Source organism: Sphingomonas sp. BAUL-RG-20F-R05-02 (assembly GCF_022662305.1).
In the GTDB taxonomy this organism is placed as follows: Bacteria; Pseudomonadota; Alphaproteobacteria; order Sphingomonadales; family Sphingomonadaceae; genus Sphingomonas.
The window spans coordinates 1-230,686 of record NZ_JAKNQH010000005.1 but is presented as its reverse complement, the minus strand read 5'-3'; the positions used below and the strand labels follow the sequence as shown (position 1 = coordinate 230,686).

The following is a 230,686-nucleotide window of genomic DNA, read 5'->3' as shown; positions in this document are numbered from 1 at the left end:
TCGGTAAACGTCTCGCTGTCGGTCCGGTCGTAATTGCCGGTGACCGACCATTGCCATTTGGCGAGCGTACCGTTCAGCGTGGTGCCGAAATGGGTGACGACGCTCGAATTCTGCTGGCGGAGCGGGATGTAGCCGTCGCCGAGCGCGCGGTTCACCACCACGGCTTGCGAAAACGGCGAGAAGGGATTGCCGGCTGGCAGCGTCAACTGCGCGGTCGGCAGGCCGACCAGGCCTTGACTGTCGGTCACCTCTAGGCGGCCGTTCACGGTGGCGCTGACATTGTTGAAGATCGATGTCGCGTAGACCGTGTTGGCGGAGAAATCGCGGCTCGACGGCACGAGTGTGCGGTACTGGCCCTGATTGGTGACATTCGCGGCGGTCGCGGCGAAATCGCCGATCGTCGGGTTGGTGGTCGCCGCGCTGCCGGGCACGCCGACGATCGTGGCGGTGCCGAGCGCGGGGTCGATCGCGCCGCCGCCGACGCCGGTGATGTTACCGCCGGTCGCGAAATTGCTGGGCGCGGCGGTGATGTCGCGCTCCGCCTCGGTCAGCGCGGAACTGGCCTTGTACGACAGATGGAGGTTGGCGCGCTTGCCGGCCTGGATCTTGAGCAGGTCCGCCTCTACCCCGGGCGTGTTGCTGCCGCCCTCGGTCGGTTGCGTATCGGCGAGTTCGGTGGTGAGCGCGCGGAAGCGGCGGCGCAGCACGATGTTCACCACGCGCTGATCGGCGCGGTAGCCGTATTTCAGCGCGACCTCTTCGGGCAGGATTTCCGCACGCAGGATCGCCTCGGTCGGGATGTCGCGAATTTCGGCGAAGCTGGAGATGCGCTTGCCGTCGACCAGCACCACCGGCGCGCCGCCGCTGCCGCGATCGCTGCGCGTCTGCGGCGACAGTTCGTTGAGCAGATCGGAGATCGAGTTGACGCCGTAAGAGCGGATGTCCGCCGGCCCAAGCGTCTGCTCGGGCGGGATGTCCCCGACCACCGAGCCGGGCGGCTTCTGTCCCTGCACGACGATGTCAGCGGGATCCTCGGCCTCATCGCTCGGCGCGGTCTGCTGCGGACGCTGCGGTGCCGCCGGCGGCGCGGCTGACTGCGCGAGGGCAGCGGTCGCGGTGCCGGCAAGCGCGACGGACAGGACGATGGACGTGCGACGCATGAGGGCCCCTTAAGATGATGAGGCTCAAATGCCCGCAGTTTGTCGCAAGATTATGCCGGTTCGGCCACGACGCGCTTTATTGCGCGTCGCAGCCCGTGGTGCGCGAGGACCAGCTCGCATTGGCGATCTTCCACGTGCCGCCTTCGCGGATCAGGTCGAAATGGTCGACCCCGCAATGCTGCACCTTGCCGTTCACGCGGAACACATAGGGCGCCCACACCATCGCGACGTCGCCGTCGCTTTCGATCGCGGGATCGCTGATGCGTTCCTCGAAGCGATCGCCGCCGGGGGCGAAGCGCGCCGCCACCTCCGCCCAGCTCCGCCGCGTGATGCTGCGCGTGCCGTCCGGATTTTCCACCGCATAGATCGCGCCGCCATCGGGCCGCACCACCGCCGCAATCGCCTTCGGGTCGCTCGCCGCGATGGCGGCGAGAAACGCGTTGACCGGCGCGATCACGTCGCGCGTGTCGGCGTCCGCCAGCGGGATCGGGTTGGCGGGCGGCAGTTTGTCGGACGCGCTCGCCTGGGGGGCGAGCAACAGGGCGGCGAGGATCAGGCTCATAACGGTCTCCGGTTCATACGGGCAGCAGCGCCTTCAACGGCACGCTGGTGTCGGCGAGCGCCACAGGGTCGATCTCCGCGCCCGCCAGCACCAGCGCGCGGCCCTGCACATAGTCTTTGACCGCGTTGACGCAATCGAGCGCGATCACCCGGCCCGCCTTCAGGTAGATCACCGAAAAGCTGCGCGTCTCCGTCACGCCGCGCAGCACCATCGCATCGTAGCCGATCGACAGGCCGACGGTTTGCAGTCGCAGGTCATATTGGTTGGACCAGAACCACGGCACCGCATCATAAGCGACGCTCTCACCGACGATGGTCTTGGCGGCGACCGTCGCCTGATCGTTGGCATTCTGCACCGATTCGAGCCGGATCGTCGCGCCGCCTGCAAAGCGGTTGGCGTGCGCCGCGCAGTCCCCGATCGCGAACACGTCGGCGAGACTGGTACGGCATTGCGCATCGACGGTAACGCCGTTGTGCCCCTCCGCGCCGGCCGCGAGGAGCGGCGCGACCGCAGTAATGATGCCGATGCCGACGATCACCATCTCGCACGCCAGCACGCTATCGTCCGCCAGCCGCACGCCGCACGCCGCGCCATCCCGTTCCTCGATGCACACCACGCTCGCGCCGAGGTGCAGGTCGACGCCGTGAGCGCGGTGTTCCGCCTCGTAGAAGCGCGACAGCGGTTCGCCGGCGACCCGCGCCAGCACCCGGTCCTGCGCCTCCAGCACAGTCACGTGCTTGCCGAACTTCGCCAGCACCGCCGCCGCCTCCAGGCCGATATAGCCGCCACCGACCACGACGACGCGCGTCACCTGCGGCAGTTCGCGCATCAATTGGTCGACATCCGCGCGGGTGCGGACGCCGTGGACGCCGCGCAGATCGTGTCCGGCGCAGCTCAACCGACGCGGGCTGCCGCCAGTCGCCCAGATCAGCTTGCCATAACCGATCACCGCGCCCGCCGCCGTGTCCAGCGTACGCGCCTCTGGATCGACGCGAACGACGGCGGAACCGAGCAGCATCGTAACCGCCCGCTCCGCCCAAAAAGCGGGCTGGCGGATCAGGATACGCTCGAAACTCTTGTCGCCGGCGAGATAGTCCTTGGACAGTGGCGGGCGCTCGTAGGGGATCTCCGGCTCGTCGCCGATCATCGCGATCGTGCCCGCGAAACCGTTCTGGCGCAGCGCGATCGCCGCCTGCGCGCCGCCATGCCCGGCGCCGACGATCACGACATCATAATTGTCCAAGCCACCCTCCATCTTATCGACCACGCTCTGCCCGCCCGCCCCCGCGATGTCGAGATGGCGCACAGTGTCCGTTTGGCGTAGTCCACACCGATGAGCGAAGATCGATTCGAACGCCACCGCCAGCCCTGGACCACCGACGAAATCCAGAAGCTGCACACGCTGGCGAAAAAGGGCATGGCGCTGAAGGCGATCGCCAAGGCGTTGAAGCGTAGCGAGGAATCGACCAAGGATCGTGCCAAGGCGGACGGGCTGAGCATCGCCAAATTGCGGTAAGCCCGAATCGGGCGTGTTGCGCCGCAAGATAATGCGTCTAATGCTATGGCGTATTGCCCCGATATCCGGCGTTCGGCGGTGGTTGCGGTGACCAGATCACCGCAATGCCCTGACCGGTGGCGGATATGCGATGGAGAAACGATGACGCTCGCTCAGTTCCGCCGTCCCGTCCTGTCCTCTCCCGCTTCCATCATCCCAGCGATCGCCCTGCTGTGCACGGTCACGCTTGGCGGCTGTTCGGGATCGGGCGCGCAAGGCGGCGCCGGTGGAAAGGGCAAAGGGCCCAAGGGTCCGCCTGAGGTCGGCTATATCGTCGCTAAGCAGAGCAGCGTGCCGATCGTCACCGAACTGGCCGGGCGCACGTCCGCCTACGAAAGCTCGGACGTGCGGCCGCAGGTGTCCGGCGTGATCTACAAGCGCTTCTTTAAGGAAGGCGCGTTGGTGCACCAGGGCCAGCCGCTCTACGAAATCGACCCGAGCCTGTACCGCGCGTCGACCAACCAGGCGCAGGCCAATCTGCAAAGCGCGCAGGCCAATGCCGAATCGACCCGCATCAAGGCCGAACGGTACAAGCCGCTCGCCGAGATCGAGGCGGTGGCGAAGCAGGACTACACCGATGCGCAGGCCGCCGCACGGCAGGCCGCGGCCGCCGTGGCGCAGCAACGCGCCGCGCTGCAAACCGCGAAGATCAACCTGCGCTTCACCACCGTACCCGCGCCGATCACCGGTCGGATCGGGCGGTCGCTCTTCACCGCCGGTGCGCTCGTCACCGCCGGCCAGACCGATCCGCTGACGACGATCCAGCGGCTTGATCCGATCTATGTCGACATCCAGCAATCGAGCAGCGATCTGCTCAACCTGCGCCGCGCGCTCGCGACCAGTGGCGTGGTGCCGACCACCGCCTCCGTCACGCTGCGGCTGGAGGACGGGACGGACTACGGCATCAAGGGCAAGGTCGAATTCTCCGAAGTGGTGGTCGATCCGACCACCGGCACGGTGACGGTGCGCGCGGTGTTCCCCAACCCGCAGGGGCTGCTGCTGCCCGGCATGTTCGTCCGCGCAAGCTTTGCGCAGTCGGTCGACAACAACGCCATTCTCGTACCGCAACCGGCGGTCTCGCGCACCGCCAAGGGTGAGGCCACCGTGTTCGTGCTGAACGGCGACAAGGCGGTGCTGCGCGACGTCACCGCGACGCGCACGTTCGGCACCGACTGGATTGTCACCGGCGGCCTGAAGCCGGGCGACAAGGTGATCGTCCAGGGCGTCGGCAAGACCAAGCCCAACATGAAGGTCAAGGCCGTGCCGGCGAGTGCGCCGCAGAAGATCGAGGTGCCGAAGAAATCCGGCGCGGACGGCGCCAACGGCGCCAAGGGCTGACGCGCCCGTGATTTCCCGCATCTTCATCGACCGGCCGATCTTCGCCTGGGTCATTGCCATCATCATCATGCTGGCGGGTGTCGGCGCGATCTACACGCTGCCGATCGAGCAATATCCCGACGTCGCCCCGCCCACCGTCAACATCCGCGCGAGCTACCCCGGCGCCTCCGCCGGAACGCTGGAAAACAGCGTGACGCAGGTGATCGAGCAACAGCTCACCGGTCTGGACGGGCTGCTGTATTTCTCGTCCAGCTCCACCTCGCGCGGGCAGGTGACGATCACCGCCACCTTCCAGAAGGGTACCGATCCCGACATCGCGCAGGTGCAGGTGCAGAACAAGGTGCAGCAGTCGGTCTCCCGCCTGCCGCAACAGGTGCAGCAGCAGGGCCTGACCGTCACCAAGTCGAACCCCGACTTCCTGATCGTGGCGGCGATCTACGACACATCCAACCGCGTCACCAACGAGGATGTGTCCGATTATCTCGTCTCCAAGATGCAGGAGCCGATCGGCCGGCTGAAGGGCGTCGGCGACACCAACGTGTTCGGCTCGCAATATGCGATGCGCGTGTGGCTCAACCCGGACAAGCTCGCCAGCTTCAGCCTGATGCCGAGCGACGTCATCACCGCGATCCAGGGGCAGAATGCGGAGGTCGCCGCCGGTGAAGTCGGCGGCGCGCCGAACCCGCCGACGCAGGTGCTCGACGCGACCGTCACCGCGCAGTCGCGCCTGCAAACGCCCGAACAGTTCCGCGATATCGTCGTCAAGACGCAGCCCGACGGTTCGGCGGTGCGGATCAGCGACGTCGGCACGGTTCAGCTTGGCGCGGAGAGCTACGGCATCGTCAGCCGCTACAACGGTCACCCCGGCGCCGGCATGGCGGTCAGCCTCGCCCCCGGCGCGGATGCGATGTCCACCGCCGAACTAGTCCGCGCCGAGTTCCAGCGGCAGGCCAAGAGCTTCCCGCACGGCTTCGCCTATTCGTTCCCGCAGGATTCGACCGAGTTCATCAAACTGTCCGTCGACGAAGTGGTCATCACGCTGATCGAGGCGATCATCCTCGTCGTGATCGTCATGTTCGTGTTTCTGCAAAGCTGGCGCGCGACGTTGATCCCGACCATCGCGGTGCCGGTGGTGTTGCTCGGCACGTTCGGCATCTTCGCGATCGCCGGTTTCTCGATCAACACGCTGACGCTGTTCGGGCTGGTGCTGGCGATCGGCCTGCTCGTCGACGACGCGATCGTGGTGGTCGAAAACGTCGAGCGTCTGATGGACGAGGACCCGTCGCTCTCACCGCGCGACGCGACGATCCGATCGATGGATGAGATCACCGTCGCGCTGGTGGCAATCGCGCTGGTGCTGTCGGCGGTGTTCCTGCCGATGGCGTTCTTCGGCGGCTCGACCGGCGTGATCTACAAGCAATTCTCCGTCACGATCGTGTCGGCGATGGTGCTGTCGGTGATCGTCGCGCTGGTGCTTACCCCCGCCCTCACCGCCACGCTGCTGAAGCGCAAGGATGAGGAGAAGCACGACGGCTGGATCGCGCGGCATACGCAGGGCGCGAAGGACTGGTTCAACACCAATTTCGACAAGATGATCGAACGCTATGGCAACGCCGTCACCCGCGTGATCGATCGCAAATGGCTGTTCCTGCTGATCTATGCGGGCGTGATTGTGATCCTCGCGCTGATGTTCGTGCGCCTGCCGACCGGCTTCCTACCGACCGAGGATCAGGGGATCGCCTCGCTCCAATACAATCTCGCCCCGGGTGCGACGATCAACAAGACGCAGGTAGCGCAGCGCGAGATCGAGAAATACTTCCTGACGCAGGAAAAGGCCAATGTCGAAGGCGTGCTGACCGTGGCCGGTGTCGGCGGCAATTCCGGCGGCGGTCAGAACTCCGGACGTGGCTTCGTCGCGTTCAAGGACTGGTCGGACCGCAAGGGCACCGCCAACGCCGCGCCCGCCATCACCCAGCGCGCGACGGCGGCACTCGGCGCGTTGCGCGACGTGGAGTTCTACGCGATCCAGCCAAGCGCGGTGCGTGGTCTCGGCCAGAGCAACGGCTTCACGCTCGAACTGCAGAACTCCAGCGGCATGAGTCGGGTCGACTTCAAGGCGGCACGCGACAAGCTGCTCGCCGCCGCCCGCGCCGACGACCGGCTGGCGGCAGTACGCCCGACCGATCTTGACGACCAGCCGACGTTGAAGGTCGATGTCGACCCGCTCAAGCTCAGCACGCTCGGCCTCAGTCAGGCGCAGGTCAACGCCACCCTGTCGACCGCCTGGGGCGGCAGCTACGTCAACGACTTCAACGATCGCGGCCGCGTGAAGCGGGTCTATGTCCAGGGCGAGGCGGAATACCGTTCGCGGCCCGAGGATATCGCGCGCTGGTACGTGCGCGGTACGAGCGGGGCGATGGCGCCGTTCTCTTCGTTCGCAACGACGAGCTGGAACACCGCGCCGAACTCGCTGGCGCGGTTCCAGGGCATCTCCTCCTACGAGATACAGGGTCAGGCGGCGCCGGGGCAAAGCTCGGGCGATGCGATGAAGGTGATGACCGATCTCGCCGCGAAGATCCCCGGCACCAGCGTGGCCTGGAGCGGCCTGTCCTATCAGGAACGGCTGTCGACCGGACAGGCGCCGTTCCTCTACGGCATTTCGCTGCTGGTGGTGTTCCTGTGCCTCGCCGCCCTTTACGAAAGCTGGACGGTTCCGATCGCGGTGCTGCTGGTCATTCCGCTGGGGCTGGTCGGCGCGATCTTCGCGGTGACGCTGCGCGGGCTGCAGAACGACGTGTATCTTCAGATCGGCCTACTGACGACGATGGGCCTCGCCTCCAAGAACGCGATTCTGATGATCGAATTCGCCGAACAGGCCGAGAAGGAGGGCAAGCGCGTGATTGAGGCAGCGCTGGAGGCGGCCCGCATCCGTCTGCGGCCGATCTTGATGACCAGCTTCGCATTCATCTTCGGCGTGCTGCCGCTGGCGATCTCGACCGGCGCGGGCGCGAACAGCCGCGTGGCGATCGGCACGGCGGTGATCGGCGGGATGCTGACCGCGACCATCCTGGCGATCTTCTACATCCCGTTGTTCTTCGTGCTGGTGCGGCGCGGCGCGCGCGACGGGCTGAAGGCGGTGCGCAACCGGCTCCACCATGAACCCCGCCCGGAGGAGACGGCATGAACCGCATGGTCGCGAGCGCGTTCGCGCTCGCCGCGCTGGGTGGCTGCTCACTTGCGCCGAAATACGTTCGCCCGGAGCCGCCGGTGCCGATGTCGTGGCCGACCGGCGACGCGTATCTGCGCAGCAGCGAGGCGACGCTGCCCAGCGTCAGCTACCGCGACATCTTTCGCGACGCGCGGCTCCAGAAGATCATCGAACAGGCGCTCGTCAACAATCGCGATCTGCGCATCGCGGCGGGGAATATCGCCACAGCGCGCGCGCAATACCATATTCAGCGCGCCGAATTGTTGCCGCAGATCGGCGCGACGGGCAGTTATTCGCGACGTCAGACGAGTTCGGCTGGCGGCAATACCACCACCGGGATCGGCGGGATCGGCACTGGCGGCACCGGCACCGGCACCGGTACGGGCACCGGCGGTACGGGAGCTGGCGGGACGGGCGCTGGCGGAGTCGGCAACGGCGGCGCGGGTACAGGCACCGGAACGGGTGGCACGGGTACGGTCGTGTCCGGCACGTCGAACACGTTCGGCGGGACCACCAGCAGTTTCTCCGCCAATGTCGGCATTACCGCATTCGAGCTCGATCTGTTCGGGCGCGTCCGTTCGCTGACGCAGGCTGCGCAGAACCGCTATTTCGAAACCGAGGCGACCGCCCGGGCGACCCGCCTCACCTTGATCGGCGACATCGCTACCGGCTGGCTGACCTATGCCTCCGACAAAAGCCTGCTGCGCATCGCCGAGCAGACCGCCGCCATCGCGCAGAAGAGCGTCGCGCTGACCACGCAGCGGCTGAACGGCGGGATCGCGCCGCGCACCGATCTCGCGCAGGCGCAGATTACCTTGCAGACCGCACTGTCCGATCTGGCCGAGCAGAAAACCGCACTGGCGCAGGACGTGAACGCATTGCAGCTGCTGGTCGGCGCACCGGTCGATCCGGCGTTGTTGCCGCAAGGGATCGAGCAGGCCGGGCAGACCGTCGCCGAACTCCCTGCCGGGCTGGACTCCCGCGTGCTGCTGCGCCGCCCCGATGTGGTGGAGGCCGAGTACGAATTGCGCGCGGCCAATGCCGAGATCGGTGCCGCGCGCGCCGAACTGTTCCCGACCATCTCGCTCACCGCGCTGACCGGCTTTGCGTCGAGCGCCTTGTCCAACCTGTTCACCGGCGGCGCGTTCACCTACTCGGTGGCGCCGAGCGTAAACTATTCGATCTTCCGTGCCGGCGCCGGCAAGGCAACCGTCGCACAGTCGCGCGCGCAGCGCGATGTCGCGCTCGCCACCTATGAACGCGCAATCCAGACCGCGTTCCGTGAGGTTTCCGACGCACTGGCGCGGCGCGGCACGATCGCGGAGCAGAGCCGCGCGCAACAGGCGCTCACCGCCGCCTCGCGCGAGAATTTCGAATTGTCCAACGCCCGCTATCGCGGCGGCATCGACACGTATCTGCAGAGCCTGACCGCGCAGCAGTCCTTCTATTCGTCGCAGCGGTCGCTGGTCGATACGCAACTGACCGCGGCGGCCAATCTGGTGACGCTGTACCGCACGCTCGGCGGCGATGCGACGCTCGACGTCGCACCGGACGATACACGCCCCGTACCCACTACAAAGCAGCAGTGATCAACGCCGGATAACCGATCGCGGTCCCGAAGCTTCGCGCCAGCGTACGCGCGCTCCGTGATCGCGCCATGCCCCAGCGTGCGGATGAGGCAGCGAAGGCTATTCGCTTTTCTCGGGTGAGACCACGTCACGGCCAAACTTCATGATGAGTTCGCCGATCTCGCGCGCTTGCGTCACGGAACGGTTGCTCTGTTCGCGAATGAAGTCGCCCTGGATCTTCATCACCTGCGACAGATCCTTCGCCTCGGCCACCTGACGCATCGCGGCGAACGCTTCACGCGTGTTCGACTCGGCTTGATCGAGCATGCGCAGGCCCAGGTTCGAGCCACCCTCCACGAACTTCATGCCCGCTTTGCGCGCCGGATCGGCGAACGTCTCGTCAAAGCTTCCCTTGGCCTTGTTGGCGAACTCATTGATATCGACCACCTGACGGCTCCTTCTCTCGATTGCCGGATCGCCCCGGCCGGTTCGGCTCTGCGGCCGGAAAACGCGTGGGCTGGCCCCACGTCGCTCCTCGCTACCGATCATAGGAACGGCCGACCGCGCAGGCAACGCCCACCACGTTTTTACCGCCCGCTAACCACGGGCGTGCGATGGTTTCGATCGACCCGATCGGAAACCCTCCCCTTGTCCGCCACACGCATCACGCCCCCTCCTGTCCTGCTGTCGTTCGCTGCGGCGGCGGTGCTGTACGCGCTGCTGGCGCGACCGGACCCGACGATGCTGGTGCCGCTCGTCGGTGCGCTCGCGCTGACCGGCGCGGTGTGGCGGTTGCTGCGGACGCTGAACGTGCCGCATGCCGCGCGGTGGGCGGCGGTGACGCTGGCGCTGCCCGCCACGGCGCTCAACGCAGGTCTGCTCGGGCGGAGCGATGCGATGTGGGCTGTGCCCTGCCTGCTGGCGCTCGATGCAGCGATTCAGCGCCGCCACGGTATGATGATGCTGTGGTGCGGGCTAGGTCTCATGTGCGGACCGCAGGCGCTGCTGTTCGCGCCGTTCGTGGTGGCGCTGCTCATCAGCCGGCGCGTGCCGATCGCGACGTGGCTGCCGGGGCTGGCGTTCACAATGGCGGTTCTGTTGCTTGCCCCGTCATCGCACGATCTCGGAGTACTTCGGTGGAGACCATTCCTTGGCACGGGGCACGCTTGGTCCTTGCTCACTGCGGTGCTTCCGCTCGATCACGCGCAGGTGGCCGGTCTCGCCATCGTCGGGACGATCGGTGCAATCGCATGGTATGTTGCGCGCCTCTCCGCGCGACCACCGATCTCGCCGGTGCGGCTGTTGCCGGTGGCGCTGCTTGCCACTCTGGTCACCACCGCGCTTTCGACGGGAGGCTTCGTCCTCGCCGGGGTTATCGCGGCGGCCTGGGCCATCTCCGTGCAGGATCGGCGGGCGTGGCGGGTCGCCGTGTTGATCCAGGCGGCATCGGCCCTATCGATTACCGGCGACCTCACCGGGCAACACACGCTTGGCACGGTCGCTTTCATCGCGGTCGCGTTGGCGACGTGGCTGGTGGTGAGGCCGCTCGCCGGCCCGGCCGCAAACGACAACGCGCCGATGGCCGGCGCATGGCGGCGCGGACCGTTGCCACCATTGCCTGCGATGTAACCGGCCGCCTTACCTCGCCAGCGCTGCGAGGTGAGGCGCCCGGCAGCTTACTTGACCCGTTCACCGCCCTTGATGACCGCTGCCGGATGCTCCAGCACGCGCACATCGGCGAGCGGATCGCTGTCCACCGCGACGATGTCGCCGTAATGACCCACCGCGATCTGCCCGACGTCGTCGCTCTTGTCGAGCGCCTCGGCCGCGCTCAGCGTGGCGGCGCGGATCGCCTGTAGCGGCGTCATCCCCCATTTCACCATCACCGCGAACTGCCGGGCGTTGTCGCCGTGCGGATAGACGCCGGCGTCGGTGCCAAACAACAGCGGCACGCCTGCCTTCACCGCGCGCTGGAAGGTCTGGCGCTGTTTGAGGCCGATCGCGCGTTCCTTGTCGAGGCTCTGCTGCTCGGTGCCGTTCTGGGTGCCGGTGGCGAGGATGTAATCGTCGTTGTAGATATCCATGTCGAACCAGGTGTGATGCTGGATCGCCAGCTTGATCGCCTCGTCCGATGCGAGGCTGCAATGCTCGATCGTGTCGATGCCGGCGAGGATCGCCGCCTTGATCCCCTCGTCGCCATGCGCGTGCGCCGCGACGCGGAGGTGGAGCATGTGCGCCTCATCGGCGATCGCCTTCATCTCCTCGAACGACAATTGCTGCCCGCCCACGCTGTCGCCGAGCGAGAACACCCCGCCGGTCGCGCAGATCTTGATGACGGTGGCGCCGTATTTGTGGAGCCAGCGCACCTTGGCGCGCGCTTCCTCCGGCGAGTTGATGACCGAGGGCTGCTGCTTGTCGAGGCTGGGCGGCAGCGCATTGTCGTCGCAGTGGCCGCCGGTCGCGCCGATCGCATAGGTGGCGGTGGTCATGCGCGGCCCCGGGATCCAGCCGCCGTCGATCGCCTGCCGCAAGCCCACGTCATCGAAATCCGCCGACCCGACGTTGCGGACCGAGGTGAAGCCCGCCTCCAGCGTCTTCTTGGCGTTGGCGGTGCCGACCGCCTGCCAGAAGCTGTCGGTATATTTCAGCCCTGTATAGCCGCCGATCTCCGCCAGCGCGGTCAGGTGGACGTGCATATCGATCAGGCCGGGCAGGATGGTCTTGCCGGGCAGGTCGATCCGCGTTGCGCCGGCTGGAATGATCAGCCGCGCGTTCTGGCCGGTCACCACCGATGCGATGCGCCCATCGGTGATGACAACCACCGGATCGTCAAGCGTGCGGCCAGATGCGACGTCGAGCATGTGTGCGGCGGTAACGACGACGCTCTCCGCCATTGCCGGCGTTGCGGCGCACGCGAGCAGCGCCGCCGCAAGAAGTCTGCGAACCATGTAAAGCCCCCCTTGGTTTATGTCCCGGGGGTTTGTCGCGCGCCTGTGGCCACCTGTCCAGCGCGGCCATCCCAGTCGAGCATCGCGCTGTAGCCAGGCGGCGGCGCCGGCAGCACCGTACGAGCGATCAGCCCGGTGGCGACCACCGCCAGCAGTGCCAAGCCGCTCCCACGCGCAAGACGGCGCGGCACGCCTTCGCTAGCGAGCAGGACCGCGGCAAGCGCACTCGCGAGCATTGGCCACAGATGGTAGCGCAGGTCCGAAGCGATGCTCACCACCGCGAAGCTCGCCTCCAGCGCAAGCGCCGAAATGGCGAGCGCCAGCGCAAGATCGCGGATCGTCGTACGCGGCGTCGCACAGGCGATCGACACCACACAGGCCGCAACGACGACCCACGCGATCGGCCAGCCGAGCGGCGTCGCCGCCATCCACGCCGCCGCCACGACGACCGGCGCCACCACCTTGCCGGGCGTGCCGAGCCCGATCGTGTTGACCTCCGACAACGCCGGCGGCACCGCGCTGGTCCACCCCGATGGCACCAGCCAGCGCGTGGTGGAGTTGAGATGCGCAAGCCGGTGCCGCGCATAGCCGAGCGGGTGCCGCAGGATCGCGCCCGCCCAGCCGCGTTGAAGCACACCCGCCGGCGCCGCCGCGAACCGCTCGGAGATCGCCCCGCAGTGCCCGGCGCTGCCGATCGGATCCCAGAAGAACGGCTGGTAACAGTGTCGCGTTACGATCAGCGCGCGCTCGCCTGGGGTCAGCACGCCGTCATCGCCCGCGAAATGCGCGATGCCGGCGAGATCGAACAGCGGCAGCGTATTGCCGACGCTGGTCGGCTGCGCCGCGAACAGCCGGTGGTTGATGATCGGCGACACCGCCAACACGGCCAGCGTCAGCCCGGCAATGGCGCCTGCCCGCGCGACCCAGCGCCGCCGCCCCGGCACCAGCATGACCACCAGCGGCACCACCGCGAACACCGCGTTGGTGCGCACCAGCACAGCATAGCCGAGCAATACGCCAACCGAGATCAACCCCGGCAGCGACAGCGCGCGTCCACCCAACCGCGCGCGCGCGACGATGCCGACCGCCGCCAGCATCGCGCCGAGCATCTGCGCGTCCTTTAGAATCACGGACTGCCATGCCACGAACAGCGGCAGCGTCCCCACGGCGATCACCGCCCAGCCGCTGCGTACGCTTCCCGCCCGCGCCAGCGCCGCTGCGATCAGGCCAAGTCCGAGCCAATAGGTCGCCGCCTGGCCTGCGAACATCGCCGCGCCACCTGCCCCGAGTGGGTGCAGCACCGCCCACAGCCGCGCCATGATCGGCGGGTGCCAGTCGTCGTAAGCGCCGCTCAGCACCTGCGCATATTGACCGATCGTGTCGAACATCGCGACGCCCGGCCACCACAGGCCAAGCTGAAGCAGTAAAAGCACCGCCGCCGCAAACGCGACGCTACGCGCGGCCGTCATCGGCATGCGGAGGCCGGGCGCGGCACGAAGCTTTCGCGCGGGGTGCCGTCCACCGTGTACAGCCGCTCAGCCGGGAACTTGACGACGAGCCCGCTCGACGGCAGCGGGAAATCGTAGACCGCACCGCGCAAGCCCGCCATGCGCGTGCCGCACACCAGCTGGCCGAACGCGGCGAAACCGATCGCCAGCCCCTCGCCCATGCTGCCCGTCCAGCGGCCGACCAGCACCTTGACCGGGCCGGAGTGATATTTGCCCGCGCGCGGCAGGACCTGTTCGATCCATTGGCGCGGTATGCCGGTTTCGCGCTCCTCGGCGGGAAGGTTGTGGATCTGGTAGGCGCTCGGCCTGGTCACGAACCAGCCCATCACCGCGCGCGCGACGCTGGTGTTGCCGCCGCTCGGCGTGTCGGTCAGGTCGAGCGTTACGGGTGTGTCGGCGGGCAGTGCGGCCATTGCCAAATCGAAAGCCGCAATCGTCGCGGAGTCTCCAAGCGAGTTGTTGAAGCGGATCGTCGTGCCGGTGACCGTCAGCGGCGGCTGATCGGGTTGCGCTTCGTACAGGCTCGGCAATGTGAGCGCCCGCGCGACACCGCCATGCGACACCGTCAGCACGCGCGGCCGGTCGCGCCGCCCAGCCGCCAGCACGCGCGCGGCATAAGCGCCGCGTTCGCCCGCGGCGTCTAGCCCGAGCGGCGACCACAACCCCGCCACCGCCTCAGCGATCGGCACGCCGCCGACCCCGACCAGACGGTCGCCCGCCACGATGCCCGCCCGCGCGGCCGGCGTGCCATCGCGAACGGCGTTGACGACGTAACCGCTTCCCGACGCGACGATCCAAAGATCGGCATAGCTCGGCACGACCGCCCAATCGTCCTTGAACGACGCACCGGTGATCGCGTGATGGTCGGCCAGCGCGGTCAGCGCATCCTCGGCGTAACGGAGCAGGCTGTCGCCGTCATGCACCGCGTCCCGCTCGGCGGCGAGCTTCGCCGATGCCGGTGCAGCGCCACCGGGGAAGCGATCGAGGTAGGCGTAATTGGCGACGATCAGCGCATCGAGCGCCTTGGCATCGCCCGCATAATCCACCGGCGCAGGCGCCGCCGCGCCGAGCAAGGCCGGCGCGGCGGCCAGCGCAAGAGCCGCCGCGCCACGTCGCATCAGATGTGGATCGCGCGGCCGTAGGCGCCGAGCACGCTCTCGTGCATCATTTCCGAGAGGGTCGGGTGCGCGAACACCGTCTCCATCAGCTCAGCCTCGGTGGTTTCGAGCTGACGGGCGATGACATAGCCTTGGATCAGCTCGGTCACCTCCGCGCCGACCATGTGCGCACCGAGCAACTCGCCGGTCTTGGCGTCGAACACCGTCTTGACGAAACCTTCCGCCTCGCCGAGCGCGATCGCCTTGCCGTTGCCGATGAACGGGAACTTGCCGACCTTGACCTCGTGGCCGGCGTCCTTGGCCTTGGCCTCGGTCAGCCCCACGCTCGCGACTTGCGGGCGCGAATAGGTGCAGCCCGGGATGTTCCACGTTTCGAACGCGTGCGGCTTCAACCCCGCGATCGCCTCGACACAGACGATGCCCTCGTGGCTTGCCTTGTGCGCCAGCCACGGCGGGCCGGTCACGTCGCCGATCGCGTACACGCCCTCGACGTTGGTGCGCGCATGGCCGTCGACCTTGATGTGGCCGCGATCGGTTTCGATGCCGAGCGCTTCCAGACCGATGTTCTCGGTGTTTGGCACGATGCCGATCGCGACGATGACGTGGCTGAACTCGGCCGAGGTGACCTGCCCGTCCTTGCCCTTGATCTTGGCTGTCACACCGCTGTCGGTCACGTCGAGAGCGTCCAGGCCGGTGTTGGTGAGCAGCTTAATGCCCTGCTTGGTCAACGCCTTGTCCATGAACGCGGAGACTTCCTCGTCCTCGACCGGCAGGATGCGCGGCAGCATCTCGACGATGGTCACGTCCGCGCCCATGTCGTTGTAGAAGCTCGCGAATTCGACGCCGATCGCGCCCGAACCGATCACCAGCAGCTTGGTCGGCATTTCGGGCGGCACCATCGCGTGGCGGTACGTCCAGATGCGCTTGCCGTCGGCCTTGGCGAACGGCAGGTCGCGGGCGCGTGCGCCGGTGGCGACGATGATGTGCTTGGCCTTCAGTTCGGTCTTCTGGTCGCCCTGGGTGACGACGATCGTATCCTTGGCGGTGAGCGCGCCGAGGCCCTCGACCACGGTGACCTTGTTCTTCTTCATCAGGCCTTTGACGCCGGCGTTCAATTGCCCCGCCACCTTGCGGCTGCGCTGCGTTACCGCCTCCAGATCGAAGCCGATGTTGTCCGCCTTGAGCCCGTAATCCTTGGCGTGGCTCATATAGTGGTAAATTTCCGAGGTGCGCAGCAGCGCCTTGGTCGGGATGCAACCCCAGTTGAGGCAGATGCCGCCGAGCCGCTCGCGCTCGACGATGGCGGTCTTGAGGCCGAGCTGGGCCGCGCGGATCGCCGCGACATAGCCGCCGGGGCCGGAACCGAGGATGACGAGATCGTAGGTGTCAGACACTTGGGTTTCCTTCAAGAAGCGGCTTGATATCGGAAGTTTGAACGTCGCTGTTAAGGGCCTTGGGGCGGCCGTCCTCGGCCATCGCCACCAGCACGAAGCGGCCCTGCGCGGCGCGCTCGGTATGCTCGCCGTGGCGGTCACGCCGGACGATCTCGACCGCCACCGTCATCGAGGTACGCCCGGTGGCGACGATCGTGGCGTACACCGACACCTCGTCGCCGACCTGCACGGGCGCGGTGAAGGTGAAGCCGTCCGCCGCCACCACCGGTGCGCGCGCGCCGCTGTGGCGTGAGGCGACCGAGCCGGCGGCGAGCGCCATCTGCCCCATCAGCCAGCCGACGAAGATCGTGCCGTACGGATTGGCGTCCGCCGCCATCGCGGTGAGGCGCAGCACCGGTTCGCCAGCGGGCAAGAGGCGCTCAGCCGTCGCCATGCGGCACCCCCTGCCGGGCGGCGCGGTCGCGTACCCATGCGCGGCGGATCGGCATGATCCGCAGCAGCACGTCGATCGCCATGACGACATAGGCGATCATCCAGATCGTCCGGCCGATCCCCGGCACCGCCCAGGACGCCAGCGACGCGATAATCGCCGCCACGCCCAGGCCGATGGCCAGAAAGATCAGTTCGACGATCGTCCGGCGCATCGCGTGGTTACGCGAGCATCGCCAGCGGCGATTCAACCAGCGTCTTGAACGCCGCCATCAACTGCGCACCGTCCGCCCCGTCGATCGCGCGGTGATCGAAGCTGCCGGTCGCCGACATCACCGTGGCAATGCCGAGCTGACCGTCGATCACGTACGGGCGCTGGTCGCCCGCGCCGATCGCCATGATCATGCCCTGCGGCGGATTGATGACCGCCTCGAAATGTTTGATGCCCATCATGCCCATGTTCGACAGCGATGCGGTGCCGCCCTGGAACTCCTCGGGCTTGAGCTTGCCTTCCTTGGCGCGGCCGGCGAGATCCTTCATCTCGGTCGAGATCGCCGCCACGCCCTTGGTGTCGGCACCCTTGATGATCGGCGTGATGAGGCCGGCCGGCACGCTCACCGCCACCGACACGTCGGCGCGGCTGAAGCTGATGAGTTGGTCGGGCGTGTACATCACGTTGCACTTGGGCACCTGCATCAGGCTGACGCCGAGCGCCTTGATGAGCAGATCGTTGACCGACAGCTTGACGCCGCGCGCGGCGAGCCCGGCGTTGAGTTCGCCACGCAGCTTGAGCAGCGCGTCGAGCCGGATGTCGACGGTGAGGTAGATATGCGGAACCTGCTGCTTCGATTCGGTCAGGCGGCGCGCGATCACCTTGCGCACGTTCGACAGCTTGTCGGCGGTGTGCGGGATATCGGGCACGCCATAGGCCGGCGCGGCAGGGGCCGATGCCGGTGCGGCGCTCGGTGTCGGTGCGGCGGCGGCCTGCGGAGCGGCCTTGGCGGCAGTGCCCGATTTGGCACCGTCGAGATCGGCCTTGACGATACGACCGCGCGGTCCGCTGCCGCTTACCGAGCCGAGGTCGATATTCTTCTCGGCGGCGAGGCGGCGGGCGAGCGGGCTGGCGCGCAGGCGATCCCCCTCGGCCTTCGGCGCGGGGGCGGCGGCGGGAGTAGGCGCGGGTGCCGGAGCAGCCTCGGCCTTCGGTGCGGCGGCGGCAGGCGCTTCGGCCTTCGGTGCGGGCGCGGCGGATGCGGCACCGGCATCCTCGCCGTCACCGGCCATCACCGCGATCACGGTGCCGACCTTCACGCCTTCGGTGCCCTCGGCAACCATCAGCTTGCCGATCGTGCCTTCGTCGACCGCCTCGAACTCCATCGTCGCCTTGTCGGTCTCGATCTCGGCGAGCAGATCGCCCGACTTTACGGTGTCGCCTTCCTTGACCAGCCACTTTGCGAGCGTGCCCTCCTCCATCGTCGGGGAGAGAGCGGGCATCTTGATCTCGATCGGCATGAAGTCGTCCTTGAAATCGAATCCTGGGGCTGACGTGTCTCTCGCGCCCGATCCGCGCCCGGTCAAGACCATGATCGACACGGGCATCCGCGCACGCGCACTTGCACGCAGCGGCCGCGAGGGGCAATCAACGGTGTATTCAGCGCCGTTCGGGGGCAAACATGCGCATCTATCTGGTTGTGATCGACAATAATCCCGAAAGCGGGATCGCGTTGCGCTTCGCGGCGCGGCGCGCGGTGAAGACCGGCGGCGGCGTCGAGATCCTCGCGCTGATCGAGCCGCAGGAGTTCATTCCCTTCGGCGGCGTGCAGGCGACGATCGAGGAGGAGGCGCGCCTTCACGCCGAGGGGTTGGTGGCGGGTGCGGCCGGTACGCTGCTGGAGGAGTCCGGCCTGCGTCCGTCGATCACGGTGCGGCAGGGCGATGGACCGAAGATCATCCGCGAGATGATCGCGGACAGCCCCGACATCGCCGCCCTCGTGCTGGGTGCCGCCGCGCACGGTACGCCCGGCCCACTGATCGCGCACTTCTCCAGCGATTCGGGCTCACTGCCGGTTCCGCTGATGATCGTCCCCGGCTCGCTGACCCGCGAGGCGATCGACCGGCTGAGTTGATCGCGCCTGCGTGACCCTCATCCTGTTCAACAAGCCGTATGACGTGCTCAGCCAGTTCACCGATCGTGGCAGCGAGACGATGCGTGCGACGCTGTCCGCGTTTATCGACGTGCCCGGCGTATATCCGGCCGGTCGGCTCGATCGCGACAGCGAGGGGCTGTTGCTGCTCACCGACAAAGGCCGCTTACAGGCACGTATCGCCGATCCGAAGTTCAAGCTGCCCAAGACGTATCTGGTGCAGCTCGAGGGCGAACCCGATGAGGCCGCGCTGAACGCCTTACGCACCGGGGTCCGCCTCAAGGACGGGATGACGCGCCCTGCGGAGGCCGAACGCATCGATCCGCCCGCGCTATGGCCGCGCGATCCGCCGATCCGCTACCGTGCGAGCGTGCCGGATCGCTGGCTACGCCTGACCATCCGCGAGGGGCGCAACCGGCAGGTGCGGCGGATGACGGCGGCGGTCGGTCACCCCACGCTGCGGCTGGTGCGGTGGAGCATCGGTGACTGGACGCTGGAGGATCTTGCGTCAGGGGCGTGGCGCGCGGCTTGAAGCGACGCGCGGATCGCGGCACGATGCCGCTTATGCGCTACCTTTCCCTCGCCGCCCTGCTCCTCGCCACCCCCGCCTTCGCGGCGGATGAAACGCCCGATCCCGCCCGGCTGAGGGCGACCGTCGACAAGCTGGTCAGTTTCGGCACGCGCCATACCCTCACCTCCCCCGACGACCCGAAACGTGGCATCGGCGCGGCGCGGGCATGGGTCGGCGCGGAGTTCACCCACATCGCCGATGCGTGCGGCGGCTGCATCACCGTCGCCAACATCGCGCGCACCTTCACCGGCCCGCGTGCGCCGGGGGGCGTGCAGATCGTCGACGTGCTCGGCTTCCAGCAGGGCACGGATCCCAAGCGGGTCATCATCGTCGGCGCGCATATCGACAGCCGCGTCACCGACGTGATGAACGCCACCGCCGACGCGCCCGGCGCCAACGACGACGGTTCCGGCGTGGCGCTGGTGTTGGAGGCGGCGCGCATCCTGTCGAAGCAGAAGTTCCGCGCGACCATCGTCTACGCGGTATTCTCGGGCGAGGAACAGGGGCTGTGGGGCGGCCAGTTGCTCGCCGACACCGCCAAGGAAAAAGGCTGGACCGCCTCGGCGATGTTCAACAACGACATCGTCGGCAACACGATCGGCACCGATGGCACCCGTGTGGCGGACCGCGTGCGCGTGTTCTCCGAAGGCATCCGCGCCGCCGACGATCTGCCAGCGCAACTCGCCCGCCGCGCCAATGGCGGCGAGGATGATTCGCCCTCCCGCTCGCTCGCCAAGCTGGTGGACGGTGTCGCCGGCACCCTGCCCGGCGGGCTCGACGTGCTGGTCGATCGCCGGCCCGACCGGTTCGGGCGCGGCGGCGATCACGAACCGTTCCTCAAGCTCGGCTATCCGGCGGTGCGCTTCAGCGTCGGGGTGGAGAATTACGACGCGCAGCATCAAGACCTGCGCACCGAAAACGGCAAGGCATATGGCGACACCGCCGACAAGATGGACTTCGCCTATCTGGCCAAAGTCACTGCGATCAACGTCGCCGCGATCCGCCGCCTCGCCGCTGCGCCGGCCGCGCCATCGGGCGTGACGGTGGCGGGCGCGCTCGGCAGCGATACGCGCGTGGCGTGGGCGCCGGTGGTGGGTGCCGCCGGCTACCGCGTCCACTGGCGCCGTAACGACGCGCAGGACTGGCAGCAGGCGCGCGACGTGGGCCCGAACGAAACCGCGCAAGTGCTGAAGGGCGTGGTGATCGACGACACGTTCGTCGGCGTCGGCGCGCTGGCGGCGGATGGTTCGGAAAGCCTCGTCACGTTCGCGGGGCCGGTGCCACGCTGAGGAAACAGGAGGGACGATATGACAGTGACCGGCATCGGCGGCTTCTTCTTTCGCGCCCGCGACCCTGGGGCGCTGCGGGGCTGGTATCGCACCCATCTCGGTGTCGGTGGCGAAGGCTATGACCCGTGGCGGCAGGCCGCCGGCCCGACCATGTTCCTGCCGTTCGGCAGCAGCACCGACTATTGGCCGGCGGACAAACCGTGGCTGCTCAACCTGCGGGTGGACAATCTCGACGCCGTCTTGGCGCGCCTAAACGCGGCAGGCATCGCAGTGACAACCGATCCGGCGTGGGACTCGCCGGAAGCGGGCCGCTTCGCCCGCATCCATGATCCCGAAAGCAATCCGATCGAACTATGGGAGCCTCCCGTGCCGGTCTAGGACGGGGTGGGACGCAGAAGGGCCGCTTCGAGGAACGGTACGTACAACGCCGCAGGGTGCCTCGGAGCACTTCGTAGGGTGCAAGGGGCTTTGAAAGAGCGCCCAAAGTAGCGCCTCGGCGGACTGTCAGCGTGGGTTTATCGGAGCGCCGGGCAACAGCCCGGCCCCAGGATGCAAATCTCGTAGTGCGAAAACGTCGTAGGTGCGGTCGATCGTCACCCGCGAAACCCGGATGTAATCCCTTTTCAGCACCTTTAGCAGCACGGCGCGCGTCGCGACATCCACGCGCGGCACCAGAGGGGTGTCTGCAAAAACGATCGCTCCCGGGCGCGTCGCCAGCAGCCTGCTCTCCTCAGCCACGGGATCTATGCCGAGTGCAGGCGTTTCGGTCGGGTTGGTGAGATGATCGGGATAGATGAACCTGGTGGGCACGCACGCCTTCGTCAAGAAATACAGCGAAGTCGGACCGTCATAGACGTATAGGCATCGTCCGTCGGCGATGTATGGCCTTATCGCTCCCACAAGCGTCGCCATTGCCTCGCTGTGTTGAGCGGCAAGGCCCCATCGTGGCGGCGAGAGGACGAACGGCCAGACGAGAAGGAAGCCGATGATCACGGCACGTTTCCTACCCGGCAAATCGACAAACGGTGCGATAAACACCAGCAGCGGCGGCAGCACCGTTATGAAGTAAAAGTCAAAAAAATCACCGAGCATCGAGAAGCCGATCAGGGCAGCGACGCACCAGCCCGCGAGCACCGAAAAATCGACCGATCTCGCCAGGCCAAAGTTGCGCCAAACGCGGGTAAGCTTGAAAACTGCCATCAGCAGGAGCGGACCACCGATTGTCGCGATCAGCATCTGCTGCTGACTGCGCCGCTCGGGCGGGAACGGGTGACGCGCAAACACTGAAACGAAATTAGCTTGCACGAAGGCGTCGAGATGACCCAGCCGCCAGTAGATGGTCATGGCAATCAGCGTAGGCAGGACTGCCAATCCCACCATTGCCGCCCCGATCCCGATGATCATGCGGACGGGTATGCCGATGCGATGAAAACGGACCAGGAAAATCAGCCCGAAATAGACGCCTTCGACGAACGGCGTGTATTTGCACTGGATCGCAACGCCTGCGATGACCATCGTGGCCAGCGCATAAAGGATCACCATTCGGGGTCGCTGGCTGTCTCCAGCCTTTAGCGTCAGCCACGCCTCGAAGGCGGTCAGCACGTTGTAGAAGACCGGCGATTGTCCGCCTGCGCCATGCAACGGATTGAGGAAAAGAAGATAGGCGACGGAGATGATCAGCGATGCGCGGACGCTCGTGCTACGACGGGACATGGTGTAGATCAGCGCTGCCGTCGCACCCGCGCAAAGTGCCGCGACGACTTGGTATTGCACAAATCCCGTACCGCCCATCAAGCGGATCATCGCGTAAATGGCGAACAGGCCCGGCGGTTTCCTGTCCCACATCTCGACGTACGGAAGATGGCCGTGCAAAAGTCTGTCGCCGATCGTCAGGTAGAGCTGCTCGTCATAGTCGAGTATCGGGTCGCCGAAGGTGGCCGCCCGATACGCCAAGGCGAAAAATAAGATAGCGATCAGCTGCCAATACGGCACGCCTGCCGTCAGCCACCCTCTGTCGCGACTTGGTAACCGCTGCGCGGGCGAGGTGAGGATTTCTGTCACGTCTGGCTCAACTACGACGGAGCGCCGCTTGTCCCGATTTAACTATAGTAAGGTTAAGGCGTCGTTATCGGCAGTCGACTCCATCGATTGAAGAGCAATCTTTTAAGGTACCTCCGGTCGTTGCGTCACGAGGCGTTGAGTTTGTCGCGTTTTGACCGGCTGCAACGGGCGACCGCCGACGGGGCAAGGCGACTGTCCCTCCGACAGCCGCCTTTGAGCGAAAGCAACCAGCCTCCCTCACTCCGTCGAAACCCGCCCACGTCCGGCTTTGACCACGCTGCGCCCCTTCTTCGCGTCCACCCGCCGCGCCTTGGCCGCCCTGCTTGGCTTGGTCTTGACCCGCCGTGCTTGGCGTTCGTGCGCCTGCGCGAGCATCTCACCCACGCGTTCGCGTGCATCGGCGCGGTTGGCGTCCTGCGTGCGGTAGCGGCGCGCGGTGATGAGCAGTTCGCCGGCCGATGTCATCCGGCTGCCGGCGATCGTCTTCAACTGCTGGTACGCCCACGGCTGGAGCCCGAGCTTGAACACGTCGACGCGCAACTGCACCGCGGTCGCCACCTTGTTGACGTTCTGTCCGCCCGGCCCGGTCGCGGCGAGGAAACGCTCCTCGATCGCATCCTCGGGCAGGTCGTAATCAGCCACCGAACCCGGCTTTCAAAAACCGCTCGGGCAGTGGCGCCTCGGCGATGATCGGCTCCTTGCCCTCGCGCGGGATCGTGAGCGCGGCGGCGTGGAGCAAGGTTTCACCGCCACCGCTTCCGTAGATCGGGTCGCCCACCACCGGCGCGCCCAGCGCTTCGGCGGCGTGGACGCGGATCTGATGCGTGCGGCCGGTTTCGGGCGTGAACTCGACGAAGGCGCGGCCGTCCCGCACCGCCAGCACGCGCCAGCCGGTGCGCGATGCCTTGCCGGCGGGATCGCCCTGCATCCGCCAGCCGGTTTCGGCCGTGCTGACCTTCAGCAGCGGCAGGTCGATCAGCCCGCTCTCACCCTCCGGCACGCCGTCGAGCACCGCGAGGTAGCGTTTCTGCACCCGCCCCTGTTCGAACGCCTGTTGCAGCCGCGCGTGCGCCTTGGGATTGCGCGACAGCAGCAGGCAGCCCGACGTATCGCGGTCGAGCCGGTGGACCGGGTGGGGCCAGCGTTTGAAGCCGAACGTCAGCCCGTCCATATGGTTTTCGAGGCTGATCGAGCCGTCACGCGGACGATCGACTGGAAGCCCGGCGGGCTTGTCGATGACGAGCGCCTCGCCGTCGAGAAAGAGAACATGATTTGCAAGCATGAAGCCGTCTTGCCACCGCAAGCGCCCGCATGCCAGAGCAGTCGCACATGCGGTGGTTTACGAAACGTACGAAGACGCTGCTGGCCTGGGCGACACTCGCCACGCCGGCGCTCGCAATGGCAGCGACGCCCGAACAGCTTTGCTCCGGCCAATGGGTTACGCCCGGCGCGGACGGGCGCGTGCTCGGCCATATCCCGTACCGCGAGGCGCCGATAAGCGATCTGGTGTCCGCGCCCGCCGGCTTCGCGCTGGGCCAACCGTGCCACGTACAACGCGACGCCGCGCCGGATCTGGCGCGGATGCTGACCGCGGCCACCGCCGCACCGGGCGTGGGCAACGTGCTGCGCGGCGTGTCGTGCTATCGCACGATCGCCTACCAGCACGGCGTGTTCTGCAGCCAGATCGGGCCGCGCAAGGCATGCAAGGACGCCGCCGAGCGCGCGCGTTCGGTCGCGCCGCCGGGGCACAGCGAACATGCCACCGGCTATGCGATCGACTTCGGCCTGCGCCCGAGCGGCGGGTGTCGCGACGTCAACCCGTGCTTCGCGCGTACCGCGGCGGGCCTGTGGCTGCTCGCGCACGCGCCGGAATACGGCTTCGAGCTGTCATTCCCCGCCGGCAACACGCAGGGCGTGACGTGGGAGCCGTGGCACTGGCGCTGGGTCGGCGCATCGATCAACACGCCCGGCGCGGCCCGCGCGCGGCTCCTGTTTGCCCGCGCGCGCGGCGACTTTCCCGGCAATCCGCAGATCCGCGACGTTGCCGACGGCTGGATCGGCGTGATCCAGCCAGTGGTGCCTGCCCCCGCGCCGGTCTTGCCGCCACCGGGCTCGGCCTATCTGAACGGACTACCGCAGAGCTACTTCGTCCAGCCGCTGCCGACACCCACACCGACCCCGCTGGTGCGGCGCCGGCGCCGGTAGGCGGACAAAAAAAGGCGCGGCACCCTCGCGCCGCGCCTTTACCAGTCTCGGGTATCGGATCAGCCGGCGAGCTTCGCCGCGGCTTCCGCGATGCGCTTGCCCTGATGACGCGCACCGCCGAGATCGACGTCGCTCGGCTGGCGGCTGCCGTCACCGTCCGCAAGCGTGCTGGCACCGTACGGCGTGCCGCCGTGGACTTCCTTGACGCCCATCTGACCCTGATAGCCATAGTCCAGCCCGACGATGGTCATGCCGAAGTGCAGCAGGTTGGTCAGGATCGAAAACAGCGTTGTCTCCTGCCCGCCATGCTGGCTCGCGGTCGAGGTGAACGCACCGCCGACCTTGCCGACCAGCGCGCCACTGTACCACAGGCCGCCAGCCTGATCGAGGAACGAGGCCATCTGGCTCGGCATCCGGCCGAAGCGGGTCGGCGCACCGATCACGATCGCGTCATATTCAGCGAGCTTGTCGACGCTCTCGATCTCCGCATGCGCGGTATCGGTCTTGAAGTGCGCCGCCTCGACCACCGCCTGCGGCGCGGTTTCGGGCACGCGGCGGATGTCGACATCGGCCCCGGCCGAGCGCGCGCCCTCGGCGACGGCATCGGCCATCTGCTCGATATGGCCGTAGGACGAGTAATAAAGGACGAGGACTTTAGCCATGGAACGCTCCTTCGTTGTAAAGAGGTGAAAACTTACTCGGAATCGACCAGCACCAGCTCGGCGTCTTCGATCGCGGTGATCGCGACCGTCTCGGCAGCACCGCCGCCGATGGCGATACCATCGCGAGCGTTGTAGCGCTGTCCGGCGATCTCAACCGCGCCGGTGGCGGGCACCAGATAAACGTGGCGGCCGGCGGCGACGGTGTGGGTGATCGTCTCGCCCGCCTTTACGCTGGCAGCGAGCAGACGCGCGTCAGCACGGATCGGCAGCGCGCCGGCATCCTCCGGGAAGCCGCTGGCGAGGGTGACGAACTGGCCGCTGCGATCGTCCTTCGGAAACGGCTTGGCACCCCAGCTTGGCGATCCCCCCTTGCGCTTGGGTTCGATCCAGATCTGGAACAGCGTGGTCTTCTCGCCCTCCAGATTGTATTCGGCGTGGCGCACCCCGGTGCCCGCGCTCATCACCTGCACGTCGCCAGCGCCGGTGCGGCCCTGATTACCCATCGAATCCTGGTGCGTGATCGCGCCGGAGCGAACATAGGTGATGATCTCCATGTCGCGGTGCGGGTGCGGCGGGAAACCGCTGTTGGCGGCGATCTCGTCGTCGTTCCACACGCGGATCGCACCCCAGCCCATCCGGGCGGGATCGTAATAATCGGCAAAAGAAAAATGGTGGCGTGCGTTGAGCCAGCCGTGATCGGCATGGCCCAGGCTCTCGAACGATCGTTTCTCGATCATGGCGGCGTTCCTCTTGGGGATCTCTGTTGCGGCCAAGATAGGCGTTCCTATCGCGCCGTAAATGGAAACGCTGGAAACCGATCGTTTCGGCAGCTAAGCAAAGCGCGGAAGGAGTTTTAGCCATGCGCCTGCCCGATCTCGAAGCCTGGGCGATTTTCGCAAGCGTGGTCGAACACCGCTCGTTCAGCGCGGCGGCGGATGCGATCGGCACCTCCAAGGCGACCGTATCCAAGGCGATCAGCCGGCTGGAGGCGCGGCTCGGCCAGTCACTGTTCCACCGCACCTCGCGCAAGTTGACGCTGACCGAAAGCGGCACCGGCCTCGCCGAACACGCGCGTCGCATCCTCGCCGACGCCGAGGCCGCCGAGGAAGCCGCGCGCGATGCCGCCACCGCCCCCGCCGGGCTGATCCGCATGACCGCACCGATGACGCTCGGCATGGTGCAACTGGCGCCGATGCTGGCCGACTTCCTCGCCGAGCATCCCGGCATCGAGATCGATCTCAACCTGTCGGACTCGCGCGTCGATATCGTCGCGGAGGGCATCGATGTCGCCTTGCGCATCGCCAATCTGCCAGACTCCTCCCTGCGCGCGCGCAGACTGGGGCCGATCCGCACCTATGTCGTCGCAGCCCCCACCTATCTAGAACGACACAGCCGGCCGACCCATCCGGCGCAACTCGGCGAACATGCCTGTCTCGGCTATACCAACGTGTCCGGCCCGTGGCGCTTCACCGGCCCGAACGGCGAGGAAGCGGCGGTGCGGCCGAGCGGGCCGATGCGCTCCAACAGCGGCGACGCGATGTTGCCCGCGCTGCGCGCCGGTGTCGGCATCGCGCTGCTGCCCGATTTCATCGTCGGCGGCGATCTTGCCGCCGGTACGGTCGAGGCGATCCTGACCGACTGGTCGCTCCCGCCGATCGCGCTCCACCTGATGACCCCGCCCAGCAACCTGCGGCCCGCGCGGGTCGAGACGCTGATCGCCTTCCTGACGGAGCGGTTCCGCAACCTCTGCGTTACGCCGACACCATGAACCGCCTCCGCCCGGACGCCGACGACACACGGTTCATCCGCCGCGTCGTGATCCTTATCCTCATCGCCGCCGTGGTCGTGGCGCTGTGGAAGGCGGGCGATCTGCTGATCCTCGCGTTCGGCGCGATCCTCGGCGCGATCGTGATCCATGCCTTCGCCGACCTTTATACGAGGCGGCTGAAACTGTCGCAGCGCGCCGGGCTCGGGCTTGCCTTCGCGACCGTGCTGGCGGCGGCAGCGTTTCTGGTGTGGCTGTTCGGCGTGCAGTTCGGGCAGCAGGTAAACGCGCTGGTGCTGCGGCTGCCCTCGCTGCTCCAGCAGCTCGGCGCGTACATGTCGCAGACGCCGGTCGGCGCCAAGATCGTCGATGCGGTGCAGGCGGCGTTCGCGGGCTCGCGCGTGGCGCGCGACATCGGCGGACTGGTGACCGGCGGCGGCGAGTTGATCCTCAACTGCCTGTTGCTGATGGTCGGCGCGTTGTTCTTCGCCGCCGAACCCAAGGTCTACGTCCACGGCCTGCTGCTGATGGTGCCGAAGACGATCCGCCCGGCGATCTCCGACGCGCTGTCGGACGTCGAGCACAATCTGCGGCTGTGGTTGCGCGCGCAGTTGATCCTGATGACGACGATGGGGCTGCTCGTCGGCTTCGGCCTGTGGATCTCGGGCGTGCCGTCGTGGGCAGCGCTCGGCCTGCTCGCCGCGCTCAGCGAATTCGTGCCGTATATCGGGCCGACCGCGGCGATGTTACCCGCTTTGGGCCTGGGCGCTGCGGTCGGCACCGGCCCGCTGGTCGGCGCGCTCGTCACCTATGCGGTGGTGCGACTGGTGCAGACCAACTTCATCACGCCCTATGTGCAGAACCGTGTGATCGCCATCCCGCCCGCCGTAACCTTGTTTGTTATCATAGCGATCGGCATGGTTTTTGGCCTGTTCGGCTTGTTCTTTTCTGCCGCCCTTTTGGTGGTGATCTTTACGCTTGTCCGCAGCCTCTACCTTCGCGAGGTGATCGGCGAGGATGTAGAAATCCCTAAGGGATAACCGCGACTCGGCTAAAAAGCTCGGTTATCGGTTCATTAACCTTTTGCGTTCATCTATAGAGCAGTTAACAAGTATGTAGTGAGTGCGCCGAGCCGAGGGGGGCGTCCGGGGCCGCCGAACGACAGGGAAACTGCCAGATGCGCGTGCTTTTGATTGAAGACGAGCCGACAACTGCGAAGGCTATCGAGCTTATGCTCTCGGCCGAGGGGTTCAACGTCTATACCACGGATCTCGGCGAGGAAGGCCTCGATCTGGCCAAGCTGTATGATTACGACATCATCCTGCTCGACCTCAACCTGCCGGACATGCATGGTTACGACGTGCTGAAGCGGGTCCGGGTCGCCCGCGTGCAGACGCCGGTGCTGATCCTGTCGGGCATCAACGAGATGGACTCCAAGGTGCGCAGCTTCGGCTTCGGCGCCGACGATTACGTCACCAAGCCATTCCACCGCGAAGAGTTGACCGCGCGCATCCACGCCGTCGTGCGCCGCTCGAAGGGCCACAGCCAGTCGGTGATCCGCACCGGCAAGCTCGCGGTCAACCTCGATGCCAAGACGGTCGAAGTCGATGGCAGCCGCGTCCACCTGACCGGCAAGGAATATGCGATGCTGGAGCTGCTGTCGCTCCGCAAGGGCACCACCCTGACCAAGGAGATGTTCCTCAACCACCTCTACGGCGGCATGGACGAGCCCGAACTGAAGATCATCGACGTGTTCATCTGCAAGCTGCGCAAGAAGCTCAGCCTCGCCTGCGACGGCGACAATTATATCGAGACGGTGTGGGGCCGCGGTTACGTGCTGCGCGAATCCGACGAGGTGGAGGCGACTGCCGTAGCCTGAGCGCCAGCTTCGCACATCGTAATCGGCTACCGGGAGGCGGCCGCGACGTCGGGGGGCGTCGCGGCCGCTTTGCTGTCTGGCGCCCCGCACCAGCAACGTTTCGTGACAGTCGTGCAACAGATCGGTCATGAGCGAGTCACGCACCGCCCCTAACCGGACGCGATCGGCCACACGGCACGTGGTCTGGTTCGACGAAGAGGGGGCACAATCCATGACCATGCGCGCGGCACTGATCGCACTTAGCTCGACTAGCCTGATGCTCGCCGGGTGCGGCAGCGACAACGCCTCCCCCACGCCGACCCCATCCGCGACGCCGACGCCCGCCGCGCAAGCCGCGACGCGCACCATCGTGATGGTGTGGGACGGCCTGCGGCCGGACGACGTCAACGCCACCGATACGCCCAACCTTTTCGCGCTCCAGCAGGCGGGCGTGCAGTTCGCCGACAACCATTCGACCTATCCGACGTTCACGATGATGAACGCCTCGTCCTTCGCGACCGGGTCGTTCCCGAAGACCTCGGGCTTCTACGGCAACACGTTCTGGACGCCGCCGCAGGGCGCGTCGAATACCATCCCCGTCGGCAAGGGTGCTAGCGGCGCGGCGCAGGATTACGTCGATCCGGTCTTCACCGAAGATTATGCTGTGCTCAGCACGCTCAACGACTATTACGGCGGCCAGTTGCTGCTGGTGAAGAGCCTGTTCGCGACCGCGCAGGCCGCCGGCATCACCACCGCCGCGATCGGCAAGTCGGGTGCCGCGTACATCCAGGATCTCGGCAAGGGCGGCATGTTCCTCGACGAGAACACCGTACAGCCACGCAGCCTCGTCACCGAACTGCAAGGCGCGAACATCCCGCTGCCCGCCAACGTGGTGAACAACTACTCGGGCGGCGACGCCGTCACGCTCACATCCGGCAACGGCAACCCCACCGCGCGCGCGGGCTATGTCACCTTCAACACCACCGCTTATGATCCGAACGGCACGCTCACCGTCGCCGCGCGCGACAGCGCCGACACCACGCAGGGCGCGCCGGAAGACGCCGCCAACAAATACATGATGAACGTGTTCACCTCGTACATCCTGCCCAAGAAGAACCCGATGCTCTCGCTCATCTGGTTCCGCACGCCGGATAACGTCGAACATGGCTACGGCCCCGGCACCGCTAACGTGAAGGCGGGCCTCAAGTCGCAGGACGCCCGGCTCGGCGAACTGATGGCGGCGCTGAAGGCGCAAGGGTTGGACACCACCACCAACATCGTCGTCGTGTCGGATCACGCGCACTCCACCGTGTCGGGCCCGCTCGCGCTGTACCCCTTGCGCGGCATCAACGCGGCAAGCGGCACACCGAACGGCGGCACCGTCAACGGCGCGACCAACGGCACCAGCAACGCCTCGCTCGGCGGCGCGAACCCGAACGGCTTCTCCTTCTCAGGGGACGTGCGCTCGGCCGATCTGCTCACCTATCGCGGCTTCAAGGCGTATGATGGCGCGGGTTGCTCGACCAGCGCGATGTACGGCCTCGCCGCCAATGGCACGCCCACCATTCCGCTCAAGAACGACGCTACCGGCGCGCTGTGCGGCGCCGCCAACACCAAATATCAGGCGATCAGCGCCGGCCTTGCCGCGCCCGTAGCCAGCTTCAAGGTGCCCGCGCCGGGCAGCCTCCCCGCCAACGGCATCGTCGTCGCGGCGAACGGCGGCTCGGACTACTTCTACGTGCCCGGCCATGACGCGACCACGGTGCGCAACCTCGTCCGTTTCCTGCAGGCGCGCGAGGAATATGGCGCGATCTTCGTAGACAGCCGCTACGGCAGCATCGCCGGCACGCTGAAGATGAGCCAGGTCAATCTTGAGAACACCAACCGCCGCGACAACGGCCAGCCCGACGTGGTGGTGTCGTTCACCTCGGACGATACCGTCACCGTACAGGGCAAGACCGGCATCGAGTTCGAGAGCGTCGGCGGCCAGCGCGGCATGCACGGCAGCTTCGGCAGCACCGACGTGCACAACACGCTGATCGCGAGCGGCCCGTCGTTCCTCAAGAACGCCAGGGTGACCTTCCCGACCGGCAACGTCGATGTCGCGCCTACCGTCGCGTATCTGCTCAAGCTATCGATGCCAGCCGCCGACGGCCGCATCATGAACGAGGCGCTCGCCGCCCCGGCAAGCAGCACGGCACCGTCGATCACCCCGTCGAGTATCTCGCCCGACGCGGGCGCTGCGACCGGGCTGATGTTCGAAACGCCGACCGATCCCACCGGCAACACTAAGGACACGTCGCTGTCCAAGGGCAGTTACACGATCCAATTGCAGGTCAAGGATCTCACCGTCGACGGCAAGACCTACCGGTACTGCGATTATGCCAAGGCGGTGCGCCAGTAATGCTCGCACGGTTTGGATTATCGGCAGCGCTCGCGCTGCTCGCCGCCGCATCTTCGGGCGCGGCGGCGCGTGCGCCCGGCTCGCTCGATTTCGACACGGTGTTCAGCGCGAAGGGTGAGCCGCCCTTCCTGCAGTACGGCGTGATGTTCGTCTCCCACGGCGCGGTGCACCGCATGGGCGTCTGGCGCGACCATGATCGCCTGCTGAAACGCGATACCGACGGGGCGATCACCACCTTCGCCGTGCACACGCCGGGCGACCCGGCCTACCAGATGGTCGCGCTCGACCGGCACCGCCGGATCAGCACGAAGATCAGCCGGGAGAGCCTGTACCGCATCGGGTCGTTCACCGACTGGTACGATCTGACGCACGGCCTGCGCCATCCCAAGACCGCCTATAGGCTGACCACCGGTACCGCCCCGGCGGCGATGCCGCGCGTGCCGGCGCCGTGCGCGTGGTACGATCTCGCGCAGGCCGGCCGTGTCACGCAGATCTGCTGGGATGCGACAGCGAAGGTTCCGGAACTGATCGTGTCGGGCGGCCATCTGGTGTGGCGGGTCGTGTCGATGGATCGCAAGCCGATCGCGGCATCGGTGTTCGTGGTGGACGATCAGGGCTATGTCCACGACAACGCCGATCACGACATCGAAGCGGACTGATGTACCCGCAGGCGCGGCGGTGGGAGCCACCGCGCCGCCCGATCATTTGCGCACCCAAACCTTCTCGCCGCCGATCCAGGTCTGCAACACCACCGTATCCCGCAACTCCGTGGGCGAGGCGAGCAGCGGGTCGTGGTCGACGATGATGAAATCCGCACGCTGCCCGGGTGCGAGCCGCCCGAACTTCGTTTCGGCGAAGCCGGCATAGGCCGCATCCATCGTATAGGCTTTCCACGCCTGTTCGCGGGTGATCGCCTCCTGCGGTTGCCAGCCGCCATATGGCTGGCCATCCGCGCCCTGCCGGGTGAACGCCGCCGCCCAGCCGGCAAACGGATTAGGGCTTTCGACCGGGTAATCGGTGCCGAACGCCAGCCCCGCGCCATTCGCCAGCATCGACTTCCACGCATACGCGCCCGCCAGCCGCTGCGGCCCCAATCGTGCCTCTGCCATCTTGTAGTCGCTGGTCTCGTGGACCGGCTGCATCGACGCGATCGTGCCGTATTTGCCGAAGCGCGGCAGGTCGGCCGGATCGACAATTTGGGCATGTTCGATCCGCCAGCGCCGATCACCCTTGTAGGTCTGCGCCATCTGATCGATCGCGTCGAGCACCTGCGCATTGGCCTTGTCGCCGATCGCGTGGACGGCAACCTGATAATTGTCCATCGCCGCGCGGCTCATCAGGTTCTGGATGACATCGTCGCTCATGAAGCCGGCACCCGACTGGCCGGCCGCGTCGCTGTACGGCGCCTTCAGCCACGCCCCGCGCGAGCCGAGCGCGCCGTCGGCATACAGCTTCACCCCGCCCATGTGCAGCTTGTCGGCGTACAGCCACGGCGTCGGTCCGCCGCCGCCGATCCGCACCGCCGTATCGACACCCATCGCATAGCTCATGATGCGGACGCGGAGCGATCCTACATCGCCGATCCGCCGGTACGACAGCCAGTCGTCAAGAGTCGTACCCATGTCCGACGTGGCGGTGACGCCGTAGCTCAGCAACGTCTCCTGCGCGCGCAGGAACGCGAGATCCCGCTCCTTCGGCAGCGGCTGCGGCACGACCTTGTTGACGAGTTCCTGCGCGGCATCGACGAACACGCCGCTCGGGGCGGCGCCGGTCTTCTCGATCCGGCCGCCCGGCGGCGACACGCTCTTGTTGGTGATCCCCGCCGCCTTCAGCGCGGCGGTGTTGCCCCAACTGGCGTGTCCGTCGATCCGCGACAGCCACACCGGACGGTCCGACACCACGCTGTCGAGATCGGCGGCGGTCGGGAACCGGCCCAGCCCCCACGCCTCCTGATTCCAGCCACCGCCGACGATCCACTTGCGCTCCGGATTGGCGGCGGCATAGGCGGCGATCCGCGCCTTGGCCTCGTCCAGCGAATGCGCCTGCGACAGGTCCAGTTCCATCGAGCGGAAGCCGAGTTCCATCACATGCCCGTGCGCATCGACGAAGCCCGGCAGCAGCACCTTGCCCTTTTCATCCGCGCGCCAGTCGAGCCGCTCGGGTCGTTTGTCCTTGGCCTGGAGCAGCTTCACGACCTTGCCGTCCGGGCTGATCAGCAGCGCATTGAAACGCACCACCCGCCCATCCTTGTCGAGCGTCATGCCGTTGACGTTGTCGACCAGCGCATCGGCGAACGCAGGAGAGCTTGCAAGGAGCGCGACGAGCGCGACGGAGCGGAGGAACATGGCCATGGCGCACGCGATACGGTGTGTTCCCTCGCTGCGCCAGATGGTCTAGGGCGCGCGCTTGGCCCGAAGCGGCGAAACGGAAGCGCAACGATGGCAACGCAGATGAAATCGGCCCCCGACACCCTGCCCGTGACGATCGACGACGTTCGCATGGCGCATGCGCGCATCGCCGAGGCCATCGTCCGCACGCCGACCTTCATCAGCCGCACGCTGTCGAAGATGACTGGCGCGACCGTGTACCTGAAGTTCGAGAATCTCCAGTTCACCGCCGCCTACAAGGAACGCGGCGCGCTCAATACCTTGTTGCAGCTCGACCATAACGAGATGGGCGTGATCGCCGCCTCGGCGGGCAATCATGCGCAGGGCCTCGCCTATCACGCCAACCGGCTCGGCATCCCCGCCACCATCGTCATGCCCACCACCACGCCGACCGTGAAGGTGATGCAGACCGAAAGCCACGGCGCGCAGGTCGTGCTGTTCGGCCAGACTTTCGACGCCGCCTACGCCCACGCGCGCGAACTGGAGGCGGAGCGCGGCTATACCTTCGTCCACCCGTTCGACGATGCGCGCGTAATCGCCGGGCAAGGCACCGTCGCGATCGAGATGCTGGCGGATGCGCCATCGATCGATACGCTGATCGTGCCGATCGGCGGCGGCGGGCTGATCTCGGGCATGTCCACCACCGCGCGTGCGATCAGCGCGGAGCGCGGCGGTGCCCCGATCGAGGTGATCGGCGTGCAGGCGGAACTGTTCCCCTCGATGTACAACCGCATCAACGGCACCGACATGGCCTGCGCGGGCGACACGCTGGCGGAAGGCATCGCGGTCAAGGAGCCGGGCGCGATCACCTCCGGCATCGTACGCGCGCTGGTCGACGACATCGTGCTGGTCAGCGAACGCAGTCTGGAGGAGGCGGTCAGCCTGCTCCTCCAGATCGAGAAGACCGTGGTCGAGGGCGCCGGCGCCGCCGGTCTCGCCGCGCTCCTCCAGCACCCCGAGCGGTTCCGGGGCAAGACGGTCGGCATCATCCTGTGCGGCGGCAATATCGACACGCGGCTGCTCGCCAACGTGCTGCTCCGCGATCTCGCCCGGTCGGGCCGGCTCGCCCGGCTGCGCATCGTGCTGCGCGATCAGCCCGGCGCGCTGTACGGCGTGGCGCGCATCTTCGAGCAGGAACGCGTCAACATTCTCGAACTGGCGCATCAGCGCATCTTCACCAACCTGCCGGCAAAGGGCCTGAGCCTAGACGTCGAGTGCGAAACGCGTGATCTCGCGCATCTCGAACGGCTGAAGGCGGCGCTGCATGCCGAAGGATATGAGGTCAGCCCGGTCGAGCTCGGCTGACGAAACGACTCGCGCGTGCGGCAGGCTGCGCATCGCGCGGCTTTGCCGTACGCGCGGCGATCTTTATGGTGCGTAGCGTCTGCCCAGACAGCCGGTTTGCTACCCATTTGGGTGCAATGTGCTGCAATTCCGCCGCGACAGAAAAGCTAACACGCGTTAACCTTCATTGATGGTAAAGCGGCTTTTCAGAACGACCGGAGCGATTCATAAGACGATCAGGCCCTGCATCGGCAGCGGCCATGAAAGGACCAACCGGCGGTGAGTGCGCCCTTCCGTTTTCCCCGCTTCTTCGTCACCAGCCCCTCGCCGTGCCCCTACCTGCCCGGCCGCCAGGAACGTAAGGTTTTCACGGAGTTGCGCGGGCCACATGCCGGCGATCTCAACGATGCGCTCGGCCGGATCGGCTTCCGCCGCAGCCAGTCGGTCGCCTATCGGCCAAGCTGCGCGGGTTGCTCGGCCTGCGTGTCGGTGCGCGTCGTGGCATCGGACTTCGCCGCCAATGCGACCCAGCGCAAGCAGATGCGCCGCAACGCCGATCTCGACGTGTCCGCCTGCCGGCCATGGGCGACCGATGAGCAGTTCCAGTTGCTCCGCCGCTACCTTGGCGAGCGGCATCCCGGTGGCGGCATGGCGGAGATGGACGAGCAGGATTATGCCGACATGGTCGAGCATTCGCCGGTCAATTCCTTCGTCATCGAATATCGCGAGCCAGCGGCGGACGGCGCGCGCGGCAAGCTGATCGGTGCGTGCCTGACCGACCAGCAGGCGGACGGCCTGTCGATGATCTACAGCTTCTTCGACGCCGACGCCGACGCACGGCCGGGTTTCGGCAACATGATCATCATGGACCACATCACCCGCGCCCGGGCGATGGGGCTGCCCTACGTCTATCTCGGCTATTGGGTGAAGGGTTCGGCGCGGATGGCGTACAAGACGCGTTACCGCCCGATCGAGGTGCTTGGCCCCAAGGGGTGGACGCCGCTCACCGACGAGGACGCGACCTACCAGCCGCCCGCGCAGCATTATGCGGTGCTGGCGGACGAGATCGCTTGAAATAACGGCGCATGGAGCGAGCGGAGGGTTGTGCCGCTTGCATGTGCATGTCGGCGGTTGATGCTTAGCGAATCGGCTTCGCTATGTTCGACATGACCTCGGTGTCACGAACAATCGTCGCGCGTTTCGAAGGTCTCCGCCAGATGCTATAGCATCGCTATGGACCGCAAGACACATTTCGATGACAGCGAAGTCGAGGCGCCTAACATGATCGCCTATGTCGTCTTCGCTCTGTTGGTTGCAGGTTCTGTCGCAGCGATCCGACTGATGTGGGTGGGTTCTTACCGCTTTTGGTGAGGTTACGCAGCTCAGTTCGGTGCTTGCTCGATCATGCACCGCACAGTGGCGCATCTCACGCGATGTCACCGGTGAAAAACCGAGCGGCGGCGCTAGCTCGTCCTCGATAGTGTAGCGGGCGAAAACCGACACTGCTGAAGGTTCGGACTGAACAACGTGGAAGCAGATCCCGCAAACAGCCCGCCTCGCTTTTACCCGAACTTGAACTGCCCCGCGATGGCATGGTGCAGGGCGTCGTTGTCGGCGAGGAACTGCTCGAGATACTGGTGCAACCCGGCCGCGATCACGTCCTTGGACCGCGTCTTGAGCATATGCGCCTGCCGATCGCGCGCCATCTGATCCGCCTCGCCGTGCATGCCGGTGCGCTTGGCGAGCAAGGTGAGGAACTCGACCGTTTCCTCCGCCGAGGCCGCAAGGCTGCGCGGCAGTTCCGCGCGCGAGATGAGCAGGTCGATGACGTTGGACGGCAGCAATCCGTCCGAATAGAGCCAGCGATAAGCCGTCACGGCGGAGACGGTCTGCAGGATTGTCGTCCACTGGTCGCGATCGACCACCCCGCCGACCGGCTCGCCCGCCGGCAAGAGGATGTGGTATTTCACGTCGAGCAACCGCGCGGTGTTGTCTGCCCGCTCGATCGCCTGGCCGAGCCGGATGAACCACGTCGTCTGGTTGCGCAGCATCCGGTGGATCGCGCCCTCGAACCCGCGTGTCGCCGCCTTGACCGATTCGGCCAGCGCCAGCGTCGCCGCCGCGCCGCCGGGCATCGCGCGGTTCTGGAACAGCAGCCACGCCTGGTTGATGCCGGTCCACGCCTCCCGCGTCAGCGACGTGCGCACCGCGCGCGCGTTGTTGCGCGCACGATCGAGCGAGTGGACCAGCGACCCCGGATGCGTGGTGTCCAGCGTCAGGAACCGCGCGACCGCATCCTGACCGGCCTCGGCACCGGTCCGTGCGAAGGCGGCGGTGGTATCGGTGACGGCAAGCGCGCTTTCCCACGCGATCTGCCCGGCCGGGCGCGGCGACAGCGCATCGAGCCGGATCGTCGCCTCGACCAGACGCGCGATGAAATCGGCCCGCTCGACATAGCGGCCCAGCCAATAGAGCGACGATGCGGTGCGCGAGAGCATCAGTTGCCGCCCGTGCGCTGGCTCATGCCGCCCATCGACTGCGCCATGCCGCCAGGCCCCTGCGACTGCCGCATCGTCCCGTCATCCATCAGCACGAAACTGTCCTTGGTGCCGCCGCCTTGCGACGAGTTGACCACCAGCGAGCCTTCCTTCAGCGCGACCCGCGTCAGCCCGCCCGGTACCACCTGCACGCCGCGCGATCCGGTCAGCACGAACGGGCGGAAATCGACATGGCGCGGCGCCAGCCCCGCGTCCGCCAGCGTCGGCACGGTCGACAACGCCAGCGTGGGCTGCGCGATATAGCGGTGCGGTTCCGCGATCAGCGCGGCGCGGAACGTCTCGATTTCGTCACGCGAGGCGGTCGGCCCGACCAGCATGCCATAGCCACCGGAACCGTCGACCAGCTTGACCACCACCTTGTCGAGATTGTCGAGCGTGTACTGCAATGCACCCGCCTCGCGGCAACGCCACGTCTCGACATTAGGCAGCTTCGCCTCGCCGCCCGAGTAATATTTCACAATCTCCGGCATATAGCTGTAGATCGCCTTGTCGTCGGCGATGCCGTTGCCCGGCGCGTTGATGAGCGCGACGTTCCCGGCCGCATAGGCGCGGATCAGCCCTGGCACCCCCAGCATCGAATCGGCGCGGAACACCTCGGGATCGAGAAAATCGTCATCGATGCGGCGATAGATCACGTCGATCTTCACCAGACCGGCGATCGTCCTCATCCAGACGAAATCATCCTCGACGACGAGATCCGCCGCCTCGACCAGTTCGATCCCCATCGAATCGGCAAGGAAGCTGTGTTCGTAATAGGCCGAATTATAGTGGCCCGGCGTCAGCACCACACACACCGGCGCGGCCACCGCGCCCGGCGCGACCGACCGCATCGTCTCCAGCAGCCGATCGGGATACGAATCCACTGCCGCCACGCGGAAATGGCCGAACAGTTCGGGGCAGAGCCGCAGCATCGCCTCGCGGTTTTCCAGCATATAGCTGACCCCGGACGGCGTACGGGCGTTATCCTCCAGCACGAAGAACTCGTCGGGACCGGTGCGGACCAGATCGATCCCGCAGATATGCGCCCAGATGCCGTGCGGCGGCCGCATACCGGCAATCTCGGAGCGGAACTGCGGGTTGCCGAGCACGAGGTCCGCCGGCAACACGCCGTCTTTCAGGATCTTCTGCGCGCCGTAGATGTCATCGAGGAACGCGTTGATCGCCTCGACACGCTGTACCAGACCCTCGGACAGCCGCGCCCATTCACTGGCGAGGAAGATGCGCGGCACGATGTCGAACGGGATGATCCGCTCGCTCGCGTCGCTGTCGCCGTACACCGCGAAGGTGATGCCGAGCTGGCGGAACGTCGCCTCGGCCGACTGCTGGCGGCGGCGCAGTTCGGCGGCGGGCGTCCCCTCGATCCAGGTGCCGAGCGCGGCGAGTTCCGACCGGCACACCGTCGATCCCGATTGCCCCATAATCTCGTCGAACGCTTGTATTCCCATCGACCCGAAAACGCCCTTCTATGTCGCCAGCCCATGCTGCGACGGATTGTTGCGCCGCACAAGGCGCTTTCTTGACGGGAAAACGGGCGGTCGGTTTAAGGGTGGAAGTCGCTGCGCGCCTCGGCGACGATTTTCGGGAGCGCCTTGCGGTCGATGAAGGCCGCGCCGCCGCCGCGCGCCTCATGCTCCAGCACATCGGCAAACTCCGGGTGCATCGGCAGCACGATGTCGGCGGGCATCGCCCCCATTCGCGCGAAGCTCTTGCGGTAATCCGCGACGATATTGGGGTAGGCGCGATTGCCCTTCAGCACGTTGCCCGCAACCGTCAGGCTGCACGGGAATACCACGTGCAGCTTGCCCACCGGCATCGACCAGGTGGTGCAGCCCGGCGTATGTCCCGGCGTAAGCGTAGCAGTGATGCCGACGTTGCCCAGCCGCACCGTCTCGCCATCACGCACGATCCGATCGACCGGCACCGCGGGAAAGCGGGTGTGGCCGTTCTCGTTATCCGCCTCGTGTCGGCCGGCGCGCAACGCGCCCGCGTCGGCGGCGGAGGACACCAGCTTCGCGCCAGTATCGCGGCGCAGTTGCGCAAAGGCGGCGGCATGGTCGAAATGCGCGTGCGAATTGAGCATCAGCTTCAACTGCCCCGGCCCGACGCCGATCGCGCGCAGGTTGCGTTCGATCAATCCGGCGCTCTGCGCGAGGCCGCTGCTGACGAGGATCGCGCCGGCGTCGGTCTTGATCGCATAGACCGCCAGCCCCTCGGTTCCTACGTACCAGATCGGCCCGGCGATATGGAACGGCTTGATCGGCTTCGACCAGCTCGCCGGGCTTTCGGCAAGCGCGGGCGTGGCGGTCAGTGCGGCGGCGGTGAGGAGCAGGCGTTTCATCATAGCGCCGCCAGCATCCCCGGAGTCAGCACCTGTGGCAAGACCTGCGGTTCGGCCGCGCCCGGCGCGTAATACAGATACAGCGGCACGCCGGCGCGATTATGCGCCTCGATAAAGCGGCCGAGCGTGGCGTCGCCGTTGGTCCAGTCCCCTACCAGCACCGCGACGTTCTTCTTCGCGAAGGCGGCGCGGGTCGCGTCGGTCTCGATCGCGGCCTTTTCATTGATCTTGCAGGTCAGGCACCAGTCGGCGGTGAAGTATGCGAACACCGGGCGGTTGGCGGCGCGGAGACTGGCGAGCTTGGCCTCGCTGAACGGCTCATCGTTCCCCGCAACTACAGATGCTACCCTTGCTTTGCCGCCGAGTGGAAAAATCGTGAGGGCGCCCCATACAAAGATCAAGGCAATCAACCCAACCCGGAACGCGCCGAATGGAAGGCCCTTCCGCTGCCGATGACCGCCAGAATACAATACTTGCGACAGGATCAAGGCCGCCAGCAGGCCAACCGTCAGACCATCGGTGCCGACCTGCCGCCCCAGCACCCACGCCAGCGCGATCGCGGTCAGCCACATCGGGATCGACAGGATGCGGCGGAACGTCTCCATCCACATGCCGGGCTTGGGCAGCAGCTTGCGCAAGCTCGGCACAAAACCGAGCGCGAGGAACGGCAGCGCTAGGCCGATGCCCAGCCCGGCGAACACCGCCAGCGCGGCATACCACGGCAGCACCAACGCCGCGCCAAGCGCCGCGCCCATGAACGGGCCCGTACACGGCGTCGCGATGAACGCGGCCAGCGCCCCGGTCGCGAACGCACCGCCTGCCCCGCCCGCGCGGTTGACGAACTGCGGCGTCGGGATCTCGAACAACCCGCCGAGGTTGAGCGACAGCGCCACGCTCAACAGCAACAGCACGACGATCGCGCGCGGATCCTGCAACTGGAACGCCCAGCCGACCGCGCTGCCGCCCGCCCGCAAACCGAGGATGACCGCCCCCAGCCCCACGCAAACCGCCACCACGCCCGCCGTATAGGCGAGCGCCTCGGCCCGCGCCGACCGTTCGTCGAGATGCCCGCGCGCCAGGCTCAGCGCCTTGAGGCTGAGGATCGGGAACACGCACGGCATGATGTTGAGGATCAACCCGCCCAGTACCGCCCCCGCCAGCGCGATCAGCGTCGCAGTCAGCGCGCCGCTCGGCGGTGCCTCGGCCGGCACGTTACCCGCGGGCGCGACCGTGCCGGGCGTGGCGTCCACGACCAGTCCCTTGCCGGCGCCGATCGCCAGCACGCCGGTCAACGCGCCGGTTCCACCGGAACCCGGCTTGGTTGCGATGACGACGCGATCGCCATCCCGCGCGATGGTCTGCTTGGCCGCATAATCGACGATACCGGTCGAAACCGGATAGAAATAGGCTTCGGTGAGCGGCGCGTTCGCCGGGTAAGGCACGCTGATCCGCAACGCGCCATCCGCCACCTGGAACGTCGCGGCGCTACCGATCGGCTTGGGAATCGCCTGCCGCCACGCATCGAAACGCGCGCGGTTCTCCGGCGTCACCGCCCCGTCGCCGACGGTCAGGTCGACCGCGAGATCGGCCGATTCGGGAACGCACACGCTCGACGTGCACACGAGGTAATCCGCGTGCAGCTTGACCGGCAGCTTCGTGCCCGCCGCCAGCCCCGCCGGAACATGCAGCGTCACCAGCGGCGCATACGGCTTCTCGAACACATAGTTCATCAGCCCGGCGACGAGCAGCCGCTGCGGTACCGGATAGACCGGCGCCGCGGAGGTCACGCCCTTCGGCAGCGTCCAGCTAAGCTTGGCCGGAAAGCCTGCATCGCCCGGGTTCTGCCAATAGCCGTGCCAGCCCGGCTCCGGGCGCGTGTCGAGCGCAAGCGTCACGTCGCGCCCCGCCGCCGGCGTCGCGCTCTCCGCCACCAGCCGAATCGCGAGGTGCGGCCCATCGCCAAGCGCGCCGGGAGCGTCGGCCCAGGCGGCATTTGCGGCAAACAGCGCCAGGAAAGTCACGAACAGGTAATGAAGCGCACGCATCGGGCAATCCTTGTCGGCAAACCGCGTCTCGGCCATAGCCGCCGGCGGGAGTGCTTCGGATCGCCGCGAAAGGAAAGTCATGAATCGTTTTACCGCCCTCCCCGCCCTTGCATTGGCCCTTTCGTTCGCCCTCGCAGCCACCCCGTTGGCCGCGCAGTCGGCACCGCCCGCACCCGTAGCCGTCTCGCCGGAGACGCCGCCGAATCTGATCGTGGCGATCTCGGTCGACCAATTTTCGGCCGATCTGTTCGCGGAGTACCGCAACCACTTCACCGGCGGCTTTGCCCGGCTGCTCACCGGTGACGTGTTCCCCTCGGGCTATCAGAGCCACGCCGCGACCGAGACGTGCCCCGGCCACTCCACCATCCTCACCGGCTTCCGCCCGGCGAAGACCGGCATCGTCGCCAACACCTGGTACAACCTCAAATCGCCGCTGGCCGACAAGCAGATCTATTGCGCCGAGGACGAGAGCATCCCCGGCAGCACGCACGAGAAATACACCGTCACCGACACGCATCTGCTCGTCCCGACGCTCGGCGAACGCATGAAGACCGCCAATCCGGCGGTGCGCACCGTTTCGGTGTCGGGCAAGGATCGCTCGGCGGTGATGATGGGCGGCCACAAGGCGACGCTCGACGAGATCTGGTGGTGGGACGGCAAGGCGTTCGTCAGCTACGCCGGCCGCAAGACGCCCGATATCGTCACCCGCACCAACGCCGCCGTGTCCGCGCGCATCGCCGAAGCGCAGCCGGGCTTCGAGGTGCCGGACTTCTGCCGCAGCCGTGATCGCGCCATCCCGCTCGGCGGCGGCAAGACCGTCGGCGCCGGCCATTTCGAGCGTGACGCCGGCAACCGCACCAAGTTCCGCGCCTCGCCCGAGTTCGACAACGCCATCCTCGCGCTCGCCGCCGGCATGGTGCGCGACATGAAGCTCGGCACCGGACCCGCCACCGACATCATCGACATCGGCGCCTCGGCGACCGATTACGTCGGCCACACCTATGGCACCGAGGGTGCCGAAATGTGCATCAACCTCGCCAATCTCGATCATTCGCTGGGCGAACTGTTCGACCAGCTCGATGCGACCGGGGTCGATTATCTCGTCGTCCTCACCGCGGATCACGGCGGCCACGACATTCCCGAGCGCAACCGCGAACATGCCATGCCGGGCGCGGTGCGCACCGATGCCACCTTCTCGACCAAGGCGATCAACGCGACCGTCACCGGGCGCCTCAACCTGCCGGGCCAGGTCCTGTTCGGCGACTCCGGTTCGGGCGATATCTGGATCGACCCGAAGCTGACCGCGAAGCAGCACGCCGCCGTCCTTGCCGAAGCGCTCAAGGTCTATCGCGCCAGCCCGTTCGTCGCCGCCGCCTTCTCGGGTGCCGAGATCGCCGCCTCTCCCGAGCCGAACGGGCCGCCCGAGACATGGCCGCTCATCATGCGCGCCAAGGCGTCGTACAATCCTGCGGTGTCGGGCGATATCGTCGTGGCGCTGAAGCCACGCGTGATGCCGATTCCCGATCCCACCAAGGGCTACGTCGCCACGCATGGCAGCTTCTGGGATTATGATCGCCGCGTGCCGATCCTGTTCTGGCGCAAGGGCATGGTCGGCTTCGAACAGCCGCTGTCGGTGGAGACGGTGGACATCATGCCGACGCTCGCCGCCGCGATCCACCTGCCGGTGACCGCGCCACTTCCGGACGGACGCTGTCTCGATCTTGATGGCGGTGCCGCCTCGACCTGCCCGAACTGACGGGGGCGCCCAAAACCTTCCCGGCTCGCAACGGGAAGGTCTTGGCGTCGATAAACTCATACAAAAGTCGCGCAAATCGCGCGATAAGCCACTGTTTTTGAGAGTGCGTCGCAACAGCCGCACTCCGTGTGCTTTGCCGCGCCGCAACCTTTGCGCATCGCGTCCACGGTTGCTAAGGCCCCTTGCGACTCACGCTTTCGCCCTAGCCGGGGCGCGCTCGTGCGGCGCTCGTTGCCGCTTTCCCGCCGCGCTCCCGTCACGGGGCATCCTATGGGAAGGACCCGCATGACCGCCATCGGCCAGGATACGCTCGGCACCCGCGCCACGCTCGACGTGAACGGGATCGAATATGATTACTACTCGCTGGCGGCAGCGGCGGAAAAGCTCGGCGATATCAGCCGCCTGCCCTTTTCGATGAAGGTGCTGCTCGAGAACCTGCTGCGCTTTGAGGACGGCGTGACCGTCACCGAAGCCGACATCCAGGCGATCATCGACTGGCAGCAGAACCCCAACGCGCCCGACCGCGAGATTCAGTATCGCCCGGCGCGCGTGCTGATGCAGGATTTCACCGGTGTGCCCTGCGTGGTCGATCTCGCCGCGATGCGCGACGCGATCACCAAGCTCGGCGGGGATGCTGCCAAGATCAACCCGCTCGTCCCCGTCCACCTCGTCATCGATCACTCGGTAATGGTCGACGAGTTCGGCACGCCCAAGGCGTTCGAGGATAACGTCGAGCTCGAATACCAGCGCAACAACGAGCGGTACGAGTTCCTGAAGTGGGGCAGCAAGGCGCTCGATAACTTCAAGGTCGTGCCCCCCGGCACCGGCATCTGTCACCAGGTCAACCTCGAGAACATCGCGCAGGCGGTGTGGTCCTCGGTCGCGCCCGACGGCAAGAAGATCGCCTATCCGGACACTTGCGTCGGCACCGACAGCCACACCACGATGGTCAACGGCCTGTCCGTACTCGGCTGGGGCGTCGGCGGGATCGAGGCGGAAGCCGCGATGCTCGGCCAGCCCGTCTCGATGCTGATCCCCGAAGTGGTCGGCTTCAAGCTGACCGGCGAGTTGGCCGAGGGCATCACCGCCACCGATCTCGTGCTCACCGTCACGCAGATGCTGCGCGCCAAGGGCGTGGTCGGCCGCTTCGTGGAGTTCTACGGCCCCGGCCTCGACGTGCTGACCCTCGCCGACCGCGCGACCATCGCCAACATGGCGCCGGAATATGGCGCGACCTGCGGCTTCTTCCCGGTGGATGACGCGACGCTCGATTACATGCGCCTGACTGGCCGCGACGAGGACCAGATCGCGCTGACCGAAGCCTATGCCAAGGCGCAGGGCTTCTGGCGTGAGGCGAACGCCGCCGATCCGGTGTTCACCGATACGCTCTCGCTCGACATGGCGAACGTGGTGCCGTCGCTCGCCGGCCCGAAGCGCCCGCAGGACAAGGTGATCCTCACCGAAGTCGACGACACGTTCAACGCCGATCTCGTCAAGATTTACAACCACGCCAGCGCCAAGCGTGTCGCGGTGGACGATCGCGATCATGATATCGGTGACGGCGACGTGGTGATCGCCGCGATCACGAGCTGCACCAACACCTCGAACCCATCGGTGCTGGTCGCCGCCGGGTTGGTTGCGCGCAAGGCCAACGCGCTCGGCCTCAAGCCCAAGCCGTGGGTCAAGACCTCGCTCGCGCCGGGTAGCCAGGTCGTCACCGATTACCTCAACAAGTCGGGCCTGTCGGCGGACCTCGACGCGGTTGGTTTCAACCTCGTTGGATATGGCTGCACCACCTGCATCGGTAACAGCGGCCCGCTCGCCGAGCCGATCTCGAAGGCGATCAACGGCAACGATATCGTCGCTGCCTCGGTGCTGTCGGGTAACCGCAATTTCGAAGGCCGCGTCTCGCCCGACGTACGCGCGAATTTCCTCGCCTCGCCGCCGCTGGTCGTCGCCTATGCGCTTAAGGGCACCGTGGTCGAGGACTTCACCACCACCCCGATCGGCCAGTCGACCGATGGCAACGACGTCTACCTCAAGGACATCTGGCCCTCGAACGCCGAAGTTCGCGAACTGATGGACGCGAACATCGACCGCGCGATGTTCCAGTCGCGGTATGCGAGCGTGTTCTCGGGCGACGAGCGCTGGCAGGCGATCGACGTTACGGGCTCGGACACGTACGCATGGCGCGCGGGTTCGACCTATGTCGCCAACCCGCCGTATTTCGAGGGCATGACGATGACCCCGGTGCCGACCGAAGACATCGTCGAGGCACGCCCGCTCGCGATCTTCGCGGATTCGATCACCACCGACCACATCTCGCCGGCCGGTTCGATCAAGGCGGACAGCCCCGCAGGCAAGTTCCTGCTCGATCATCAGGTGACCAAGGCGGACTTCAACAGCTACGGCGCGCGCCGCGGCAACCATGACGTGATGATGCGTGGCACCTTCGCCAACATCCGCATCAAGAACGAGATGACGCCCGGCATCGAAGGCGGCGTAACCAAGTACGTGCCGACTGGGGAAGTCATGCCGATCTACGACGCGGCGATGAAGTACAAGGCGGACCACACCCCGCTCGTCGTCGTCGCCGGCAAGGAATATGGCACCGGCTCGTCGCGGGACTGGGCGGCGAAGGGCACCAACCTGCTCGGCGTGCGCGCGGTCATCACCGAAAGCTTCGAGCGCATCCACCGCTCGAACCTCGTCGGCATGGGTGTGCTGCCGCTCCAGTTCGCGGATGGCGTGACGCGTCAGACGCTCAAGCTCGACGGCACCGAGACCTTCACGATCATGAAGGTCGCCGAGATCCGCCCGCGTCAGGACGTCGACGTCACGCTCACCCGCGCCGACGGCACGGTCGAGACGTTCAAGACGCGCTGCCGCATCGATACCGTCAACGAACTGGAATACTTCCTCAACGGCGGCATCCTGCAGTACGTGCTGCGCAAGCTCGCGGCGTAACACAACGCGCCCGCGTGCCGGTGGCGCGCGGGTGGGTTTTCTGATCGGCAGTTCTCCCGAACCCGTTCGCGCCACCCGCTCGGCGCGAACGGGTTTCGTGTATCTGCCGCCTTGGCACCTCGCGAAAGGATCGCCCGTATGGAAGCCGAACGCCCGCCGCTGCCGCCCTTCGCGACGCCCGAGGACGCCGCGCGCAAAGTGCGCATGGCCGAGGACGCATGGAACACGCGCGATCCCGAACGCGTGTCGCTTGCCTACACGCCAGACAGCCACTGGCGGAACCGCACCGATTTCGTGCAGGGGCGCGAGGCGATCGTCGCCTTTCTTACTCGAAAATGGGCGCGCGAACTTGAGTACCGGCTCATCAAGGAACTGTGGGATTTCCGCGAGAACCGCATCGCGGTGCGCTTCGCCTACGAATGGCATGACGACAGCGGCAGCTGGTTCCGATCCTACGGCAACGAACTCTGGGAGTTCGACGCACGTGGGCTGATGCGGCGTCGCGTCGCCAGCATCAACGACATGCCGATCCGCGAGGACGAGCGGCTATACCACTGGCCGCAAGGCCGCCGGCCGGACGAACACCCCGGCCTCAGCGAGCTCGGACTCTGAGCCACCCGCCTATGCCGAAACGCTCACGCCTCGCGCTTGCGTAGCGCGATCTTGCGGTCGATTCCCCAGGCGTAGCCTGCCATCGACCCGTCGGCGCGTTGCGCGCGGTGGCACGGCGTGACGATCGACACCGGGTTGGCGCCGCACGCCGTGCCCGCCGCACGTACTGCGCGCGGATTGCCGGCAGCAGCAGCTAGCTCGCGGTAGCTGCGTGTCTCACCCGGCGGGATATCGCGCAGCGCCTGCCACACCGCCTCCTGAAACGCGGTACCCTGCACGTCGAGTGGCAGATCGAGGTCACGGCTCGGGGTTTCGACCAGCGCCACCACCTGCTCAGCCAGTTCGGCCAGCGCCGCGTCACCCGCGACGATCTCCGCCTGAGGGAAGCGTGCACGCAAATCGGCCTCACCTTCGTCGAAAGTGACGCGGCACAGGCCCTTGTCGGTCGCGGCGATCATCATAGGCCCAAGGGTGGTAGTCGCGATCGTCCAGCGGATTACCGCGCCCGCACCGCCCTTGCGCCAGATGCTCGGGCTCATGCCGAGCCGCTTGGCATCCTGTTCGTAGAAGCGGCTCGGCGCGGAATAACCGGCCTCGTAAATGGCGTGGGTCACGCTATCCTCCTGGCTGAGCGCCTGTGTCGCGCGTCCGGCCCGCAACCCGCGTGCATAGGCAGCGGGGGTCACGCCGGTCGCGCGTTTGAACAGGCGGTGGAAATGGTGCGGCGCGTAGCCGACCTCGGCCGCAAGCGCATCAAGGCCCGGCGCATCCTCACCCGCCAGCAGCGCCACCGCGCGCGCCACCGCGATCTGGTCACGCGCGGCATCGTCGGGCTTGCAGCGCAGGCAGGCACGGTAGCCTGCCACCCGTGCGGCCGCGCCATTGTGATAGAAGGCGACGTTCTCGCGCTTGGGTCGGCGCGCCGGGCAGCTTGGCTTGCAATAGATGCCCGTGGTGTGGACCGCGATCACGAAGCGCCCGTCACGGCGGCGGTCGCGTGTATCAAAGGCGGCCCATGCGGCCTCGGCGTCGATTGGATCGGTATCGCTCATGACACGGGTATAGCGCGCCGCCGCGCCCGCCACATCCCGAGACTTGCGGCCAAACGCGCCCACCCGCCAGCCCGAAGGACGGGACTTTCGCCGCCACCGCATCCCCGCTACCCAACCGAAATGCTCGCGCCCCCGCCTCCGCCGATCGTTGCCCCCGCATGGCCGGATACGCCCGTCGCGCGTCTGGAGGCGCTGGCGATGCTGCAGTCGCTGGAACTCGCCCTTGTCACGCAGGACAGTGCGACGCTGGTGCTCGACGATTGGTGCGCGCGCCACCATCTCGCCCCGCCCGGCACCAAGATCGTCGCCGACCGTCAGTTCGGCGCCACCCACGACGCCCCGGCCGATGTCCGCGCAAGCCTGCACGTATCCGCCGACACGCCGCTCAACTACCGCCTCGTCCACCTGCGCTGCGGCGAGCGCGTGCTGTCGATTGCGGAGAACTGGTACGTTCCCGCGCGCCTCACCGCCGAGATGAATCGGGCGCTCGACACCACCGACACGTCGTTCGGGCGAGTCGTACGGCCGCTCGGGTTCCGCCGCACCACGCTCGCCTCGCGAATGCTGTGGTCGCCTCTTGGCGAGGACTGGAGCACTATAGGTGATGGGACCGCTAACAGAACGCAGGCCGCGCAAAACCTCACCATTCCGTCCCGGGTGATCGAGAACCGGGCGGTGCTGGTGCTGCCCGACGGCGCGCCGTTCGCTTATGTAATCGAGAACTACACCGCCGCCGTGCTGGCCGCGCCACCACCGGCGCTCGACCGCTGAGTTCATGGGCCTGCGCACCGCAACCCTGGTTGATCGCGCCGTGACTGTCGCCACAACTTGAACACCCCGCGCGGCTTGCGCATTGCCGAACCCGATGCTAACCGCCCGCAACCCATATGAAGGCGCGGTGAACACCCTGTTCGGGCATGGGGCCAATTTCTGTACGCCCAATTCGAGGAACCTGATCGCGTGGAGACATCCGGCGGTATTCAAGCCAACTTAAGCGGACGCTACGCCACCGCTTTGTTCGCGCTGGCCCGCGAAACCAAGTCGATCGACACCGTCGAGGCGAGCCTCGCGACCGTGCGCGCGACGCTCGACCAGTCGGACGATTTCCGCCGCCTGACGCAGAGCCCGCTGGTGTCGCGCAAGCAAGCCGCCGCCGCAGTAGCCGCCACCGCCGACGTGATGGGCGTGGATGCGACCACCAAGAACTTCCTCGGCGTGCTGGCCGAAAACCGCCGCCTGTCGCAGCTTCCCGCCGTCATGCGCGCGTTCCGCGACCTCGCCGCCAACTTCCGTGGCGAGACCACGGCAGAAGTCATTTCCGCGCACCCGCTCGACGCCGAGCAGGTCGACGCGCTCAAGCAGCAGCTTCGCACCCGTATCGGGCGCGAGGTTGCCGTCGACCTCTCGGTCGATCCCTCGCTCCTTGGCGGGCTGGTCGTTAAGATCGGCAGCCAGATGATCGATTCGTCGATCAAGACCCGACTGAACTCACTCGCGCACGCGATGAAAGGCTGACAATGGATATCCGCGCCGCAGAAATCTCGAAGGTCATCAAGGACCAGATCTCCAGCTTCGGTACCGAGGCCGAAGTCTCCGAAACGGGCCAGGTGCTGTCGGTCGGCGACGGCATCGCGCGCATCCACGGACTCGACAACGTCCAGGCCGGCGAAATGGTCGAATTCTCGAACGGCGTGCAGGGCATGGCGCTCAACCTCGAGGCCGACAACGTCGGCGTCGTGATCTTCGGCTCGGACGCCGAGATCAAGGAAGGCGATGTCGTCAAGCGCACCGGCACGATCGTCGACGTGCCGATCGGCAAGGGCCTGCTCGGCCGCGTCGTGGACGGCCTCGGCAACCCGATCGACGGCAAGGGCCCGATCGTTTCGGACCAGCGCAGCCGCGTCGAGGTCAAGGCACCGGGCATCATCCCGCGCACCTCGGTGCACGAGCCGGTGCAGACCGGCCTCAAGGCGATCGACGCGCTCGTTCCCGTCGGCCGTGGCCAGCGCGAGCTCATCATCGGCGATCGTCAGACCGGCAAGAGCGCCGTCGCGATCGACACGTTCATCAACCAGAAGACCGCCAACGCCGGTGATGACGAGAGCAAGAAGCTCTATTGCATCTACGTTGCGATCGGCCAGAAGCGCTCGACCGTCGCGCAGCTCGTCCGCACGCTGACCGAGAACGGCGCGATGGACTATTCGATCGTGGTCGCCGCGACCGCGTCGGATCCCGCCCCGCTCCAGTTCCTCGCGCCGTACACCGGCACCGCGATGGGCGAGTATTTCCGTGACAACGGCATGCACGCGCTGATCGTGTTCGACGATCTTTCCAAGCAGGCCGTCGCCTACCGTCAGATGTCGCTGCTGCTGCGCCGCCCGCCGGGCCGCGAAGCCTATCCCGGCGACGTGTTCTATCTCCACAGCCGCCTGCTCGAGCGCGCCGCGAAGATGAACAAGGACAACGGCTCGGGCTCGCTCACCGCGCTGCCGATCATCGAGACGCAGGCGGGCGACGTGTCGGCCTACATCCCGACCAACGTGATCTCGATCACCGACGGCCAGATCTTCCTCGAAACCGATCTGTTCTTCGCCGGCATCCGCCCGGCGATCAACGTCGGCCTGTCGGTCAGCCGCGTCGGCTCGGCCGCGCAGACCAAGGCGATGAAGAAAGTGTCGGGCTCGATCAAGCTGGAGCTCGCGCAGTACCGCGAGATGGCGGCGTTCGCGCAGTTCGGCTCGGATCTCGACGCATCGACGCAGAAGCTGCTCAACCGCGGCGCGCGCCTGACCGAGCTGCTCAAGCAGCCGCAGTTCTCGCCGCTGCCGTTCGAGGAGCAGACCGCGTCGATTTTCGCCGGCACGCAGGGCTTCCTCGACACGGTGCCGGTCGGCGACGTGGTGCGCTACGAAGCGGCGATGCTCGCCGATCTGCGTGCCAACCATGCCGCCGTGCTGACCAAGATCCGCGACACCAAGGATCTCGGCGACGAAGCCAAGGCCGGGCTGAAGTCCGCGCTTGAAGCGTTCGCCAAGACCTTTGCGTAATTGATATGTGCCCCCGCCCGCGCGGGGGTACAAAGGGAACGAGATGGCGAGCTTAAAGGCCCTCAAGATCCGCATCGGCTCGGTGAAGTCGACGCAGAAGATCACCAAGGCGATGAAGATGGTCGCCGCCGCCAAACTGCGCCGCGCGCAGGAAGCGGCGATCGCCGCACGTCCGTATGCCAGCCGCCTGGAAAAGGTGATGGCGAGCCTCGCCTCCAAGGTGACGGCCGGCGAAAGTGGTCCGAAACTGCTCGCCGGTACCGGTAGCGATCAGGTTCACCTGCTGATCGTGGCGACCTCCGAGCGCGGTCTGGCGGGTGCGTTCAACTCGAACATCGTCCGCGCCGCGCGCCGCAAGGCCGAGGAGCTGGAGAAGGCAGGCAAGACCGTCAAGATCTACGTTGCCGGTAAGAAAGGCCGCGTCATCAAGCGGTTCTACCCGACGCAGATCGTGGTCGATCACGAGATGAGCCACATCAAGACGGTCGCCTTCGCCGATGCGAAGACGATCGCCGAGGACGTGATCGCTCGTTACGAGGCTGGCGAATTCGACGTCGCGCACCTGTTCTACGCCCGCTTCCAGTCGGCGCTGGTGCAGGATCCGATCGGCCGCCAGATCATTCCGGTGGCGCTTCCCGCCAACGATACGGCCGCGCCGGACGACGGCGGTGCCGCGGTCGAGTACGAGCCCGATGAGGAGTCGATCCTCGCCGATCTGCTGCCGCGCAACATCGCGATTCAGATCTTCGGCGCGCTGCTGGAGAATGCCGCGTCCGAACAGGGCAGCCGCATGACCGCGATGGAAAACGCCACGCGCAATGCCGGCGACATGATAAAGCGGCTCAGCATCCAGTATAATCGCGCCCGACAGGCCGCGATCACGACCGAACTGGTCGAAATCATTTCCGGCGCGGAAGCGCTGTAAGAATCGCAAGAAGGTAGGACGAGCAATGGCAACCGCCCCCGACACGATCGCTCCGGTAGCGACCACCAACAACGTAGGCCGCATCAGCCAGGTGATCGGCGCGGTCGTCGACGTGACGTTCGACGAAGGCAATCTGCCCGCGATCCTGAACGCGCTGGAGACGAGCAACAACGGCAACCGGCTGGTGCTGGAAGTCGCGCAGCATCTTGGCGAGAACACCGTCCGCACGATCGCGATGGACGCGACCGAGGGCCTGATGCGCGGCCAGACCGTGACCGACACCGGCGCGCAGATCCGCATGCCGGTCGGCCCCAAGACGCTCGGCCGCATCATGAACGTCATCGGCGAGCCGATCGACGAGCGCGGGCCCATCGGCAACACCGAAACCGCCCCGATCCACGCCAAGGCTCCGCTGTTCGTCGATCAGTCGACCGAGAGCGCGATCCTCGTCACCGGCATCAAGGTGATCGATCTGCTCGCGCCCTATGCGAAGGGCGGCAAGATCGGCCTGTTCGGCGGCGCCGGCGTCGGCAAGACCGTGCTGATCCAGGAACTCATCAACAACATCGCCAAGGGCCATGGCGGCACCTCGGTGTTCGCCGGTGTTGGTGAGCGTACCCGCGAGGGCAACGATCTCTATCACGAGTTCCTCGACGCCAACGTGATCGCCAAGGACGCCGACGGCAACGCCACCTCGGAAGGATCGAAGGTCGCGCTAGTGTACGGCCAGATGAACGAGCCGCCCGGCGCGCGCGCCCGCGTCGCGCTGTCGGGCCTGACCATCGCCGAATATTTCCGCGATGTCGAAGGCCAGGACGTGTTGTTCTTCGTCGACAACATCTTCCGCTTTACGCAGGCGGGCGCGGAAGTGTCGGCGCTGCTCGGCCGCATTCCGTCTGCCGTGGGCTATCAGCCGACGCTGTCGACCGACATGGGTGCGCTCCAGGAGCGCATCACCTCGACCAACAAGGGGTCGATCACCTCGGTGCAGGCCGTGTACGTTCCGGCCGACGATTTGACCGATCCGGCACCGGCCACGTCGTTCGCCCACTTGGATGCGACCACCGTGCTCAACCGCGCGATCTCGGAGCTGGGCATCTACCCGGCGGTCGATCCGCTCGACTCCACGTCGCGCGTGCTCGAACCGCGCGTCGTCGGCCAGGAGCATTACGAGACCGCGCGTGCGGTGCAGTCGACGCTCCAGAAGTACAAGTCGCTTCAGGACATCATCGCCATCCTCGGCATGGACGAACTGTCCGAAGAGGATAAGCTGACCGTGTCGCGTGCGCGGAAAATCCAGCGTTTCCTGAGCCAGCCCTTCCATGTCGCGGAGGTCTTCACCGGCATCCCCGGCAAGTTCGTGGCGATCGAGGACACGGTGAAGTCGTTCAAGGCCGTCGTCGAGGGCGAATACGATCACCTGCCCGAGAGCGCCTTCTACATGGTCGGCGGCATCGACGAAGCGATCGCTAAGGCCGAGAAGATGGCGCAAGAGGCGTAAGCCTCTGATCGCCTCGCCCGTTCCGGGCGAGGTTTGGTGGGGCGACGGCGCGCGAGACACGCCCCGCCCCGCCCCCTCCTGGACACGGAGGGGCTAAAGGAACCGAAACATGCTGCACTTCGAACTCGTCACGCCTGAGAAGCTCGTCCGCTCGGAGGAGGTCTATATGGTCGTCGTGCCTGGCACCGAGGGCGACTTCGGTGTGCTCGAAGGCCATGCGCCGGTGATGTCGACGATCCGTGACGGTGCGTTGCAGATCTACCGCACGGGTAGCGGCGAGCCAGAGACTCTGCCGATCCTTGGCGGTTTCGCCGAGGTGAACGCGAGCGGACTGATCGTCCTCGCCGAACAGGTCGGCTGAGCCAAGGCGGGCGCCGAGGCCGCCGCCAATCGCGTCGGCGATCTAGCAGCGTGAACCGCGCAGAATCCTTTCGCGGCAATTAGGCAAATCTCAAAACTTCTCCGCTACGCAGTCTCGTCGAGATGAAGGACAGCGTAGAATGAGTGCATTTGGCCGTCGCCCCGGTGCCACTGGACCCGGCAACCGCCCCGCCTTCGGCGTTGCGCGGCCGATGCAGGGTGGTAGCGCCCGTCCCGCCACGGACGCCGATGTCGCGTCCGAGCAGTTCCCGCCGCTGAACGACCTGCCGATGCCCGGTGAAATCGAAGGCTTGCTCGGTGGGATGCCGGACGCCCCGCAGGACGCGATGACCCGCCTCGCCGAACGGCAGGCGGCGTCGGGAGAGGCTGGCAACAGCCGCGTCGAGGGGTTTGAGGCATCGATCCACAAGATCAAGGAACAGGTGTTGCCGCGCCTGCTCGAACGCGTCGATCCCGAAGCGGCGGCCACGCTCAACAAGGACGAGCTTGCCGAGGAGTTTCGCCCGATCATCGGCGAAGTGCTTGCCGAGCTGAAGTTCACCCTGAACCGCCGCGAGCAGTTCGCGCTCGAGAAGGTGCTGGTCGACGAGCTGCTCGGCCTCGGGCCGCTCGAGGAACTGCTCAGCGATCCGAACATCACCGACATCATGGTCAACGGCCCCAACCAGACCTTTGTCGAGCGCAAGGGCAAGCTCGAACTCGCGCAGATTCAGTTCCGCGACGAGGAGCATCTCTTCCAGATCGCGCAGCGCATCTGCAACTCGGTCGGCCGCCGCGTCGACCAGACCACGCCGCTCGCCGACGCGCGCCTCAAGGACGGTTCGCGCGTCAACGTCATCGTGCCGCCGCTGTCGCTACGCGGTACCGCGATCTCGATTCGTAAGTTCTCCGACAAGCCGATCACGCTCGACATGATGGCGGGCTTCGGTTCGATGAGCGTCAAGATGGCGACCGCGCTGAAGATCGCGGGCGCGTGCCGCTTCAACGTCGTCATCTCGGGCGGCACGGGTTCGGGCAAGACGACGATGCTCAACGCTCTGTCGAAGATGATCGACCCGGGCGAGCGCGTGCTGACGATCGAGGACGCCGCCGAACTACGCCTGCAACAGCCGCACTGGCTGCCGCTTGAGACGCGGCCCGCCAACCTGGAGGGTCAGGGCGAAATCAGCATCCGCGATCTCGTCAAGAACTCGCTGCGTATGCGCCCGGATCGCATCATCCTCGGCGAAATTCGCGGGTCCGAGTGTTTCGATCTGCTCGCCGCGATGAACACCGGCCACGACGGCTCGATGTGTACGCTCCACTCCAACTCCCCGCGCGAGTGCCTTGGGCGTATGGAGAACATGGTGATGATGGGCGACATCAAGATGCCAAAGGAGGCAATCAGCCGTCAGATCGCCGATTCGGTCGACATGATCGTCCAGGTCAAGCGTCTGCGCGACGGATCACGCCGCGTGACCAACATCACCGAGGTGATCGGCATGGAAGGCCCGGTGATCGTCACGCAGGAATTGTTCAAGTTCGAATATCTCGACGAAAGCGCCGAGGGCAAGATCATCGGCGAGTATCGCTCGATGGGGTTGCGGCCATACACGCTGGAGAAGGCGCGGCAGTTCGGCTTCGATCAGGCGTATCTGGAGGCGTGCCTGTAAAAGCACGCCTGTTCCCGCGGGTGACCGCTTCGCCGCACATGCGGCGTGAGAGCGGGCGGACGTGTTACCATCCGCCCTACAATGATTAGCTCTGAAGCTGCGGCAGCGGCACCTTGCCCGCACGGTTCTGGCGGTCGAACAGCTGCGGCATGAGCTGCAACGAGAACAGGTGCGCGTGCAGCAGCGGCAGCATGCCGTTCTTCTGGATCTTGCGCAGTTGGTCACCGCGCAGCTCGTTGAGTTTTTCCTCATTGACCATCTGGAAGCCGCGATAGACGAACGGCTGCGGCGCGCCCTCGGGCTGGATCGAGATTTCGCCTTCCATCAACAAGCCCATCTCACGCACTTCCCGCATGAAGTTCTGCGTGCGGGCGCCGGCCTCCTCGAACATCTCGTTGAACTGCAGGATGTTCTGCACGATCGGCGCGGGCTTGCCGTCATCGAACAGCGCGTCACCCTCATCGAACGCGCCGATCACGTCGGCGGTGGGGTCGAAGCAGAGCGACAGTTCCTGTGCGTCCGGCGTCAGCCGCGCGAGCATGAACGGATAACGGCGTACGTATGCGGGCACGTAGACCGACGCGTCGTCGAGCTTGCCCTCGTCGTCGATGAAGACGTTGACGCCTTCGTTCAGGCCCATCAGCGCGATCGGCACCGCGTCGTCGCCGGCGGTGAAGACGATCGGCATCGACCGCTGGACGTGGACGAACTCGTCGACCGTAACCGGAATGGCGTGCTGGTTGACGAGGAACGGCGCGCGATCAAGCTGGCGCAGCTTGAAGGCGGCATGCGCCCCGCTCGAAAGCGGCTCGAGCGCGTTGTAGAACAGGGGAAGCGAGGCTTGTTGCGGCGCGCTGGCCATAATCATCTCCAAGAAAGCCGGCCGTCCGGACGCGCCGATTGGCGTTCGGCTCTATGGCGCGCGCGGGGCGGACGCAAGCGCGACGAGCTTGCCGGGGTTCATAATGCCCGATGGATCGAGTGCGCCCTTGATCGCGCGCTGCGCGGCGAGCCGGGCGGGCGGCGACAAACGTTCCAGTTCGCGCAGCTTCATCTGGCCGATGCCATGCTCCGCCGAAATCGAGCCGCCCGCCGCGACGACGAGATCGTGGACGAAGCGGGTCACCACCGGCGCATCCTCGGCATACCAGCGCGCGGGATCGCTGCCGGCCGGCGCACGGACGTGGAAATGCACGTTCCCGTCCCCAAGGTGTCCGAACGCGGTGGCGTGCGAGCCCGGAAAACGCGCCTCGGCAGCAGCGGCGCCCTCGATCATGAAGCGCGGCATCCCTGCCACCGGCACCGAAATGTCGTGCTGCACCGCCGGCCCGCCCGCCCGCTCCGCTTCGGACAGCGAATCGCGAATACGCCAGAACGCGTCGGCCTGCGTCTCGTTCGCCGCGATCACCGCGTCCGCCACGTCTCCCGCCGCGATCGCAGGCGCGAGCAGTCGTTCCAGCAGCGCGGCGGGTGCTTCCGCGCGCGCATCGGCTACGGTCGCCTCGATCAGGACGTGCCACGGATGCTGACCGGCAAGCGGCGATCGCGTCGCGGGGATATGCTCCAGCACGCGCGCCAGCGAGTCCCCGGAAACAATCTCGAATCCCTCGATCGTGTCGGTCCGCGCCTCCAGCCGCCGCAACAGCGCGAGTGCCGCTTCCGGGTCCGTCACGCCGACCCACGCCACCGCCCGGTCCGCCGCCGCCGGCACCAGCCGCAGCGTGACGGCGGTGATGATCCCGAGCGTCCCCTCCGCGCCGATCAGCAGCTGGTTGAGATCGTAACCGCGATTGTCCTTCTTCAACGCGATCACGCCATCATGTACGGTGCCATCGGGCAGCACCGCCTCGACCCCCGCGATCAGCCCGCGCATCGTGCCGAAGCGCAGCACCTGCGTCCCGCCTGCGTTGGTCGAGGCAAGTCCGCCGATCGTCGCGCTGCCGCGCGCGCCGAGCGTCAGCGGAAAGCGGCGCCCGGCCCGTGCCGCCGCGTCGTGGAGATCGGCGAGGATCACGCCGGCTTCCGCCACCGCAAGATTGTCCTGCGCGGACAGCGAGCGGATCCGGTTGAGCCGCCGCAACGACAGGATCAGCGCGGATCCGTCGGCGGGCGGCGTCGCGCCGCCGACCATCGAGGTGTTGCCCCCCTGCGGCACCAGCGGAACACCATGCGCGTTCGCGAGCGCCAGCACCGCCGCGACGCCGGCAGTGTCGCCGGGGGCGAGCATGGCGGGCGCGTGCCCATGATAACGACCGCGCCAGTCGTTTTCCCACGGCGCGATGTCGTCGCGGTTCGTGATGACGGCCTTTTCGCCAAGTGTGGCGCGAACCGCCTCGACGAGCGCGGACTGTGCTGTATTCATGGGTTGTGTGCCTACCATGCACGCCTTCCGCTCCGCAACGTGCGGGTCCGGCGGCACGGATCAGGCGAGTTCATCGTCCGTTCAAGCGCCATTGGTAACCCATATCAGGTTGATGTCGAATTCGGTCGTTTCCCTTCTCGCCGTGCTTGCGCTGGCGCCCGCCACGGCGGTGGACCAGCCGCGTCCGCATGCGTTCGACCGGGTTGAGCTGGCGCAATATACGTTTCACTCGCGCATCGTCATCCGCATCCCGCGCATGTTATCCGAGCGACACGAACGCGCCGAGCGGCCGGTCAAACTGGAAGAGAAGAAGGGGCCGAAATGCGTGCCGCTCACCATGCTTGAGCGCGCGGTGATCACCGGCCCCGGCAGCATCGACCTGCTGCTGGAAACAGGCGAGCGGATCCGTGCGCATCTTGACGACGATTGCCCGGCGCTCGATTTCTACCCGGATCTGTACCTGCGCTTGCCCGACGACGGCATGATGTGCGCGGCGCGCGACGCGATTCGCTCGCGTTCCGGGGGTGTTTGCGCGATCAAGACGTTCAAACGGATCGTCGAGAAGCGATAACCCGCGTTTTTCTTGACATTCGCGCGCTAATCCGCAAGCCCTAACGATACTTGCGAGCGCCCGCGCGGTCTTGCGCCAAGAATCCGGAATCTACATGACCTTTGCCGATCTCGGCCTTTCCGACGAACTTCTCTCCGCGGTAACCGAGTCCGGTTATACCGAGCCGACTCCGATCCAGGCGAGCGCGATCCCCAGCGTCCTGATGGGCAAGGATCTCGTCGCGATCGCGCAGACCGGCACCGGCAAGACGGCCGCCTTCGTGCTGCCGATGATTGACATCCTTGGCGAAGGTCGCAGCCGTGCACGCATGCCGCGCTCGCTGATCCTCGAACCAACGCGCGAACTCGCCGCGCAGGTCGCCGAGAATTTCGAGAAATACGGCAAGAACCACAAGCTTTCGATGGCGCTGCTGATCGGTGGCGTATCGATGGGCGACCAGCTCGCCGCGCTGGAAAAGGGCGTCGACGTGCTGATCGCCACGCCGGGCCGGCTGATGGACCTGTTCGGGCGTGGCAAGATCATGCTCAACGGCTGTTCGCTGCTGGTGATCGACGAGGCAGATCGCATGCTCGACATGGGGTTCATCCCCGATATTGAGGAAATTTGCACCAAGCTGCCACCCGCGCGCCAGACACTGCTGTTCTCGGCGACGATGCCGCCGGTCATCAAGAAGCTCGCCGACAAGTTCCTCGACAATCCCAAGACGATCGAGGTCGCGCGCCCCGCTACCGCCAATATCAACATTCGCCAGTGGCTGGTGCCGGTGAGCGGATCGAAGAAGCGCGAAAAGCTGATCGAGCTGCTGGAGATGGAAGAGGTCGCCACCGCGATGATCTTTTCCAACCGCAAGACGACCGTGCGGGAACTCAACAAGTCGCTGCAGCGCGCCGGCTTCAAATCGTCGGAGATCCACGGCGACATGGAGCAGCCGCAGCGGCTCGCCGAACTGGAGCGGTTCAAGAAGGGTGAGGTCACGATCCTCGTCGCCTCCGACGTCGCCGCGCGCGGGCTCGATATCAAGGGTGTCAGCCACGTGTTCAACTATGACGCGCCCTGGCATCCGGACGATTATGTCCACCGCATCGGTCGCACCGGCCGCGGCGGTGCGACCGGCGTCGCCTTTACCTTCGCGACCGCCGAAGACGCCGAGAACATCGACAATATCGAGAAACTCACCGGCCTGAAGATCGAGCGCTACGAAGGTGCCGCCGACGAAGCGCCGGCTGAAGGTGCCACGCGCAAGCGGACGCGCGGCAAGCCTGTGAAAAAGGCCGAAGCGAAGCCCGCGGCGAAGCCCGAAACCGCGCCGGACGCACCGCGTGCGGAACGCCAGCCGCGTACGGAGCGCGACAAGCAACCCGCGCGTGAAGAGCGTCCTGCGCGCGCTGAACGTCCTGCGCGTGAGGAGCGGCCGGCCAGCGATGCCCGTCCCGCACGCGAAGAGCGCGCGTCTCGCGACACGCGGCCGCCGCGTGATGATCGCAGCGCCCCCCATCGTGATCGGCGCGAGCCGAACGACGGGCCGGATGAGGGCTGGAACGGTCCGCTGCCGGACTTCCTGAACGCGCGCATCTTGCTGTGAAGGCGGCGGCATCGAGCCGCTACCGCACGGAGTTGTTTCCCGCCACCGCGCTGGGCGCGCACTAGTCTAACGATCTGGCGTCGCCCGATGCGCAAACTGCGCGAAATTAGCGCGGTTTTGGTGGCATTGCGTTCTGCGCCATGCCCTTCTGTGAAATACCCGCATTGTTCGGGGCCGAAGATCTCCGGACTTAGCGGGAACGGGTTCGACTTCACAACGGCGCGCAGGCACCAGCTGCGACCCGGGGTCGTCGGTAGGCGGGGGCCTTCCGACGACCGCCGCCGATCGTTGAAGAACGGGCTCCCCCACGATCGAAGGGGGACAGCGTGAAACAGTATCGGACCGACATCGACGGCCTGCGCGCGCTCGCCGTCATTCCCGTGGTGCTGTTTCACATCGGGTTTGCGGGGCTGTCCGGCGGCTATGTCGGCGTCGACATCTTCTTCGTCATATCCGGCTTCCTCATCACGATGAGCCTGGACGAAGACATCCGCGCCGGCAGCTACAGCATTTCGCAATTCTACGTGCGCCGCATCCGTCGGATCTTTCCGGCCTATTTCGTGCTGATCTGCATCGTCTCGCTGTTCGCGGCCGCGCTGCAACTCCCCGCCGACCTCAAGGATTACGGATCGAGCATGGCCGCAACCAGCGTCTATGTGTCGAACATCAGCTTCTGGCTCGGCAGTGGCGATTACTTCGGCCTGAAAAGCGAATTTCAGCCGCTGCTCCACACCTGGTCGCTGTCGGTCGAGGAGCAATTCTACATCGTCTTTCCGCTGCTGCTGATCGTGGCGTCGCGGGCCGGCAGCCGCACGTGGATGAAGCTTGCCGTCGCGCTGTGCTTCGCCGCATCGCTGGCGCTCAGCATCCGTGGCACGCAGGCGACGCCAGTCGCGGCCTTCTATCTGCTGCCGACCCGCGCGTGGGAATTACTGGCCGGCTCGCTGCTCGCGCTCGGCGTCGCGGGCGTACCGCGCAGGGCGACGACGGCGGAGGTCGCCGCGCTGGCCGGGCTACTGCTGATCGTTGCGCCGATCGTTCTTTATACGGCGCAAACGCCGTTCCCCGGCCTCGGCGCGATTCCGCCGGTACTCGGCGCGGTGTTGATCCTGTACGCGGGCATGGGGGATCAGCAAACGACAGTAGGGCGGCTGTTGTCGCATCCCGCACCGCGTTTCATCGGGCTGATCAGCTATTCGCTGTATCTGTGGCACTGGCCGATCATTGTGTTCGCCCGCTACGTTTTCCTCGATCTCGACCTATCGCTCAAGCTGGCGATTCTGCCGCTGGCGATCGTTATCGCAACCCTGTCATGGCGCTTTGTCGAGCGGCCGTTCCGTCGCCCGATCTCGCCGTTCGCGCCGCGACGACTGTTCGCCACCACCGCCGCGCTCACCTGCGGGATCGCCGCAATCGGGCTGGTGTTCGCGCGCGACGGCCTGCCGTGGCGGATCTCGCCCGTGATCGTCGCAATGGCTGACAAGGCGACCTATCAGGGCCCGCCCCGCACCTGCGGCGGCGCTTATCAGAAGCGCCGCACGCTGGCGACGCTGTGCGTGCGCGGCACGCCCGGCGTTACGCCCGATCTGCTCGTGATCGGCGACAGCCATGCCGACGCGCTCGCGCAAAGCGTGTTCGAGGCGGCAGACGAGGCGGGCCATGCCGGCTATCAGATCAGCGATACGGGCTACCGGCCGCTGCTCGGCTACGCCAAGGTTGGGGAGGAGGCAAAGTACCGCTATCTCAACCGCCTTGCCGTCGCGCTGCTCGACAGCCATCCGGCGGTGCGCACGATCGTCATTCCGGCCTATTGGCATCAGGCGGTGAGCATCGACAGCTACGTCGGTCCTGGTGACACCCGGGTTGCCGGCGCGGTGGGGGTGGAGGCAGGGTTCGCGGCGCTGCTGAAGCGATATCCCGACCGCCGCTTCCTGTTCTTGTTGCCCGCCGCACATTCGCTGACCTTCGGTGGCGACGCCGCCGCACGCGCCACTTTGTTCGGCCGCGCCCCTTTCCACCCGTCCGTGCCGCGCGCCCTTTTCGACGCGGAGCAGGCGGAGTACGCGCCCATCCTCGCCCGCCTGAAGACGGACCCGCGCGTACACGTACTGCGCATGAGCGACACTTTATGCGACGCTACGCTCTGCCACGGCGATCTGGCCGGCGCGCTTGCCTATTCAGACGACAATCACCCGTCCTACGCCGCCGCCGAACGGGTCAAGCCTGCGCTAACCCGCTATTTCCGGCACGGTACGCAGGCGGTGCAGGTCGCGGCCGCGCGTTTCACCCTGCCGCCGTTGCTTCTGCCGCCGCTATAAGCGCATCGTCGAGCGCCGACGCACGCCTGAACGCCTCGCGTGCGTAGACGCGCTCGGAATAGGCGGCGAAGGCGGGTCGAGCCTCCAACATCCCGAACTGCAGCATGAAGCCGATCTGTGAGCCGACATACACGTCGGCAGCGGTGAACGCGTCACCGGCTACGTAGTCTCGGCCGGTTACCGCCGCTTCCAGCGTGTCGACGGTCTGCTCGAAACAGCCGTAGCCAGCCATGCGCTTTTGGCGATCGTCAGGCTCTACCCCCATCGACTTGTTGGTGAACGCCTGTTCGACCGGCCCGGCGGCGAAGAACAGCCAGCGGTAATAGTCCGCCCGCTCGCCCGGCGGCGGCGCCAGCCCGGCGCCGGGAAACGCGTCGGCGAGATAGGCGCAGATCGCCGCGCATTCGGTCACGACCTTGCCGCCGTGGACGATCGCCGGCACCTTGCCCATCGGGTTGACGGTCAGATACTCCGCCCCTTTCATCGACGATGCATAATCGAGCACCACCGTTTCGTAGGTCGCACCGACTTCCTCCAGCATCCAGCGCGCGATCCGCCCGCGTGACCTGGGGTTTGTGTAGAAAATCAGATTGTTCGCCATCGGTTAGCCTCCCTGGTAGGTCCGTTTGCCGGCACTCAGCCGTCGATATGGGTGTGCAGAAATTCGAGCGTCCGCTCCCACGCCAGCGTCGCGGCCGCCGCATTGTAGCGATCGGCCGCCGTGTCGTTGTTGAACGCGTGATCGACGCCCTCATAGGTGTATTCCGTGACGTCCTTGGCCGCCGCTTTCAGCGCCGCCACCCACGGCACGCCGGTGGCCGCGACGCGCGCATCCTTGCCCGCGTAATGGAGCAGCAAGGGCGCGGAGACCTTCACCGCCTCGGCCGGATCGGGCGCCGGCCCGTAATAGGCCACCCCCGCCGCCAGCGCATCACCCGCCGCCACCGCCACGCGGTTGACGAGCGCCCCGCCCCAGCAGAAGCCAACCACCGCGACCTTGCCGTTCCCGCCCGGCCGCGCCCGCATCGCGCCGATCGTGCCCACCGCCTCGCTGGTAATCGCGGCGAGATCCGCCTTGGCGATCATGTCGCGCGCCTTATCCTCGTCGGATGGCGTGCCGCCCTGATCGCTCAGGAAATCGGGTGCGACCGCGCGAAACCCGGCCAAAGCGAAGCGCCGTGCGACATCTTGGATATGCGGCGTGAGCCCGCGATTTTCGTGAAATACGATGACGCTTCCGAGCCCGGTCTTGCCCTTAGGTGACGCGAAATAGCCGGTGAGTTTCTTGCCCGGTCCGACACCATAAGGCTCCGTCACGATATCCAGCGTCGGATCGGTTGCATCGGTGATCGCGGCGGCCGCGGGCGACGCAGCGATACCCGCGATCAGCAGTTCCGCCGCCGCCACCGATCCGGTCAACGCCACCATGTCGCGCAGCAACGCACGGCGGTCGCGATGTTCATGGGTAAAGGCATCGTAAAGCTGGATCGCTCGGTCGCGAAACTGGGTCATGCGGCAGGCTCCTGAACGAATCGGCTGGACGAACGATAACCGTCGCGCGCTACAGCCGCAAAGCCGGCGGGAACTTACGCCGGGCAAACGAGGTTGGGACGCGGGCAATGACCACATACCGTGCCAGCAACGACAGAAAGGTCGGCGCCGCGATCGCGGCGGCGGTGCTGCAGGTCGGGCTGGGCTTCCTGCTCATCAGCGGCTTCACGGTGAAGATCCCACATGTGGTCGAGCAGGATCTCAAACTGTTCGGCGTCTCGCCACCCGCGCCGCCCCCGCCGCCGCCACCTCCCCCACCTCAGCCGCGCCCCAAGCTGACGCGGCACGAGGCCGCCGCTGCTGCACCACCCAACATCCGTTCCAAGGCGACGGAGGTCGTCGCGCCACCGCCGCGCATCCCCATGCCGGTGCCGCCCCCCGTCGTCGCCGCGCCGATCGCCGCGACGGGCAATCAGGCGACCTCGGGCGCAGCCGACAAGCCCGGCATCGGCACCGGCGCGGGCGGCAGCGGTCAGGGTACCGGTAGTGGCGGCAGCGGTGATGGCGACGGCGGCGGCGTTGCGGAAGAGGCGTATCAGAAGAGCGGACGGATCCGCGGTTCGGACTATCCCAGGAGTGCACTTCGCGCGCGGATCGGCGGTACGGTGTACGTCAGCTACACCGTCGAGATCGACGGGCGCGCGACGGGTTGCACGATCCGGCGGAGCAGCGGCAACCCGGATATCGACGCGACCACCTGCAACCTGATCGAACAGCGTTACCGCTACGAACCGGCACGCGACGCGCACGGCCGCAAGATCCGCTCCCGCGTAGAGAACCAGGACCATACCTGGGTGGTCGGGCACGACGACGACGATGGCGGCGATCGGGATCGCGATAACCGCGACGACCGCTGACCGTCGGCTCCACGCCAGCTTGCCCCCCGCCCCGCCCCGGCCTAGAGCGCGCGGGCATGCACCAGCGCCTCGCCCATATCCGCAACTGGATCTTCGATCTCGACAACACGCTGTATCCGGCGAGTGCGAACCTGTTCAGCCAGATCGACGCGAAGATGACCGGCTACATCGCCGCGCGTTTCGGCGTGGACCGCGACGAGGCGTACCGCATGCAGAAGCAGTATTTCCTCGGCCACGGCACCACGCTCGCTGGGTTGATGGCCGAGCATGAGGTCGACCCGCACGACTTCCTCGACTTCGTCCATGATGTCGAGATGGATGTGCTGGAGGAGAACGCCCCGCTTGCCGCTGCGATCGCGCGGCTGCCGGGGCGCAAGATCGTCTTCACCAACGGTGAGCGCCTGTATGCCGGACGTGTGCTGGAGCGGCTCGGCCTATCGGAAAGTTTCGAGGCGGTGCACGACATCCACGCGATGGACCTGATCCCCAAACCGCAAGCCTCGGCCTATGCCGGGCTGTGTGCTGCGTTCGGCATTGACCCCAACCAGTCGCTGTTCGCCGACGACATGGCGCGCAATCTTGCGCCCGCCAAGGCGATCGGCATGGCGACGGTATGGGTCGATAACGGTTCCGAACAGGGGCATGACGCCGACCGCGACTTCATCGATTTCACCTGCACCGATATCACGGCTTGGCTGCACGACATTCTGGAGGACCAATGAGCGACCTGCAAACGACCATCGAAGCGGCATGGGACGCGCGGGACACGATCGGTTTCACGACCGGCGCGCCGGTGCGCGATGCGGTCGAAACCGCGCTCGACCTGCTCGATAGCGGCAAGGCACGCGTCGCCGAACCGCAGGGAGACGGCTGGGTCGTCAACCAGTGGCTCAAGAAGGCGGTGCTGCTGTCGTTCCGCCTCAACGACAATACCCTCATCGAAGGCGGCGCGGCTGGCGCTCCGGCGTTCGACAAGGTGCCCTCCAAATTCGCCGGCTGGGGTGAGGTCGAGTTCCGCGCCGGTGGTTTCCGCGTCGTACCGGGCGCGGTGGCGCGACGCGGCGCGTTCATCGGCAAGGGGGCGATCCTGATGCCGAGCTTCGTCAACATCGGCGCCTATGTCGGTGAAGGGACGATGGTCGACACCTGGGCGACGGTCGGATCGTGCGCGCAGATCGGGCGGGGCGTCCACCTGTCGGGCGGCGCGGGCATCGGCGGCGTACTCGAACCGTTACAGGCGGATCCGGTCATCATCGGCGACGGCGCGTTCATCGGCGCGCGCGCGGAAGTGGCGGAGGGCGTGCGCGTCGGCGAAGGCGCGGTGCTGTCGATGGGCGTGTACCTCGGCGCCTCGACCAAGATCATCGACCGCGCCACCGGCGAAGTCCACATCGGTTCGGTACCGCCCTATGCGGTGGTGGTACCCGGCTCGATCGGCGGCGGCGACGGTAAGCCGGCTTTGTACTGTGCGGTCATCGTCAAGCGGGTGGACGCGCAGACCCGCTCGAAAACCAGCATCAACGAGCTGCTGCGCGACTGATGCGCACGCTAGCCCTTCTTGCCGCGCTCGTCGCAGCGCCGGCGCTGGCCGATCCGTTGCCGCTCGACGCGGCGAAGGTGATCGCCACCTACCCGCATGATCGCGGTGCCTATACCGAGGGCCTGTTCTACCGCGACGGCAGCCTGTTCGAGAGTACCGGCATGGAGGGCCGCTCGTCGATCCGCCAGGTCGACATCAAGACCGGCACCGTGCGGCGCAAGATCGCGACCCCCGCGTCGGAGTTCGGCGAGGGCATCGTTGATGACGGCGACCAGATCATCAGCCTCACGTGGAAGAACGGCCACGGCTATCGCTGGAGCCTCGGCGGTTTCAAGCGGCTCGGCACGTTCAACTACACCGGCGAAGGCTGGGCGCTGACCAAGGATGCGCACCACCTCATCATGTCGGACGGCACGCCGGTGCTGCGTTTTCTCGATCCCAAGTCGCTGCGCGTCGTCAAGCGGCTGAAGGTAACCGCCGACGGCAATCCGGTCGCGAACCTCAACGAACTCGAATATGTCGATGGCGAAATCCTCGCCAATGTGTGGATGACCGACATCATCGCGCGGATCGACCCCACAAGCGGCCATGTGATCGGCTGGATCGACGTGAGCGCGCTCACCAAGCAGGCGGATGCTGGCGGCGGCGATGCCGTTGCCAACGGCATCGCGTGGGACGCCAAGGGACGCCGGCTGTTCGTGACGGGCAAGAACTGGCCGGTTTTGTTCGAAATCGCCCCGCCGCATGCCAGATAGCGGCACGGCGGATCAACATCTGGACGCGATCACCTCGACAACATGACCCGCGTTGCCTATCCGCGTGCGAAACAAACAGAGGAAGCCAGCCTATGTCGACCGTCAGCAACGTCCTGGACCGCGTCCTCGTCCTCGAAATGGTACGCGTTACCGAGGCGGCGGCGATCGCCTGCGCCCCGTTGATCGGCCACGGCGACGAGAAGGCGGCGGATGCGGCGGCGGTGGATGCGATGCGCACCGCGCTCAACGAACTCTACATGGACGGCACCGTCGTGATCGGCGAGGGCGAGCGCGACGAGGCGCCGATGCTGTACATCGGCGAGAAAGTAGGCTCGGCGATCGGCAAGGGACCGAAGATCGACATCGCGCTCGATCCACTCGAGGGCACCACGATCTGCGCCACCGCCGGGCCAAACAGCCTCGCTGTGCTGGCGATCGCCGAGGAAGGCATGCTGCTCAACGCCCCCGACGTGTACATGGACAAGATCGCGGTCGGCCCGGGCTATCCCGAAGGCGTGATCGATCTCGACAAGTCGCCGAGCGAGAACGTCCGCGCGCTCGCCGCCGCCAAGGGTGTCGAGCCTTCGAAGATCATGTGCTGCGTGCTCGATCGCCCGCGCCACCAGAAGCTGATCGCAGAGTTGCGCTCGCTCGGCTGCGGCGTGATGCTGATCGGCGACGGCGACGTGGCCGGCGTGATCGCCACCACCAACCCGGACACCAACATCGACATCTACATGGGATCGGGCGGCGCGCCGGAGGGTGTGTTGGCGGCGGCGGCGCTGCGCTGCGTCGGCGGCCAGTTCAAGGGCAGATTGTTGTTCCGCAATGACGACGAGCGCGGCCGCGCCGCCAAGTGGGGCGTGACCGATCTCGACAAGCAGTACGACCTCACCGAACTCGCCAAGGGCGACTGCATCTTCGCGGCGACCGGCGTGACCGACGGGTCGCTGCTCGCCGGCGTGAAGCGGAAGAAGGGCGTGTTGACCACCGAGAGCGTGGTGATGCGCGCCTCCTCCGGCACGGTGCGCTGGGTCAAGGGCGAACACCGGGTCGGCTAATCCCGCCAGCGCGCGGCATTCCGGCGCGAGCCGGGGTGCCGCGCGCCCAGGCGGCGGTCGTCAGACGCTGCGCTGCATGAACAGCACGTCGAGCGAGCGTCCGAACTTGATGCCGACGTTGTTCAAGCGTCCTGCTTCCGCAAAGCCAAGCTTCGTGTGCAACGCGACCGATGCGGACTCCGGCCCGCCGATCACCGCCACCATTTCGCGGAAGCCCGCAGTCGGCGCGGCGGCGATCAGCGCCGCGAGCAGATATGCGCCGACACCCGACCCCCGTGCATTTTCGGCGATGTAGATGCTGTCCTCGCACGTCGTGCGATATGCCTCGCGGTCGCGAAACTGCGCCGCATAGGCATAGCCGATCACACGCCCCCCTCTTTCCGCGACCATAAACGGCCAGCCGTTCGCGGCGATATCGGCGATCCGGCCGCGCCAATCCTCGATCGAGACCGGCACCAGATCGAACGTGCCGGTACCGTGCAGGACATGATGCGCGTAGATCGCCGCGATCTCTGCCGCATCGTCTTCCCGCACCGCCCGACACGCCAAGTCCATTTTCGGCATATTCCCTCGCGCTTCAATCGTCGCGGCCATAGCATCGGCTTTACCTGCGCACACCGCCCCGGCTAAGCTTTCGCCAAATTGCGAAAGATTTGTGATGCGCCACCGCTTTCTGATGTTGCTTGCCGCCGCCGCCCTGCCCGCACTCGTTGCGGCGCGCCCGCAGGCGGCGCCGGTCGCGGCCGAAGCACCGGATGCGCCGTTCACATATCAGAAGCTGATGGTGCCGATGCGCGACGGCGCGAAGATGGAAACCGTCATCATCCGCCCGCGCGACCAGAGCGGCCCGCTGCCGATCCTGCTCCAGCGCACGCCCTATGGCGTACCGGCGTCCGCGCCCGGCAAGGTGCCGGGAAGCTGGGCCTCGCTGGTCAAGGACGGCTATATCTTCGTGTTCCAGTCGATGCGCGGCCGCTTCGGATCGGACGGCAATTTCACGCTGTCCACCGCCGTCCATCCGGCCGATCCGAAGGCGGTGGACGAGGCCACCGACGCCTATGACACGATCGACTGGCTCGTGAAGAACGTGGCCGCCAATAACGGCAAGGTCGGGATGTGGGGCGTGTCCTACCCCGGTTTCGCCGCTGCGGTCGCCCTCGCCCACCCGCACCCGGCGCTGAAGGCGGTCAGCCCGCAGGCGGCTTGGATCGACTATTGGCAGAACGACGATCTTCACCGTAACGGCGCGCTGCGGCTCAGCTACACCGCCGACTGGGTATCGAGCCTGCAAGTCGACAAGACGCAGAACAAGCCGTTCGATTACGGCAATGTCGATACCTACGAGTGGTTTCTCGCGCTCGGCCCCGTGGAAAATCTCGACAAACGCTACTTCCACGGCAGTGTGCCAATGCTGACCGCGCTGCTCGATCACCCCAATCACGACACCTTTTACACGAGCCAGAACTGGACGGCGGCACTCGGCAAGACGACGGTGCCGACGCTCAACGTCGCCGGTTTCTGGGATCAGGAGGACCCGTGGGGATCGTGGCAGATTTACCAGAAGCAGCAGGCCAACGACCCCGATCATCTCGCGCAGATGGTGGCCGGCCCGTGGGCGCACGGCACCTGGCAGGGCAAGATGGACGCGCTCGGCAACATCCCGCTCGGTCGCGATACCGGCGCCGAGTTCCGCGACCAGATCCAGACGCCGTTCTTCCGCTACTGGCTGCACGGCACCGGCGAGCGGCCGTCGTTCGAGGCGAAGATGCTGCAATCCGGCTCGAACCTGTGGAAGACCTATCGCCACTGGCCGCCTGCGGGGGCGACGCCGACCAATCTGTTCCTTCACGCCGATGGCTCGCTCAGTTTCACCGCGCCCGCAAAGACTGAGGCGTGCCGCGACTACGTCTCCGATCCCGCCAACCCGGTACCGTTCCGCGAACGCCCGATCTCCCCCACGTATCCGCGCCCGGAATGGCGCTGGTGGGAGAGCGCCGATCAGCGCTTTGTCGATCATCGCCCGGACGTGCTGAGCTATGTCAGCGCACCGCTGGAGGCAGACCTCACCGTCACCGGCAAGCTGGCCGCGACGCTGTTGGCCAGCACCAGCGGCACCGACAGCGATTTTGTGGTGAAGCTGATCGACGTGTTGCCGCAAAACTATCAGCAGTTCGACATGGACGCGCCGCTCGGCGCCTACCCGCGCCAGCTCAACGGCTATGAATGGCCGATTGCGATGGAGGTGCGGCGTGGCAAGTTCCTGGCCAGTGACGTGACGCCGCGCGCGCTCACCCCTAACAAGGTGGTCGCGTGGGACGTACCGCTGCGCGACCACGACCATGTCTTCCAGAAGGGCCACCGCATCATGGTGCAGGTCCAATCGAGCTGGTTCCCGGTGATCGACCGCAACCCGCAGACGTTCGTGCCCAACATCGCGCGTGCCAAACCGGCCGATTTCGTAAAGGCGACTCAACGGGTTTGCGCGGGATCGCGGGTGACGTTGCCGGTGATGGGGAGCGAGCCGCGCTTGTAGCGCGGCGATCGCGCCAGCGACGCGAACCGCCGGCCGGCGCGGGCAAGGCCCGCGTCCGACGACACGAGCTTTGCCCGTGATGCGTGCGTTGTGCTCAACCTTTGCGCGGTAGCTGCTTGGAATACTCTTACTCCGAGCCTCAGGACGTCATGGGAGTGAATCCCATGACGTCGGACGCGGGCGTTGCCCGCGCCGGCCGGCCCGTCGCGTCGCTCGCGCGAGCGCTGCGCAGTGTGCGCCGCTCGCTTGGGCTAGGCCTTGAGCCGCCACCCCGTCCGGAAGATCAGCGCGATCGCCACCAGACATGCCACCATGAACGCCGCCGTCACGCCAAGGCTCAGCGCGATGCTCACGTCACCCTTGTCGAAGAAGCTCCAGCGAAACCCGCTGATGAGGTACACGACCGGGTTGAACAGGCTGACCGTCCGCCACGGCTGCGGCAGCATGTCGATCGAATAGAACGCGCCGCCTAGGAACGTCAGCGGCGTCACCAGCAGCGCCGGCACCACCGAGAGTTGCTCGAACCCGTTCGCCCACACGCCGATGATGAAGCCGAACAGGCTGAACGTCACGCTGGTCAACACCAGAAACGCGATCATCGCCAGCGGGTGCGCAATGTGCAGCGGTACGAACAACGTCGATGTCGCGAGGATCAGCAGACCCAGCACGATCGACTTGCTCGCCGCCGCGCCGACGAACCCCGCGACCATCTCCATCGATGTCACGGGCGCGGACAGCAATTCGAACACGGTACCGGTAAACTTGGGGAAGTAGATCCCGATCGACGCGTTGGAGATGCTCTGCGTCAGCAAGGACAGCATGATGAGCCCCGGCACGATGAAGCTGCCGTAACCGACGCCGCCGACCGTGCTCATCCGCGAGCCGATCGCGCCGCCGAACACGACGAAGTACAGCGATGTGGTGATGACCGGCGTGGCGATGCTCTGCCATACGGTGCGCAGCGAACGCGCCATCTCGAAACGGTAGATCGCCCAAATGCCGTGATGGTTGATGCCGCTGCTCACGCCGCCTGCTCCTTGCGCTCGACCAGATCGACGAAAATGTCCTCCAGCGACGATTTGCTCGTTTCCAGATCCTTGAAGCCGATCCCCATCTCGGCGAGCTTGCGCAACAGCGAGGGGATGCCGGTGCGTTCGGCCTGTGCGTCGAACACGTAGCGGAGCGTCGCGCCGTCATCCTCCAGCGCAAGATGCCATTCGGCCAGCGCCTCCGGGAGCGCCGCCATCGGCTCCTGCAACGCGATCAGCATCTGTCGCTTGCCGAGCTTCTTCATCAGCTCGGTCTTCTGCTCGATCAGGATGATTTTGCCCTTGTCGATCACGCCGACCCGGTCGGCCATCTCCTCGGCCTCCTCGATATAGTGCGTGGTGAGGATGATCGTGGTGCCCTTGGCGCGCAGCTTGTGGACCAGCTTCCACATGTCGCGGCGCAGCGCGACGTCCACGCCGGCGGTCGGCTCGTCGAGGAACAGCACGTCCGGCTCATGGCTCAGCGCCTTGGCGATCAGCACGCGGCGCTTCATGCCCCCCGACAACTCACGGATGCGGGCATTCCGCTTGTCCCACAACGACAAGTCGCGCAGCACCTCTTCGACATAGGCGTCGTGCCCGGCCTTGCCGAACAGGCGGCGGCTGTAGCGGACGCTCGCCAGCACCGTCTCGAACATGTCGACTGACAGTTCCTGCGGCACAAGCCCGATCACGCTGCGCGCAGCGCGGAAATCGTGGATGGCGTCATGCCCCATGACGGTGATCGTGCCGGTTGATGGTGTGACGATGCCGCAGATGATGCTGATCAGCGTGGTTTTGCCGGCGCCGTTCGGGCCGAGCAGCGCGAAGATCTCGCCTTTGTTGATCTCAAGATCGACGGGTTCGAGCGCGCGGTGGCCCGAGGCGTACGTCTTCGAGACGCCTCGAACGGACAGGATCGGTTGCATGTGCTTCCCCTTGTGCGCGCAAAATAGGAACGCTGTTGCGGTGCCGCAACGGGTACCACCAAGCCGGCCGGGATAAAGCGCAACACCTCTCCCATCGCATCCTCACACGGGAAGCGTGGTGAAGCGCGCGTTAACTGCGACTTGTCGTGCGATGCGACGTTTACCGGGGCCTAAGCGCTTTGACCAACACGGGAGGGATCGATGATGACCCTGGAAGACATGATCATCCTTGCGCGCCGCTCACGCGAATGCGCCGAACGCGCGCGCCAGGAAGAGCAATTCTGGGAAAGGTTGATCGCCGAGCGGCGCCGGACCGCCAACGATGCAACGCCGCCCTGCGCCGCCGTTGCGTAAACGATCAGCCGCCGGCGCGCGCCTGCGCCACCAGCTTCTGTAACGTCTCCAGCGGCAGCGCGGACGACACGACATGGTTGCCGATCACCCAGCTAGGCGTTCCAGTCATGCCCAACTGCCGCGCGATCCCCATGTTTGAGGCGATCTCCGCATCCGCCCGCGGCGTGAAGGCCGCCGCCTTGGCAGTGTCGACCCCCGCGATCTTGGCCGCCGCCGCGATCGACTGATCGCTGACTTGCCCGCCGGCATAGAGTGAATCATGAAACGCCTTGAACTTGCCCTGCGCCGCTGCGGCAAGGCTCATTTGTGCCGCGCTGGCGCTCGATTCCGCCAGCACCGGAAACTCGCGAAACACGATGCGCAGCTTCGGATCGCTTTGCAGCAATTGCGCGATGGCCGGCAGGCTGGCCCGGCAGTAGCCGCAATTATAGTCGTAATATTCCGCGATTGTGAGATCGGGATGTGCGCTCCCGGCCCACGCACTACCGACCGGCTCAAGGATGGCGGCGCGATTGTCGGCGATGGTCTTGGCATGTTCCTTGTCGCGAAGCGCATCCATCGCAGCCGGCAGAACCTCGGGGTGCGCGAGCAGATAGTCGTGTACGACCTGCTCGATCCGCGCCTGATCACCCGTCCGGCCCACGAATTTGCTGCTTCCCAGATACACAACAGCGCCACCGATCAGAGCACCAAACAGCACGGTCAGCAGGAGAGTCAGTCGGGTCATCGGCGCTTCTTATACTTGTTGGGATTGTCTTGGATATCGTTCATCGACGTCATCGCGATGTCCTGCGCGCGGATCCAGTCGATGCTGTTGGGCGGCAACCCAGCCATCGCGGCGCGCGCGCTATAGGCGGCGCGCGGCACGTCGCCGGTCAGGCTCGCCTGCTCAGCACTGGCGAGCAGCGCGCGCGGTTCGTCGCCGGACAGTTCGTAGGCGGTGCCAAGCTGGTACCATGCGAACGGATTGTCGTCGTCGCGCGCGACCGCCGACCGCAACACCTTCACCGCCTCGGGATAATAGGCCTTGTCCTCGGTCGCGATCAGCGCGTGGCCGAGCGTGGTGGCGATCAGCGGCGCGGTACGCGTGAGCTCGGTCGCCTCGCGCAGCGGCGCCAGCGCGTCACGCGGTTTGCCCGCTTCGAGCAGGATCTGCCCGCGCACCTCGAGGAAATACGGATCGTGCGGCTTGAGCGCGAGCAGCGCCCTGGTCTCCGTGTCGGCTTTGTTGGGATAGCCCGCCTTGTGCCACGCATAGGCACGCGCGTAATGGCCGTACTCCGATTGATCGCTCTGCGGGTAGGCGTTGAGCGTCGTCTTCGGATCGGAAACGAAACCGAACAGCTTCGCCTTCACACGCTTGAACCGCTCCTCCAGATCGGGGTCGGGCGGGTTGTTGTAGGCGGGGGACGCGACCACGTCGGCGGTCAGCGTCGCGACCCGCTCACCGCTGAGCGGGTGGCTTTGCGCATAAGGGTCGATGTTCTGCAGGCCGACCGCATATTCCTGGCTTTGCAGTTTCTTGAAGAAGGTCAGCATGCCTTTGCCGCTGATTCCCGCCTGCCGCAGGAACTTGGCGCCGGTCGCATCCGCGGTCGATTCCTGCACGCGGCTGAACGCGGCCGCCTTGTACCCGGCGGCGGTCTGGCCGGCCGCGAGGATGCCGGCACCGGCATCGCCCGCACCCGCTGCCATTGCCGCGATGCCGAGCACCAGACTGAGAATCGAAATGCCGAGCGCGGGGCGGTAGCCGGCATCCGCCAGCACGACGTGACCGTCGGCGACGTGGCCAAGCTCGTGTGCAATCACGCCCTGCACCTGGTTGGCGTTATCCGCAGCGGCGAGCAGTCCCGAATTGACATAGACGACCTGCCCGCCGGCCGTGAAGGCGTTGATCGAATCATCGTTGATGAGGATCACCTTGACGGTGTTGGGCGACAGTCCGGCGGCGACGATCAGCGGCCGGGACATGTCGTTGAACAGCGCTTCGGTCTCGGCATCGCGCAGGATCGACTGTGCGGCGGCAGGCTGTGCCCACAGTAACAGCGCGGTGACGAACCCGGCGACGAGGCGTTTCATGCGAGACATCGATCGACTGCGCGCTCCTTTGCCTCGTCTGCGTGAACCCACGGTGAAGCGGTTCCGGCGGGGCTCCCGTTACAGGAGCCCCGCCGGCATCAATCAGGCGCCGAACGTCCGCTGCCACCAGCCACGGCGCGGCGTGCCCGCCTCGCCCGGATCGGGATCGATCGCGGTCGGTGCCGCCGGTGCGGCCTCCGGCGTCGGCTCGGCTGCCGCGACCGGAGCGGCTGGCGTGGCCTCGACAGCGGCCTCCTCGGTGGCCTTGCGGCGCGGTGCGCGACGCTTCTTAGGCTCGTCCGCGGCCGGTGCGGCGACGACGGGTGCCTCCGCCGCTGCCATTTCCGCCTTGGTGCGGCGCTTGCGCTTCGGCTTTTCGACCTCGGCATCAGGCGCTGCCGCGACGACGGGCGCCTCGGGCGCAGCAACCGCTTCCGCCGGTGCGGTGTCGGCAGCGGCCTTGCGGCGACGGCTCTTCTTCTTGGGCGCGTCGGCGTCCTCGGCCGCAACCGCTACTTCGGCGACCGGCTCCGGCGTCGCTTCGGTAAGCGCTTCCGCTTCGATCGAGCCTTCGGTCACGTCATCGAGCAACGTGCCCGCTGGGGCTTCAGCCTCCGCCGCTGCGTTGCCCTCGCCCTCGTTCCGACGACCGCCGCGACGGCCGCGCCGGCCCCGGCGACGACGCCCCTCGCCCTCACCGGCCTCGGCGGTTTCGACAGCCGAGGCTGGCGCCTCATCACCGTCCGTCGCCACATCGGCCTCGGCAGCCTCGATGGTTTCGCCCTGCTCGGTCGGCTCGCCCTGCGGCTCACCATCCGGACGATTGCGGCCGCGACGACCGCGACGACGGCGGCGCTTACGACGCGCATCACCCTCGGCCGCCGTCTCGCCGGGACGATCACGCTCTTCGCGCGCCTCGCCCTCGTCCGCGTCGTCGCCCTCCTCGGTCTCCTCGACCTCGTCCTCTTCCTCGTCGACGAAGTCGTCCTCGTCGATCTCGACGATCGGTGCGTCGAAGCGCGGCGGATGCGCGGGCGGTGGGCCGGAGGCCTCGACCGCCATGCGCGCGCCCTCCTGCTCGCCATCCGGGATCACCTCGATCGTCACGCCGTAGCGATCCTCGATCTCGGCGAGTTCGGCGCGCTTCCTGTTGAGCAGATAGAAGGCCGCTTCCGCGCTCACGCGGATGGCGAGCTGCGAGCCGCGCCCGCGTGCAGCCTCGTCCTCGATCAATCGCAGCGCTGACACGCCCGATGACGATGCGGTGCGTACGAAGCCGGTGCCCTCGCAATGCGGGCACGGCCGGGTCGATGCCTCCAGCACGCCGGTGCGGATGCGCTGGCGGCTCATCTCCATCAGCCCGAACGACGAGATGCGACCGACCTGGATGCGCGCGCGATCGTTCTTGAGCGCCTCCTTCATCGCCTTCTCGACCTTCCGGACGTTGGACGAATGATCCATGTCGATGAAGTCGATCACGACGAGGCCCGCCATGTCGCGCAACCGCAACTGGCGCGCGATTTCGTGCGCGGCTTCGAGGTTGGTCGCGGTCGCGGTCTGCTCGATGTTATGCTCGCGCGTCGAGCGGCCCGAGTTGATGTCGATCGACACCAGCGCCTCGGTCGGGTTGATGACGAGGTAGCCGCCCGACTTCAGCTGCACCACCGGATGGTACATCGCCGACAATTGATCCTCGACGCCGGCGCGCTGGAACAGCGGCACGGGATCGCTGTAATGCTTCACCTTGCGCGCGTGCGTCGGCATCAGCAGCTTCATGAACTCGCGCGCCTGGCGATAGCCCTCGGTGCCCTCGACGATCACCTCGTCGATCTCGCGATTGTAGATGTCGCGGATCGCGCGCTTCATCAGATCGCTGTCACCATAGACGAGCGCGGGCGCGGACGACGACATCGTCGTCTCGCGGATGCCGTCCCACAGCCGGGCGAGGTAATCGAAGTCGCGCTTGATCTCGACCTTGGTGCGCTGGAGGCCCGCGGTGCGGACGATGCAGCCCATCGAGGGCGGCAACGTCAGTTCCGCCATGATCGACTTCAGCCGCTTGCGATCGCCCGCGTTCGAGATCTTCCGCGAGATACCGCCGCCGTGCGACGTGTTCGGCATCAGCACGCAGTAGCGCCCGGCGAGGCTCAGATAGGTGGTCAGCGCCGCACCCTTGTTGCCGCGCTCCTCCTTGACGACCTGCACCAGCAGCACCTGCCGGCGGTGGATCACGTCCTGGATCTTGTAGCGGCGGCGCAGGTTCATGCGACGTTCGCGCAAATCCTCGACCGCATCGTCCGACTGGCTCTTGCCGCGACGGCGACGGCCGGTGCTCTCGGCGGCGGCTTCGGCGTCGGCGCCGCCGTCATCCTCGAACCGCTCGACTGAATCCTCGTCAACGTCGTGATCGTCGCCGTCGAAATCCTCGTCCTCGTCGTCCTCGGCGTCCTGTTCGGCGCGCAACGCAGCTTCCTGCGCGGCATGCTCGGCCTCTTCGGCGAGCAGCGCCTCGCGGTCTTCGCGAGGGATCTGGTAATAGTCGGGATGAATTTCGCTGAACGCGAGGAAGCCGTGGCGATTGCCACCGTAATCGACGAACGCCGCCTGCAGCGACGGTTCGACGCGGGTCACCTTGGCGAGATAGATATTCCCCTTGAGCTGCTTGCGCTCGGCCGATTCGAAGTCAAACTCTTCGATCCGGTTTCCTTTGACGACCGCGACGCGGGTTTCTTCCCGGTGGCGTGCGTCGATCAGCATACGCGTTGTCATTGATTGTTCTCCGGGCGCGCGGTCCGGGTGCCTGTGGCGCTGGCCGCGCGCGAATGTGAAGCGGCGCGATCCGGGCGGAAAACGCGCCCGGCTCTTCGCCGCAATGGGTTTGCAAAACTGCCTCTGCTCGCATCGCACGCCCGGGCGCATGGCCCACGGCACCCCGCGCGCTCGCAAAACCGCCGGCAAAAGCCGGTCGGCGCGAGGTGGTGGGGAAATGCATCATGCGAACGTCAACCTGAGAAGGTCGCCGCTCAAAAGCGCGCGGGCGACCGGGTGACCGGATCGTGCGTCATCGAAGCGCTTTCCGGTACTTGACATGCGTAGCACCGCATACCGCGCGCAGCAACCGGCACGTTCCAGCCGCGCTGACCGGCAAAATCTTGCCGAACGGCGGATTAACCTTGCCGTTTCATCGCGAAGTGACGGCTCGCTGCCAGACACCGTCCCCAGTCATCGCGTAACCGGGGATCGTCGCACATGTCTTTTTGCTGGACCGGCCGTGCGCCAACGCGGCATCATGGCCGTGTGTCGTTCGTTTTTGCTTTGCTGGCGTCTTGGTTCGTCGGCTCCCCCGCGCTGGCGTTCATGGCGCCGCAGATCGACGCTGACCGCGATCAGATCGTGCTGCATTTCGGCGGTCGTTCGGGCGATGCCTCTGCCACGGCTGGCGGCAGGCGCGACCTCTCGCTCGCGCTGAATATCAGCGGGGATGCGCAGCCCGCCGGCGCCAGCAGTCGGGATGTCGAGCCCGCGCTGCCGCCCTTCACGTTCGGGACGGCAACAAAGGCGCTGCGGCGGTACCAGGTAGCGCTGCCGATCCCATCATCGAGCCGAACGCTCCGGCTGCCGCACGTCTATGGCGACGACGCCAGCCGGCCGCTGGTGGTGATCGACGCGGGCCACGGCGGGCAGGATCCGGGTGCGATCGGCCCCACCGATGGCCGCCGCGAAAAGGACGTGACGCTCCGCATCGCCAAGGCGATCCGCGACGAACTGATCCGCTCCGGCCGGGTCCGTGTCGCGCTGACGCGGGAGGACGACCGTTTCATCGTGTTGCAGGAACGGTTCGGCATCGCGCGCAAACTGCACGCAAACCTGTTCATCTCGATCCATTGCGACAGCGTGGGATCGGGCGATGCCAGCGGTGCATCGGTCTACACGCTGTCGGAGATCGCCTCCGACAAGGAATCGGCGCGGCTGGCCGCGCGTGAGAACAAGGCCGACATCATCGCCGGCGTGAACCTCGCCTCGACCTCCGCCGACATATCCTCGATCCTGATCGACCTCACCCAGCGCGAGACGATGAACGCCTCCGCCAATTTCGCGCGACTGCTCGGCCGCGAGGCGCAACCGCTGGTGCCGATGAAGCCGAACTTCCACCGCAGTGCATCCCTGATGGTGCTGAAGGCGCCCGATATGCCCTCGATCCTGTTCGAGACCGGCTATATCTCCAACCCCAAGGACGCCGACTTCATCGACTCGCCGGATGGGCGACATGCCATCGCCGAAGCTGTGCGCAAGGCAGTGGACGTGCACTTCGCACGGCGGCTGGCGCTGGCGGAATAAACGACGGGTAACAACCCAAGGCTCGCCGCCGTAACCGCGATCTCGTGGCTGAAGAGACACCCGTCTCGCGACATGAAAGCGGCAAGAGCCGTGTCCGATGGCGGCGTTCTGCTGGCTGCGGCGGGTGACGAATGAACCATTTGCCTGCTTTATAGCCGGTGCGCAGTCCCGGCGGGATGGGCAACAGAAAAATCGCGGCACGACCAAGGCTGGCAAGCTGCGTGAAACTTGCTAGAGCCTGCGCCGATTATGGCCGACAATGATTCCAGCGTGAGCTTCCGCTTCCGCCGCGCGGCGGACGGGTTAGCCGGCCGCGCCCGTCATCTCTGGGGCCGCTGGTGGGTGAAGCTGCTGCTTGTCCTAGCGGTACTCGCAGCGATCGCCTACGCCGCATTCTTCGTGCTGTTCGCACGCGACTTGCCCTCCGTGGACAAGCTGCGCACCTATGAACCGCCGCTACCCACCAACGTACGCGGTGTCGATGGCCTGCCAATCCATTCCTACGCCCGCGAACGCCGCGTCGAGCTGAGCTACAACGAATATCCGCCCTTGTTGGTGCGCGCCTTCCTCGCCGCCGAAGACAAGACGTTTTTCGAGCATCACGGTGTCGATTACGCCGGCATCGCCTCGGCGGTATGGGACAACCTTGCCCGCAACAAGCGCGCGCGCGGCGCCTCGACCATCACGCAGCAGGTCGCCAAGAACCTGCTGATCGGCAACGAGCACAGCTACAGCCGCAAGCTTAAGGAGGCGATCCTCGCCTACCGGATCGAGGATTCGCTCACCAAGCAGCAGATCCTCGAACTCTACCTCAACCAGATCGCGCTCGGGCGTAATGCCTTCGGCGTCGAAGCGGCGAGCTACGCCTATTTCGGCAAGGAGCTGAACGACCTCGATCTCGCGCAGATGGCGTACCTCGCCATCCTGCCCAAGGGCCCATCGAATTACGATCCTGACCGGCATGCCGAGCGCGCGTTGGCGCGGCGACATTATGTGCTCAGCGAAATGCTCAAGAACGGCTTCATCGATCAGAGCCAATATGCGCAGGCGGAGGCCGAGCCGCTCGGCACGGTGCCGCGCCAGACACCCAAGACCGAAATCGCCGGCACCGGCTATTTCGTCGAGGAAGTGCGTCGTCAACTGATCGACAAGTTCGGTGAAGATGCCAATGCCGGCCCGTACAGCGTCTATGCCGGCGGGCTGTGGGTCCGCACCTCGCTCGACCAGCGCATCCAGGATTACGCGCAGACCGCGCTTCGCAACGGCCTGCTGCGCTACGATCGCGGGCGCGGCTGGAGCGGACCGATCGGCCATGCGGAGATCACCGGCGATAACTGGCTGCCGGCGCTGCTCAACACCAACATCGGTTTCGACTATCAGGATTGGCGCGCGGGCATCGTCACCGCGCTCGACGGATCGTCGGCCAGCCTTGGCTTCACCAATGGCCAGACCGGCACCATGCCGCGCTGGGCCGCGCAGATGCCGGTGCGCGGCAAAGGCGGCAACGCCTTCTCGGCACTGAAGGTCGGCGACATCGTGGCGGTGGCGCCAGAGGGTGACCAGTTCGCCCTGCGCGCGGTGCCGAAAGTCTCCGGCGCGTTCGTGGTGGAGGAACCCTCAACCGGCCGCGTGCTGGCGATGCAGGGCGGGTTCGACTTCCGCCTCCAGGCGTTCAACCGCGCCACTCAGGCGATGCGCCAGCCGGGTTCGACGATCAAACCGATCGTCTATTCCGCCGCGCTCGAAAACGGCATGACGCCGGCCTCGATCATCGTCGACGGGCCGTTCTGCGTGTATCAGGGCGCTCGGCTCGGACAGAAATGTTTCAAGAACTTCGGCAGCGAAGGTGGTGCCGGCCCGCACACGATGCGCTGGGGCATCGAGCAATCCCGCAACCTGATGACGGTGCGGACCGCCGCGCAGACCGGCATGCCCAAGGTCGTCGCGCTGATGGACAAGATCGGCGTCGGCAAATACCCGCCTTACCTCTCCTTTGCGCTTGGTGCGGGCGAGACGACCGTATCGCGGATGGTCAACGCCTATACGATCCTCGAAAATCATGGTCAGGCGCATCAGGGCACGTTGATCGACTATGTGCAGGATCGGCACGGCAAGGTGATCTGGCCGGAAAACTGGCATCCGTGCGAGGCGTGCAACGCGCCCGACTGGAACGGCAAGGCGATGCCGCGCCCGGTCAGCCGTGGCAAGCAGGTGGTCGACGCGATGACCGCGTACCAGATGATCCACATCACCGAAGGCGTGATCCAGCGCGGCACCGCCACCGTGCTGCGCGATCTCGACCGGCCGATGTTCGGCAAGACCGGCACCAATTCGGGACCGACCGACGTGTGGTTCATCGGCGGCACTCCGCAGATGATTGGCGGCCTGTATATCGGGTACGACACGCCGCACGGCCTTGGCGGCTACGCGCAAGGCGGTACGATCGCGGCGCCGATCTTCAAGGAATTCGCGCAGAAGGCGTATGATGGCCTGCCCAAGATCCCGTTCCGTGCACCCCCGGGCATCCGGATGGTGCGGATCGATCGCGGTTCCGGAAAGCCGGTCTACGGCGCATGGCCGAGCGCCGACCCGAAGGCGGCGGTGATCTGGGAAGCGTTCAAGCCGGAAAGCGAACCGCGCCGCGTCTTCCATCGCCAGACGCCGGAGGAAGCTGCCGCAGCCGCGGCGGCAGCCGCCGCCCGTGCGGAAGCCGCCCGTGCCGCACAGGCATCAGAACAGCGCAAGGACGATTTCGTCCAGCAGCAAGGCGGGATTTACTAGCGTCGCATTTGGCGCGATGGCGGCGCGACATTACATACGCGCTCCGGCCTTCTGCCGGGGCAACGACATTCTGGAGTGACGACCATGCGCGCCGAAGCGCAGGCACATATCGATTCGATCAAGGACTCGCTCGCGCTGCTGCGCCGCTTCCTCGACTGGGACCGCGCTTTGCGTAGGCTCGACGAGCTGAACGCGCGTGTCGAGGATCCGACGCTGTGGAACGACGCCAAGGCCGCGCAGGAGGTGATGCGCGAGCGTCGCCGGCTGGACGAGGCGATCACCGCCACCCGCGCGATCGAGACGGAGGTGAGCGACACCGCCGAACTGATCGAGATGGCCGAAGCCGAGGGCGACACCGAGATGGAGAACGAGGGCGTCGCCGCCCTCGCCGCTCTCGCCAAGCGTGCCGCCGGGGACAAGGTGAAGGCGCTGCTGGCGGGCGAAGCCGATGGCAACGACACCTATGTCGAGGTCAATGCCGGCGCGGGCGGTACCGAGAGTCAGGACTGGGCAGGCATGCTCAGCCGCATGTATTCGCGCTGGGCGGAACGTCACGGCCTGAAGGTCGAACTGGTCGATCAGCATTCGGGCGAGCAGGCCGGCATCAAGTCGGCGACGTTGCTGCTTAAGGGCGAAAATGCCTATGGCTATGCCAAGACCGAAAGCGGCGTGCACCGCCTCGTCCGCATCAGCCCCTATGACAGCGCCGCGCGTCGCCACACCTCGTTCGCGAGCGTGTGGGTCTATCCCGTCATCGACGATAATATCGACGTGCAGTACAATGAAAGCGATCTGCGCATCGATACCTACCGTGCGTCCGGCGCGGGTGGACAGCACATCAACACCACCGATTCGGCGGTGCGCATCACGCACATTCCGACCGGCATCGTCGTGCAGTGTCAGAATCAACGCTCGCAGCACAAGAACAAGGCCGAGGCGTACAACCAGCTCCGCGCCAAGCTTTACGAGCGCGAGTTGCAGATCCGCGAAGCCGCCGCCAACGCCGAGAACGCCAGCAAGACGGACATCGGCTGGGGGCACCAGATCCGCTCCTACGTGCTTCAGCCGTATCAGTTGGTGAAGGATCTGCGCACCGGCGTCACCTCCTCCAGCCCGTCGGACGTGCTCGACGGCGATCTCGATTCGTTCATGGCCGCCGCCCTGTCGCAGCGCGTGACCGGCGAGACGGTCGAGGTGGAGGACGTCGACTGAGGATGCGTAGCAGCGGTTCGCCTGCTTTGTACGTGCGTTTGCCGCGCCGGCGCGCGGCGTTGCCGGCGTCCGCGATGCTTTTGCTTGCCGTCGCCGCGTGTTCCAACGGTCCGAAACAAGCGAGCGACGGCCCCTTCCCCGCCGCCGACCGCCCTGTCGCCAACATCGTGTCGCCGCGCTGGTCCAACGAGCAGGACCGCGATAGTCGCGACGAAGCGCAGCAGGTCATGGCAAAGGCCGGCATCAAGCCGGGCATGACGGTGGCCGACATTGGCGCCGGCGAAGGCTATTACACGGTGCGTCTCGCCTCTCGCGTCGGCAAGGGCGGCCGCGTGCTGGCGGAGGATATCGTTGCGTCCGTGCGCGACTCGCTTGCCGAACGCGTGGCGCGCGAGCGGCTCGACAATGTCAGCGTGCGGCTCGGCACCCCGTCTGATCCCAAGCTGCCGGCGAACAGTTTCGACCGGGTGCTGATGGTCCATATGTATCACGAGATCGGCCAGCCATATGAGTTCCTGTGGCGTTTGCGCCCATCGCTGAAACCGGCCGGTCTGGTCGTGGTGGTCGATGCCGACCGCCAGACACAGCACCACGGCACCCCGCCCGCTTTGCTGCGATGCGAGTTCGCCGCGGTCGGCTATACGCAGGTCGGCCGGGAGGATATGCCGTCCGCCGGCGGCTATCTGGCATTGTTTCAGGCCATCGGCCCACGCCCCGATCCAGACGCGATCAAGCCGTGCCTCAATCGCTAGGCCAGCGAATATCGGTGGTGCTGCTCTAAGCGTCGTCGTCTACAGCAGTCCAAGCCGCCGAAAGCTGACCGTCTGCTCGCCCGTAAGCACGAGATGATCGACCAGTCTCATGCCGACCGCATCGAGCGCCCGTGCCAATCGCCGTGTCAGTACGCGGTCGTCTTCACTCGGCGTCGCGTCGCCGCTTGGATGATTGTGCGCCATCACCACCGCCGCGGCATCGAATGCCAGCGCATCGGCGACGATCGTACGCACCGGAATTTCCACCATGTCGGCACGATCGGACGGCGTGGTCCGCACCGCGAGCAGCCGCCATTCCGAATCGACAAACGCGAACATCGCGACTTCGGTGCTCAGGTTGCGGATCGGTGCGAACAGCGAAACCGCTATATGCTCGGCATCGAGCGCGCGGTATGGCGCGCCGATCAGCGCCGCGGGAATCGGAGTTAAGTCCACGCTCACGATGATGCCGCGTTTGACGCTATGCGGAAGCACACGCCTCCATTACGGGCCAAGTCATATCAGCGGTGACGCGCACGCGCCGTCACGCTAGACCGGCGGCATGCAGCAATATCTCGACCTCATGCGACGCGTGCTCGACACCGGTGTGGAGCAGATGGACCGTACCGGCACCGGCACCCTGTCGGTGTTCGGGCATCAGATGCGTTTCGATCTCGCTGAGGGGTTCCCGGCGCTGACCACCAAGAAGCTGCATTTGCGTTCGATCATCGTCGAGTTGCTGTGGTTCCTGCGCGGCGACACCAACGTGCAATGGCTGCGTGACCGCAAAGTCAGCATCTGGGACGAATGGGCAGATGAGACCGGCGACCTAGGACCGGTTTACGGCAAACAATGGCGGGACTGGGCGACAGCGGATGGCCGCCACATCGACCAGATCGCCGAACTGATCGCGCAGATCCGGAGCAGCCCCGCGTCGCGCCGCCAGATCGTAAGCGCCTGGAACCCCGGCGATCTGCACGCGATGGCACTCGCCCCGTGTCATTGCCTGTTCCAGACGCATGTCGCAAACGGCCGGCTGTCGCTGCAACTCTACCAGCGCTCCGCCGATATCTTCCTCGGCGTGCCCTTCAACATCGCCAGCTATGCGCTGCTCACGCATTTGCTTGCGCAGCAATGCGGGCTGGAACCCGGCGAGTTCATCTGGACCGGCGGCGACTGCCACCTGTATTCCAACCATCTCGACCAAGCCCGCGAACAACTGACGCGCAAGCCCGGCCCGCTCCCGCGCCTCGAGATCGTCCGCGCGGCGCCGTCGATCGATGCCTATGAGTATGAGGATTTCGTGCTGCACGACTATGTCGCACAACCTCACATCAAGGCGGCGGTGGCGGTGTGATCACACTCGTCTTCGCGCACGCGCAGAACGGGGTGATCGGTCGTGATGGCGCGTTGCCCTGGCATCTTCCGGCCGACCTCAAGCACTTCAAGGCGCTGACGCTCGGCCGGCCGATGGTGATGGGCCGCAAGACTTTCGAGAGCTTCCCCGCTCCCCTGCCCGGTCGTCGCCACATAGTCCTGACCCGCGATCGCGCGTGGCATGCCGCTGGCGCCGAAGTCGCGCACGATGTGGCTTCAGCGCTCACGCTTGCCGGGGACAACGCCGCGATCATCGGTGGCGCGGAAATTTTCCGGCTGTTCGAGCATCACGCCAACCAAGCCGAAGTGACGACGATCTGGCGCGATTACGACGGCGACACGTGCTTTCGTCTCGGTCAAGACTGGAGCGAAATCCGACGCGAGCATCACCCGGCGGACGGCGACCGTCCCGCGTTCACCTTCTTCACGCTCGACGCTCCACCGCGCGGTTGAATATCATCGTCGCCACTGGCGCGGGTTGCCGCGCCTGCCTATAGCCGCGCGGATGGAGCGACTGGACGGTGGCTCGGTCCTGCCAGCGGCATTGCGCGGCGGTATCGTGGCGCTTGGCAACTTTGACGGATTTCACCTGGGCCACCAGGCCGTGGTCGGGCGAGCGATCGCGCGCGCGCGTGCCGAGGGTCGCCCGGCGCTGGTCGCGACGTTCGATCCGCATCCGGTGCGTTACTTCAAGCCGGACACCGCACCCTTTCGGCTCACCACGCTCGACCAGCGTGAACGCTTGTTCGCCGATGCCGGGGCAGATGCCATGGTTGTGTTTCGCTTCGATGCCGCGCTCGCCGCGCTTAACGCGCGGGACTTCGTCGAGCAGCGGCTGGTCGACGGGATTGGCCTCGGCGGCGCGACGACGGGCGAGGACTTCACCTTCGGCAAGGCGCGCAGCGGCAACATCGGCGTTTTGAGCGAGCTTGGCGCCCAGCACGGCTTCTCGGTCGAAGCCGTCGCGCCGGTCACCCTCACCGGGGAACCGGTCTCCTCAAGCCGGATCCGCGCGGCCCTGATCGGTGGCGACCCGCGCGGTGCGGCGCGGCTGCTCACGCGCCCCTTCGCGATTGAAGGTGTCGTGTCGCACGGTGACAAGCTGGGGCGGACGATCGGCTTCCCGACTGCCAACCTTGACCTCGGCAGCTATCTGCGCCCCGCCTACGGGATCTACGCCGTGCGCGGTCGGCTTGCGGATGGCCGCATTCTCGGTGGAGCCGCCAATCTCGGCGTGCGGCCGAGCTTCGATCCGCCGAAGGAACTGCTGGAGCCGCACTTCTTCGATTTCACCGGTGACCTGTACGGCCAGACGATCACCGTCGAACTGGTCGAGTTCCTGCGGCCGGAGGCGAGATACGACACGCTGGACGCGCTAACCGCACAGATTGCGGTGGATTGCGACGCCGCGCGCGCGGTGCTGGCGCGCGGCTGAACGGATTGTTTTCACGCGCGTGAAACTCCGCTCGTGCGGAACCGTTACGCCACCGTCCCCGACCTCTGCGCAGCGATGACGAGACCCGCGCAGGATCGGCAGGTCACCGCCCCCACAGGAGATACATCATGACCACCCGTTCCGGTTCCGCGAAGTACGAAGGTTTGGGCAAGAGCGGCAAGGGCCATGTCTCGACTCAGTCGGGCGTGCTGTCCGATTCGCCCTACGGTTTCAACACGCGCTTCGAAAGCGAACCCGGCACCAATCCGGAAGAGCTGATCGCTGCCGCGCATGCGAGCTGCTTTACGATGGCACTTAGCTTCGCATTGGCGGAGGCTGGATTTTCGGCGGGAACGCTGGAAACCAGCGCCAAGGTGACACTTGTACAGGCTGACGGCGGCTTCACGATCACCCGCTCCGATCTCGACCTGACCGCGACGATCGATGGTATCTCGGCCGACCAGTTCGAGGAAATCGCCGCCGGTGCCAAGGCGAACTGCCCGGTATCGAAGCTGCTCAACGCCGAGATTACGCTGACCCATCGCCTGAACGGCTAGACCTCAACTAAACGTTGCGTGAACGGAACGTAGTTTCCCGTTCACGCAACCGCCATCCGCTCCCATGGGTTCTTCGTCTATCCAAACAGGAGGACATGAACCATGCGCAAGCTGATTTTCGCCGCCATCGCGGCCGCGACGGTGCTGCCGTCTATCCCCGCCACCGCGCAAGACCGGCAGCGGGACAATCATGGTCGGCATGATCCAAGAGATGACCGTGCCGGGCATGATCGCGACGGGGACCGGCGGGGCGACTGGCGTGGGGATCGCCGTGATGATCACCGTCACGACGATCATGGTAGCCGTGCCGAGTGGCGGGGCGGTGGCAATCGCGACTGGCGCCAGTTTCGCGGGTATGACTACAACCGCCTCGAACCAGGTCAGCGCGTATATTACGCCGACCGCTATTACCGAGATGGCGGCTACTATCAGCCGCACCGGCTAAGCCGTCGCGACCGCATCTATCGCGGCGGCAACGGTCGATATTACTGCCGCCGCTCTGACGGTACGACCGGCCTGATTGTCGGCGGTCTGGCCGGCGGTGTCCTCGGAAACGTCCTGTCCAACGGTCGATCCAGCACGCTTGGTACGCTGCTCGGTGTGGCTGGTGGCGCGGCGCTCGGCACGTCGATCGACCGTGGTCAGGTGATATGCCGATAACCGACCAGTCATGATTGCAGAAGGCCCGGTGTACCAACGCCGGGCCTTTTTGCGTCAGATCACGCCGTGGCCAAGCATCAGCCGCAGCGCGCAGAAGATGATGAGGATCAGGTTGAGGTTGCGTCCGCTGCGATGTGACGACAGCGCGCCCAGCACCAGCCCGAACAGCGCCACCGGAATCAAGAACCAGTTGAACCAGCCGAACAGCGGGATGAACCCGACGATCGCGCCGAAGAATACCAGCACGCCGACCAGGATCGAGAGAAGATTGATCATCGTCGGACGATGGCCGCCGTCGCCACCCGACGCAAGCGCGTACGATCTCGGTTAATCCGAATTTCACGCATTAACCCCGTTCCCGCGTTCAATCTTAACGTAAAATACGCCAAGCGTGCGCAGTATAAGACCCGATACGAGGGAGCGTTTCTATGCGTCGCAACCGGCTGATCGCCACACTCGCGCTTGCGCTGGCGACCGCGGGCTGTGGCGCGCGCGACACCGAGCAGGGCAACCTTGATTCGCTCGACAATCAACTTGCCGACGCGGGCAGCAGCAACAGCCGCGATCCCGCGTTGATGGCGGCGCTGCACGATCAGATCATGGTCGATCCCGCGCTCGCGCAACAGGCCAACGCCGATGCGGTGCGTCCCCCCACTCGGCCGTATTCAGGCGCGGTCCCGGCCGATCCGGTGGCCGGCGCGACCAACGGCGGAGCGACCGGCGACGGCGCCGGTACGAGCGAAACGCTCAAGTCGGCCCCAGCTCCCAAGGCAGATGGTTCGTGCCCGCAGTGCGAGGCGGCACGCCAGTCGCTCACGCTCGGCGCGCTTGCCTCGCGCCAGAACGACAAACGCACCGCAAGTTGCGCGGGGGAGATGCGGTACTCGGCAAATTGGGCGAATCGCCTGCCGGCCGATCTGCCGCTCTACCCGGACGCACGGGTGAGCGAGGCAGCAGGGAACTCGGACAACGGTTGCGCGCTGCGCGCGGTAAGCTTCGCGACATCCGCGTCGCTGCAATCGGTGATCGACTGGTATTACACCCGCGCGAGCGGCGCCGGCTTCGCCGCTGAACATGAGGCAAATGGCAGCCAGCACGTGCTTGGCGGCACCCGCAGCCGCGACGGCGCTGCTTTCGCACTGTTCCTCACCACGCGACGCGACGGCGGCACCGACGTCGATCTCGTCGCCAACAACGGCAGCTGAACCGCCGCTACCCGCCGACGATCAGCGCAACAGCTTGCGGATGAAGCCGATAATCCCGGTCTGCCGCGACCGCTTGAGCCGCTCCGCCGCCAGGATCGTCTTCACGCTGGCGAAGCATTGCTCAACGTCGTCGTTGACGATGACGTAGTCGTAACCGTCCCAGTGGCTAACCTCGTTGGCAGCGCGCGCCATGCGGGCGTCGATCACTGCCTGCGAATCGGTGGCGCGCCGTTCGAGCCGTTCCCGCAGGATCTCCATCGAAGGCGGCAGGATGAAGATGCGGACGATGTCGCCACCGGCAAGCTGGTGGAGCTGCTGCGCGCCCTGCCAGTCGATGTCGAACAGAATGTCCCGCCCCTCGCCCAGTTCATGAAAGACCTGTGACTTCGGCGTTCCGTAACGATGGTCGAAGACATGGGCCCATTCGAGGAACTCATGATTCGCCACCATTTCGCGGAAGCGTTCGAGGTTCACGAAATGGTAATCCACGCCGTCGACCTCACCGGGCCGCATCGGCCGGGTGGTGTACGACACCGACATGCCGAGTTCCGGCTCGTCGGCCAGCAGTTTTCGCGCGATCGTGGATTTGCCCGCGCCCGACGGCGAGGACAGGACGAACAGTACGCCACGGCGCTTGAAGCCGTGGGGATCGGCGGGGTCGGTTACGCTCATCGCGCGCTCATCGCGCGCGGGTGGCGCCTACGTCAAGGCAGGAAGCGAATTACGCTTCGGTCTTGTTCGCGCCGAACGCCGCATCCTTGAGCTTGCCGATGCCGCGCAGCACCAGCCAGCCGGTCGCAAACGTCACCGCGAGCGGGATCACCGCGCGGATCACGGTCGCCGCGACGGCACCCTCGATCGCACCGTCGACATTGCTGTCGTCGCCACTCGAACCGTCGATCGCGGCCCCGATCGCCGCGCCGACCATCGTGCTGAAGTCCATCGTGTTTCTCCCGTTCCGCTAATCACAAAGCGCGAGCGGTGCGGTTGTTCCTCGCCGTCACCGCCCGAGCAGGCAAAGCTCACACCATGGTTTCGGGCCGCACCAGCCGGTCGAACGTCGCCGCGTCGACCAGCCCGAGGTCAAGCCCCGCCTCCTTCAGCGTCAGCCCTTCGGCATGGGCGTGCTTGGCGATCTTGGCGGCATTGTCGTATCCGATTTCGGGGGCGAGCGCGGTCACCAGCATCAGCGAGCGATCGACCAGTTCGGCGATCCGGCCGCGATTGGGCTCGATTCCGTGGACGCAGCGCTCCGCGAAGCTCTGCATCCCGACGGCGAGGAGATGCACTGAGCGCAGTACCGCCGCACCGATCAACGGCTTGAACACGTTGAGTTCGAGATGGCCCTGCATGCCCCCGACCGTCACCGCCTGATGATTGCCGATCACTTGTGCCGCCACCATCGTCAGCATCTCGCACTGGGTCGGGTTGACCTTGCCCGGCATGATCGAGCTGCCCGGCTCGTTGGCGGGCAGATCGATTTCGCCGAGGCCGGAGCGCGGGCCGGACCCGAGCAGGCGAATGTCGTTGGCGATCTTGGTCAGCGCCACCCCCAGCGTGTTGAGCCGCCCGGAGAAATCCACCAGCGTGTCATGAGTCGCCAGCGCTTCGAATTTGTTGGGCGCGGTCTCGAACGGCAGGCCGGTCAAGGTCGCGATCTCCGCCGCGATATCTTCGGCGAACCCTGGTGGCGTATTGAGCCCGGTGCCGACGGCAGTACCGCCTTGCGCCAGCTTGCACAGGCCATGCTCGATCAGCGGCAGGATTCGCGTGCGGGCGAGCCGAAGCTGCGCGTAATAGCCTGAAAACTCCTGGCCCAGCGTGACCGGCGTCGCGTCCTGAAGATGCGTGCGACCGATCTTGACGATGTTGCCCCACGCCTCGACCTTTTTCAGCAGCGAGGCTTCGAGCTGTTCCAGCGCGGGGATCAGATCGCGCGTCGCGGCAAGTGCTGCGGCGACGTGCAGCGCGGTCGGAAAACTGTCGTTCGACGACTGGCTCATGTTGACGTGATCGTTGGGATGAACCGGCGCCTTGCCGCCGCGCTTGCCCGACAGCATCTCGTTGGCACGCCCGGCGATCACCTCGTTGACGTTCATGTTGCTCTGCGTGCCGCTGCCGGTCTGCCAGATCACCAGCGGGAACTGATCGTCGTGCTGCGCCGCGATCACCTCGGCCGCGGCGGCGTCGATCGCGTCGGCGATGTCGGCGGCGAGACCGTGTTTGCGGTTCACGCGCGCGGCGGCCTGCTTCACGATGGCGAGCGCGCGGACGATGCCGATCGGCATCCGCTCGGTCGCGCCGAACGGGAAGTTCTCGATGCTGCGCTGCGTCTGCGCGCCCCAATATGCAACGGCGGGAACGTCGATCGCGCCGATCGAATCGGTTTCGGTACGGGTGTCGGTCATGGGAACCTCGGCTGTTGGCGGTCTTGCGTTACGTGGGTGACTACAGGACGCATGGCTTGGCCTTTGGATGCCAGCCGTGGCGGAGATCGCCAAGGCACGCTGCACGGGGGCTGGCGCAACGTCGGAAAATAGGAGAGGAAGCGGTTGGCCCTGCGGCCATGATCCAGGTTCCATCAAAGGCGAAACGTTCATGATCGTTGCACCAGCCTTCAAGACCTTCCGCATTCTCGCGATCGCCGCACTCGCATCGGCACCGGTCATCGCAGCCGCGCCCGCAGCCCAGGACATCGTCAATGCGCGCATGGCGGGCATGAAGAAGATGGGTGGCGCGATGAAGGCGATCGGCGAACAGTTGAAGACCGGCGCGCCGGACAAGGCCGTCGTAACCGCCGCCGCACAGACCCTCGCCGCGACCGCCAAGGCGCAGGGCAAGTTTTTCCCGGCGAACACCAGGCCCGCCGCCGGGTTGAAGACCGGGGCGCTTCCCGCGATCTGGACCGACCGCAAGACCTTCGATGCCGACATGGCCAACCTGGTAGCCGCATCGACGAAGCTCGCCAGCGTGGCGGGCACCGGCGACACCGCCACCATCGGCGCGCAGATGAAGGCGGTCGGGGCAACCTGCGGCGCCTGTCACCGCCAGTTCCGCGCGGAGGACTGACCGCGCGATGACGCCGGTGGAACCGCCTGCCGCCGCCGCGACATCGGTGCGCGTCTGGGATCTGCCGGTCCGGCTGTTTCACTGGGCGCTGGTCGCGCTACTCGGCTTTTCGTGGTGGAGCGGCGATCATCACGACATGGATCGGCACCGGCTGTCGGGCTACACGATCCTCGCCCTGGTGGTGTTCCGCATCTATTGGGGCGTAGTCGGCAGCCGCACCGCCCGCTTCGCGCAGTTCGTGCGGGGGCCGCGCGCGGCGCTCGATTACCTCGGCCGGTTCGGCAAGCGGCCGTATGAGGCAGCGGACGGCCATAACCCGATCGGCGGATGGAGCGTGGTGCTGCTGCTGGCGACGTTGATCGTCATGGTGACGGCGGGGCTGTTCTCGGTCGATGTCGACGGGCTCGAATCCGGCCCGCTGGCGGATTACGTCAGCTTCGATGTCGGCCGTTCCGCCGCGGGTGTTCATCATTTCATGTTCAACGTGCTGCTCGCGCTGGTCGCGCTGCACGTGCTGGCGATCCTGTTCTACCTCGTCGCGCTGCGGCACGACCTGATCTCGCCGATGTTGCACGGTCGGCGCCGTGCCGGTGCGACGCCGGGGGCGCCGCGCCTGCGCGCTTCGCCGTGGAAGGCGGCGATTGGCATCATTATCGCGGGCGGCTTCGCCTATGCGGTTTCGAAGGGATTTCGGCTTTAGCGACGTCGAAGATGCGGTGACATCCCGAACCGCAGATCAGCCGGTATATGCCTTCACCAGTCGGTACAGGAACGCGCGCCCGTCCATCAGCGACGTCACGCGGATACGCTCGTTGAGGCCGTGCACCCCCTGCCCGTCAGGATCGGAGAACAGTCCCGACACGCCATAGGTCGGGATGCCGGCCGCGTTGGTGAAGCGACCGTCGGTGGCGCCGGTCGACAGGCGCGGGATGATCGGCACGCCCGGCCACATCTCCTTCGACAAGGCTTCGATCGGTGCCATGATCTGCGGGGTCAGCGGCGGTGCCGAGGATTTCGGCTGCGGCGGATCGGCCAGCGCCACCGTCACCTTCGGATTGCCCGCCACCGCCGCCAGCATGGTCTGGATCGACTCCACGCTCTCACCGGGAATGATGCGGCAGTTGACGTTCGCCGTCACCGACTGCGGCTGCGCGTTAGTGGCATGCCCGCCGGAGATCATCGTCGGGATGCAGGTGGTGCGCAGCGTCGCGTTCCAGCTCGGATTGGCGGCGGAGACGGTCGCGTAATCGGCGGCGGTTGCCTTGCCCGAACCGATCGCCGCCATCGCCGCCCGAGTGTTCGGGTACAACGGCGCCGACGCACCGAAATACGCCCTGGCGGCAGGCGTCAGGTCGACGGGGAAGTCGTATGCGTTCACCCGCGCCAGCGCCTCCGCCATCCAGCCGATCGCGTTGACGTGCGGCGCCTGCCGCGAGCTGTGCCCGCCGGGCGCGGTCGCGGTGAAGGTGAAATCCTGATAGACCTTCTCGCCGGCCTGCACGCCCTGGCTGACCGGCTTCCCAGCTTCGTCGAGCGAACCGCCGCCGCCTTCGTTGAGCGCCCAGCCCGCCTGTAACGTCTCCGGGTGGTTCTTGAGCAACCACGAAACGCCGTTGAGCGCCTTCTCGGTCTCCTCCCCGCACGTCAGCGCGAGCTTGACCGTGCGTTTGGGCTTGTAGCCTTCCTGTCGGAACCGCACCATCGCATCGGTAAACGCCGCCGCCATCGCCTTGTCGTCGGATGTGCCGCGTCCGTAAAAATAGCCGTTTTCCTCCACGAGCGTAAACGGGTCTCGCGTCCAGTCGCTGCGCTTGGCGGCGACCACGTCGATACGCGCAAGCAACAGCACCGCGGGCAGCTTCGCATCGCTGCCGCGCAGGATCGCGGTGAGGCTACCTTCCTTGGGATGAGCGGGGTCGACCAGCACCTGCACGTCGGCGGCAGGATAGCCCGCTGCCTTGAGGTGCGCCCCCATCCGTTCGGCGGCAAGCGTGCAACTGCCGTCAGGCCAGCTTGAATCGGTTTCGACGAGTTCCTTGTAGAGCGCCCGGAACGCGGGCTCGCCGCCGCGCGGGTCGGTCGGCGCAGCGTGCGCCGACATTGCTCCCGCCAGCAAGGCGGCGATGGTGGCGGATAGGTGGGCCGAGCGTCGAGCAGCCTTCATTGTCATTTTCCCCCTGTGACGACCGCGTTGCGCGGGAAGCGCTTCATCACCGTTCGTAGTTTGGCCGAGCACGTCCGGTGCCACAACCCACCGACAAATGAGAATCATTCGCATCTCTGTTGACGATGAGAATGACTCGCAATATCACATCGCGACGCAATACCACGGGGGAACAATGACTCATCCGATCGCTCGCGCAACCCGCACCGGCGCCTTCCTCGCGCTGTCCTGCGTCGGTAGCTTGTTAGCCTCTCAGGCGATCGCCGCGCCGGGCAAGGATGCCGCCGACGCAGATGCGACGGCCCCGGACAATGTGGTCGTGACCGGCCAGCGGCTGAAGGCCGAGCCGCCTCAGCGGCAGGCGAGCCCAAAGGCCGTCCGATCGCTGCGCGACACCCCGCAGACCGTTACCGTCCTGAGCAGCGAAGTGCTCGAACAGCAGAACCTGCTGTCGTTGAAGGACGCGCTTTCGACCGTGCCCGGCATCTCGTTCGGTGCCGGCGAAGGTGGCAGCGGCTATGGCGACAGCATCACGCTGCGCGGCTATTCCGCCAATAACGACATCACCGTCGACAATGTGCGCGACAGTGCGCAGTACAGCCGCACCGACACGTTCAACGTCGCGCAGATCGAGGTGACGAACGGCGCCAGTTCGGTCAACACCGGCGCGGGCTCGGTCGGCGGCAACATCAACCTCGTGACCAAACGCCCGCTCGATCGCGACCGCGCCGTGATCGAGGGCGGCGTCGGCACCGACGATTACTACCGTGCCACCGCAGACATCAGCCAACACGTCAGCGATACGGTCGCGGTGCGCCTCAACGCGATGTTCCACCGCAACGACATCCCTGGCCGTGACGTCGAGAAGAACAGGCGCTGGGGCATCGCGCCTTCGGTAACGTTCGGCATGGGCACGCCGACACGGCTGACCTTCGCGTACATGCACCAGGAAGACACCAACATCCCGCAGTTCGGCGTGCCGTATATCAGCGGTGCGATCGTCGGCGGCGCCCCCGGCACGGGCCGCAGCGGACCGATCCCTGGCATCAGCCGCAACGCCTATTTCGGCTATCGCAATCTCGACACGCAGCGCATCAACTTCGACCAGGCGACGCAGATCTTCGAGCATGATTTCAGCGACACGGTCTCGATCCGCAACCTGACCCGGTATGAGGATGTCACGCAGTTCACCCGCGCCGACGGGCCGGAGGGCGTTTTCTGCCTGCCGAACGGCTTCACCGTGCTCGGCGCCACCTGTCCGGCGAAGGGGCTGTTCACACCGAGCGGCGGATCGCGCGGCAACACGCGTTTTACGGAGAACCAACTCGCCTACAATCAGACCGACCTGAAGGCAGTGGTCGCGACCGGCGGTATCGAACACACGCTCGATCTCGGCGTGTCGCTGTCGCGCGAGAACTACAACGCGGTCACCGGCAATTCGCAGCGCGCCGCCAACGGTACGCCCGCGACGATCACACCGTATGACATCTTCAACCCGGATGCGAACAACACCTACACCCGGCCGGTCAACTTCGTCGTCGCCACGCGCCCGCGGTCGCAGGTCGACAATTATGCGGTCTATCTGTTCGATGCGATGAAGCTGTCGCGGCATTTCGAGATCAACGGCGGCGTAAGATGGGAGCGTAACATCGGCAAGTCGCAGACCAACACCTTCTCGACCACGCCCGGCACGACTTTCGGCACGCTGACCACCGCCGGCCCGACGCTCTATAACCGCGACAGCCTGCTCTCGTACCGCGTCGGCCTCGTCTACAAGCCGGTCGAGGCGGCGAGCCTCTACGTCGCCTATGGCAATTCCAAAACGCCGTCGCAAAGCACGGTCAACGGCAGTTGCACGTTCACACCCACTGCGGCGGTGCCGGTGTCGACATGCAGCAGCCGCCCGGAAGGCGCCAAGAATTACGAGATCGGCGGCAAGCTGGAGTTGTTCCACGGCGGGCTGCTGCTCACAGCGGCGCTGTTCCGAAACGAGCGCGACAGCTACAAGGTACCATCGGGCGATCCGACCGTGCCGGACCAGCAGACCGACGGTCGCTCACGCGTCGACGGCCTTGCGCTCGGCGCATCGGGGCATATCACGCCGGCCTGGTCGATCACCGCCAACTACACACACCTCAACAGCAAGCTGCTTCAGGCAGTGTCGGACAAGTGCCTCGCTACGCCGGGGTCGGGCAATTGCACCAACACGGTGGCCGTGCCGAACCCCGGCGGCGGCTCGATGCTGATCGGTACGCCCAGGGATTCCGGCAGCCTCTACACTGCCTACACCCTGCCCTTCGGCCTGACGCTCGGCTACGGCGCGACATACCAAGGGCCGTTCGCGATCAACACGCCGACGGTGACATCCTCGCTGGTGTTCCGCTCGAAAGGGTATCTCGTCCACAATGCTACGATCTCTTACGACATCACCAAGGCATTGTCGGCGCAGATCAACGTCAAGAACATCGGCGACAAGCTGTACTATACGCGCATTCGCGCCAACAACGGCTGGGCGACGCCGGGTGACGCACGCTCGGCGGTGCTGACGGTCAGCTACAGGCTGTGATCGCGTGGGCGCGCCTGGCCGAGGTGACCGAAACCGCGTTTTGATGACCGCCATTGCGTTGCCGCCACCATAAGCGAAAGGTGCCGATCATGCTGCTCCACGTGCCCAAGCTGTTCTCCGCCGATGAGGTGCGAGCGATGCGCGACCAACTGGAAGGCGCGGACTGGCAGGACGGGCGCAGCACCGCCGGCCACCGCGCGGCGCTGGTGAAGCACAACCTGCAATTGCCGCTCGATCATGCGGTGGCGCGCGATCTCGGCGCTCGCATCGTCGATCGGCTGGGTCAGACGCCCCTGTTCATCGCCGCGACGCTGCCGTTGCGCGTGCTGCCGCCGCGGTTCAACCGCTACGAGGGCGGCGGCAGCTACGGTGCGCATATCGACAACGCGATTTTCCCGATCCCGGGCACGACCGAGCGGGTGCGCAGCGACGTCTCCGCGACAGTGTTCCTCAGTGATCCCGCCGAATATGACGGCGGCGAATTGGTGATCGAGGGGACGTTGGGTGCAGAGCGCGTGAAACACGCCGCCGGTGACCTGATCGTCTACCCCGGCAGCACGCTGCATCACGTCACGCCAGTCACGCGCGGCACCCGCTACGCAGCATTTTTCTGGACGCAGAGCCTGGTCCGTGCCGACGAACAGCGCCGCACGCTGTTCGACCTCGACACCGCGATCCAGTCGCTCAGCGTCGATCACCCCGATCATCGGGCGATCGACGCACTGACTGGCGTGTACCACAATCTGTTGCGGCATTGGGCGGAGACGTGAGCGCGCCGCTACCGCCGCTGACGGTGATCCCGCCCGAGCTACGGACGCTCGCCGATTACGAGCGGCTGGCGCAGTTGCACATGGCGCCGGACATCTGGGCGCACGTTCAGTCGGGCGCAGGCGCAGGCCTTACGCTCGCCAACAACCGCGCCGCGTTCGACCGGATTGCGTTGCTACCCCGCGTGCTGGCCGATCTGCGGGGCGGACATACGCGGCGCACGCTGTTCGGCCGCGACCATGCTGCGCCGATCCTGTTCGCGCCAATCGCTTATCAGCGCATCGCGCATCCGGACGGGGAACTGGCGTGCGTACGTGCGGCAACGGCGATGGGGGTCGGCATGGTGGTGAGCACGCTTTCTAGCGTGTCGCTGGAGGCGATTGCCGAAGCCGGGTGCGATGCCGCGCGCAACCTCGGCACGACCCCGGCTCCGCTGTGGTTCCAGCTCTATCTGCAGGAAACCCGCGCAGACTCCGCCGAACTTGTCACCCGCGCCGAACAGGCAGGGTACGAGGCCATCGTGGTGACGGTCGATGCCGCAGTGAAACGCGCGACCTTCGCGCTGCCGCGTGGCGTGTTCGCAGCGAACTTGCCCAGCGGCAGTGATCGGCGACAAACCAGCACCCCGCGCGGGGCGATCCTGTTCGGCACGCCGCTCGCCGACACCGCACCGACGTGGGAGGATGTCGCGTGGTTGCGCGCACGCACGTCGCTGCCGCTCATCATCAAGGGCATCCTCGCCGCCGAAGATGCCGGGCTCGCGATCGAACATGGCGCGGACGGGATCGTCATATCCAACCACGGCGGCCGCACGCTGGATGGCGCGCCAGCCGCGATCGAGGTTCTGCCGGCGATCGCCGATACAGTGGCGGGCGCGGTACCGCTGCTGCTCGACGGCGGGGTGCGGAGCGGCACCGATGTTGTGAAGGCGCTCTCTCTGGGCGCGGCGGCGGCGCTGGTCGGCCGACCGCAGATGCATGGTCTCGCCGTGGCCGGGCTAGCCGGCGTGGCGCATGTCGCGCACATCCTGCGCGGCGAAACGGAACTGGCGATGGCGCAGCTCGGTTGTGCGACGCTGGACCAGCTTGGCCGCGATTGTGTCGCCAACACGGCGACACGCACTGTTGCATCGCCGCAACATCGTCACAATTAGTGCATAGCGGCGGATCGTTGCGTTGCCGCGACGGTTACGCACCTCGTGGAACGAATTTATCAATAGAAGGAACTTGTATGCGTAAGGCTCTTTTCTCCGTCCTGGCCCTCGGGCTCTCGGCGCTCGGCGCGCAGGCCGCATCTGCGCAGGACACCACGATGTCCGACAACAACACGACCTTTCGAGGCATCCGCGTCGAGGGCAATGTCGGCGGCGATCGCTTCCAGTCGCAGGGCCATCATAACGACCGGTTCGGTTACGGCGGCACCGTTGGCTTCGACGGCGTGATCGGCAACAAGATCGTGGTCGGCCCCGAGGGCAGCTACTGGAACCCCAATGACGGCAGCGAGAACTGCTCGGGCGGGCGCACCGGCGGCACGATCTGCCACAAGTCGTTTGAGGAGTGGGGCGCGGGCGTCCGTGCAGGTTACCTCGTCACGCCGAACTTCCTCGTCTACGGCAAGGGCGGCTATGTCAGCAACGAGCAGCGCAAGCGCTTCACCGCGCCGGCTGGCCAGACCAGCTTCTACGATCACTTCCACACCGACGGCTATCAGGTCGGCGGTGGCGTCGAGTATTCGCTCGGCCGTGACGTGATGAAGATGCCGCTGTTCGTCGGCGCGCAGTATGTCTACTCGCAGTACAACGACCACACGTCGCGTCAGCGCGTGATGGGCAGCATCGGCTTCCACTTCAAGTAAGCCGGTTCTTCGTACAACCTCCCGACCGGGCGATTGTACGAACTGCAAACATGGAACGCCGCGCACCTATCCCGGTGCGCGGCGTTTTTCACGTTACGGGAGGATCAATTCGAGTTCGACAACCGCGTTTATCGGCAGCAACGAGGGGGCAGCGCGCTAAAATCGGGTGTTAAGCCCGTCTCGGCCATAAGTCGCTGAAACTGTGACATTTGTGCGACGCGACCGGTGAAAGTGCGACGCTGAACGATACGTAACTTTACAGAGGTGAATAACGGTTTCATTCCCTCGCCATGTCTCGCGCAGGACGGCTGTCGTGTGTCGGGATCTGGAACTCCTGCGCGCGGCACCCCAGAGCGCCGGCAGGTCAAAAAGGGATTAACATGATCAGGACCACTCAGATCGCTGGCAAGGCGCAGCTTCTGCTCGCCGCAGCCCCCTTTGCCATGATGTTCGGCACCATGCCCGCCTTTGCGCAGGATACCGCGCCGGCCCAGGACGCCGCACCGGCCGCGCTTACCCCTACGCCGCCGACCCCCGCCGATGAAGCCGCGACTCCGCAGGACGTGGTCGTCACCGGCTCGCTGATCCGTAACAGCGCGACCGCGACCGCCGCCCCGATCAACACGTTGACCGCGCAGGATTTCGCGACCCGCGGCCAAAACACGATCGCAGAGGCGCTGCAGACCATCCCCGCCAACGGCGCGGGTACGATGACGCGCGCCTGGAACAGCTTCGGCTTCGCCACCGGCGCGACTGCGGTGTCGTTGCGCGGCCTCACCACGGGCAACACGCTCACCCTGTTCGACGGCCAGCGCTCGGCGATCTATCCGCTGGGCGATGACGGCCAGCGCAGCTTCGTCGACCTCAATACCATTCCCCAGTCGATCGTCGAGAAGGTCGACGTGCTGCAGGATGGCGCCTCGTCGACCTATGGCGCGGATGCGGTCGCAGGCGTCGTCAACGTCGTCATCAAGAAGGAAATCGTCGGCCTGCACGCCAATGCGTCGGCCGGCATTTCCGAACATGGTGACGGCGGCGAAAAGCGCGCCGATCTGACCTACGGCTACGGAAAGCTCAGCGAGCAGGGCTTCAACTTCTACATCAACGGCGAATACCAGTCGAGCAACCCGCTGTACGCAAGCGATCGCGGCTATCCTTTCAACACCAACGACTACAGCCGCGTGTGCAACGGCCAGGGTAACTGCCTGACCAACGAGACCATCAACGGCATTCAGGCCGATGGCTCGGTCTCGCAGTTCGGCTCGACCCGCGTACCGACCGTGCGCCCTTATCTGAACGGCGCTCCGGTCGCTGGCAGCAGCTTCCAGTTGCTCAACGCGAGCGCAGGCTGCCGTGATCTGACCGCGATCAACCTCACCCCGGCACAGCAGGCGGGCCTCGCCGCGAAGGGTTCGCCGACCGGCTCGGTGATCTGTCAGCAGGACAACGTCAACGACTACCTGCAGGAAATCCCCAAGCAGCAGCGTTTCGGCGGCACCGCACATCTGACCGTGAACGTCGGCAGCCGCGCGCAGGCCTATGCAACTGGTACCTTCTACGAATCGAAGACGACCAGCAGCATCTCGCCGCTTACGTTCGCCGGGCAAACCGCTGCGGGCGGCACGCAGTACACGCTCAGTCCGGTCCTGCTGCCGGCGCTGATCTGCCCGCGCGGCACGGTCACCTGTACAGCGGCCAATGGCGGAACGCTCAACCCTAACAACCCGTTCGCTGCGCTCGGTGAACAGGCGCGTGTGAACTACCGTTACGATCAGCCGCGCGAGACGTTGAGCGATGCCAAGACCTACCGCTTCGCTGGTGGTATCTCGGGTTCGTTCGGCGACAACTGGAAGTATGATGTCAACGGCACCTATTCCGAAGTCGATCTGCGTATCACCAACAAGAACTACCTGATCCCGCAGCGCCTGATGGACGTCATCAACGATGGCTCCTTCAACTTCGTCGATCCGTCGCAGAACAGCCAGGCGATCCGCGACTATATCGCGCCGACCAATGTGACGAACTCGAACTCGAAGCTGTGGCAGGTTCAGGCCACCCTCTCGAAGGTGCTGTTCGCACTGCCCGGCGGCGACCTGACCGCGGCGGTCGGTGGCGCGTATCGTCATGAGTCGGTGTTCAACCCCAGCGCCAACGCACCGAACGAAGTCAATCCGGCCGATCGCTACTATAGCATCAACTCGGTCAGCACGGCCGGCAGCCGCAATGTACGCTCGGGCTTCTTCGAAATCGACGCACCGATCTTCGATCAGCTGACGATCAACGGCTCGGGTCGTTACGACAGCTACTCGTCGGGACAGGACAACTTCTCGCCGAAGATCACCGCCATCTTCAAGCCGATCCAGCAAGTCCGCTTCCGTGGTACGTGGTCGCGCGGCTTCCGTATCCCGAGCTTCCAGGAAGCTTATGGCCAGCCGACGACGGGCTACATCACGTCGACGGTCACGCCGGGCCAGGCGGGTGGTCAGGCTTACATCGATGCGCACGGCGGCAATGGCTACGCGACGCTGCCGTACAGCTACGGCCTGACCTCGGCGGGCAACCCGAACCTGAAGCCGGAGAAGTCGACCAGCCTGACTGGCGGTGTGGTGATCGAGCCGAACCGGCACTTCGCCTTCACGGTCGATTATTACCACATCAAGATCAACGGCCTGATCGGCGCGCCTGACTATTCCGGCGTCGAGGATGCCTATTATGCCAACAACGGCGTAGTGAACATCCCGGGCATCACCGTTCGTCCCGGCGTTGCCGATCCGGACCACCCCAACGCGCTGCCGGCGCTGGGCTTCATCCAGTATTCGTTCGTCAACACGACGTCGGAAGTTACCTCCGGTCTCGATTTCTCGGGCACGGTGCGGGTTCCTCTGCCCCATGGCATCAATCTGACCAGCCGTGTGGATGCGACCTATCTGATCAATCTCGATCAGACGACGCCGGGTGGTGTGGTGCAGAAGTACGCTGGCACGCTTAGCCCCTGCAACATCACGTCCTGCTCGGGTGCGCCGCGCTGGCGTGGTAGCTGGCAGAACACGCTGGACTTCTCCGGTCGTGGCTCGCTCAGCGCGACGGCATATTACACCAGCGGCTATAACATGGCCTCGATCGATACCGGCGGCGACGCCGATAGCTGTGCCGACAGCATCAGCGCCTCGGTCTATGCCTATGCCAATGGTGACCCGTACAAGTGCCACGCACGTCGCTTCATCGACGTCGACTTGACGGCTACCGTGAAGGTCGCGAGCAAGTTCACCTTCTACGCGAACCTGCTCAACGTGTTCGACGTCAAGCCGGACTTCAACCCGGGCCAGACCTACGACACCGGCTTCGGCTACAACGTCGCTTGGGAAAGCCAGGGCTTCATCGGTCGCTTCATCCGCTTCGGCGCGAAGATCGACCTGTAAGGACCGGTCATACCGCTATCAAAAGGGCAGCTCCTCGCGGGGCTGCCTTTTTCGTTTCAGCGGACAGAAAAAGCTTTATGACTTAACGCTGGTTACGAGCGGCGGCGCGCTGTGCCCGCGCCTGCTTTGCGTAATGATGATGGGCGACGATGCAGCCCGCCGCCGCGCCCATCACGGCATGGCCCTTGCCTACGAAATGCCCGGCGACACCCCCAGCGGCGGCACCGCGAATGCAGCCTTTCGAAAAAGCCGGTGAAACGCCGACAAGCAGCAGCGGCAAGGCAAGAGCGACGACGGTAGTGCGCATGATAGTCTCCTTAGATGGCAAGAGACTCGCGGCGCGGTGCTTGGTTGCATGACGTTCATGTCACCTCGCCTCGCTTCAAACCGTCCGATGGTGCGGCGAGATTCCCGACACTGAACACGCAGGAGCGAACACGGTGGAGGCCGTTGTCGTCGACGCTATCGGGTAGCACAACCCGGGTCCGACACGTTTCGCAGAGAACGCGCCGCACCCGCATCCGAGATCACGCACCAACAGAAAGCCCCGGCAGTGCCGGGGCTTTCAAATGCGTCATCTCAACGAAAGCGGACCTACTGGTACCCGCCCTCCTTGCGCTCCTCCGCCGCCTCCTCCTGGACATGCTCCATCTCGGAGGCTTCGTCCTCCGCCTTCGGATTGTCCTCGGTCGATTGCTCCGAGCTGTTCCGGTCCTTGGGCAGTTCGTTCACGTCGGTCTCGAAACCGGGTTCTTCGTTGTCGGGGGTGATGGCCATGATCGTCTCCTTCCCACCTTCAACGAACCAGCCGCGTAGCGGATGCGCGGGCGAGCGCGATATTTGCGGTTATCGCGCCGCAACCGCTGCGATCGCGTCGGGATCGTCGCGCAATCGCAGGAATATGCGCCCGTCCGACCCTGGAGCGACAGCGACATCCTCGCCGACGAAGCCGTCGGGCACCGCCTGCGCAGCTTGGAAATCTGCGGTCGAGCTGACCTTCGCGATCAGGAACAGGCGGCTTCCGACCAGCTTGCACGACTTGGCCGAGGCGCAGGTCATGCCACGGATCTCCGGCAACCGTACCACCGTGGCCAGTGTCGTCCACGCCGTCGCACCATCATCCCGCACCAGCCGGAAACGCAGCGCGCCGTAAGCGGTCGGGCCGAGCGCGTCGGCGGGAGTCAGGCTGACGATGCCGGTCGTCGCGTCCTGCAAGTCATAACCCTTGCCGGGTTGGATCAATGTGGTCGCGCGTCCGTCGGTGGTGGCGACCTCCACCGTTTCCTTTCCGGTCAGCACAGTCGCGCCACCGACGTGGAAGGCAAAGGTCAGCCGCGCGTCCTGCGCGAACACGCCGGGTGATGCCAGCATGATCGCTCGCACGCCTTCGTGCACGGGCGGCTGCGCAGTCACCCGCACTAGCGCCACCGCGGGCCGCGGCGGCGCAACGGTTACGGTCACGCTCTTGTGCCGACCGTTGGCGAAGCTGACGTCCGCCGTCTCCGTCTTTCCGGCCGCGAGCATGGCGAGTGCAGCCGGATCGCCGGGCCGCAAGGTCAGGCGATCCTGTTTGCCGACCCGCGTCAGCGCTCCGGGCTGAAGGCTCACCCCGCCCATAGTCGCGGCCACGACCTGATCGAGCCGCGAACCGGTCAACACCGCCTCGGTATCGCCGGCGTGAAGGGTGAGATCTTCGAGACTGCCGGCCTCCTGATAGGCCCGCAGACTCACCACTGCCGGATCGCCGCTGCGGCCCTGTACCAGGATCGACAGCGTGCCGGCATCGACCTTTTCGAGCGGGAGGCTGGCCTCAATCGCATTGGCGCTGGTCTGTTTCCAAGGCACCGCCTGCGCGGCACCGTCACCGCGCCGCATCTCGACGCCAGTAACGCACCCCGCACCGCCGCCGGTCAGGCCAAGCTGGTTGACGCGTCCCACCACCAGCGTGGTGTGGTCGGCCGCTTTCCAGTTGATATCCTCCGGCCGCGACAGCGCGAACGTTGGGCCTTCGAACGATCCGAAGCCCCATCGACCGTGGACCTGACCGGTCATCACCGCGCCGAACGGTCCGGCCGGGAACGCACCGTCGACGGCAAAGCCACCCACCCCGGCATCGGCACGCAGCGGCACCTCGACCAGGGTTCCGTCCGCGCGCTTGATCCGCAGCCGCACGTCATACGCATAATCGGTCGCATAGATCAGCGGCGCACCCTCCACCGGCAAGGTCAGGCCAGTGGCCGCGCACACCGCAACATCGGGTGAAACGTGGCGGAGCGGCGGCGGCTTCGGCGCCTCGATCGCAGGCAGCCCGATCACCATCACCGATGCCGGCTTGGCGAACGAGATCGGCGTGTTGAGCAGCACCGACACGCCCCCGTCATCCATCTTCGACAAGGCCGGGATGAATTGCAGCTGAGTCGACTGGAACGCGCCCACCAGCCGGAACAGATCGCGCACCACGCCGATATACGAGCTGTACGAACCGTATCCGGCTTGCGGTGTCGCGCTCAGTTGGAAGGCAAGATCCGTCGGCGTGCCCGCAAGCGTATCGGCAAGCGCGGAACTGTGCGTATCGGCGAGCAGCAGCGTCTCCCGGTCGACGGTCAGGCAGGCGGCCTGAAGTTCGGGTGGCTGCTGTAGGCATTCAGCCTTCAGGCGGATTGACAGGCTGCGCGCCAGCGTAGGCGACACCGTGGCGACACTCCCCGGGGCGGTCCGTTCGGTGTCGAGCATGACATGCAGGAACGTATCCAGCCGAGCGCGATCGAGCGACGCCTGATTGAGTTCCTGCACCGCCCGCACAAACGCGCCCGGCTGCTTGCGTACGGTGCTGGCGATCGCACCGGCGCTGCCGCCGCGCTCGGGCACGATGAACAAGGCCATCTGCTGCGCCCCTTTCGGCACGGTCAGCGACAGATCGGCACGCTTTGGCTTCCAGCTCAGCGCCTCGTGAAACCATTTCGCGTCGGGCCGATCGGTCGCGCCGCGCAGGAAAGCGGCGACGAGGCGGAAATGCTCCGACTGGCCCGGTTGCTGATCGAGGCTGATCGAGACCTGATCCCCCTCGGACAGGTTGGGTACGCGCTCAAGCGGCAGCGTCGTGCCCTCGTGCGTCACCGCGATCTTGAGGCGCGGGCCAGCCAGATCGAACGAAGATGTGGCCGCCGCTGCGGGCACGGCCGATATCAGCCCGCCCAACAGGAATAGGGAACGCAAGGGTCGTAACACGTGTTCGGCACCTATCATATCGCACGGTCTTGCCGGTCGGGTGTGACCATAACGAGGCAGCGCGCGTTCGCGATCCCTTTTCGAATTGGCCGAAGGTGATGGACGAGGCTGGCGTCTCTTTGAACGGTGTTGACGTCGACCGGCCAGTGCGACCTGCGACCGCTGCGTGCAGGCTTTACGCGCCTGTTCGTTCCGCTCGCGATTCATCGGCGGGCTCGCCCTGCATCAACTCGCTGATCCTGCGGGCGAGATTCGCGAGCGCGAACGGCTTGGTGATCATCGTCATGTTGGTGCCAAGAAAGCCCGCACGATTCGCGGCGTTCTCGGCGTAGCCGGTCACGAACAGGATCGGCAGGTCCGGCCGATGTTGCCGCGCGACCTCCGCAAGCTGGCGGCCGTTCATGCCGGGCAAGCCAACGTCGGACACCATCAGGTCGATCGCCTGATCGGAGGCGAGGATCGGGATCGCAGCGTTGGCGTCCTCCGCCTCGATCGCGCGATAGGACAGTTCGTTCAGCACCTCCCGCACCAGAATGCGCACCGAGGGATCGTCCTCGACGATCAATACGGTCTGCCCGGTGCCCTCGCGCACCGGCGTGGCCGGGATAGCAGACGTGTCGCTTGGCGCCTCGGTCGCAGGAAGGTAGATCTTCACCGACGTGCCCTGGCCGGGTTCGCTGTGGATGCGGACCTGCCCGCCCGATTGCCGGGCAAAGCCGTAGATCATAGACAGCCCGAGGCCGGTGCCCTGCCCAATCGCCTTGGTGGTGAAGAACGGCTCGAAAACGCGCTCCAAAACATCCTTTTCGATGCCGACTCCCGTGTCAGACACCGCCACGACGACGTATCGCCCCGCTTTGACGTCGGGATGCAGACCCGCATAGGCGTCATCCAGCTCGCTTACGCAGGTTTCGACCGTCAGCAGACCACCATCGGGCATGGCGTCGCGCGCGTTGATCGCGAGGTTCAGGATCGCGCTCTCAAGCTGGTTGGCGTCGACGATCGCCAGCGGCACGTCTTCGCCCGCCGCGATCTCCAACGCGATATTCTCGCCGATCGTCCGCCGCAGCAGATCTTCGAGCGAACGGGCCAGGCCATTGACGTCGACCGGCTTGGCATCCAGCGACTGTCGCCGGGAAAAGGCGAGCAGGCGCGCGGTCAGCGCCGCCGCGCGCTGCGCCGATGTCGAAGCGGCATCCATGAAACGATCGACATCGTCCAGCCGCCCCGACGCGATCCGGCGCTTGAGGATATCGAGGCCGCCGATCACGCCGGTCAGCATGTTGTTGAAATCGTGCGCGATGCCGCCAGTCAACTGACCCACCGCTTCCATCTTCTGGCTTTGCCTCAGCGCCTCCTCGAGTGAAGCGCGACCGGCCATTTCCGCCTCCAGCGCCGCCGTGCGCTCGGCGACACGCTCGCTCAGTTGCTCCTCGACCACCTTGCGATCGGTCACGTCGAGGACGAAGACGTGGATCCCGTCGACTGCGCCCGCGGCGTTGATGCGCGGCAGATAGCGGATCTCGGCATCGCGCCGTCGCCCGTCGGTATGCGGCCACGCCGTCTCGAACCGCACGTTTTCGCCGCTGAAGGCGCGGTCGATCGCGGAACGCCGGGTCGACAGGATGGCCGGACCGACCACCTCCTCCAGATGGCGGCCGACCACCTCCTCCGGGCGTTGCCCAAGCCATTCCTCATAGGCGCGATTGGCGAAGCGGTAGATCCCATCGCGGTCGATAAAGCCGATCAGCACCGGCAAGGCATCCGCCACCAGCCGCAGTTCCGCCTCGCTCGCCGCAAGCGCTGCCCGGCTGCTTTGCAGGTCGAGCAGGCGGTCCCGCATCTCGAACTGCTTCTGCCGCAGGCGCAGCGCCGAATTGATCGCGCTGACAAGCGATTCCACCCCGAGCGGCCGCTCCAGGACGACCGCGTTATCCACCATCTCGGGGAGGCGCGCCCGCGCGGAGTCGATCGATCGGGTCTGCGCCACGCGCGGCGCGGCGAGCATGATGAACGGCACATCGGACCATTCGGGCTGCGCCGCCAGCGCCTCCGCCAGAGGGCGCTGCTCGCCGTGCAACGCTTCCTCTGTGATGAGCAGCACGCCGGCGCGGTCGTCGACACATCGCGCGAGATCGCTGAGGTCGGCGCAGACCCGCGTGATCAGCCCCCTGTCCGCCAGCAGCCCCGCCACGCTGGCCGCGTCGCGCCCATACGGCGCGGCGATCAGGACCGTGGAGCCTTCCGCGGCCGATCTATGCGGCACCGGGCCGGTCTTCCATCAATGGCAGCGCGGAACCGGTATATTCCGGCGTGCCGGTCAACACGCCGCGGAACGCGGCAAGCGGCTCGCCGACGCGAACCCCGGTGCCGTCGATACGCAACTCGCGGATTGCGTCCTCATGCTGACCGCCGCGATTTTTGATGATCGAAATGGCTTTGCGGATACGGCCGCCCGCCTCGAAGAAGCGCAACAGGATCACGGCATCCGCGACATAGGAGATGTTGAGGCTGGTCGACATGCTGCCGACCAGGCCGTGCTGCGGATTGATGAGGAACGTCACCACCCCCTGCTGGCTCAGATACGACAGGAGTTCGTGCATTTGCAGGATCAACTGCTGCTCCTGCGGCATTGCCGCGAGATAGCCGTTGAGGCTGTCGATCACGAGCATCCGCACACCGCGCTGCTCGATTTCATGCCGCACGTTGCTGGCGAACTCGCCGGGGGAGATTTCGGCAGGGTCGATCTGACGGATCAGCAACCGGCCTTCATCGATGTGACGCTGCAAGTCGAACCCGAATGCCCTGGCGCGGATCAGCAGGGTGCTGACGCGCTCGTCAAATTGATAGATTGTGCAGGGCTCGCCGCGCTCGCATGCCGCCCAGACGTATTGCAGCGCGATCGTGGTCTTGCCGCTGCCGGCCGGCCCGGTGAGCAGCACGGAGGTGCCACTGAGCGGCCCGCCGGCAAGCAGGTCGTCGAGCGCCTTGACCCCGCTTGAAACCGGTACGGCTTTGACATCCGCGTGATAGTCCGCCGCGATCAGGCGTGGATATACTTCCAACCCGCCTTTGCGGATAGTGAAATCGTGATACCCGGCGGTGAAGGCGACGCCGCGCAGCTTCTGCACCTGCAAGCGCCGCCGCGCGGCGCCGAAATCGAGCGTCAGCCGTTCCAGCGTGATGACCCCGTGGCACAGGCTGTGAAGGTGGGAATCACGCCCGTTTTCCGCACCGCTGAGATCGTCGACCAGCAGCACCGTGGTGTCACGACCGGCGAAGAACTGTTTGATGGCAAGGATCTGTCGGCGAAAGCGCAGCGATTCTTGCGCGAGCAGCCGCATCTCGGACAGGCTGTCGAACACCACCCGGCGCGGTTTTACCCGCTCGACCTCGGCACGGATCAGCTTGACCGTCTCGCCGAGTTCCATCTCCCAGGGATGGATGATCGACTGGCCGCGTTCCCCGCCCAGCGCATCCTCGGCGGCGTTGAATTCGAACACCTCGAAATCGTCGATGCTCCAGCCGTGCGATCCCGCCACGGTGGCGAGTTCGTCACGCGTTTCGGAAAGCGTGATGTACAGCGCCGGCTCGCCGAGCCGAACACCCTCCCGCAGGAACTGGAGCGCCAGCGTGGTCTTGCCTGACCCCGGCGCACCTTCCAGCAAATACATGCGATTGGCGGGCAAGCCGCCCTTCAGGATCAGATCAAGACCGTCATTTCCTGTCGAAACCGGGTCTTTGTCAGTTACTATCGTCAAACTGCCCGGTCCTTCTCGGCTACGCGCTGCCACCCCACACGCGGGATCGTTAGCAGACCCGCTCTGGTACAGAACGACGCCAATTCCAAGATCGATCAAGCAAAGTTTCGCAAGAGAAAGGTCGATCCGACTACGTCCACGATGAACTTTGCGTTACCTAACGTGAGCATTGTAAAACTCGACTTCAGCTTGGTTCACCTTCCGAGCGGCAAGCCGCTTATGCTGGCGATGGAGTATCGCCGATCATATCGGGCTCGCCGCTCGGAGGCGCTGTTCGTCTACTGTCACGGCGGCAAGCGCCCCACCAAGAGCCATACGCAGGCGGCTACTGCGCGGCTCCGGTCGCCACCACCGGCAGTTCGATCGCGCTCGCCTGGGCAGGCGCGTGGAACACCCGGATCGTCGCCTTGCGGTAATCGCCCGGCTTCGCATCGAAAATGTTCGGCACGAACGTCTGCGGGTTGCGATCGTAGAGCGGAAACCAGCTCGACTGGATCTGCACCATGATGCGGTGCCCCGGCAGGAACACATGATTTACGTTCGGCAGCGCGAACCGGTAGCCGAGCGGTGCGCCCGATGTAATCGGCTTCGGTGTCGAGAAGCTTTCCCGATACCGCCCGCGCAGAATATCCATCGCGATCGGCAGCTGATAGCCGCCCAAATCGGGCTTCTCGAAATATTCATCCGGATAGACATCGATCAGCTTCACCACGAAATCACCGTCGGTACCCGTGGTCGCCGCGACCAGATCGGCGATCGGCGCACCCGCCAGCGCGAGCGGAGTGGTCAGCGGCTCGGTTTCGTAGGTCAGTACGTCGGTACGGTCGGAGAACGGCCGCTGATCGTCGACCAGCCACTGCCGCCAGGTCGATCCGGTCGCGTAGGTCGGCCGGATCGGGCGCAGCCGGTACGGGATAGGCTTGGCGGGATCGGACACGTATTCGTCCGCCCCGTCCGTCGTCGGCGCGGTGAACGACAGCGCGCCGCCAGCCTGGAGGTACAGTTTGCGGCTGGCCTGCGCGCAGCCTTGCGCGCACGCACTCGGCCAGGTGGGCAGACGTTGCCAGACATCGCTGCCGGTCTGAAAGACGGTAACCGGCGCGATATCGGCGGGTGCGGCGCCGGTCTTGAGGTGGCTGTCGAGGAACGGGATCAACACGTGCTGGCGGAACCACGTGCCCGTGTCGGACTGGAAGCGGATCGGGCCGAGGCTGTCGCCCGTACCCGCCCAGCCGCCATGCGACCACGGTCCGATCGCGAGATGTTCGAGGTGATCGGGATCGTTCTTCGCGGTCGCCTCATAGGCCGCCGCCGCGCCGTACATATCCTCCTGATCCCACAGGCTGCCGATCCACAAGGTCGGAACGGTCGCCTTCTCGCGCGGCAGGATCGTCTCGAGTGCCTGCGCCTGCCAATAGGCGTCGTAATCCGGGTGATCGTGCAGGTCCTTCACCACCTGGATCTGATCGAGTCCGCGGCTCTTGACGAAGCCGCTCGCCGAACCCGCGCGCAGGAACGTGTCGTAATCGTCATAAGCGTCGCGCCACAGATTGTCGCCACTGCCGCGCTTCGTGTCCTGGCTGAAATAATAGTCGTAGCCGGCCATGCGAAAGGCGCCACCGTGGAAATCATCGTCGCCCATCCAAGTGTTGATGACCGGGTTCATCGGTGCCGCCGCCTTCAGCGCGGGGTGCGGGTGGACCAGCGCCATCGCCGCCATCATCCCGTCGTAGCTGGTGCCGACGATGCCGACCCGGCCGTTTGACTCCGGCACATGCTTGGTCAGCCAGTCGATCGTGTCGAACGCGTCGGTGGAATGGTCGACCTTGCTGCCGTTGAGTGGACCGATCAGCGGGCGCTCGTTTACATACTCACCCTTCGATCCGTATTTGCCGCGCACATCCTCAACCGCGAGGATGTAGCCCGCGCGCAGCATCTCGGCGAACGCCGGACCGACCAGCATCACCGCGTGGGCGCTGTCCTGTTTGCTGGTCGCGTTGTCGGCATTGTACGGCGTGCGTTCGAACAGGATCGGCGCATCATGCGCGCCCTTCGGCACGATCAGGATCATGTGCAGCGCCACACCGTCGCGCATCTTCACGTCCACCTCGCGGCGGTCGTAATCGAACGTCGCGGTGACGGGGGCGAACTTGGCAGGGATGCCGTTCGGCAGCGTCTGCGCGGAGACACCAAGCGTAGACACGAGAGCGGTGCCGGCAAGCACCAAAGCGACCAATTTCATGCGGAACCCTGACTATTGAACGGGTTTATCGTGGCACAGCCACCGCGCGCCGCCCAGCCGAATTCGTGGCCGCTTACGCCAGCCGACGATCGCGGATCAATGCGGTCTCATCAGGGTCTCTGCCGCGAAACGCCAGGAACGATGCGGCCGGATCACGCGCGTTGCCCCGGGCGAGCACCTCGCGCCTAAACCGCCCCGCCAGCGTGCGGTCGAAGATGTCACCGGTCTCCACGAATGCGGCGAACGCATCGGCATCGAGGACCTCCGCCCATAGATAGCTGTAATAGCGCGCCGCGTAGCCACCGTCGAACACGTGGGTGAAATGGGTGAGGCCATGACGCGGCACGATCAGTGGCGGCATACCCGCTTGCGTGAGGATGCGCCCGGCCACCGTGACCGCATCGGCGACAGGTTCGCTCTGCCGGTGCAGTTCCAGGTCGATGATCGCGGAGGCGAGGAACTCCACGGTCGCGAAACCCTGCCCGAAATCATCGGCATGGCCAATCGCGGTGATCAGCGCCTCTGGCAGGCCGAGCGCGGTCAGCGTTTCCGCCGCGACGATCCAATGCTCCATGAACTTGCTGGGAAACTCGACGAAATCGCGCGCCACCGCCGTGCCGGCCTGGCTGGGGTAGGTTACGTCCGACAACAGGGCGTGCAAGGCGTGACCGAATTCGTGGAATGAAGTCCGCGCCTCGTCGATCGACAGGCCGGTCTCCACGCCATCCGGCGCGCGCGCGAAATTGGCGACGAGATACACGATCGGTAGCACCGGACCGTCGAGCTTCTCCTGCACCCGCAGCGAGCCCATCCACGCGCCGCCATGCTTCTCCGCGCGGGCGAAATCGTCGGTATAGAGCAGTCCGAGCGGTGTACCATCGTTCTCGGACACCGCCCATGCATGCACGTCGGCATGCCACCCCGGCAGATCGGCACGTCGTTCGAACTGCAAGCCATAGAGTCGTCCGGCGGTGGCGAAGGCGGCGGCGCGTACCTTGTCCAGCGTCAGATGCTGCTTCACGGCGGTGCCGTCGAGTGCATAGCGCGCGCGGCGCACCTGCTCGGCATAGAAGCGCCAATCCCAGGGCGCGAGCGCAACGCCGTCCGCCTCGGCAAGCCGCTCCAGCTCGTCCTGCTCGGCGGCGATCTGCCCGAGTGCGGGTTGCCATACCCGCATCAGCAGCCCCGCCGCCGCATCGGGTGTCTTCGCCATACTGTCTGCCAGCGCATAATCAGCGTAGCACGCATAGCCGAGCAGCGCCGCCTGCTCGTGCCTGAGGGCGAGGATCCGGTCGACCAGCGCGCGATTGTCATGCGTGCCGCCGTCGCAGCGCGTGGTAAAGGCACGCCACATCCGCTCCCGCAAATCGCGGCGGCGCGAGAAGGTCAGCACCGCCTCGGCATCGCTGCGCCCGAGGGTCAGCAGATAACGACCGGCGTGACCACGCGCCTCCGCGCGGGCAGCAGCAGCGGTGCGGATCACCTCGGGCAGACCGTCGAGGTCGCGTTCGTCGAGCAGCATCTCCCAATCCGCTGCCGCCGCCATCACATTCTGCCCGAACGCGATCGACAATGCGGAAAGTTGCTGCGCGATGTCGGCATAACGCGCCTTGTCGGCGGCATCGAGGTCGGCACCACCATCGACAAAACCATGGTAGCTATCGTGCAGCAACCGCTGCTGCGCCTCGTCCAGGTCGAGCGCGTCGCGCTGCGCCCATACCGCACGGACCCGCGCGAACAAGCGCGGGTCATGCGCCACCGCGATACCGTGTTCGGTCAGCACCCTCGAAACGTCCGGCTCGATCGCGCGCAGCGCCGGTGTCGCGTGCGCGGAACTCAGCGTGAAGAAGACGCGGCGTACCCGCGCCAGCCGTGCGCCGACCCGCTCCATCGCCTCCACGGTGTTGGCGAAATCGGGCGTGGCCGGGTCGGCGGCAATCGCCTCCAACTCCGCCGCCGCCTGCGTAATACCCCGCCGAAAGGCGGGCAGGAACGCCTCGGGCGTAATCGCCGCGAAGTCCGGCGCGCCGAACGCCAGGGCGCTTTCGTCGAGCAGCGGGTCGCGCACCTCAGCCTCGGTCAAGTGCCGCAACCTCGTCGGTGTGAACATCGAAGCCAGCCAGCCAGGCCGGCCCGAACGTGGTGGTGAGTGCGGTATCGGTCGCATCGCGGCCGCGCGCCATCAGGATGCGGCCGATACGGGGTTGGTTATGACGCGCGTCAAACGTGTGCCAGCGTCCGCCAAGATACACGTCGAACCAGGCGGAGAAATCCATCGGTGCGTCCGACACCGGCACACCGATATCGCCCAGATATCCCGTGCAATAGCGCGCCGGGATGTTCATGCACCGACACAAGGTAATCGCAAGGTGCGCAAAATCGCGACACACCCCCTGCCGTTCCTGATGTGCGTCCCATGCCGTTTTGGTCGGACGTGCGAAGTTGTAGCCGAACTGGATATGGTTGTGGGTGAACTCTACGATCGCCTGCACCCGCTCCCAGCCGGAGACGATGTGGCCGAACATCGACCAGGCGACGTTCGAAAGCCGGTCGGTTTCGCAATAGCGGCTGCCGAGCAGGAAGATCAGCACGTCGTCGGGCAGATCCTCCAGCGGATGCTGGATCGCGTCGGGCGTTACAGGATCGGGCTCCCCACTGTCCTCGATCGTGAAGTCGCACGACAATGTCAGGCCACCGGCGGGCACGGTAAGCCGCGTGCACATGTTGCCGAACGAGTCGGTGTAACCGTACATCGGCACATCGGGCGTCCCGATGATGCGGTGTGGCGTCACCAGATCCTCGTTGCGGGACGGATGGATGCTGAGCAGCGCCAGCATCGGCGTCGCCACCTCCGTTTCGTAGCGGATCTCATACCCGGCGCGTATCAGCATGATGTCATTCCCCTGATGCCGCAGCGGCTGGTTGTCCCGGAATCGTAACGCGATCCTCGACGGAAATGTCCACGCCGACCGTCATGTCGACGAAGCTGCCGGGAAAGCCCGCCCACGTCCCCGACACCGGCACCGCCTGATAGATATCGCGCGCTACCGCCACCCGGATCAGCCCGCGATTGCCGATGATGCCATTGGTGGGATCGAACTCCACCCATCCCGATCCGGGGAGGTACACCCGCACCCATGCATGCGTGTTGCCACCGCCGCGCCGCTCGTCGCGTTGCGACGGATTGTAGACATAGCCTGACACGAACCGCGCCGCGAAGCCCAGCGCACGCACCGCCTCGATCATCAGCATCGCATAGTCGCGGCAGGTGCCGCTACGCTTTGTCAGCGTCTCGATCGGCGTCTGCGTGCCCTTCTCGTGGCGGGCGACATAGGTGAAGTCACGCTTGATCGCGGCGGTCATCTCCGACAGCATCGCCAGCGTGTCGGTCTGCCCCGACGGACTGAGGAAGCCGCGCGCCCATTGGTCGATCTGGCGGAGCGGATCGAGATGCTGGCGCTCGATCGATCGGAGCAGATCGGGCATCTCCTCCGAATTGTAGGTAAAGGGATAGCGGCGCGCATACTCCTCGATATCGACGGTCTGGAGGTCCGCCGGCTGATGATCGAGGCGGATGCGGCTATCGATGATGAGTTGCTTGGCGCGTTTGCGGAACGTCGCGATCGCCACGGCGTTGCCGAACACATCCTGTAGCCAGCGCACGTCGGCGGGCTCGGGATCGATCAGCAGTTGCGCGTCGAGCAGATGCTGGTCGTAACTTTCGCGCGGACGCACCATGATGCGGTGCTCGCCGAACGACACCGGCTGCCGATACGTGTAGGTGGTGACATGGGACAATCTGAGGAAAGGCATCGAGCGTCTTCACATGAATTGCCAGCCGAGCCAATCACTGCTGGGAGCGGACGATCCGATTCCCGTCCGCATCGTCAACCCCGCGGGAACGTCATCGTTCCTGCTCATCGGCGATCATGCCGGCAATGCCGTACCCGCGTATCTCACGCCGTTCGGGATTTCCGACGAGGAGATGGTGCGTCATATCGCCTGGGATATCGGCATCGCCGAATTGGGCGAGCGGCTGGCGACGGCCCTCGACGCGACCTTCATCAGCCAGCGCTATTCGCGGCTGGTGATCGACTGCAACCGTGATCCCGCCGCGCCCGACGCAATGCCCGAGGTCAGCGACGGCACTACCCTGCCCCGCAACGCGGGTCTGGAGGAAACCGACCGCGCTACTCGCATCGCGGCGATACACGCGCCGTACCACGCTGCGATCGCCGCCGAACTGGCACGGCGTGATGCCGCCGGACGAGAGACCGTGGTAATCGCGCTGCACAGCTTCACCCCGACGATGCGCGGCGTGGCGCGGCCGTGGCAGATCGGCGTGTTGCACGGTGGCGCCAACGATAGCTTCGCCCGCGCGGTGCTGGCGGGGCTGACCGCACGTGGCGACCTCGTCGTCGGCGACAACGAACCCTATGCGATGGATCGCATCGATTACACGATCCCGCAGCACGCATTCGGAGCGGGGCGGCGCTACGTCGAAACCGAGATCCGGCAGGATCTGCTCGCATCACACGATCAGATCGCGGGCTGGGCCACGCTGCTGGAGGAGGTGTTCACCACCGCGCTGTAAGCCGGCGGCTCGCGGGAACCAGCCTTCGCTCCGTGTGGTTCTAATAGCCGAAGAGGAGACCAGCGATGGATGTTGCCCATACCACCTTGGCCGAGCGGATTGCCCGCGCACTCGCCGGCCTCGACCATAGCGCCAATGGCGACGGCGTCGAACGGTCGGCGTCGGCAAGCGTTGACGAAACCTGGCCAGGGTACCTCGATCAGGCAGATGCGATCCTGCGTACCATCCGCGAACCATCGGCACAGATGGCGGCAACGGGTGATCCACGCATCTGGGCCACAATGGTTGAAGCGGCGATCGCGGAGCGTGAGACGATATGACCGTCAGTGTGCAAGATCCTGCACAGCACGTGGCCGAGGGTCACAATGCAGAACCATGCCATGCGCCGGTGTTGAACCGCAACGAGAGGCGAAAGATCGCGGCGGATGCCCGCCGCAGGAACAAACCGGCAAAAACTTGTAGCTGTTGCTGAACAATCGGTGAGGGCACATACCGGCTGCGGGGATGCTACCGCCGCAGCCGGTGGGATAGAGGCTCGTCCACATGGACGAGCCTCATTCTGGTCAGAAGCTCGACGTCGATGTCGGCACGTGCTCGGTGGCCGTGCCGTAGCGGCTACGTTCCGCGATCACCTGATCGTGCGTGTAGGCGGGTGCGGTTTCGTCGAAGCTGCTCCAGCCATCCTGACGATAGGCGCTGCCGCGGGTCGCCGCGTCGACGGCATTGTGGCGCGCCAGCACCGCCTCCGCCTGGGGGGCGAGATCGTCGGGAACGCGCGCGCTCACCAGAGTGCCACCGCGCCGCACGCCTTCCGAATACACGTGCGCCTCCTCTTCGGTGTGCCCGGCATTCTTGAGCGCGCCGACAATACTGCCGGTAGCGGCACCGCCAAGCGCACCGATCCCCGCGCCGGCGGCGGTTGCGGCAAGCCAGCCAGCCGCGACGATCGGGCCGAGACCGGGAATCGCGAGCAGACCAAGCCCGGCGAGCAAACCGCCGGCACCACCGAGCACCGCGCCGGTCGACGTACCACGCGTCACATCCCCGTGGTCGTCGACGCCCTCATGCTCGCCGTGTGCGCCATCGGCGTTGTTGGCGACGAGGCTGAGATCGCCATGTGGGATGCCCAGGCTCTCAAGCTCGGCAACGGCGGACTTCGCATCGGCGTAGGTATCAAAAAGGCGGGTGACGGTCTGGGTCATGACTTGATCCTTTAACTGGGGAAACGAGGCGGTTCAGGACGATCAGCGGACGACGTTGCCCTTGTAGTCGACGCCGACGCGAACCTTGCTGTGGCCTTTGTACGCCATGCCGCGCCACACGCCGTTGCGATCCTTGGCGAGATTGCCGACGCGCGAATAGCCGGCCTTCATCAGACGGCCACGTGCCTGTGCCTGTGTGAAGGAATTCGCACCACGCGCGGGCGCGCCGATCTGGTGCGGGCTGCCATCCTTGACGATCGGGTTGTGGGAGCCGGTCTGCTGGGCGATTGCGCCCGAGGCAAGCAGGCAGGACGCGGCAGCCGCTGCCAAAAGATATCGTTTCATGCAATGCTCTCCTAGTGATGCGACACAAACGCGTCAGAGTGCGCTTCGGTCCTCCCCGGGGCGGCTCAACGGCCCGGTTCGTCGCGTTCCGGCGGGCGAGCCAGGAAGAACGCGCGAACACTACCAAATCGCTGAACCAAGCGACGGACAGGGCGTTGTAACCCCGTGTATCATGGCAGCAGGAAAAGCGCGCCCTTGCCTGCGGCTGCGGTGTGCTTTTCGCGGAAAGGAACCCCATGCCCGAGCAGACTCGTTACGAAAGCAAGCCCGGTCACAATGCCGCCAAACGCATGGGCGTCGGTCTCGCGATCGTCGCGGTGATCGCGGTTGTCGTCGCGGTCGTTGGAATTTGGTGGATGCCGTTCTAACCACCGACTCCCGGATCGAGTGCTGACCGCAAAACCGAATGGAGTGGCGTGACCAGCGGTGGCGGTCTCTTGCGCGATTGGCAATTGGCTACGATCCGCGCGATGGTCTCCGCGACAAATGCTCCAGGCTTTGGTTGGCTGAACGCTCCCGCCGCCACCAACGACCTCGCGGTCGCCGGTCTCGCCTGCGGGGCGGACGGAACTCCTCTGACGATAAGGCTTTGTAGCCAGAACCCACGGGAGACATCGACTCATGGCCGACAACAAGAGCAATCGTGGCGCGCGGGACCGCGCAACTGTCGCCGCCGGCGAAACCTACGAAGTCGATGCGTTCGCCAAGAAACATAACATCAGCCGCGACGACGCGCAGGCGCTGATCGACCGGGTCGGCAACAACCGCGCCAAGCTCGACGCGGCGGTCGCCGAGCAACAGGGGCAACCGGCCATGAAGCCGGCCAAGCGTGGACGCACACCGCGCACGACTCCACAGTCGAGCGCCACCGCGAAACGCGCCCGAGCGCCCAAAAAGACGATCTCCGATACGGTTGCCGACACAGTGGCACCAGCCGCAACCGCTGTGGAAAAGGCGGTTGTCGAGCCGCTCGCCAAGGCTGCGGCACCGGCCAAGCGCCGTGCGACGGCTGCCGGCCGCAAAGCCAACGTGGCGGCGCGGCGCGGCACTGCGCGCGCCCACGCAACGGCAGTTGCCGCACCCAGAACCGCGCGCAGACACGCCACCACCGCTCTCGAAACCGCGAAAGCCGGTGCGACAAGCCGCACTGCTAAGCTGGTCGGTGTGGCCGCAGCAGGCCTGGTAACCGCGTTCGCCGTCAACCTTGGTCGCAAGGCGACGGTGCAGGCGCCGACCGCCCTCGCCGGCGACTGGTTCGAAGGCATCAAGGTCGAGCACAAAGCCGCGCTCGCGCTATTCGACCGTATCCAGGCGACCGACAGCAGCGATACCGTCGAACGCACCGCATTGCTGACGCATCTGAAGCATGCGTTGTCGAAACATGCCTATACGGAAGAGAACGTCATCTACACCGCGCTGCGCGCGTGGGGCGACAAGGCAGATGCCGACAAGCTCAACCACGATCACGGCTATGTGAAGCAGTATCTCTACGAACTCGCCGAGATGGACAATGCCGAGCCCGCCTTCCTCACGAAGGTCGCCGCGTTCCGCGCGGACCTCGAAGCCCATATTCGCGAGGAGGAAAACGCGATCTTCCCGCCGCTTCACGCAAGCCTGGGCGATGCCGGCAACGCAAAACTGACCGCGCTCGCCAACAAGGAAGGCTTCAAGCTCGCCTGAGCGCCGGATCGGTCAATGCCAACGTGTCACGCGACCAAGTCGTTCACGCTGCGCAATATTGCCTGAGAAACGTCTCGTGCGTCGGCATCCTCGCAACGGTTTGGGCGATATTCTGCTGCACCTCTGCAAAGGCACGTCGCAGATGCGCCTCGCTGAGCATATGGCCCATCCGGTGATAACCCTCTGGCTCCAGTCGCTGGCCAAGCATCACCTGTAACCAACTGTCCGACTGAAACAGATCGTCCGCACTCTGCGGGGTCAGTGCCGCCTCGCGGAACAGGTCGATGCGGTGCGCGAGGCTGTCGGGGATCGGCATCGTACGGCACCTCTCCCAGAACGGATCGTCGCGACGCTGGTTGAGGTGATAATGCAGGATGATGAAGTCGCGCACCCGCTCCAGTTCGGTCTCGGCCAGCGCGTTATAGTGCCGCACGAGCGACGGCTTGATGCCGCCGAACGGGAAATCCTGGATCAGCCGCGTCACGCCGATCATAATGAGGTGGATGCTCGTCGATTCCAGCGGCTCGACGAAACCGCTGGCGAGGCCGAGCGCGACGCAGTTCTTGCTCCACACCTGTTTGCGCCGGCCCGTCACATAGCGGATCAGGCGCGGTTCGGTGGTCGGCGGCCCATCGATGCTGCCGAGCAGCGTCTCATGCGCAGCTTCGTCGGACAGGTAATCGCTGCAATAGACCAGCCCGTTGCCGACGCGATGCTGCAACGGGATCTGCCACTGCCAGCCGGCCTCATGCGCAATCGCGCGCGTATACGGGCGTGCAGGGACGAGCGACGCCGTCTGCACGGCAAGCGCGCGATTGGCCGGCAGCCAGTGGCTCCAATCCTCACACTCGGCGTGCAACGTCTGCTCGATCAGCAGCCCGCGAAAGCCGGTGCAATCCACGAACAGATCGCCGGCGACGACCCGTCCGTCGCCGAGGTCGAGCGCCTGGATAAAGCCGGTTCCGGCATCTTGTCGCACGCTGGCGATCTTGCCTTCTATCCGCGTGACGCCCCGCGCCTCGCTGAAGCTGCGCAGAAAGCGGGCATATAGCCCAGCATCGAAGTGATAGGCGTAGTTGATACCGCCTTTGTCCGATGTGGCGAACTTGCCTGCTTCGGCAGCGGCCATTTCAAGGCAGTACGCAGCAAGATCTTCCGCGATGCCCGCCTCACGTCCGCGCAGCCACATATGCTGGAAATCGCCCATCCAGATCGACTGCCCGACGCGCCCGAACGCGTGGAAATATCGGTCGCCGCGCCGTGCCCAGTTCTCGAACGCAATCCCGAGCTTGAAGGTCGCCTGCGTCGCGCGCAGAAACGCGCGTTCGTCAAGTTCGAGCAGACGGTGGAAGGTGCGGATCGTCGGGATCGTCGCTTCGCCGACGCCGACCGTGCCGATTTCGTCGGATTCGACCAGTACCACATCGATCAGCGGACCGAGATGTTTCGACAGTGCCGCCGCCGCCACCCAGCCGGCGGTGCCACCACCGGCGATGACGACGCGCTTCACGGGGGTAGCGCTCATCGGTTCAGCCTCTGGAGAAGGTGCGCGCGCAGCCGGCGCGCGGTGGTCGCATCGAGCGGCGCGAGCGCGCCGCGCGCGCCCTCGGGGAGATGCTCGGCCGCACGGGTCGGCTCGCCGAACACATAATAGTCGAACAGCGCTCGCCACGCCTGCTTCTCGCTGTCGGATCGGTCGCGGAGGCTCAGCAGGCCGTGCAGCAGCGTCGTCATCGGCGTGTCGAGGAAGCGCGGCGCATCGTTCCACCAGAAATTGACGAGGATGTTGAAGTCGTCCAGCGCCTCGACATGGTGCCACCACAGCGCCGGATAGACGAGCACGTCACCCGGATCGAGATCGAACACCTGCGCCACCTGTAACGCCTCGGCGAAGCGGGGATAGCGTGCAAGATCGGGTGCGCGCACGTCGACCATGCTCACCACCTGCCCGCCCGGTGTCGGTTCGAGCGGGCCGGGGTAGAGGTTCGCGACCTGATCCGGCGGAAACAGCGTGAAGCGCCGCCGCCCCGCCGCGCAGCACGCGACGTTGTTCGACTGGTCCCAATGCGTTGCCGCGATCGTGCGATTGCCGATCCAGATACTCGCCAGGGGTGTCGTCGCCCCGAAACCGGATCCCGGAAGTGCAGTCTCTCCGCGCAGACCGGGCAGATAGGTGTCGAGGTCCGTCGAACCGACGTACAACGCCTCGTCACCAACTGCCAGCAGCCGATCGAGCCATCCGTCGAGCGGTATGCGAGCGGCCGTGAAGTTCATCCCCGTCAACGCGGCGTTGTAGAAGAACCGGCCGCCGGCCTCGCGTGGCGCGGTATAGCCGACCACCGGCTTACCATTGTAGAACCGCTTGAGGTACGCGGCCGCAGCTGCCGGCCCGGTCAGCCCCGCCTGCACCAGCGGCCAGTCGCGCACCAGCCCGCGCAGCACCACCGGCTGCTGCGCTGCGATCAATGCAGCCGGATCGAACGCGGCGTCCGCCTGCATCACGCCGCCACCGCAATCCCGTTCAGCCCGCTCCGTCGCCGGTTTTTCATGTCGATCAAGCGGCCGATATTCCCAAGCGAGGACGCGATCAGAAAGGCATGCCGAAGGAATCCGGCATGGTTGAGCGCGGCCAGCCCGGCGGCGTCCAGCCCGGCAAGCCGCCCCGCACCAATCGTATAGCAATCCGGAATATCGTAACTTGTCGCTTCATCGAGCGCGATCTCCAGCCGCACCGGCTCGATCAGGTCGGCCGCTTCGAATGCCGCGAACATCGCGGCGCGCTGCGCAAGCCCGTCATGCACCACCTGCAACACCCGCACGATGTGATCGAGATACGGCGACTGCCCACCATGCGGCAGGAACACCGCCTGCCCCTCGCCCGAGCCGACGCGCGGATGATCGAGATCGACGTGGATCATCGGCTCACGCTCGCCGGTGCCGCGATCGACCATGCCGATCATGAAGGCGCCGCGCTGATGCACCACCGGCACATGCCGCGCCTGCCAGCCAGCGTCGTTTAAGAAAAGGTTTTCGTCGCGGTCGAGGCCGAGGAGCGCAACCGCGTAGAATGCCCCGGCCGTGTCCTTGCGGAGCAGGATCGGATATTCGCGCTGAACCTCGTCGAACTCGGTCGGGAACACCGCGCACTGATTGACTGAATCGCCGAAGCGCACGGCATAGCCGGTCGCCACGCGCAGATCGGCGTGCGCGACGTTGTCGAGAAGTACCACCCGCGTCATCACGCCCCCATCGGTCATGCCCGGGGCACCGACGCCCCGGGCACCCCTTATCAGAACTTGTAGCGCGCGCCGAACAGGAAGCGCCGCTTCAGTTCCTGTGCGAACCACAGGTTGGTCTCGGACCGACCGTAGGTGCGCAGGCTCTCGTTGGTCAGGTTGATGCCTTCGATCGACAAAGCGACATGCGGGTTGAGATCGTAGCTAATGTTGGCATCGAGCTGACCATATGGCTTGGTGTAGACCGGGTTCTTGTAGCTGTCCCGGTTAAGCGACGTCAGGAAGCTGTCGCGCCAATTATAGCTCAGTCGTGCCGAGATGCCGTTCTTGTCGTAGATCAGCGTGGCGTTGGCGGTGTTGCTGAGGCCGGTCAGCGCGAACTGGTCAATGTTGGGATCGCCCGCGTTGTTGAAGCCGATATTGCCCTTCACGTAGGTGAAGCTGCCCGACACGCCGAAGCCGGTCTGCCCGAGGAAATACTGGCCGGCAATCTCGAAGCCGTAGATCTCCGCGTCCTTGTTGTTGATCGGCCGCGACACGGTGAAGTTGTACAGCGGGTCCTGCGCGGTGCCGTCGAGATCGACTGCGGACAGCACGGTGTTGATGAACGCCTGATCGACCGATTTGGTGGTCGGGCTGTAATGCTGCTGGAACTGCGTCGCCGCCGATGCCGCACCGTCACGCAGCAACAAGGCCGAGTAGGTGAACAGATTGACGTCGCTGATATCGGCGCCGAGATTGGTCAGCGCCGCCTTGGCCTGGCCTGAGATCGTCCCCGCCGCGCCCGAACTTGGATCACGCAGGCCGAACAGCGGGCTCTGCGACTGGCCGGTGCCGATGAAGTTGTGCACCCGCTTGTCGAAGAAGCCGACCGAGAAATAGGTGTCGGGGCGGAAATAATATTCGAACGACACGTCGAGGTTATCGGAGATCAGCGGCGCGAGGTTCGGGTTGCCGGTGTTCGCCGTCGCCACGCCGCCGATCGCGGTCGGCCGCGGCGGGGCCGCGACCGAATAGGAGGCGAACAGATTGTCGTAGTTCGGCCGCGCGATCGTCCGGCTCGCCGAGAAGCGACCGATCAAATTCTGCTTCAATTCGACCTGAAAATCGAACGACGGCAGGATGTTGTCGTACGATCCGCGCCCGCTCAGCGGTTGTGGTTGCGAGCCGACGTGCACCGTGAAATCGTTGTCCGCCACCCAGCTGATCGAGGTTGGGATCGACTGAAGCGAGATTGCCTCTTCCTTGGTATGCTCATAACGCGCGCCGGCGACGAGGCTGGCGTTGTGCCCGGCCAGTTCGCCCTTCCACGTGACCTGCGCGTAGCCGGCGAAGATGGTTTCCTTGACCGTGTTGTTCTGGCTGGCGGTGATGCCGACCGTATTGCCCTGCCCGGCATAATAGGCCGACAATGCCTTGTTCAGCGTCACCGCGTTGCCGCGGAACGCGTCGAGGTTCACGCCCGACGCCTTGGGGTCATAGGCGCTGAACTTGCACAGCAGGCAGAACGGCTGGAGCACGCCGGGTGCGATCTGCTCGATATCGCCGGGGTGATCGACGCTCCAGTTGCCGAGCGTCTGCTGGGTCGAAACGAGCTGCTGGTTGGTATCGGAATCGCGGTACAGGCCGCCGAAATCGAACCGGCTGCCGCTGCCGAGGTCCCAGCCGAAGTCGATGCGGCCTTCCTTCACCGTCTGGCGCTGGCTGGTGGTATAGGTGCGGCCGATCGTCGAGCCGACATCGCCCACGTCGAACGTGCCGTTGTTGTTACCCTTCGACGCGTCGCTGAACACGATATCCTGCACCGGGATCGGGCCGCTGTAATCGACCGAGTGCGAGGTGATGACGTTGGCGCCGGTCGCCACCAGCGTCGAGCTGGTGCCGTCCGGATTGTTCGGCAGCACCGACGATTTGCCATAGTGGCCGTCCACCGCGATGGTGAAGTTGTCGGCAACGTCCCACTTCAGGTTGAGGCCGTAATCCTGCAACTCGTTCTTCTGCGCGCGCGACTGCTGCTCGAAATCCTCGTCCTTCACGCCGGCGATCGTCTCGTGCAGGAAGGTAGTGGTCGCGACATTGGGGTTGTTGTCGAACGTGACGACATCGAACGGGCGGTTGAACCAGTTCGATTCGTCCGAACGCTGCTCTTCCTGCTTGGTGCGCGCGTACAGCGCATCGGCGGTGACGGTGAGCGAATCGGTCGGCTTGAACTGCACGATCGCCTGCCCGTTCAGCCGCTGATATTTGTCGTCGGAAAAGTGATAACGGCTGTCGTTCGGCACCGAGACGAGATGGTTCGGGTCGGTGGGCGCGTTGTTGATCTTGGTGGCCGCGTTAACGAAGCCGTTGGCCGGATCGATGAAATCCTTATAGGTCCGGATATTCCAGTCGTTCGACGTGGCTGACACGGTCGAGAAGTGCCGCTCCTGATAGCTCCCGAACAACGACACGCCAAAGGTCTGGTCGGCGTTCGACCAGCTGCCGAGCCCGGTGAACTCCGGCGTGACGACCGAGCCGCAATCCACGCAATCGCTCGCGCTGGTGTCATAGTTGAGCTTGGCGCCGACGCTGCCGTTGAAGCCGGATTCGCGCGCATCGAGCGGACGGCGGGTGACGACGTTGATGGTCGCGCCGATGCCGCCCGAGGGGACCGCGGCGCGGCCGGTCTTGTAGACCTCCAGCGTCTTCACGCCTTCCGAGGCGAGGTTGGAAAAGTCGAACGAGCGCGTCACGCCGACGGTGCCGTCCGCGCTCTCGTCGCCGCCGACCGTCTGCGCATAGGACGAGGCGAGCGTGCGGCCGTTCAGCGTGACGAGGTTGAAGCTCGGCCCGAAGCCGCGGACGGTGACCTGCGCGCCCTGCCCGTTGACGCGGTCGATCGACACGCCGGTGATGCGCTGGAGCGATTCTGCCAGGTTGGTGTCGGGGAACTTGCCGATGTCTTCCGCCGAGATCGCGTCGACGATGCCGGTCGAGTTGCGCTTGATCGCGATCGAGCGTTCGAGGCTGGCGCGTACGCCGGTCACGACGATGTCGTCAGCGGCGGCAGCAGGGGTGTCCGGCACGGCGTTGGTCGCGGTGGCACCAGTCTGGGGCGAAGGCGTCGCGGCGGCGGTATCGGCCTGCGGGGTGCCCTGCTGCGCCGACACCGATGCGTCTTGCGCGAATGCGGCATGCGGCAGTGCGAGACCTGCGGCGATCGCGACGACGGACGCCGACCAGCCCAGTACGGACGCGTGATTCCTGCTCTTCATAAATCCCCCTCTCCCAAGTCGCGGCACATTGCGGCCGCCAATATCGTCTCCGATCCCCCTGTTTGGGATCGACGATCGCTGCGCTACTCTCTTGTCCTACGTTGTCAACATTATACTATTCCGGAATGGCGGGACTTGAGTGAACTGCGATGATGCTAGCCTGCCGCGTTGCCGCAGAATTACGTCCGATCGCGGCATTGATGCGCGTAGCCTGTCGGTAGCCTATTCGTTCACCGGCGCAATTTGGTGCTGTCAACGCAATCTGGATCGCTGGTGCGGCTGCGCCATTATCGCTATCGCGTGAAGTGAATGCTTTCGGACGTTGGAATGAAGCGAACCACGATTGTCGATGTAGGACGGCTCGCCGGGGTTTCGGCCAAGACGGTCTCGCGCGTGCTGAACGACGAGCCGCACGTCAGCGCAGCGGTGAAACAGCGTGTGCGCGAGGCGGCGGATCAACTCGATTACCACCCCAACGTCTTCGCGCAGGCGTTGGTCCGGCGCAAATCGAACATGATCGGACTGATCTACGAGAACCCAAGCCCGAGCTATGTCGTCGAGCTGCAGCGCGGCGTGCTCGAACGGCTGAAGGGTGAACGCTATCGGCTGGTGGTGATCCCCATCCGATCCGTGCAGGAACATGCCGCCGAAGTCGTCGGCATCCTTCGCTCCGCCGCGCTCGACGGGGTGGTACTGGCGCCGCCGGCCTCCGATAACCCGATCATTCTCAACCAGTTACGTGATGCGCGCATTCTCTGCGCCCGGATCGTGCCGACCCGCATGATCGAAGCGGCACCAAGCAATCTGGTCGACGACGTCGCCGCCGCCCGCGCGATTGCGGAATATGTGATCGAACTCGGCCACCGCGAGATCGCGATCATCCGCGGCGACCCGACCCACGCCTCGACCGAGGCGCGAATGCTCGGCTACATGCAGGCGCTGCACACGGCCGGCATCGACATGCGGCTGGAACGGATCGAACCCGGGTTGTTCACCTTCGACAGCGGTCTTGTTGCCGGACGGCAGATCTTCGGTCGCGGCGATCGGCCGACCGCCATTCTCGCGCAGAACGACGACATGGCGGTGGGCGCGATGATGGCCGCGCGCGAGTTTGGCCTGTCGATACCCGACGACGTATCGATTGTCGGGTTCGACGATTCGGAAGTCTCGCGCGTCACCTGGCCCCGGCTGACCACGATCCGGCAACCGGTGTTCGAGATGGCGGTCGCCGCGACCGAAATGCTGGTTGCGCAACTTGAAGGTCAGGAGTTCGCGATGCGCATCATGCACCCACATGAACTGATGATCCGCGAGTCCGCTGCGCCGCCACGGCCCTGATGCTGCGGCGGCGGGAAATCTGGTCTTATGCGGCCGGCGACTTCGGGTTCAACACCGTATGGCAGTCGATCGAACTCTACCTTCTATTCTACTATATCCGTGAACTCGGCATTGCGCCTGCGGTGGCGTCCTCGATCTTCCTAGCCGGCGCGGCTGCGGACTGGCTGATGGACATGCTCGTTGGCGTATTGGCCGACCGGCTGGCGCCACGCGTGTCGCTCGGCGCATGGGTGTCGATCGGCGGACCGCTGTCGGTGCTGATCCTGAGCGCAACGTTCGCGCCGCCGCCCGTGGCGCCGGGGTATGTGCCCTGGTATGCGCTCGCCACCTACCTCGCGCTGCGCTGCGCTTATGGTATCGGCAACATTCCTTACGGGGCATTGACCGCGCGGATTTCAGCGGATCCGGCCGATCATCTTCGGCTGACGGGGGCGCGGATGCAGGCCGCCGCACTGGGCGGTCTGGTGGCGGCCGCGGTCTATGCCTTGTTTCCGGCGGGCGGGCGCAGCGGCGGTGATTTCTCGCTCGGTGCGCCGCTGCTGGCGGGGATCGCCGTGCCGACGTTCTTCGCCACCACCTTCGGCACGCGCATCCGTATCGCAGCGACGCGCTCGCCGGACCACCAGTTCGGCCGCGCGCTGGCAGGATCGTTCACGCTGCTCACCCGCTCGGCAGCGTTGCGCCGGCTGATCGCGACGATCCTTGCCGTCGGGCTGGCCGTATCGCTCATCAACGTGTCGCTATTGTTCGTGTTCGACCGGCTCGGCGCGCAACGCTGGGGCTATTGGGCTGCGCTGCTGCCTGCGCTGTCGCTGCTGCTGACAACACCACTGTGGACGCAGGCGGCATCGCGTCTTGGTCGGGTCGCGACCCTGCGCATCGCCGCCGCGCTGATGTTCGCGGCTGCGCTGTTCGGCATCGTCGGGCACGGGATCGCACCGACTTTGGCCAGCGTCGCGGTCGTTATCATCGCCAGCCAAGGCGTTTCGGTGATGTTCTGGGCGCTCGTGCCCGCCACGGTCATCGCCTGCGAACAGGACGGTGCAGCGGCCGGCTATGCCGCGCAAGTCTATGCCGCCGCGACGATCGCCCGCAAGCTCGCACAAGCTTTGGCCACGCAAGTGCTTGCATTCACGCTGATCGTTCCCGCTTTCCCAGCCCTCGGAGGCGTGGCGCTGGCAGCGTTAGCCGCACTGCTCTGCGCCTTGATTTACAGCCCTGTTGAAGGCCGATCCCATACCGATCCGCCTTGACATCGTTATGTCAACGTTGTCAGTGCGTATTTGACAAGAAAGCGTGTCGGGCAGCGTCGAACTGTCGCGCGGGAGAGAGGATCATCCATGAAAATCATGCTCGGCCTTGCGGGCCTGGCCTGCACCACGACGGCTGCCGTTTGCGCGCAGGCACCGCAGGCGAAGCCAGTGGCTCCCGCACCGACCATCCACCCGGCGCTATGGCCAAGCGCGACCTGGCCAGTGCGTCCGATCGCCGCCGACGAGGCGCGCATCGCCGATCTGCTGAAGCGCATGACGGTAGAGGAGAAGGTCGGCCAGATCCTGCAGGCCAACATCACCGATATCACACCCGACGAGGTGCGGAGGTATCACATCGGCTCCGTGCTCAACGGCGGCAACGCCGGGCCGGGCGGTGACGATTACGCGCCGCCGCCCAAGTGGCTGGAACTCGCCGATCGATTTTGGGTAGCGTCGACCGACACGTCGCAGGGCGGCGTCGGCATCCCGATCCTGTGGGGTACCGATGCGGTGCACGGCCACAGCAACATCATCGGCGCCACGCTATTCCCCCAGAACATCGGTTTGGGCGCAATGCGTGACCCGGCGCTGATCGCGCGGATCGGCGCGGCCACGGCGGCCGAAATCCGCACCACCGGACAGGAATGGACCTTCGCTCCCACGATCACGGTGCCGCAGGATTATCGCTGGGGCCGTGCGTATGAGGGCTATTCGTCAAACCCCGACCTGGTGGCGAGCTACGTCCAGAACATGATTCTCGGGCTGCAAGGAGCACCCGACGGCAGTCGCATCCTCGCCGGGCCGCACGTGCTTGCCAGCACGAAGCACTTCATCGGCGATGGCGGCACCTTCGAGGGTCACGATCAGGGTGATGCCAGGATCAGCGAGACCGAGCTTCGCGACATTCATGGCAAGCCCTACATCCCGGCGGTGGAGGCGGGTGTCGGCACGGTGATGACGAGCTTCTCGAGTTGGCAGGGTCGCAAGATCGCCGGTGAAAAGGCCCTGGTGACGGGTGTGCTGAAGGGCCGGATGCACTTTGGCGGTTTTGTTGTGACCGACTGGAACGCGCACGGCCAGATCGCGGGCTGCACCAACGAAAGCTGCCCGCAGGCGATCAACGCCGGGATCGACATGTATATGGCGCCGGACACGTGGAGGTCGCTCTACACGTCGCTGATCGCGCAGGTGAAAGACGGCACGGTGCCGATGGCGCGGCTCGACGATGCGGTCGGGCGGATCCTGCGCGTGAAGCTGCGGCTCGGCCTGTTCGAGGTCGGCAAGCCTTCGTCGCGCGCGCTCGCCGGCGACTGGAGCGTGCTGGGCGCGCCCGCGCACCGCGCGATCGCGCGCGAGGCGGTGGCCAAGTCGCTGGTGCTGCTGAAGGATACCGGCGTGCTGCCGCTCAAGCCGTCCGCCAACATCCTCGTCGCGGGCGATGGCGCGGACGATGTCGGCCGCCAGTCGGGCGGCTGGACGCTGAGCTGGCAGGGCACCGGTTTATCGGCAAGCATGTTCCCGGGCGCGACGAGCCTGTGGGCGGGCATCAAAGCTGCGGTGAGCGCAGGTGGCGGCCACGCCGAATATGCGCCGGACGGCCACTTCACCAAACGGCCGGATGCGGCCATCGTGGTGTTCGGCGAGACGCCCTATGCCGAGTTCCAGGGCGATCTGCGCACGCTGCAACTGCGCCCGGAACTGCGCCGACCGCTGGAAACCATGCGGCGGCTGAAGGCGGCGGGCGTACCCGTCGTTGCAGTGATGCTGACCGGGCGACCGCTGTTCGTGAACCCGGAGCTGAACGCAGCCGACGCGTTCGTCGTGGCGTGGCTGCCCGGCACCGAGGGCGCGGGCCTTGCCGATCGGCTGTTTGCCGCCGGTCCGCTCAATGCTAGCTTCACCGGCAAGCTGCCCGCCACCTGGCCGATGACCGCGCGGCCCGGTGGCCCGGACCTGTACCCGTTCGGCTATGGCCTGAGCGGGGGTGAGCATCATGCCGCCTGGGCGCCGCTGTCGGAAGCTGCCGGCGTGGTCGATGACAGCAACACGGGCGTCTATCTCGCCGCTGGCGTCGCGCAGCCGAGCTGGTCGCTACAGGTCAGCGACGGCGTGGGCGGAAACACCCTCATAACCACCGTACCCGCGCAGGCGCTGAATGGTCGCATCAAGGTGACGGCGATTGACTATGGCGTACAGGAAGGCGCGCGGCGCTTCTCGCTGGCGGGCGGCGGCGCGCAAGTGGTCGAACTCACCACCCATGCGCCGGTCGATCTCCGGCGCGAGACGAACGGCGATGTCCTGCTGCTGACGACGATGCGGATCGAGAGCGCCGTTCCCGCCGACCTGTCGATCGGCATGGGCTGCGGCCCGGAGTGCCGCGCGAGCGTGCCGCTTCAGCCCGCAAAGCTGCCGACCGATCTGTGGCAGACGATCGGCATCCCGCTGAAATGTTTCGCGACGACAGCCGACATGGCGAAGATCGACACGCCGTTTCGTCTGAGCACCACGCAAAGGTTCCAGGTGAGTATCGCCCGCGTCGCGGTCGGCACGGTGGCCGACAAGGTCATCGCCTGCCCGCGTTAGCCCTGTAGCGGGCACGCTCCCGACGTATCCCTGATGGAGTAGCGCGCCGGACCCGGCGCACTACTCTGCGGGATCAGCGGCGGACCCGGTACAGGCTGTGATGGGTCAGGATGAACAGACTGCGCTTGTCCTCGCCGCCGAACACCAGTTGCAACGGCCGTTCGGGAACGTCGATCCGCCCGATCTGCCGGCCTTCGGCGTCGAACACGAACACCTGCCCGTTCGCGACATAGACGTTGCCATCCGGGCCGCCGACCACGCTCTCCCCGCCGCGATCCGCAAAAGCGCGCAGATCCGTAACCGCGCCGTCCTTGCCGAGCAGACCGCTATAGGTCTTGTCCTCGGATTCATTGCTGACGAACACCCGGCTGCCGGGTGTCGCGGCGACGAAGCCGTAGGCATCGAGCGGATCGGAGAAGCGCCAGCCGCGAAAGTCGGTCGGCCCCTGCCGGATGGCGCGGTACGCCGGCAGCACCAAACTGCCATCGGGCGACACGTAATGGCTGGGTTTGGCGATCGCCATGTCGCGCGCGAACATCTCCGCCAGCGTGGTGAAGCGTAGCGTCGCCGGATCGATCTGATCCTTGAACTCGCCATTCACCCAGTAATTGACCGGCAGCACCGTCTGCGCATTCGCGGGCGCGGCCGCATCGGTCGGCGCGATGGTGGTGATCGCATCGTCGGGACCGCTGGGCTTGAAGCTGTAGACGCTGCCGGCATGCCCGTCCGATGACAGCACCATCAGATCGCCCGAGCGCGCCACCGCGAGATTGACCGGGTCGAGCGGGCTTTGCTGCACGATCGTGAGTTTCCGCGTGTCCGACCAGCCGTAGATGCGCTGCTGGTGGTGGTCGACGAAGTAGAGCGTGCCGTCCGGCGCGGCGGCGGCACCGGAGATCGAGTAGAAGCCGTCGGCAAGCTTTTCGACGCTCGCACCTGCCGGAAACACTGCGGGCTTCACCGGGGCCGGGGCGGCGGGGACGTCGAGCGTGGCGAACTCGCGCTCGCGCACCGACAAACCGTGGGTGATATCCTGGATCGCATCACCATAAGGGAATTTGCTCGCGCGCAGATACGTCGCGCAGCCTTCCGCGTCGCACATGCCGATGCCGCTTTCGGCGTTCACATGCACATTGCGGAAACGAATGTCGGCGGAATTGTAGAGCTTGACCGCGCTGTCCGCAGGCTTGATCGTCCGCGTGACCCGGTAGGCATGGTAATTCGCGACGAGGATATCGCGAGAGTCGCGGATTTCGAGCGACACCGTGTCCTGGCTTTCGCCCGCCTCCTCCTCGGTCTGCGGCGCGAGGAACTCCCAGTGCGCGACGCGGTTTAGCGCGATCTCGGTGCGGGCGTGGTGCTCGCTGGAGAGTTGATAGACGTGGCCGGGCGTATCGGTGTCGGACACGTACATGCCGGCCTGCGCGAAGGTGTTCGGCGTCCAGATGTTGGAAAAGGTGCCGCCGCCGCCACGTGTCACCCACAGGCTTGGATATTGCGCGTCCCACCGTTTGGCGGGATCGGGATCGCCGGTGTGGTTGGCGTTGTACGGGTCCACGCGCGTGCCATCGGCCAGATTGGTGCCGTGGCCGCCCTGGAACTTCACGTCCTCGACCAGTGAGCGCGCGCCCGCGGTCCAGAACAGCCCGGTCGCGCGCGGGTTGATGCCGCCGGTCGAGATGCCCAGACCCGAGACAATCGCCGCACCGCCATCGGCCGAGCGGATCACCGCCTTAGGCGCTCCGATCCCCTGATAGCCGGGTGTGCCGTCGGGCAGCACGATCTGGGTGAGGCTCGGGTGCAGGCCGATCAGCACCGTGTCGGGCTTCAGCCGCAACGTGTCGCGCACGACATAGCGCCCGGCAGGGAAGTACAGCACGCGGTGCGTATCGATCGCCTGTTGCAGCGAGGCGGTATCGTCGCTGATGTTGTTACCCTTGGCGCCGAGCGTGCGGACGTCGACCCATTCTGCGGTAGCGGGCAGCGTGGGCAAGGCGGGGGCGACCGCGGGCGCCGGAGCGCTGAGCGGTTCCGCCTTCATCACGGTCGTGACCTTGCCCATCATGCCCAGCGCCGGCACCGCGACGCCGTGGCTGAACGCGGCGACACGGTAGTTCGCGCCCTGCCCCGAAACCGCCTTGCCGCTGTCGCGCAGTCGCGCGAACACCGGCGTTGCGGTCGCGACCGCGTTCTCGAAGCCGATCTGCGTATAGGCGCTGGCTTCGTTGGAGATCACCACGCCCGCGCGCGACACGCGATCGAAGCGGACGTTCTTGCCCCACAGCCAGTCGTTGTAGCCCGCATTGATATCCACGCCCACCGGCACGTTGCGGATCGCGACGTTGACCATGGTGAGGCCTGCCTGATGCTCCCGGATCGCGGCGTCGCGCTGTCCATCGAAGGTCGAATCGATGAGGCTGAACTGCCACGCCGGCGACGTGCCCTCGGCAAGGATGCCGTACCGCCCGCCACGAAAGTGCAGATCGCTGGCGAGGTTGGCGACCTGATAAATACCGGCCAGCCCCGAACCGATATCGAAGTCGATATGGCTGAGGTACGCATGCTGCGCGGCGTGGAAGCGGATCGCGGTCGCTCCCGGATTGCCGTTGCCGATCGCGAAGTCCACGTTGCTGAGCGCGGAATAGAAGGTGCCAGGGTTAGCATCGGCGATCTGCGGATCGTACGGCACGCTGCCGTTTGGCGGGAACGGCACGTGCTTGACCTCGCCTCGCTTTGCGCCGGCGAAGATCAGCATGTTGGCGATGCCGCGCTGAAAGCCGGGTGTCGCATCGCCCAGTACGATCACCGGTCGTGTCGCGCCCACGCCGAACACACGCACGCCCGGCCATAGGTAGATGGTGCGGGTGATGCGGTAGCGACCGGACGGCACGAACACGATGCCGCCGCCAGGCTTCGCCGCGGCGTCGTCGATCGCGCGTTGCAGCGCGCCGCTGTCGTCGGCACGGCCATCGCCCCGCCCGGCGACGGTGATGGCACGCGGATCGTTCGGTTTCGTCTGGAGCACCGATGGTCCGGCAACGGCCACCGCCGGTATGGCAAGCAGGCCAAGGGCAAGGGCGGACCTCAACATGCGAACACTCCTCGAACGGGCATTTCAAATAAAGCGTCCCGACCTTTCGGCCGGGACGAGGAAGCCGCTACCACCGGTCGCGGCAGGGGTCGAACGATCTAGAAGTTATATCGCACGCCGACGCGGAACAGCCGGCCGAGCGTGTCGTACAGCGCCTGGTTGATGTCGATGCCGGTATTGGTCTGCGGTGATGGCGTGGGATCACGATCGAGCAAGTTGTCGATCTTGAAATAGGCGTTGAGCTTGGGCGTGATGTTGTACGATCCGCCGAGGTCGAGATAAAAGGCGCCCGGCATAGAGTTGTTGTCGATCGTCGGGTGCTGCGTGTTCTCCAGCGCGGTGCGCCCGGTCGGGCAATTACCGGCGCTGCACACCACATATTCCTGCGCGTACACGCCGTCGCTGAACCAGCGCTGCTGCACGTTGAAGCTGAACTTGTCGGTCGTCCAGTTCTCGGTCAGCAGCAGCTTCCACGATGGCGTATTGCCCGCATTCACCCCCGCGCTCTGGATCGGGATGGTGCCGGGTACGCCGGGATCGGTGATGAAGTTCTTCACGTTGGTTGCAAGGCCGCGCAGCACGAACCGGCCGGGCAGCCCCACCGCGCTCGCCTCCATCTGATAGCTCGCCTCGATATCGAAGCCGTCGGTGAAGATCGACGCGAGGTTGAACGCCTGCAGGTTGACGAAGGCGGTGCCGCTGGTCGGCGTCAGGTCGAACGCGCTGCACAGCGTGGTGATGCCGCTGTAGCACAGGTTCACCTCCTGCTGCGCGCCGAGCGTCGAGATGACCCCGTTCACCTTGATCCGATAGTAATCGAACGAGGCGCTGAACCCGGGCAGCCAGTGCGGCCGCGACAGCGTGATGCCGGCGGTGGTGTTGCGCGCGATCTCCGGCTTGAGATTGGGGTTGCCGATCGCGTTCTGCAGGATCGTCAGCGTCGAGGGCACACCCGCCGCGCGGTTCGGATCGGGGTTGGTGAAGTTCGGCACGGTGGTGGTGATGGGTGCCGCGAACAATTCGGACAGGTTGGGCGCGCGCACGTCGCGCGAGGTGACCGCGCGCAGCCGCACGCCGTCGATCGGCGTATCCCAGGTGCCGCCGATCTTCCACGTATAGACCGTGCCCGACGTGCTGTAATTGGTCACGCGACCGGCGACGTTGAGGTTAGCGCTGCCAAGCGTGTCCGACTTGAGGAACGGCAGATTGACCTCAACGAACCCTTCCGCGACGTGATAGCTGCCGCGCCCGTTGTGGTAATTGCCGGCATACCAGTTGGCGCCGTTGGTCGAGAGTAGCGGGTCGGCTGGATAGGCGGTGCTGTACGGGCTCTCGTCCGACACGCCGTTGCCATAGGGATCGCCGACGACATGGTAGAATTCGTTGCGATATTCCGCACCAAAGGCGAGCGACACCGGCCCCGCCCATAGCGACAGCGGCGATCCGCTGAAGCTCGCGCTCACCGCGTCCTGCGTCTGCCGGGTGTGCTGGGTCGGGCCGTTGCCGGGTTCGATATAGTCGAGCGCGGCCTGGCTTGGCGCCGCACCTCCGATGATGTTGATCGGCACGCAGCCGTTCGCGCGCGCGACCGGGTTGGCGCAGACGATCTGCCCGCCCAGGCTGATCGCCTGGATCGCGGCGTTGTAGCGCGGCGTCAGCGTGATGTTGTGGACGGCGATGTCAGTGATGTTCTCTCCGTGTTCATAGGAGACGTCGTAGCTCCAGCTCGATCCGAACACCTGCAACTTACCCGCCGCGCCACCGACGAAGCGGTATTGCTTGCGGGTGGGATAGACCGAAATGTTCTCGGGCAGTTCGCCGTTGCTGGTGCCAAACTGGAACTGCGTGATCCCGGCGTTCTGGCACGCCGAGACGATCGAGGCGGGCACGAACGGGTTGGAACATTGCAGCGTCAGCCCGGATTTGGTCGCGCCGGGGTTGGGCTGGTTCATCGTGTCGACCTGCGCGATGTTGACGGTCGCGTAGATCTCGTTGTCTGCATCAAGATCGAAACCGATCCGCCCATAGCCGTTGTAACGGTCGAGCCGTGATTGCAGCGTCGTGCCGATGCCGACGTTACCTGACAGATCCCCGCCGAGACAGAAGCCGCCCGAGGTATAGCAGCCCGAGACCGTACCGGCGGCGTTGCGTGACGGCACCCCGCCCGACCCGTAGTTGAACGGGAACGGATTGCCGCTCGCGTCGAACGCGGTGCCTTGCAACGGGCCGGAACTGATCAGGCCGTATTTGGTGTACTGGTAGGCTTGCGCATGGTCGCGCACGAGGTATTGCGGCGATCCGTCGTTGGTGACGCCGCGATTGACGAAGGTGGAGGTGCGATACCAGCGCCGCCCGCCCGGCGCCGCCTCGCCGAAGCCGCCCGCAGGCACGCCATCCTCATGATCGTATTCCCCGCTCACCTCGACATGCAGCCGATCGTTCAGGAACGCGCGGCCGGCGGCAGCCTGGAACAGCACCTGCTTGTTGTCGCCATAAGTGGTGATGCCGCCCGCGAGGTTGGCCTTGAACCCTTCGAAATGCTTGTCGGTGATAAAGTTGACGACGCCGCCGACCGCATCCGAGCCGTAGGATGCCGACGCACCGCCGGTCACCACGTCGACCCGCTTGATGAGCAATTGCGGGAACAGGCTGATATCCGGCACGCCCGTCACGTTCGCGCCGACCACGCGCTGCCCGTCAAGCAGCGTCAGCGTGCGGATGGTGCCGAGGCCACGCAGCGAGAATGAACTGAGCCCCTGCTGGCCGCTCGACGTGCTGTTGGTGCCGGTGGTGACGCCGCTCGACCCTTGCAGCGAGGGCAATTGCGCGATGGTGGTGAAGACGTTCGGCTCGGCATTGCGCGCGATATCGGCAGCGCCAATCATCGTGGTCGGCGTCGGCGCGGTGAAGCCGCCGGTGGTGATGCGCGAGCCCGTGACGACAATGTCCTTGCCGCCATTGGCGGTATCGTCCGGTGCGGCCGGTTCGGACGGCGCCAATGCCGACTGCGCCGGGTCGGCAGGCGTGGCCGGTGCCTGCGCGTGTGCCGGGAGCGAAAGCCCGATCGCCACCGCCGCGCCGACGGATGCGAGCAACCGCCCGCGTGTTGCTTTACGTTGAAACATGTCGAACCTCCCCAATTATGTTTTAGATCTGAACCGCATAAAGCGCGTGGTGTGTCAGGATGAACAGCGTGCGCCTGTCGGTGCCGCCGAGCAGCAGTTGCAGCGGGCGTTCCGGCACGTCGATACGCCCTAACGGCTTGCCGGCCGCGTCATAGGCGAACACCTGCCCGTTCGCGATGAAGACGCGGCCCTCGCTGTCGGTCGTCACGCTCTCGCCGCCACGATCAGCGAAGACCTTGAGATCGCTTAGTGCGCCGCCCGTGCCAACCGTAGCGGCATAGGTGCGCGCTTCGGATTCGTTGCTGACCAGGACACGTTCTCCGGGCTTGGCAGAGGTAAAGCCGTACGCATCGAGCGTGTCGGAGAAGCGCCAGCCGACGTGATCGGTCGGGCCCTGCTGCCATACGCGGAACGCAGGCAACGCAAGGCCATTGTCCGGGGAGCGATACTCTAGCGGCTTTGGCATGCCGGCATCGCGCGCGAACATCTCGGCCAGCGTGGTAAAATGGTCGGTCGCCGGATCATACTGGTCGCGGAACTCGCCATTGTTCCACCAGTTCACCGGCAGCAGTGTCGTCGCCGCACCGCCCGCGACCGGCGTCGGCGCGATGACCTTCAGTGCTTCGCGCGGGGCATCGGGATCAAAGCTGTAGACGGTGCCCTGCGGACCCAGCGACGACAGCACCAACAGGTGCCCCGAGCGATCCACCGCGAGGTTCACCGGGTCGAGTGCGTTGTCGCGCACCACCTCCAGCCCCCGCGCGGCCGTCCAGCGGTAGATACGTTGGAAGCGATGCTCGACAAAATAGAGCGCGCCGTTGGCGTCGACCGCGCCGCCGGAGATCGACCAGAAGCCGTCTTCCAGCTTCCGCACGGGGCCCGTGCCCGGCAACGTCGCCGGCGTGACCGCGGCAGGCGTGGCGGCCACGTTGAGCGCGGCGAACTCACGCTCGCGCATTTCGAGGTGGTGCGTCTTGTCCTGTATCGCATTCTCGAACGGGAACTTGCTGGCGCGAAGATAGGTGCCACAGCCGGCCTTGTCGCAACTCGCAAAACCGCTTTCGGCGTTCACGTGCACGTTGCGGAAGCGGATATCGCCCGAATTGAACAGCTTCACCGCGCTCGCCGCCGGGTGGAAGGTGCGGGTCACACGGTAGGAGTGATAGTTCGCCAGCAGGATGTTGCGCGAGTTGCGAATCTCGAACGACACCGCGTCCATGCCCTCTGGCACTTCCTGTTCGGTCTGTGGGGCGAGGAACTCCCAGTTCTCTACCCCGTCGAGCACGATCTCGTTGCGGACGTGGTGTTCGTTGGAAAGTTCGTAGACGTGGCTCGGCGTCTTGGTATTGGACACGTAGAACCCGGCCTGTGCGAACGTGTCGGGCGACCAGATCGCGGCGAACGTGCCACCGCCGCCATCGGCAACCCAGATGCTTGGATATTGCGCGTCAATCCGGTTGTCGGCGACCGGATCGCCGCTGTGCGCTGACAATGCGTTTAGAGGCTTGCCGTCCGCAGTGGGCGTGCCGCCGCCGCCCATGATCTTGACGTCGTCGATCAGCGAGTCCGCGCCCGCTTTCCACAAAATCGCACTGGCGCGCGGATTGACGCGTCCAGTGAACAGCCCCAGCCCGGAAACGATGTTGCGCCCACCTGAGGGTGCGGACAGGATCGGGGCGACCGTACCGACGCCGGCGTGGCCGGGATCGTTGTCGGGAATGACAAGCTGGGTGATCGCCGGATGCAGCCCGAGCAACACAGTGTCGGCGCGCAGGTTCAGCGTACCGCGCACCATGTAGAAGCCGGCCGGGAAATACAGCACGCGATGCGTGTCGATCGCGCGCTGGAGCGGGGCGGTGTCGTCCGTCTGCCCATCCCCCTTCGCACCGAGCATGCGCACATCGCTCCACTGCGCAACCGGCGGCAGCGGCCTGATCGCGGCGGTGCGTTGGACGGGAAAATTTGCGAGCGGGGTGATCTGGCTGGTCGTGGCGGTGGTGCCCATCTGGCCAAGGCCGGGCACCGCCAGACCGTGGCTGAAACTCGCCACCCGGTAAGCCGCCCCGGAGCCCGCCACCGTCCGCCCGCTCTCGCGGAAGCGCGCGAACACCGGCGTATTCCGCGCTACCGCATTGTCGAAGCCGATCTGCGTGAACGGGCTGTTCTCGCTCGAGATGATGATGGCGGCCTTCGAGACATTCTCGAACCGCACATCCTTGCCCCACAGCGAGTCGCTATAGCCCTGGTCGATATCGATCCCGACCGGCGTGTCCCGGATAGCGACGTTGACGAGGGTCAGGTCGACCTCGTGTTCGCGGATCGCCGCCGCGCGCTGGCCGGTGAAACTGGAGTCGATCAGCGTGAACTGCCAGGCGGGCGAGGTCTTCTCGGTAACGATACCATAACGACCGCCGAAGAAGTGCACGTCCTCCATCTCGTTGCCGGCCTGGTAGATACCGGCAAAGCCCGAGCCGAGCCGAAAGTTCATGTGGCTGAGGAAACCATGCTGCGCGAGCCGGAAGCGGATCGCCGCAGCGGCGGGGTTGCCCTGACCAAGCTCAATGTCGACGTTCGACATGGCGGAATAGAAGGTGCCGGAATTGGCATCGCGCACGATTTTACCGGCGGGGACGATGCCCGGCACCGGCACGGGCACCTTGCCGACCTGATACTGGTCACCGCCGGTGAACACGATCATCATCGCAAGCCCTGACTGAAAGCCGGGCGTGTTGTCGCCGAGCACCAGCACCGGCCGCGTCTTGCCGACACCCAAGATGCGCACACCCGCCGGCACCAGCACCGTGCGGCTGATCCGGTAGCGACCCGAAGGCAGGAAGACGATGCCGTGCCCGGTCTTGTCGCGCGCCGCGTCGAGTGCGGACTGGATGGCGGCGGTATCGTCCGCACGCCCGTCGCCGATGCCTTGCACGGTTACCGCGCGAGGGTCGGTCGGGGCGGTCGTGAATACGGACGCTGCGGCTGCCGCGTGCGCGCCGTGGGGCACGCCCAGAAGCACCGCCGCCGTCATCAACCAAACCGTCCTCATGCCGTCCTCCGCTCGCGCCCGTCTCTTGCGGCCGGCGTCGTTTGCACTCGATTACGGCGCAAGCGGTTCGCGAACATCCGCGACCAAGGTCGTAGTTCCCGCAAGCCGTGGTGCGGCCGATATGCTCGTACTCGCGCGCCCTCAGGATCATTGCCGGCGCGTGCCCGTTAGGAGGGGCTATGGTTCGAGGCACATCGTGATTGCGGCAGTTCCGGATGGCGCGCTTGCGCCCGTGGCGATCGTCGTCATGGGGGTCAGCGGCAGCGGCAAATCTACGCTCGGCGCGCTGCTGGCGGAGCGGCTCGGCTGCGCGTTTCTGGAGGGCGATGCGTTTCACGCGCGCGAGGCGGTGGCGATGATGCAAGCGGGTCATCCGCTTTCCGACGAGGATCGCTGGCCGTGGCTGGACCGCCTCGGTGCGGCGCTCGCCTCGGAGGTCGCCGCGCATGGCGTGGTGGTGGCGGCATGTTCCGCACTGCGGCGGGTGTATCGCGATCGGCTGGCCAGTGCGCTCGCCGCGCCGATGCGCTTCGTGCTGCTTGATAGCGATGCCGAAACGCTGCGCGGTCGCGTCAGCCACCGTGCCGGACATTTCATGCCGCCAAGCCTGCTCGCCAGCCAGCTCGCCACGCTGGAACGCCCACAACCGGACGAGGCGGCGCTGATCCTCGATACCGCCGCCGCGCCCGAGCACCTCGTGCATGCGGCGATGACGTGGCTTGCGGCGTCACGCACGGCGCGGCCCTGATACAGGAGAATAGCATGAGGATCGCGTCCGCACTTCTGTTCGCAACGGTCACACTGGCCGGCCCTGCGGCTGCGCAGGCGCCTGCGGCGCCACCCGCCGTCGCGCTGTGGCCGCAGGGCGCACCGGGTTCGGAAGCCCGGCACGACGAGCCCGAGATCGTCGAGAACAGCTATGTCCGCAACGTCCACCAGCCCTCGCTGACGGTATTCCGCGCCGACGCCGCGCACGCCAACGGTGCGGCGATCATCGTCGTCCCGGGTGGTGGCCACCGCATGCTGGTGTGGGTCAACGAAGGCGTGCTGCCGGCGCGCACGCTCAATCGCTTCGGGGTCACGACATTCGTATTGAAGTATCGTCTCGCGCGGGAGGCCGGGTCCAAATACGATATCGCGCGCGACGCCGCCGCCGATGCGCGCCGCGCGGTGCGATGGGTGCGCACCCATGCCGCCGAATACGGCGTCGATCCGCACCGCATCGGGCTGATGGGCTTCTCCGCTGGCGGTGAACTCGTGTCGATGGTGGCGGACGCACCCGCGCCGCCGATCGGCAGGCCGGACGCGGTCGACCGCACCGATGGGCGGCCTGATTTCCAGGTGCTGATCTACCCCGGCCCGCTCGGCATCCCGGTACCGGCAGCGGCGGGTGCGCCGCCGGCATTCCTGGCGGCGGGCACGCTCGACCAGTGCTGCGCGATTCCGACCATCACGCTCTATCAGCAGCTGCGCGCAGCCGGGGTGTCGGCCGAACTGCACCTGTTCGCGGATACCGACCACGGCTTCAACGTCGCTGCCCATTCCGAACGGGTAAGCCTGGCGCACTGGCCGGACCGGCTCGGCGACTGGCTGAGCGATGGCGGCTGGCTGCGCCCGGGCGGTGGTGCGAAGCCTACGCCGGGCAGTTACTGAACGTCACGCTTCGCCCGGCAACAGCCGCTTGCGTCCTTCCGACAGGTGCCAGCGCATCGCCAGCGCGGCGGCGTCGCAATCCTGCACGCGGATCGCCTCGACGATCATTTCGTGCTCACGCATCATCACGCCAATGACTTGCGGCGGGCGCGAGCGCGAAATGTCGACACCGGCGCGCATCACCCGCTCGATATCGCCGAACAGCGCCTCGAACGCGAGGCCGAAGGCCGGGTTGGCGGTGGCGGCGGCGATGCAGCGATGAAGCGCCATATCCTCGGCATGGGCGGGTGCGTTCGACAGCAGCGCCTCGCGCAGCCGGTCGAGCGCCGCCTGGATCTCGGCCATCTCCTCGGTCGATCGCCGCGCCGCCGCCAGCCGCGCCGCCTCCGCCTCCAGCACAAAGCGCACCTCGTAGCTGCCCAGCGTAGAGGACATTTCGGCCATCGGCAGGTACGTCATCAGCCGTTCCGAGGGGCGGCTCTTGACGAACGAACCGGCGCCGCGCCGCGCTTCGGTGATGCCGTCCGACGCGAGCCGGACCAGCGCCTCGCGCACCATCGTGCGCGAGATACCGAACATCTCCGCCAGCCGCGCCTCGGACGGTAATCGGTCACCGACATCGAGCGCGTCGGCCTTGATGATCTCGACGATACCCGCATAGGCCTTGTCGGCGAGCCGCTGCTCGGTCATGCCCCCTCCCCGTTGCCGGCCGCCTTATCGCGCAATCGACAGTTCACAGGAAGTGGCTGGCGATCAGGATGAGCACCAGCCCCACCACCGAGATCGCCGTCTCCAGCAGCGACCAGGTGCGAAACGTGCCCGCCATGTCGGTACCAAGGTAGCTCTTCACCAGCCAGAAACCGGGATCGTTGACGTGGCTGAAGAACACCGACCCCGCGCCGATCGCCAGCACCGTCCATTCCGGCGATACGCCCGAACTGACCACCAGCGCAGGCATGATGCCGGCGGCGGTGATGGTGGCGACGGTGGCCGAACCGATCGACAACCGGATTGCCGCCGCCAGCAACCACGCCACCAGCAGCGGCGACAGCGCGCCGTGGCTGGCGAGCCGGGCGAGCAGATCGGAAATGCCCGCCTGCACCAGCACCTGCTTCAACGCGCCGCCCGCACCGATCGCGAGCAGGATCGTCCCCGCCGGCGCCATCGCCTCGCTCCACACCGCCTCCTGCACTGACCGGTCGAACAGGCGACGCCCGAACAGCAGCGGCAGCGCGGCGAGGCACGCGATCAGCAGCGCCAGCACCGGGTTGCTGGCGACGTTCGCCCACGCGAAACTCGCCGCCACCGGCTTGGGCAGCAGCGCCTCCGCCTGACCGCCGGCGATCAGCACCACCGGCATCAGGATGACGATCAGCGCACGGCCCACGCCGGGCTCCGGCACGTCGAGCCTCGCCGCCGCCAGCACCGGCGGCGCGATCCGCACGCCGCGCGCGGTGAACTTCGAGAGCAGCGGTCCGGCGATGATCGCGGTCGGGATGCCGACCAACAAGCCGTAACCGATCGTCCGCGCGAGGTTGGCGTGCAGCGCATCCACCGCAAGCAGCGGCCCCGGATGCGGCGGCACCAGCGCGTGGACCACACCGAGCCCCGCGATCGCGCAGAGCATCAGCGACAGCTTGGCTTCGTCTCCCTTGCCCTTGACCGGCAACGCCGCCGCCGCCGTCACGACGATCGGCAGCATCAGCACCAGCCCGGTTTCAAAGAACAACGGCAGGCCGATGATCAGCCCGGCGGCCAGCGCGGCGAAGGGCGCGCCAGCCACGCCCGACGCCCTTAGCGCGGCACGGGCAAGCCCCCCCGCCCCGTCCGACAATTGCAGCATCGCACCGAGCGCAAGGCCGAGCGCGACAACCAGGCCGGTGCCGCCGAGAATGTCGCCGACGCCCTTCTGCACCGCCTTGGCAGTATCGGCGATCGGCATGCCCGACAGCAGCCCGACCGCGAATGCGCCGCACAACAGGGCGACGAACGGGTGCAACCGCCCCCGAATGACGAGGATCACCGAAAGGGCAATGCCGATGATCGCGGCGCCGATCAGCCGTGCGTCGGTTTCGATCATCGCCGCGCCACCGCGCGCGCGCAATTCAATCGATAGGTTTCGATGCGCAAAGCCAGCTCTCCCTTATCGTACCATGGTCATCCCTTACCGGGCGCCACGGCATCACTCCCGACAATCAGTATGACAGCATTTGCGTGATCGCCATCGAAAAGTCGCGGCTGCACCAGCAATTGTGGCTGGAATGTTGCTTTGCCGCTTGAGTCTGTCCAACAAATTCCGCTAATCTCCCTGCATAGGCCGACTCGATCGGCGTCAAGACCGGTGCAAGCCGGCTGGCAGATGGGGCATAGTCGCAAGGCGGCGCTCCACAGGGATGAGGTGACATGATGGCGATCCTTACCGAAGACGAAGCGTCCCAAAGCGGAATGCGTGATCCGCGCGACCGTAGCGTGCATCTCACGCCGACACAGCGCAAGGTTCTCGACGGGGTACATTCGGGCCGCCTTAACAAGCAGATCGCGTTCGATCTCGGCATCGCGGAAGCGACCGTGAAAGCGCATATGACGATCCTGATGCGCAAGCTGAACGTCCGCAACCGCACACAGGTCGCCATCGTCGCGGAATCGATGAACGCCGGGCGCAAGGCCGCAGCCCGCTGATCCACGCCAACTGACGGAGAACGATATGGAACTGGGAAGACGCGACCTTCTGCTCTCCGCGGCCGCCGTCATCGCGGGCTCCAGCGGGGTGGCGCGAGCGGTGCCGGACCGACCGCTCGGTTATGCGATCGTCGGGCTGGGGAGTTACGGACTGAAGGTCATCATTCCGCAGTTCGCCAATTGCGCGCACAGCCGCCTCGCGGCTGTGGTGAGCGGCGATCCCGCCAAGGCGCGGCGTGTCGCGGCCGAACACGGGCTGCCTGAGCGCGCGATCTATTCCTACGAGACGTTCGATACGATCCGCGACAATCCCGATGTCGACATCGTCTACGTCTGCCTGCCCAACTCGATGCACGCCGAATATACCGTCCGCGCCGCCCGTGCCGGCAAGCACGTGATGTGCGAGAAACCGATGGCGGTCTCGATCGCCGAATGCGAGACGATGATCGCGGCGTGCAAGGCCGCCAAGCGCAAGCTGATGATCGGCTATCGCTGCCATTTCGAACCGTTCAATCTGGAAGCGATGCGGCTGGCGCGGGCCGGCAATGCCGGTAAGATTCGCTACGTGCGGTCCGAACATGGCTTCGTGCAGCGTGATCCGTCGGTGTGGCGGCTCAAGCGCGCGCTCGCCGGTGGCGGGTCGTTGATGGATATGGGCATCTACAGCCTGCAGGCGGCGCGATACATGACCGGCGAGGAACCGATCGCGGTTACGGCGCGCGAATCCACCGACCGGCGCGACCCGCGCTTCACCGAGGTCGAGGATATCATCGACTGGACGTTGGAGTTCCCCTCCGGTGCGATCGGCAGTTGCCAGTCGATGTACAGCGCCAACCAGAACCACATCCTCTTGATGGGCGACAAGGGCCGGGTCGAGCTTGAACCCGCGACGCGCTACGACGGCAATCACATGTGGATCGGCAAGGATGGCCGCGAGCAGGAGGTGACACCGCCGCCGGGACCGGGCAAAACGCAGTTCGCGGGGCAACTCGACCATTTCGCCGGATGCGTCCGCTCCGGCGCGGAGCCGATCGTATCGGGTGAGGAAGGATTGCGGGACATGCGTATCGTAGAGGCGATCTATCGGTCGGCGCGTGAAGGCCGGACCATTCGGCTGGATCAACGCACATGAGGTGGCGGACCACCTTGGCGGTCGTCGCGCTGCTGGCGCTGGCCTCCTCCGCGTCGGCGCAAATCACGACCGGCGCATCCGACAGCTTCGCCGGCGCCGGCGACGTGCGCGCCGAAGTCGCGGCGATGGCGGCGGCGATGAAGCCGGGTCAGGGCTTCGCCTGGCATCCGTTGCTGCGTGATGGCGAGCGGGTGGCGGCGCTGGAATATTGGAAGAAGCCGGGACGTCCGGCGGTGCACCCCGATCAGGCGGAATATGCGACAGTGATCGCGGGCGCGGGGACGCTGGTGATGGGCGGTGCGCTCGACAAGCCGGTCGTCGTCAAACCGGACCTGACCGAAGGTGATCGCATCGTCGGCGGCACCACCCGTACGCTGGGTCCGGGCGACGTGTTCCTGATCCCGGCCGGCACGCCGCACTGGTTCGGCATCACCGGCGATCACCTCGTCCTGCTGGGCATAAAGCTCCCCACGAAACGCTGACGCAACCGCGCCAACGAGGCGGCGCGGTGTTTCGCTTGCAACCAAATGCGAACGCATGTCATTAGCGCCGGCTATGATCCGGAACCCGAAGTGAGTCACGATACCGTCATACATCGCATCGTCCGGCCGGCCGTCCGGGTCGCGGCGCGCAGCGGTATCTCGCCAAACCAGATCACTACCGTGCGGTTGCTGTCGGGGATGGTCGCGGCGACGTGCTTCGCGAGCGGGACGGCGCTGTGGCTGGCGATCGGCGGCTTCGTGTTCGTGCTGTCGATGCTGCTCGACCGTGCGGACGGCGAACTCGCGCGGCAGACCGGGCAGATGAGCAAGGCCGGCCATCGCTACGATCTCGCCGCCGATTGCCTGGCGAGCATGGCGGCCTTCATTGGGCTGGGTGTGGGACTTGCCGGCGCGCACGGGGCGGTGGCGATCTGGCTTGGGGTTGCCGCCGGGGTCGGCATCGGCACGCTGTTCGCGGAACTCAACGTGCTGAACGTGGCGAGCGTGCGCGGCTACACGCTGGCGCCCGGCATCGTCGTCGACCCGGACGATGCAATAATCCTGATGCCGGTGCTGATCTGGCTCGGCCTCGTGTGGCCTACGACCATCGCTGCTGCCGTCATCACGCCAAGCGCGGCGATCGCGCTCGCGCTGTTAGGCTTGCGTCGCAGCCATTAGAGCGGGCGCAAGCGCGGCGGCGAGGCCCCGGAAATCGCCCGGCCCGACCGCGCCGATGCAGCCGATGCGGAAGGACTCTCCGCGCGTCAGCTTGCCGGGGTAGATCACGAAGCCAGCCTCGGCGAGCGCGCGATAGAACACCTCGAACAGGAAATGCCGGGGCGAGCGGAAGGTCACGATAATCGGTGCCTGCACCGCGCGATCGAGGTAGAGTTCAAGCCCAAGCGCATCGGCGGCGGCCAGCAACATCTCGAAGTTGGCGGTGTAGCGCGCGAGCCGCGCCGCACTGCCACCCTCCGCCTCCAGCCTGCGCAACGCCTCGACCAGCGCGGCGACGACCTGCACCGGCGGCGTGAAGCGCCACTGTCCGTTCGTCTCGAAGCCTTGCCACTGCGCGTGCAGGTCGAGGCTCATCGAGGCGCTTCGCCCCGCGCAGGTCGCCAGCACGGCGCGATCGACCAGCGCAAAGCCAAGCCCCGGCGTTCCTTCCAGACACTTGTTGCTGGAGGCGAGGATCGCGGCGGCGGGCAAAGTCGCGAGGTCGATCGGTAGCGCCCCGAAGCTCGCCATCGCATCGACGATCAGCAGGCGCCCGGCCTCCGCCACCACCTGCGCGATCGCTGCAAGCGGATTGAGCAGGCCCGTCGTTGTCTCGACATGCACCACCGCCACGTGGGTGATCGCCGGATCGGCGGAGAGCCGTGCCGCCACTGCCGCGGGATCGATCGGCGCGCTCTCATCCCACCGCATCGCCTCGACCGCGTGCCCGAGACCGGCAGCAATCGCCGCCATGCGCTCGCCATAGGCGCCGTTGATGAGCACCAGCAGCCGGTCTCCCTTCGCCAGCAACGTCCCCGCCGCCGCCTCCAGCACATAGGTGCCGCTGCCCTGGATCGGCACCGCAACGTGGCTTGCGCCGCCGTTCGCCACATCGACGAGCCGCTGCCGCAGTTCCGCGGTCAGCGCGATGAAGGCAGGGTCGCGCGATCCCCAGTCGTCGAGCATCGCGTGGCGCACCGCCGGATCGGTGGTGAGCGGTCCGGGGGTGAGCAGCAGCGGCGTCAAGATGCGGTTCCTTCGATTACGGCGGCGTCATGCCGCGCCTCCAGCCGGTGCCACAGCGCGAGGCCGGGCAGGCCCAGCGCGAGTTCGCGGATGCGGCGGATCAGCGACAGCGCCAGCGCCCGTTGCGGCGGGATGCCGAACATCCCGCAGATCACCAGATAGCCGCCCTCCTGCACGCCGAGCGCGCCGGGTACCAGAAAGCCGACGCTGCGCACCGCCTGCCCCAGCCCCTCGACGATCATCGCCTCGCGGAGCGACGCGTTCACGCCAAGGACATGCAGCGCGGCATAGGTTTCGATGCCGCCGAGCAGCCATGACGCGAGGTGCCAAAACCCGGCGGCGGCCAATCGGCGCGGCTGCCGGTACAGCGCCAGCACCGCCACGTTGAGGCCGACGAGATCGCGCCCGCGCGTCCAGCGTGTCACCAGCCGTTCGATCAAAGCGAACAGGCCAAAGCGCTGCGCGGCGACGAGTGCGACCGCCAGCAGCACGGTGATCGCGGTCACCCCGGCGGCGAGCGGCAGTTCCGCGCCTCCGTGCGGCCCGGCCACCAGCAGCGCCACGCACAGAATGGTGAACACCGCCTGCGTGGCGCCCTCCACCGAAAGATCGACCATCGTCGCGGCCATCGCATCGGCTAGCGTCGGCCCGCGCTGCGCGAGGAGGCGGGCGCGCACCACGTCACCGCCGAGCTGCGCGACCGGCAGCAGCGCGTTCACCGACTCGCGCATCCACCGCAGCGCGTAGAGCCACCCGAACGCCTCGCGCCGCTTGAGCAGCACGCCCCAGCCGATCGCGGAGGCGACCGTCTGCGGCACGTGCAGCAGCACGACGAAGGCGATACCCCATCCCGCCTTCCCGATCGCGCCGAGGATCGCCGACAGATCGTTGGTGGCGATCAACGTGGCGGCCAGCACCAGCCCGATCAGCACCGCGAAGATCGCAGAACGTTTCACCCGGCGAGGAATGCCTTGAACCGACGCGCGACCGCCTGAGGGGTGACCGTCGGGCGGCCGAGCGTCGCCATCGATCCAGGTGCGATGCGGAGGTGGATCATCGCCGGGCGGCCCGCGGCGGTCGCCTCGCGCCAAGCCTGTTCGAACCCGGCCAGGTCGTCGCAGGACGCGGCGTAGCCATAGCCGCAGGCGAGCGCCACCGCGGCGAAATCGACCGAGGCGGACACCGTCGCCTGCCCACCGGTCGAATCGTGCACACCATTGTCGAGCAGCAGGTGGATCAGGTTGGCCGGGGCTTCGGCACCGATCGTCGCGAATGTGCCGAGCTTCATCAGTGCGGCGCCGTCGCCGTCGATCACCACCACGCGCTTGTCGGTGTTGAGCGCGACGCCCAACGCCATGCCCGATGCGCCGCCCATCGAGCCGACCTGATAGAGATGCTGCTCCCGATCGGCGAGCGTGAACAGTTCGCGCCCCGCTTTGCCGGTGGTGGCGATGACGGCAGTGGCGTCGTCGGTGAGGGCAAGAAAGCGTTCGAGTGCGGCTACGCGGGTCGGCCGCGTGCCGCCGGTGCGGTAATCGGCGCGCCGTCCCGGTGCTGGCAGGTCGCGCGGCGACTGGTCGAGCGTGGTGTCGGCGACATCGCCCTTCGCCATCACGAAGGCGAACGGAAGCTGCGTCTCGTCCATCGCCGCCACCGCCGCCCGCAACCGCCCGGCGATCTCGGCTTCGGTGTTTGGGAACGGTGCGTGCGCGATGCCCATCAGGCCGAGCAGATCGTGGGTGATCTCCCCCATCACGACATGCTGCGGCTCATCGGGTTCACCCGGCCGGCCGCGCCACGTCGTCACCAGCAGCGTGGGGATCGCGAACGGCGCGTTGAGCGAGGTGAGCGGGTTGACCATGTTGCCGAGGCCGGAGTTCTGACACATCGCCACCGGCTTGCGGCCGGCCAGCCACGCGCCGGCGGCGATCGCCACCGCCTCCCCTTCGCTCGCCGCGCCGACGTACCGCAGTGCACGGTTGGACAGCACGCCGTTGATAAGCGGCGTCAGATAGCTGCACGGCACGCCCGTGTAGAAATCGAACCCGGCCGCCGATGCCTCGGCCATGAACGCTTGCGCGGTAATCATCAGGTGAAGTTGCGCGCGTCGGCGACGTCGGCCAGCGTGTTGACGTCCATCCAGTGCCCGGTGAAGTATTTTACGCGCACCGGATGCTTCGCCGAGATGCGGCTGAGCAGCAGCGGCAGATCGGCCGTTTCGAGCAGACCCTCCGCCTCCAGCGCGGCGATCTCTTCGCGCAGCCACGCCGTTCCGGTCGCGCTGAAGCGGGCCAGGCCGACCCACTCGCCGCTCGCCTCGGCACCCAGGTCGCTGCCCATTCGCAGCAACTGCGCGGGCGCATCGTCGAGGTAATTGCCCGAGAAACCGTGATCCGCCAGCACCAGGTCACGCTCGCGCGCATCGCTGCGCTTCGACGCATCGACGGCGAGCACTACATCTGCCGCGCTCGAAAGCAGGCTTTCGAGGATGTAATTGCGAAACAGCACGTCGCCGTAGGACACCACCAGTTCGCCGGACAGCACGGCGTCCGCCTGTGCCAGCGAATAGGCCTCGCCCGTGTCGGCGAAACGATCGTTGTCGACGGTGCGGATGCCCTTCAGCGCCACCGCCTCCTTGGCGAAACCGCGCACCACCGTCACGTCGCGCACGCCGCTATCGGCGAAAGTCGCGACCGCCCGCGCGAGCAGCGACTGGCCACGCACGTCGATCATGCACTTGGGCCGGTCGCGCGTCAGTTCGCCGAGGTCACCGCCCGACGCCGCCAGCACCACCGCGCGCGGGCGCGGCGTTTCGGGCAGGTACCGGCGCTCGGCCTCCTCCAGTTCGGCGTTGCCCATCAGGCGGAACACTTCTTTGACCGGGGTCACGCGACCCTCGACGTTCACCAGCGACTGCTCGTCGTGGATCATCCGTGCGGTCTCGCGCATCGCGGCGATCGACGCGCGCATCAGATGGTTGGCCCAGATCACGGTCGAGATGCCCGCCTCGCGGAACAGGTCGGTCGGGGTCGGGTAATAGGTGGTCGGCACGATCACCACCGGCGCGCGATTGCCCCAGCGGCGGCAGAACTCGAAGATTTCCTTGGCGTCGGTCTTCTTGGAATGGATCAGGATCGCGTCGGCGCCGGCGGCGTGATACGCCTCGGCGCGGCGCAGCGCCTCCTCCATCGGCCGGCTGGAAATCAGTGCCTCGACGCGCGCGACGAGGATGAAGTCGTCGCTGGTCTGGCTGTCCTTGCCCGCCGCGATGCGGCCGCAGAACTCGTTGATCTCGGCAAGCGGCTGCTCCTCGCCGATGAACGAGTTGGTCTTGGGGAACAGCTTGTCCTCGATGCAGACGCCGGCGATGTTGCGCTCACCGAGCTTGCGGACCAGTCGGCGGACGTTGTTGAAGTTGCCGTAGCCGGTGTCGCCGTCGACCAGGATCGGCAACGTGGTCGCGTCCGCCATATATTCAAGCACGTCGAGCACCTGCGTCCACGACGCCTCGTTGCTGTCGCGCAGGCCGAGGCTGGCGGAGATGCTGAGTCCCGACGCCCAGATGCCGCCGAAGCCCGCCTCCTCGACGATCTTTGCCGACAGGCCGCTATGCGCCTCCATCAGGAAGGAGAGTTCGGGGCGTTCGATCGCATGGCGCAGCGCCGACGCGCGCGATTGCGGTGCGGGGCTGATGAGGCCGTTGGACAGGTCGTTCATAGTCACAGGTCTTTCCGTGATCGCATTGATGTCGCGGCGTAATGCTGTTTGCCGCGCGATGGCCGCTCGTTATAGATGCGCGCGCATGCAAACAAGCCAAGCCGATCCGACCGCCCCGCAACCCCGGCCTATCGTCATCCTGCTCGCCGCAGGTGTGGGGAAACGTCTCGGCGAGAGTCACGATGGCCCGAAGGTGCTGCTCGACTTTGCCGGCCAGTCGCTGATCGAGCGGCACCTTGCCGCGTTGGCGAGCGTCGGCATCGACGATATCGCGGTGACGGTGGGTCACGAGGCGGATACGCTGCGCGCGACGCTCGGAGACCGCGCGACGACGGTGTTCAATCCGCAATACAGCGAGGGCAGTCTGGTGTCGCTGTGGGTGCAGCGGGAGCGGTTGCGATCCGGTCGCGATGTGCTGCTGATGGACGGTGACGTGCTGTACGATGCACGTATTTTGGAACGGTTGATCGCCGCGCCGGGCGAGGCGGTGCTGCTGGTCGACCGCGAACTCGAACCCGGCGACGAACCGGTCAAGGTGTGCTTTCGCGGCGAGACGATGGTCGATTTCCGCAAGCGCCCCGAACATGCGCACGACTGGCACGGCGAATCAGTCGGTTTCTTCAAGTTCGCGCCCGCCATGGCCGCGAAGCTTGCCGATGCGTGCGATCGCTATGTCGCCGCTGGCAACACCGCCGTCGAATATGAAGAGGCGATCCGCGACCTGATGCTCGCCGATCCCGCCGCGTTCAGCTATGTCGACGTGACCGACCTGCCGTGGACCGAAATCGACTTCCCGGAGGACGTCGCCAAGGCGCGCGACTCCATCCTGCCGCAGTTGGGTGCCTGATATGTCGTTGCACGACCCTGCCCCGCTCACCGCGCAAGACCTCGCGCATTTCGCCGAGACAGGCTGGCTGGTCCGGCGCGGGCTGTTCAGCACGGCGCAAGCCGGCGAGATCGCGCGCTGGACCGACGAACTGGTCGCGCTGCCCGAAGTGCCGGGCCGCCACATGGTCTACTACGAGGACAGCCTGACCACGCCGGGTGAGCGCGTGATGCAGCGGATCGAGGATTTCTGCCCCTACCATGCCGAGTTCGACGACCTCGTCCGCCATGGCAGCCTCGCGGCAGCGGTGGCCCAGCTGCTCGGCGGCCCGGCGCTGCTGTTCAAGGAAAAGATCAACTTCAAGAAAGCGGGCGGCGCAGGGTTCGAGCCGCATCAGGACCAGCAAGCGGGCTGGACGACCTATGCCCCGATGTTCGTCACCGCGCTGGTCAGCATCGACCACGCGACGGTGGAGAACGGATGCCTCGAGATGACGACCGCGCCGCGCCAGACGCAGATGATCGGCGCGGAGTGGGAACCGCTCACCCCTGCGCAGATGGCGGCATTCGACCTGATCTCGATCCCGACCGAGCCCGGCGACGTGTTGTTCTTCGACAGTTATGCGCCGCACGCTTCCAAGCCGAACCTGACCGATGCGCAGCGCCGTATCCTGTACCTGACGTACAATGCCGCATCGGACGGCGACCATCGCCGCCGCTATTATGATGAGAAGCGGGCGAATTTCCCGCCCGATATCGAACGCTTGCCCGGCGCCAAGTACGTTTTTCGGGTCTGATGCGCGGCGGCGGCCAGCCGGTAACCCGCAGAGATTTGCGCATGCGACGGAACGGAACGTCGCGCCTGCCCCTTTAACGTGGGTTAGAGACGCTTGGTCTCTGAAACGGGAGGCAGCGTGAAGCAGCGTGACGACTGGCACATTACCGATACCGTGAAGCACGAGCTTGGCCGTGGCGATCCGTTCGCCGCCGCCGTTCGCGCCACGCGCATGCCGATGGTCGTCACCGATCCTGGCCAGCCCGACAACCCGATCGTGTTCTGCAATGAGGCGTTTCAGAAGCTGTCGGGCTATGACCGTGACGAGATCATCGGACGCAACTGTCGGTTCCTGCAAGGTCCGGAGACAGACCGGGATGCGGTTCGCTCGGTGCGTGAAGCGATCGAGGCGGGCACCGATATCGCGGTCGATCTGCTCAACTACCGCAAGGACGGCACGACGTTCTGGAACGCACTGTACCTAAGCCCCGTTCGCAACGGTGAGGGCAGGATCCAGTTCTACTTCGCATCGCAGCTCGACGTGTCGGACCGGGTCGAGGCGCAAGCGGTTATCCAGCGGCAGAAGATCGAGGTCGAGCGCGAGGTCGAGCGGCGCACCGCCGATCTGAAAGCAGCGCTCGAAGCCAAGACCCTGCTGCTGCATGAGGTCGATCACCGGGTGAAGAACAACCTCACCATGATCGGCTCGCTACTGCGGCTTCAGGCGCGCACCATCGCCGACCCGGAGATCAGCGACAAGCTGAACGCCATGCTTGAGCGGGTCGACGCCTTGGCGACGGTCCACCGGCGGCTTTATCAGTCGAGTGACGTGACGCGTTTCGATGTCGGCGCGTTCGTAGCGAACCTGGTCAGCGATGTCGTCGGCGCAAGCGGTCGAAGCGACATCGGCGTCAACATCGATGTCGACGTGATCGAGATTTCCGCATCCCTCGCCACCGCGCTCGGGCTCGTCATCAACGAGGTGCTAACCAATGCGATCAAGCATGCATACGGTGACGGCCGCGCCGGTGTCCTGACGGTTTCGGCCAAGCGTCAGGAAAGCCAGGCGATCATCGCGGTGGCTGACGATGGCCCCGGAATGGCGTCGGACGCGCGCACCAATGGCCTTGGCACCGTCCTTATCAATCGCATGTCGCGGCAGGTCGGTGCGACCGCGCAGTGGGCATCATCCCCGACGGGCACGCGTGTGACGTTGTCCCTACCGGTCGAGGAATGACGATGGACCGTCCCAAACCTCCACTCGCCGTGCTGATCGTCGAGGACGAAGCCCTGCTGGCGATGGATATCGAAGCGATGATCGAAGATGTCGGCCACCGTATCGTCGGTGAGGCGGCATCGTTGTTCGAGGTGGAGGCGCTTGATGCTGCGCTTTGCCCGGATCTCGCCTTTGTCGACATTCATCTCGCAAAGGGTACGAGTGGTCTCGATGTGTCGGCACTGATCCGCGCGCGCTGGCCGCGCACGTTCATCGTGTTCGTCACCGCCAATCCCAAGAAACTGCCGGACGACTATGCCGGCGGTCACGGCGTCATTCCCAAGCCGTTTTCCCGCAACGGATTGCTCTCGGCGATGCGGTATATCGAGGAGGGCATTTGCGCGCCGCCGCCGGTGTCCTCGCAGCCAAGCAGCTTCCTTGCCTCGCCCCACTTCGCGGCAAGCTGGAACTGAGCGCTACAGCGCGCGCAAGGCTTCGCCCGGACGTGCGCGGAGCGCCGACAGGCTGCCGAGCAGACCCGTTCCGAGCGTGACGACGACCGAGGCCGCCAGCGTGACGGCCACGACGCGCCAGTCCGGTGCCCAGCTGATCGCGAAGATCCGCACCACTACGAACCACCCTGCCGCGACGCCGATGGCGAGCGCCACCGCGACCAGCACCAGCGACAGCATCGCATATTCGAGCGCTTGTGCCGCCAGCACCTGCCGCCCGCTGCCGCCGAGCAGCTTTAGGATCACCGCATCGTAACGGCGCGCCCGCCCCGACGCCGCCACCGCGCCGACCAGCACAGCGATACCCGCCGCCACCGTCACCAACGCCGCCGCGCGGATCGCCAGCGCGACCTGACCAAGCACCGCGCCGATCTGGCCGATCACGTCGCCGACGCGGATCAGCGTGACGGACGGTAGTGCCCGCGCCACCTGCCGCGCGACCGCGCCGTCACGGGACGGCGGCGAATACACGCTCGCCAACAGGCCGTGCGGCGCCTCCTCGATATAACCGGGCGAGAACACGATCGCGAAATTGAGACCGAGCCCGCCCCAGTCGATCTTGCGCAGCGCAGCGATCCGCGCCGGCACGTCGACGCCCAGCACCGAAACGGTGATGGTGTCGCCGATCCGGAGATGCAGCGCCTCCGCCGCCTTGTCCTCCAGCGAGACGAGCGGCGGTCCGCGATAATCGGCTGGCCACCATCGCCCTGCCACGACCGCGTTGCGCGGCGGCAGCGTCGCCGACCACGTCAGCGTGCGGTCGCCACGCAGCACCCAGGCCGCATCCGGCAGCGTCTTCATATCGGCCACGCGCCGCCCGCGCAGCGCGACGATCGACCCGCGCAGCGACGGCACGCTTTCGATCTTCGCGCCCGGCGCGGCAGCGGTGACGGCGGTGCGGAAGCGCGCGGCATCATCGGGTTGCAGATCGATCGCGAAGAAGCGCGGCGCCTTAGTCGGAGCGGCATCGCGCAGCTCGGCGGACAGGCTGGTGTCGATCACCGCCATCGCCACGAACAGCGAGAAGCCGAGGCCGAGCGCCACCACCAGCCGATCGGTCTGCGCGCCCGGCCGGTGCAGATTGGCCAGCGCCAGCCGCAACAACGGGCGGCGCGGTCGCGGCAGGCGCGCGGCACCGCCACGGATCGCCACGCCGAGCCCCCATAGCAGCACGATCAGCCCGATCACCGCCGCGACGAAGCCGAGCGCGAGCATCCGGTCCGACGCGGTCAGCACCGCCAGCGCGACCAGCGCCGCAAGCAAAGCCGCCATCATCGCGAGCGTCCGTAGCGACGGCAGCGTGCGAACCACCAGAGCGTCGCGCAGCAGCGTCGCCGCCGGCACGTGCCGCGCACGGGCGAGCGCAGGCAGCGCGAAGACGGTCGCGACCAACATCGACAGCAACGCCGCGATCGCCAGCGGGAGCGGATAGAGCGCGAGCCGGGGCGGCACCGGCAGCGCAGCACCTACCGCTGCCGTCACGATCCACGGCACCAGTGCGCCGAACACCAGCCCGACCGCGATCGCAGCGGCCGCGACAACCCCGAGTTGCGCGAGGAAGATGGTCGCTATCGTGCCGGAACGTGCGCCCAGCACCTTGAGCGTCGCGATGATCCGCGTCTTTGCGCCGAGATACGCCGCCACGCCGCTCCCCACGCCGATGCCGGCGATGGCAAGCGCCGCCAGCCCGACGAGCAGCAGGAACTGACCGAGTTGCGCGATCCCGCGCCGCAGCCCGCCGGCGGCACGGTCGCTGGTCTTGGCCGACCAGCCAGCACCGGGGAACCGCTTGACGAGCGCGTCGCCGACCGCCTGCGCGGTGCCGGGCCGCGCCAGTGCGATCCGGTAGTGGCTTTCGTACAGGCTGCCCGGCTGAACGATCGCGGTGGCATCGAGACCGGCAAGATCGACCAGCACTGGCGGACCGAGCGCGAAACCGGCACCCAGCCGGTCCGGTTCCGTGGCAATGATGCCGATCACGCGCAGCGGCGCCATGCCGATCCGCAGCGTATCACCGACCTTTACTCCAAGCCGATCCGCCAGCGCGGGCGCGATCGCGATCTCACGCCCATGCGGCCGCGCGCTGCTCGCCCCCGCCGCGAGCCGAAAACGCCCGACCAAAGGCCAGGCGGAACCGACGCCGCGCAGGTCGACCAGCACCGGCCCGGCCGCGCGGTCGGACTCAGCCATCGCGCGTGTGGAAACGACTTCGGAGACGCGCCCGGCCGTGCCGAACGCCGCCAGTTCGGCAACGGTGGCGCGCCGCTGCGAAACGGTCAGCTCGACATCGCCACCGGCGATCTCCCGACCGTTCGCGTCAAGCGCGGCGAGGATGCTGGCGGACAGGCTGCCGATCCCGGCCAGCGCCGCGGTGCCGAGGAACAGGCACAAAGCGAGCAGCAACAGGCCACGCCCGCCCCGCCGCAGATCGCGCAGCGCCAGCCGCCAGGCGACGTTCAAGAGGCGGGCCGATCCGCACGACGATCGCCGACGATACGGCCATCGGCGAGTTCGATCACCCGTACGCACCGCGCAGCCAGCGCGGGATCGTGGGTGATGACGAACAAGGTCGCGCCGCTCTCCGCATGGCGGCCGAACAGCATGTCCATGATCGCGTTGCCGGTCTTGGTATCGAGGTTGCCGGTCGGCTCGTCCGCGAACAGCAGCGCCGGTCGCGCCACCAGCGCACGCGCTATCGCCACCCGCTGCTGCTCGCCACCGGAAAGCTGCGCAGGGTAATGCGTGACCCGGTGGGCAAGGCCGACACCGGCCAGCTCCACCTCGGCCCGCGCGAACGCATCCCGCTCGCCCGCGAGTTCGAGCGGCACCGCGACATTTTCCAGCGCGGTCATCGTCGGCAGCAGATGGAACGCCTGCAACACGATGCCGATCCGCCCGCGCCGTGCGACTGCCAGCGCATCCTCGTCCAGCCCGACGAAGTCCAGCCCGGTCACGCGCACCTCGCCGCCGCTGGGCCGTTCCAGCCCCGCGAGTACCGCCATCAGCGAGGATTTGCCCGACCCCGACGGCCCGAGCAACGCCACGCTTTCTCCAGCCTCCACCCGCAGGTCAATACCACGCAGGATGTCGACGCGCGCGGGCGGGCGGCCCAGCGACAGCGAGATGTTGCGCGCGGCGATCAACGCGCTATCGGCGGGGGATGCAGAAATGGTCACAGACGTTGCGATATGGGTGGCGGCGGGTGGTTGTCTATCTCGCACTCGCGATTGTCGCGACGCCGGCCGCCGCCGGCCCCCAGGCGCCGGTGATCTGGGCGTTTGGCGACAGCCTGACCGCCGGCTACGGCCTGCCGCCCGAACAGGGCTTCACCACCCGTCTTCAGGCGGCATTGCGCCGATCAGGGGTCGCGGCGACGGTACGCAACGGCGGCGTGGCGGGCGATACCGCCGCGCAGGCACGGGCACGGTTGCGCTGGGGGCTCCGGGGGCCCGGTTCGCCGCCCGATCTCGTCATCGTCGAGCTTGGCGCGAACGACATGCTGCGCGGTCTGCCGGTGGCTCAAGCGCGCGCCAATCTCGACGCGATCCTCACCGATTTGCAGGCGCGTCATATCCCCGTACTGATCGCCGGCATGCGGGCCGCGCCCAACCTCGGCACACACTACGTCACCGCGTTCGAGGCGATGTACCCGGCGCTTGCGAAGGCGCACCACGCGCCGCTCTACCCGTTCTTCCTTGCTGGCGTGGCGGGCAACCGCGCGCTGATCCAGCCGGATGGGCTGCACCCGAACGCACGCGGCGTGGAGATCATTGTTGCGAGGATGGTACCGGCCGTGCGCACAGCACTCCGGTCTCGTCGCTAAACGTCGACGTGCTTCGCTCATCGGCTGCTTTGGCAGATCCGCCGGAGCCCCCGGCGGGAAGGTTGGTGGACAGGGCTGGATTCGAACCAGCGTACGCTTGCACGGGCAGATTTACAGTCTGCTGCCTTTAACCACTCGGCCACCTGTCCAGGTTGGGCCGCTAAAAAAGCGAGGCGTGCCAATGCCGATCCGGAAGCGTGCTGTCAACGGCTTAGCGGTGCAAAAATCGGCAGAGGCTTGCATGCGGGCACGCCCCCGCATACCGGACGACGAGATTTGCAGACCTCGACAAGGGTCCGCACACCATTTCCGATCAGGACGCCCTATGAGCCTTTCCAGCACTGCCACGCCCCGTCTCGTCTCCTGTGAGAGGTCGAACTGATGGCGCGGCGTGGACATCGCCCGTCGCAGGCGCCCGCCGGCCGGCCGCGTTTCTGGGGTCGCCACGCGGTGACGGCGGCGCTCGCCAATCCCGACCGCGTGGTGCGCAAGATCTGGGCGACGCGCGAGGCCATGGCGAGCCTCGACATCCCGCCGATCATTCCGGTCACCTATGCCGAGGTCACCGACCTGGCGCGGCTGGTGCCATCCGACGCGCCGCACCAGGGGCTGGTGGCGGAGGTCGATCCGCTCGAGGATATCTGGCTCGCCGATCTGCTCGAACAGGGTGCTGACGACAAGCGACCGCTGCTGGTGCTCGACCAGGTGACCGACCCGCATAACGTCGGCGCGATCCTGCGCTCGGCGGCGGCGTTCGACGCACTCGGCATCATCACGCCCGATCGGCACGCGCCGCCTGAATCGGGCACGATCGCCCGCGCCGCGTCGGGTGCGCTGGAGATGGTGCCATGGGTCCGGGTGGTGAACCTCGCGCGCGCGCTCGACGAGATTGCCGAAGCCGGTTTCTGGCGGGTGGGGCTCGCGGGCGAGGCTACGCAGACGCTGAACGAGGCAATGGGGCAGCAACGTGTCGCACTGGTGCTCGGCGCCGAGGGTGAAGGCATGCGACAAAACACCGCCACGCACTGCGACGAGCTCGGGCGGCTGCCGATCTCGCCGCGGATGGAAAGCCTCAACGTCTCCAACGCCGCCGCGATCGCGCTATATGCTGCGACGACCCGGAGCATGCCCTGACGGATCCGCTGGGCATCCAAACGGTGCCCGGCGTTCTCGCGAGATGAACGCTCCGGTCTGAACGTCTTCTGTCGGATCGTGGCGCGGGGTTCAGCCACGCTGCCGGGAACCCGACCGCGCCTGGCCCGATTGGACGTCCCTACCCCTCCAGCGTGTGGAGCAGCGTACGGACGGCGGTGTCGAGGTCGCGGTCCTTGTCGCGCAATTCCTCGATCCGGCGGACCGCGTGGATGACCGTGGAATGGTCTCGACCACCGAACTTACGGCCGATCTCGGGCAGGGAGCGCGTGGTCAACCGCTTGGCGAGGTACATCGCGATCTGGCGCGGGCGGGCGATGACGACGGCGCGGCGCGCCGACACGAGATCGACTGGTTTCAGGTCGAAATGGGCCGATACCGCCTTCTGGATCTCGTCGATCGTGACGCGCCGTTCGGCGCCGCGCAGCACTTCGCCGAGGGTGACGACGGCGAATTCAAGATCAATCGTATCGCCGGTCAGCTGCGAATAGGCGACGACACGGTTGAGCGCGCCTTCGAGATCGCGGATGCTGGCGGTGATGCGGGTGGCGAGCAGATCGACCACCTCGGCCGGCACCGCGACGGTGGGCAGTTCGGCGAGCTTGCGCGCCAGCACCGCGCGGCGCAGCGCGAGATCGGGCGCCTTGATATCCGCAACGAGGCCGCACGACAGCCGTGAGGTAATCCGCGCCTCTACCCCGTCGAGATCCTGCGGGCAGCGGTCGGCGCTGATGACGAGCCGCTTGCCCGCGCCCATCACCTCGTTGATGGTGTGGAAGAACTCTTCCTGCGTCGAATCCTTGCCGGCGATGAACTGGAGATCGTCGATCAGCAGCACGTCCGCCGAGCGCAACCGCGCCTTGAAGGCGTGCGTGTCGCGCGCGCGCAGCGCCTGGACGAACTCGAACATAAAGCGTTCGGCCGACATCAGGATGACGTGCGCGCTCGGCACCGCTTCGAGATAGGCCGAACCGATGGCGTGCATCAGGTGCGACTTGCCTTGGCCCGTGCCGCCGTGGAGGAACAAAGGGCTGAACCGCGGCACGCCGGGTTCGGCCAGTGCCTTGGCGGCATTGAACGCAACGCGGTTGGAGGCATCCACCACGAAGCGGTCGAACGTGAAACGCGCGTCGAGCGGTGGCCGCTCGCGGCCCGGCTGGGCGGCGACAGGCGCAGGGGTGGCGACGGCAGCCGTGAGGGGGCGGAGCACCGCCACCTCGGCTCCCGCCGCCGAATCGGCCCGCAGCGTTTGCGGCTGCGGCGTGGCCGAACGGGTTTCGATCGAGACGCTGCGCACGCCCGGCATCTGCGCGCGGAACTCCTGCAGCAGTCGATCGGCATAATGGTTGCTGACCCAATTGGTCATGAACGCGGACGGCAGCGCGAGACGCACCGCATCCGCATTATCGTCTTCGATCAGTTCGATGGGTTTGAGCCACTTGTCGAACAGGCGCGTGCCGGCCGACTCACGCAGGTGCGAGCGGACGACCGTCCAAGCCCTGGCGATCTCGCCCTGCTCGATCCGGTCATCCACGCGCAACGCTCCTCTGGCCCCCAATCCGTTCACGCAAAAACCTTCCTTTCGGCCACGCGCCGCGCACGCGACCGCAAATTCGGACAAACGTCCCCTCAGGCGGAATCACGTTTCCGTCCGGCGAGGGGCGCTCTTAGTTGAGTTGCGCGGACGATCGTCCGCGCTGTCGAGGGGCAGTTATGAAGATCGACGCGATTCGATCAATGGCCGCAGCCGTCAGATTTCTGAAATAATCCGATTGACTCGGAATTGCCCAAGGTTTCCCGTCAGAAATCTTACAAGTGTCTGTAAATGGGCAATATCTGACGGACGATCGGAACGGAGACGTTGCGAATCGCCGGGAATCCTCGCTTTGCGGAAATGGCGCGGAATGGCTTCACGCCGGCACGCGGATCTGCGTTTTCAGACACCGTCTACGGCGAACGCAGCAAAGCCCGCCCGGTAAACCCGAGCGGGCAAAATGCTTGTAGAACGTTTTGAAACGCTTAGGCGAGCGCGGCGAGACGCTTCGTCAGGCGCGAGAACTTCCGCGCGGCAGTGTTCTTGTGCAGCACGCCCTTCGACACGCCGCGCGCCAGCTCCGGCTGCATTTGCGCCATCGCTTCGGTCGCGGCGGACTTGTCGCCCGATGCGAGCGCAGCTTCCGCCTTCTTCACGAAGGTACGGATACGGCCGACGCGGTTGCCGTTGACTACGGCGCGGTTCGCGTTGCGCCGGATTCGCTTTTTCGCCTGTGGCGTATTGGCCATGAAGCCCTCTAGGTCTGAGATCGGATGACGCGTACGGAATTGCTTCCCCGCGCCGGAAGGCAGGCCCCTTAGCCAGCGGGGTTGATTCGGTCAAGACGTAACGCTGGTCCTACCGCTGACAACGGCTGCACCAGAAGGTCGATCGGCCGCCATCGGCATAGCGCAACACGGTGCCTCCGCAACCGCACGGCTCCCCCTCGCGGCCGTAGACGGCGAACTGTTTGGAGAAGTAGCCGAGTTCACCATCCGGCCGCGCATAATCGCGCAGCGTCGAGCCGCCCGCGTCGATCGCGGCGAGCAGCACCGTGCGAATCGCCTCCACCAGCCGGGCAAGCTTCGCGCGCGAGATCCGGCCCGCCGCTCGCTTCGGGCTGATGCCGGCGAGGAACAGCGCTTCGCAGACATAGATATTGCCGAGGCCGGCAACGATGCGCTGGTCGAGCAGCATCGCCTTTATCGGCGCGATCCGCCCGTCCAGCGCCTGGGCTAGATACGCCGCTGAAAGGTCATCGCCGAGCGGTTCCGGCCCAAGCGCCACGAAGGCGGGATAGGCGTCAAGCGATCCGGTCGACACCAGATCGACCGAGCCGAATCGCCGCGCGTCATTGAGCGCGAGGCGGCGCCCTGCCCCCGTTTCCAGAACCAGATGATCGTGCGGCAGCAGGTCACCCGGATCGACCCGCCAGCGGCCCGACATGCCGAGGTGGAAGATCATCGTGTCGTCACGGTCGGTATGGATCAGGCCGTATTTGGCGCGCCGCCCCAGCTCCGTCACGCACGCGCCGGTCAGCCGCTGGCGCAGATCCTGCGGGAACGGGCGACGCAGATCGGGCCGGCGCGTCTCGACCAGCACAAGCCGCTGGCCCTCCAGCACCGGCGTGAGGCCGCGCACCGTTGTCTCGACTTCGGGTAATTCTGGCATCGCGCTTTATTCTCCGTTCGTCCGTGCGGTCGAACGATTGGCAGCTAGGTTGCGTTTGCCCGCGCCACAAGGCGCCGCTAGAGCGGGGGAATGAGCGACACCGTATCCTTTGGCTATCAAGACATCCCCGCAGACGAGAAGACCGCCCGGGTGGGCGGCGTCTTCTCCAACGTGGCCGCGAAATACGACCTGATGAACGACGCCATGTCGGGCGGCATGCACCGGATCTGGAAAGACCGCTTCGTGCGCCGGGTGAAACCGCGCGAAGGCGAGCAGATCCTCGACATGGCAGGCGGCACCGGCGACATCGCGTTCCGGATGGAGCCTTCGGGCGCGTCGATCACCGTGGCCGACATCAACGCGGAGATGCTGAAGGTCGGCATGGACCGCGCCGCCAAGCGCGGCATCGACGGGCTGGTGTGGACCGAGGCCAATGCAGAGACGCTGCAATTCCCCGACCGCTTCTTCGACGCCTATACGATCGCGTTCGGCATCCGCAACGTGACCGACATTCCCAAGGCGTTGCGCGAGGCGCACCGGGTGCTGCGGCGGGGCGGGCGGTTCTTCTGTCTGGAGTTCTCCACCACGGTGTGGCCGGGCTTCGCCGAGGTGTATGACGCCTATTCGCACAAGATGGTGCCGCAACTCGGCAAGCTGCTCGCGAACGACGCCGACAGCTATCGCTATCTGATCGAATCGATCCGGCGCTTCCCCGACATGCCGACGTTCGAGGCGATGATCGGCGAGGCCGGTTTCGTGCAGACCAAGGTCGAGCCGATGCTGGGCGGGCTGGTGGCGATCCACAGCGGCTGGAAGATTTGAGCAGGACTCCGGCGTGACCGCCCCCGCCGTCCATCTCTGGCGGCTCCTGAAATGGGGCCGCATCCTCGCGCGTCATGGTGCCTTGCAGGGGATCGAGCGCGATCCCAACACGCCCACGGCGGTCAAACGGCTGGTGCGGATCGCACGGCTTGGCGCGCGCGTGCCGCCGGTGCCGCGCTATGCCGACGCGTTGCAGGCGATCGGCCCGGCCGCGATCAAGCTTGGCCAGACGCTGGCGACGCGGCCCGATATCGTTGGCGACGAGGCGGCGAACGACCTGCTGCGGTTGCAGGACGCGCTGCCGCCGCTGCCGTACGAGACGATCCATGCGGCGATGGCTAAGGCGTTCCAGCGCGATCCGGCCACGCTGTTCGAATCGATCGATCCGGTGCCGGTCGGCGCTGCTTCGATCGCGCAGGTCCACCGTGCCGTCACCACCGACGGCCGACACGTCGCGGTAAAAGTGCTGCGGCCGGGCGTGGAGGACGATTTCACCCGCGCGATCGACACGTATGAGTGGGCGGCGGCACAGGTCGAGGGCTTGGCGAGCGGCGGCGAACTCGCCCGGCTGCGCCCGCGCCTCGTTATCGCGACGTTCAAGCGCTGGACCGCGCGCGAGTTGGACTTCCGGCGCGAGGGTGCGTCCGCCTCCGAACTCGCCGACGCGATGACGGCGGAACCCGATTTCGTCGTCCCCAAGATCGATTGGGAGCGTACCACCGGCAAGGTGCTGACGCTGGAGTGGATCGACGGCATCAAGCTGTCCAACCGCACCGCGTTGGTGGCGGCGGGCTACGACCTGCCGCGGCTCGCCGACACGCTCGTCCATGCGTTCCTTCGGCAGGCGATAACGGAAGGCTTCTTCCACGCCGACATGCATCAGGGCAACCTGTTCGCGCTGTCCGGGAACCGGATTGCGGCGATCGACTTCGGCATCATGGGCCGGATCGACCGGCGCGCGCGGGTGTGGCTGGCGGAGATCCTCTACGGGCTCATCACCGGCAACTACAAACGCGTCGCGGAGATCCATTTCGAGGCGGGCTACGTGCCGGCGCACCACGACGTCGCCGAGTTCGCCACGGCATTGCGCGCGGTGGGCGAGCCGATGCGGGGCTTGGCGGTCAAGGACATGTCGATCGGCATGATGCTCGACAGCCTGTTCAACATCACGCGCGACTTTGACATGCGCACGCAGCCGCACCTGCTGCTGCTGCAAAAGACCATGGTGATGGTCGAAGGCGTGGCGACCAGTCTCAACCCCGACATCAACCTGTGGGACACGGCGGCCCCGTTCGTGCGCGAATGGATCAGGACCGAGCTCGGGCCTGAGGCGGCGGTGGCGGATCGGCTCATCACCGATCTGCGGACGCTGTCGCGCATCCCCGAACTGGTCCGCAATATCGAGCGGCACTTCCCCTCCCCCGGCGGTGCCCCGCCCGAGCCGCCGATGCGGCCGATCGCGGTTCTCGGGTCGGGACGCAGCAGCGCGATGCGCTACGTTCTGGTCGCGGTGGTAAGCGCCGGCGTGAGTTTCGCCGCCGCCTGGCTGTCGTTCCACTAAGGCGGTGGCGCGGCCGGTCGCCCCGCTCTGGCTCACCGCCCCCAGCCGCTTCGCGCAGGTCACGCGTGGGCGGGCACGGGCGGTGCTGGCGGCGCTCGCGCTGTTGGTCGCGGCGAGTTTCCTCGCGCTCGGCGTCGTCGCTCCCGCCGGGGCGCCGGCCGATCCGTCACAGGCCGATCTGACGCTGTACCAGACCATCGTCGATGGGATCCGCGCCGGTGGCGATTATTACAGCGTGGCGGCACGGTCGCTCCGGGCGGGCGATTACCCGCTCAAGCCGTTCGTCGCCTTCCGTTTGCCGACGCTCGCGGTGATCGAGGCAGCGCTGCCGAACGGCGCGGTGCCGATCCTGCTCGACCTGCTTGCCCTCGGCGTGTTCGCGGCATGGTGGCTGCGGCTGCGACCCGCCTTCGCACGCCGGGTGCCGCTGGTGGTCGCGCTGCTACTGCTCGCCGGGGGCATGGCCGCGTTCGTGCAGAGCGACCTGGTCGCCTTTCACGAGATCTGGGCGGGGCTGCTGATCGCGCTGGCGCTGGCGCTGCGCCGGCCGGACCGCTGGGTCGAGGCGGTGGCGTTCGGCATGATGGCGATGCTGATTCGCGAGACCGCCGCGCTGTTCGTCGGGATCATGGCGGTGCTGGCATTTGCGCAAGGGTGCCGGCGCGAGGCGGTCGGCTGGGCGGCGTCGCTCGGCGTGCTGGCGGTGGTGGTTGCGCTGCATGCGCATGCCGTATCCGAGGTGGTCCATGCCACCGATGCTGCGTCGCCCGGATGGAGCGGAATGCTCGGCTTCGGCTTCTTCGTGCAGGCGATGGCGGCTTCGACCGCGCTGACGATGCTGCCGCTCGCGCTGGCGGCGCCGCTCGTCGCATTGTCGCTGGCCGGGTGGGCGGCGTGGCAGAGCGAGCTTGGCCTGCGCGTGATTGCGACCATGTCCGGCTATGCGGTGTTGATCGCGCTGTTCGCGCGTGCCGACACCTTCTATTGGGGGCTGATGGTCGCGCCCACGCTCCTCGTTGGTCTGGCGTTCGCGCCCGACGGCCTTCGCGATCTGGTGGGGGTGGCGGCGGCACGGCGGCGGATCACGGTGACACGGGTGGTGCGATGAAGATCCTGCTGGTCATCGGCGGCGGCATCGCCGCGTACAAGGCGTGTGAGTTGATCCGGCTTTGCCGCAAGGCGGGCATCGCGGTGCGCTGCGTGCCCACCGCCGCCGCGCAGCAGTTCATCACGCCGATGACGCTTGCCGCGCTGAGCGAGCAGCAGGTGTTCACATCCCTGTGGGATCTCAAGGACGAAGCCGAGATGGGCCATATCCAGCTCAGCCGTGAAGCCGATCTGATCGTCGTCGCGCCTGCCACGGCCGACCTGATGGCGCGGATGGCGGCGGGCATGGCCGACGATCTCGGCACGACGGTGCTGCTCGCCACCGACAAGCCGGTGCTCGCGGCGCCGGCGATGAACGTGCGGATGTGGCAACACCCCGCCACCCGCCGCAATGTAGCGACGCTGCGCGACGATGGCGTGACCGTGCTCGAACCCGACGAGGGGCCGATGGCATGTGGCGAGTTCGGCGCGGGACGCCTGCCCGAACCGGAGGCGATCCTCGCGGCGATCAAGGCGGCGCTGGGGATATGACGGTACCGCCTCCCGCTGGGGAACGGCGGGAGGCGCCGCGCGACGGATCGGCCGTCGCCCCCCACATCCTCATCACCGCCGGACCGACGCATGAGCCGATCGACCCGGTGCGCTACATCGCCAATCGGTCGTCGGGGAAACAGGGCTTCGCGATCGCGGCGGCGCTGGCGGCCCTCGGCGCACGCGTGACGCTGGTGGCGGGGCCGGTCACGCTCGACACGCCGGCCGGTGTCACCCGTGTCGACGTCGAAACCGCGCGCGAGATGGCGGCGGCGGTTGTGGACGCGCTTCCCGCCGATGCCGCCGTGATGGTCGCGGCGGTAGCCGATTGGCGGGTCGAAGGCGCAAGCCAGAAGATCAAGAAGGGCGACGGCGCGCCGGTTCTCCACCTCGTCGAAAATCCCGACATCCTCGCCGATCTCGCGCGCAGCCCGCAGCGGCCACGCCTATTGATCGGGTTCGCGGCGGAAACGCAGCGCGTGATCGAACACGCCGTCGCCAAGCGCGCCCGCAAGGGTGCCGACTGGATCGTCGCCAACGACGTATCGGGCGACGTGATGGGCGGTGAGAGCAATGCGGTTCACATCATCACCGCAGAGGGCGTGGAAAGCTGGGAACGGAGCGGAAAGCAGGTGGTCGCCGACAGGCTTGCCGCCCGTATCCTCGCCACGCTTGCCGAACCGGGCTGACGCGCTGCGGTTAGACAAACGCCGGCAGTACGCTAAGATACGCAGCATGACGCAGCCGACGATCGCCATTAGCATCAAACGCCTCGATCACGGGACCGGCCTGCCCCTGCCCGCCTATGCGACCGCAGGCGCGGCGGGGATGGACGTGGTGGCGGCCGAGGCGACGACGATCGCCCCCGGCACGCGCGTGGCGGTGGCGACCGGTTTCGCAATAGCGATCCCGCCCGGCTTTGAAGTGCAGGTGCGGCCGCGATCGGGGCTGGCGCTCAAACACGGTGTAACGTGCCTCAACACGCCGGGCACGATCGACAGCGACTATCGCGGCGAGGTGAAGGTGATCCTCGCAAACCTCGGCGCGGACGTGTTCGAGATCGCGCGCGGCGACCGCATCGCCCAGCTCGTTCCCGCACCTGTTCAGCGCGCAGCATTTGAAGAGGTCGCCGAGCTGGACGATACTGGGCGCGACCACGACGGCTTCGGCTCGACCGGACGATGATGTTGGCTCTTGCTCTGCTGGCCCAGGCGGCACCCGACGTGCAAAATCCTGCACCGCCGCTGCCAAGCGACTGGTCGAATCTCGCGGCAATGCCATTCGTCGTGCAGCCACAGATCACCGCGCCGCTCGACAAGTTCGTGGCGGACGAGATTGCCGCGGGACGGTGCGCGGTCACCAGACCGGTAGACGGGCATTATGTCGTCAGAGTGGACGTGGCGACGCTGGTCGATGCGGACGGTACCGTTCGGCGTGCGGTGCCGCGCGCGATGGGGTGCCCGACCGTCGAGCAATATAGCGCCGGTCTTGTCACCAGCTTTGCGCGGGCCAACCTCCAGGTCCGGGCAGGTAAGCTGTGGTATCGCACCACCACCGTCTACGACTGGCGTGGATGACGCTCAGCGACGCTGAACTGGAGCGCTATGCACGCCATATCGTCCTGCGCGACATTGGCGGCGCGGGGCAGGCGAAACTCAGGGCGTCGCGCGTCGCGGTAATCGGCGCTGGCGGGATCGGGTCGCCGGCGATCCAGTATCTCGCCGCCGCCGGGGTCGGTACGCTCATTCTGATCGACGACGACCGGGTCGATCTCTCCAACCTGCAACGCCAGACGATCTTTGGCGGCGACGATGTCGGCACGGCAAAGACGGCAGCGGCAGCGGCAGCGGTGGCGCGACTAAACCCACATGTCCACGTCGAGAACCGACATGCCCGACTCGACGCCATCAATGCGCCCGCATTGATGGCGGGCGCGGACGTGGTGCTGGATGGTACCGATAGTTTCGCGACGCGGCTGGCGGTGGCGGACGCGGCATTGGCGGCGCGGGTGCCGTTGGTGTCGGCGGCGGTCGCGCAGTTCGAGGGGCAACTTGCGGTGTTTCGCGGCTGGGAAGCGGACAAGCCCTGCTACCGCTGCTTCGTCGGCCATGATCCCGATCGGCCCGAAACCAGCTGCGCGGAAGCCGGCGTGCTCGGCGCGATGGCCGGGGTGATGGGCAGCCTCGCCGCGCTGGAGGTCCTGCGCGCGATCACCGGTTTCGGAGACGACAGCGCGGGCAAACTGCTGCTCGTCGACGCGCTGGCGTTCCGCTTCCGCACCATCGCGCTGCCCAAGGATCCGGGTTGCCCGGCGTGTGGTGCGCTCGTCCCCTGACGCTCCACTCTTGCGGATTGCGGCACTCCCGCGTCGGTAATGCGGTGCCGGCTGTGGAAGTCGCGTACCATCAGCGCGCGGCATCCGGCACGTGCCGTGAAACGCCGGGTCGGTTGCTAATGATCAAGGGTTCGGACCGCTTAGCGGTCGCCGGATTACGCCTGTTGGAGGACGAAGCGTCGCGAGTTCTACGTGACACTCACGCAGTTAGCTGCTCCTTAACGCAACCTCGGCCAAGGCTTCGCCCATGCAAACCCCAGCGCTTCGCACCGTTCTCGTCATCTTCGGCACGCGACCGGAGGCGATCAAGCTGTTTCCGGTGGTCGCCGCGCTTAAGGCCGTACCCGGCCTGAACGTACGTACTTGCGTCACCGCGCAGCATCGCGGGCTGCTCGATCAGGTGCTGGAGATTGCCGGATTGCGCCCGGATATCGACCTCGACCTGATGGAACCCGGCCAGTCGCTCGACCGGCTGACCGCGCGGTTGCTGACCGGGCTTGGCGAGGTGATGGACGCGGAGCAGCCCGACCGCGTGATCGTGCAGGGCGACACCGCCACCGCGATGGTCGGCGCGCTCGCCGCATATTACCGCAAGGTGCCGGTCAGCCATGTCGAGGCGGGCTTACGCTCCGGCGACATCTACCAGCCGTGGCCAGAGGAAGTGAACCGTCGCATCGTCGCGCCGATCGCGGATCAGCATTTCGCGCCAACCGAGACGGCCGCGGAAGCGCTGCGTCGCGAGAATATCGCGTCCTCGACCATCCACGTCACCGGCAACACCGTGATCGACGCGCTGCATGCCACCCGCGCCAAGCTCGATGCCGATCCGTCGCTGGCCGCCGGGCTGGACGACATCGCCGCGCGGTTCGCGGGCAAGCGGCTGATCCTCGTCACCACGCACCGACGCGAAAATTTCGGTGGCGGGATGGAGGGCATCGCGCGCGCGATCGGGCGGATCGCGGACCGCAGCGACACCGCCGTGCTGTTCCCGGTGCACCCCAATCCCAATGTCGTCTCGGTGATGGACGCGCTGCTCGGCGACCGGGCGAACGTCGCGCGGATCGCACCGCTCGACTACCCGCATTTCATCCGTGCGCTCGGCATGTGCGAGATCGCGCTGACCGACTCCGGCGGCGTGCAGGAGGAAGCCCCTGCCCTCGCCAAGCCGGTGCTGGTGATGCGCGAGACGACCGAGCGGCCCGAAGGCGTACACGCGGGCACGGCAAAGCTTATCGGGACGGATTCCGACCGGATCGTTTCCGAAATATCAACCCTACTGGACGACAAGGGCGCGTACACGGCCATGGCCCGCGCCCACAATCCGTTTGGCGATGGTCATGCGTCCGCAAGGATAGCAAGGATCGTCGCCGATGGTTTCGGATGCTGAACTCAAGGTCGTTGTCGTCGGCCTCGGTTATATCGGACTGCCCACCGCCGCGGTGATCGCGCGGACCGGCGCGAAGGTGCTCGGCATCGACGTCAGCCCGCATGTCGTCGAGACGGTCAACTCGGGCAAGGTACATATCGAGGAGGTCGATCTCGACGGCCTCGTCTCGGGCGTGGTCGCGCGCGGGAACCTGCGCGCCTCGACGCAGGTCGAGTCGGCCGACGTGTTCGTCATCGCGGTGCCGACGCCGTTTGCGGACGATCATGCGCCCAACATCGGGTACGTCCTGCGCGCCGCCACCACCATTGCGGCGGTGCTGAAGGCAGGTGACGTGGTCATCCTCGAATCGACCTCGCCGGTCGGCACCACCGAGCGGGTGCGCGATCTGCTCGCCAAGTTGCGGCCCGATCTGAAGGTGCCGGGCAAGACCGGAGAAGCCGCCGACATCGCCATCGCATATTGTCCGGAGCGGGTGTTGCCGGGCCGCATCCTGGTCGAACTGATCGACAATGATCGTGTGATCGGCGGCATCACACCACGCTGCGCGCGCAAAGCGTTGTCGTTCTACCGTCGTTTCGTGCGGGGCGCCTGCGTCACTACGACAAGCCGCGCGGCCGAGATGACCAAGCTGACCGAAAACGCTTTTCGCGACGTCAATATCGCCTTCGCCAACGAACTGAGTCGGCTGGCCGATACGACGGAGGTCGACGTGTGGGAGGTGATCCGCCTCGCCAATCGTCATCCGCGCGTCAACATCCTGTCGCCCGGCCCGGGGGTCGGCGGCCATTGCATCGCGGTCGATCCGTGGTTCCTGGTCCACGCCGACCCGGCCAATTCGCCGCTGATCCGCACCGCGCGCGAAGTGAACGATGCCAAGATCGACTATGTGGTGGCGCGCGCCGCCGCGATGATCGAGGCGCAGCCGGGCGCGCGGGTCGCGTGCCTTGGCCTCGCGTTCAAGGCGAACATCGACGATTTCCGGGAGAGCCCGGCGCTGAAAGTCTCCGCCGAACTGGCACGCCGCTTCGGCAGCCGGATCGCGGTTGTCGAGCCCTATACCGCCGCGCTGCCGGCTGAGTTCAAGGGCACCGGTGCCGGCCTAATCGACATCGACACCGCGATCGAGAGCTGCGGCATCATGATCGTGCTGGTCGATCACGACGTTTTCAGATCCGTGCCGCTTGATGAGCGTGTGGACAAACAGGTTTACGACACGCGCGGTATCTGGCCCGATCAGCCGGCCCCCAAGGTTCGGCAGGAGTTGCTTCGGCTCGCTGGCTGATCGGCGAGCAAGGGCGCCAGATGGCCCGAAGCCATCTTTGACATATCCGTCCCCGACTACGGCGCGGTTCTGCACGTGGTGCCGCCAATATGGCACCTGTCAGCAGCGTTCTGCAATCGTGTCGCTGAGGACCCAAGTCGGCCGAAACGAGCTGCCGGGTGGATGCCGAGCGACCAGCGGAAGATGCGTGCACGCCCTTTGGCTTGTTCGAAGCAAATCGGCACGCCGTTAGCGTGTTTTCGTTAGCAGATGCTTGAACGTCACTCCCTCATTATCACGGTTCCCGTCTGTTATGTCCGTTCCGGAGGCTTGACGCGATTATCTCGTGAAACACCGGCTATGGTTTCTCAAGTGATTTCGAGGAACATTGGACTCGCCCGACGACACAGACGCGATGACCGAAACGGCTGATCACGTAAGTTGATGCTGCTAAGCAAAATATCCGCTTCATACTTGCATCATCTTCTGTACGTTCATGGGCGCGCTACCATTGATCCCACGTGTAGGATGCGATCATGAACCTGGAAATCGGACGATCCGAGTGGACGCCAGAGAACGGGTATCCTTATACGGTGATGTCGCCGGAGAAGCCTTGGTGGCGCCCGCGTGCTTCGGCTTTGCGGACGCGTGCCTTTACTACCCTGGTGTTGATCGACTTCCTGTCCATCACCGTATCATTCCTGATCGCGGCTTTATTACATGGGCAGTTCGGCGCGGACCGCGTGTGGCTGGTGCTGCTCGCAGTGCTGCTGCCGGTGTATCTCGTTACCGCACTCAACGCACATGCCTATGCCGCGGCGAATTTGCAGGATCCGTTCCGTGCGATTGCGAAGGGCGTGCAGGCGCTGGTGATCGCGATCAGCGCAGTGATCCTCGTCGCATTTTGCGTGCGCGCGTCCGAGGGGTTTCCGCGCCTGCTGGTGGCGATCGGATCAGTCTTCGCAATGATGACGATGATCGCCGCACGGTATATGTTCGTGAAACGCATGGTTTCGATCATCGGCGGCAATCCGTTCAGCGTGATCCTGATCTGCGAAAGCGACCAGCCGGTGCCGCCGGGCGTGTTTTCGGTGATGATCTCGCCCGAGTCGTTTTTTGATCCCGAAAAACATGATCCTGTAATGTACGACCGGCTCGCCAAGTCGCTGGAAAGCGCGGATCGTGTTGTCGTCGCATGCGACCCGGCGCGCCGCACCGCTTGGGCACACGCGCTGAAAGGCGCCAATATCCAGAGCGAGATCGTCGCGCCGGAGCTCCATAACCTCGCCCCACTCGGCCTAGGCAACCACGGCAGCGCAACGACGATCGTTATCGCGCACGGGCCGCTTGGGTTGTTCGAGCGCTTCATGAAGCGCGGGTTCGATTTCTCATTGGCACTGGCTACCGTGATAGCGCTGCTGCCGATTCTGGCGGTAATCGCCATTCTGGTGAAGCTCGACAGTCCTGGCCCGGTATTCTTCAAGCAGACCCGCATCGGGCGCGGCAACCAGATGTTCAAAATGCTCAAGTTCCGCAGCATGCGCGTGCTCGAAACCGACCATGCCGGCAACCGGTCGGCATCTCGCGACGACGATCGTATTACCCGCGTCGGCAAGGTCATCCGCCGCACCAGTATGGACGAGTTGCCGCAGCTCTTGAACGTGCTGAAAGGTGAAATGAGCATCGTCGGCCCGCGCCCCCATGCACTCGGCTCACGTGCGGCCGACAAGCTGTTCTGGGAGGTCGATACCCGATACTGGCACCGCCATGCCGCCAAGCCGGGGCTGACCGGGCTGGCGCAGGTGCGTGGGTATCGCGGCGCGACGGTGCACGAGTCGGACCTGAGCAACCGCTTGCAGGCCGATCTCGAGTATCTCGACACCTGGTCGATTTGGCGCGATCTGGTGATCATCGCTATGACGTTTCGGGTGCTGCTCCACCGTAACGCGTTCTGATTGCGTCCGCCGCTCGGGCGTTGCCTTGGCGAGCGAACTGCGCCACAGCGACGGCAGATTTGCCATGAGGCGACTGCATGGACCGCGAAGAGATCCCCGGCGCTGCCACAAAGATTATGGCGACGTGTTGGACATCGGTTATCACGACGATCTGCCCGCAGAGATGATCGTGGGAGGGAATAGCCAGCGCCAAATTCGCTTCAATGTCGCGATTGAAAAGCGCTTCGGCGTACGCGTCTCCAGCACTGAGATCGGAGAGCTCTGCAACGTCAGGTTTCTGACCGGCAACATCGCCTGACCGACAGCCCAGAGCCGATGCACGACCCGTTCGGCCTGCCGTGGCTCCTGCCCGCGCCTGCTGATTTGAAAAGGCGTCTGAAGGCGATCCGCAGCGCAGAACCGCTTGACGCGGCGTCGTTGCGCGCAATGGCACCAGCTTCGCTCAACGCGACGAAATTAAGACAGGCGAGCCGCGTCGGCACCGCGCGTCGCGTCGGTCTGGTCGATAACCGACAGGTGCCACAGCAACTGTTCTATCCAGTATTTACGCCGACGCCGGGCAAACACGACGCGATCTGCTTTCCGTGGATGCGCAGGCGCTAGGCTTGCGCGTCCATGCGTCGACCATGGCGGCGTGCGTGCGCGGTGCCGAGGAAGAGCATTGCGAGACGCGGCTGATGAAATGCCACCTGCTTGCCCGCCTTTTCGAGGAAGCGGTGGCATCGCATGTCGCCGCTACCGCACCTGCGCTCGATGCCAAGCGATTGACCGGCGAGTATACCCCAGCCCCAAGAACGCGACGGTGTGCGAGCATCTCCGCAGTCTTGGCCTAACGCATGTCGCGGAGCGGAAGGGTGGCGGCAGGGTGTGGAGCTCGACCCGTTGCGCTATGTCGCGCCCGAACTGCCGATAATCGTGGACTGACCTGATGCCTTCCCCTCACAACCCGCTGTCGCGCATGTTCGGTGCGCATACCCGCCAGCTTGATCCCGAACAGCAGAACGTGCTCGAAAAGATCGCGTCGAAGCTGCCGATCGCGCGCGATGCCGCCGATGTCGCTGACGAACGCTCGACCTATGGCGAACGGCTCGCCGATCGGGTCGCGGCGGTGGGTGGTTCGTGGGGCTTCATCATCGCGTTCACGATCGTGCTGTTCGGGTGGATGCTGCTCAACAGCGACGTGCTGGCGCGCTGGGGCCTGGTGTTCGACCCCTATCCGTACATTTTCCTCAATCTGATGCTGTCAACGCTCGCTGCGATCCAAGCGCCGGTCATCATGATGAGCCAGAACCGCCAGTCGCAGAAGGATCGCCTCGCCGCGAGCCTCGATTACGAGGTCAACCTGCGCACCGAACTGGAAATTCTGCGCCTGCACGAGAAGATTGATCTCGCCATCGCCGAGCGGCTCGACCGGATCGAGGCACGGCTCGGCACCCTTCCACCGACACCGTAACAGCTTTTTAGCACCCGCCAGCCGATAAGCCGGGACGATGCAGCCCTCCCCTGCCCCCACGATCAGTGTGCTGATGGCGTTGTACAACGGCGCGGCGCTTGTCGGCGAGACGATCGCGACGTTGCAGGCGCAGACGTTCGGCGACTGGGAGCTGATCGTGGTCGACGACCGTTCGACCGATAATGGTGTCGCCGTGCTGAAAACCATCGACGATGCGCGTATTCGCATTGTCGAACAGCCGGTCAATCAAGGCGTGGTACGTGCCCGCAACACCGCGTTTGCACACGCGCGCGGACGCTACCTCGCCGCGCTGGACCATGACGATCTCTGCCATCCGGAGCGGTTCGCGCGGCAAGTCGCCTACCTTGACGCGCACCCCGATACGGTCCTGCTCGGTACCGCCGCCAACATCCTCGACGATGGCGCGGTGCTGCCGCCGACGCTTGCCCCCATCACCACGCCGAGCGTGATCGAATGGTTGCTCAAGATCGAGAACCCGCTGGTATGGTCCTCGGTGATGATGCGCGCGGACGCGGCGCGGCGGCTCGATATCTTCATGCGGCCGGAGTTGATCTGCGCGGAGGATTACGACCTCTACCACCGCATCGCCCGCTTCGGCACGATCGCCCGGCTCGATGAGGAACTGATGACCTATCGCCGCACGCGCGGCAGCCTGTCGCAACGCCGGGTGGACGAGTTGCGCGCGTGTTCGGTGTCGGTGCTGGCGGATGCGCATCGCGATCACCTCGGCGAGGAGGCGGAGGACGTGGCGTCTTTGCTAGTCCATTACGTTATGGGGCAGCTGCCGGTGCCCGATCGCGCCACGTTGCGCCGGCTGGGCGATGCGCTGGTGCGGTTGCAAGCGCACTTCATCGAGACGCGCCGGCCGGACGCGGCCAGTCGCAAGCTGCTGCGGTGGGAGACGGCGCGACGCTGGGCTCGGGTCGGGCGGACAGGGTTGCGCACCGGTTCGCTGGGGCTGATCGCGACGGCGAGCGTGCGGCCGGATCACCTCGGGCTCGGCTATGCGGGACTGGACGAATTGATCCTGTCGCGCATCGTCGGCGGTGCACGCAATGTCTTGCGACGGACCGGCTGAGCTACGACGAAACGAGACGTACGGCAGATCGTTTCATTTGACACCATCTGCCCGCAACCATATCTTTGCGGCATGGAACAGGATGCCGCACAAAACCCGCCCCAGAATTTGCAGCAGAACCCGCTAGGCCTCAATGGCTTCGAGTTCGTCGAGTTCACCTCGCCCGATCCGATCGGTATGGGGCGGCAGCTCGAGCAGATCGGCTTCACGGCCACGCACCGCCATCCGGCCAAGAATATCACCCGCTACAAGCAGGGCCGGATCAATCTGATGATCAACCGCGACGAGGCTGGTCGCGTCGCCGCCTTCCGTGGCGAACATGGCGCATCCGCCAGTGCGATGGCGTTCCGGGTTGCCGATCCCGCCAAGGCGATGGAATGGGCGCTGGCCAATGGCGCCAAGCCAACGGAGGAAGACGACACCGTCATTCAGGGGATCGGCGGATCGTATCTGTACTTCGTTCAAGACGGCGTGGACCTCTACGCCGATTGGGCAGAGTTCCCGGGCTGGCGCGAGCAGGAAGCGGCGAACAGTGTCGGCCTCGATCTGCTCGATCACCTCACCCACAACGTCCGTCGCGGGCAGATGCGGGTGTGGAGCGCGTTCTACCGCACGCTGTTCGGGTTCGAGGAACAGAAGTTTTTCGACATCAAGGGGCAGGCTACCGGTCTGTTCAGCCAGGCTATGATCGCGCCGGACAAGGCGATTCGCATCCCGCTCAACGAGAGCCAGGACGACAAAAGCCAGATCGAGGAATTCATCCGCGAGTATAACGGCGAGGGTATCCAGCACCTCGCGCTGACCACCGACGACATCTTCGCGACGGTCGAGGCGCTGCGTGCGCGGGGCGTGCGGTTGCAGGACACGATCGAGACCTATTACGAACTGGTCGACCAGCGCGTGCCCGGCCACGGCGAGGATCTCGCGCGGCTGAAACAGAACCGCATCCTGATCGACGGCGATATCGAGACCGAGGGGCTGCTGCTCCAGATTTTCACCGAGAACATGTTCGGGCCGATCTTTTTCGAGATCATCCAGCGCAAGGGCAATCAGGGTTTCGGCAACGGCAACTTCCAGGCTCTGTATGAGTCGATCGAGCTGGACCAGATCCGCCGCGGGGTGGTGTCGGTGGAAGGCTGAGACATCGCCCTTCCCCGGCGAAGCAGGCATAGGACGTAGGCGCCATGACGAACTATCTCTCCGGCTTCGGCAATCACTTCGCCACAGAGGCTGTAGCCGGCGCGCTGCCGATCGGCCGCAACTCGCCGCAGCGCCCCGCGTTCGGGTTATACGCCGAGCAACTTTCCGGCACCGCCTTTACCGCGCCACGCCATGAGAACCGGCGCAGTTGGCTCTACCGGCTGCGTCCCTCCGCCGAGCATCCACCCTATACCCGCTACCAAGGCGCAGAGCGGTTCGCGCCCGGAACCAGCCCCGAACCGCTCGCGCCCAACCGGCTGCGCTGGTCGCCCGCCCCAGCCCTGGCCGAGCCGACCGATCTGATCGACGGCATCACCACGATGCTCGCCAACCGCGATCCCGCCGATCTGGAGGGTGTGGCGGTGCACCTTTACGCCGCCAACCGCGACATGACGAACCGTGCGTTCGTGGACGCGGACGGCGAGTTGATCTTCCTGCCGCAATCGGGGCGGCTTACGCTGCTGACCGAACTGGGCCGGATCGACGTGGCGCCCGGTGAAATTGCGCTGATCCCACGCGGGGTGCGGTTCCGCGCACTGCTGCCTGACGGCGCGGCGCGCGGTTACATCGCCGAGAACCACGGCGCGTTGTTCCGCTTGCCCGATCTCGGCCCGATCGGTGCCAATGGTCTTGCCAATCCGCGCGATTTCGAGACCCCGGTGGCGTGGTTCGAGGATGTCGACGCACCGTTCGAGCTTGTGCAGAAATCGCTGGGCAGCCTGTGGACGACCACGCTTGACCACAGTCCGCTCGACGTGGTGGCGTGGCACGGCAACCTTAGCCCCTGGCGGTACGATCTGGCGCGGTTCAACACAATCGGCAGCGTCAGCTTCGATCATCCCGATCCGTCGATCTTCACGCTGCTGACCTCACCGTCGGATGTGCCGGGGCGCGCCAATGCCGATCTCGTGATCTTCCCGCCGCGCTGGATGGTGGCGGAAGATACGTTCCGGCCGCCGTGGTTTCACCGCAACGTCATGTCGGAGGCGATGGGGCTCATCACTGGCGCCTATGATGCCAAAGCGGACGGCTTCGCGCCGGGTGGGCTGTCGCTGCACAACCTTATGGCGGGCCACGGCCCGGACGTGGCGAGTTGGCGCGCGGCGAGCGAGGCGGATCTGCAACCACGCAAGATCGACGGCACGATGGCGTTCATGGTCGAAAGCTGCTGGCCATATCGCCCGACCGCTCATGCGCTGGAGCATGCCCAGCCCGACTATGACGCGGCATGGGCGGGCTTTCCAAAGGCACGCCTGCCCGGCGCTTGAACCGCGCCGCTACGCGCCATAGGCTGGCGCGATGACCGACGCTGCGCTGACGCTCGACGACTTTCTGCCGTTTCGGCTGTCCTTCACCTCCAACCTGGTGAGCGACCGGATCGCGCGGGCGTATCAGGCGCTGTTCGGTCTGACGATCCCGGAGTGGCGACTGGTCGCGGTCATCGCCGAGAGCGACGGCATCACCCAACAGGCGATCGGCGTGAAGACGCGGATGGACAAGGTAACGGTGAGCCGCGCCGCGATTGCCTTGGTCGAACGCTGTCTAGTCGAGCGCATGCCCAACGCCGGCGATCGCCGCTCGCACCTGCTCAGGCTGACTCCGGCGGGGCAGGCGCTGTACGAGCAGGTCGCACCCAAGGCGTTGGAACTGGAACGCCGCATCTTCGGCGGCTTCGATGCGGGGCGAGTGGCGGCGTTCGTCACGATGCTCCGCGAGATCGACACCGTCGCGCAGGCAGCGGAAGACAGCGACCTTTAAGGCTGCGGCACTGATCAGATCCGCGCCGCACGCCTCCCCACGGCTTCCCGCCCGTGTTCGACATCGCGCGCCGGTTCGAACAAGGGCGTCACCAGCAGGTGCGGCATCGCCAAGGCGGCAATACCGGCAAAAAGCGCGCGTACGCCGCTAGGATCATGGCGCAACACCACCAAGGCGACGACCACCACGAGCAGCAACGCCGCCACCAGGATCGGCGCAGTGGCGCGGAGGTACGCGCCGATGGTTGCGCACCCGAGGCGGCGCTGGCGTTCGCTGGTTTGCGGCAGCGCGTGCAGCACCAGAAACCCGACCGCGAAGCCAACCAGCGGCGGCAGCAACAGCAACGCCGCCGTTCCCGTCAGCAGCCGCGCGTCGCGCCGCACGACGGCGGTGGCGAGCAGACCGATCGCACATAGCGCACCGGCCGCGGCGAGCGCCGCGGTCAACACAACCGGAACCTCGGCACCACCGGCATAGTGCAACAGGCTCTGCAATGCGGTCCGGTGCAGAGCCGCCGGTATCACGACGAGCCCGGCACCACGCGCGATACGCTCGACAACGGAACCGTTTGGCGCATCCTCCATGCCGAAATGCAGCGCGGACGCGATCAGGAACACCGGCAACGCGACGGCAGGATAGGCAACCCACCAGATCAGGCAGGCGACCGATGTCGCGCCGTAGGCGGCCAGAAATCCCATACGTTGTCGTGGTGCGAGAATGGCGAGGTCGCTCGCACCGTGCGCCATGCCCAGCACACCGATCGCCACCACCGCGAACAGCAGCTGAACCATGAGCGGGCCAAGGGCAGCGGCAAGCGCCGCCCCCAGCAGCACGCCCCAGCCGAGGGCCGGAGCGCGGATGGTCACGCGCGACCGGCGTGTACTTCGGCGTCGCTACCAAGCGCCCGATCAACATTGCCGGCGGCGTAGAAGGCGTAAACCACCTTCGCAATGATATCCATGACGAGGATCGCCCAAACCGATGCGGGATCGGAAATCATCTTCAGACCTTCCGGGCCGACCGCGAACACGATCGGATAGAGGAACCAGATCACCGTCAGGAAGGCGACGTTCTTGGTATATGCCGCCCCCAGCGCAGGTCCGCGTTGCGTGGCGATTGCGCGCAGCGGCGCCCACAGCAGGTAAAGCACGCCGACGAACGCCGCGCACGACCAAGCGAACCAGATCCACTTCACGACGGGAGCGTCGATCACCGACGATATCAGTCCGGCGACGATCATCAGCACGTCGAGCACGATGATAGAGGTGAGATATCCGCCGACTTCACCGGTTCGGCCGCGTTCATGGAATGCGACGAGCACCAGACCGGACAGCAGGATCGGCGTCGTGACCGACCAATCGAGATACCGAGCGAAATAGGTGGCGGAACCGTCGAATTTGACGAGCGTGCCGATACCGAAAGCCATTGCCAGATAGGCGGTTGCGGCGATGAACGGCACGCTTGCGTGCAGCAGGGTATGGTGTCGCAGCGGTGCGGTTTTCTTTCCGGTGGCATAGATCGCCAGTGAAGCGAGCGCCATCACCGAGAAACCGATCAGAAAAGGCGTTTGGTTCATTAGCAGGACTCCCCATTCAGGGACGACCCTGTGCCGGCCCGTCGCATGAACGTAGGTCCGAGGCGGATGTATCCGTGGAACAGCATGACAAAGCGGTCATGCAACCATACAGTTTTTGGGCTGATAGTTTGGCGGACAGCTGTCGCTTACAGAAGTCCGAGCCGCGACAGATCTGCGCGCAAGACATCCGCATCGGTGAACAGCACGCCATGAATGCCGAGCGCGTCGGCGGCGGCGACGTTGTCGGCACGATCGTCGACGAACACCGCATCCTCCGCCGCGATACCGAAGCGGTCGAGCGCGAGATGATAGATGGCGGGATCGGGCTTGGTCAGGTCTTCGTCGCCGGACACGACGATGTCGCGGAACCGGTCGAACAGCGCCGCTTCACGCGCACGGAACGGCGGCCAGAACTCGGCGGAGAAATTGGTGATCGCATAGAGCGGCACGTCGCGCGCATCGAGATCGTCGACCAGCGCGCGCATGCCCGGCAGCATGTCGCCAAGCTGCTCATTGAAGCGCGGGCCCCAGGCGGCGATCAGATCTGCATGCTGCGGGTGCAACGCGGCGAGCTCCGCCGAGGTATCGGCGAAGGGGCGTCCGGCGTCATGCTGGAAATGCCATTCCTTGGTCGCGACGTCGCGCAGGAACGCATCGAGCGCCCGATCGTCATCGATCAGGCGCTCGTAGAGGAACCGGGGGTTCCAATCGAACAGGACGTTGCCGATGTCGAAGATAACGACGGACGGCACCGCGCTTGCAATCAGCCCTGGCGGGCCTTGAAGCGACGGTTGGTCTTGTTGATGATATACGTGCGGCCACGGCGGCGGATCACGCGGTTATCGCGATGCCGGTCCTTGAGCGACTTCAGGGAATTGCGGATCTTCATGATCGATTCGCTTCTTGCTTTAGAGGTGCGGAAAAAGAAGGCGCTCGCCTAGAGTTGCGCCGACGCCAAGTCAAGGCGGCGGGCCTCTGAAAAATCTCGGGCTACCGACACAATCCTGCGGGAACCTTTGGGATACGATGGCAGGCGACAAGCGTTTCACCTAGGTAACGAGCGTTCGCAAGGTAAGGAAGCGAAGACATGAAAGCGTTGTTTGCAGTGGCGATGGCACTCCCCGGGCTGGCGCTGGCCGGCTGCTCGACGACCGCGGGCGGGCCGGTGCAGGTGACGCGCTTCCACCTTGGCGCGCCGATGGTGACGGGCACGCTCGCGGTCGAGCCGGCACCGGGCGGATCGCCCGCCAGCCTTGAGTTCAAGACCTATGCGGCCGCGGTGCAGACCGAGTTAATGCGGTATGGCTATGGCGCGCCGGCAGGTAACGACGCCGGCCAGTTCCTCGCGGTGGTCGGCTTCACCCGCACGACCGAAGAGGACGCCTCCGCACGGCGATCAGGCCTTTCGCTGGGCCTTGGCGGCGGCGGCTTCACCGGTGGCGGCCGGCGCGGCGGAGGCGGTGGGATCGGGCTTGGCGGCGGCATCTCGTTCCCGATCGGCAAGGCCAAGCACCATTACATGATCCTCACCGAACTGTCGGTGCAGATCAAACGCCGCAGCGACGGCAGCGTGATCTGGGAAGGTCGCGCGCGCACTGCGGCACCGGAAACCGCCGCCGCATCGCAGGCGGACGCCGCCGCGCACAAACTCGCCAGCGCGCTGTTCCGGGACTATCCGGGCGTATCGGGTCGCACTATCACAGTACGATGAGCATCACCGTCAACGCCGCATTCGACAGCGGCAACATCCGTGTCCTCGGCATCGAGGGCGATACCGTCACGCTGGAGATCGTCACCGACACGGGCAGCGACTTCTACCAGTGGTTCCACTTCCGGGTTGCGGGCGCGCAGGGTCGCGCCCTCACCTACCGGATCGTCAACGCCGCCGGCTCGGCCTATCCGCCGGGCTGGCCGGGTTACAAGGTGCGGATGAGCACCGACCGCGAAACGTGGCGGCTGGCCGAGACGCGTTACGACGGTGGCGTGCTGGAGTTCGGCTCGACCGGAGAGGACGAACTCGTCTGGTTCGCCTATTTCGCGCCGTACACGCTGGATCGGCACGACGCGCTGATCGCCCGGATCGCGCGGGAACCGGGCGTGACGCACCGCGAACTGGGACAAAGCCTCGACGGGCGCGCGATCGATTGCCTCAGCCTGGGCGACGGACCGAAGCCGGTGTGGCTTTATGCGCGCCAGCACCCCGGCGAAACGATGGCGGAATGGTGGATGGAAGGCGCGCTCGAACGGCTGACCGACACCGCCGACCCGGTGACGGCGGCACTGCGGGCGAAGGCGACGTTCCACCTCGTCCCCAACATGAACCCGGATGGCAGCTTTCGTGGTCATCTGCGCACCAATGCGGCAGGTGTGAACCTCAACCGCGAATGGCACGCGCCGACCGCCGAGCGCAGCCCGGAAGTGCTGTGCGTGCGCGATGCGATGGATGCGACCGGCGTCGCCTTTGCGATGGACGTCCACGGCGATGAGTCTATCCCGGCCAACTTTATCGCGGGGTTCGAGGGGATTCCCAACTGGACCGATGCGCAGGGCGAGCATTTCTACGCGTTCCAGCGCCGCCTGTCCGCGCACTCGCCCGATTTCCAGATGGAACTCGGCTACGGCAAGTCGGCGCCGGGCAAGGCCAACCTCACCATGTCGACCAATCAGGTCGCGCACCGCTTCGGCACGGTCGGGATGACGTTGGAAATGCCGTTCAAGGACCATGACGCCAATGCCGATGCCGAGTTCGGCTGGTCGCCGGAACGCTGCAAGCGGCTGGCGGGCGCGTGTCTGGAAGTCTTGGCGGAGATGATCGACGGGATGTGACCCGGGCGATCAGCCCAGCGGCCAGCGCGCGATGGTGTCGTAGCGCGCGCCGTCGTGGCCGAGCGTACTTTCGAACAGGATGAGGTGCTCCATCCGAAAGGCGACGCTGGTCAGACCGGCCTGTGCCGCGCGCCAGCGTTCGATCTCGACCGGATCGGCGGTGCGCGGCAGGCGGGCGAGCGTAACGTGCGGCAGATAGGCGCGACCCTCCGGCGGCAGGCCGAGCCGGACCAAGGCGTGATCGACCTTGCGGTGCAGCCCGGCGAGCGCCTCGTGCGGCGTCACGCCGGCCCATACGGCGTCGATCCGGCCGCGCCGGTCGAACGCGCCGACGCCGGCGATGCGCGCGTCGATCGGGCTGGCATGGACATGGCCGAGTTCGATCGCGATGTCCTCCGCGATGCGGCGATCGACCTCACCGATGTAGCGAGCCGTCAGGTGTAGCTGGCTGTCATCCTGCCAGCGCGCATCGGCGATGCCGTGCATCGTGTCGGCGAGCAGCGAGCGGATCGCGCGCGGTGGGCGCAGAGCAACAAAAAGTCGGTGCATGGCAACACCTCATTAACACAAGACAACGACATCGGTCGCTGGCGGATTTGCTTGAAAACACGCACGCAAAGGCCGATATTCGTAGGAGTAGTCCGGCATCTGGCCGGTCAAGGAGATGAATTGCAATGGCCAACTGGTCTGATCCCCGTTCGAGCGCCTCCCCCTTCGGGGCGGATTCGGCGGCGCGTGCAGGCGCGTTCGACGCGGGTCTGCGGCGCTATATGCTGTCTGTTTACAACTATATGATGTCGGCGGTGCTGCTGAGCGGCATCGTGGCGCTGGCCTTCGTCGCCAGCGGCGTGGCCGCGCAGGTGTTCCTGGGTGGCGGTATCCTGAAGTGGATCATCAGCTTCGCACCGCTCGGCTTCATCTTCGCGATGAGCTTTGGCGGCGGTCGTATGACGGCCGGCACGATGCAGCTGATGTTCTGGGGCTTCGCGGTGGCGATGGGTCTATCGCTGTCGACGATCTTCCTGGTGTATTCGCCGATCGCGATCGCGCAGTCGTTCTTCGCGGCGGCAGCGGCGTTCGGTGGCCTCAGCCTGTATGGCTACACCACCAAGCGTAATCTGTCGGCGATGGGCACGTTCCTGATGATGGGCCTGGTCGGCCTGATCGTGGCGAGCCTGCTGAACCTGTTCTTCCATTCGGGTCCGCTCGCGATGGTGATCAGCTTCGTCGGCGTGCTGATCTTCGCTGGCCTCACCGCCTACGACACGCAGCGTACCAAGAGCATGTACGCGCAGGTCGCCGGTACCGGGGCCGAGCAGCACATGATCATCATGTCGGCACTCAACCTCTACCTCGACTTCATCAACATGTTCCTGTTCATCCTGCGCCTGTTCGGCAACCGCAACTAAGCCGCACATCGTTTGGAACGCTTCGAGGCCCGGTGGGGAAACCCACCGGGCCTTTTTGCCTGTTTGCGAAAGACCCGCCGAATGCGCCTGAAGATCGACGTCGAACTCGATTATACGATCGACGGCGCCTACAGCATGCTGCTGCTGGTCGAGGCGGCGGCGATGGCGGACCAGCACATCGCATCCGAAAGCCTGATCGTCACCAGCCGCGAGCCGCTGCGCGCGATCGCCGGCGAAGACGGCATCGGCCAGCGGTGTTGGGCGCTGGCGGAAGGCTGGTTCCAGGCGACGTACCGCGCCGTCGTCGAGCTCGACCGCCAGGATGTTTCGATTGCCACCCTGCCGGAGACGCCCCCGCGCCTCCTGCCGGCGGAGGCGGTGCCGTACCTGCTGCCCAGCCGGTATTGCGAGTCCGATCAGTTCGAGGGGTTCATCAATCAGACCTTCGGATCCCTCGGCGGCGGCGCGCTGGCGGCGAAGTTGGTCGACTGGGTTGCGGATCACCTCAGCTATGAACCGGGCAGCAGCAACGGCGCGACGACCGCGCTCACCACCTTTGCCAACCGCAAGGGCGTGTGCCGCGACTATGCGCACCTGCTCGTCGCGCTGGCGCGGGCGGGCGGTATTCCGGCGCGGTGCGTGTCGGCCTATGCGCCCGATGTGTCCCCGCCCGACTTCCACGCGGTGGCGGAACTGTGGCTCGACGGTGCGTGGCGGCTGGTCGACGCGACGGGCATGGCATCCGCAGCGGATCTGGTGCGGATCGCGGTGGGCCGGGATGCGACCGACATCGCGTTCATGACCGTTTTCGGTGCCGCGATGCTCAACTACCAGCACGTTTCGGTGGTGCGGCTCGACGATTGAGTCGCCGGAACGCAATTCACGTGTCGTCCGTTCTCGTCACGTAACAGCCTGGAGAGCGGCAATGACAGCGGACACCAACGAAGGCGCAAGCCACAGCGGCGAGCATATCGAACACGCACAGGATGCCGGCCGTGACGAGTCGATCGTGGCGCGGCTGAAAGCCGACCCTGCCAACCCTGAGGCGAAGCTCGATCGCGGACTGGACGAATCGATGGACGCCAGTGACCCGCCTTCGACCTCGCAGCCGAGCACCAACAGCGCGCCTCCGGTATCATCCGGATATGACGCGGATGCGGAACGCAAATTGCAGGACGAAAAGTCCGCCTGAACACCCTAGCCGCCCCCGAGACATCGCTCCCGGGGGCGGAATTGCGTCGGTTTGGCTACCGTATGATTACGGTTCGGCCACGGTTCGTCGCAACCTTTGTTGCATCGCAGCAGCTTCTATGATGCGATGTGAATATCGGGCGACGAAGCGTTAAGCGCGGTGTTAACCATGCAGGCGCATCTTACCTCGGTTCAACACGAGTGAGCGGGGTGGGTTTATGGGTGCGCGCATGAAACCGGCGACTGGTGCCGTCACGCTGGCGGAGATGAAGGAATTTGCGGGGTTCTCGTCCGCGACGCAGCGCTATGTGCGCCGCTCGCTGGATATCGGCCTTGATCGGGACGATGCGATGACGCGCTGGTCACGCGACGTCGTCGAGGCGGCAAGCATCCGGGCGCAGGCGCGGCTGTACGCGAGACTACCCGACATTCGCGAGATGATCCCCGACGATAGCGGGCTCGACGCGATCGAACCGTTCCTTGCCCCCTTGATGACGGTGACGGCTTTTGATCTCGGCCAGGGACGTCTGACGACGTTTTCGGCGTATCGCTTCCTGTACGAGCGGTTGATCGGCGCCGAGGTCCGCCCGTGGTTGCCGGCGGCGTTCTGCTCGGCGGCGGCATTGCCGCATTTGCATCCCGAATTGCGCCGCAAGCTGCTCCAGTCGATCAGCGAGGCAGCCGCGACCGCGTCGGGCTGGTCGAACCGGCAGCCGGCCTTTTATCCGAAGTGGGTGGAGAAGGTCGAGGCGGGCGCGCTTCGCAACTGAGCCGTCCGACGGGGTTGCCGCGGCGCATCGACGCGGCAGCCTTCATCGGCACGCCCGCCACCCGATCGCGCCGCGTGGAGCCTGATCGAGGTGGAGGTGGTTGTGGTGCAGCGCGTTATAGTCGGGTGAGAGCACAGTGGCGAATAGCTTGCACGCGCCGTTGCGAACCGTGTGGAGGAAGGTCGCGCGGGGACCGTCGCCGCGCCATTCGTCGGTAATCGTGATACGGGTGCCATCCGCCAGGCGAAAGGCGGAGACATCGATGGCATCGGCACCGGCATGCTCGCTCAGCGTTCGGGTGCTGCCGCGAATCGGACGACAATTATAGGTACCAAGTTGCTCGATCGCGACCACCGGAGCGCCAAGGTAACGTTGCGCGGCAGGTTGCACGATGTCCCATTCCCACATCGCCAATCCGGCCGCGACCGGACATGACATGACCGGAGCGGACGGCGCTAGCGTGATCCGGCGCGCGCCTCCGACGGCGAAGCGCAGCCCGTCATCATAGCCGCACGCGCCGTCCTTGATCGGTGGCGCGGGGGTGAAGCGCACGCCTGCCTCGGTCAGCAGCGCTTCGCATTTGGCGGCTTTGTCGTGCAACGCCACAATCTTGCGCCCGGTGAACAGCCCGACCGGCTGACTGAGGTGAAGCGGCGACCACGGCAGATCCTCCGGCTTGGTGCGCAGACCGGCCACCGCGGCAAGGATCACCACCAGCAGCAAAGCGGCAATCAGCACCGCCAGTGCGGCGCTCCGAACCGTCCGCATCAGCCGCGCAACACGTCCGCCAGCACCTCGGCGGTGATCGGGTAGCCGAGATCGTCAGGGATGCAGAGGTGCGGCACGCCCCCGCGATCCTCCACCCAAGGCGAGACGGTGCGGATCGGGAACGCCGCCGCATCGGTGGCGGCATCGGCGAAGCTGGTATATTCCGCCAGCCGATCGAGAACCCGTCGCGTCGGGAAAATGACATGGCGGCGGCCAGCGACGGCATCGTCGAGGACGCTGCGCGCGCTTGCCCAGACCGCATCGACAGTCTCGGTCGCGTCCACCACCGGATCGGGCGCAGCTTCGGGCAGCCGCGCGAGGTAAAAGCGCGTGTCGAATACGCGCCGTTCGCGGTGGGTGGGCAGCCAGCGCGCGAACGGCACCAGCGCGGCAAGATCCAGGGTGAAGCCGCCCGCCTCCAGCGCCGCGCCGATCGTGGTGCCGCCGTGCAGCGCGGCCCGCATAGCAGCGAGCTGGTCTACGTCGGGCGGCGGCACGATGCCGATCGGCACACCGGCTTCCTCGATCGTTTCGCGGATCGCGGCGATGCGGGCGGCGGTGTCGTCGGGCTCGCCACCCAAATGTGCCGCGAGCGCCACGTCGCCTGGATCGACACGGCCGCCGGGGAACACCGTCGCACCGCCGGCGAACGCCATCGCATGGGCACGCTCGACCATCAGCAGCTCCGGCGCCGCGCCGGTGCGTTCGCGCAGGATCACCAGCGTCGCGGCAGGCACTGGAGGGGATGGCTCATCCATCGCGCGGATCTAGGGCGCGGATCGGCACATCGCAATCCGTCGTATCCGCGCCCGAGCGGCTAGCGGCCCTTCCAGACAGCGGGACGCTTCTCGACAAAGGCGGCCATGCCCTCCGCCTTGTCTTCGGTCGCGGCGAGGATTTGGAACAGACGGCGTTCGGAGACGATACCCTGCGCCAGCCCGCTTTCAAAGGCGAGGTTGCACATCTCCTTGTTCACCATCGCGGCGAGCGGCGCCATGCCCGCGATCGCCTCCGCTGCCTTCATCGCCTCGTCGATCAGGTCGGCGGCGGGGACGATGCGGGCGACGAGACCCGCGCGTTCCGCCTCGCCTGCATCGATCATCCGGCCGGTGAGCAGCATGTCCATCGCCTTGGCCTTGCCGACCGCGCGCGTCAGCCGCTGCGAGCCGCCCATGCCCGGCGCGACGCCGAGCTTGATCTCCGGCTGACCGAAGCGCGCGGTATCGGCGGCGATGATGAAGTCGGCCATCATCGCCAGCTCGCACCCACCGCCGAGTGCGAAACCGGCCACGGCGGCGATCCAAGGCTTGCGTGTCTGTACGACGTGGTTCTGCCAGCCGGCGAAGAAGTCGCGTTGGTACATGTCCGCCCCGGTGAGCGCGACCATCTCCTTGATGTCGGCGCCGGCGGCAAACGCCTTCTCGCTGCCGGTAATGACGAGGCAGCGCTGGCTGTCGTCCGCATCATAAGCGGCAAACGCGGTGCTGAGATCGGCTAGCACGAACGTGTTGAGCGCGTTCAGCGCCTGCGGGCGGTTGAGCGTGACGAGCGTCACCGCGCCGCGCTGCTCGACCAGGATGGTGTCGTATTCGGCCATGTCGGGTTCCTTTACACTGGCGACCATGCGTCGCTGTCGGGTAGCGGCGCAAAAATCTGGTCGATGACGTGATCGCTTACCGCGTCGAGCGTAGCCGGCTGCCAAAGCGGGGCATTGTCCTTGTCGACGATCAGCGCGCGCACGCCTTCGGTGAAATCGTGGCGCTGCACGACGCGGGTGGCGACGGCATATTCCTGGCGCATCTCGTCCTCGAAGGTCGGCATGGTCGCGCCTTCCAGCACGAGGCGCAGCGAGACTTTCGTCGCCTGCGGGGACTTGGTGGCGAGCACGGCAAGCTGCGCTCGCGCCCAGTCACCACCATCCGTCTCCAGCGCGGCGACGATGCCTTCGACGCTATCGGACGCGAACAGACGGTCGATGTCGTCGCGGTGGGCGAGGATCGCCGCTTCGGGCGCGGGGACGGATAGCGCGTCGAGGGTGGCAGCGATCTCACCCGGATCGGCGGCGATACGCGCCTTGGCGTCGTCCAGCGACGCGGCGAGCAGATAGTGCGTGGCAACGCCGAGCGCATGGACTTCAGCACCGTCGAGGCGGTGGCCAGTGACGGCGAGGAACACGCCGATCCGCCCGGGCAGCCGCGACAGATACCAGCCGCCGCCGACATCGGGGAACAGGCCGATGCCGGTTTCGGGCATGGCGAAGCGGGTGTTCTCGGTCGCGACGCGGAACCGCGCCGGCTGCGAGATACCGACGCCGCCGCCCATGGTAATGCCGTCCATGAACGCGATGATCGGCTTGGCGAAGGTGAACAGCCGGTGATTGAGCTGGTACTCGGTGCGGAAGAACGCGCGCGCCTCGACGCCGTCGCCCGCGCCGCTTGCCGCGATCATGCGGATGTCGCCCCCTGCGCAGAAACCGCGCGAGAGTTTAGGGTCGCCATCCGGCGCGGGCGCATGGTCGATCAGCACCGCTTCGATCGCCGGATTGTGCTCCGCACCGGCCAGCGCGTCGAGCATCGCCGCGCACATGGTGGTGGTGAGCGCGTGGATCGCCTTGGGCCGATTGAGGCGGATGCGCAGAACGCGGCCCTCGGCGTTGGTGAGGATCTCATCCGTGTCTGCCGTCACTTCAGCAAATCCCGGCCGATAATCATCCGCATTACCTGGTTGGTGCCCTCCAGGATCGAATGGACGCGCAGGTCGCGCCACAGCCGCTCGATCGGATAGTCCATCAGATAGCCGTAGCCGCCATGCAGTTGCAGCGCCCGGTCAACCACCGCCGATCCGGCATCGGTGGCGAGCCGCTTGGCCATCGCCGCGAAGCGCGTCTTGTCGGGCGCATCGTCGGTCACCTTCACCGCCGCCATGTAGAGCAGCGCGCGCGCGGCCTCCAGGTCGGTCGCCATGTCGGCAAGCGTGAACTGCGTGTTCTGGAAGTCGGCGATCGCCTTGCCGAACTGCTTGCGGTCGCGGGTGTACCCGATCGTCTCGTCGAGCGCGCGCTGTGCGCCGCCGAGCGAGCAGGCGCCGATGTTGATGCGCCCACCGTCGAGGCCGCTCATCGCGATGCGGAACCCCTCGCCCTCGTTGCCGATCAGGTTCTCCGCCGGCACGCGCACGCCGTCGAGCACCACCTGCGCGGTCGGCTGCGAATGCCAGCCGAGCTTGCGCTCCTGCGCACCGAAGCTGACGCCCGCCATGCCCTTCTCGACCACGAAGGCGGAGATGCCGCGCGGCCCGTCCTCGCCGGTGCGCGCCATCACCACGTACACCTCGTTCTCACCGCCGCCGGAGATGAACTGTTTGGTGCCGGTCAGCAGGTAATCGTCGCCGTCGCGCACCGCGCGCGTCTTGAGCGCCGCCGCGTCCGAGCCGGAGCCGGGTTCGGTCAGGCAATAGCTCGCCAGCCGCTCCATGGTGACGAGGTCGGGCAGGTATTTCGCCTTCACCGCCGCACCGCCGAAGCGGTCGATCATCCACGATGCCATGTTGTGGATGCTGACGAACGCGGAGGTCGAGGGGCAGCCATAGGCCATCGCCTCCATGATCAGCGCCGCCTCAAGCCGGCCGAGCGCGATGCCGCCGCCCTCTTCCGAAACGTAGATCGCTGCGAAGCCGAGCTCCGCCGCCGCGCGGATCGTGTCGCGTGGAAAAATGTGTTTTTCATCCCATTCGGCGGCGAACGGGGTGATGCGATCGGCGGTGAAGCGGCGCGCGAGGTCCTGGATCTCGCGCTGGTCGTCGGTCAGGTCGAACTGGGTCATGCAGACAATACCTCGGCTTCTATTTCTACGCGCCATTCCGACCGGACAAAGCCGGACACGATCAGCGTTGTCGTGGCGGGCCGCGCCGTGCCAAACCAGCGGCCATGCACGGCGGCGACCGCCGGGAAGTCCGCCCGGTCGGTCAGATAGATGCAGGTGCGGACGGTATCGGCGATGTCACCGTCGAGATCGGCGATCGCCTTCGCCACGATCGCGCAACAGCGTTCCATTTGCGCGGCCGCGTCGCCGGGCGTGGACGATCCATCCGGCTCGATCGGCGCGGTACCGGCGACCATGATCTGGTTGCCGGTACGCACCGCGCGCGAAAACCCGAGGACGGGCTCAAGCGGCGAACCGCTGCTGACGCGACGTTTCATGCCTTCCGCCCTCAACCCATCGTCGGGATGATGAACGCGCTGTCGCCGCTCGCGCCGCCATCGGGCCAGCGCTGCGTGACGAGTTTGGTCTTGGTCCAGAAGCGGATGCCCTCCATGCCGTACTGGTTGTGGTCGCCGAACGACGACCGCTTCCACCCGCCGAAGCTGTGATACGCGACCGGCACCGGGATCGGCACGTTGATGCCGACCATGCCGACCTGCACCCGCTGCGTGAACTCGCGCGCGGCGTGGCCGTTGCGCGTATAGAGCGCGACGCCATTGCCGTACTGATGCTGGCTCGGCAGCGCGAGCGCCTCCTCGAAATCGCGCGCGCGCACGATCTGGAGGACGGGGCCGAAGATCTCCTCTTGATACGCCCGCATGTCCGGCGTGACGTGATCGAACAGGCTCGGGCCGATGAAGAAGCCTTCCTCATGCCCCTGCAGGCTGAAGCCGCGCCCGTCGACGACCAGTTCCGCGCCCTCATCGACGCCGGTCTGGATCCATTGCTCGACCTTAGCCTTGTGCGCCGCCGTCACTACCGGGCCGTATTGCGCATCGCGATCGGTCGAGACGCCGACGCGAAGCGTGCCGATCGCCGCGACCAGTTTCTCGCGCAGGCGCTCGGCGGTTTCCTCGCCGACCGGCACCACCACCGGCAACGCCATGCAACGCTCCCCCGCCGAGCCATAGGCCGCGCCGACCAGATCGCTCACCGCCGCGTCGAGATCGGCGTCGGGCATGATAATGCCGTGGTTCTTGGCGCCGCCCATCGCCTGCACGCGCTTGCCCGCCGCGACGCCGCGTTTGTAGACGTAGTGCGCGATATCGGACGATCCGACGAAGCTGACCGCCGAAATGTCGGGATGGTCGAGGATCGCGTCGACCATCTCCTTGTCGCCGTGGACGACCTGGAGGATGCCCTCGGGCAGGCCCGCCTCCAGCATCAGTTCGCACAGCCGGTTCGGCACCGACGGATCGCGCTCGGAGGGTTTCAGGATAAAGGCGTTCCCGGTGGCGATGGCGGGGGCGAACATCCACATCGGGATCATCGCCGGGAAGTTGAACGGAGTGATGCCCGCGCCGATACCAAGGGGTGTACGCATCGAATAGACGTCGATCCCCGGCCCCGCGCCCTGCGAATATTCACCCTTTAACATGTGCGGGATCGCGCAGCAGAATTCGACCACTTCCAGACCGCGCAGCAGATCGCCCTTGGAGTCGTCGATCACCTTGCCATGCTCGGCGCTGAGCAGCTCGGCGAGTGCCTGCATGTTCTGTTCGAGCAGTTCCTTGAAGCGGAACAGCACGCGCGCACGGCGTTGCGGATTGATCGCCGCCCAGCCGGGTTGCGCCGCCTTCGCCGCAGCCACCGCCGCATCGAGCGCCGCCTTGTCGCCGAGCCGCAGCGTCGCCTGCACCTGGCCCGTGTTGGGATCGAAAACGTCGCCGGTGCGCCCGGGCTCTGCGCCGGCAAAGCCGCCGGCGATCAGATGGTCGATGATACGCATGATACTCTCCTTGGGCGGTGTCGGCCGTCACGACCGATCGTTGCCGGCGTCTATCCCACCGCGCCCGTGCCGCCGCAACCCGCCTTCGCCGCCGTTCAACCCCGCGCCACCTCGAACGCCGTCAATGAATCGCGCAGCGCCTGCACCTCGCGGGTCAGCGCGATCAGCTTCTCGACCGGTTGGCCGGCGGCGGCGAACAGTTCGGCGCCGAGGCAGTGCGTCCGCTCCTGCATCGCGCGGCCCGCATCGGTCGGAGAAACGACGACCTGACGCTCGTCGGCCGGGTTGCGGCGGCGCTCGACTAGCCCGGCCTGTTCGAGTCGCTTCACCAGCGGCGTGATCGTGCTCGATTCCAGCGCCAGCCGCTCAGCAATACCGCCGACCGTCTCCGTCCCGTGCTCCCACAGCACGTTCAGCACGAGATATTGTGGGTAGGTCAGCCCGAGGCCATCCAGCAGCGGCTTGTAGACGCGGTTAATCGCCATGTTCGCCCCGTACAGCGAGAAGCACAGCAGTTGGTCGAGCGACGGCGCGGCGCGGCGTGGTTGCGGGTTCGTATCCATGCAAGTCCATATCGCGATAAATTATCGCTGGACAAGGACCAAACGCTTTCCTAGATGCCTATTTATATCGCGATAATGTTTGTTGCGATATTTCATCAAGGGATCACACAATGAAAATCCTTTATAAAGCCGAAGCCACTGCAACCGGGGGGCGCACGGGTTCGGTCGCATCGAATGACGGTCGCGTTTCGTTGACGCTGGACACGCCCAAGGAACTCGGCGGCGGTGGCGGTGCGGGCACCAACCCGGAGCAGTTGTTCGCATCGGGCTATGCCGCATGCTTCCTCGGCGCGTTGAAGTTCGTCGCCGGGCAGCGCAAGGTCGCGATCGGCGAACCACGCGTGACCGCGCAGGTCGGCATCGGCAGCCGTGACGATGGGGCCGGCTTCGGACTAGCCATTACGCTTCGCGTCGCCTTCGACGGGATCGACACCGCCACCGCGCAATCGCTGATCGAAGCTGCGGATGTGGTCTGCCCGTATTCGGCGCTCGCCCGCGATGGCGCCGCCGTCGACCTCGCGCTCGCCTGAGGAGACATGGCGATGACCCGGCAACCGCATCCCGCCGCATCCGGCGCATGGCTGACACGCTATTACTTTCTCCGCGCGGCGGTCGCCGCCGTCTGGGTGGCGATGGCCTTCCTCTTCGGCAAGGACATGCCGGCTTTGGCGGCTATGCTGCTCGTCGCTTATCCGGCGTGGGACGCGGCGGCGAACTTCACCGATGCGCGGCATAGCGGCGGGTTGGCCCGCAACCCGTCGCAGGCGTTCAACGTGGTGGTGAGCATCCTTACCGCAATCGCCGTCGCCGTGGCGCTCGGCCGTGACCAGGCTCAGACGATGAGCGGGGTGTTTGTCGTGTTCGGGGTGTGGGCCGGGATCGCCGGTACCCTGCAACTCGCCACCGCCGTGCGCCGGTGGCGCGTCGCGGGCGCGCAGTGGGCGATGATCCTCAGCGGCGCGCAGTCGGCGCTGGCGGGGACGTTCTTCGTCCAGCGCGCGTTCGGTACCGCGCCCCTCAACATCACCGGCATCGCGCCCTATGCCGCGTTCGGCGCGTTCTACTTCCTGCTGTCGGCGATCCTGCTCGCCGTCTCGGTGCGGCGCCGGGCGAGCACATGAAAAAGGGGCTGTCGATCCGGTCTGCGTCGGCAGCCTTCTCATGGCGGGGATCGCGAGGCTCGACCTTGCGGCCCCTGCGATGTCAACGACGCTATCCTCGCAAAAACGCCAGTATGGCTTTCAACGGATAGGACTCGGTCGAGGCCGCGCGGAGATCAGACCGCGTATAGGTTGCAGGTCGACAAGCTCGCCGCGGGCGCAGGGTTGTAGAGCTGCGCGTAATCGCGCCGGTCACGCACCACGAATGACGCGATATAGTGGATCAACTGCGGTTGCGAGAGCCACGAACCAAACAGCGGCTTGGTTCGATAATTGATCTCGACGTAAATCACGCCCGCACCGCCCGGCGCTTGTATTGGGGTGGTACCGTTGTCGCTGATGCCGCCGGGCAGATCATAGCCCCGGTTGGGATCGCTGGGGCTCGTCGCCGCGACCGATCCGGCGTTGGCCGGTACGTTCGCCTTGAACTGGCTGTCGAAGTCTTTGCCACTCTGCGCGCCGATGCAGCGCTGCCAGTGGATGCGCTGCACGGGGGCGCCATTGTTGGCGGTATCGTAATTTTGCGCGACATTCTCCAGGCTGGAAATGGTGATGCGCCCGTTCGCGGTCAGGTTGATACCTTGCCCCTGATAGCGCGCCGCTTGAAGAATGTCGTTGATGTCGACCTCGCGCAGTTGCTGCGTCGTCAGGTTGCTATACGCCCCCACGCGCGACGCGTTGTCGGCCAGGTTCAAAGCGATCTGACTGACCCGCATGTTGACCATCGCGAGGTTCGCCATTTCGGTACCATAGCAGCCGATCGCCAGCACGACCGGAGCGGAGAGGGCGAACTCGATCATCGCGAGCCCCGCCCGGTCGCGGCGGAGCCTGTTTGCGAAGCTGTGCAAGCGGCGCGGCATCATGTGCAAATCGTCACGTTGGCGCTGACCGTCTGTGCGGCATAGGGCTGGTTCTTGATCAGGGTGCTGGCCGTAATCGTCTGCATGGTCGGCAGCTTGAGCAGGCCTGCCACGGGAAACACGCGCGGATAGGTAATGCTCATCGTGTAGAGCGTCACCGCGCTGGCACCGCCCTGCCCGTTCAGCCCGGGATCGGCATCCCACGATCCGTTGCCGTTCTCATCCGTGTAACACTCGCCCGGGTCGCGCACGCCGTTACCGTTCGTGTCCGTGAACGGCTCGGGCGCGACCTCGCTGAAGCTGTCGTACGTCTTGCGCGTCGAACACCAGCTCGCCGTCGTTCCGGTTGGCGCGCAGTTATTGGCGAGGTTCTTGATGAGCGGAACCATCAGTTTGACGACCTTGGCATCGATCGCGTCGGTATTGCTGGCGCCGCCTTCGACCGACGAATCCCGCGCCGCCTTCTGTATCGCGCCGTTGAGGACCGCCTGAGAATACGCCTGGTACAGCAGGTCGCCCAGCCCCATCATCATCAACAGCATGACCGGCGCGATCAGCCCGAATTCGAGTGCGGTCGAGCCGCGCCGATCATCGGCAAGCCGCTGATGAGGCCGCCGGATCATTGGGTGATCCGCAGCATGGCGAGATGCTGGGCGATCGAGGTGAACGCAGCGCTCAGCCCGGTGCCGCTGGTCGTGAAAAGCGCCTGGTTCGTCGTCGTCGCGCAGGTTTGCAGCGGCGTCGACGTGCTGCTCGCGATCGCCACTGTCCAGATGTCTACGTTTCGCGCCTTCGCCGCCGCGCAGGCCGCAAGGAACCGGTAGTTGTGGTAACTCGTCAGATTGCTGGTGTTGCCGTTCGCTACGCGCTTGTCGTAATCCTCATAACCATACATCGAATAGGAGTTGCTGTTCGGCGACATCACGCCGTCGGTCAGGAACACGATCACCCGGTTTGGCGGGTTACGCGACGGCCATGCCGCCGTGTCCGCCGCCCAGGCGCCGGAGGGGGAGATCAGGCGACTGCCCCAGATCATGCCGGTATCGTGATACGTACCGCCCTGCGGCACGAAATCAGTCGCGTACAGATAGTTGTAAACATCCGCCCGCGCCATGACGCCGAGCCGCTTCACCGGCTTGCCGCAAGGTGCGTAACCGCTCTGTTGCAGTGACGACGAGCCGAGGCTTGGGCGATTGTTGTTGTCGTCACCATTGGTGTAATCAAGTGTTTTGGTCCGCCAGTATTCGATATCCTGCATATGCGGCCACCAGCGCGTACTGCCGCTTGGCTTCGCATCCGGGTCGAGCTCGGACGGCAGATTGGCGGTGCTGAAGCTGGTCTGGCCGGGGTTATCAACCGGCGTTTCCACGCAGCCGAGCCACTGCGTCTTCGACCCGTCGACCGCCGTTGGATCGGTTATCGACGCGGCACCGTTCAACAGCGGACTAACGTCCCACTGGAGCTTCGTATATTCCCACCTCGGCCCAAGCGTGTCGGTGCGGGTGTAGCAGAAATAGCTGTTCGAGTTCGAGTTGCCCTGCGTGCGCCATACATCGTAGCTGCTAGTCGCTGTGCTGGTTGACGGATTGTAGGTGAGCGGTGTCGATGGCGAGCGGACAGCAGCAGCGGTACAATCCGCCTGTGCTTTGTTGTTGCGGGAGTCTGATGTGGAGATCGTATAGTCGGCGACCACGTGCCGCGACTGGTACCACGGCTGGTCCGCCGACCCGCTCGAACCGACCATGTAGTTGGGTGACATGTCGAGGATTGCCTGACCAACATTAACCGCAGAACTGTACGTGACGAAGCCATAGCGAACGTTGGTCGCCGGATCGGCATTGGCAGCGAATTCATCGTAGAAGCTCAGCACCGCCTTGCGCAGCGCCTCGATGCGCGAGACGTTATTGCCGCCCGAGGTCAGTTCGCGCACCGCATAGCCGGTGCTGCCCGCGTAACCCGGCACGCCGCCGCTGGCAGATGGGCGTGTATAGGAATAGGTGCCGGTGCCGCATGTATCCGCGCCACCTGGCAGGCATGCCATCGATCCGGTCGTGTCGAGCACGAACATCACATCGGTGTCGGCCACATCGTAACGCGCCTGGCACGTCACGTTGATCGTGCTGGCGGGCACGGCGAAGATCTTCATCACGGTCATCGGCACCGTTACCGCTGCCGTCCCGGCAACCTGGCCATCGGCGGTTTTGACGGGTGTGAACACCGTGCCGGTGGTGCCCAACCAGCCGGTCTTGTAATTGTTGCCGAAAAAGTTCTGCGCCTGGGTGACTGCGGTGGGATCAAGCGTGCTGGCGGTGGTGGTCATGAACTTACGACCGGCAAGCACGCCCGCATCGCACGCCTGCTGAAGACGCGTTTTGGCCACATAGAGCCGCGCTACATCGACAGCGGACCCAGCCAGCCCTAACAACGGGACGAGGAACGCCGCCATCATCGCCAGCGTGTTGCCGCGTCGATCGCGGGCTAGGCGCGTGAGGAACCCTTTGCCGCCGCAATGATCGCCAGACGTTACCGTAAACTGATACACACGCTCTACCTCAGATGATCCTATGGCGTGTATCCGCGCAGCTCATAAATACGGCTGAAACGACGTGGTTAACGGTACAGTACCCTTTGAAGCGTGCAGCTGCGGGCCAATACGTTCGCGATCGACCAAGCAGTGCGCACCGCGCCTTGCATGTCAGCGAATGCGCCAAGCGGTCTGGCGTCGTTTTCGTGCCATCCCCAACTGCGCTAAGCAGCTCTCGCCGTCTGCTGATCAATCATTTCGGCCACGATGGCCGAAAGGCCTGCGAGTTGATCGATAACCCGGCTGGAAACGGTTCGCGCGCGAATATCGATCACGCATAGCGACGCTATTGCCACGCCCATTGCGTTGAAAACGGGGTACCCCACGTAGCTCCTGATGTTGGGAGCACCTGTAACCCAGTCGTTCGAACAAAAACGCTTGTCCGACATCGCATCGGGCACAACGAAGACTTCTCGCTCCGATATAGTGAAGTTGCAAAACGCTTGATTGCGCGGTGTGCTCTGAATCTCGAGGCCGTATGCGGATTTGATCCACTGGGTATCACGATCAATGACGGTGAGGAGACATGCCGGAAAACGCGTGACGGTCGCAACATGCTTCGTAACGAGATCAAAGCGCCGTTCGTGCCGGGCATCGGCCAGGCCGTGTCCGATCACAAAATCCACTCGCGCCGCCTCATCCGCAGGAATCGGAAAAGCGGCAATCGGCTCCTCAACTGCAATGTTTGCAGCGGCGCTCAGCGACTCGCGCGGCAAATGGTTCGGACCTGAATGCTGCGCTTTCAGACTTGCGATCTGGTGTGCGGCAGCCTTGATCTTTTTGAAGAAGCTCGCCGGATCGGTGACAAGCTCCTGCTTTGCGATGCATGCCGCCGCGCCGGACGCCATCAGCGTGGACGTGAGGCGGATGTTGGACACCGAACTGTCCGAAACGACGATCTTGCACAGAGCAGGAAGGTCGCTCAGCATCTCGAGCAGCGCGGCACCCTCTCGAGATGCCATACACAGGTCGATCGTGACGATATCAGGCTTGAGACGGCGGATCATTTCAACCGCCGACGGTGCATCGCTCGCGAAGCCGACGACCTGGAAGTCCGGTCGCGTGCTGAACGCGTGGTCAAGCATTGCCTGGACGGTGCGGGAATCGTCGACAACAACAACCCGGCGCTGCGTCGTCGATGACAGCAAGGTTCATCCCTTCCGTTACATGCCCCCGAACACGGCAGTCGATGAGCTTGGAAGTCTGATAAACATCATGGTGCTAACGCTTCGTTACATCCGTTCAAACGAAGTCCCCCTGCCAAATCAATACGAAGCGTGACGAGATTTGGAGGGCGTTGAGCGCCCGCAGCCGCGGGTCTGACGCCGCTTGCCTGACACCGCTGCTACGATTTCTATGACTGACGCTCAGCCCGCAGGGGCTGACGAAGCGGTGGTGGTTAGCCAATCCTCTGGCCTGTCTAAGCACCGCGCCTTACCACGCAGGGACTCTTTTCTAACGCTCAAAAGCAAAAAAGCCCCGCTCGGCCATTGGCCTAGCGGGGCTTTTCATGGTGGGCGTGGCAAGGATTGAACTTGCGACCCCTGCGATGTCAACACAGTGCTCTACCACTGAGCTACACGCCCACGGCGCTTGGCGGTTAAGCCTTGCGAGCGGCGGCCAATAGCGAGGGTTCGTCCCCTGCGCAAGCGCCACTTTGATAAATTATCCGCCGCTTGCGCGTTCCATCTCGAACATGCGGTCGACCTCGAGCACGAGGTCGCGCAGATGGAAAGGTTTGGAGAGCACCCGAGCCTGCGGCATGGTCTTGCCCGCCTTCAGCGTGACCGCGGCAAAGCCGGTGATGAACATCACGCGCAGATCGGGTGCAATCTCGCCGGCGCGCTGCGCCAGTTCGATCCCGTCCATTTCGGGCATGACGATATCCGTCAGCAGCAGGTCGAAATGCTCGGTCTCGATCAGCGGGATCGCCGCCGTGCCACGATCCACCGCGCTGACCGCATATCCCGACCGCTCCAGCGCCCGCGTGAGATATTCACGCATGACGCGGTCGTCCTCCGCCAACAAGATCCTGATCATTACGTCTCGCCCAAACCGTCGAGCCGCATCTATGCGCAAAGCCCTTAATATTTTCCAGCCGCAATGCGCCGATTGCGGCGACCCGAGGCGCGCTCTACGCGTGGGCGGATGGCATCGCAGCAGCTCCCCTTCGATGTGTTCGACGCGACCGCGCCGGCAAGCCCGGTGGTGCTATCCGTACCACACGCCGGGCGGGATTATCCGGCGGCGATGCAAACCGCGCTTCGGGTGCCCCTTCACCTGCTCACCGCGCTGGAGGATCGTCACGTCGACACGCTGGCGCTGGCCGCACGGAGGCACGAAGCGACCATCGTGCAGCGCCGCGCGCGTGCCTGGATCGACCTCAACCGCAGCGAGCAGGAACGCGACCCGGCGATCGACGCGGGCGTCTCGGCGAAGACCGCGCCTGCGCCATCAGCCAAGCTACGCGGTGGCCTTGGCCTGATCCCGCGTCGCACCGGCGCGATCGGGGAGATTTGGCGTCGCAAGCTTACCGGGGAGGAGGTGGACGCGCGCATCGCACACGATCACCGGCCGTATCACGCCACGCTTGCCGGGATGTTGGCAGCAGCGCAGGCGCGCTTCGGCGTCGCGGTCCTGCTCGATGTGCATTCGATGCCGTCGCTCGGCGTCGCTGGTGCACAAATGGTGATCGGCGACCGGTTCGGACGTACCGCGCCGGCGCGGATGACCGCGCGGATCGAGACAGAAGCGGCAGCAGCGGGCGTTTCCGTTACGCTCAACACGCCATATCCCGGCGGCTACATCATCGAGAGGCAGGCCGATCCGGCGCGTGGCATCTTTGCGATCCAGCTTGAATTCGACCGCGCGCTGTATCTCGACGATGCGCTGGACCAGCCCGGCGGCGGCCTCGACGCCACGGTTGCGCTGCTAAGACGGATCATAGCAGCCCTCGCCGACGAGGCATCACCGCGCCAGAGCGCGGTTGCAGCGGAGTAGCCCCTAAGGGCACCGCCATCATCAGGCGATAAAAAAACCACCGCGTGCGATGCACGCGGTGGCCAAGGTTCAGGGAGGAGATACGCTGAAAGCGTATCGCGGTGGCCTCGCGAAAGGGGGGACACAAGGCCACGCAACCGCAATATAGGCAGGGGGTATGGGGCCTTCAAGACTAAAAAACGTCCCTGCGACGAAGCGAAGAAAATGGTGGTAAATCTTACAGTTCGATGACAAATCCACGCACGTACCCCTCCCCGCCAACGTCTCGCACTGCAAAAAAGCGGGCACGTTTGCGCACCAAAACTGTTCGCCGCCCCAGAAACTTGTTACGGTGGCGGCATGATGCTGATCGCAGGATTTCTGTCTCTGGCAGCAGCGCCGTCGATTACCTTGGCAGCCGACGCCGAGGTGCAATGGGTGTCGTTCACGCTTACCGCCGCCAACCAGATCCGCTTCACGGCACAGGTCAATGGCCGACCTGCGGTCGCCATTCTCGATACCGGTGTGACGACCACGACCCTGTCGCGCCGCTTCGCGGATGCGGCCAAGCTGCAACGGCGCGTGGGCCCGAGCGCATTGACCATCAGCGGACCGATCGCAAGCGCCTGGACACAGCCGTACACGCTGACCTTTGGCGCATTCAGACGAAGCGGCAGCCGTTTGGCCGTTATAGATCTTCCTACCACGGCGACCGGCGGCGTGTCGGTGGACCTGCTTGTCGGGACCGACATGACTGCCCCGTATGCACTCGACATCGATTACGAGGCACACCGCTTTCGCCTACTACACTCCGGCCAGCTACCGTTTCGCGGCTCCATTGCCCCACTGCGTCTCGGCACGACATGGCCGTTCTACACAACTGACATTACGATCGCGGGCGTGCCGGTCGGACGCATCGCCATAGACACAGGCGATGGGACATCGCTTAGCCTGTCACACCGCGCTGTGGATGCGTTGCCGCCGCTCCCCGCCGCTGTGACGACCACGCTCGACCATGCGCTTGGCGGGCCGATGGTGGCCGAGCTTGCGATCCTGCCGGAGATACACAGCGGGACGCTCGCTATTCGGAACATCGAGCTGCGTATCGAGCCTCCAAACGGCTTTACCGATGCCACCGGGATGGCGGGCCGGATCGGGTCCGGGCTGTTACAGCATTATCACGTGCTGCTCGATCCAACCGCCGAGCGCATGGTCCTCGCTGCCGGACACGACGCTGACCGCATACCGCTGCGATCGACGAGTGGGCTGTTACTGGCTACTCGTCCGGGCCGGCTCGACGTGTTGCACGTCATGCGCGGCAGCCCTGCCGCGCGTGCCGGTTGGGCCGCTGGCGACGCGATCTGTGCAGTCGACGGCGTGGCGATCACCCCCTCCTATGCGAGCAGCGACCGCGCACGATGGCCCGTCGGCACGCCCGGCCGCACGGTGCACCTGACCAACTGCGCCGGTGTAACGCGGTCGATCACGCTGAACCACTTCTACTGAGGTAACCCTACGAGCGGCCTAGTCGCCGAGCTTGTCGATCTTTTCGACCAATTTGCCGAGCTCTGCCTTCAACGCGGCGATCTCGTCGTCCTTGCTCATCGCCGTCGGCGTGTCCGATTTGGCCGGCGTCGCAGCCGTGCCCGGCGCAACCGCACCCGGCTTGAACGCCGAGGTTGCCGCCTCGAACATGGCCATGTTCTGCTTGGCGAGTTCGGCGAATGGCGAGTTGGCGAAAGCGCCCTCCACCGCCGACTTGAACTGCAGCTGGTTGCGCCGAAAGCTGTCCATCGACGCCTCCAGATACCCCGGCACCATCGCCTGCATCGAATCGCCGTACATCGAGATCAACTGGCGCAGGAAGTTGACGGGAAGCATCGTCTCGCCCCGCGCCTCCTCCTCCATAATGATCTGCGTGAGGATATTATGCGTGATGTCCTCATCACTCTTGGCATCGACGACCTTGAAGTCACGGCCCTCGCGCGTCATCGCGGCAAGGTGTTCGAGCGTGATGTAAGACGAAGTTTCGGTATTATAAAGCCGGCGGTTAGCGTACTTCTTGATAATCGCCGGGCCGTCGCCCGCAGTGTGTTTTTTCATGGCGAAAGGCTCCGAGCCCCGAAGTGGTTGATCTGCGTCTAACATCTTTCGATGCCGCATCGCAACACGGTCCGCGCCCGCTGCCGCTGTTCCTGGAAATGCTGCAAAGCGAGACTGCGGAATCACCAGATCGTCGCGCCGCAGCACTTGCGGGACTACGCGCGTTTCAAGATGCGCCGCGCGGCCGCGTGCGTCGGCCAAAGCCCGCCCGGTTTCGAAAAGGGCGCGTGCGGGTCCGGGACTACGGAGCGAAAGGCGCAAGCGGCCGGCCGGTGATCTTCGTGCCGTCGCTCATCAACCCGGCGCATATCCTGGATCTGTCGGCGGAGGCGTCGCTGCTCGGGTGGCTGGCGGCGCGGGGTGTGCGGCCGTTGCTGGTCGACTGGGGCACCCCGGCGCAGCATGAGCGCAGCATGGACCTGACGCGGCATGTCGAGATGTTGCTGCTACCGCTCATCGCCAGGATCACCGAACATTTTGGCGAGCCGCCGGTGCTGGCTGGCTATTGCCTCGGCGGCACGCTCGCGCTTGCAGCCGCTTGCGCGGTGCCGGTGGCGGGCTTGGCGCTGATTGCGACGCCGTGGCATTTCGCCGGTTTCGGCCGGGCGCGTGGCGAGATCGCAGCCTTGTGGAACGCGGCCAAGCCCGCCTGCGAAGCGATGGGGCTGGTCCCGATTGAGGTCTTGCAGAGCGGCTTCTGGCGGCTCGATCCGGGTAAAACGGTGGCGAAATACGAGGCGTTCGCCCGGATCGAGCCGAGGAGCGCCAAACAAATGGCCTTCATTGCGCTGGAGGACTGGGCAAACGGCGGCGCTCCGCTTCCCTACGGGGCCGGGCGCCAGCTGATGGAAGAGTTCATCGCCGCCGACCTGCCGGGCAGCGGAGCATGGCAGATCGCGGGTGTGACCGCCGATCCGGCGCGGCTGACCTGCCCCGCGATCGATTTCGTGTCTCGGCACGACCGCATCGTCCCCGCCGCCAGCGCCGCCGATCTGGCCGACCGCCACGACGTTGCGGCGGGTCATGTCGGTATGATCGTCGGCAGTCGCCGTCACGCCGAACTGTGGGAGCCGCTTGCAGACTGGCTAAGCACCCTGCCCCGCCCTAAATGACCCAACAAGCGTGTTTCATCGACCGGAGAGCCCAATGACCGATATCGTCATCACCGCCGCCAAGCGTACGCCCGTCGGCAGCTTCCTTGGCGCGTTTGCCGCCGTGCCTGCACACGAGCTCGGTCGGCAGGCGATCGTCGCCGCACTCGAACAGGCGGGGGTGGCCGGCGAGGAGGTGTCGGAGGTGATCCTCGGCCAGGTGCTGACCGCAGCTCAGGGCCAGAATCCCGCTCGGCAGGCGTCAATGGCGGCGGGCGTGCCGAAGGAAGTACCGGCTTGGGGCGTCAATCAGGTGTGCGGCTCGGGCCTGCGCGCGGTGGCGCTCGCGGCGCAGGCGATCGCGACCGGCGACGCCACCATCGTCGTCGCCGGTGGTCAGGAGAGCATGTCGATGTCCGCGCACGCGCAGACGCTGCGCGCGGGTCAGAAGATGGGCGACCTAGCGCTCGTCGACACGATGGTGAAGGACGGCCTGACCGACGCCTTCAACCAGTATCACATGGGCATCACCGCGGAGAACCTTGCCGAGCAATATCAGGTCACGCGCGCGGAGCAGGACACGTTCGCGGTGCGCTCGCAGAACCTCGCCGAGGCAGCACGATCAAGCGGCCGCTTCAAGGACGAGATCGCCCCCGTCACGATCAAGGGCCGCAAGGGTGACACGGTGGTTGCGGATGACGAGTACATCCGCGCCGGCGCGACCATCGATTCCGTCGCGGGTCTGCGCCCGGCCTTCAAGAAGGACGGGACCGTCACCGCCGCCAACGCTTCCGGCCTCAATGACGGCGCGGCCGCGCTCGTGCTGATGAGCCGTGAGGAAGCGGAGAAGCGCGGCAGTCCGATCCTCGCCCGTGTCGCCAGCTGGGCGTCGGCCGGCGTGGACCCTTCGGTCATGGGCATCGGACCGGTCCCTGCCACGCGCCGCGCGCTGGAAAAGGCCGGTTGGACGCTCGCCGATCTCGACCTGATCGAGGCGAACGAGGCGTTCGCCGCGCAGGCGCTGTCGGTCGGCAAGGAACTCGGCTGGGATGCGGACAAGGTCAACGTCAACGGCGGCGCGATCGCGATCGGTCACCCGATCGGCGCGAGCGGCGCGCGCGTGCTGACGACGCTGCTGTATGAAATGCAGAAGCGCGACGCGAAGAAGGGCCTTGCCACGCTCTGCATCGGTGGGGGCATGGGTATCGCGATCTGCGTCGAACGCTGAACCGGTACGGCGGGCGGCTTCGTGTCGCCCGCTACACTGCAGCGGCTTGCTGCTATCAACCGCTCCCGCAGCGGGAGCGCGCAGAGCCTGAACTTCTCGTGAATGCCGGCGACGACGGCCTCGGGTGGAACCTACGCCTGAGATCCTAGTACGAACGACGTCACGGTTTGGAAACCTTGCGTTCCGTGCGACTTAGCCACGCCCCGCAACATACACCCTTGGCCAACCTGCGTGTTACCATAGTAACACAGGCTTGTGTTTCTTTTGCAACACAAGCCAGCAAAAGCTTCCCGCCGCCTCGTAAGCATCTTGTGACAATCGTCTGAACAGGCGACCAATAACCATCACAAAAAGGTAGCCAATTCGTCATCTTGGCTGCGCTTATCAGGGGGTTCATCATGCAACAGCCGTCCAGGCTTGCCAAAATCCATTTGTCTGTCGCCGTCTCGGCGCTTGCGCTGATCGGCGCGGGCATGCCGATCGCCGCGCACGCGCAGAACGCCGGCGGCACGCCCGATCAGCGTTGCGCGGACGGTTCGGCAGCGACCACCGACGCGCCCTGCCCGACGACGCCGCTGCCCGCCAGCGCCACGCCCGCGCCGGAAGCGGCCGCAGGGGACGACGTCGTCGTCACCGGCTCGCGCATACGTGGCCCGTTCACGACAGACTCGCCCGTCACGTTCATCACCAAGGCCGAGACCAGCCTGGCGGGCTCGCGCAACATCGCCGAAGTGCTGCAGGATTCGGGCGTTACCTCGGGCACCGCGCAGATCAACAACACCTTCCTCGGCTACGTTTCTCAAGGTGGCGCCGGCGCAAACACCGTCGGCCTGCTCGGCCTGGGTGCCCAGCGCACGCTGGTGCTGCTCAACGGGCGTCGCCTGTCACCGGCCGGCGTCGGCCCGCAGCTTGTCGCGGCTGATCTCAACGTACTGCCGAACGCGGTGCTCGACCATGTCGAAGTGCTGAAGAACGGCGCGTCATCGGTCTACGGGTCGGACGCGGTCGGCGGCGTCATCAACCTCATCACCGACAGCAAGATCAACGGCGTCACGCTGGACGCATACGGTAACGTGCCCCTCGACAGCAGCGGTGCTGGCAGCAACTATCGCCTGTCGGTGACGGCAGGCAAAACGTTCGATCGCGGGCACATCCTCGCATCGTTCGAGTATCGCGATCAGACCGGCATCGCGCTCGGCAATCGCAAGGACATGAGCTGCCCGACCGACCTGCTTACCAGCCCGACCACGGGCCAGCCGATCGGCCAGCTCAACCCCAACGGCGTGGGCCTGCGCTGCTTCCCGTTCGCCAACGGCGCCATCGGCACCGCGCAAAATTATATTCTCGGCTTCGCCTACTCTCAGGACGCGAACGGCAATCTCGTAGTCACACCCAACCGCTACGGGTATGTCAACGGCAACATCAACACGATCGCCAACGTCAACAACACCAATGCACGCGCATCCGCCAGCGAACGCCAACTCGATGAGGAGTTCTACTCGCCGATCCGTACCTACACGGGCTATCTGAACGGGTCGTACGAACTCGGCATCCTCGGAGACGCGGAAATCTACGGCGAAGGTCTGTTCACCCGCCGCGAATCGAGCCAGGTCGGCACCACCCAGATCAGCATCGATCCGAACCAGCTCGGCTTCGAAATCTACGGCGGCGCTTACCCGAATTATCCGAGCTCCAGCCCGTTCTTCCCCAACTCACTGGCGGCGGCCGGTAACAGCGCGGCGCGCGTGTTCATCGTGCCACGTACCGTGCGGGCGCGCCAGACGGTCAATTACTACCGCGGCAACATCGGCCTGCGCGGCAACGTCGGCATCGGCGATATCCGGTACGACGCAAACTATCAGTACAGCCGTACCGAAGGCACGAGCATCACGCAGAACATCGACACGCGCCGCATCACGGCGTCGCTGCTGCCGGTGCTCGCGCCGAACGGCACGCCTGCGCAATATGTCACCACCGCGCTTGCCGGTCAGGCTGGCGCGGGCGGCAATTACACGTGCGCCAGCAACCTGACCAACGGCGCGTATAATGGCGGCACCTGCGTCGCGGCGGACTTCCTCAACCCGTCTGCGCTGGCCGGCAATCTGCCGTCCGGCCTCCTCAACTATCTCTATAGCGATCAGGTCAATCGCACGACCTTCACCGAACAGATCGCGCAGATCGTCTTTGATGGCTCGCTGTTCAACCTGCCGGGCGGTCCGGTTGGCTTCGCGGTGGGTGGCGAATGGCGTTCCGACTCGATCGACGATGTTCCATCGGAAGCCTCGCAGAGCGGCAACCTCTATAACTATTCGTCGTCGGGCCGCACCAAGGGCACTTCGGACGTGTACGAGGCGTTCGGCGAGGTTAAGCTGCCGCTACTGAAGGACCTGCCGTTCGCGCACCGGCTCGATGTCAGCGGTTCGGCACGTTATACGCATAGCCAGAATTACGGAAACAGCACGACGTACCATGCCAGCGGCAACTGGGCGCCGACCAAGTTCCTGACCATCCGCGGCAATTACGGCACGTCGTTCCGCGCGCCGAACCTGTATGAGCAGTTCGTCGCCAACCAGTCGGGCTTCTCGACCTCGAACGATCCGTGCCGGGATTTCACCACGATCTATGCGACCGACAGCAACCGCTACAAGAACTGCCTGTCCGATCTGACGGGCGCGATCGGCGCGACCAAAGCACTGGCGTACATCCCGAGCAGTTCGCCCGAGGTGTTCACCGGCGGCGGCGGCAAGAACCTGAAGGCGGAGAAATCAACTTCGTGGGGCGCAGGCTTCGTGCTCGATCCCAAGGTCCCGTATGGCCGGCTCCAGTTCACCGCCGACTATCTCAACACCACCGTCAACGGCGAAATCGATCAGCTTGGCGACACGATCTTCACACGCTGCTTCGACTCCGCCGATTTCCGTAACGGCAACCCCTATTGCGCCCTGGTCGGCCCGCGTGAAACCAAACAGGGCAATCTGACGACGCTGCAGAACATCTACCTGAACATCGCGCAGCAAAAGATTTCCGAAGTCGATATGAACCTGCGCTATCAGTTCGACGCCGGCGGCTTCAACAACGTGCTGAACGTCACCGCGACGCGCATCATCCACCAGAAGTATCAGCCCTATGCGGAGGAGCCGGCGGAGGATTATGTCGGCACGCTCGGCCTCGCCGGTTTCGTGGGTGGCCCGAAGTGGGTCGGCAACGCCCGCTTGCAGGTCCAGAAGAACAACGTGACGGTGTTCTACGGCGTCAAGTACGTCGGGCCGATGAAGAACGACATCGTCACGCCGGCGATCGTTAACGGGGTGCAGGCAATCTCCAAGCTTGCCACTACGAAGTACTTCACGCACGATATCTCGGTGCAGGTCGATATCCAGAAGCTCGGCCAGTTCACCTTCGGCATGAAGAACTTCACCGATCGCAAGCCGGAAACGATCAGCTCGACCGACAACATTTATCGTCAGGCGAACTACTTCAACTACAGCGGCTATGATTTTATCGGTCGGTCGCTGTTCATGGAGATCGTTCGGAAGTTCTGATCCGAGCCATGTATCGATAGTGTCTCTGAAGACGGGCGGGGCCTATGCCCTGCCCGTTTTTCATTTCGGCGCGACCTGCTAGGATGACACGGCAACAGGAGTTTTCCCGCGTGGCGGACACGCACATCGTTCCACCCCTCGAGTTCCGTCGCGCCGCGCAGGCAACCTTGCGCACGTGCGAGCAAAATTCGATCGCCGCGTTGCGTAGCGCCCGCGCGCTCGTCAAGGCGTGGCCCAATGTGCCGGCGGCGGTGCGGTTGCTCGCGTTCGTGCTGCGCAAGGCGAACCGCACGCGGGAGGCGGACGAGGCAGATGAGGCTGCGGTGCAGGCGTCGAGCGCCACTCCGGCGATGCTTGCGGTGCACGATGCGCTCGCCGCCGGGCAGCTCGAACAGGCGGAAGTGTTGGTACGCCAGCACCTGCGCGCCGACCCGGAAGACGCTTATGCGGCCAAGTTGCTCGCCGACATCGCGGTGCGGTGCGGTGCGATCCCTGAGGGCGAAACCTTTTACAAGCGCGCGCTGCTGCTGGCGCCCGGCTATCACGAGGCGCGGCTGGCGCTGGCGCTGCTGTTCAGCCGCTCCAACCGCGAGGCCGATGCGTTCGCCGCTGTCGACCACGTGCTTGCGCGGGCGGCGACCCACGCCAAGGCGCTGTCGGTCAAGGCCGGCCTGCTCAGCCACGGCCGCCGTCTCGACGAAGCAGACCGGCTGTTCCGCAAGCTTGTCGCCGCGCACCCGCGTGACCCGGTGGCGTGGATCAACTACGCCTATCTTCTCAAGACGCTTAACCGCACGGCGGAGAGTATCGCCGCGTACCGCAAGGCGATCGCGTTCGACAAGGCGAATGGCCTCGCGTGGTTCGGCCTCGCCAACCTCAAGACGGTGCGCTTCGATGCGGCCGACATCGTCGCAATGGAGGACGCGCTCACCCGCCCCGGCGCCACCGACGAACAGCGGCTCCACCTCCATTTCGCGCTCGGCAAAGCGTATGACGATCAGCGCGACTATAACGCCGCGTTCGGGCAGTATCGCACCGGCAACGCGCTGCGCCGCGCGCGTACCCCGTACGACGCCGAGATCGTATCGGCCGAGGTCAGCACGGTCGAGCGTGTGTTTACGCAACCGCTGATCGCGGCACGGAACGGCGCCGGTGCGCCGGACCCCGACCCGATCTTCATCGTCAGCCTGCCGCGTTCGGGATCGACGCTGATCGAGCAGATCCTCGCCAGCCATTCGCTCGTCGAGGGGACCGAGGAATTATACGAGATCGAGGCGATCGCGCGCAGCCTGACCAGGAATGTCGCGCCGTCAGCGTGGCTGGAGGAGATCGCCAAGCTACCGCCCGCGACGCTGCACGCACTTGGCCGGCAGTATATCGAGAACACGCGCAAGCACCGCACCACCGATCGCCCGTACTTCACCGACAAGATGCCGAGCAACTGGCGCTTCACCGGGCTGATCCAGTTGATCCTGCCCAACGCGAAGATCGTCGACATTCGCCGCCACCCGCTTGGCTGCGGGTTCGCCAACTTCGCGCAGCATTTCAATTGGGGGATCGATTTCTCCTACGATCTTGCCGACATCGGCCGGTTCTACAGCGACTACGTTCGTCACATGGCCCATTTCGACGCGGTGACCCCCGGGCGAATCCACCGCGCCTTTTACGAAACGCTGGTCGACCGGTTCGAGCCGGAAGTACGGCGCCTGCTCGACTCTCTGGGCCTGCCGTTCGATCCGGCGTGCCTGGCATTTCACGAAAACACACGCCCGGTTTACACACCAAGCGCGGAACAGGTTCGCCAGCCGATCTACCGCGCCGGCGTCGAGCGGTGGCAGCATTATAGCGCCCATCTAGACCCGCTTCGGGATGCGCTCGGGCCGGTGCTCGATCTTTACCCGGACGTGCCGACGCGGTGGTAGGTCACGCCGTCCACACCCGGTCGTAGCGGGCACCCATGCCGGTCAGCAGTTCGTATTGCGACATGCCCGACAGCGCCGACGCCTGCGGCAGCGCATAGTCGATCGCGACCCAGTCGCCCTCCGCCAGATCCGGCGCGGCATCGACGCAGATCGCGGTAAGGTCCATCGACACACGGCCGAGTACCGGCAACCACGCGTCTCCGGCATAAGCGCTCCCGCGCTGCGAAAAGCCACGCCAATAGCCATCGGCGTAGCCGAGGTTGAGGATCGCGACCTCCGTGGGACGCTCGGCGGTAAATAACGCGTTGTAGCCGATCACGTCGCCAGGCTGAAGGCGGCGGCGCTGGAGGATCTGCGCCTCGGGCGTGACGACCTGGCGCAGCACGTCGGAGAGTTCCGCGCGCGGTACGCCGCCATAGAGCGCGAGGCCGGGGCGGGTCAGGTCGAAGGCATATGCGCGTCCGATGCCGATCGCGGCGGAATTGGCGAGGCTCATCCGCTCCGCCGGATGGGTGCCGGCGAGCGCGGCGAAGGCGGCGAGCTGGCGCGCGTTGAGCGGTGAATCCTCGTCTGCGCTGGCAAGGTGGCTCATCAACGTGCCCACCTCCAACCCGTCGAGCGTCCCGTCGGAAATGGCTGCGGGCGTAATGCCGAGCCGGTTCATGCCGGTATCGACCATCACGTCGCAGCGCCCGCCGCCGGACCCGCGCCAACGCGCGACCTGCTGGTCGGTATTGAGCACCGGCCATGCAAAGCCGCCACGGGCGCGCGCCATATCCTCCGCGCGGACGCCGTGCAGCACCGCCACCGGCAGACCCAGCGGCGCGAGTGCCTCCGCCTCCGCCCAGGTCGCGACGAAGAAGTCGCGGCAGCCCGCCTCTGCCAGTCGCCGCGCGACCTCGGTTGCGCCGAGCCCGTAGCCGTTCGCCTTGATCGCGGCGCCGCACGCGGTTCCGCTGAGAGCCGCAAGGGCACGCCAGTTGGCGACGAGCGCGGCGCTGTCGAGCCGCAGACGATGGGGTGCGTTCATGGGCGGCGGATTAGCGCCTTGCGTGCGCGGGCGCCAGCGTTGCGGCGGGTGACGCGGCACGCGCCGTCACCTTCCTCGCGCGACGTGGCCGCGCTCCGTGCGCGCGGGCGTTCACTGTGCCGGCGTCTTGCGCACCGGCACCGGCAGATTGCAGAGATCCGCTGCGCCGGCGGCCACGGTGAAGAACGGCAGCCCACGATTGGCGCGCGCCTCCAGCGTCCTGCCGAACTCCGGCGCGGTTGGCTTGAGATACTGATATGATGGCCGATCACCGACGGGCAGATCGCTTGCGATCGCGACACGGCGGATCGGGATGTACTGGCGCGCATCCTCATACAGGCCAAGCCCACCGCCCGTGCCGCGCGGTCGCGCCGAGAAGGCCGGCATCCCCTCGATCACACGACCAACGAGCGCAATGTTGCGATCCAGATGCCGCGGTGCATGGCCGATCACGGTGTAGAGATCGCCACCGGTGCCAACATCGGGCGCCAGATCACGCGCGACGCCGACCATGCCGTAACAATGCGGCAGCCACTGCTCGCGCCCGTCGCCCGCGACCGCCCAGCCATCGGCGGTAAACCCGGTCACGCGTGCGTAGGCGTCCCGGTACGGATTGGCGACGATCCGGTGCGCGGTCGCCGGCCACTCGTACTCGGCGGGCGGATGGAGCGTGATGCCGGCGGCAGGAGGTTTCTTGCTGGTCGCGTCGCCCCACTGCGTGACATAATCGTCCTGTACGCGGTAGATCGTCGCATCACGCCACCATCCGCTCCGCGCGATCGTACGGATGTTGGCGACGTGCGCAGGCGCAAAGTCGGCGGCCAGCCAGATCACCCCGCGTTGCCCATCAACGAAGTCAAGCACCAGCAGATCATCGGGCGCGATCGTGGCCCAAGCAGACGCCGGCGCGGCATCTGCGATCTGCGCGGCCGTCGGTTTGGGCGCCGGCGCCTGGGGAGCGGCCAGCAGCGCGAGCAACAAAGGTAGGATTGTGGGCATAGTCGCCAACGTGACACGGCGCGGCCCAGTAAGGCAATCCCGCGACATGCGACGGGACGACTTGCGCGGCCCGCGTGAACCCTCTAGGGCCGGCCACTTCCAGGGAATGCGGAGCGGTGGCCGAGTGGTCGAAGGCGCTCGCCTGGAAAGTGAGTATACGTCAAAAGCGTATCGAGGGTTCGAATCCCTCCCGCTCCGCCAAGCCGTCAGTTTCGAACTGTCGGTACGCTTTAGTTTCTCGAGCAATCGTCGAGATTTAGTAGCGTAATTTTGCGTCTATAGACGCTCAAAAAACGCATCCTGCGACCACTCGATCCACAGAGCGTCTCTCCCAAAACCGTTTTGCTTTTTGCAGCCGTGGTCTGGCCCACTGCACGCTCTCAAATGAAGTTAGAAGCGATTCTTCGGCAGCTGCCGCCTTGTATTCTCGGCTTGAGGGCGGCGGTCGCACAAGACTCGAACGAGGGAAATGCAATAGGAATTAGAAATGTTGCCCCGAAGCTGTTGGACCTATAAGAAAGGGAGGGCGAGATCATTGCGGCCGATGGAGAAGGCCGTTCGATGTTGCCGGCTCCACCCAACGCGCATAGAACGTTCAGAGAACGCGGATGCGACCGGAGTAAGAACTGTTCGCGGCGGCCGGGGTTGAAAATGGACACAAGTGGAGACCGGATGGGGAAGCCGTATGTCGAGGCGTTCCCGGAGCTCAGCCTGAACAGCGTGCGGCGCGCGTGCCGGGCTGGCCGGCGTATCATCCAGTGGGTGAATGAGAATGGCACCATCACCGGCCATGCCGAAGTTTTGGAGCTGACTGCGACGCGCGTTGTCATTCGATACCAGTTCTTCGGCACTCCCAACATCATAGCGACCTCCGGCATCACCTCGCTCGATGTTCGAAGTAGATTTGTAAACCCGGTACGTGACGCAATTGAGATTATATGCCCAAGGAACGGAGAAAACGTTGACAAGATCTACTTCGTGCAAGGTGCTTGGGCCTGTAAATCGTGTCTTCATCTTGTTCATCTCATACAGAGACTATCGCCAAAGCACAAGATTATCCATAAGAGAGAAAAATTATATTTTAAGGTCGAACAAGCTTCAAAGCGGAAACTTCGACCTCGAAGTCATCAGGCAGACCTACTCGCTCTGAAGAAGTTGCAACGCGCGGGAGACCAATCAACGTTTTTGCCGCAGCAGCTTCAGTTTCGTTCTAACGGCCGGTGGCTCGACCGTGGCGAGATCCCGAAGCGAAGCATCTTACCTGACGACACGGGATATGGCTGGTCACCCGGCGATCGCAGCGGGTTTAAAGCTTTCTGGGCAGATCTGCCTGTTCAGGCCACCGCGGCCCACAGAGGCCGGATCTGTTTGCCGGCAGGTCTCTTATTAAAAGGTGGCTGCTTATTCCAGCACAACATCATGAAGTTGCTTCTGCAACGTTTCGCGGACCGAGCCTGGAGCGTCGGAATTCGTGAACTCACGCGCAATCCGCATTGCACGCTTGAGAAGTTGACGGCTGCGATCGAGCAGGCAGTGCAGATTTGCCCGCTGCGTATTGAGGGCGAGAGTATCATCCCCGCTGCGACCTTGACCAATAGGACAGTTCAACTCGCGGCCACGCTAGAATATTCGGGCGACGTGGAACTCTGGAACTGCAAGGTACCGGGCACCTCCTCCTCGCCAAAGCTGCGAGCGATGATTGGAGATGAGCAGCTTTGGCTCAAAATAGAAACGCATGCCAATCGCACAACTGAGGCGGACCGAGTTATAAAATCTGGGATTGCGCTGGTCCGGCGCCAGATTGAAGCCCAGAGTGAAATTCTGTCTCGCTTCAACGGCAATCTCGTCGATAATTCAACACAGTTCGCACAGGCTCTAATCAAAAATCATCGGATCAATAAGCCGATGCGGAGAATAAGGGTTAAGTTCGAAGATTGATTAAAATCCTGCTTTGAACAAAGCTTTGCTCTTCGAGCCTGCTGTCAGATATAATGCTCCTTGAGGCAATTAGAGCTGCCTTTCCGATATGTAAGCATTTTACATCGTCATGCACCAAGGTGCACGACTTTTTGATGTAGCTTGGGTCCAATAAACAAATATGTATTATCTCGTCACGACCTCTCCGCTTGCAAGCATCACGGGCAACTGATAATACGCTTGAACGACAATCGCGAGGAAACGTCACTAGCTTTCGCCGCGGCGTGACTTGCTTGTTGAGTCCTAGCTTATTTGCGACATTCCTAAAGCGTCAGCTCGCTGCATCCGGCCACTGTAAAGAATTGTAAATGAAAGAAAACCTAGGCCGAGACAAGGGAAGCCCCGACCTAGTAACCACTTTTGAGCAGTTATGCCTAGCTGGCGCGCGCTAGCTAACGAGGTTTGATTTCGATGAAAATGCTGCGACTGCTCAGATTGGGGTAGTTGCCCCTTTCCGTGTTTCTACGTACCGTTAATGGGCAGTTAACGAAATTGCGTCTCGCGGCTATCCCATCCGTGATGTCGCGAGATTGAGCTGCTGCCGGTTTCGTGGACACCGAGATAAGGTGTTTTCGGAACCGGAGGGTGTAAATGCAACGACGGAAGTTCAGCCGAGAGTTCAAGCTGGAGGCGGTGAAGTTGGTCCGCGAACGGGGCGTGGCGGTGGCGCAGGCCGCGCGCGATCTGGACCTGCATGAGAACGTGCTGCGCAAATGGGTCCGCGAAGCGGAAGCTGATCCCCAGGCAGCGTTTCCAGGCAACGGTCAGATGAAGCCCGAGCAGCAGGAGATTGAGCGGCTGCGCCGCGAGTTGGCCCGGATGAAGGCCGAGCGTGACATCCTAAAAAAAGCCGCGGCCTACTTTGCCAGGGACTCGATATGAAGTTCGGGTTCATCGCAAAGCATCGAGGGATCTGGCCGGTGTCGTGGCTTTGCGAGGCGCTCGATGTCTCGCGCAGTGGCTTCCACGCCTGGCTCGGACGCGCGCCAAGTGTCCGGTCGCGCAGCGACGAAGTGTATGCGGGGAAGATCCGTGCCAGCTTCATCTCCAGCTATCGCACTTATGGTGCGCGTCGCGTCTGGCACGATCTCTTGGCCGAAGGCCTTTCATGCGGCCTACATCGTGTCGAGCGGCTGATGCGCGTGCACGGTCTGATGGCGCGGCCACGGCGCCGCGGTCTGCCGAAGGATCAGGGCGAACGCTCGGTGATCGCGGGCAACGTGCTCGATCGGCAGTTCAGCGCGGATGCGCCGAACCAGAAGTGGGTGGCCGACTTCACCTACATCTGGACCGCTGAAGGATGGCTGTATGCTGCCGCAGTGATCGATCTGTTCTCGCGGCGGGTGGTCGGCTGGTCGATGAGCGACACGATGACGGCGCAGCTCGTCACCGATGCGCTGGTCATGGCGATCTGGCGGCGCGGCAAGCCCGATGCGCTGCTGCATCACTCTGACCAGGGCAGCCAATATACCAGCGAGCAGTTCCAGCGACTGATGGCCGACAATGGCGTCACCTGCTCGATGAGCCGGTCCGGCAATGTCTGGGACAACGCTGCGATGGAGAGCTTCTTCTCCTCGCTGAAGACCGAACGGATCGCGCGCAAAACCTACCGCACGCGCAACCACGCAAGGCAGGACGTGTTCGATTACATCGAGCGCTTCTACAATCCCACACGCAGGCACTCGACCTTGGGCTATCTCAGCCCCATGGACTTCGAGAAGCAGGCTCATGTAGCCTAACTTGGTGTCCGTGGGACCGGCAGCAGCTCATAACGACCTGCCGGCAGGTGGCGGGGGAAGGGCTGGCTCATCGAACTTCCGCCGCCCCTCGCATCCCACTTTGCTCAACCGACCGTTAGAGAGTGTGCCCCCCTCGTAATCAGCTTGGAGCGAGTAGCAGCGGCCATCGCTCAATGAGAGGGTTACGGGCAGAAAACCGGGAGACCACGCCTCAACGACGTGTGCTTTGCTCGTTTCAGCTATCGCAAATGCGCCAACAACCTTGGCATGGCTCACAGCCGCGCCGCGCTTGTAGGTCGGATCGGCGTGGATCAGGCTCGACACCGCCGCATCAGGGATGCGGGTTAGTAGCGGCGCACCGGGGTCTGAGGGCACCGCGACACTTGGTCGTGATCCACCGTCACTATATCCAGCGGCCGGGACGAATTGCGCATGAGCGCTGATCGCCGCGACTGCGATCGTGATTCCCACGCTTACGCGGGTAAATGCTGATGCGTTGTTGGTCATTTGCAGCTCCCAGGTCGGGCAGCTTACGACCGTGACAGCAAAGAGCCAGCCAGTATGCTGGCAGCTAGGTTGATGCATAAATCACGAGTTTTGTATCAAATAAGAAACCACACCAAACCAAACGCTTTCATGATGCATAATTCCGATGCACAACCGGAGCATGATATACGGCTACGCACGCGTCTCATCTAACGGCCAAGACCTGGCACAGCAGCTCGTCCAGCTCGACACGGCGGGCTGCACGAAGGTCTACCGCGAGAAGATTAGCGGCGCGACCGCTGAACGGCCCCAGCTCAAGCGCGCGATTGGCGCGCTCGATGCCGGTGACGTGCTGATGGTGACCTCGACCGATCGCCTCGCGCGCAACACCCGTGACCTGCTGAACATCCTTCACGCGGTGAAGGAGGCTGGCGCCGGCTTCCGCTCGATCGCGGAGCCGATGGTAGATACCACCTCTCAGTTCGCCGATGTCATCATTGCCGTGCTGGGGGTCGCCGCTAGCTACGAGCGTCATCGTATTACCGAGCGCACCGCAGCCGGCAGGGTCCAGGCCAAGGCCCGTGGCGTCAAGTTTGGTCGGCGCGCCTCCCTTACCCCTCATCAGCAATCCGAGGCGCTACAGCGCCTTGCAGCCGGCGACACGCAGCGCACCGTCGCCGCCCTGTTGGGGGTGAGCCAGGCTACGATATCGCAAATCCCGACTCCTATCGTGCAGCAGGCCACGTGAGCACTCTCACCAAGCACAGAAGCGTGGAGCCAAACTACGCTTGATCCGTGAAACCGAGCCGATCACGATCCGGAATTTGTTGAAGAGATCGGAGAACGCTTGTTCTAGCCACATCAATCGATGACTTTGTCGTCAGTTTTGCTCGACCGTGTTTAGGGGGAGACGACCCGCATGCCTGCCTGCCGGCCTACTGCGGCCCGCACATTTGGTAGAACCCTTCTCGCTGCCGCAGCCCTAAATTCTATAATATTTTCGCCGGCTGGTGCGGACGTTAACAATCCGCCTCATACGCAGCAGTCTTGGTCGCTCGCTGCCTCACGCGACGTAGAAGCCGCATACCGCGTATTTGCTGAGAACCATCCTGGGATGGTCAACCCCACCGATCCGTCCTTTCCCAAGCGGCTGGAAGCAGCACGCCAAAGGGGGCTGGTGCTTGCGCACCGAACTCGCAACCAAGCAGGGCTCCAGGCAACGCTAGGAGCGTTCAGCGCAGTCTTACGCGACGGACACGCCGAAGCCTTCGTTGAACCCATCATCTCATCAACGGTGCGATGGCCCGGGTTTGTCGCGGCTTGGCGCGGCGACGCTCTCTACGTCTATGCCTCGCAGATGCCTGACGTGGAGAAGGGCGCGCGCGTTTTGGGCTGCGACGGATTAGATACTCCATCTCTGGTGGTCAGGAATGTGTTCGCTTTCCGAGGCCGCCCCGATGAAGCCGGGCAATGGTGGAGTCAGGCCCGCAACCTGTTCCAGGACGAAGGCAATCCCTTCGTCAAACTACCTGGACGGTGTCGATTTTCCGTTTCGGGCAAGGTCGCGCAGGTCAAACTGCGATGGCGACCCGTCGATGAGACCTACAAGAAGTGGCGCACGCTCAGCTACAATGGGGACGTGTTGCCCGTAGGCCTGACCGGATCACATGGCAAACTGACTTGGATTGCATTACCGACGTTCGACCCCGATGATACTCAGCGTGCTATGTATCGGAACATGTTCGCGGAGATCGCACGGCGTCGCGCGACGATGTTAGCCGGAGACGCCGTGGTCATCGATCTTCGCGGCAACCAGGGAGGGTCGTCGCTTTGGAGCGAGCAGTTGGCTCGCGCGCTCTGGGGCTCGGCGCCGGTGGACAGGATTGAAGCCTCTGATCCAAGTCGGGTCTGGTGGCGCGCGTCGCGGGGCAACACCAACTACGCCGCCACGATGGTCAAGCAGCTCGCGATGGAACAGCCGGAAGCCGAGGGCTGGATTACAGCCGTATGGGAGGGGATGCGCGCTGCCTTAGCGTCAGACCGAGCCTTCTACGTTGAACCTGCGACCCCTACAGCGACCAAAAAAACGACGCAGCCTTCTCTGCCGCCGATCGGCCTCCCAGTGTACGTGATCGTGCCCGGTCAGTGCGCCAGCGCATGCCTGGACGCGCTAGACCTCTTCACGCGCCTTCCACATACACGACTGATCGGCGCGCCCAGTTCCGCCGACAGTATCTATCTGGACGTTAGGGTCGAGAGCCTCCCGGATGGCCTTGCCAAGGTAGTGGTTCCCATGAAGCTCTATCGTGATCGGCCACGTGCCGCTGGGCAGATTTATCGGCCTGCCATCGAGGTCCATGACTTGTCCTGGTCTACCGAAGCTTTCGAACGGAGCATTGAGGAGGATTTGAAAAGGCAGAGACCCACCCAACTTTCAACTTACACAAAACTGTGAATTCGGCATCGCGAATGGCGGGTCCAATGACCACAGCCGATCTGCTTTTTCAACGCCGCCAGTCGGCTTATCAGCGCTTCGCTTGCAATTGGCACACGGCCAGGCTTGATAGAGTTATGAACCGGACAGCAAAGTTGGCTTTAATCTGCCTCGCTCTTTGTTCCCCGGCTAGTCTCCACGCTCAGGACCAGCCGCCGCCCGCCGATCCATTGACGGCTCAGATCGACACACAGGATGCTGAGCGCTTTGTCGCTCTCTGGAATAAGACTGGCGGCCACCCGAATGCCGCCCAACTAGACGCTGAGTATATCGCCGGAAGTGGCACCGGAGTGCGTTTGTTTGTGCCGCTCCGCAAGTTAACTGGAAGTTCGATAGCTGCGGCAATCGCGGCACACCCCGATTGGTATGGTGATGCAGTCGCAAAGTGCCTTCCGTGGGTCGCTGCCTCAACGCCCGATCTACGTGCAATTTATCTCGGTCTACATGGGTTACTACCCGAGCGGCCACTACCGCAGATTTACATGCTGGTCGGACGCGGCAACACCGGCGGGACAGCCGCTCCCGGTGCACAGTTGCTCGGGTTGGAGGTGCTCTGTCGAGAGGCGAGGACACCTATCGCCTTCCGAGCGGAATTGCGTTCGTTTTTCGCTCATGAAACCGCGCACACGTTTCAGACCATGACCGATACACCCGGTCAAATCGCCGAACCGCTACTGACCCAAATTCTCGCTGAAGGAGTTGCCGATTATGTCGCCCAACTCGTTACAGGAGAAGTGCCGGATGTCGCGCGCGAAGCGTACGGTCACGCGCACGAACGCGAGCTTTGGGCCCAGTTCACGAAAGATCGCGCTGAGGCAAATTTGAACTACAGTGAAACGAGTGGATTTACGCCGGCCGGCAAGGGAGCGCTCGGGCATTGGCTTTACAACGGCAGTCGCGGGCGGCTCGACGGATGGGAACGCGACATGGGCTACTGGCTCGGCGCTCAGATTGCTGCAGCTTACGTGGAGCACGCCCTTGATCGCCATGCGGCCATCCGCGAGCTGCTCGCACCGGAAGATCCGGCGCAAATCCTACTTAAAAGTAGGTATGCTGATCGTTTTGCAAAGCCTTGAGCTGTTTTCTCTGATGCAAAACTTGTGAATTTTGCATCGCGCATGCGGGAATCGTTTTAGCATTGGCGGTGCGGGAGTACGATTGACCCTTATAGCCGCCTACATCAAACTCGCATTATGTTGAAACTAACATCTAGGTTTTGGCCGGTCGCATTGCTCATGCTGGGGTTTTCCGCCTGCGGAAATAAGTCCACCCAATGGTCATGGGAGGAGGAGCATGCTCCGAGTTGGCAAACATACAAGGCTGAGACCCAGCCTGAACAGCGCCCGCTTTCCGCACGGGACCTACGCCCCACAGATGCAGGACGCTTCACATTCTATGATCTGAAGAATGAATCAGATACAAGTTTGGCTGCGAGATTACTCGGTGAGAATGGTAAGAGAATTGCTTACATCGACCGTCAACCTTCTCGGTGGCAGTATTACTCTGGTGATAAAGCCGCAATTGAATCTATCGATCTTTATACCCATCCAGCGGAGCTGGGATCCCAATATGGACTTTTCGGTGTCGAGAAATACTCATTTGAATTTGCCGATAGTGGCAAAATTGAATCTGTAGAATCGAGCGAGCGATACGGCATCGAGGGTGATATCTTCCAGAAGAAAAACTTTGACTTGAATAAGTATACCAAAATGTGTGAAGCTGCTCTAGCCTCACACGCGCCATCTTATTTTCCTGCGAAAGATTCTATTGCTGCGCACGATGTCGCCCATGTTTTGGTGACGGCGATTGATATTAGCGCCTCCTCAGTAGCGAATTGCCTTTTAAGCTGGAGTGCGCCCGTGATGGTAACTCCTGCACTCCAGCGCTGCGTTCTTATTTGGCAAAGCTTCGCCTTAAAGACATAGACGATTTTAGTTTAGCTGGCTGCCCCGTTTTTGGATCAAAACCAAAAGATGTATGCTTTACATTCGAAGTAGGCAGGAACCAGCTTGGTCCATTTCCAAAATATATTACGGTTCGCGGGTCAACCTACATGAACAACATCAAAGTTTATTCTGTAGCCGTGATCGAGAGCTTCACAATGTCGTGACATTGCCAATCGTCAAACGGGCCAGCTTCTCAGGATGATGCAAAAATCTTGATTTTTGCATCACGAACGGCCGGGCTTGGTGGAGGCTGTGTGAAAACGCGGAGCGCGGCACGCGGTGTGAATTGATGATCCACGATCGGAGCGCTTCCGATTGCCCGCAGTATGTGTCTAAGCGCAGCTGCAAGTCGCGTCGGGCCGGTTGGATGGCCCATTGGTGGGTTCCGGCATCCCAAATTTTTGAGCTGCTTTTTCCCCCGATAGCCGCCGGTCGGCTCTGGAGCGATCCGGTCGATTTTGGAGGCGTCGGAACGGCCTGAGGTGTTGAAAACGGAAGTCGAGAAAAGCCGTTAGCATGTGACATTATGCAAATGTCACGACACGACCCCGTGCAAGTGCGATGTCGTCAGCAACAACATTGCCGTTGTCTCGTTGCAACGGCTGATCTGACATGGTCCGAATGCTGCCACCCTCGCTCTCCCAATCACGTATATGAGCTTCACCGTTCCAGGCATGTGATTGCGTCGGCGGCTCGCGACCAAGAGCGTTGCTGTCGCGGTGGGGAAAGCCTATTCCCGCAATCAACGCGCCGTACGCCTTCGCGAACGCGCGGTGCGCCACGCGTGCGCTCGTTGAAAGGGAGGTATCAGCTAAGTGCAGCGCATACTGCTCCCGGGCGAGCAGGTAATTAATGTCCATGGAAGTGCCTCCATCGGAGCGGGAGCAGCAGGCTCTCAGCCGCACATCGCTCAGGACGTGCAATGCGGTGAAACTCAGATAGCATGCTGCTTATCCAGAGGCACGACAAACACGGCTAAGGAACCACTGCCATCCGGTCTATTCCAGCCTTGTCGCTTTGTGCACTGAACACAGACCCAACATGGCGGAGGACAATCCGCACGCTGCGTCAACCGTCCTGATCGCCGCGCATGGATCGATTAAGCTCCACCAACCTTGCTTCCGTTCGTGCGATGCGGTCGCGAGATCGTTCTAAGGCCGCCCTCGCTTTGTCGATCTTCGACTGTGCGCGCTTGAGAAGCTCCTGGTCTGATAAAGGAATACGGGTCATCGTCGCAGCATAATGCATAATGCCGTAGCTCAACTTTCACCTTGATCAGTCGTGTGCGCGGTGCGGACATCTTCAGCCGCTCTTTCACGAACTTCTCGAACTGTAATCAATCAAGTTTTGAGCCAGAAATCGTCATTATACCCGCGTACCCGGTTGCGCTGCGGCCTCGTAGACGCGAACGTCTGAAGGCAAGCGACAGCCATCCCGCCACTTTCAGCCTCGATAAGTGCCGGCCGGCTTTCGAGCTATCTAATAATTGGCGCAGGATCGCTTGCGCGGCTTAAGGCGGGCTGCTTTGTCCGGAAGTTGGGTATGCGATCAGCATATCAAGTGTGTCGGCTGATGGTCAAAGTAGATCGTTGGGTAAGCTCTGCCGGCGAGCCGCACGATACTTAGCGCACACCAACTCCAACGTCACAGTGGCCGCGCGCTTGGCGGTGACGGCTGGCTCAAGGCAACCGGTTTACCCTCTGCCCAAACTGAAAGGGCATGCAGTCCATAGTAAAGGGACATCAAGACCGTCAGGATCGCAACGTAGCGGATCAGCACCGCTCTGGCCGATGCCCATGGGCTTGAGACCGGGCCGCGGAAGACCTGCTGGAGGCGGGTTTCACCCTGCAGGAGGGTCGCGACGAGAATGATAAGCACCGGAATGTGCCCTACGACATCGACCATGCCGAACTCCGGCATCGCCATTATGAAAACGCCGGCCAGCAGCACAGCGGCGATGCGAACGAGAACCGCACGACCCACCAGCAGGTAGAACGACAGGCTGAACTCGACAAAGCCGGCTATCGTGGCGACCGACGGGAACGGGAACCCCGCGGTGATCCCCGGATGATGCAGCAGCACGGCGATCGTCCATTGTGGAAACAGAAACTTTTCGACCGCCGTCCACATCAGGCTTAAGCTAAGACTGCCGGTGAGGATCGACACTCGCCAAGACGCTATGTGGATGCGGCGTCGCAATACCGGCTGCCCAAGCGCGACGTAAATCGCGAGGCCGACAAAAAACAGGTAGTCGATCATGTAGAATGGGCCAAACCGGGCTACGCCAATGGCGAAGAGCGTAAAGAGTCCGGCAGACGCCGCCAGTGACAGTCGCGGCACCAAAACCATGCCAGCGATCACAAGCTGTAGCAGGCCGATCCAGTGAGCTCGGTTCACCATCTCTGGCGTGAGGACCGATCCTGTCGCATCGTCCGCCCAGAGCACAACTGCCAGATTGCGCCAGAGGCACACTGCATAGACTGCCAAGCCGATGCGAACGACGATGTCCACCACGATGCCTCGGCGCGCCCCTTCGCGGGTTGCGGGCACGATCCGAGCGAGAAGCGCATCAAGGCCTCCACCCACTGCCACCAAACCTGCGAAGCCAACCAAGCAGGTAAAGAACAGCTGAGACAGGACTTGGCTCAAAGGGGCGGGGGGAAGCGACGCATCGATAGGCCCGCAGAACCATTTTACATGAGCGTGGGCAGCATTAGGGAGAAAGAAAAGGGCGAGGACGGCGAGGCCATGCCTCCGTTGCAGGCGGTGTAGGCTATGCTTCACGGCAGCGTCACTCCTACGACGCCTCCAGATACGAACTCGAGTGAACGAAGGACGCTGACGAGCCCCGTTTTCAGGTAGCAATTAATTAGCCGTGTACGTTTGCAGTGGGCAGTTTGCACTGTCCGCTTTCCTACAAGAGCCTTGGCTTTAAGGCTCAATGCGGTGGCGAATCCCTCCACCGTGTATTACGTTAAATAGATCAAACGCGTTGCACATTTTCGTCTAACGTATCTGCGCATTAACGCTACTCTAGCATCGCAGTTTTGCTGAAAATCGGGAGCCGCCACTTTAATCAAGCGGCTCCCGTCACTGCGATTAATGTACGAGGTTAGGCGAAAGAAACAGTTGTGCGGACTTTCTGCCGGCGACGCATCGCACCACCAACTGCGCCCATACCAAGGATCATCATTCCCCAGGTAGCAAGCTCCGGAACAGCACTGATCGCGGTGGTAGCCGTAATTGTCTGTCCGGCGCTCGTTTCGAAACCAATGCTGTTGAGTAGTGCGTTCGTGGTGTAAGCGAAGCCAAAATAATCTTGGCCTCCAACTGTCGCCCGCAATCCTATAAAGTTATCGCCAAGAGAGTAGGGAACCGCAGTCGGTGCCGAAAAGCTCGTATAGCTATCTGTCGGGCCAAACGTTACTGTTCCCCGGTCTGTGTAGCTGCTTGTCGGCGTAGTTGGTATGCCTAGGAAGCCACCAAACGAGTTCGTTGCGGCGGGCGCTTGGTTAAGGACGGAAAGCGGGTTGAAAACGTCGCCGGTCGCTCCGAACGTGAACACATTGCCAAGATATCCGAAGGAGTAAGATCCTTGAGAAAGATCTGCCCTGATCGCGGTGATCACCGGCGCCGCATGTGCAGACATTGGAATTGCAGTACAGGCTGCACAAATTATTAATGATACTGGCTTCACGGCATCTCTCCCCGAAGCTGTCCGAGCAAATGATTCGCGCGCGCTTCGAAATGTTGTAACCCAACTACCGGCTGCAACGAACATGATAGTTAATAATTATGTGAAATGCCGAACAGTGATCCGCGCGGCAATTTCCTTGGCAGTTTATGCTAAAGCCATTGACGCAGGAAAACTTCCTCGCGCTCCGTCAATCGAGAAAGTGTATCGCGATTTTTGCCCATCCGGTGAAGGCTCTCTCCGGCCATCGATAACACGGCCCGCTGATTAAACGAGCTAGAACGTTCCGAGTTCAGAGCGTGATCGCTGACATGGCAAAAGGGATCTTTTTCGCGACGCGCTGGCAACGTCCGTTTTCAGACGTGCCGGAAACGGCCGTGAACGGCGAGTTCTGGGCGACTGCCGTCAGGCTGCTTTTTTGCCCGAAAGCTGCCGATGAGCTTCCAGGTGCGGTGCGTGCTCGCCGATAGAGGCAAAACCGGCGGTTTTTGATGATCTGGATCGGCCAGTATTCGTCGTGCAGCGAAATCTACCAGCGACCAGATAGTTTTAAACGAGCATGTTTGCGTTACTACCGGCTGAGGCGGTTCCGTCCGAAGGACCCTTTACAGCCTTCTTCATGGCTTCTTCCATTTCGCGCAGAATTGCAGCTCTTTTCTCGGGAGGCAGCGCATCGAACTGTTCTTCCGTTAAACCGCGACTTTTAAGAAAATTACCTTTGAACCGTTGTATCGGCGTCTTCTTTGCCTCTTTCAAAAATTCAGCGACCGTCTGATCACCTTTTGCTGAGGCCGCACCTGCGAAAGCCGACCTTGCTGGCGACGACGGCTTTGTAGCGCCGGTGATTACCCGGCCAACGTCGCTGATTGTCATAAGCGGTCCAGTTCAGAGTATGCTGCATTATAGGACCAAACGACTGATCCTGGGCCAATTCCGTCCGTCTGCTTTTCTTCTTCGTAGCTGCCGTTCAGTTCTCGGGCGGTGCGCACGAATTTGACGGCTCGGAACGATTTGAGGCAGTGACAAACGGCCTTTCAGCGTATGAAAAACTTCTTCCCAGAAGCTGCCTTCCGCAGCCGACGGTTTAGGCAAGTGTCCAATTGGGCGAGCTTACCTCTGGATCGGAAATCTCGGACAGACTGCGAGCCTGTCAATTGTAGACTTAGAGGTTATCTCAAGAGGAGCGATCAAGTGCAGATCAGCGAAGCTACCAATGTCGAATGCTCTTACTGCAACTCAAAACCGTAGAGGTAGGTATGACGCATTGCCTATGTGCGCTGACCAGAAATCTATGATTCTGAAGTTACGTATAATTACGTAGTTGATTAACTTGATATTTTTGGATTTATTTGACGAAATATTGCAGAAGATTGGCGGCAGTGAGCACTTTAGGATGCCTCACAGCCGCACGAGAATAGCCGTTAACCTTTGCGCAGGTCGGCTTTGCACGTTCAGAAGCAGGAAGTCGTCGCGGTGCATGGCTGGGCTTGATGCTTATTCGGGTGCTACCAATTAAAAGATCTTACCGAGACGTTGATAAATCCTTAAGCGTGTATTAAGCGTCTCTCGCACTCAACGAGGTGCCTATGGGAGAAAGTACATGCTTCGTTTCGTTCTCGCGCTGATCTACGGCGACAACATCCGCCCTTGGTAAATGCTTAAACCGGTTCGGTGTTGACGAATTATGCAAGCTCTGAGCCGCTAAATTCTTACACCGGACCGGACTTCCAGCCGAACACGTCGACCCGGCTTCAATCATCGTGATCACTTTGTGCTGCACAGCCTAAATGGTTAGATCGATCCGCGTGAGCCTCGGCTTTTCGTTAATCGAAAATGGCAAGAGTAATGGCAGATTCTGCCGGCGATCCATTGATATCAGCAGCGTAAGACTAAGTTTAGCGGCTGAGTTCCGAGCCACGCACTACGATATGTACGTTGATCCCCGCAAGCTTATCCTTCAAGCAATTAGCTTGACGCATCTGGTCTTCGGCTGGTCCGTAAAAGGCGATGGTGTCAGGCGCTGCCTCAACCAAGTAAGCGCCGACTGCCCCGCACTGTAGCTTGGCGGTGACAAACTGCCCTTTCGAAAACTCAGCTTTGTGTTCCGCACACGCGCTCGCGATCAACAATCCCGTCAGAACTGCTGGCAGCAGTCTATACATTAAGCTTCTTTCGATGCCCGCATTCGGCAGGTGTGGCGTAACCCGCTGACTTCAGCAACTAAGGTTTTCTCCGGACAGCGCAACGCCCCAACAGCGAACTGGCTGCTACCCCAGCGGGCCAATGCGCCTGACGTGTTCGCAACAACTTGATCTGGTGGAAAGCCGCCATTCGCCTGTTGGATTTAAAATAGCCTAGCTATGGCGCTCTGCGATAATCCACCCGGCGATCATGGTTGGAAAAAGCAGCAGGAACGGCCAGCTATCCGCGCCAGGAATGCTCGTAAAACGCAGGAACCACTGGCTAACGGACACCGCGCCCATGCCGAACAAAACGAGCGCGAAGATCACCAGAATTCCCATCGGTTGGCAGGGCATGTAAGTCCACAAAACTCTTGCGAACCAAACCTCACGCCCTTTCTCGTTCCGCTTGCTCATTCGCGCAGGCTGCCCCGCACGCTCAATGCCCGCAAGTGGGCAACTGCCGTCCGTCTGCTTTTCACTCCAACTGCGGAAGGTCCAGTCTTGGTCGGCGACCGTAGAATAGCTGCCCTTCCCTGCCCCTCGGCGCAACGACCCAAAAGGCGACAT

Annotated in this window: 204 protein-coding genes, 3 tRNA genes and 1 pseudogene (1 of these 208 cut by a window edge); 112 read left to right on the top strand and 96 right to left on the bottom strand. The window is 65.3% G+C overall.

The genetic code is table 11. The features are described from left to right. The 3 genes from L8F97_RS13185 to L8F97_RS13175 form a co-directional block, all read right to left on the bottom strand. Positions 1-1,160, bottom strand: partial view of a TonB-dependent receptor gene (locus L8F97_RS13185; RefSeq protein WP_242150750.1) — the 5' end (the start) only. It extends 1,651 nt beyond the left edge of the window; the window shows 1,160 of its 2,811 coding nt (coding positions 1-1,160); it begins with the start codon at positions 1,158-1,160; its stop codon lies off the left edge, out of view. A gap of 76 nt (positions 1,161-1,236) precedes the next feature. Continuing rightward, positions 1,237-1,722 carry a nuclear transport factor 2 family protein gene (locus L8F97_RS13180; protein WP_242150747.1) on the bottom strand — a complete coding sequence of 162 codons (486 nt, stop codon included), beginning with the start codon at positions 1,720-1,722 and terminating at the stop codon, positions 1,237-1,239. A gap of 13 nt (positions 1,723-1,735) precedes the next feature. After that, positions 1,736-2,977, bottom strand: a complete 1,242-nt coding sequence (locus L8F97_RS13175) for an NAD(P)/FAD-dependent oxidoreductase (RefSeq protein ID WP_409929046.1) — start codon at positions 2,975-2,977, stop codon at positions 1,736-1,738. Positions 2,978-3,055: 78 nt separating this feature from the next. Here L8F97_RS13175 and L8F97_RS13170 point away from each other — a divergent pair, with 78 nt between their 5' ends. The 4 genes from L8F97_RS13170 (at position 3,056) to L8F97_RS13155 (ending at position 9,412) form a co-directional block, all read left to right on the top strand. Next, complete coding sequence (locus L8F97_RS13170) at positions 3,056-3,238, top strand: hypothetical protein (protein ID WP_069207285.1); 183 nt, start codon at positions 3,056-3,058, stop codon at positions 3,236-3,238. 141 nt (positions 3,239-3,379) lie between these two features. Continuing rightward, positions 3,380-4,615, top strand: coding sequence for an efflux RND transporter periplasmic adaptor subunit (locus tag L8F97_RS13165; RefSeq protein WP_242150744.1), 1,236 nt, complete (start codon positions 3,380-3,382; stop codon positions 4,613-4,615). Positions 4,616-4,622: 7 nt separating this feature from the next. After that, complete coding sequence (locus L8F97_RS13160; RefSeq protein WP_313931987.1) at positions 4,623-7,799, top strand: efflux RND transporter permease subunit; 3,177 nt, start codon at positions 4,623-4,625, stop codon at positions 7,797-7,799. Beyond that, complete coding sequence (locus tag L8F97_RS13155; RefSeq protein ID WP_242150741.1) at positions 7,796-9,412, top strand: efflux transporter outer membrane subunit; 1,617 nt, start codon at positions 7,796-7,798, stop codon at positions 9,410-9,412. The genes L8F97_RS13160 and L8F97_RS13155 overlap by 4 nt, the downstream gene beginning before the upstream one ends. 99 nt (positions 9,413-9,511) lie before the next feature. On the opposite strand, the gene L8F97_RS13150 is transcribed toward L8F97_RS13155, so the two are convergent. Then, a complete protein-coding gene (locus tag L8F97_RS13150) occupies positions 9,512-9,838 on the bottom strand; it encodes a phasin family protein (protein ID WP_242150738.1) in 327 nt (108 codons plus the stop codon). A gap of 201 nt (positions 9,839-10,039) precedes the next feature. On the opposite strand from L8F97_RS13150, the gene L8F97_RS13145 reads away from it, so the two are divergent. Then, the gene (locus L8F97_RS13145) at positions 10,040-11,020 is read left to right on the top strand and encodes a hypothetical protein (protein ID WP_242150735.1); all 981 of its coding nucleotides are present in this window, start codon (positions 10,040-10,042) and stop codon (positions 11,018-11,020) included. Between the two features lie 47 nt (positions 11,021-11,067). On the opposite strand, the gene L8F97_RS13140 is transcribed toward L8F97_RS13145, so the two are convergent. The 7 genes from L8F97_RS13140 to L8F97_RS13110 are packed head-to-tail and all read right to left on the bottom strand — an operon-like array spanning position 11,068 to position 18,300. Next, positions 11,068-12,339, bottom strand: a complete 1,272-nt coding sequence (locus L8F97_RS13140) for a metal-dependent hydrolase family protein (protein WP_277924948.1) — start codon at positions 12,337-12,339, stop codon at positions 11,068-11,070. A 17-nt stretch (positions 12,340-12,356) separates the two neighbouring features. Further along, positions 12,357-13,814: a hypothetical protein gene (locus L8F97_RS13135; RefSeq protein WP_242150732.1), complete on the bottom strand. Its 1,458-nt coding sequence runs from the start codon at positions 13,812-13,814 to the stop codon at positions 12,357-12,359. Further along, complete coding sequence (locus tag L8F97_RS13130; protein WP_242150729.1) at positions 13,805-14,965, bottom strand: S41 family peptidase; 1,161 nt, start codon at positions 14,963-14,965, stop codon at positions 13,805-13,807. The genes L8F97_RS13135 and L8F97_RS13130 overlap by 10 nt, the downstream gene beginning before the upstream one ends. Continuing rightward, positions 14,965-16,359 carry a dihydrolipoyl dehydrogenase gene (lpdA, locus tag L8F97_RS13125; RefSeq protein ID WP_242150726.1) on the bottom strand — a complete coding sequence of 465 codons (1,395 nt, stop codon included), beginning with the start codon at positions 16,357-16,359 and terminating at the stop codon, positions 14,965-14,967. Before lpdA ends, L8F97_RS13130 begins: the two co-directional genes overlap by 1 nt. Continuing rightward, positions 16,352-16,792, bottom strand: a complete 441-nt coding sequence (locus L8F97_RS13120) for an acyl-CoA thioesterase (protein WP_242150724.1) — start codon at positions 16,790-16,792, stop codon at positions 16,352-16,354. Before L8F97_RS13120 ends, lpdA begins: the two co-directional genes overlap by 8 nt. Then, a complete protein-coding gene (locus L8F97_RS13115) occupies positions 16,779-17,003 on the bottom strand; it encodes a hypothetical protein (RefSeq protein ID WP_242150721.1) in 225 nt (74 codons plus the stop codon). Before L8F97_RS13115 ends, L8F97_RS13120 begins: the two co-directional genes overlap by 14 nt. A gap of 7 nt (positions 17,004-17,010) precedes the next feature. Beyond that, positions 17,011-18,300: a pyruvate dehydrogenase complex dihydrolipoamide acetyltransferase gene (locus tag L8F97_RS13110; protein ID WP_242150718.1), complete on the bottom strand. Its 1,290-nt coding sequence runs from the start codon at positions 18,298-18,300 to the stop codon at positions 17,011-17,013. Between the two features lie 161 nt (positions 18,301-18,461). Here L8F97_RS13110 and L8F97_RS13105 point away from each other — a divergent pair, with 161 nt between their 5' ends. The 4 genes from L8F97_RS13105 to L8F97_RS13090 are packed head-to-tail and all read left to right on the top strand — an operon-like array spanning position 18,462 to position 21,170. Then, positions 18,462-18,914 (top strand): universal stress protein, encoded by a 453-nt coding sequence (locus L8F97_RS13105; protein ID WP_242150715.1) that lies wholly within the window; start codon positions 18,462-18,464, stop codon positions 18,912-18,914. 10 nt (positions 18,915-18,924) lie between these two features. Further along, positions 18,925-19,464 carry a pseudouridine synthase gene (locus L8F97_RS13100; RefSeq protein ID WP_242150712.1) on the top strand — a complete coding sequence of 180 codons (540 nt, stop codon included), beginning with the start codon at positions 18,925-18,927 and terminating at the stop codon, positions 19,462-19,464. Positions 19,465-19,496: 32 nt separating this feature from the next. Next, positions 19,497-20,792, top strand: coding sequence for a M20/M25/M40 family metallo-hydrolase (locus L8F97_RS13095; protein WP_242150710.1), 1,296 nt, complete (start codon positions 19,497-19,499; stop codon positions 20,790-20,792). 18 nt (positions 20,793-20,810) lie between these two features. Continuing rightward, positions 20,811-21,170: a VOC family protein gene (locus L8F97_RS13090; protein WP_242150707.1), complete on the top strand. Its 360-nt coding sequence runs from the start codon at positions 20,811-20,813 to the stop codon at positions 21,168-21,170. Positions 21,171-21,296: 126 nt separating this feature from the next. Here L8F97_RS13090 and L8F97_RS13085 read toward each other — a convergent pair whose 3' ends face one another. The 3 genes from L8F97_RS13085 to L8F97_RS13075 form a co-directional block, all read right to left on the bottom strand. Continuing rightward, a complete protein-coding gene (locus L8F97_RS13085; protein WP_242150704.1) occupies positions 21,297-22,853 on the bottom strand; it encodes a glycosyltransferase family 39 protein in 1,557 nt (518 codons plus the stop codon). A gap of 237 nt (positions 22,854-23,090) precedes the next feature. Beyond that, positions 23,091-23,495, bottom strand: coding sequence for an alternative ribosome rescue aminoacyl-tRNA hydrolase ArfB (arfB, locus tag L8F97_RS13080; protein WP_242150701.1), 405 nt, complete (start codon positions 23,493-23,495; stop codon positions 23,091-23,093). After that, positions 23,488-24,135: an RluA family pseudouridine synthase gene (locus L8F97_RS13075; protein WP_242150698.1), complete on the bottom strand. Its 648-nt coding sequence runs from the start codon at positions 24,133-24,135 to the stop codon at positions 23,488-23,490. The genes arfB and L8F97_RS13075 overlap by 8 nt, the downstream gene beginning before the upstream one ends. 47 nt (positions 24,136-24,182) lie before the next feature. Between L8F97_RS13075 and L8F97_RS13070 the strand changes: the two genes are divergently transcribed. Next, positions 24,183-25,058: a M15 family metallopeptidase gene (locus L8F97_RS13070; RefSeq protein WP_242150695.1), complete on the top strand. Its 876-nt coding sequence runs from the start codon at positions 24,183-24,185 to the stop codon at positions 25,056-25,058. Between the two features lie 59 nt (positions 25,059-25,117). Here L8F97_RS13070 and wrbA read toward each other — a convergent pair whose 3' ends face one another. Continuing rightward, entirely contained in the window at positions 25,118-25,720 is a 603-nt protein-coding gene (wrbA, locus tag L8F97_RS13065; protein ID WP_242150692.1) for an NAD(P)H:quinone oxidoreductase, read from the bottom strand. A gap of 32 nt (positions 25,721-25,752) precedes the next feature. Then, on the bottom strand, positions 25,753-26,457 hold the full coding sequence (locus tag L8F97_RS13060; RefSeq protein ID WP_242150689.1) for a pirin family protein: 705 nt from the start codon (positions 26,455-26,457) through the stop codon (positions 25,753-25,755). 122 nt (positions 26,458-26,579) lie between these two features. On the opposite strand from L8F97_RS13060, the gene L8F97_RS13055 reads away from it, so the two are divergent. From L8F97_RS13055 to L8F97_RS13035, 5 genes are all read left to right on the top strand, one after another. Then, the gene (locus L8F97_RS13055) at positions 26,580-27,488 is read left to right on the top strand and encodes a LysR family transcriptional regulator (protein WP_242150686.1); all 909 of its coding nucleotides are present in this window, start codon (positions 26,580-26,582) and stop codon (positions 27,486-27,488) included. Next, entirely contained in the window at positions 27,485-28,525 is a 1,041-nt protein-coding gene (locus L8F97_RS13050; RefSeq protein ID WP_242150684.1) for an AI-2E family transporter, read from the top strand. The genes L8F97_RS13055 and L8F97_RS13050 overlap by 4 nt, the downstream gene beginning before the upstream one ends. 137 nt (positions 28,526-28,662) lie before the next feature. After that, a complete protein-coding gene (gene ctrA / locus L8F97_RS13045; protein WP_242150681.1) occupies positions 28,663-29,364 on the top strand; it encodes a response regulator transcription factor CtrA in 702 nt (233 codons plus the stop codon). A gap of 211 nt (positions 29,365-29,575) precedes the next feature. Beyond that, positions 29,576-31,747: an alkaline phosphatase family protein gene (locus tag L8F97_RS13040; protein ID WP_242150678.1), complete on the top strand. Its 2,172-nt coding sequence runs from the start codon at positions 29,576-29,578 to the stop codon at positions 31,745-31,747. Then, complete coding sequence (locus tag L8F97_RS13035) at positions 31,747-32,406, top strand: hypothetical protein (RefSeq protein WP_242150676.1); 660 nt, start codon at positions 31,747-31,749, stop codon at positions 32,404-32,406. Before L8F97_RS13040 ends, L8F97_RS13035 begins: the two co-directional genes overlap by 1 nt. 42 nt (positions 32,407-32,448) lie before the next feature. Here L8F97_RS13035 and L8F97_RS13030 read toward each other — a convergent pair whose 3' ends face one another. After that, positions 32,449-34,098: an amidohydrolase gene (locus tag L8F97_RS13030; RefSeq protein ID WP_242150673.1), complete on the bottom strand. Its 1,650-nt coding sequence runs from the start codon at positions 34,096-34,098 to the stop codon at positions 32,449-32,451. Between the two features lie 87 nt (positions 34,099-34,185). On the opposite strand from L8F97_RS13030, the gene L8F97_RS13025 reads away from it, so the two are divergent. Together L8F97_RS13025 and L8F97_RS13020 are read left to right on the top strand one after the other, a co-directional pair. Further along, positions 34,186-35,439, top strand: coding sequence for a threonine ammonia-lyase (locus tag L8F97_RS13025; protein WP_242150670.1), 1,254 nt, complete (start codon positions 34,186-34,188; stop codon positions 35,437-35,439). A gap of 258 nt (positions 35,440-35,697) precedes the next feature. Continuing rightward, positions 35,698-36,492 carry an arginyltransferase gene (locus L8F97_RS13020; RefSeq protein WP_242150667.1) on the top strand — a complete coding sequence of 265 codons (795 nt, stop codon included), beginning with the start codon at positions 35,698-35,700 and terminating at the stop codon, positions 36,490-36,492. 488 nt (positions 36,493-36,980) lie between these two features. Here L8F97_RS13020 and L8F97_RS13015 read toward each other — a convergent pair whose 3' ends face one another. From L8F97_RS13015 to L8F97_RS13000, 4 genes are all read right to left on the bottom strand, one after another. Continuing rightward, the gene (locus tag L8F97_RS13015) at positions 36,981-37,916 is read right to left on the bottom strand and encodes an alpha-E domain-containing protein (RefSeq protein ID WP_242150660.1); all 936 of its coding nucleotides are present in this window, start codon (positions 37,914-37,916) and stop codon (positions 36,981-36,983) included. Then, positions 37,916-39,421: a circularly permuted type 2 ATP-grasp protein gene (locus tag L8F97_RS13010; RefSeq protein WP_242150657.1), complete on the bottom strand. Its 1,506-nt coding sequence runs from the start codon at positions 39,419-39,421 to the stop codon at positions 37,916-37,918. Before L8F97_RS13010 ends, L8F97_RS13015 begins: the two co-directional genes overlap by 1 nt. A 95-nt stretch (positions 39,422-39,516) precedes the next feature. Continuing rightward, positions 39,517-40,314, bottom strand: coding sequence for a subclass B3 metallo-beta-lactamase (gene bla / locus L8F97_RS13005; RefSeq protein ID WP_242150654.1), 798 nt, complete (start codon positions 40,312-40,314; stop codon positions 39,517-39,519). Next, complete coding sequence (locus L8F97_RS13000) at positions 40,314-42,359, bottom strand: protein-disulfide reductase DsbD family protein (RefSeq protein ID WP_242150652.1); 2,046 nt, start codon at positions 42,357-42,359, stop codon at positions 40,314-40,316. Before L8F97_RS13000 ends, bla begins: the two co-directional genes overlap by 1 nt. Before the next feature lie 79 nt (positions 42,360-42,438). On the opposite strand from L8F97_RS13000, the gene L8F97_RS12995 reads away from it, so the two are divergent. The 3 genes from L8F97_RS12995 (at position 42,439) to L8F97_RS12985 (ending at position 47,694) form a co-directional block, all read left to right on the top strand. Then, positions 42,439-44,115 carry an alkaline phosphatase family protein gene (locus L8F97_RS12995; RefSeq protein WP_242150649.1) on the top strand — a complete coding sequence of 559 codons (1,677 nt, stop codon included), beginning with the start codon at positions 42,439-42,441 and terminating at the stop codon, positions 44,113-44,115. Between the two features lie 285 nt (positions 44,116-44,400). After that, complete coding sequence (acnA, locus tag L8F97_RS12990) at positions 44,401-47,082, top strand: aconitate hydratase AcnA (RefSeq protein ID WP_242150645.1); 2,682 nt, start codon at positions 44,401-44,403, stop codon at positions 47,080-47,082. A gap of 138 nt (positions 47,083-47,220) precedes the next feature. Further along, positions 47,221-47,694: a DUF1348 family protein gene (locus L8F97_RS12985; RefSeq protein WP_242150643.1), complete on the top strand. Its 474-nt coding sequence runs from the start codon at positions 47,221-47,223 to the stop codon at positions 47,692-47,694. A gap of 23 nt (positions 47,695-47,717) precedes the next feature. On the opposite strand, the gene ada is transcribed toward L8F97_RS12985, so the two are convergent. After that, positions 47,718-48,746 (bottom strand): bifunctional DNA-binding transcriptional regulator/O6-methylguanine-DNA methyltransferase Ada, encoded by a 1,029-nt coding sequence (gene ada / locus L8F97_RS12980; protein ID WP_242151198.1) that lies wholly within the window; start codon positions 48,744-48,746, stop codon positions 47,718-47,720. A 120-nt stretch (positions 48,747-48,866) separates the two neighbouring features. Between ada and L8F97_RS12975 the strand changes: the two genes are divergently transcribed. The 7 genes from L8F97_RS12975 (at position 48,867) to L8F97_RS12945 (ending at position 56,252) form a co-directional block, all read left to right on the top strand. Continuing rightward, positions 48,867-49,517 (top strand): hypothetical protein, encoded by a 651-nt coding sequence (locus L8F97_RS12975; protein WP_242150640.1) that lies wholly within the window; start codon positions 48,867-48,869, stop codon positions 49,515-49,517. 189 nt (positions 49,518-49,706) lie between these two features. Beyond that, positions 49,707-50,261 (top strand): F0F1 ATP synthase subunit delta, encoded by a 555-nt coding sequence (locus tag L8F97_RS12970; RefSeq protein WP_242150637.1) that lies wholly within the window; start codon positions 49,707-49,709, stop codon positions 50,259-50,261. A 2-nt stretch (positions 50,262-50,263) separates the two neighbouring features. Beyond that, positions 50,264-51,793 carry a F0F1 ATP synthase subunit alpha gene (atpA, locus tag L8F97_RS12965; RefSeq protein ID WP_242150634.1) on the top strand — a complete coding sequence of 510 codons (1,530 nt, stop codon included), beginning with the start codon at positions 50,264-50,266 and terminating at the stop codon, positions 51,791-51,793. A gap of 43 nt (positions 51,794-51,836) precedes the next feature. Next, on the top strand, positions 51,837-52,718 hold the full coding sequence (locus tag L8F97_RS12960) for a F0F1 ATP synthase subunit gamma (protein WP_242150631.1): 882 nt from the start codon (positions 51,837-51,839) through the stop codon (positions 52,716-52,718). Positions 52,719-52,764: 46 nt separating this feature from the next. Further along, complete coding sequence (atpD, locus tag L8F97_RS12955) at positions 52,765-54,219, top strand: F0F1 ATP synthase subunit beta (protein ID WP_242151195.1); 1,455 nt, start codon at positions 52,765-52,767, stop codon at positions 54,217-54,219. A gap of 109 nt (positions 54,220-54,328) precedes the next feature. Further along, complete coding sequence (locus tag L8F97_RS12950) at positions 54,329-54,580, top strand: ATP synthase F1 subunit epsilon (RefSeq protein ID WP_242150628.1); 252 nt, start codon at positions 54,329-54,331, stop codon at positions 54,578-54,580. A 139-nt stretch (positions 54,581-54,719) separates the two neighbouring features. After that, entirely contained in the window at positions 54,720-56,252 is a 1,533-nt protein-coding gene (locus tag L8F97_RS12945; RefSeq protein ID WP_242150625.1) for a CpaF family protein, read from the top strand. Between the two features lie 85 nt (positions 56,253-56,337). Here the strand turns inward: L8F97_RS12945 and L8F97_RS12940 are convergent, their stop codons facing one another. After that, a complete protein-coding gene (locus L8F97_RS12940; protein WP_242150622.1) occupies positions 56,338-57,114 on the bottom strand; it encodes a SapC family protein in 777 nt (258 codons plus the stop codon). Positions 57,115-57,165: 51 nt separating this feature from the next. Further along, positions 57,166-58,614 carry an FAD-binding oxidoreductase gene (locus L8F97_RS12935; protein WP_242150619.1) on the bottom strand — a complete coding sequence of 483 codons (1,449 nt, stop codon included), beginning with the start codon at positions 58,612-58,614 and terminating at the stop codon, positions 57,166-57,168. 112 nt (positions 58,615-58,726) lie between these two features. Between L8F97_RS12935 and L8F97_RS12930 the strand changes: the two genes are divergently transcribed. The 3 genes from L8F97_RS12930 to L8F97_RS22845 all read left to right on the top strand — a co-directional run bounded on the left by L8F97_RS12930 (position 58,727) and on the right by L8F97_RS22845 (position 63,085). Then, complete coding sequence (locus L8F97_RS12930) at positions 58,727-59,185, top strand: hypothetical protein (RefSeq protein WP_242150616.1); 459 nt, start codon at positions 58,727-58,729, stop codon at positions 59,183-59,185. Between the two features lie 94 nt (positions 59,186-59,279). After that, a complete protein-coding gene (locus L8F97_RS12925; RefSeq protein ID WP_242150613.1) occupies positions 59,280-60,767 on the top strand; it encodes a DEAD/DEAH box helicase in 1,488 nt (495 codons plus the stop codon). 326 nt (positions 60,768-61,093) lie between these two features. Continuing rightward, a complete protein-coding gene (locus L8F97_RS22845) occupies positions 61,094-63,085 on the top strand; it encodes an acyltransferase family protein (RefSeq protein ID WP_242150610.1) in 1,992 nt (663 codons plus the stop codon). On the opposite strand, the gene L8F97_RS12915 is transcribed toward L8F97_RS22845, so the two are convergent. Both L8F97_RS12915 and L8F97_RS12910 read right to left on the bottom strand, forming a co-directional pair. Next, a complete protein-coding gene (locus tag L8F97_RS12915; RefSeq protein WP_242150606.1) occupies positions 63,051-63,686 on the bottom strand; it encodes a glutathione S-transferase family protein in 636 nt (211 codons plus the stop codon). The two genes, L8F97_RS22845 and L8F97_RS12915, sit on opposite strands and share 35 nt — an antisense overlap. Before the next feature lie 35 nt (positions 63,687-63,721). Continuing rightward, on the bottom strand, positions 63,722-64,597 hold the full coding sequence (locus tag L8F97_RS12910) for a dienelactone hydrolase family protein (protein ID WP_242150603.1): 876 nt from the start codon (positions 64,595-64,597) through the stop codon (positions 63,722-63,724). 107 nt (positions 64,598-64,704) lie between these two features. Between L8F97_RS12910 and L8F97_RS12905 the strand changes: the two genes are divergently transcribed. The 5 genes from L8F97_RS12905 (at position 64,705) to glpX (ending at position 68,849) form a co-directional block, all read left to right on the top strand. Continuing rightward, positions 64,705-65,493, top strand: coding sequence for an energy transducer TonB (locus L8F97_RS12905; protein WP_242150600.1), 789 nt, complete (start codon positions 64,705-64,707; stop codon positions 65,491-65,493). 56 nt (positions 65,494-65,549) lie between these two features. Further along, entirely contained in the window at positions 65,550-66,215 is a 666-nt protein-coding gene (locus L8F97_RS12900; protein ID WP_242150597.1) for a pyrimidine 5'-nucleotidase, read from the top strand. Continuing rightward, the gene (gene dapD / locus L8F97_RS12895; RefSeq protein WP_242150594.1) at positions 66,212-67,033 is read left to right on the top strand and encodes a 2,3,4,5-tetrahydropyridine-2,6-dicarboxylate N-succinyltransferase; all 822 of its coding nucleotides are present in this window, start codon (positions 66,212-66,214) and stop codon (positions 67,031-67,033) included. Before L8F97_RS12900 ends, dapD begins: the two co-directional genes overlap by 4 nt. Beyond that, positions 67,033-67,788, top strand: coding sequence for a glutaminyl-peptide cyclotransferase (locus L8F97_RS12890; protein ID WP_242150591.1), 756 nt, complete (start codon positions 67,033-67,035; stop codon positions 67,786-67,788). The genes dapD and L8F97_RS12890 overlap by 1 nt, the downstream gene beginning before the upstream one ends. A 92-nt stretch (positions 67,789-67,880) precedes the next feature. After that, positions 67,881-68,849 carry a class II fructose-bisphosphatase gene (gene glpX / locus L8F97_RS12885; RefSeq protein ID WP_242150588.1) on the top strand — a complete coding sequence of 323 codons (969 nt, stop codon included), beginning with the start codon at positions 67,881-67,883 and terminating at the stop codon, positions 68,847-68,849. A 60-nt stretch (positions 68,850-68,909) separates the two neighbouring features. Here the strand turns inward: glpX and L8F97_RS12880 are convergent, their stop codons facing one another. Then, positions 68,910-69,404: a GNAT family N-acetyltransferase gene (locus tag L8F97_RS12880; RefSeq protein ID WP_242150584.1), complete on the bottom strand. Its 495-nt coding sequence runs from the start codon at positions 69,402-69,404 to the stop codon at positions 68,910-68,912. A gap of 103 nt (positions 69,405-69,507) precedes the next feature. Between L8F97_RS12880 and L8F97_RS12875 the strand changes: the two genes are divergently transcribed. Then, positions 69,508-71,382: a CocE/NonD family hydrolase gene (locus L8F97_RS12875; RefSeq protein WP_242150581.1), complete on the top strand. Its 1,875-nt coding sequence runs from the start codon at positions 69,508-69,510 to the stop codon at positions 71,380-71,382. A gap of 251 nt (positions 71,383-71,633) precedes the next feature. Here L8F97_RS12875 and L8F97_RS12870 read toward each other — a convergent pair whose 3' ends face one another. Together L8F97_RS12870 and L8F97_RS12865 are read right to left on the bottom strand one after the other, a co-directional pair. Next, entirely contained in the window at positions 71,634-72,407 is a 774-nt protein-coding gene (locus L8F97_RS12870) for an ABC transporter permease (RefSeq protein WP_409929042.1), read from the bottom strand. Next, entirely contained in the window at positions 72,404-73,339 is a 936-nt protein-coding gene (locus L8F97_RS12865) for an ABC transporter ATP-binding protein (protein ID WP_242150578.1), read from the bottom strand. Before L8F97_RS12865 ends, L8F97_RS12870 begins: the two co-directional genes overlap by 4 nt. Positions 73,340-73,540: 201 nt before the next feature. Here L8F97_RS12865 and L8F97_RS12860 point away from each other — a divergent pair, with 201 nt between their 5' ends. Then, a complete protein-coding gene (locus tag L8F97_RS12860) occupies positions 73,541-73,693 on the top strand; it encodes a hypothetical protein (protein WP_242150574.1) in 153 nt (50 codons plus the stop codon). Positions 73,694-73,697: 4 nt separating this feature from the next. Here L8F97_RS12860 and L8F97_RS12855 read toward each other — a convergent pair whose 3' ends face one another. From L8F97_RS12855 to L8F97_RS12845, 3 genes are all read right to left on the bottom strand, one after another. Continuing rightward, positions 73,698-74,420 carry a DsbA family protein gene (locus L8F97_RS12855; RefSeq protein ID WP_242150571.1) on the bottom strand — a complete coding sequence of 241 codons (723 nt, stop codon included), beginning with the start codon at positions 74,418-74,420 and terminating at the stop codon, positions 73,698-73,700. After that, the gene (locus L8F97_RS12850) at positions 74,417-75,772 is read right to left on the bottom strand and encodes a M48 family metalloprotease (RefSeq protein WP_242150568.1); all 1,356 of its coding nucleotides are present in this window, start codon (positions 75,770-75,772) and stop codon (positions 74,417-74,419) included. The genes L8F97_RS12855 and L8F97_RS12850 overlap by 4 nt, the downstream gene beginning before the upstream one ends. A gap of 102 nt (positions 75,773-75,874) precedes the next feature. Further along, on the bottom strand, positions 75,875-78,541 hold the full coding sequence (locus tag L8F97_RS12845; RefSeq protein ID WP_242150565.1) for a ribonuclease E/G: 2,667 nt from the start codon (positions 78,539-78,541) through the stop codon (positions 75,875-75,877). A 480-nt stretch (positions 78,542-79,021) separates the two neighbouring features. Between L8F97_RS12845 and L8F97_RS12840 the strand changes: the two genes are divergently transcribed. The 4 genes from L8F97_RS12840 to L8F97_RS12825 all read left to right on the top strand — a co-directional run bounded on the left by L8F97_RS12840 (position 79,022) and on the right by L8F97_RS12825 (position 84,855). Beyond that, positions 79,022-80,110 (top strand): N-acetylmuramoyl-L-alanine amidase, encoded by a 1,089-nt coding sequence (locus L8F97_RS12840; RefSeq protein ID WP_242150563.1) that lies wholly within the window; start codon positions 79,022-79,024, stop codon positions 80,108-80,110. Positions 80,111-80,359: 249 nt separating this feature from the next. After that, positions 80,360-82,891 carry a penicillin-binding protein 1A gene (locus L8F97_RS12835; RefSeq protein WP_242150559.1) on the top strand — a complete coding sequence of 844 codons (2,532 nt, stop codon included), beginning with the start codon at positions 80,360-80,362 and terminating at the stop codon, positions 82,889-82,891. An 84-nt stretch (positions 82,892-82,975) separates the two neighbouring features. After that, positions 82,976-84,103, top strand: a complete 1,128-nt coding sequence (prfB, locus tag L8F97_RS12830) for a peptide chain release factor 2 (RefSeq protein ID WP_242151189.1) — start codon at positions 82,976-82,978, stop codon at positions 84,101-84,103. A gap of 74 nt (positions 84,104-84,177) precedes the next feature. Continuing rightward, positions 84,178-84,855, top strand: a complete 678-nt coding sequence (locus L8F97_RS12825; RefSeq protein ID WP_242150556.1) for a methyltransferase domain-containing protein — start codon at positions 84,178-84,180, stop codon at positions 84,853-84,855. A 39-nt stretch (positions 84,856-84,894) separates the two neighbouring features. Here L8F97_RS12825 and L8F97_RS12820 read toward each other — a convergent pair whose 3' ends face one another. Then, positions 84,895-85,317 (bottom strand): JAB domain-containing protein, encoded by a 423-nt coding sequence (locus L8F97_RS12820; RefSeq protein ID WP_242150553.1) that lies wholly within the window; start codon positions 85,315-85,317, stop codon positions 84,895-84,897. Positions 85,318-85,417: 100 nt separating this feature from the next. Between L8F97_RS12820 and L8F97_RS12815 the strand changes: the two genes are divergently transcribed. From L8F97_RS12815 to L8F97_RS12795, 5 genes are all read left to right on the top strand, one after another. Beyond that, positions 85,418-86,212 (top strand): thymidylate synthase, encoded by a 795-nt coding sequence (locus tag L8F97_RS12815; RefSeq protein WP_242150550.1) that lies wholly within the window; start codon positions 85,418-85,420, stop codon positions 86,210-86,212. Next, the gene (locus tag L8F97_RS12810) at positions 86,209-86,685 is read left to right on the top strand and encodes a dihydrofolate reductase (RefSeq protein ID WP_242150547.1); all 477 of its coding nucleotides are present in this window, start codon (positions 86,209-86,211) and stop codon (positions 86,683-86,685) included. The genes L8F97_RS12815 and L8F97_RS12810 overlap by 4 nt, the downstream gene beginning before the upstream one ends. A gap of 52 nt (positions 86,686-86,737) precedes the next feature. Next, positions 86,738-87,667, top strand: coding sequence for a bifunctional riboflavin kinase/FAD synthetase (locus L8F97_RS12805; protein ID WP_242150544.1), 930 nt, complete (start codon positions 86,738-86,740; stop codon positions 87,665-87,667). Positions 87,668-87,795: 128 nt separating this feature from the next. Next, entirely contained in the window at positions 87,796-88,224 is a 429-nt protein-coding gene (locus L8F97_RS12800; RefSeq protein ID WP_242150541.1) for an OsmC family protein, read from the top strand. 102 nt (positions 88,225-88,326) lie between these two features. After that, positions 88,327-88,884 (top strand): glycine zipper 2TM domain-containing protein, encoded by a 558-nt coding sequence (locus L8F97_RS12795; RefSeq protein ID WP_242150538.1) that lies wholly within the window; start codon positions 88,327-88,329, stop codon positions 88,882-88,884. Between the two features lie 54 nt (positions 88,885-88,938). Here L8F97_RS12795 and L8F97_RS12790 read toward each other — a convergent pair whose 3' ends face one another. Then, positions 88,939-89,160, bottom strand: coding sequence for a hypothetical protein (locus L8F97_RS12790; RefSeq protein WP_242150535.1), 222 nt, complete (start codon positions 89,158-89,160; stop codon positions 88,939-88,941). Positions 89,161-89,312: 152 nt separating this feature from the next. On the opposite strand from L8F97_RS12790, the gene L8F97_RS12785 reads away from it, so the two are divergent. Next, complete coding sequence (locus L8F97_RS12785; RefSeq protein ID WP_242150532.1) at positions 89,313-90,089, top strand: hypothetical protein; 777 nt, start codon at positions 89,313-89,315, stop codon at positions 90,087-90,089. 21 nt (positions 90,090-90,110) lie between these two features. Here L8F97_RS12785 and gmk read toward each other — a convergent pair whose 3' ends face one another. From gmk to fumC, 3 genes are all read right to left on the bottom strand, one after another. Continuing rightward, positions 90,111-90,761 carry a guanylate kinase gene (gmk, locus tag L8F97_RS12780; protein WP_242150529.1) on the bottom strand — a complete coding sequence of 217 codons (651 nt, stop codon included), beginning with the start codon at positions 90,759-90,761 and terminating at the stop codon, positions 90,111-90,113. 49 nt (positions 90,762-90,810) lie between these two features. Beyond that, positions 90,811-91,032: a hypothetical protein gene (locus L8F97_RS12775; protein ID WP_242150526.1), complete on the bottom strand. Its 222-nt coding sequence runs from the start codon at positions 91,030-91,032 to the stop codon at positions 90,811-90,813. Positions 91,033-91,111: 79 nt separating this feature from the next. Beyond that, positions 91,112-92,497, bottom strand: coding sequence for a class II fumarate hydratase (gene fumC, locus L8F97_RS12770; protein WP_242150523.1), 1,386 nt, complete (start codon positions 92,495-92,497; stop codon positions 91,112-91,114). A gap of 190 nt (positions 92,498-92,687) precedes the next feature. Between fumC and L8F97_RS12765 the strand changes: the two genes are divergently transcribed. Both L8F97_RS12765 and L8F97_RS12760 read left to right on the top strand, forming a co-directional pair. Then, positions 92,688-93,158, top strand: a complete 471-nt coding sequence (locus L8F97_RS12765; RefSeq protein WP_242150520.1) for a c-type cytochrome — start codon at positions 92,688-92,690, stop codon at positions 93,156-93,158. A 7-nt stretch (positions 93,159-93,165) separates the two neighbouring features. Then, positions 93,166-93,858 carry a cytochrome b/b6 domain-containing protein gene (locus tag L8F97_RS12760; RefSeq protein ID WP_242150517.1) on the top strand — a complete coding sequence of 231 codons (693 nt, stop codon included), beginning with the start codon at positions 93,166-93,168 and terminating at the stop codon, positions 93,856-93,858. Positions 93,859-93,894: 36 nt separating this feature from the next. On the opposite strand, the gene L8F97_RS12755 is transcribed toward L8F97_RS12760, so the two are convergent. Continuing rightward, entirely contained in the window at positions 93,895-95,322 is a 1,428-nt protein-coding gene (locus L8F97_RS12755; protein ID WP_242150514.1) for a M20/M25/M40 family metallo-hydrolase, read from the bottom strand. A 175-nt stretch (positions 95,323-95,497) separates the two neighbouring features. On the opposite strand from L8F97_RS12755, the gene L8F97_RS12750 reads away from it, so the two are divergent. The 5 genes from L8F97_RS12750 (at position 95,498) to L8F97_RS12730 (ending at position 103,929) form a co-directional block, all read left to right on the top strand. Further along, positions 95,498-97,888, top strand: coding sequence for a TonB-dependent receptor (locus L8F97_RS12750; RefSeq protein WP_242150511.1), 2,391 nt, complete (start codon positions 95,498-95,500; stop codon positions 97,886-97,888). An 89-nt stretch (positions 97,889-97,977) separates the two neighbouring features. Then, positions 97,978-98,658, top strand: coding sequence for a Fe2+-dependent dioxygenase (locus L8F97_RS12745; protein WP_242150508.1), 681 nt, complete (start codon positions 97,978-97,980; stop codon positions 98,656-98,658). Further along, entirely contained in the window at positions 98,655-99,809 is a 1,155-nt protein-coding gene (locus L8F97_RS12740) for an alpha-hydroxy acid oxidase (RefSeq protein ID WP_242150505.1), read from the top strand. Before L8F97_RS12745 ends, L8F97_RS12740 begins: the two co-directional genes overlap by 4 nt. Positions 99,810-99,886: 77 nt before the next feature. Next, the gene (locus tag L8F97_RS12735) at positions 99,887-100,510 is read left to right on the top strand and encodes an outer membrane protein (RefSeq protein ID WP_242150503.1); all 624 of its coding nucleotides are present in this window, start codon (positions 99,887-99,889) and stop codon (positions 100,508-100,510) included. Positions 100,511-100,890: 380 nt separating this feature from the next. Further along, complete coding sequence (locus L8F97_RS12730) at positions 100,891-103,929, top strand: TonB-dependent receptor plug domain-containing protein (protein WP_242150499.1); 3,039 nt, start codon at positions 100,891-100,893, stop codon at positions 103,927-103,929. Between the two features lie 82 nt (positions 103,930-104,011). Here the strand turns inward: L8F97_RS12730 and L8F97_RS12725 are convergent, their stop codons facing one another. The 9 genes from L8F97_RS12725 to L8F97_RS12685 form a co-directional block, all read right to left on the bottom strand. Beyond that, on the bottom strand, positions 104,012-104,236 hold the full coding sequence (locus L8F97_RS12725) for a hypothetical protein (RefSeq protein ID WP_242150496.1): 225 nt from the start codon (positions 104,234-104,236) through the stop codon (positions 104,012-104,014). A gap of 287 nt (positions 104,237-104,523) precedes the next feature. Next, positions 104,524-104,706, bottom strand: a complete 183-nt coding sequence (locus tag L8F97_RS12720; protein WP_242150493.1) for a hypothetical protein — start codon at positions 104,704-104,706, stop codon at positions 104,524-104,526. Positions 104,707-104,775: 69 nt separating this feature from the next. Then, the gene (locus L8F97_RS12715; RefSeq protein ID WP_242150490.1) at positions 104,776-107,157 is read right to left on the bottom strand and encodes a hypothetical protein; all 2,382 of its coding nucleotides are present in this window, start codon (positions 107,155-107,157) and stop codon (positions 104,776-104,778) included. A gap of 175 nt (positions 107,158-107,332) precedes the next feature. After that, positions 107,333-109,423 (bottom strand): ATP-binding protein, encoded by a 2,091-nt coding sequence (locus L8F97_RS12710; protein ID WP_242150487.1) that lies wholly within the window; start codon positions 109,421-109,423, stop codon positions 107,333-107,335. Next, entirely contained in the window at positions 109,413-110,918 is a 1,506-nt protein-coding gene (locus L8F97_RS12705) for an ATPase domain-containing protein (RefSeq protein WP_267388304.1), read from the bottom strand. The genes L8F97_RS12710 and L8F97_RS12705 overlap by 11 nt, the downstream gene beginning before the upstream one ends. Positions 110,919-111,243: 325 nt before the next feature. Further along, positions 111,244-113,160 carry a CocE/NonD family hydrolase gene (locus tag L8F97_RS12700; protein ID WP_242150484.1) on the bottom strand — a complete coding sequence of 639 codons (1,917 nt, stop codon included), beginning with the start codon at positions 113,158-113,160 and terminating at the stop codon, positions 111,244-111,246. A 73-nt stretch (positions 113,161-113,233) separates the two neighbouring features. After that, positions 113,234-115,243, bottom strand: coding sequence for a M3 family metallopeptidase (locus L8F97_RS12695; protein WP_242150481.1), 2,010 nt, complete (start codon positions 115,241-115,243; stop codon positions 113,234-113,236). Further along, positions 115,230-116,051, bottom strand: a complete 822-nt coding sequence (locus L8F97_RS12690) for a transglutaminase-like domain-containing protein (protein WP_242150478.1) — start codon at positions 116,049-116,051, stop codon at positions 115,230-115,232. Before L8F97_RS12690 ends, L8F97_RS12695 begins: the two co-directional genes overlap by 14 nt. Before the next feature lie 4 nt (positions 116,052-116,055). Beyond that, positions 116,056-116,973 (bottom strand): transglutaminase N-terminal domain-containing protein, encoded by a 918-nt coding sequence (locus L8F97_RS12685; RefSeq protein WP_242150475.1) that lies wholly within the window; start codon positions 116,971-116,973, stop codon positions 116,056-116,058. Positions 116,974-116,986: 13 nt separating this feature from the next. Between L8F97_RS12685 and L8F97_RS12680 the strand changes: the two genes are divergently transcribed. Together L8F97_RS12680 and L8F97_RS12675 are read left to right on the top strand one after the other, a co-directional pair. Beyond that, positions 116,987-117,754: an N-formylglutamate amidohydrolase gene (locus L8F97_RS12680; RefSeq protein ID WP_242150472.1), complete on the top strand. Its 768-nt coding sequence runs from the start codon at positions 116,987-116,989 to the stop codon at positions 117,752-117,754. A gap of 65 nt (positions 117,755-117,819) precedes the next feature. Then, positions 117,820-118,074, top strand: a complete 255-nt coding sequence (locus tag L8F97_RS12675; RefSeq protein ID WP_242150469.1) for a hypothetical protein — start codon at positions 117,820-117,822, stop codon at positions 118,072-118,074. Positions 118,075-118,317: 243 nt separating this feature from the next. Here the strand turns inward: L8F97_RS12675 and L8F97_RS12670 are convergent, their stop codons facing one another. Together L8F97_RS12670 and L8F97_RS12665 are read right to left on the bottom strand one after the other, a co-directional pair. Next, positions 118,318-118,956, bottom strand: a complete 639-nt coding sequence (locus L8F97_RS12670) for a hypothetical protein (protein WP_242150467.1) — start codon at positions 118,954-118,956, stop codon at positions 118,318-118,320. A 42-nt stretch (positions 118,957-118,998) separates the two neighbouring features. Next, positions 118,999-119,301, bottom strand: a complete 303-nt coding sequence (locus tag L8F97_RS12665; protein WP_242150464.1) for a hypothetical protein — start codon at positions 119,299-119,301, stop codon at positions 118,999-119,001. Positions 119,302-119,537: 236 nt separating this feature from the next. Between L8F97_RS12665 and L8F97_RS22620 the strand changes: the two genes are divergently transcribed. Beyond that, on the top strand, positions 119,538-119,669 hold the full coding sequence (locus L8F97_RS22620) for a hypothetical protein (protein WP_277924945.1): 132 nt from the start codon (positions 119,538-119,540) through the stop codon (positions 119,667-119,669). A gap of 253 nt (positions 119,670-119,922) precedes the next feature. Next, on the top strand, positions 119,923-120,981 hold the full coding sequence (locus L8F97_RS12660; protein ID WP_242150460.1) for a hemerythrin domain-containing protein: 1,059 nt from the start codon (positions 119,923-119,925) through the stop codon (positions 120,979-120,981). Positions 120,982-121,024: 43 nt separating this feature from the next. On the opposite strand, the gene L8F97_RS12655 is transcribed toward L8F97_RS12660, so the two are convergent. Genes L8F97_RS12655 through L8F97_RS12640 form a run of 4 tightly spaced genes read right to left on the bottom strand, consistent with a single transcriptional unit; the run spans position 121,025 to position 127,471 of the window. After that, positions 121,025-122,506, bottom strand: a complete 1,482-nt coding sequence (locus L8F97_RS12655) for a tryptophan halogenase family protein (protein ID WP_242150457.1) — start codon at positions 122,504-122,506, stop codon at positions 121,025-121,027. Beyond that, positions 122,503-123,480 (bottom strand): cupin-like domain-containing protein, encoded by a 978-nt coding sequence (locus L8F97_RS12650; RefSeq protein WP_242150454.1) that lies wholly within the window; start codon positions 123,478-123,480, stop codon positions 122,503-122,505. The genes L8F97_RS12655 and L8F97_RS12650 overlap by 4 nt, the downstream gene beginning before the upstream one ends. After that, entirely contained in the window at positions 123,480-124,238 is a 759-nt protein-coding gene (locus L8F97_RS12645) for a SapC family protein (protein ID WP_313931980.1), read from the bottom strand. Before L8F97_RS12645 ends, L8F97_RS12650 begins: the two co-directional genes overlap by 1 nt. A 32-nt stretch (positions 124,239-124,270) precedes the next feature. Beyond that, positions 124,271-127,471 carry a TonB-dependent receptor gene (locus L8F97_RS12640; protein ID WP_242150451.1) on the bottom strand — a complete coding sequence of 1,067 codons (3,201 nt, stop codon included), beginning with the start codon at positions 127,469-127,471 and terminating at the stop codon, positions 124,271-124,273. A gap of 327 nt (positions 127,472-127,798) precedes the next feature. On the opposite strand from L8F97_RS12640, the gene L8F97_RS12635 reads away from it, so the two are divergent. The 3 genes from L8F97_RS12635 (at position 127,799) to L8F97_RS12625 (ending at position 132,645) form a co-directional block, all read left to right on the top strand. After that, positions 127,799-128,809 (top strand): LacI family DNA-binding transcriptional regulator, encoded by a 1,011-nt coding sequence (locus L8F97_RS12635; protein WP_242150448.1) that lies wholly within the window; start codon positions 127,799-127,801, stop codon positions 128,807-128,809. Further along, positions 128,809-130,062 (top strand): MFS transporter, encoded by a 1,254-nt coding sequence (locus tag L8F97_RS12630; protein ID WP_242150446.1) that lies wholly within the window; start codon positions 128,809-128,811, stop codon positions 130,060-130,062. The genes L8F97_RS12635 and L8F97_RS12630 overlap by 1 nt, the downstream gene beginning before the upstream one ends. 87 nt (positions 130,063-130,149) lie before the next feature. Next, positions 130,150-132,645, top strand: coding sequence for a glycoside hydrolase family 3 protein (locus tag L8F97_RS12625; protein WP_242150443.1), 2,496 nt, complete (start codon positions 130,150-130,152; stop codon positions 132,643-132,645). A gap of 73 nt (positions 132,646-132,718) precedes the next feature. Here L8F97_RS12625 and L8F97_RS12620 read toward each other — a convergent pair whose 3' ends face one another. From L8F97_RS12620 to L8F97_RS12610, 3 genes are all read right to left on the bottom strand, one after another. Continuing rightward, entirely contained in the window at positions 132,719-135,736 is a 3,018-nt protein-coding gene (locus L8F97_RS12620; protein WP_242150440.1) for a glycosyl hydrolase family 28-related protein, read from the bottom strand. 98 nt (positions 135,737-135,834) lie between these two features. Beyond that, positions 135,835-138,861: a TonB-dependent receptor plug domain-containing protein gene (locus L8F97_RS12615; protein ID WP_242150437.1), complete on the bottom strand. Its 3,027-nt coding sequence runs from the start codon at positions 138,859-138,861 to the stop codon at positions 135,835-135,837. A gap of 22 nt (positions 138,862-138,883) precedes the next feature. Further along, positions 138,884-141,907: a glycosyl hydrolase family 28-related protein gene (locus L8F97_RS12610; protein WP_409929041.1), complete on the bottom strand. Its 3,024-nt coding sequence runs from the start codon at positions 141,905-141,907 to the stop codon at positions 138,884-138,886. A 247-nt stretch (positions 141,908-142,154) separates the two neighbouring features. Here L8F97_RS12610 and L8F97_RS12605 point away from each other — a divergent pair, with 247 nt between their 5' ends. After that, on the top strand, positions 142,155-142,655 hold the full coding sequence (locus L8F97_RS12605) for a gluconokinase (protein ID WP_242151178.1): 501 nt from the start codon (positions 142,155-142,157) through the stop codon (positions 142,653-142,655). Between the two features lie 14 nt (positions 142,656-142,669). Further along, positions 142,670-143,560 carry an alpha/beta hydrolase gene (locus L8F97_RS12600; RefSeq protein WP_242150434.1) on the top strand — a complete coding sequence of 297 codons (891 nt, stop codon included), beginning with the start codon at positions 142,670-142,672 and terminating at the stop codon, positions 143,558-143,560. Between the two features lie 3 nt (positions 143,561-143,563). On the opposite strand, the gene L8F97_RS12595 is transcribed toward L8F97_RS12600, so the two are convergent. Together L8F97_RS12595 and L8F97_RS12590 are read right to left on the bottom strand one after the other, a co-directional pair. Then, positions 143,564-144,250: a FadR/GntR family transcriptional regulator gene (locus tag L8F97_RS12595; protein ID WP_242150431.1), complete on the bottom strand. Its 687-nt coding sequence runs from the start codon at positions 144,248-144,250 to the stop codon at positions 143,564-143,566. Positions 144,251-144,293: 43 nt separating this feature from the next. Then, positions 144,294-145,640, bottom strand: a complete 1,347-nt coding sequence (locus tag L8F97_RS12590; RefSeq protein WP_242150428.1) for a gluconate:H+ symporter — start codon at positions 145,638-145,640, stop codon at positions 144,294-144,296. Between the two features lie 365 nt (positions 145,641-146,005). On the opposite strand from L8F97_RS12590, the gene L8F97_RS12585 reads away from it, so the two are divergent. From L8F97_RS12585 to L8F97_RS12570, 4 genes are all read left to right on the top strand, one after another. Then, positions 146,006-146,239 (top strand): helix-turn-helix domain-containing protein, encoded by a 234-nt coding sequence (locus tag L8F97_RS12585; RefSeq protein ID WP_242151175.1) that lies wholly within the window; start codon positions 146,006-146,008, stop codon positions 146,237-146,239. Positions 146,240-146,264: 25 nt separating this feature from the next. Continuing rightward, the gene (locus L8F97_RS12580; RefSeq protein ID WP_242150426.1) at positions 146,265-147,371 is read left to right on the top strand and encodes a Gfo/Idh/MocA family protein; all 1,107 of its coding nucleotides are present in this window, start codon (positions 146,265-146,267) and stop codon (positions 147,369-147,371) included. Beyond that, entirely contained in the window at positions 147,368-147,853 is a 486-nt protein-coding gene (locus L8F97_RS12575) for a cupin domain-containing protein (RefSeq protein WP_242150423.1), read from the top strand. Before L8F97_RS12580 ends, L8F97_RS12575 begins: the two co-directional genes overlap by 4 nt. 90 nt (positions 147,854-147,943) lie before the next feature. Further along, positions 147,944-148,531 carry a CDP-alcohol phosphatidyltransferase family protein gene (locus L8F97_RS12570; RefSeq protein ID WP_242150420.1) on the top strand — a complete coding sequence of 196 codons (588 nt, stop codon included), beginning with the start codon at positions 147,944-147,946 and terminating at the stop codon, positions 148,529-148,531. Here L8F97_RS12570 and L8F97_RS12565 read toward each other — a convergent pair. Genes L8F97_RS12565 through aepX form a run of 4 tightly spaced genes read right to left on the bottom strand, consistent with a single transcriptional unit; the run spans position 148,508 to position 153,313 of the window. Then, complete coding sequence (locus tag L8F97_RS12565) at positions 148,508-149,596, bottom strand: 2-aminoethylphosphonate--pyruvate transaminase (RefSeq protein ID WP_242150417.1); 1,089 nt, start codon at positions 149,594-149,596, stop codon at positions 148,508-148,510. The genes L8F97_RS12570 and L8F97_RS12565 overlap by 24 nt on opposite strands. After that, positions 149,593-150,552, bottom strand: coding sequence for a flippase-like domain-containing protein (locus tag L8F97_RS12560; RefSeq protein WP_242150414.1), 960 nt, complete (start codon positions 150,550-150,552; stop codon positions 149,593-149,595). The genes L8F97_RS12565 and L8F97_RS12560 overlap by 4 nt, the downstream gene beginning before the upstream one ends. Beyond that, positions 150,549-151,685 (bottom strand): phosphonopyruvate decarboxylase, encoded by a 1,137-nt coding sequence (gene aepY / locus L8F97_RS12555; protein WP_242150411.1) that lies wholly within the window; start codon positions 151,683-151,685, stop codon positions 150,549-150,551. The genes L8F97_RS12560 and aepY overlap by 4 nt, the downstream gene beginning before the upstream one ends. After that, the gene (gene aepX, locus L8F97_RS12550) at positions 151,685-153,313 is read right to left on the bottom strand and encodes a phosphoenolpyruvate mutase (protein WP_242150408.1); all 1,629 of its coding nucleotides are present in this window, start codon (positions 153,311-153,313) and stop codon (positions 151,685-151,687) included. Before aepX ends, aepY begins: the two co-directional genes overlap by 1 nt. 85 nt (positions 153,314-153,398) lie before the next feature. Here aepX and L8F97_RS12545 point away from each other — a divergent pair, with 85 nt between their 5' ends. From L8F97_RS12545 to L8F97_RS12530, 4 genes are all read left to right on the top strand, one after another. Continuing rightward, positions 153,399-154,160 (top strand): NTP transferase domain-containing protein, encoded by a 762-nt coding sequence (locus L8F97_RS12545; RefSeq protein WP_242150405.1) that lies wholly within the window; start codon positions 153,399-153,401, stop codon positions 154,158-154,160. A 1-nt stretch (position 154,161) separates the two neighbouring features. After that, positions 154,162-154,935, top strand: coding sequence for a phytanoyl-CoA dioxygenase family protein (locus L8F97_RS12540; RefSeq protein WP_242150402.1), 774 nt, complete (start codon positions 154,162-154,164; stop codon positions 154,933-154,935). A gap of 117 nt (positions 154,936-155,052) precedes the next feature. Beyond that, entirely contained in the window at positions 155,053-156,150 is a 1,098-nt protein-coding gene (locus L8F97_RS12535; RefSeq protein ID WP_242150399.1) for a PAS domain-containing protein, read from the top strand. Between the two features lie 2 nt (positions 156,151-156,152). Then, a complete protein-coding gene (locus tag L8F97_RS12530; protein ID WP_242150396.1) occupies positions 156,153-156,602 on the top strand; it encodes a response regulator in 450 nt (149 codons plus the stop codon). A 3-nt stretch (positions 156,603-156,605) separates the two neighbouring features. Here L8F97_RS12530 and L8F97_RS12525 read toward each other — a convergent pair whose 3' ends face one another. Together L8F97_RS12525 and L8F97_RS12520 are read right to left on the bottom strand one after the other, a co-directional pair. Further along, positions 156,606-159,101, bottom strand: coding sequence for an ABC transporter permease (locus tag L8F97_RS12525; RefSeq protein WP_242150393.1), 2,496 nt, complete (start codon positions 159,099-159,101; stop codon positions 156,606-156,608). Then, positions 159,098-159,817: an ABC transporter ATP-binding protein gene (locus L8F97_RS12520; protein ID WP_242150390.1), complete on the bottom strand. Its 720-nt coding sequence runs from the start codon at positions 159,815-159,817 to the stop codon at positions 159,098-159,100. Before L8F97_RS12520 ends, L8F97_RS12525 begins: the two co-directional genes overlap by 4 nt. Before the next feature lie 26 nt (positions 159,818-159,843). Between L8F97_RS12520 and L8F97_RS12515 the strand changes: the two genes are divergently transcribed. After that, on the top strand, positions 159,844-160,464 hold the full coding sequence (locus tag L8F97_RS12515) for an arylesterase (protein ID WP_242150387.1): 621 nt from the start codon (positions 159,844-159,846) through the stop codon (positions 160,462-160,464). A 63-nt stretch (positions 160,465-160,527) separates the two neighbouring features. Here the strand turns inward: L8F97_RS12515 and L8F97_RS12510 are convergent. Then, positions 160,528-160,613: transfer RNA gene (locus tag L8F97_RS12510), tRNA-Tyr, on the bottom strand. A gap of 232 nt (positions 160,614-160,845) precedes the next feature. On the opposite strand from L8F97_RS12510, the gene rlmB reads away from it, so the two are divergent. After that, positions 160,846-161,598: a 23S rRNA (guanosine(2251)-2'-O)-methyltransferase RlmB gene (gene rlmB, locus L8F97_RS12505; protein WP_242150384.1), complete on the top strand. Its 753-nt coding sequence runs from the start codon at positions 160,846-160,848 to the stop codon at positions 161,596-161,598. A gap of 139 nt (positions 161,599-161,737) precedes the next feature. Here rlmB and dnaA read toward each other — a convergent pair whose 3' ends face one another. The 3 genes from dnaA to mutM all read right to left on the bottom strand — a co-directional run bounded on the left by dnaA (position 161,738) and on the right by mutM (position 164,821). Further along, positions 161,738-163,150, bottom strand: a complete 1,413-nt coding sequence (gene dnaA, locus L8F97_RS12500; RefSeq protein WP_242150382.1) for a chromosomal replication initiator protein DnaA — start codon at positions 163,148-163,150, stop codon at positions 161,738-161,740. Positions 163,151-163,635: 485 nt separating this feature from the next. Continuing rightward, positions 163,636-163,899 carry a 30S ribosomal protein S20 gene (gene rpsT / locus L8F97_RS12495; protein WP_242150379.1) on the bottom strand — a complete coding sequence of 88 codons (264 nt, stop codon included), beginning with the start codon at positions 163,897-163,899 and terminating at the stop codon, positions 163,636-163,638. Between the two features lie 109 nt (positions 163,900-164,008). Then, positions 164,009-164,821, bottom strand: a complete 813-nt coding sequence (gene mutM, locus L8F97_RS12490) for a bifunctional DNA-formamidopyrimidine glycosylase/DNA-(apurinic or apyrimidinic site) lyase (protein WP_242150376.1) — start codon at positions 164,819-164,821, stop codon at positions 164,009-164,011. A gap of 90 nt (positions 164,822-164,911) precedes the next feature. Between mutM and L8F97_RS12485 the strand changes: the two genes are divergently transcribed. The 18 genes and pseudogenes from L8F97_RS12485 (at position 164,912) to L8F97_RS12400 (ending at position 181,290) form a co-directional block, all read left to right on the top strand. Beyond that, complete coding sequence (locus L8F97_RS12485; protein WP_242150373.1) at positions 164,912-165,643, top strand: class I SAM-dependent methyltransferase; 732 nt, start codon at positions 164,912-164,914, stop codon at positions 165,641-165,643. A gap of 13 nt (positions 165,644-165,656) precedes the next feature. Then, positions 165,657-167,204: a 2-polyprenylphenol 6-hydroxylase gene (ubiB, locus tag L8F97_RS12480; RefSeq protein WP_242150370.1), complete on the top strand. Its 1,548-nt coding sequence runs from the start codon at positions 165,657-165,659 to the stop codon at positions 167,202-167,204. A 4-nt stretch (positions 167,205-167,208) separates the two neighbouring features. Further along, positions 167,209-168,312 carry a hypothetical protein gene (locus L8F97_RS12475; protein WP_242150367.1) on the top strand — a complete coding sequence of 368 codons (1,104 nt, stop codon included), beginning with the start codon at positions 167,209-167,211 and terminating at the stop codon, positions 168,310-168,312. Next, positions 168,309-169,531 (top strand): annotated as a pseudogene (gene coaBC, locus L8F97_RS12470) (bifunctional phosphopantothenoylcysteine decarboxylase/phosphopantothenate--cysteine ligase CoaBC). Before L8F97_RS12475 ends, coaBC begins: the two are co-directional and overlap by 4 nt. A gap of 46 nt (positions 169,532-169,577) precedes the next feature. Then, a complete protein-coding gene (gene dut / locus L8F97_RS12465) occupies positions 169,578-170,027 on the top strand; it encodes a dUTP diphosphatase (protein WP_242150364.1) in 450 nt (149 codons plus the stop codon). Beyond that, positions 170,024-170,419, top strand: a complete 396-nt coding sequence (locus L8F97_RS12460) for a hypothetical protein (RefSeq protein ID WP_242150361.1) — start codon at positions 170,024-170,026, stop codon at positions 170,417-170,419. The genes dut and L8F97_RS12460 overlap by 4 nt, the downstream gene beginning before the upstream one ends. Further along, positions 170,416-171,177, top strand: a complete 762-nt coding sequence (locus L8F97_RS12455; protein WP_242150358.1) for a HesA/MoeB/ThiF family protein — start codon at positions 170,416-170,418, stop codon at positions 171,175-171,177. Before L8F97_RS12460 ends, L8F97_RS12455 begins: the two co-directional genes overlap by 4 nt. Positions 171,178-171,424: 247 nt before the next feature. After that, positions 171,425-172,564 carry a non-hydrolyzing UDP-N-acetylglucosamine 2-epimerase gene (gene wecB, locus L8F97_RS12450; protein WP_242150355.1) on the top strand — a complete coding sequence of 380 codons (1,140 nt, stop codon included), beginning with the start codon at positions 171,425-171,427 and terminating at the stop codon, positions 172,562-172,564. Continuing rightward, positions 172,548-173,846, top strand: coding sequence for a UDP-N-acetyl-D-mannosamine dehydrogenase (gene wecC, locus L8F97_RS12445; RefSeq protein WP_242150353.1), 1,299 nt, complete (start codon positions 172,548-172,550; stop codon positions 173,844-173,846). Before wecB ends, wecC begins: the two co-directional genes overlap by 17 nt. A gap of 515 nt (positions 173,847-174,361) precedes the next feature. Then, positions 174,362-175,780, top strand: a complete 1,419-nt coding sequence (locus L8F97_RS12440; protein WP_242150350.1) for a sugar transferase — start codon at positions 174,362-174,364, stop codon at positions 175,778-175,780. Positions 175,781-175,907: 127 nt separating this feature from the next. Further along, a complete protein-coding gene (locus L8F97_RS12435) occupies positions 175,908-176,078 on the top strand; it encodes a hypothetical protein (RefSeq protein ID WP_242150347.1) in 171 nt (56 codons plus the stop codon). Between the two features lie 17 nt (positions 176,079-176,095). Then, on the top strand, positions 176,096-176,383 hold the full coding sequence (locus L8F97_RS12430) for a hypothetical protein (RefSeq protein ID WP_242150344.1): 288 nt from the start codon (positions 176,096-176,098) through the stop codon (positions 176,381-176,383). Between the two features lie 2 nt (positions 176,384-176,385). After that, on the top strand, positions 176,386-176,613 hold the full coding sequence (locus L8F97_RS12425; protein ID WP_242150341.1) for a hypothetical protein: 228 nt from the start codon (positions 176,386-176,388) through the stop codon (positions 176,611-176,613). Between the two features lie 95 nt (positions 176,614-176,708). Further along, positions 176,709-177,233, top strand: coding sequence for a DUF1003 domain-containing protein (locus tag L8F97_RS12420; protein WP_242150338.1), 525 nt, complete (start codon positions 176,709-176,711; stop codon positions 177,231-177,233). A gap of 37 nt (positions 177,234-177,270) precedes the next feature. Then, complete coding sequence (locus tag L8F97_RS12415; protein ID WP_242150335.1) at positions 177,271-178,332, top strand: glycosyltransferase family 2 protein; 1,062 nt, start codon at positions 177,271-177,273, stop codon at positions 178,330-178,332. Positions 178,333-178,404: 72 nt separating this feature from the next. Next, entirely contained in the window at positions 178,405-179,472 is a 1,068-nt protein-coding gene (hppD, locus tag L8F97_RS12410) for a 4-hydroxyphenylpyruvate dioxygenase (RefSeq protein ID WP_242150332.1), read from the top strand. 44 nt (positions 179,473-179,516) lie between these two features. Further along, on the top strand, positions 179,517-180,800 hold the full coding sequence (gene hmgA / locus L8F97_RS12405) for a homogentisate 1,2-dioxygenase (RefSeq protein ID WP_242150329.1): 1,284 nt from the start codon (positions 179,517-179,519) through the stop codon (positions 180,798-180,800). Positions 180,801-180,831: 31 nt separating this feature from the next. Then, positions 180,832-181,290 (top strand): MarR family winged helix-turn-helix transcriptional regulator, encoded by a 459-nt coding sequence (locus tag L8F97_RS12400; protein ID WP_242150326.1) that lies wholly within the window; start codon positions 180,832-180,834, stop codon positions 181,288-181,290. A 14-nt stretch (positions 181,291-181,304) separates the two neighbouring features. Here L8F97_RS12400 and L8F97_RS12395 read toward each other — a convergent pair whose 3' ends face one another. The 4 genes from L8F97_RS12395 to ykgO form a co-directional block, all read right to left on the bottom strand. Next, a complete protein-coding gene (locus tag L8F97_RS12395) occupies positions 181,305-182,156 on the bottom strand; it encodes a Brp/Blh family beta-carotene 15,15'-dioxygenase (protein ID WP_242150323.1) in 852 nt (283 codons plus the stop codon). Next, positions 182,153-182,866: a bacteriorhodopsin gene (locus L8F97_RS12390; RefSeq protein ID WP_242150320.1), complete on the bottom strand. Its 714-nt coding sequence runs from the start codon at positions 182,864-182,866 to the stop codon at positions 182,153-182,155. The genes L8F97_RS12395 and L8F97_RS12390 overlap by 4 nt, the downstream gene beginning before the upstream one ends. Positions 182,867-183,012: 146 nt before the next feature. Continuing rightward, positions 183,013-183,618, bottom strand: a complete 606-nt coding sequence (locus tag L8F97_RS12385) for an HAD family hydrolase (protein WP_242150317.1) — start codon at positions 183,616-183,618, stop codon at positions 183,013-183,015. 11 nt (positions 183,619-183,629) lie between these two features. After that, the gene (gene ykgO, locus L8F97_RS12380) at positions 183,630-183,755 is read right to left on the bottom strand and encodes a type B 50S ribosomal protein L36 (RefSeq protein WP_069205031.1); all 126 of its coding nucleotides are present in this window, start codon (positions 183,753-183,755) and stop codon (positions 183,630-183,632) included. 198 nt (positions 183,756-183,953) lie between these two features. Between ykgO and L8F97_RS12375 the strand changes: the two genes are divergently transcribed. After that, positions 183,954-184,577, top strand: coding sequence for a DUF4136 domain-containing protein (locus tag L8F97_RS12375; RefSeq protein ID WP_242150314.1), 624 nt, complete (start codon positions 183,954-183,956; stop codon positions 184,575-184,577). Continuing rightward, the gene (locus L8F97_RS12370) at positions 184,574-185,692 is read left to right on the top strand and encodes a M14-type cytosolic carboxypeptidase (protein ID WP_242150311.1); all 1,119 of its coding nucleotides are present in this window, start codon (positions 184,574-184,576) and stop codon (positions 185,690-185,692) included. The genes L8F97_RS12375 and L8F97_RS12370 overlap by 4 nt, the downstream gene beginning before the upstream one ends. Positions 185,693-185,701: 9 nt before the next feature. Here the strand turns inward: L8F97_RS12370 and thpR are convergent, their stop codons facing one another. After that, positions 185,702-186,241, bottom strand: coding sequence for an RNA 2',3'-cyclic phosphodiesterase (gene thpR / locus L8F97_RS12365; RefSeq protein ID WP_242150308.1), 540 nt, complete (start codon positions 186,239-186,241; stop codon positions 185,702-185,704). A 125-nt stretch (positions 186,242-186,366) separates the two neighbouring features. Here thpR and L8F97_RS12360 point away from each other — a divergent pair, with 125 nt between their 5' ends. From L8F97_RS12360 to L8F97_RS12345, 4 genes are all read left to right on the top strand, one after another. Then, on the top strand, positions 186,367-187,101 hold the full coding sequence (locus L8F97_RS12360) for a Bax inhibitor-1 family protein (protein ID WP_242150305.1): 735 nt from the start codon (positions 186,367-186,369) through the stop codon (positions 187,099-187,101). Positions 187,102-187,182: 81 nt separating this feature from the next. Next, entirely contained in the window at positions 187,183-187,965 is a 783-nt protein-coding gene (locus L8F97_RS12355; protein WP_242150302.1) for a transglutaminase-like domain-containing protein, read from the top strand. A gap of 61 nt (positions 187,966-188,026) precedes the next feature. Beyond that, positions 188,027-188,293, top strand: a complete 267-nt coding sequence (locus L8F97_RS12350) for a hypothetical protein (protein ID WP_242150299.1) — start codon at positions 188,027-188,029, stop codon at positions 188,291-188,293. A gap of 217 nt (positions 188,294-188,510) precedes the next feature. Continuing rightward, a complete protein-coding gene (locus tag L8F97_RS12345) occupies positions 188,511-189,062 on the top strand; it encodes a hypothetical protein (protein ID WP_242150296.1) in 552 nt (183 codons plus the stop codon). 42 nt (positions 189,063-189,104) lie between these two features. Here L8F97_RS12345 and L8F97_RS12340 read toward each other — a convergent pair whose 3' ends face one another. From L8F97_RS12340 to L8F97_RS12305, 8 genes are all read right to left on the bottom strand, one after another. Continuing rightward, on the bottom strand, positions 189,105-189,830 hold the full coding sequence (locus tag L8F97_RS12340) for an extensin family protein (protein WP_242150292.1): 726 nt from the start codon (positions 189,828-189,830) through the stop codon (positions 189,105-189,107). Continuing rightward, positions 189,830-190,588, bottom strand: a complete 759-nt coding sequence (locus L8F97_RS12335) for an NUDIX hydrolase (protein ID WP_242150288.1) — start codon at positions 190,586-190,588, stop codon at positions 189,830-189,832. Before L8F97_RS12335 ends, L8F97_RS12340 begins: the two co-directional genes overlap by 1 nt. A 59-nt stretch (positions 190,589-190,647) precedes the next feature. Next, on the bottom strand, positions 190,648-191,427 hold the full coding sequence (locus L8F97_RS12330; protein ID WP_242150285.1) for an enoyl-CoA hydratase-related protein: 780 nt from the start codon (positions 191,425-191,427) through the stop codon (positions 190,648-190,650). A gap of 11 nt (positions 191,428-191,438) precedes the next feature. Next, positions 191,439-192,515, bottom strand: a complete 1,077-nt coding sequence (locus tag L8F97_RS12325; RefSeq protein WP_242150282.1) for an enoyl-CoA hydratase/isomerase family protein — start codon at positions 192,513-192,515, stop codon at positions 191,439-191,441. Further along, positions 192,512-193,651 (bottom strand): acyl-CoA dehydrogenase family protein, encoded by a 1,140-nt coding sequence (locus L8F97_RS12320; RefSeq protein ID WP_242150279.1) that lies wholly within the window; start codon positions 193,649-193,651, stop codon positions 192,512-192,514. Before L8F97_RS12320 ends, L8F97_RS12325 begins: the two co-directional genes overlap by 4 nt. Then, a complete protein-coding gene (locus L8F97_RS12315; RefSeq protein WP_242150276.1) occupies positions 193,648-194,028 on the bottom strand; it encodes a RidA family protein in 381 nt (126 codons plus the stop codon). The genes L8F97_RS12320 and L8F97_RS12315 overlap by 4 nt, the downstream gene beginning before the upstream one ends. Before the next feature lie 11 nt (positions 194,029-194,039). After that, entirely contained in the window at positions 194,040-195,539 is a 1,500-nt protein-coding gene (locus tag L8F97_RS12310; protein ID WP_242150273.1) for a CoA-acylating methylmalonate-semialdehyde dehydrogenase, read from the bottom strand. Between the two features lie 95 nt (positions 195,540-195,634). Next, positions 195,635-196,102: a MarR family winged helix-turn-helix transcriptional regulator gene (locus tag L8F97_RS12305; RefSeq protein ID WP_242150271.1), complete on the bottom strand. Its 468-nt coding sequence runs from the start codon at positions 196,100-196,102 to the stop codon at positions 195,635-195,637. 110 nt (positions 196,103-196,212) lie between these two features. Here L8F97_RS12305 and L8F97_RS12300 point away from each other — a divergent pair, with 110 nt between their 5' ends. Then, the gene (locus tag L8F97_RS12300) at positions 196,213-196,632 is read left to right on the top strand and encodes an Ohr family peroxiredoxin (protein ID WP_242150268.1); all 420 of its coding nucleotides are present in this window, start codon (positions 196,213-196,215) and stop codon (positions 196,630-196,632) included. 12 nt (positions 196,633-196,644) lie between these two features. Further along, positions 196,645-197,223, top strand: a complete 579-nt coding sequence (locus tag L8F97_RS12295) for a DUF308 domain-containing protein (protein WP_242150265.1) — start codon at positions 196,645-196,647, stop codon at positions 197,221-197,223. A 155-nt stretch (positions 197,224-197,378) separates the two neighbouring features. Here the strand turns inward: L8F97_RS12295 and L8F97_RS12290 are convergent, their stop codons facing one another. The 6 genes from L8F97_RS12290 to cpdR all read right to left on the bottom strand — a co-directional run bounded on the left by L8F97_RS12290 (position 197,379) and on the right by cpdR (position 202,746). Continuing rightward, a complete protein-coding gene (locus tag L8F97_RS12290; RefSeq protein ID WP_242150262.1) occupies positions 197,379-198,125 on the bottom strand; it encodes a TadE/TadG family type IV pilus assembly protein in 747 nt (248 codons plus the stop codon). Then, positions 198,122-198,745 (bottom strand): TadE/TadG family type IV pilus assembly protein, encoded by a 624-nt coding sequence (locus tag L8F97_RS12285; protein WP_242150260.1) that lies wholly within the window; start codon positions 198,743-198,745, stop codon positions 198,122-198,124. The genes L8F97_RS12290 and L8F97_RS12285 overlap by 4 nt, the downstream gene beginning before the upstream one ends. Further along, complete coding sequence (locus tag L8F97_RS12280) at positions 198,742-200,664, bottom strand: TadE/TadG family type IV pilus assembly protein (RefSeq protein ID WP_242150257.1); 1,923 nt, start codon at positions 200,662-200,664, stop codon at positions 198,742-198,744. The genes L8F97_RS12285 and L8F97_RS12280 overlap by 4 nt, the downstream gene beginning before the upstream one ends. A gap of 206 nt (positions 200,665-200,870) precedes the next feature. Further along, positions 200,871-201,854, bottom strand: a complete 984-nt coding sequence (locus tag L8F97_RS12275; protein ID WP_242150253.1) for a response regulator — start codon at positions 201,852-201,854, stop codon at positions 200,871-200,873. A gap of 363 nt (positions 201,855-202,217) precedes the next feature. Beyond that, positions 202,218-202,292 (bottom strand) — tRNA-Val (locus L8F97_RS12270). Positions 202,293-202,371: 79 nt separating this feature from the next. Continuing rightward, positions 202,372-202,746 (bottom strand): cell cycle two-component system response regulator CpdR, encoded by a 375-nt coding sequence (gene cpdR / locus L8F97_RS12265; protein ID WP_242150250.1) that lies wholly within the window; start codon positions 202,744-202,746, stop codon positions 202,372-202,374. 108 nt (positions 202,747-202,854) lie between these two features. Here cpdR and L8F97_RS12260 point away from each other — a divergent pair, with 108 nt between their 5' ends. Together L8F97_RS12260 and L8F97_RS12255 are read left to right on the top strand one after the other, a co-directional pair. After that, the gene (locus tag L8F97_RS12260) at positions 202,855-203,706 is read left to right on the top strand and encodes an N-formylglutamate amidohydrolase (RefSeq protein WP_242150247.1); all 852 of its coding nucleotides are present in this window, start codon (positions 202,855-202,857) and stop codon (positions 203,704-203,706) included. 339 nt (positions 203,707-204,045) lie between these two features. Then, complete coding sequence (locus L8F97_RS12255) at positions 204,046-205,191, top strand: aspartyl protease family protein (protein ID WP_242150243.1); 1,146 nt, start codon at positions 204,046-204,048, stop codon at positions 205,189-205,191. Positions 205,192-205,209: 18 nt separating this feature from the next. Here the strand turns inward: L8F97_RS12255 and phaR are convergent, their stop codons facing one another. Further along, positions 205,210-205,788, bottom strand: a complete 579-nt coding sequence (gene phaR, locus L8F97_RS12250) for a polyhydroxyalkanoate synthesis repressor PhaR (RefSeq protein WP_242150240.1) — start codon at positions 205,786-205,788, stop codon at positions 205,210-205,212. A gap of 98 nt (positions 205,789-205,886) precedes the next feature. Between phaR and L8F97_RS12245 the strand changes: the two genes are divergently transcribed. From L8F97_RS12245 to L8F97_RS12230, 4 genes are all read left to right on the top strand, one after another. Continuing rightward, positions 205,887-206,900: an alpha/beta fold hydrolase gene (locus tag L8F97_RS12245; RefSeq protein ID WP_242151172.1), complete on the top strand. Its 1,014-nt coding sequence runs from the start codon at positions 205,887-205,889 to the stop codon at positions 206,898-206,900. 34 nt (positions 206,901-206,934) lie between these two features. After that, positions 206,935-208,107 carry an acetyl-CoA C-acetyltransferase gene (locus tag L8F97_RS12240; RefSeq protein ID WP_242150237.1) on the top strand — a complete coding sequence of 391 codons (1,173 nt, stop codon included), beginning with the start codon at positions 206,935-206,937 and terminating at the stop codon, positions 208,105-208,107. A gap of 398 nt (positions 208,108-208,505) precedes the next feature. Beyond that, positions 208,506-211,649 (top strand): TonB-dependent receptor domain-containing protein, encoded by a 3,144-nt coding sequence (locus L8F97_RS12235; RefSeq protein ID WP_242150234.1) that lies wholly within the window; start codon positions 208,506-208,508, stop codon positions 211,647-211,649. A gap of 110 nt (positions 211,650-211,759) precedes the next feature. After that, positions 211,760-213,571, top strand: a complete 1,812-nt coding sequence (locus L8F97_RS12230; protein WP_242150230.1) for a tetratricopeptide repeat-containing sulfotransferase family protein — start codon at positions 211,760-211,762, stop codon at positions 213,569-213,571. 1 nt (position 213,572) lies between these two features. Here L8F97_RS12230 and L8F97_RS12225 read toward each other — a convergent pair whose 3' ends face one another. Both L8F97_RS12225 and L8F97_RS12220 read right to left on the bottom strand, forming a co-directional pair. Further along, complete coding sequence (locus L8F97_RS12225) at positions 213,573-214,601, bottom strand: alanine racemase (protein WP_242150227.1); 1,029 nt, start codon at positions 214,599-214,601, stop codon at positions 213,573-213,575. Between the two features lie 111 nt (positions 214,602-214,712). After that, on the bottom strand, positions 214,713-215,600 hold the full coding sequence (locus tag L8F97_RS12220; protein ID WP_242150225.1) for a peptidylprolyl isomerase: 888 nt from the start codon (positions 215,598-215,600) through the stop codon (positions 214,713-214,715). Positions 215,601-215,710: 110 nt separating this feature from the next. Here L8F97_RS12220 and L8F97_RS12215 point away from each other — a divergent pair. The 7 genes from L8F97_RS12215 to L8F97_RS12185 all read left to right on the top strand — a co-directional run bounded on the left by L8F97_RS12215 (position 215,711) and on the right by L8F97_RS12185 (position 224,221). Beyond that, positions 215,711-215,801: transfer RNA gene (locus L8F97_RS12215), tRNA-Ser, on the top strand. A gap of 471 nt (positions 215,802-216,272) precedes the next feature. Then, entirely contained in the window at positions 216,273-217,538 is a 1,266-nt protein-coding gene (locus L8F97_RS12210; RefSeq protein ID WP_242150223.1) for a hypothetical protein, read from the top strand. Between the two features lie 630 nt (positions 217,539-218,168). Next, positions 218,169-219,316 (top strand): IS3 family transposase gene (locus L8F97_RS12205; protein ID WP_242150221.1). Its coding sequence is split into 2 segments (ribosomal slippage): positions 218,169-218,427 and positions 218,427-219,316, totalling 1,149 coding nucleotides; the frame shifts between segments, so codons are not numbered across the junction. 667 nt (positions 219,317-219,983) lie between these two features. After that, complete coding sequence (locus L8F97_RS12200; RefSeq protein WP_242150219.1) at positions 219,984-220,550, top strand: recombinase family protein; 567 nt, start codon at positions 219,984-219,986, stop codon at positions 220,548-220,550. A gap of 366 nt (positions 220,551-220,916) precedes the next feature. Continuing rightward, the gene (locus tag L8F97_RS12195; protein WP_242150217.1) at positions 220,917-222,257 is read left to right on the top strand and encodes a S41 family peptidase; all 1,341 of its coding nucleotides are present in this window, start codon (positions 220,917-220,919) and stop codon (positions 222,255-222,257) included. Positions 222,258-222,283: 26 nt separating this feature from the next. Further along, on the top strand, positions 222,284-223,372 hold the full coding sequence (locus L8F97_RS12190; protein ID WP_242150215.1) for a DUF2268 domain-containing protein: 1,089 nt from the start codon (positions 222,284-222,286) through the stop codon (positions 223,370-223,372). A gap of 159 nt (positions 223,373-223,531) precedes the next feature. Then, entirely contained in the window at positions 223,532-224,221 is a 690-nt protein-coding gene (locus L8F97_RS12185; protein WP_242150213.1) for a hypothetical protein, read from the top strand. 545 nt (positions 224,222-224,766) lie between these two features. Here the strand turns inward: L8F97_RS12185 and L8F97_RS12180 are convergent. The 6 genes from L8F97_RS12180 to L8F97_RS12155 all read right to left on the bottom strand — a co-directional run. Continuing rightward, complete coding sequence (locus L8F97_RS12180) at positions 224,767-225,102, bottom strand: hypothetical protein (RefSeq protein ID WP_242150211.1); 336 nt, start codon at positions 225,100-225,102, stop codon at positions 224,767-224,769. A 208-nt stretch (positions 225,103-225,310) separates the two neighbouring features. After that, a complete protein-coding gene (locus L8F97_RS12175; protein ID WP_242150209.1) occupies positions 225,311-225,505 on the bottom strand; it encodes a hypothetical protein in 195 nt (64 codons plus the stop codon). Between the two features lie 381 nt (positions 225,506-225,886). Then, the gene (locus L8F97_RS12170) at positions 225,887-226,753 is read right to left on the bottom strand and encodes a hypothetical protein (RefSeq protein ID WP_242150207.1); all 867 of its coding nucleotides are present in this window, start codon (positions 226,751-226,753) and stop codon (positions 225,887-225,889) included. Positions 226,754-227,354: 601 nt separating this feature from the next. After that, complete coding sequence (locus tag L8F97_RS12165) at positions 227,355-227,870, bottom strand: PEPxxWA-CTERM sorting domain-containing protein (protein ID WP_242150204.1); 516 nt, start codon at positions 227,868-227,870, stop codon at positions 227,355-227,357. Positions 227,871-228,485: 615 nt separating this feature from the next. Next, a complete protein-coding gene (locus L8F97_RS12160; protein ID WP_242150201.1) occupies positions 228,486-228,809 on the bottom strand; it encodes a hypothetical protein in 324 nt (107 codons plus the stop codon). Between the two features lie 1,481 nt (positions 228,810-230,290). Continuing rightward, positions 230,291-230,686: hypothetical protein (locus tag L8F97_RS12155; protein ID WP_242150198.1), on the bottom strand; the 396-nt coding region annotated here is incomplete at its 5' end.

What these genes read in the sequence shown, in the direction of transcription:
- L8F97_RS13180 (WP_242150747.1), bottom strand. Translation starts at nt 1,722, where the DNA reads ATGAGCCTGATCCTCGCCGCCCTGTTGCTCGCCCCCCAGGCGAGCGCG.
- L8F97_RS13175 (WP_409929046.1), bottom strand. Translation starts at nt 2,977, where the DNA reads ATGGAGGGTGGCTTGGACAATTATGATGTCGTGATCGTCGGCGCCGGG.
- L8F97_RS13170 (WP_069207285.1), top strand. Translation starts at nt 3,056, where the DNA reads ATGAGCGAAGATCGATTCGAACGCCACCGCCAGCCCTGGACCACCGAC.
- L8F97_RS13165 (WP_242150744.1), top strand. Translation starts at nt 3,380, where the DNA reads ATGACGCTCGCTCAGTTCCGCCGTCCCGTCCTGTCCTCTCCCGCTTCC.
- L8F97_RS13155 (WP_242150741.1), top strand. Translation starts at nt 7,796, where the DNA reads ATGAACCGCATGGTCGCGAGCGCGTTCGCGCTCGCCGCGCTGGGTGGC.
- L8F97_RS13140 (WP_277924948.1), bottom strand. Translation starts at nt 12,339, where the DNA reads ATGGTTCGCAGACTTCTTGCGGCGGCGCTGCTCGCGTGCGCCGCAACG.
- L8F97_RS13135 (WP_242150732.1), bottom strand. Translation starts at nt 13,814, where the DNA reads ATGCCGATGACGGCCGCGCGTAGCGTCGCGTTTGCGGCGGCGGTGCTT.
- L8F97_RS13130 (WP_242150729.1), bottom strand. Translation starts at nt 14,965, where the DNA reads ATGCGACGTGGCGCGGCGGCTCTTGCGCTGGCCGCCGCGCCGGCCTTG.
- L8F97_RS13120 (WP_242150724.1), bottom strand. Translation starts at nt 16,792, where the DNA reads ATGGCGACGGCTGAGCGCCTCTTGCCCGCTGGCGAACCGGTGCTGCGC.
- L8F97_RS13115 (WP_242150721.1), bottom strand. Translation starts at nt 17,003, where the DNA reads ATGCGCCGGACGATCGTCGAACTGATCTTTCTGGCCATCGGCCTGGGC.
- L8F97_RS13110 (WP_242150718.1), bottom strand. Translation starts at nt 18,300, where the DNA reads ATGCCGATCGAGATCAAGATGCCCGCTCTCTCCCCGACGATGGAGGAG.
- L8F97_RS13105 (WP_242150715.1), top strand. Translation starts at nt 18,462, where the DNA reads ATGCGCATCTATCTGGTTGTGATCGACAATAATCCCGAAAGCGGGATC.
- L8F97_RS13095 (WP_242150710.1), top strand. Translation starts at nt 19,497, where the DNA reads ATGCGCTACCTTTCCCTCGCCGCCCTGCTCCTCGCCACCCCCGCCTTC.
- L8F97_RS13090 (WP_242150707.1), top strand. Translation starts at nt 20,811, where the DNA reads ATGACAGTGACCGGCATCGGCGGCTTCTTCTTTCGCGCCCGCGACCCT.
- L8F97_RS13075 (WP_242150698.1), bottom strand. Translation starts at nt 24,135, where the DNA reads ATGCTTGCAAATCATGTTCTCTTTCTCGACGGCGAGGCGCTCGTCATC.
- L8F97_RS13070 (WP_242150695.1), top strand. Translation starts at nt 24,183, where the DNA reads ATGCGGTGGTTTACGAAACGTACGAAGACGCTGCTGGCCTGGGCGACA.
- wrbA (WP_242150692.1), bottom strand. Translation starts at nt 25,720, where the DNA reads ATGGCTAAAGTCCTCGTCCTTTATTACTCGTCCTACGGCCATATCGAG.
- L8F97_RS13060 (WP_242150689.1), bottom strand. Translation starts at nt 26,457, where the DNA reads ATGATCGAGAAACGATCGTTCGAGAGCCTGGGCCATGCCGATCACGGC.
- L8F97_RS13055 (WP_242150686.1), top strand. Translation starts at nt 26,580, where the DNA reads ATGCGCCTGCCCGATCTCGAAGCCTGGGCGATTTTCGCAAGCGTGGTC.
- L8F97_RS13050 (WP_242150684.1), top strand. Translation starts at nt 27,485, where the DNA reads ATGAACCGCCTCCGCCCGGACGCCGACGACACACGGTTCATCCGCCGC.
- ctrA (WP_242150681.1), top strand. Translation starts at nt 28,663, where the DNA reads ATGCGCGTGCTTTTGATTGAAGACGAGCCGACAACTGCGAAGGCTATC.
- L8F97_RS13040 (WP_242150678.1), top strand. Translation starts at nt 29,576, where the DNA reads ATGACCATGCGCGCGGCACTGATCGCACTTAGCTCGACTAGCCTGATG.
- L8F97_RS13035 (WP_242150676.1), top strand. Translation starts at nt 31,747, where the DNA reads ATGCTCGCACGGTTTGGATTATCGGCAGCGCTCGCGCTGCTCGCCGCC.
- L8F97_RS13030 (WP_242150673.1), bottom strand. Translation starts at nt 34,098, where the DNA reads ATGGCCATGTTCCTCCGCTCCGTCGCGCTCGTCGCGCTCCTTGCAAGC.
- L8F97_RS13025 (WP_242150670.1), top strand. Translation starts at nt 34,186, where the DNA reads ATGGCAACGCAGATGAAATCGGCCCCCGACACCCTGCCCGTGACGATC.
- L8F97_RS13015 (WP_242150660.1), bottom strand. Translation starts at nt 37,916, where the DNA reads ATGCTCTCGCGCACCGCATCGTCGCTCTATTGGCTGGGCCGCTATGTC.
- L8F97_RS13010 (WP_242150657.1), bottom strand. Translation starts at nt 39,421, where the DNA reads ATGGGAATACAAGCGTTCGACGAGATTATGGGGCAATCGGGATCGACG.
- bla (WP_242150654.1), bottom strand. Translation starts at nt 40,314, where the DNA reads ATGAAACGCCTGCTCCTCACCGCCGCCGCACTGACCGCCACGCCCGCG.
- L8F97_RS13000 (WP_242150652.1), bottom strand. Translation starts at nt 42,359, where the DNA reads ATGCGTGCGCTTCATTACCTGTTCGTGACTTTCCTGGCGCTGTTTGCC.
- L8F97_RS12995 (WP_242150649.1), top strand. Translation starts at nt 42,439, where the DNA reads ATGAATCGTTTTACCGCCCTCCCCGCCCTTGCATTGGCCCTTTCGTTC.
- acnA (WP_242150645.1), top strand. Translation starts at nt 44,401, where the DNA reads ATGACCGCCATCGGCCAGGATACGCTCGGCACCCGCGCCACGCTCGAC.
- L8F97_RS12985 (WP_242150643.1), top strand. Translation starts at nt 47,221, where the DNA reads ATGGAAGCCGAACGCCCGCCGCTGCCGCCCTTCGCGACGCCCGAGGAC.
- ada (WP_242151198.1), bottom strand. Translation starts at nt 48,746, where the DNA reads ATGAGCGATACCGATCCAATCGACGCCGAGGCCGCATGGGCCGCCTTT.
- L8F97_RS12975 (WP_242150640.1), top strand. Translation starts at nt 48,867, where the DNA reads ATGCTCGCGCCCCCGCCTCCGCCGATCGTTGCCCCCGCATGGCCGGAT.
- atpA (WP_242150634.1), top strand. Translation starts at nt 50,264, where the DNA reads ATGGATATCCGCGCCGCAGAAATCTCGAAGGTCATCAAGGACCAGATC.
- L8F97_RS12960 (WP_242150631.1), top strand. Translation starts at nt 51,837, where the DNA reads ATGGCGAGCTTAAAGGCCCTCAAGATCCGCATCGGCTCGGTGAAGTCG.
- L8F97_RS12950 (WP_242150628.1), top strand. Translation starts at nt 54,329, where the DNA reads ATGCTGCACTTCGAACTCGTCACGCCTGAGAAGCTCGTCCGCTCGGAG.
- L8F97_RS12945 (WP_242150625.1), top strand. Translation starts at nt 54,720, where the DNA reads ATGAGTGCATTTGGCCGTCGCCCCGGTGCCACTGGACCCGGCAACCGC.
- L8F97_RS12940 (WP_242150622.1), bottom strand. Translation starts at nt 57,114, where the DNA reads ATGGCCAGCGCGCCGCAACAAGCCTCGCTTCCCCTGTTCTACAACGCG.
- L8F97_RS12935 (WP_242150619.1), bottom strand. Translation starts at nt 58,614, where the DNA reads ATGAATACAGCACAGTCCGCGCTCGTCGAGGCGGTTCGCGCCACACTT.
- L8F97_RS12930 (WP_242150616.1), top strand. Translation starts at nt 58,727, where the DNA reads ATGTCGAATTCGGTCGTTTCCCTTCTCGCCGTGCTTGCGCTGGCGCCC.
- L8F97_RS12925 (WP_242150613.1), top strand. Translation starts at nt 59,280, where the DNA reads ATGACCTTTGCCGATCTCGGCCTTTCCGACGAACTTCTCTCCGCGGTA.
- L8F97_RS12915 (WP_242150606.1), bottom strand. Translation starts at nt 63,686, where the DNA reads ATGGCGAACAATCTGATTTTCTACACAAACCCCAGGTCACGCGGGCGG.
- L8F97_RS12910 (WP_242150603.1), bottom strand. Translation starts at nt 64,597, where the DNA reads ATGACCCAGTTTCGCGACCGAGCGATCCAGCTTTACGATGCCTTTACC.
- L8F97_RS12905 (WP_242150600.1), top strand. Translation starts at nt 64,705, where the DNA reads ATGACCACATACCGTGCCAGCAACGACAGAAAGGTCGGCGCCGCGATC.
- L8F97_RS12900 (WP_242150597.1), top strand. Translation starts at nt 65,550, where the DNA reads ATGCACCAGCGCCTCGCCCATATCCGCAACTGGATCTTCGATCTCGAC.
- dapD (WP_242150594.1), top strand. Translation starts at nt 66,212, where the DNA reads ATGAGCGACCTGCAAACGACCATCGAAGCGGCATGGGACGCGCGGGAC.
- L8F97_RS12890 (WP_242150591.1), top strand. Translation starts at nt 67,033, where the DNA reads ATGCGCACGCTAGCCCTTCTTGCCGCGCTCGTCGCAGCGCCGGCGCTG.
- glpX (WP_242150588.1), top strand. Translation starts at nt 67,881, where the DNA reads ATGTCGACCGTCAGCAACGTCCTGGACCGCGTCCTCGTCCTCGAAATG.
- L8F97_RS12880 (WP_242150584.1), bottom strand. Translation starts at nt 69,404, where the DNA reads ATGGACTTGGCGTGTCGGGCGGTGCGGGAAGACGATGCGGCAGAGATC.
- L8F97_RS12875 (WP_242150581.1), top strand. Translation starts at nt 69,508, where the DNA reads ATGCGCCACCGCTTTCTGATGTTGCTTGCCGCCGCCGCCCTGCCCGCA.
- L8F97_RS12865 (WP_242150578.1), bottom strand. Translation starts at nt 73,339, where the DNA reads ATGCAACCGATCCTGTCCGTTCGAGGCGTCTCGAAGACGTACGCCTCG.
- L8F97_RS12860 (WP_242150574.1), top strand. Translation starts at nt 73,541, where the DNA reads ATGATGACCCTGGAAGACATGATCATCCTTGCGCGCCGCTCACGCGAA.
- L8F97_RS12855 (WP_242150571.1), bottom strand. Translation starts at nt 74,420, where the DNA reads ATGACCCGACTGACTCTCCTGCTGACCGTGCTGTTTGGTGCTCTGATC.
- L8F97_RS12850 (WP_242150568.1), bottom strand. Translation starts at nt 75,772, where the DNA reads ATGAAACGCCTCGTCGCCGGGTTCGTCACCGCGCTGTTACTGTGGGCA.
- L8F97_RS12845 (WP_242150565.1), bottom strand. Translation starts at nt 78,541, where the DNA reads ATGACAACGCGTATGCTGATCGACGCACGCCACCGGGAAGAAACCCGC.
- L8F97_RS12840 (WP_242150563.1), top strand. Translation starts at nt 79,022, where the DNA reads ATGTCTTTTTGCTGGACCGGCCGTGCGCCAACGCGGCATCATGGCCGT.
- L8F97_RS12835 (WP_242150559.1), top strand. Translation starts at nt 80,360, where the DNA reads ATGGCCGACAATGATTCCAGCGTGAGCTTCCGCTTCCGCCGCGCGGCG.
- prfB (WP_242151189.1), top strand. Translation starts at nt 82,976, where the DNA reads ATGCGCGCCGAAGCGCAGGCACATATCGATTCGATCAAGGACTCGCTC.
- L8F97_RS12825 (WP_242150556.1), top strand. Translation starts at nt 84,178, where the DNA reads ATGCTTTTGCTTGCCGTCGCCGCGTGTTCCAACGGTCCGAAACAAGCG.
- L8F97_RS12815 (WP_242150550.1), top strand. Translation starts at nt 85,418, where the DNA reads ATGCAGCAATATCTCGACCTCATGCGACGCGTGCTCGACACCGGTGTG.
- L8F97_RS12805 (WP_242150544.1), top strand. Translation starts at nt 86,738, where the DNA reads ATGGAGCGACTGGACGGTGGCTCGGTCCTGCCAGCGGCATTGCGCGGC.
- L8F97_RS12800 (WP_242150541.1), top strand. Translation starts at nt 87,796, where the DNA reads ATGACCACCCGTTCCGGTTCCGCGAAGTACGAAGGTTTGGGCAAGAGC.
- L8F97_RS12795 (WP_242150538.1), top strand. Translation starts at nt 88,327, where the DNA reads ATGCGCAAGCTGATTTTCGCCGCCATCGCGGCCGCGACGGTGCTGCCG.
- L8F97_RS12790 (WP_242150535.1), bottom strand. Translation starts at nt 89,160, where the DNA reads ATGATCAATCTTCTCTCGATCCTGGTCGGCGTGCTGGTATTCTTCGGC.
- L8F97_RS12785 (WP_242150532.1), top strand. Translation starts at nt 89,313, where the DNA reads ATGCGTCGCAACCGGCTGATCGCCACACTCGCGCTTGCGCTGGCGACC.
- gmk (WP_242150529.1), bottom strand. Translation starts at nt 90,761, where the DNA reads ATGAGCGTAACCGACCCCGCCGATCCCCACGGCTTCAAGCGCCGTGGC.
- L8F97_RS12775 (WP_242150526.1), bottom strand. Translation starts at nt 91,032, where the DNA reads ATGGACTTCAGCACGATGGTCGGCGCGGCGATCGGGGCCGCGATCGAC.
- fumC (WP_242150523.1), bottom strand. Translation starts at nt 92,497, where the DNA reads ATGACCGACACCCGTACCGAAACCGATTCGATCGGCGCGATCGACGTT.
- L8F97_RS12765 (WP_242150520.1), top strand. Translation starts at nt 92,688, where the DNA reads ATGATCGTTGCACCAGCCTTCAAGACCTTCCGCATTCTCGCGATCGCC.
- L8F97_RS12760 (WP_242150517.1), top strand. Translation starts at nt 93,166, where the DNA reads ATGACGCCGGTGGAACCGCCTGCCGCCGCCGCGACATCGGTGCGCGTC.
- L8F97_RS12755 (WP_242150514.1), bottom strand. Translation starts at nt 95,322, where the DNA reads ATGAAGGCTGCTCGACGCTCGGCCCACCTATCCGCCACCATCGCCGCC.
- L8F97_RS12750 (WP_242150511.1), top strand. Translation starts at nt 95,498, where the DNA reads ATGACTCATCCGATCGCTCGCGCAACCCGCACCGGCGCCTTCCTCGCG.
- L8F97_RS12745 (WP_242150508.1), top strand. Translation starts at nt 97,978, where the DNA reads ATGCTGCTCCACGTGCCCAAGCTGTTCTCCGCCGATGAGGTGCGAGCG.
- L8F97_RS12735 (WP_242150503.1), top strand. Translation starts at nt 99,887, where the DNA reads ATGCGTAAGGCTCTTTTCTCCGTCCTGGCCCTCGGGCTCTCGGCGCTC.
- L8F97_RS12730 (WP_242150499.1), top strand. Translation starts at nt 100,891, where the DNA reads ATGATCAGGACCACTCAGATCGCTGGCAAGGCGCAGCTTCTGCTCGCC.
- L8F97_RS12725 (WP_242150496.1), bottom strand. Translation starts at nt 104,236, where the DNA reads ATGCGCACTACCGTCGTCGCTCTTGCCTTGCCGCTGCTGCTTGTCGGC.
- L8F97_RS12720 (WP_242150493.1), bottom strand. Translation starts at nt 104,706, where the DNA reads ATGGCCATCACCCCCGACAACGAAGAACCCGGTTTCGAGACCGACGTG.
- L8F97_RS12700 (WP_242150484.1), bottom strand. Translation starts at nt 113,160, where the DNA reads ATGAAATTGGTCGCTTTGGTGCTTGCCGGCACCGCTCTCGTGTCTACG.
- L8F97_RS12690 (WP_242150478.1), bottom strand. Translation starts at nt 116,051, where the DNA reads ATGCTGATACGCGCCGGGTATGAGATCCGCTACGAAACGGAGGTGGCG.
- L8F97_RS12685 (WP_242150475.1), bottom strand. Translation starts at nt 116,973, where the DNA reads ATGCCTTTCCTCAGATTGTCCCATGTCACCACCTACACGTATCGGCAG.
- L8F97_RS12680 (WP_242150472.1), top strand. Translation starts at nt 116,987, where the DNA reads ATGAATTGCCAGCCGAGCCAATCACTGCTGGGAGCGGACGATCCGATT.
- L8F97_RS12675 (WP_242150469.1), top strand. Translation starts at nt 117,820, where the DNA reads ATGGATGTTGCCCATACCACCTTGGCCGAGCGGATTGCCCGCGCACTC.
- L8F97_RS12670 (WP_242150467.1), bottom strand. Translation starts at nt 118,956, where the DNA reads ATGACCCAGACCGTCACCCGCCTTTTTGATACCTACGCCGATGCGAAG.
- L8F97_RS12665 (WP_242150464.1), bottom strand. Translation starts at nt 119,301, where the DNA reads ATGAAACGATATCTTTTGGCAGCGGCTGCCGCGTCCTGCCTGCTTGCC.
- L8F97_RS22620 (WP_277924945.1), top strand. Translation starts at nt 119,538, where the DNA reads ATGCCCGAGCAGACTCGTTACGAAAGCAAGCCCGGTCACAATGCCGCC.
- L8F97_RS12660 (WP_242150460.1), top strand. Translation starts at nt 119,923, where the DNA reads ATGGCCGACAACAAGAGCAATCGTGGCGCGCGGGACCGCGCAACTGTC.
- L8F97_RS12655 (WP_242150457.1), bottom strand. Translation starts at nt 122,506, where the DNA reads ATGAGCGCTACCCCCGTGAAGCGCGTCGTCATCGCCGGTGGTGGCACC.
- L8F97_RS12650 (WP_242150454.1), bottom strand. Translation starts at nt 123,480, where the DNA reads ATGCAGGCGGACGCCGCGTTCGATCCGGCTGCATTGATCGCAGCGCAG.
- L8F97_RS12645 (WP_313931980.1), bottom strand. Translation starts at nt 124,238, where the DNA reads ATGACCGATGGGGGCGTGATGACGCGGGTGGTACTTCTCGACAACGTC.
- L8F97_RS12640 (WP_242150451.1), bottom strand. Translation starts at nt 127,471, where the DNA reads ATGAAGAGCAGGAATCACGCGTCCGTACTGGGCTGGTCGGCGTCCGTC.
- L8F97_RS12635 (WP_242150448.1), top strand. Translation starts at nt 127,799, where the DNA reads ATGAAGCGAACCACGATTGTCGATGTAGGACGGCTCGCCGGGGTTTCG.
- L8F97_RS12630 (WP_242150446.1), top strand. Translation starts at nt 128,809, where the DNA reads ATGCTGCGGCGGCGGGAAATCTGGTCTTATGCGGCCGGCGACTTCGGG.
- L8F97_RS12625 (WP_242150443.1), top strand. Translation starts at nt 130,150, where the DNA reads ATGAAAATCATGCTCGGCCTTGCGGGCCTGGCCTGCACCACGACGGCT.
- L8F97_RS12620 (WP_242150440.1), bottom strand. Translation starts at nt 135,736, where the DNA reads ATGTTGAGGTCCGCCCTTGCCCTTGGCCTGCTTGCCATACCGGCGGTG.
- L8F97_RS12615 (WP_242150437.1), bottom strand. Translation starts at nt 138,861, where the DNA reads ATGTTTCAACGTAAAGCAACACGCGGGCGGTTGCTCGCATCCGTCGGC.
- L8F97_RS12610 (WP_409929041.1), bottom strand. Translation starts at nt 141,907, where the DNA reads ATGAGGACGGTTTGGTTGATGACGGCGGCGGTGCTTCTGGGCGTGCCC.
- L8F97_RS12605 (WP_242151178.1), top strand. Translation starts at nt 142,155, where the DNA reads ATGGGGGTCAGCGGCAGCGGCAAATCTACGCTCGGCGCGCTGCTGGCG.
- L8F97_RS12600 (WP_242150434.1), top strand. Translation starts at nt 142,670, where the DNA reads ATGAGGATCGCGTCCGCACTTCTGTTCGCAACGGTCACACTGGCCGGC.
- L8F97_RS12595 (WP_242150431.1), bottom strand. Translation starts at nt 144,250, where the DNA reads ATGACCGAGCAGCGGCTCGCCGACAAGGCCTATGCGGGTATCGTCGAG.
- L8F97_RS12590 (WP_242150428.1), bottom strand. Translation starts at nt 145,640, where the DNA reads ATGATCGAAACCGACGCACGGCTGATCGGCGCCGCGATCATCGGCATT.
- L8F97_RS12585 (WP_242151175.1), top strand. Translation starts at nt 146,006, where the DNA reads ATGCGTGATCCGCGCGACCGTAGCGTGCATCTCACGCCGACACAGCGC.
- L8F97_RS12580 (WP_242150426.1), top strand. Translation starts at nt 146,265, where the DNA reads ATGGAACTGGGAAGACGCGACCTTCTGCTCTCCGCGGCCGCCGTCATC.
- L8F97_RS12575 (WP_242150423.1), top strand. Translation starts at nt 147,368, where the DNA reads ATGAGGTGGCGGACCACCTTGGCGGTCGTCGCGCTGCTGGCGCTGGCC.
- aepY (WP_242150411.1), bottom strand. Translation starts at nt 151,685, where the DNA reads ATGATTACCGCGCAAGCGTTCATGGCCGAGGCATCGGCGGCCGGGTTC.
- aepX (WP_242150408.1), bottom strand. Translation starts at nt 153,313, where the DNA reads ATGAACGACCTGTCCAACGGCCTCATCAGCCCCGCACCGCAATCGCGC.
- L8F97_RS12545 (WP_242150405.1), top strand. Translation starts at nt 153,399, where the DNA reads ATGCAAACAAGCCAAGCCGATCCGACCGCCCCGCAACCCCGGCCTATC.
- L8F97_RS12540 (WP_242150402.1), top strand. Translation starts at nt 154,162, where the DNA reads ATGTCGTTGCACGACCCTGCCCCGCTCACCGCGCAAGACCTCGCGCAT.
- L8F97_RS12530 (WP_242150396.1), top strand. Translation starts at nt 156,153, where the DNA reads ATGGACCGTCCCAAACCTCCACTCGCCGTGCTGATCGTCGAGGACGAA.
- rlmB (WP_242150384.1), top strand. Translation starts at nt 160,846, where the DNA reads ATGGCGCGGCGTGGACATCGCCCGTCGCAGGCGCCCGCCGGCCGGCCG.
- rpsT (WP_242150379.1), bottom strand. Translation starts at nt 163,899, where the DNA reads ATGGCCAATACGCCACAGGCGAAAAAGCGAATCCGGCGCAACGCGAAC.
- mutM (WP_242150376.1), bottom strand. Translation starts at nt 164,821, where the DNA reads ATGCCAGAATTACCCGAAGTCGAGACAACGGTGCGCGGCCTCACGCCG.
- L8F97_RS12485 (WP_242150373.1), top strand. Translation starts at nt 164,912, where the DNA reads ATGAGCGACACCGTATCCTTTGGCTATCAAGACATCCCCGCAGACGAG.
- dut (WP_242150364.1), top strand. Translation starts at nt 169,578, where the DNA reads ATGACGCAGCCGACGATCGCCATTAGCATCAAACGCCTCGATCACGGG.
- L8F97_RS12460 (WP_242150361.1), top strand. Translation starts at nt 170,024, where the DNA reads ATGATGTTGGCTCTTGCTCTGCTGGCCCAGGCGGCACCCGACGTGCAA.
- L8F97_RS12455 (WP_242150358.1), top strand. Translation starts at nt 170,416, where the DNA reads ATGACGCTCAGCGACGCTGAACTGGAGCGCTATGCACGCCATATCGTC.
- wecB (WP_242150355.1), top strand. Translation starts at nt 171,425, where the DNA reads ATGCAAACCCCAGCGCTTCGCACCGTTCTCGTCATCTTCGGCACGCGA.
- wecC (WP_242150353.1), top strand. Translation starts at nt 172,548, where the DNA reads ATGGTTTCGGATGCTGAACTCAAGGTCGTTGTCGTCGGCCTCGGTTAT.
- L8F97_RS12440 (WP_242150350.1), top strand. Translation starts at nt 174,362, where the DNA reads ATGAACCTGGAAATCGGACGATCCGAGTGGACGCCAGAGAACGGGTAT.
- L8F97_RS12430 (WP_242150344.1), top strand. Translation starts at nt 176,096, where the DNA reads ATGCACGACCCGTTCGGCCTGCCGTGGCTCCTGCCCGCGCCTGCTGAT.
- L8F97_RS12420 (WP_242150338.1), top strand. Translation starts at nt 176,709, where the DNA reads ATGCCTTCCCCTCACAACCCGCTGTCGCGCATGTTCGGTGCGCATACC.
- L8F97_RS12415 (WP_242150335.1), top strand. Translation starts at nt 177,271, where the DNA reads ATGCAGCCCTCCCCTGCCCCCACGATCAGTGTGCTGATGGCGTTGTAC.
- hppD (WP_242150332.1), top strand. Translation starts at nt 178,405, where the DNA reads ATGGAACAGGATGCCGCACAAAACCCGCCCCAGAATTTGCAGCAGAAC.
- hmgA (WP_242150329.1), top strand. Translation starts at nt 179,517, where the DNA reads ATGACGAACTATCTCTCCGGCTTCGGCAATCACTTCGCCACAGAGGCT.
- L8F97_RS12400 (WP_242150326.1), top strand. Translation starts at nt 180,832, where the DNA reads ATGACCGACGCTGCGCTGACGCTCGACGACTTTCTGCCGTTTCGGCTG.
- L8F97_RS12390 (WP_242150320.1), bottom strand. Translation starts at nt 182,866, where the DNA reads ATGAACCAAACGCCTTTTCTGATCGGTTTCTCGGTGATGGCGCTCGCT.
- ykgO (WP_069205031.1), bottom strand. Translation starts at nt 183,755, where the DNA reads ATGAAGATCCGCAATTCCCTGAAGTCGCTCAAGGACCGGCATCGCGAT.
- L8F97_RS12375 (WP_242150314.1), top strand. Translation starts at nt 183,954, where the DNA reads ATGAAAGCGTTGTTTGCAGTGGCGATGGCACTCCCCGGGCTGGCGCTG.
- L8F97_RS12370 (WP_242150311.1), top strand. Translation starts at nt 184,574, where the DNA reads ATGAGCATCACCGTCAACGCCGCATTCGACAGCGGCAACATCCGTGTC.
- thpR (WP_242150308.1), bottom strand. Translation starts at nt 186,241, where the DNA reads ATGCACCGACTTTTTGTTGCTCTGCGCCCACCGCGCGCGATCCGCTCG.
- L8F97_RS12360 (WP_242150305.1), top strand. Translation starts at nt 186,367, where the DNA reads ATGGCCAACTGGTCTGATCCCCGTTCGAGCGCCTCCCCCTTCGGGGCG.
- L8F97_RS12355 (WP_242150302.1), top strand. Translation starts at nt 187,183, where the DNA reads ATGCGCCTGAAGATCGACGTCGAACTCGATTATACGATCGACGGCGCC.
- L8F97_RS12350 (WP_242150299.1), top strand. Translation starts at nt 188,027, where the DNA reads ATGACAGCGGACACCAACGAAGGCGCAAGCCACAGCGGCGAGCATATC.
- L8F97_RS12345 (WP_242150296.1), top strand. Translation starts at nt 188,511, where the DNA reads ATGGGTGCGCGCATGAAACCGGCGACTGGTGCCGTCACGCTGGCGGAG.
- L8F97_RS12340 (WP_242150292.1), bottom strand. Translation starts at nt 189,830, where the DNA reads ATGCGGACGGTTCGGAGCGCCGCACTGGCGGTGCTGATTGCCGCTTTG.
- L8F97_RS12335 (WP_242150288.1), bottom strand. Translation starts at nt 190,588, where the DNA reads ATGGATGAGCCATCCCCTCCAGTGCCTGCCGCGACGCTGGTGATCCTG.
- L8F97_RS12330 (WP_242150285.1), bottom strand. Translation starts at nt 191,427, where the DNA reads ATGGCCGAATACGACACCATCCTGGTCGAGCAGCGCGGCGCGGTGACG.
- L8F97_RS12320 (WP_242150279.1), bottom strand. Translation starts at nt 193,651, where the DNA reads ATGACCCAGTTCGACCTGACCGACGACCAGCGCGAGATCCAGGACCTC.
- L8F97_RS12315 (WP_242150276.1), bottom strand. Translation starts at nt 194,028, where the DNA reads ATGAAACGTCGCGTCAGCAGCGGTTCGCCGCTTGAGCCCGTCCTCGGG.
- L8F97_RS12310 (WP_242150273.1), bottom strand. Translation starts at nt 195,539, where the DNA reads ATGCGTATCATCGACCATCTGATCGCCGGCGGCTTTGCCGGCGCAGAG.
- L8F97_RS12305 (WP_242150271.1), bottom strand. Translation starts at nt 196,102, where the DNA reads ATGGATACGAACCCGCAACCACGCCGCGCCGCGCCGTCGCTCGACCAA.
- L8F97_RS12300 (WP_242150268.1), top strand. Translation starts at nt 196,213, where the DNA reads ATGAAAATCCTTTATAAAGCCGAAGCCACTGCAACCGGGGGGCGCACG.
- L8F97_RS12295 (WP_242150265.1), top strand. Translation starts at nt 196,645, where the DNA reads ATGACCCGGCAACCGCATCCCGCCGCATCCGGCGCATGGCTGACACGC.
- L8F97_RS12290 (WP_242150262.1), bottom strand. Translation starts at nt 198,125, where the DNA reads ATGATGCCGCGCCGCTTGCACAGCTTCGCAAACAGGCTCCGCCGCGAC.
- L8F97_RS12285 (WP_242150260.1), bottom strand. Translation starts at nt 198,745, where the DNA reads ATGATCCGGCGGCCTCATCAGCGGCTTGCCGATGATCGGCGCGGCTCG.
- cpdR (WP_242150250.1), bottom strand. Translation starts at nt 202,746, where the DNA reads ATGATCAGGATCTTGTTGGCGGAGGACGACCGCGTCATGCGTGAATAT.
- L8F97_RS12260 (WP_242150247.1), top strand. Translation starts at nt 202,855, where the DNA reads ATGGCATCGCAGCAGCTCCCCTTCGATGTGTTCGACGCGACCGCGCCG.
- L8F97_RS12255 (WP_242150243.1), top strand. Translation starts at nt 204,046, where the DNA reads ATGATGCTGATCGCAGGATTTCTGTCTCTGGCAGCAGCGCCGTCGATT.
- phaR (WP_242150240.1), bottom strand. Translation starts at nt 205,788, where the DNA reads ATGAAAAAACACACTGCGGGCGACGGCCCGGCGATTATCAAGAAGTAC.
- L8F97_RS12245 (WP_242151172.1), top strand. Translation starts at nt 205,887, where the DNA reads ATGCTGCAAAGCGAGACTGCGGAATCACCAGATCGTCGCGCCGCAGCA.
- L8F97_RS12240 (WP_242150237.1), top strand. Translation starts at nt 206,935, where the DNA reads ATGACCGATATCGTCATCACCGCCGCCAAGCGTACGCCCGTCGGCAGC.
- L8F97_RS12235 (WP_242150234.1), top strand. Translation starts at nt 208,506, where the DNA reads ATGCAACAGCCGTCCAGGCTTGCCAAAATCCATTTGTCTGTCGCCGTC.
- L8F97_RS12225 (WP_242150227.1), bottom strand. Translation starts at nt 214,601, where the DNA reads ATGAACGCACCCCATCGTCTGCGGCTCGACAGCGCCGCGCTCGTCGCC.
- L8F97_RS12220 (WP_242150225.1), bottom strand. Translation starts at nt 215,600, where the DNA reads ATGCCCACAATCCTACCTTTGTTGCTCGCGCTGCTGGCCGCTCCCCAG.
- L8F97_RS12210 (WP_242150223.1), top strand. Translation starts at nt 216,273, where the DNA reads ATGGGGAAGCCGTATGTCGAGGCGTTCCCGGAGCTCAGCCTGAACAGC.
- L8F97_RS12200 (WP_242150219.1), top strand. Translation starts at nt 219,984, where the DNA reads ATGATATACGGCTACGCACGCGTCTCATCTAACGGCCAAGACCTGGCA.
- L8F97_RS12195 (WP_242150217.1), top strand. Translation starts at nt 220,917, where the DNA reads ATGGTCAACCCCACCGATCCGTCCTTTCCCAAGCGGCTGGAAGCAGCA.
- L8F97_RS12190 (WP_242150215.1), top strand. Translation starts at nt 222,284, where the DNA reads ATGACCACAGCCGATCTGCTTTTTCAACGCCGCCAGTCGGCTTATCAG.
- L8F97_RS12185 (WP_242150213.1), top strand. Translation starts at nt 223,532, where the DNA reads ATGCTGGGGTTTTCCGCCTGCGGAAATAAGTCCACCCAATGGTCATGG.
- L8F97_RS12180 (WP_242150211.1), bottom strand. Translation starts at nt 225,102, where the DNA reads ATGGACATTAATTACCTGCTCGCCCGGGAGCAGTATGCGCTGCACTTA.
- L8F97_RS12160 (WP_242150201.1), bottom strand. Translation starts at nt 228,809, where the DNA reads ATGACAATCAGCGACGTTGGCCGGGTAATCACCGGCGCTACAAAGCCG.